Source organism: Aliagarivorans marinus DSM 23064, from assembly GCF_000429485.1.
Classification (GTDB): Bacteria; Pseudomonadota; Gammaproteobacteria; order Enterobacterales; family Celerinatantimonadaceae; genus Aliagarivorans; species Aliagarivorans marinus.
Window position 1 is genome coordinate 367,702 of the sequence record NZ_KE386907.1, and the last position, 230,686, is coordinate 598,387.

Consider the following 230,686-nt stretch of genomic DNA (forward strand, 5'->3'; position numbering starts at 1 on the left):
CAGCGCGTGCTCCTTGGCATACATGGCAATCTTTGCCACCTCAGTGGCCGCAAGTTTGCCACCAGCCTGGGTCAAAGTCTTAATCGTACCAGGCAACCCGCGCGCAAGGCCGACTCGCAATAAGAACTGATAGCTAAACGGTACCCCTGCGAAACTACTTGCTTTAAAGGTATTTGCAGCCCGCCAAAGCGCCTTGCCCATCAGGTTTGGGTCTGCAAGTATCACCGAGGCACCAGCGAGCAGGTGCGAACTCACGATGGAGAACCCATACGAGTAGGCTAGAGGTAGGCTGAGTAACCCCCGCTCTTGCGGGGTGATCTGCAAATACTCTGCAATAGAGCGAGCATTGGATGTAAGGTTGTTGTCGCTCAACATCACCAACTTAGCACGCCCTGTCGTTCCGGAGGTCGACAGAAGCATTCGTAAGTCAGGGTTAAGGCAATGAGTGCGCTGACTATAAGCGGTGAACGTGACGGAGTCAGCGGTTGCCAAACACACGAGATTAACTTGGTATTGCTCAATCAGATCCTGCCACTGAGCTGATTGGTCCAGGAGCACGAAGGGAAAACCATTTTGCCAACAAGCCAAACACGCAACTATGGCGTTCACACTGTTATCTACCCGTAGCGCAATCAGAGGGCGCTCTAGAGGGCATTTCAGCCGGAGCGTCCCAACAAAACCTTGCATCTCATCCACCAACTCAGCAAAAGTGAGCCTGCGCTCCTCACTGTATAAGGCGACGTCTTGACTTGGAGAAAGAATCATAAATGCAAACCACCATCAACCGCGATAACTTGGCCATGGATGTAGCTTGCTGCGGGGCTCACTAAAAAACAGATCAACTCGGCCACCTCTTCGGGCTGCCCCACTCTGCGCAAATCTGTGTGTTCTGCCGTTGTCTGCCGGACCTCTTCGGTAACCGCGTCAAGTAGCGGAGTATCTATGATACCGGGGCTCACAACATTCACTCGGATGCCCACAGGCCCTAGCTCTCTTGCCAACGCTTTACTGAACCCCTCAACCGCGCCTTTGCTTGCCGCGTAACTTGATTGGCCGGGTTGCCCTTGGCTGGCGACCTGAGAGCTGACATTGACGATCGCGGCGCCTTTACTCCGCAGCATCATCCGGCTAGCCAACTGGCAAACCAACATGGTCGCGACAGTGTTAACCTGCAACTGTTGAGTAATGGATTGCCGCTTGGTGAGCATAATGCTAGCGGGCTGCATCACACCGGCGCAGTTAACTACCGCAGCTAACGAGCGCGTAGACTGGTTCAACTCACGGAACGCTCCAGCAATCTGGGTTTCATCTTCGAGATCACAGACAAGCACATGCGATTCTTGGCCGGAAACTTGTTCTATTTGGGCCACCAATGATGAGAGCGCTTCACGGCTTCGACCTATCAGCGCCAGTTTATAGCCCGCGCGGGCTAAGCTAAGCGCTGTCGCATTTCCGATTCCACTAGAAGCCCCCGTAACGAGTGCCCAAGGATGTGATTCAGCCTTCAAAGGTTACCTCGTACTTTGCGAGGATCTCCTTGCACTTAGCCACCGAGCTCATATCGATGATGTCATCCATATCAAGCATGACATCGAAACACCCTTCTAGCTCAGCGACTAGCAGCATATGCGCAGTCGAATCCCACTCAGGGATACTGTTATAAATTAATTCATCTTTTACCGCCTCTGGAGCGATTTCCAAAATACGGCTGTATACGTCGATAAGTTTCTGATTATTTGTCATTTATTTAACCGCTTATTCTAAGTGTTCTGATCCATTCAATGTTTGTGCTAGCGGATAAACCCCGCCAGTTTAGCTCTCGCTACTTGGTAGGCGTCTGCTGACAGCGTCATGTGCCACATACCTTCTGCCTCACGTTGTTTTTGATAGCCCAATGTTTCATTGAAACGTATAGCTGCGATATTCTCAGATTTGACTGTCGCTACCAGCTTTTGGGCGCTTAGTTGCTCAAAGGCGAAGTCTATCTGAGCCAATGCCATAAGAAAGCTGACGACAGTTCCCCTATAGCGAGCATCGCCGGTATAGAGGCCCGCTTCATATACGGCCGGCTCTGAAATCGACTTTAGGTTTACATACCCTATCGGCACACTCTTATAGCGCGCAACAAAATGCGTCGCCCCAGAGCTTGCTAAACTTTCATACCAACTGCGTTGCTGCTCGACCGAAATTTTGGACTGATCACACATCATGGCTCGGATGTCGGGACTGTTTCGCCATTCTCGCAACTGCTCCAAGTCTTCGGGCTGGATTTCTGCCAGCGTAATACTGCCAAGACGATAACTACTCATACTGACTCATTGCTTCTAAGACCCTTTTGCAGCCCAATCCATCAACCATGTTTATTGCTGCATCGTGTACCACTCGTCGCGCAGAACTGTGCTGCAAACGCTGATAAGCATCAGCTATTTCTCCAATGTGTGGCACTCCACGGCAGTCAACCACCTCATACCCGGGGTTTGCCGCAAACTCGCTCGCTGCCTGTAATTGGTTATCGGCAACCACACATATCACTGAAGGTACACCACAACATGCTAATTCAAAGATTGTTCCCCCTGCAGCGCTAATAGCAACAGCGGCTTTACCCTGAAGATCAGCCATCTGCATTGGGTTTAAGTTTTGGTGTACCTGAACACCGGGAAACACAAGTTCAGAATGTCCCATCGCATCGGTAATCACCACATCAACTCCAGTAACTCCAGCGTGCACAAGAGCGCTAACCACTGGAACCGTAAGGCCAGCGACATCACTCCCACCAAATGTGATCAGTACACGAGAACGTTGAGTATACGCAGTTCGAGCACACCGAAAACGTGATGACAATAGTGAGTACGAGTACCCCAAAAGGCGCTTAGCATCAGGATAAAGCCCCACCAAGCGCTTTTCTTCTGCGGCACCGGCGGGCGATATTACCAAGTCGATGTTGGCATCACAGCCAGTGAACAAGTCGTCGATGAATGCTTTCCGGCAAGCTATATCCGCATATACCTTGCCAGCTATTCCACCCAACAGATAGTTATCTAGCAGTAGCCAATCTGGAGCCTTTCGACGTATGGCATCACTTAAGTCAAACTCACTAGACGACTGAATAAATGCTATGCGAGGGTCACATTTGTTTGCGAGAGGATAAAGCGAGAAGACAGAGACTTGCCAGCCAAGCTCGAGGGCATGCTCAGCCAAAGCATTACATCGACTAAGGTGCCCAAACCCCATGTTAGGACTCGCATCTACTCGGATTGCTAGTTGCATTAACCAACCATAGTCCAGTCTAGCGGTGTGCCAGCCGCAAAATCTTTGGTTGCAACTCGTCCCAAAACCTCTTCCCAATAACGGGGGGCTAGCCCTAGGCCTGGTCTAACAACCTTAAGGTTTTGTTCACTCAGTGCCTCTCCTTGTTTAACATCTTGAGCAATATAGATAGAGCGTCGGTAACGTTTAGCATCAGCCTCGGCTTGAGTACCACCGTATACGACATTACCTATGGCTTGGTGAGCTGTTTTGCATTCTCTTACCAATGCGGCCATCTCATCTGGCTCCATTGAAAACGCGGCATCAACCCCGCCAGCGCTGCGATCTATAACAAAGTGCTTTTCAATCACTGTAGCTCCCAGTGCGACTGATGCGACACTTGCACCTATGCCTTGGGTATGGTCAGACAATCCAACTAAACAGCCAAAACTCTGTCGCATATGTGGAATGGTTGCCAAATTAGTGTTCGTCGATGCGGCAGGGTAAGTACTCGTGCACTTGAGGAGAATGATTTGGTTGTTCCCTTCCCCTCGAATACAAGCAACCGCCTCTTCAACCTCACCAAGCGTAGCCATACCTGTCGACAAGATTACTGGTTTCCCTTGCTGAGCGACGTAACGTAGGAGTGGTATATCATTGTTTTCGAAGGATGCGATTTTATAGCATGGAACATCAAGCTTACTGAGCATATCCACCGCAGCCTTATCAAATGGCGAGCTGAACGCAACTAGGCCGAGTGAGCGAGCATAATCAAACAGCGCTTTGTGCCATTCGTAGGGGGTGGCGGCCTCTTGGTACAAGCTGTGAAGAGTGCGCCCATGCCAAAGGCTATCTTGTTCGTTAATGACGAACTCCTCTCGTTCGACATTCAGAGTCAGGCTGTCAGCGGTGTAACTTTGCAGTTTGATAGCATCGACCCCAGCATCTGCTGCAGCTTTGACCATTTGCTTGGCAAGCTCAAAGTTCTGTTGGTGATTACCTGATAACTCAGCGATCACGAACGGCGGGCTGTTATCGTCAATAACATTGCCATCAATGCTAATAGGATCCATATTACTACTCGTATGCATACATTTGCCGTTACTAGAGCAATTTTCGTTCCTAAAATCAATCGATTACTAGCGCAGGTCTGAGCTGAGCATCTAACTGCTCAAAGTTGGAGCGATATTAGAATTAGGCGTGATTTTTGCTTTAGTTTCGGCAACTAAAAACCATGACTCGCTTAGCCATTACGTCAAGTTTATGACACAACGGGGTGTCGTAGGCCGACAGAAATTGACACAACGTCAAAACGCGGTGGCTAAAGTGGTCACTCATAACATAAGGATTACACATTCCCATGTCGGATATAAACATTGCAGATCTCATGCGTCAGTCGGCAAAAGATGCGTCAGACTTCGCGTTACAGGAGTATTCCATTGAGCTCAACGGCTCTCTTGAGAGCGTGGCGTTGGTATCCGCGCTAGTTCAAAAGCTAAACACTGCGTCGCTAGATGACCAACAGCTATTCACCCTTTCCTACATGTTTGGCGCATACCTCGGTGAGGTATATATTCGTGAACTACAGGGGGCGTGGCTTTACGAGGAAGAAACGGAAGATGAGCCACCACAAACATTCTTAGTGAACGGCGAGTACAAGATCGCGTTCCCAAGCAAGGTGTATCACGCGCTCGTTGGTAGCGACTCTCAAGAATTGGATGAGTATTTTTGCGAACTTCTAGCAGCACACAAAGAGATGCAATGAGAACATAGCAAAAAGCCCTCATTGCGAGGGCTTAAATATAACAACGTTAACTCTAGTTGTTAAACCCTAGGAGCAAAGTGTTATCCAGATCTCCATAATGTTCTATGTAAAAATCTCTCATTTCTCTTAGATATTCACGCCAAACCACGACTCCCTCAGAAAATCGTATCATACACTCTTGCTCGTTCTCGCTAGAGAAAGCTAAACGAGTAAGATAACTCATGGAGAATGAAGCAGAGCCTCTATTAAGAACAAAAAACAAAGAGCTAATGTCAGAAGAACTGTTTTGCAAAATTTCGTTGTGCTGAGCGATCAAATCTAGAACCTGGCTCCATGATTCACACTCCACGCTCCAAAGTTCCTCTAGCTTATCATAGTGCGTTAGGTAATGATCTTTAATGTAATTAACATCATATTCGTCAACTATACTTGGGTTAATCCGATCATAGGCTTGATTTTTTATCAACTCTAAAAAACCGGCTTTATCAACAACATCATTTACAAGCAGCACATTTTCTGGGCGGAGTGGTACCGTTCCTTCAATAAAAGCACCATCACTGGTGTTGTAACACTCCACTCCCTTCTCTTCAGCTAGGGTTTGCCCCATGACTTCTGCAGCAAATTTGAACTCATGCTTAGTAAACACGTAATCAGTAAAGTTACCCGGAACCCTAAAACCTGTGCCATGTGCGCTGTAGTTATATAGCTGTTTTCCGTCTGCCTTATAGTAAGCTGAATGCCGGCTATGGTGACTGTCAGGATCTTTAAAACCTAAATCCACACCGAACAAATAGATTTGCTTGAACCCTAGTTTGAGAACAGAAGCCAATGCACAGTTGGATACTGTAGGATAAGAGTAATAAATGCCTTGAAACTTCTTGAAAGACGGTTTGATGGCATTATATGTTGCAGTGGATGCTTCGCCTAGCTTCATTCCAAGATAACAATCATCAAAAAGCTCTACCACATTGGGATGCACGCCACATACAGATAGTAAAGCTATCTGCTTTAACCACTTTCTGTCTGGAACTTGAGAAATCCATTGAGCAGTTGCATTGGTTTGCTCGACTTCCGCATGGAAATCGGGCTTTATACCAAGATTATACAGTGCTTTTAAACTCGTACCACAGGATACAATGATAGCTTTGTTCTGGTTACTCCTAATGACATCAATACAATTATCGATGGAAGGTCCATTCCCAATAACGAAAACAGGTGTTTCTGCAACTAACTTTTCAACTTGTTCAGACTTGTCCTTGAGCATTAGGTAACACTTATCTCTAAAGCAAGCATTAGTATGTGTGATATTGTAGAAACAATGGTCAAAATATTCACTTATGTTTAAAAAAACTTTCAGTTGCTCGCGAGTGTTTTTTAGGCTTTCGGCCATTGATTGACTGTAGTAACCAACAAAGAAAAATGTATAGGACAAGATATGCATGCCAGAAAACTGAAAGCGACGATGAATGTCTTTGTACATATTGGTACCATCATCACCGATATTGAGATACAGATTGCTCTCGGACTCCTCCGCACGTTTCATTATCTCAGCCCAATCTATCAGCATTAGTGATGCGAAAAAAAAGTCCCAACTCGGTTCATAGAGTATAAAATTATCTACCTGATAGTCTAACAAGATCCTCTCTGTATAGTACCCCATTCCCAAACCATACATGATGAATGATGGTACCTTCTTAGGAACCTGAGAAGAAACATCGGGTAAAGATTGAACTAGGTCTCTCAACCTATCTGAGTATTCAAAATGAATAAACGGGCTAGGTTTACGAAAAACCTTTCTGGCATCCAAGGTATCCATCCGAGGAGAGCGACAATAGTAATCAAAGTACTCTGAATATTCTTTAACAGCATCATATATTACATGAACAGCACCAGTACGAATATTGAATAAATTTGGATTCCCATTCGGTTGTGAAAACAAACACCACTCTTCGCTATCGTATGACTCAAAAGCTTCTGCTATTGAAGGAAAAGAGGTTTTAAAAGCAGCCAAGTTTTTCTGAAGACGGCTTTTATAACTAGCTACCTTACGGGGTAAGGAGTAATCAGTCTCATCGTTTAAGTAGTGCGCCAAAGAGTTTTCACATTCAAAATGTCGGTCCTCATCAGCAGCCGTCCAGCTTGCCTTTGAAGACTCAGCTAGGGAGAAATGCCCCGTAGCAAGACCAAACTCTAAAGTATTGAAGGCCGCATAGTTGTAGTGGCGGTATAGGACAAAATGACTAACAGAACTCGTATCACACCAATCAACCAACGCATGGTTGTTTGCGACACCTTCCTCACCAACGATAAAATCTAAAGCACATCCAGTGTTTGACACTCTTCTCAACACATCTTGCCATTTCCCCCCATATAGAGAGCAGTGCAGCAAATCTAAAGAAGGCTCAACAATCAGCACCCGCTTCCACGGTTTTAACGCAAGTAGTTTAGGTATATGTAAACCAAGGCCACACCCCAAGATCACCAAAGTATCAGAGTCGTCGGAGAGTGGTGCATAGCGCTCGGCTAGCGCTGGAATATACTCGTTTACAAGAGCGCCGGGCTTACTCAGATCCATATTGGCTTCTGGATACTTTTCGGAGCAATCAACACGCAAAGCCCTTTGAGAAAAACGTTCAACCTGAGCGGTAACCTGCTTTTCGGGATTGCTGTGGTATAAGCAAGTTCCTTTAAGGTAGTTACTTATATTGACGTGGCGTGTTTTGGTAATTACTGGTGAGTGCTCTTGAAGTTGGTGACTACCAACAGCAGAAGCTAAATCAGTAGAAAGTTGACTAAGCGCGTTAATGTTCTGTTGGAAGCTGCGTTTGATAAAACCAGAAAATTGCTGCTCAAGTTCCTGTTGGCGAGCCTCATCAGAGTGAAGCTGGGCATTTACACTGTTTAGCATGAACTGCTCTTCTTATTTTGAATTTTGATTGTAGAAGGCTGAGATTTTTCGCCCTCGCTGGATCGTACCAAGCTGTTTAGCCAGCGACTCTTTCTGGCTTTCGCAATGATGGCTGAATGACTTTAGCGCATCGGCATGTTCACGAAGTGTTTGCTTTTGATCATCGCGAAGTTCTTCAGAGTTACCGAAAAACTGCTCCAACACTAACTGGTGCTCTTGAAGTAAGCCATCTAGCTCAGCTTGATCAACGGTGTCTTTTTCCAAGTGCGCTTTGATGTTATCTAACAACTGACGACAACTTTTGATTAGGCGCTCAAACTGTTGATCAAGCATGGCTAGCCCTGACGAAGCTGTTCAGCTTCGCGCTTGGCGGATTCTGGGATTTGGTCCCAAGCAGTCTTAATCGGTAGGAAAATCTGAATCACTTCCTCTACTCTCTCTGCGCTGTTAGATAGCGAAGCTTCAGAGATAAGTTCAAGCATGTAGTTATAGAGGTCTTGGAGATTTTGAGCGATTTCACCTCCTTTTTCGTGATCCAGCGTATCTCGAAGGGAAGTGATGATAGAGGTAGCCTTTGCTAGTGGCTTGCCCTTATTGGCTACGTCGTTTCGTTCCAGGCAACCTTTGGCCACCGATAAGTTCTCTAATACCGCTTGCATCAACAATTGGGTGATCTGGTGCGGATCAGCGGTACTAATCTGATCTTTGATTCCCACCTGACGGTACTGGTTAATACCATGCTTATACATGCTCAATTCCTATCGTTTCTTAAAATCTATTTATAGTCGTTTTTATAACTTAACTTACTATCGCCTAACCTAAGTTGGCGTACAACCAGCTCATCTGGCTGTTCATTTGCCCCATGGTTACATCGAACGCGGTGTATTTTGCGCGCAAGGTTTTCTCATAGTCAGCCATTCTTTCGTCAAGGGCAAGCTGAGCCTGCTCTACTCGCTTGATCTCTGCTTTAGTCGAGTCTTCACGAGTTTCCAGAATACCGCCAGTTTGCTCAAAACTTTCTACGAACCCGTAGAAGGTGTCTACAATTCCACCCTCTCCGGCAAAAATCTCGCCCAGAGCATTCTGGTCTTCTTCAATCCACTTACGCAGCTCACTTTCGTTGACGGTGAGCTGTGCATCACCCATATCACCACCCGACTCGGCGCTAGACCAGCGTATACCCAACGCATAGAACGTAATAACCCGCTCTGGATCATCGGGGTGTGCAAACCCCGTTGTTGCCATTCGGCCCAATGAATTCTTCATCGAACGGAACATCGCATCGCCACTTAGCGCTTTACGATCGCTCTCGTCACCTTCCACCACCGCTTCCGGCTTACTGTATTTCTCTAGCTCAGAGATAACTTTGTTGTAGGCATTAACAAAGTCGCGAACGTTCTGAACAGCAGCATCATCATCAGATTGAATCTCAAGGGTGCTGGGCTCGGTAGTCTCCGAGCGAACGGTGATATCGATACCGGAGATAACTTCTTTAAAGGTATTAGTGTTGCTGGTCGCGCGGATACCATTTACTTCAATGATGGCGTCTTGGGCATCTTTGGTCACCGCCAAACCACCGATTAATCCGTCCAGAGTAGCGTCTGCAGCGCCAGTGTTGGTTACCGTCAGATTATTGGCATTCCCCAGCTCGTCAACACCGGTTTTCTCAGAGTCGAGAACCAATTGGGAGCCACTTTCGGTATTGATGATGTTGGCACTTACCCCAAAGTTCTCAGTTTCGCTGTTGATCGCCTCACGCAACTGCCGAAGAGTCATGCCTGCAGTAACGTCTACGGTGAAGGTTTCTTCGTCATCACCGCTACCAGCGGAAAAAGTAAGTTGGGTATCGACATCGCTTACTACCGTAGAATCACTTTCTAAAATTGTACTGCCGGTCAAACGAGAGCCTTGCGCTACTTGTTCGACATGCACGTCATAGGTACCGTTAGCTACCCGACTGTTCATCGACACATCGAACGGACCGTTGTAGCCACTTTCGGTTTCGGTCGATGACTCTGTCGAGTTGTCGCTATCTTCGTCCTCATCATCATCTTCAACTGAGCCTGCAACTCGACTGGCAATCTGACCATCCACCAGCGCCATGCGAGGGAAGAACTGATTGCTGTTTTTAGCTTTATCCAGTTGGGATAAGAACGAGCTCATTGCAGATTTGACTGCACCTACAGCAGACAGCGTTACATCTAGGGTTTCTTTTTGCTCGTCAAGGCGAGCTTGTTGGGGAACTCGCCTCGCCTCGATTGACACTTCAATCAAGGCTTCCAGGTCTAAGCCACTACCGATACCTGCTGCGGTGATGCCAGTCATAATTCATTTACCTTGTTATCGTACTGCTAGTCTTATACCAGTTGGTCAACAAACAACCCCGTAGCTTCGCCGATTGCATCTTGAAAATTACTCAGACGCTGCTGCAGTTCGCGGAACTCTTCGCTAGGGATCTCTCTAATAAGTTCATCGGTCGATCGGTTGAAAACTGAAGTGAAAAGCTCACCATTTCTGTCATCAACAACAAACTTCACGTCCCGATTCTGGGCTTCCAAGATCTGATTTAGCGAATCAACCGATTCCTGAACCGACTCTCGGTCATCTTGCAGTTGCTCACGTTGCTGCTCTCGAAGTTGTTGAACCTCTTTAAGCTGTTCTTGATCGCTGACACGCGGCTGTCTGCTAACCTGCTCATTATTAAGCAAGTTTTGCGCCTGATTTTCTCTAGCGGCAGACTGAGTGGTATTTGTGGAGGGCGAGCTGGACGAGGGCAACAAGCCGTTGGCGTTTCCCGCACCTACGATTGAGTTAACATTGTTCTCCATCCTAAGACTCCTAAAACGTAAAGAGCCACACCTATCAGTATAAGTGTGGCTGCATAGTTATTCTATTTGTCCTGACGATTTGCTTATACGAGCGCCAGAGCAGCCTGTGGACGTTGGTTCGCCTGAGCCAAAATAGAAGTACTGGTTTGCTGCAAAATCTGTGACTGAGTCAGCTTAGCAGTTTCAACAGCGAAGTCAGTATCTTTGATACGTGAACGTGCGCCGCTCATGTTCTCAGAGATATTGGACAGGTTACGAATGGTAGATTCAAAACGGTTTTGAATCGCACCCAAGCTGGCACGCTCTTGATCGATGCTTTTGAGCGCAGAATCAATCATCGCCATTGCAGCACTTGCGCCTGCAGCTGAGGTCACTGACGCGTTGGTAATACCAAGGCCAGACTGAGTTACAGAAGTACCAATTGCCACTGTGATGTTCTCACCAGCATTCGCACCCACCAAGAAGCTAGCACTGTAGCTACCGTCAAGCAGGTTAGTACCACCGAAGTTAGTGGTAGTACCTACACGGCTAATTTCTGCTTTCAGTTGAGAAACTTCGGCTTGCAGAGCCAAACGGTCGTCAGTGTTGTTCACACCGTCTTGAGATTGAACCGCAAGAACACGCATACGCTGAAGCATGTTGGTTACTTCATCCATCGCGCCTTCGGCGGTTTGGGCTACTGAGATGCCATCTTGAGCATTCATAACAGCACGATCAAGACCTTGGATCTGTGAAGTCATACGGTTAGAGATTTGCAGACCTGCAGCATCATCTTTCGCACTGTTAATGCGGAAACCAGATGAAAGACGCTGATAAGCAGTGTCCAGGTTGTTGCCAGAGTTGAACAGCTGGCGTTGTGCGTTCAGTGACGACACATTGGTATTGACAACTAATGCCATAATTTGAGCCTCCTAAGATTCGCTCAACCTGTTTTGAACCTATACAAGCTGAGCTAAAAACCATCCTAAGTTGTTGAACCCTTGGCATTGAACCTGTGCCAAGACAACTTTTAATGGACCAAAGTTGTAGTAACTTCGTTCTCTTTAACGGCCAGTAAAACCAGAGCTTTAGGAAAAATTCGAAAAAAGCGGAAAAAACTTGCCGCTTTTGGGGTGGAGGAGGCAACAACGCCCTGCTGACAAGGGCTCAGCGAGTATGGACAACTAGCAATCGGCAGTCATTGCTGCCATAATTTAGGTGTTTTTTCGCGCAATCAGGCATTTTGAAGTGCCAAAAAACTGTTATTCATTGTTGGCACACGCTTTGCTTTATATTTAGTGCGGCATGAACCACCGCGAAAAAAGGCCAAGTGTGCAACCTACACACTTGGCCGAATCGCTCGAAACGATAGGAGATTGAGAGCGAAACTAAAGGCGCAACTTATTTGATTTTGGAATTGAGCCTCCTAAGAGTAAATTGCGCTGATGCAGTCTGAGGACGGTGGATTGAACCCCACCGTCCTTTCTTTTTATTATTAACCTAATAGAGATAGCGCAGCCTGAGGACGTTGGTTTGCTTGAGCCAGAACCGTAGTCGAAGTTTGCTGCAAAATCTGGAAGCGGGTTAGTTCCGCAGTTTCTTTCGCAAAATCAGTATCTTTAATACGTGAACGCGCTGCACTTACGTTCTCAGAGATGTTTGACAGGTTGCGAATGGTAGATTCAAAACGGTTTTGAATCGCACCCAAGTTTGCACGCTCTTGGTCAATAGCCTTCAGAGCTGAGTCAATCATAGCCATCGCAGCACTGGCTCCTGCTGCTGAGGTAACTGACGCATTGGTAATGCCCAGACCAGTCTGAGTAACCGAGGTACCAATGGCCACAGTGATGTTCTCACCAGCATTCGCCCCTACCAAGAAGTTAGCGCTGTATGAGCCATCTAGCAGTTGAATACCACCAAACTTAGTGGTTGTACCCACTCGGCTGATTTCAGCTTTCAACTGAGATACTTCCGCCTGCAGTGCCAAGCGGTCGTCTGTGTTGTTCACACCATCTTGCGACTGTACCGCCAAAACTCGGATACGTTGCAGCATGTTGGTAACTTCATCCATTGCACCTTCAGCGGTTTGCGCAACTGAGATACCATCCTGAGCGTTGAGTACTGCACGATCCAAACCCTGGATCTGCGTGGTCATTCGGTTAGAGATTTGCAAACCTGCTGCGTCATCCTTCGCACCGTTAATACGGAAGCCAGAAGATAGACGTTGGAATGCGGTGTCCAGGCCGTTGCCTGAGTTGAACAATTGACGCTGAGCGTTAATTGACGATACGTTGGTATTTACATACAAACCCATGATTCTTCTCCTATCGATTTATACCATTAATTGGTTTTATCTAGCTGTCAGTTTTGTTTTCTGTCTGACTTAACTTTATTAACGGCAGCACTTTTGTTTTCTTTAGCACTTTTTTATTTACCGTTTGATCCTTCAAAACAAAAAGGGTGCTTCTCAATAGAAGCACCCTTTATAACGGCTCGATGTGAATAATCTTTAGGCTTAAATGTAGTTAAATAGCGTTAACTGACTGATGCGACTGTAGGAGGCGTAGGAGGTGTTTAACGCCAGCTCGGCCCGTTGCAAGTCTGACACGGCTTCGGCAAAATCGACTTCGCTTAGGGTTGCTCTGGATTGCTGGTTAATCACATCCATCGCACGGGCAGCGTCTTTCACTGAGTCCAAAGCGTTGCCCCTGGCCCCCACACTACCTTGGGTCAGATTGAGCTTTTCTAGCGCATTGTCGAGGCCAACAATAAAGTCGGATTGCGCTTCATCGTAGGCTTGTCCAATGATTGTGGGATCTTCCAGCACTTTAATAAAATCGCCCAAGGTATTGAGGATGTTGCGCTTCTCTGGGTCTTCTAACTGGAACTGCTCCGCTGCCGGGGCGGCAGAGCTGATCTCAATCTCTAAACCCGCAAAGCTGATTGGGATCCCCGCTACTAAATTCCCGCTATCAAGAACCGTTCCCCCACTGTCTTCAATCGTGTAGGTATCCGGTGGCCCCGCAAGCGTATTTACGGTGTAGATGTTATTTGCTGGGGTAAAAGGGTCGTAGTTATTATGATGAAAGCTATCGTAGGCAGCTTGGTCATTTACATAACTATTAATACCACCAGTGAGGTCGTCAGTGCCCAAACGCTTTTGAACATTGTCAAAGACTTCCTGCCCGGTATCGTAGGTTTGAATAAATACTGACGAAGAAACTTTTAAATCGTTCTTACCATTATCCCCTTGATAGTTATATTCATTACCATCATATGTGTAAGGCTGTTTGTGGGTTTGGAATCCCGCGAATATATAAGAGCCATCAGCACTTTTACTGTTCATAAAGTCCAGTAACTGCTCTTGAATTTGACGCAATTCCTGAGCTAGAGAGGCTCGCTCGGTTTCGCCAATAATGCCGTCACCGGATTGAATACCAAGAACCCGCGCACGCTGTCCGGCCGTGATCATCCCCTCCAGCACCGACTCTTCAAAGTTCAGGGCGCTTTCGAGAACGGTAGCATTTTTCAAGTGCTGCTCAGTCAGCGTAATTTCGGTAGATAAGAACATGGTTTTACTCATGTCCGATGGACCGTCTGCGGCAGTAAGTAATCGCTTGTTGGTAATCAAATGCAGGTTGGTCTTTTCAACCCGAGCTTGGCCATCAAGCACACCAGCTAATGAGTTTCGGTAAATATTAGGACTAGATACTCGCATCATAACAATTACCTCACTGCGCCAAGCAGGGTGTTAAAGGTATCTTGGGCAACGCTGATAACCTGTGCCGAAGCAGCATAGGCCTGCTGAAAGCGCACCAAATTTGCGGCTTCTTCATCAAGGTTCACACCTGAAATGGATAAGTGGCGCTGCTCACTTTGCTCGAACAGCGACTGGGCCGCCGCCATCGAAACCCGAGCTTCACTGGTTTTACCGCCAACAAAACTGACCAAGCTGGCATAGGCATCGTTCATGGTCATTTTGTTGTCACCGGTGGTGGCCAGGCTCTTACGCACCACATCTTGCTGCTGCAAGTTAACAAACTGCAAGGCATTGAAGTTGTCGTTAAAGCCTTCGGTGTTATAGCCCACGTTGAACACATCACCTTGCATCGCATCACCGTCGATATTGATATCGAAGCCCGGATCAGGTGTTAAACCTGCGCTGGCAAAAACTTGTTGTCCCGCAGATGCAGCCGGCGCGGTCCCCATTAAGGTACCCGTACCATCATAAATTTCGTAATCACCCGCGGCATTAATTCTCACTTCATGCGGACCGTTGATATCGTAACCACCCGGCGAGGTGAAGTAGCTGGTCGCAGGATCGGTATCGTAGATATCGTCGATAGTGATATCTGCACTGCCCCGGTTATTCAGCTCACGTTCGACGCGAATGGGCGCTGCGAACGCCAGTTTCTCTGGCTGAGTCATCGCGACCGTCATTTGCACCGCCGCATCACGAGTTGGTTGTAGAATAAATCGGTCACCTGCAGCAAAACCTCCGGAGCTAAGGTCCAGCTCCATGCCATCAATCTCAAAATTAGTCGGCGGAGTGGAGCCTGCGACGACTGCGTCGATTGGCTTATCGCCTTCATAACGTTGAATTTCAAACGTTGTTGCAGAGGTAAAGGTAACGCGATAATCGTAAGCGGTGACTTCATCGCCCTGCCCCGGCAAAAAACTACCGTCAATCTGACCGGTGCCGGTGTTTGAGCTAAGCTCCCTGCCTTCAAATGTGGGAAGGGTAAAGATATCCAGCCCTAGGTCACCATTTAGGTCCATACCTAGGCGATTTTGACTGTTAAACGCATCCATAGAGGCAATCGCGAGTTGCCCCAATTGATTGCGGCTCACATCCATCACGCTCTTGCGATACTCCATCAGCCCGCCGATCTTGCCACCGATATCGTCGTAGCCAATCACTCGAGGAACACCAGCCAGGCTTAGTGTCATTTCTCGCTGGGTGTTGTCAGGGTCCCCTAATACCATATTGATTTGCGCAACATCGCCGGCCAGTACCAGCGACTGCCCCGACTGTAGGAACACCAAACGAGTACCGTTGGGATCGTCAACCGTATTAATCGCCATCAACTCAGAGAGCTCTTTAATCGCCTGATCGCGCTTATCAGCCAAGGTCGCTTTGTCGCCGTCAAGCGGGCTGCCACCCAAGGCTTGGATCTCTTGGTTAATCTCATGAATGTTACGAAGTAGCACGTTAACCTCATCGGCTTTTACCTCGAGGTCTTCATTAATTGCATTCTCTTGAATGGTGTACTGATCAGAAAGGGTCTTATAGCGATCAGACAAGGCGCCAAACTGAGACAGTGCCAGCTCACGCGTAGATAACGCAGTAGGGTTATCGGTCACGGCGTGCAGTTGGGTGAACAAATCATCGATTTTCGGGCTGATGTTCAATGCATCATCACTCAAAATCGTATCAATGTTGCTCACTTCCTGTAAAAACGCTTCGCGGTTGCGATAGGTAGACAAGTCGCGGAACATTTGCGACTGAGCAAAGTTGTTAATCACCCGCTCGGTGTAGCCCTCTCGCACCCCGCCCATTACATCGGCGGTATAGAAGGTTCGCTGCAGGGTATAACCCGGCGTATTAACATTGGAAATATTGTTACTTGAAGTCATCAGCAGCCGCTGGCTACTGGTAACACCGGATGTACCTATCGTTAGTAAGTCGTTCATCGCCATAGTGATCGTTACTCCACATTGTCACTGGCCGAGCCGAAGCTCTGGAAATACCGTCCATTCATAATGCTTTTTATCTTGTTCGCGTACTGAGGGTCGGTGGCATAACCTGCCGCCTGTAGCTCCTCGGCGTAACGCTCGCCATCGCCAGCATTGGCTAAGGCTTGTTGATAACGCGGCGACTGAACAAACTTAAGGTAATCCCGAACACTTTCTTCGAACGAGCCATAGGCGCGGAACGAGGCGGTTTCACGTCGAGCTTCACCACCGCGGTACTCCAGAGTACTGACAATCGCTTTGTCGCCATCCCAGCGACGATCCGCTTTGATGCCGAACAGGTTGAAGCTGCTGCTTCCATCACCTTTTGCCATAACCCGTTGCCCCCAACCCGATTCCAGTGCGGCTTGTGCGACCACCACAGCAGGATCGAGTCCATGCCTGGGTGCCCATTTCTCCACTAACGGCATCATCTTGCTGATAAACTCTTCAGGAGAGGCAAATTGTTGCCCTTCTGCTTTGCCTACCTCAGCCGGGTTGCCGTCCGCACTGGCAATATTCGTAGTTTTAGTTTGATTTTCAGCTGCTTGCGTAGCCAACACAGTAGAATATTCAGTATTCGTGCCAACAATCTGATTGGATGGAATAGATTGCTTTTCAGCACGTGCTCGTTGGGTCAGATAGTGGAGTTCATCGCCACGAACGTAGGCAGCTGGCTTAATATCCGAGGAGTCAGGGTCGAGCTGGGCAACAATCAAATCAGCCAGGCCGAGCGCGCCGGAAGACGACAACTCGGTGGCCAACTGGTTATCGTACATATCCCGATAGGTTTGAGTATGTCGGTTGTTCAGCGGCGAGTCGGTTTCAAACATCGCGTTCGCTTGGCGCATCTGCTTTAACAGCATCTGCATGAACATACCTTCGAACTTGCCAGCAACCTGTTGCAGCGCTTTCTTTTCATCTTTTTGCGCAGCGCTACGCAGCTCATCAAGACTTGCGATGTCGTGGTAGTTACTGCCAGCCGTGTTTTCTAGGGGACGCATTACCATTTAGATCACCATCAACTCGCCTTGGATGGCACCCGCTTGCTTAAGCGCTTCGAGAATAGATACCAAATCGCCCGGTGCAACCCCTACCCGATTCACCGCGCGCACTAAGTCGTCGAGCGACGCGCCCGGGTCGAAGTGGAACATACGTGAATCCGCTTGCTCGGTTTGAATATCGGTGACGGTACCTTCCACCGTTTGGCCATTACCCAAGGCATTGGGCTGGGAGACAAACGGTGTTTCAGAAACACGAATAGTTAAGCCGCCGTGAGTAATCGCCGCTGGTAACAAGCGCACATCTTTGCCGATCACAATCGTGCCAGTACGCGAGTTAACAATAATCCGTGCCGACTCCGAGGCAGGCTCAAAGGTCAGGTTCTCCAGCGTAGACAGATAGGCCACCCGCTGACCTGGGTCACGCGGTGCATACACCCGTACTGAAGCAGCATCCAACGGCATCGCCGTATTGGGGCCAACTAGGGCGTTAATCGTGTCAGCCATGCGCTTCGCGGTGGTGAAGTCAGAACGCTTCAAGTTAAAAGTAATAGTATCGCCCTGCATAAACGGCGATGGGACTTCGCGCTCCACAATCGCGCCGTTAGGAATACGGCCAACCGTTGGCGTGTTAGAGATCACCTTCGAGCCATCGGCCCCCTCGGCGCCAAAGCCACCAACAATAAGGTTACCCTGAGCAAGCGCGTACACCTCGCCATCGGCACCTTTCAAGAAGGTCTGCAACAAACTTCCGCCGCGTAAGCTTTTTGCCTCGCCCACTGCCGATACCGTGATATCGATAGTCTGGCCGGGCTTTACAAATGGCGGCAGCTCCGCATGTACCGCCACTGGCGCTACATTACGGATCCGCAAGTTGCTGCCCTCTGGCATGCTAATGCCGAAGTTACGCAGCATGGTGGCAAAGCTTTGCTCAGCGAACTCACTGTTACGCTCACCGGTGCCGGGCAAGCCCACCACCAGGCCGTAACCAATCAGTTGGTTCGAGCGAACCCCTTGCACGTTGGCCACATCTTTGATCCGAGCGGCCTGCGCCAGGTTGATTTGGCTTAGCGTCAGTGCCAGTACCAATGCGGTTAGAAGTTTGTTCAACATAGTGTTACTCCCCTTGCGGGCCTTTGCTTACAGCGGCCACAGCGGGCTGTTAAAGAATTTCGTTAGCCATCCCTTCTGGGTGGTATTGGCAAAATCGCCGGTACCGCCGTACTGGATGCGGGCATTTGCCACACGCAGTGAAGGGATGGTGTTATCAGGACCCACGTCTTCCGGGCGAACAATACCGGTTAGACGAATATATTCGTTACCGTTATTCAACATCAGCCACTTCTCGCCGCTAATCACCAGGTTGCCGTTATTCAGCACTTTCACCACGTTCACCGCGATGGAGCCACTTAGGCTATTACTCTGGGCAGCATCAGCCTCGCCACTAAAGTCGCTGTCACCGGAGTAGCCAAACTGAATAGGCGCTCCATTAATAGTGGCAGGTCCCCATGGCGTGGTGACTTGGCCGACGTTGATATTGTTCGATTTACTGGATTCGTTGGTCGCTGATTTGCTGGCCTGGGTACGCTCTTGCAGGTTGACCACAAGGGTGTCACCCAGGTAGATACCAGTGCGATCAGCATACAAGTCGTTGGCGTAGTTTTCCGTAAATAACGACCCTGTGACCTGCGCATCCATGGCGGGCTCCTCTGGATAAACTGGGGCAAACGCAGGATCGTCAGGCACAATCGCGTTGTTGACACTGGCACAACCGGCTAGACCCAGGCACAACAGAGAAAAGGTTAACTTGTACATACAACACCTCAATGCTTATAGCTGTTGAGTTGCAAAGTTCAGCATCTGATCCACGGTAGAGATAACTTTCGAGTTCATCTCATAGACCCGCTGAGCTTCAATAAGATTGACCAGCTCTTCGGTAACATTCACGTTCGAGGTCTCTAAGGCCCCTTGGTGAATACCACCCAGTCCGTTTTCGGCCGCAATACCCTGTTGAGGGGCACCACTCGAGCCGGTCTCCAAATAAAGGTTTTGTCCCACTGGCTCAAGACCCGCAGGGTTTACAAAATCGGTAATAGTAATCTGACCAATCACCTGGCTTGCCGCCTGACCGGCCACCTGCACACTCACCTCACCGTCTTCACCCACGGTAAAACTTTGCGCATCTTCTGGTACCTGAATCTCAGGCTGCAGCGGGTAGCCAAAGCCCGGAGTCACGATGGTGCCATCTTCGTTAAGCGAGAACTGACCATTGCGGGTGTAGGCAATGTTGCCGTCAGGCATCAAAATCTCGAAAAAGCCACGGCCGTTGATCATTAAATCAAAGGCGTTATCGGTGGTTTGCACGTTACCTTGTTGGTGGTCTTTTTGGGTGGCCACGACTTTGGCACCCACACCAATCATCAAGCCCGAAGGCATGGTGGTGTTTTGCGAAGAACGACCGCCCGGTTGGTTAATGGTTTGGTACAGCAAGTCTTCAAACACGGCGCGGGATTTTTTGTAACCCACGGTGCTGGCATTCGCCAGGTTGTTCGAAATTACCGAAACGTTGGTTTGCTGGGCATCTAACCCTGTTTTACTAATCCAAAGTGCAGGATGCATAATTTACTCCTTGATCCTAGGTTAGACGCAGCAGACTGCTTGCTGCTCGGTCATTCTCATCGGCGGTTTTCATCATTTTGACTTGCATCTCAAACTGCCGCTGTAAACTAATCATGTGGGTCATTTCCTGAACAGGATTGACGTTACTTGCTTCTAACGCGCCTTTAATCACGCCCACGGTGGCATCGGGTACAATGCCTTGGCCATCGGTACGACGGAACAAGCCATCTTCCCCTTTGGTCAACGCCGCATAGTCTGGGCGGCTAAGCTTGATGCGGTTAATCTCTTCCAGCGCGTCAGGCAGTGCGCCTTCAGGGCGGATCTCAACCGTACCGTCTTCGTGGATCTGCAGTTTCTCAACCGGCAGAGGAATGATAATTGGCGCGTCTTGGTTACCCAGTACCGGCTGCCCTGAGCTGGTCTGCAATACCCCGGCTGGCGAGATAGTGAAGTTACCGTTGCGGGTTAGCGCTTCTTGACCGTCTTTATCCTGAATCGAAATCCAACCATCGCCCTTAATAGCAACATCAAGATCTCGACCGGTGGTGCGGATCCCTCCCCCTTCAAAGTTCTGGGTGGGACGCTCGGTCATAGCAAACACCCGAGAAGGCATGCCCGGCCCAAAGGCCTGCATAGTTCTGGCGTTTTCCAAGTCCGCTTTGAAACCGGTGGTATTCGCATTGGCAAGGTTGTTACCCCTTACCGACAGCGAATGCATATTCTGCTTTGCCCCGGTCATCGCGATATACAGCAAGTTGTCCATTTTTTTTCCTTCGTCAAATGACTGACTTTTTTAAGGAAAAATGCAAGCTTGATGCCAAGGAGGGAAAGGAAGAGTAATTACTGGAATTATTTAGGATTTTTAATAACTTACGGCGCCAGAAAAGCAAACGGGAGGCCAAGGCCTCCCGCTATTCATCGCTACCGTCAGATTAACGGATCTGAATGATGGTTTGTTGCAAGGTGGAGTTTACTTCCAGCGCTCGCGAGTTCGCCTGGAAGTTACGCTGGGCGCTAATCAGGTTTACCAGCTGCTCGGTCAGGTTAACGTTGGCCTGCTCTAACGAGGCCGAGTTAATCTTACCAAAGGTACCGGTATTCGCTTCACCGGCAATCGCCTCACCACTTCGTTGAGTTTGCTGCCAAGCGGTGTCGCCAATCTGGCCCAGACCTTGGTTGTTGTTAAACTGAGCCACCGCCACTTTGGCGATATTGGTGGTAGTACCGTTTGAGTAAGAGGCTACCACCAGACCTTCTGGGCTAATGTCGATGCCCGTCAGTTTACCTACGGTAGAACCGTTTTGAGACAAATCACTTACCTCAAAGGCAGAGTTGAACTGGGTTACGTTGCCGTAGTTAAACAACAGCTGTTGGTTTGGATCAACGGAAGCATCCCAAGGAGCACCTGGGACGTTAGCGCCGGGAGTAGTGTCCCCCAGTGGAATTGTTTGAATGATCGCCGGGACGGTATTAATTAACTGGCCCGCACTGTCAAACTCAAGTCTCGCCGATCGGGGAATATCTTGGTTAGGGTTACCAGCTGAAGGAGGATTTGGACCACCAACGCTGTTGTCATCACCATTTTCGATATCGACTGGCTGACCATTAATGTACACCACCTTGTGCCATGTATTTGTCAGGGTATCATCTTTGATAAAATAGGTTTCAGTAACATGCGCGCCACCAAGGCTATCGTATACGGTAACTGAAGTTGCAGAAGTATAAGTGTCGCTATCAGCAGGGTTGAAATCAGAAATGTCGTGTGTTGTACCACCTGCAGGTAGGTTGAAGCTCATACCAATATCAGTGGTCATGGTAGGCGTACCTACCTCAGCACTGATCTGAATCGGCTTAGTCGCAGCCATACTCACCGCAGAAGGCGTACCACTGGCATTTACGGTATAGCCTTGCAGGAAATCGCCCTGAGAGTTAACAATAAAGTTCTCTGAGTTCAGCTTAAAGGCACCAGCACGGGTAAACTCGCGAGTCTGAGTGGTTAGGTCAGACGCGGTAACAAAGAAGCCTTCGCCGCTAATCGCCAAATCCAGCGAGTTCTGGGTGAACTGCAAGCTACCCTGTTGGAACTGCTGGGCCACATCAATGGTTTTTACACCGTTACCTACCGCGGTTTGGGCGTTGGTAAAAATCGAGGTGGCGTACACGTCAGCAAACTCAGCACGCGACTCTTTAAAGCCGACGGTGTTAACGTTCGCGATGTTATTCGCGGTAACGTCCAGATCTTTTTGCGAGGCGTTTACCCCACTTAGAGCGATATTAAATGACATCTCTCAATCTCCTATCTTTCTTTTATTGGGGTTATCCCTTCGCGACTTCCAGCACATCATTCATAGAGATGCCGCCCAAGCCATTTAGATTCACTACTACACCCGAGGTCGAACTGCCCAGGCTCACGCTACCCACATCTGCATAGGTAGCCGTTGGCAAAGAGGTTTGCTTGCCACCTTGGGTTGCCGATACCGTTACGTTGTAAATACCTGCTGGAGCGGCGCTGCCGTCGGCCAGTGTGCCGTCCCACTCAAATTTAAGGTTACCGGCGCCGCCTTCCATCGGAATGGTTGCCACCGTCTCACCCACGCTGTTCTCGACGGTAACGCTCACGTTACTGGCATCTGAGCTGGCCACTGCCACACCCGAGAAGCCTGTGCCATCGCTATAGCCGTAATCCAGCGGTACCAATACTTGTTGGCCTACCAAGGTGGATGCTTGCAACGCGGCTTGAGAGTTCATAATGGAGTTCAAATCATCCATTTTCTTGCCAAGCTCAACGATCCCTTCCGAGGTTTGGAAAGACGACATCTGGGCAATCATCTCGGCGTTATCCACCGGTTTACTCGGGTCTTGGTATTGCAACTGGGTGGTCAGCAGTGAGAAGAAGTCTTCTTGATCGAGCTGCTGGCTCTGCTGCTCCGGAACAATCGATTCCGGCTCCCAATACAATCCACTATTTTGAAGAGGTGATACTGTTGACACGCCCTACTCCTTAACTGTTACCGCGACCAAGGGTCAAGGTGCTGTTTAGCATCTGCTTAGCTGCTTCGGTGACCTGAACGTTTGCCTGATAGTTGCGCGAGGCACTCATCATGTCGGCCATCTCTTCAATCACATTCACATTCGGTTTGAAGATGTAGCCTTCTTCATTGGCCAGCGGGTGCTCGGGGTAATACTCCATACGCAGCGGCGCATCGCTCTCAACGATACCGGCCACTTGTACACCCACAGAATCAGCACTGTGCTGGGCGTTTTGCAGCTCAGCGGCAAACACCGGCTTACGAGCACGGTAGGTACCCTCGGCGCTGTTGCTAATCGAATCAGCGTTTGCCAAGTTACTGGCGGTGGTATTCAATCGAACAGATTGCGCCTTCATCGCTGAAGCACTTACATCAAATACTCTGAAAAAACTCATGATTACTGTCCTTTAATTGACTTTTGCAAACCACTGAACTTGGAATTCAGGAAGGTAATACCCGCTTGGTACTCCAAACCGTTCTGCATAAACATGGCCTTCTCCTGCTGCATATCGACAGTGTTGCCGTCACCGGTGTCAGGCTGATCGGGAACCCGGTAGCCTTGGTCCAGAGGACGCATCTTGCCAGCAGTCAGGTGGCCTTCATGGGTAGTCGCTAACCGAAAGGCTTGCTGCCCACTCTTGGCCTGTGCCATCGCTTTTTTGAAGTCAATGTCTTGCGCTTTGTAATGTGGGGTATCGGCGTTGGCGATGTTACTCGCTAGCACTTCTGAGCGGCGGGCTCGCACGCCAATTGTGTGTTGATGCACGCCTAGTGCTTTATCAAATGAAATTGCCATAGTTACCTCACATTATGTCTCGAGGTATATCTAGCAACCGTTATGCCAAGTTTTATTGACGCCGTATTTCTGGGGGTTTAGAAGGATGTGCCGCCTACCCTAGTCTGGTGAAGGACGGGTGAAGCGGCAAGGGGCGGCAAACATTGCCCCTGATGGGTAATCGCTTATTTAAGCTTGTAAACAATGCCCGGGTGGCAACGGATCATCTCAAAGGCATCGGTCAGGCCGGTAATCGACTCCGACGCCCCAAGCATCAAGTAGCCGCCGGGGTTTAGGGCCTTTGCAAACTGATTGAGGATTTTCGATTTCACTTCGGCGTTAAAGTAGATCAGTACATTGCGGCAAAAGATAATGTCGAACTTGCCCATTAGCGCATAGCTATCCAGCAAGTTTAGGGCCCGAAAGTTTACGTGCTGCTTAACTTTCGCATTCACCTGATAACGACCATTATCGGCAGGTTCAAAAAACTGACGCTTGCGCTCCGGCGATAATCCACGGTTAAGCGCCAAAGAATCGTAGATCCCCTGTTTACAGTGATCGAGCATCGATGGAGAAATATCAGTTCCCACCACCTGCACACCCTTAATCATGCCAGGCCGCTTACTTTGGAACTCCATCGCAGACATCACGATAGAGTAAGGCTCCTGCCCCGACGAGCACGCCGCAGACCAGATCTTAACCGGCCGCGCCAAGCCTTTAAACTCGGGCAGTAGCTTTTCGCCTAATAACTGGAAGGGGTATGTATCACGGAACCACAGCGTTTCATTGGTGGTCATTGCATCGACTACCGCAGCACGCAAATCGCGTTCTCGCAAGCTCATCGAGCGCTGAACCAGCTCATTCAAGCTGGCAATGTCGAACTTAGCCATTAACGGCGAAAGACGACTTTTTACCAGGTACTGCTTATTTGCCCCCAAAACAATTCCGCACTGCTGTTCCAGGAACGCACAGAACTGTTTGTAGACATCTTCGGTTATATTTCTCAAGATGCGGAATTCCGAAACTTAGGCATTAACATCTATATAGACTTACGCACGGCGGCGGCAAGTTCATCTGGGTTAAACTTCGCGATAAAGTCGTTGGCCCCTACTTTTGTCACCATCGCCTGGTTGAACACACCACTAAGCGAGGTATGCAAAATAATGTGCAGGTCTTTTAAATCAGGGTTGGCGCGTACCTCTGCAGTGAGGGTATAACCATCCATCTCTGGCATTTCGATATCCGATATCACCAAGGCAATCTGATCTGTAATCGGCGCGTCTTGCGCCATCTTTAGCAACATATCGAGCGCATCTCGCCCATCTTTGCAAAGCAGCACATCGACACCTAGTGACACAACGGCCTTTTTAACCTGATTCCTCGCCACCGATGAGTCATCAACCACCAAGATTTTCTTGTCCAGCTGAACGTTCTCTGCCGCTTCTTTGACGATCTCTTCGCTTACTGTGGTATCAACCGGCGAGATCTCATCAAGAATTTTTTCTACATCTAAGATAGAAACAAGCTCGTTGTCGACCTCAGTAACAGCCGTTAGGTAGTTAAACTTACCCGCGCCTTGTGGCGGTGGCAGAATATCTTCCCAGTTCATATTTACGATGCGCTCAACCGAATCGACCAAGAAGCCTTGTACGCTGCGGTTGTACTCAGAGATAACAATGAAGCACTTGCTCAAGTCTTTGATGGCTGGGCCGCCGGTTGCAAGGCTGAGGTCGATAACCGAGATGGTTTGCCCACGGATATGAGCAACCCCACGAATAACAGAATTCAACTTAGGTAAGGCTGTTAAAGGGGGGCATTGCAGCACCTCTTTTACTTTGAACACGTTAATGCCATAACGCTGACGCCCAACCAATTTAAACAGCAACAGCTCTAAGCGGTTTTGCCCGACGAGTTGCGTACGCTGATTAACTGAATCCAGAATCCCGGCCATATTAAAGGTCTCTCCTGACTAAACAAGGCACCAAATTTGCAAGCCCCTTGTTGATTTCATCGTCCATGCTCAGAACGTCGAGTCTTTGACGAAGATGTTCGTTCAATGTGTTGCAGACTACCTAAGCATAGACAAAAACCAAAGGGCTTTTAGTGATTTATCGGAATCAGTGCGGATATGATTAATTTTTTAGTGGTTGTCGCTGGTCTTTTAACCAGTTTCGTTAGCTTCGCCTCTGACAAGCATGTAGAGCTGCAATCTCGTGCCGAAGCCTTTGTGGCGGAGTTCGTCGATCAAGACCCCGCTACCAAAACAGAGCTCACCGCCAACACCCTCGACCCGCGCACCCAAATCATTGACTGCCCTTCAGATTTTCAATTTGAGCTGGCCAGCGGCGAAGTGCGCCGTAACACCAGTGTGCTAGTTACCTGTGCTGAAGACATTAATTGGCGACTCTATATTCCGGTGCGCATCACCCAGTTAGTTGCGGCGGTCACGGTGGTCAAAAATCTCGACCCTGGCACCACCCTCGACGCATCAACACTTGAACTCAGCTACGTGCCAAGCAACCTGGCTCGTGGCAACTACTATATAGACCCATCCGATCTGTTCGGCGCTAAGGTGAAACGACAGCTGCGCAAAGACCGCGTAATTACCGGCCGCGACATCTGCATTGTTTGCAAAGACGACATCGTCAATATCTCTGCAGGCGTAGGCGGGCTTAGCGTTTCGACCGAAGGGACAGCTTTGTCTGACGGCAGCTTGGGTGATAACATACGCATCAGAAACAACCAGTCACAGCGCATCGTTACAGGGCGTGTTGTCGGGTTGGGCCGGGTCAGCGTTAATTTTTAGGTTTTTCTCAAAAAAGTAGTAAAGTTAATTGAGGCAAGGCCGATAGCTTTACTGAATACGAAGTACATATAAACTGTGGGGCGCCATAATGGCTATCAATATTAACAACTTAAGCGGAAACCGCCCAAACCAGCTCGATACCAATCGAAGCGCTGAAAAAGGACAGCCAGGCCTAGATAAAGCCGAGGCAAAAGGGTCTACCGCCGCCCAGGATTCAGTAATGCTGACCGACGAAGCTCAACAACTGACTCGTATTCAGCAGAATTTACTTAGCGATCCAGCTAACCGTAGTGAGAAGGTTGAAGCGCTCAAGCAAGCCGTGGCTGACGGCAGCTACAAAGTCGATGCCGACCAAGTAGCCAAGAAAATGGGCGCTTTCGAAGGCGAACTCAATAAAGTTTTCTAATCGGCCTTGGTGATGTTAAGTAAGCTACTGGATACTCAAGAGCAGCAACTCACGTTGCTGCTTTCCTTGTTGGAAAAAGAAAATCAATCACTGGTTCAAGACGACATGAGCCAGCTACAAGCCGTCACCAAGCAAAAACACGAACTGCTCGACGCCATCCAACAAACCGACCAAACCCTCGCCCAACACGCCGAACAGCTAAAAACCGACAGCGATCTCGCCAAACGCGTTGAAGTGCTCCAATCCCTGCTGAGCGAATGCCAACAGCATAACGAAGTCAACGGCGCGCTAGTTAACGAAAGCCAAGAGAATGTAGAGCAATTACGCCGCGTCGTAGACCAACTACGTTTCGAAGGCACGTCTACCTATGACAAAGATGGTAAGAAGCATTCCAGTCAGCGCTCGGGGCGTGGGTTTAAGGCTTAGTCATTAAACCATTTTCGATCTAAGAAGGGATGGCAATGCCATCCCTTTTGTCATTCTAAGCCACTACTTTGGTTTTCTTTTGAGACTCAGCGTATTGTCGCCACTCTTCTTCGGTTTAACCTTTGGAACTGCGCTTTTTGCATTGGGGTTTACATACACCTTTTTACTTGGCTTGTTGCCACCTTTGTTGGTGGATGCCCCACCCGCTTTACCGTCTGAGTGTTTGCGTTCAGGTCGCTCCGATTCCTTGTTCCAGCTCTTGGCTTTGTTGTCATCGTTACGGCTAAATGACTTGCCTCGGTTGTCATTTTTACCGCTGCGGCGTTTGTCTGCATCTGAGCGGGTGCTTTCGTTATGAGAACGGTTGCCCTTTTGCGCTAGTGCGCCACGTCCCTCACCTTGGCCACTTGGACGGCGGGGGTTGCCACTGCGCTCGCCTTGCTTGGGCTTGTTGCGCTTCACTTCGCGCGATTTAGCGGGATCGGCAGTACCGGTTGAGTGGGCGACGGCTGCGTTTAGCTCGGCCATCTCTTGCTCGGTGAGGTCGCGCCACTGACCGGACTTCAAGCCCTTAAGGTCGATATGCATGATGCGCGAACGTTTAAGCTGGGTGACTTCGTAGCCCAGGTGCTCGCACATTCGACGGATCTGGCGGTTAAGGCCTTGGGTAAGAACGATTTTGAACTGGAACTTACCCGCCGGGGTCACCACGCAAGGTTTGGTGATGGTGCCAAGGATCGGCACGCCACGGCTCATCCGTTCGACAAAACGCTCTGAGATCGGTTTGTCTACGGTGACCAGATACTCTTTGTCGTGGGCATTCTCGGCGCGCAGGATCTTGTTGACGATATCGCCATCGGAGGTCAGTAGAATGAGGCCCTCAGACGGCTTATCCAAACGGCCAATCGGGAAGATCCGCTGCTTATGGCCAATCGCATCAATGATGTTGCCACGTACATCGCGCTCGGTGGTACAGGTGATGCCTACCGGTTTGTTATAAGCGATGTAAACGCGGTCACGCTTATCGGCAGCAGTCGCTTTAATCGGCTTGCCATCTACCTCAACACTATCGCCGGGCTGAACCTTGGTCCCCAGCTCCGGGCGCTGACCATTAATGGTGACACGGCGTTGCTCAATCAGCTTGTCGGCTTCTCGGCGTGAACAGTAACCGGACTCACTGATAAATTTGTTGAGGCGTTTTTCTGACATGGTAATCGGCTGTAGCTACTTAGTTGGTGCGGGAGTGTAGAGTATATAAGGTGGGAAAGAAACTGGTTTGACATAGATAGCCGGTTAACGCTTATTGAAAGGAAAACGGGCATAAAAACGCCCTACTCTTTTGCTGGATAGCCAGTGAAAGAATCAGCGCCGACTTAGTTCAATCTTTGAGACCGAGCCAGCTCTTACGGTTATATAGGTTTTCTTGTTTGCCACCTTATAGAACAGCGTCTCGACTTTTATCTCTGCGCCACCGCCTGTTAGCTCTTCGCGGGCTAGAGGTGTTCCACAGCTATCAAGCACATCAAACAAGCTACTGCCTTGCCTTATCCACGTTCCACTGCAATTCACATTAGATACTTCGTGGCGCTGAGTAGCGTAAGCATTGAGCCCCAGAATGAGGCCACTGACCAAAAGCAAAGCCCGCCCTGTCATAGCTGATAGCCTTAGTTGCTGATAGTTGTGCACCCACTATAGCCTAGCAGCAACCAATGGAGATTTGCTTTTAGTTAAGCGAGGCGAGATATGCCCGCCAACCACCAAACTCACTAATATCAGTCGCGCCGAGAGCACCAATCGCCTCACAGATAAAACCGGTTACCCATCGCCCGTCGGCCAGCTCTACCTTGCCGAGCCCCAGTGGCGCAGGAATGCCCGCAAGGAAATCGCCGACTCGCGCTTGGGGCAGCTGCCATAACTCCATCGCAATCGACTGGCCGCCCTCTTCTACCCGTACCATGCCGGGCCGCGCGGGGCCATCTCCGGCAAGCGCATAGAACTTGTAGGCAGCGGCACTTTGGCACTTCTCCAGCAAACTGGCACCGCGCTCCAATAGCTGATGATTAAGCGCCAGCCCTTCTAGGTGGGCGCCACAGACCGCTACGGTCATCATGCCTTGCTCTTCAGCAGATAACGGCTGCTGACTCTCAAAACAACGGGCGATTTGCAGTAACTTGTCGTCGCTGCCCGCCGCTGCAAACAGCGTAATACCGAAGGGCATACCGCCATCGCTTGATGAATCGGGGATCGCTACTGCCGCATAGTCCAGCAGGTTCATAAAGTTGGTGTAGTAACCGAGGTTGCTATTGAGCTCGATGGGGTTAGCCTCAAGCTCTGCAATGGTGTAGATGTTCCCGGCAGTTGGGGTGAGCATCAGGTCCAGCTCACTGAGTTGCTTGTCGCAGCGCTTTTTAAGCGCTTGTAGCTGGTAGCTGGCTTTAAAGGCATCTACGGCAGAGTGTTCGGTCGCGCCACCAACAATGGTTTGGATGACCGGCAGGCAGCGACTGGCGTCGGCTTCGAAGAACTCCTGAATGGCTGCGTAGCGCTCGGCCACCCACGGGCCTTGATAGAGTAGCCTTGCAGCATCGAGGAAGTCTTGGAAGTCCACCTCAACCAGCTCGGCGCCCAGTGCGGCAAAGTCTTGCTTGGCTTTTTCAAAGCGTTCGGCGAAAACACTGTTGCCGAAAAAAGCCAGTTGAGCTTTCTTCGGAACGCCAACGCGCAGCTTGCCGCTGCCACCAGCCGCGCTTATCGGTGCCGGCAATTTCTCACGGGCATAGCTGTCAGCCTCATCGTACTGTCCGGCAATAGGCAACAGGGTTTGAATATCTTCAACCCCATGGGCGAACAAGGTCACGCAGTCGAGGCTGCGACACGCGGGCACCACGCCCGAACAGCTAAGCAGGCCCTTGGAGGCCTTCATGCCCACCAAGCGGTTAAAGGCGGCGGGCACGCGGCCTGAGCCTGCGGTGTCGGTGCCCAATGAGAACAGCACCTGTTTTAGCGCCACCGATACTGCCGAGCCAGAGCTGGAACCGCCTGACACATAATTTGGGTCGATACTGTTCTTACAGGCGCCATAGGGGCTGCGCACGCCCACTAACCCAGTAGCAAATTGATCGAGGTTGGTTTTACCGAGCGGCACTGCACCGGCTTCTATTAGCTTGGCGACGACAAAGGCCGAGTCGCTTGGCTCATAGGCATAGTCCGGGCAACCCGCTGTGGTTGGAAGGCCGGCTAGATCGATATTATCTTTGATAGCAAAGGGCACACCATAGAGCGGTTTGTCGGCTGGGCTGTAGTGGCTGAGATCGAAGATAAACGCTTCCAAGCGAGACTCGCCAATCAGGCTGATCCAGCAGTTGTTCTGATCGTTATGGGCGGCGCGCCACTGCTGACGCAGGTAGTCGGCAACTTGCAGTTCACCGCTTTGATAAGCCGCCAACAGGGCTTTGATTGAAGTAAATTCCATTTAAATGCATTCCTTTTGTATGGCGTTCTTGTTTGAGTGTTCTGCCGCTAAACTGCCAGCGCTCTGCTCTTTAACAGACTGCTCCATCACAAACAGTCGCTGTCCGGCTTTGATCTGCGCCCCACTCTCTCGCTCTATGCTCACCACAACGCCAGCTTGTGGCGCCAGCACCTCGATTTCCATTTTCATCGCCTCTAAGATCATCAGCGGCTGTCCGGCTTCGACCTGCTCGCCGCTTTCTACCAGCACCTTCCACACATTACCGGCGAGCTGGCTATCTACGGCGAACTGATCGTCGTTAAGCTGGGCTTGGTCGTCCTCTGGGGCTTGGGTGTCTTGCTCGACCACGAAGTTGGCTTGGCCAGTTTCCTCCCAGCGCTGCCGCTCCGCTTCAAAGGCCTGCTGCTGCTTGGTCTTAAAGTCACTAATACTTTGCTGCTCTGAATCCAGCAGCGCTTGGTACTCGCTTAATCCAAAGCTGGTTTGCTCAACCTTGAGGGCGAAATCACCACGGGGGAAATCGCGACGGATCTGCTTGAGCTCCTCGCCAGACACCGGATAAAAGCGGATCTGGTCGAAAAAGCGCAGCAGCCAAGGCTTGCTAAAGGCCTCACCGCGCTGGTACTTGTTCCACATTTGCAGGGTACGCCCAACAAACTGGTAGCCGCCGGGGCCTTCCATGCCATACACACACAGATAGGCGCCGCCAATACCCACCGCATTCTCCGGTGTCCAGGTACGCGCCGGATTGTACTTGGTGGTCACCAAGCGATGGCGCGGGTCGATTGGCGTGGCAACCGGCGCACCGAGGTAAACATCCCCCAGTCCCATCACCAGGTAGCTGGCATCAAACACGATCTGTTTGACCTGTTCCATGCTTTCCAGACCATTGATCCGGCGGATGAACTCGATGTTGTCCGGGCACCAAGGCGCATCTTTACGCACCACTTCATCGTATTTTTGGATGGCCAAGCGGGTCGCCTCGTCATCCCAAGAAAGCGGCAAATGCACGATGCGCGAGGGTAGCCGCAAGGATGACACATCACCAAGCTCCGCTTCCGCCTTCTCGAGCACTTCTAGTAGCTGGCTGCGCGGCAAGCTTAGGTTGTCATAGTGTATCTGCAGCGAGCGAATACCCGGGGTTAGCTCCTGCACGCCCGGTAGCGCCCACTCCTGCAGTTTCAGCAACAGGGCGTGGGCGCGGAAACGCAGTTTAATATCGAGGATCTGCTCGCCGTATTCCACCAACAGGTAGTCCTCGCCGCTTGGGCGGTAGACCACCTTCTCGCCATACTGGGCCTTATCCAAGGATTTGATGATCGGGGAGCGTAACTCGCTGGCCGGTAAAGCCAGCTCGTCGCCACTTAGCTGTGCGAGCTGTTTAAGCTGGGCACGTTCAGCGCGCTCGGCATCACTCAAGCTGACCGGGCTAAAGCGCACCTTATCGCCCGCTTTAAGCTGGCCCATCTTCCAAAGATCCGCCTTGATAATGGTCGCTGGGCAAACAAAGCCGCCCAAGCTGGGGCCGTCGGGGCCCAAGATCACCGGCATATCCCCGGTAAAATCGATGGTGCCGACCGCGTAGGCATTGTCGTGGATGTTTGAAGGATGCAAACCCGCCTCGCCGCCATCGCTGCGCGCCCACTCGGGCTTAGGACCAATTAGGCGAACGCCGGTGCGCGAGGAGTTAAAGTGCACCTCCCACTCGGCCGCAAAGAACTCGCTGATATCCTGTTCGGTGAAAAAGTCTGGCGCGCCGTGGGGGCCATAGATAACCCGAATATCCCACTCTCGTTCAATCACAGGGGCGCTAAGGGTTTGGCCGTAGTCCGGCTCAGCGTCATAGGCATTTAGGTGCATTACGTCACCGGCCAACAAGGCACGGCCAGCGTGACCGCCAAACTGCCCCAAGGTGAAGGTGGAGCGACTGCCCAGATACTCGGGGCAATCGATGCCGCCGGCAAACAGCAGATAGCTACGCGCGCCCTGCTCGCCTACTTGGCCAAGGCTCAAGGTTTGCCCGGCTTCGACCCGAATCACTTGCCACATGGCCAGCGCTTCGCCGTCTAATTTGGCGCTGATCGGCGCGCCGCTAACCACGATATGGCAATCGCTGTTAAAGCGCAGGGTTGGGCCGCTCACCGCAATCTCCAAACCCGCGCTAGACTCGGTGTTGCCCAACAGCTGATTACCGAGGCGGAAGCTTAGATTGTCCATCGGGCCACTTGGTGGTACGCCCACGTCCCAGTAGCCGACACGACCGGGCATATCTTGGATGGTGGTTTGGGTACCGCCGCTTAACACATCCACGCTTAGCGGCCGGTAGTTAAAATGATTCAAGCTGCTGGTGAGTACCTCGCCTTGCTCTACCGCAGGTTCGGTTAATAGCTGGCGCAGGTAGCGCAGGTTGTGCTCCAAGCCATACAGCTCGCTGTTATCGAGCAGCTCGCACAAGCCGCTTAAGGCTTTGGCGCGCGACTCGCTATGTACCATCAACTTGGCTAACATGGGGTCGAACAGCGGGCTGACTTCCAGCCCGGGCTCAATCCAGCTATCGATACGCAGATGGCCATCGGCCACCGAATCCGGCCAGCTTAGGTGGCTAATCAGCCCCGCGCAGGGCTGGAACTGCTTGTTGGGATCTTCGGCATACAAGCGTAGCTGGATGGCATGACCGCAGGCTTTGGCCTGCTCGGCCTGCTGCCAACTTACTTGATGCTCGCCGCAGCCCAGTTCCAGCATCAAGCGCACGATATCAACGCCGAACACCAGCTCGGTCACGCCATGCTCCACCTGTAGGCGGGTGTTCATCTCAAGGAAGTAAAACTGCTGGGCGTCTTGGTCGAATACAAACTCCACCGTACCCGCGCTGCGATAGTTCACCAGCTTGGCCAGGCGCACCGCAGTGCTATGCAGCTGGCTGCGCAGGGCATCGCTTAGGTTGGGTGCTGGCGTCTCTTCAATGACTTTCTGGTTGCGCCGCTGGGCGGAGCAGTCGCGCTCACCCAAGGCTAGTACGCCGCCTTGCCCATCGCCGACGATTTGCACCTCGATGTGGCGGGCCGCCACAATGAACTTCTCTAAGAACACGCCGCCATGACTGAAGTTGTTCTCACTTAAGCGCACCACCGAGTCAAAGGCCTGACTCAAGGTTTGTGCATCGTCGCAGCGCTGCATGCCAATACCGCCGCCACCGGCAGTGCTTTTTAGCATCACCGGATAGCCGATCCGCTCGGCCTCTTGCAGCGCATCTTCCAGCTTATCCAACAGGGGCGTGCCGGGTACCAAGGGCACCTTGGCTTGCTCGGCCAGCGCACGGGCCTGGTGTTTCAGGCCAAAGCTGCGCATCTGCTCGCCGGTTGGGCCTAAAAAGACAATGGAGGCGGCCTCACAGGCTTCAACGAATTCAGGGTTTTCACTCAAAAAACCATAGCCGGGATGAATCGCCTCGGCGCCGGTGTCTTTGGCAATCTGGATAATCCGCTGCTGGTTGAGGTAGGTATCGGAGACAGAACCTTCACCCAAACAAACTGCCTCGCTGGCTTGGCGCACATGCAGGCTGTCAGCATCGGCTTGGTGATAAATGGCCACACTGGCAATGCCTAAGCTTTCCAGGGTACGGATAATTCGGCAGGCAATCGCACCGCGATTGGCAATCAGAACTTTTTTAAACATGAGAGTTGGCTCATTAGCCGGGTCGTCCCGGCGGAAACCTTGGCCTTGCTAGGGTCGTCCCCGGCCTTTTGATTTATTGAGTACCGTTAGTCTGTTTACCATCGGCCAGACTAGGCCGCATCCCACACCAGCACTTCGATGGGTGTAGGGTTGTAGGCATTACATGGGTTATTCAGCTGTGGACAGTTGGAGATCAGCACGATTACGTCCATCTTGGCTTCCATCTCCACGTACTTGCCCGGCGCGCTGATGCCATCTTCAAAGGTCAGGCCGCCCTCTTCGGTGATCGGCACATTCATAAAGAAGTTCACATTATGGGTCAGGTCGCGCTTGCTCAGGCCATACTCGGGGTTTTCGGTCACTGCCAACAGCCATGAGTCGCGGCAGGCGTGCATGCAGCGCTTCTCCAGTGCATAGCGCACGGTGTTACTCTCGGTAGAACAGGCGCCGCCCAAGGTGTCGTGACGACCGCAGGTGTCGGCGACGATCTCCAGCAGCGGATTGCCTAAGTTAGTGAGCAGAGTCGAACCGGTACTGAGATAGGCTTGGCCTTGCTCGCGCAAAGTGTCCATGGCACTGTAACGCTCGGCGGTATCCTCGGCGGAGTAGAACAGGCAGTCGGCGGCTTGGTTGCCCTCTAAATCGAGAATGCGAAAACGCTGGCCTTTTTTTACCACCTTGAAGTAGTAATCACCGGCATCGACCACATCGCGAACCACTGCATCGACCGGTTTTAGTGTGCTTTCCTTAATCATGATTGGCTCCTTGTTCGGTGACTACAGCGCTTGGCCGCTGAGTTTTGGCTGGTATTGAAGGGTGTTTTCGAAGCCGCGGCGGTTCTCGTCGCAGTGGTTAAGACAGGCATCGTCTTCAGCCACCGGGGCCGATTTGACCATTTCCACTAATACCGCATTGCGTGGATAGTCTTCGCTGCTGTCCATGGGGTGGGCACAGGTTGAAAAGGCCACCACGGTGTCCATTTCAAAGCGCAGCTCAATCACCGAACCCGCTTTGCTGTGCTCGGGCGTAAACACTAACTGGCCGGTACTTTCACATACCACTTTCGAGAACAGGTTGAGCGAGCCGGCCAGATCGCGCAAGCCCAAGCCAAACTTGGCCAGCTCGGTCAGCAGGCTATCCTGACCGTTCTGGCACCAGGCATTGCGGTGGTTTTGGTAGTCGCGCTTACCCCAGCGCTTTTCCACCAACGCCTTGTTACTAAAGCCACCCACGCTGTCAATCCAGCCGGTGTCATCGGCCACGATGGAGCAGAAGATCCGTCCCATATCGCTATACACACAGTTGCCAGTGGTCATTTTGAAGGTGTGCTGACACTTTAAGGTATCAGGCAAGTTGATGCGCTCCAGTAGATTGCGCGGGTTGTACATCAGCAGGCTGCAGTTGGCGCCGCCGGTGACATCGGTAAAGCGCAGGCTGTAACCCGCCGGGACTTCCAGCGAGCCGTGCTGGCCGCCTTGGTATTCATGTTTAAATAGAGAATCTTGCTTAAACAGCGTTGCTAAGGTCATGCTGTTGTTCCTTAGAAATAGTCGTAGGATTACTCACCTGCTGCAGCTGCTCGGCGGCGGCTTGCTTGGCGCCTTCAGAGGCCAAGGGCAGATCGAAGGTGACCTGAGCACCAAAGCGTTCCGGCTGCTGCGGATCGTGACGCACCTTGTCGAACACCCATAAACGAGAGCCAAGCTTGAAGCCCTCTTGCAGGTCGTGAGTAATCATAAAAATAGTCAGTTGCTGCTCTTGCCAGAGCTGCTGAATCAGGCCGTGCATGTCTTTGCGGATGCCCGGATCGAGCGCCCCAAAGGGCTCATCGAGCAGTAAGATCCGCGGCTGTTTCATCAGCGCCTGAGCAATCGCCAAGCGCTGCTGCATGCCACCACTTAGCTCACTGGGGTAGCGCGAAGCGGCATGGCCTAAGCCGACCCGCTCCAGCATTGCCATGGCTTTCTCGCCAAGGGCCTTGCGGGCACTGCCCCACACCCGGCCGAACAACGCAGATTGAGCAAACTCATCGGCCAACATCACGTTTTCCAGCGCGGTCATATGCGGGAACACCGAGTATTTTTGGAACACGATGCCGCGCTCAGGGCTGGGCTCGGGGTCAAGCGCTTGACCGTCGAGCAGCAGCTCACCGCGGGTAGCTTGTTGGGTGCCGAGCAGCAGGTTCAAAAAGGTGGTTTTACCGCAGCCTGAGGCGCCCACGATGCTGACAAACTCCCCCGGCATGACCTTCAGGTTGATACGCTCCAGCACCACCTGTTCGCCATACTCCTTCCACAACTGGCGAGCTTCGATAATCGGTTGAATGGATTGGATCTGGCTCATTACTTCTCTCCCAGTTGGGCGTGGTACCACGGGTAGGCTTTCTTCGACAGTAGCTGCAGCAGGTAGTCGGTGATAAAGGCCAGCAGGGTAATCCACAGTACGTAAGGCAGAATCACATCCATCGACAGATAGCGGCGAACCAGGAAGATGCGATAACCCAGCCCCTCGGTAGAGGCAATCGCTTCAGCGGCAATCAAGAACAGCCATGCGCTGCCCAAGGTCAGGCGCACCGCTTCAATCAGCCGAGGCAGAAGCTGCGGCAAGACTACCCGCAAGATGAGCTGCCAAGAGTTGGCCCCCAAGGTTTGCGCTTTAATTAGCTGCTCTTCGGGCAGCGCATCGGTGCGTAGCTGCAGGTCGCGGATCATAATCGGGGTAATCCCGATAATAATCAGCATCACCTTGGAGAGCTCACCCAAGCCGAACACAATAAACAGGATCGGCAGGATCGCCATTGGCGGCACCAAGGAGAGCGCCCTCACCAGCGGCGACAGAGGCGCACGAGCATAGGGGATCATCCCATTGGCCACGCCAATCAACAGCGCAATCGCGGCACTGATGCCCACACCGGTAAACAGGCGCTTAATACTGGCCCAGGTGTCGACCCACAGCAGATATTCGCCGGTGCGGCGGCTTGGCTCGAAGGCCATGCGGTTGATGGCTTCGACAAAGCTTTGCATCGACGGCAGCAGCTTGTCGCTGGGGTTTTCAGCCAGCCGCGCATCCGATGCCAGCAGATAAACCAGTGCCAGCAGGATAAACGGCAATGTGGCCAGTACCAGCCGCCCCAAGGGGGCGGGTTGGCGGTTGATTATCCGCGTCATAGCAGTCCTTACAGCTCGCCTTTAGCGGCCATATCCATGTAGCTAGGGTTAAAGCGAAGTTTGACGTTGGCACTGTCGCCATAGACACCGGCTGGGGTTTCGATACCGATAAAGCCCGCATCAGGCGCGCCCTCACCCAACAGGCCGTGGTAGAAAGAGAACTCCGCGACTTTAGCCATGGTCTGCATCAGCTCGCTGCTGTTGGTAAAGCCCACCGCGTCATCGGCTTGGTAGAACATCTTGGTTGAGGCTAGCTGGGCATCGTAACCGGCCAGATCGGTGCCAGAGGCTTCGGCCATAAAGCTGCGCGCTTCCACGCCCTTGTCATCGTCGGCCGACATGGTGGCCATGATTTCGTACCACGCGCCAGTGAGCGCTTTACCCAGTTTCGGGTCCGCGGCTAAGGTGTCGGTGTTGACCACCAGCAGGTCGATGATCTCGCCGGGGATCTGGGAGGAGTTAAACACCAGATTCGCATCAGGCATTTCGGTGATTTCGTTCAGCAGCGGGTTCCAGGTAGTTACCGCAGTCACATCGCTGGTCGCGTAGGCCGCGACCAAGTCAGCATCGGAGGTGTTCACCACGGTTAGGTCACGCTCGCTCAGGCCAACGCTTTCCAAGCCGCGCGCCAGCAGGTAGTGAGAAACGCTTAGCTCAACCAGATTGACGCGCTGGCCTTTAATGTCTTCCAGCGAATCGGTGCCTTTTAGTACCACGCCGTCGTTACCGTTAGAGAAGTCGCCAACGATCAGTGCGGTGGAATCCACGCCACTGGCCGCTGGAATGGTCAGCGCATCCATATTGGTCATTACCGTGGCGTCGAATGCGCCGGCGGTAAACTGGTTAATCGACTCGATGTAATCGTTGACCTGCACCACTTCGATATCGATATCGTATTTATCGGCCCATTTATCGACGATGCCGCTGGCCGCGCCATAGTCCCAAGGCATCCAGCCCACGTAGATGGTCCAAGCAAGTTTGTAGGAGGGTTTGTCGGCGGAGACAGCCGGGGTGCTCAGGGTGGTAGCCAGGCCAACGGTTAGGGCCAGGCTAAAAGAGCGAGCAAAACGAGCAAATGATTTCATGTATCACCTCAATGTTTGGTTATCCAGAGCAACAAGCCAAGAGATGCAATCAGTATCATCTCCCGGGCTTTTGTCCCTCCGTGTGACCTCCATCGAGGTTGACAACTCTCGGACCAGGCGCCTTTCGGCCGGAACCCTAGATGTCTATTGGTATATTGCGCTCGGCGGTGCTGATTAAAGACTCCGACGCAAATTGTGTGTCCGCCCAACGAATACTGCTTACAGGCAGAGCAAATCTTGGCTTGTAGCAGTTAAGCGATAGCAGTTGACGTGCCAATACTCGCCAAGCCTGTTGCGACCTGCGCTCAGCTGGAATTGATGTGATTAGCAGCAAATGTCATTGCACCAATTTGAAACAGAAGATAAAGCCGCAACGCCTTGCTTTGGTGCAGCCAAGTTGCTCGGAAATTCAACAGTCGCGCTGGAAGTGCTGCAGAACCATCGACTTAGCTGAAGCTTTGGGCGATCATGCCGATACTGAATATAGCGTTGATGCCTGCGCGATATACGATAGAACCTATTTTCAGTTCACTTTCATCGGAATACATAATCGAGGTTTTCTATGTCTGGACAAGGATCCGCAGGAAACGTTATCGCTGCCCTATGCAGCTTGTTTATCCCTGGCTTAGGCCAACTGGTACAGGCCAGGATATTGGCGGCTATCGGTTTTTTTCTCATCACTGCAGTTGGCTACGCACTTTGGTGGCTGATTATCCCCGCAATCATTGCGGCGATAGCGCATTTATGGGCAATCATCGACGCCGCTAAATATAAATCAGGAGAATAATAAAATAATGCGGTATCTAGGCTTAGTCTTCTCTCTATTGCTGACGGGTTGCCAAAGCAACACCACAGCCGAGGTGACTCCCCGACAATCTTTGATGGCAGAAGTGGCCAGCTTCCAGCAAGAGCTTCAGGATGTGCGCCAGCACTACCTGCAACTTCTCGATAGCAAGAAACAGCTGGTCGCGCACGGACAGTGGGAGCCTCAACATCTTCATCTACACATCCAGCAGCAACGGACCTATCTGGAACAAACGATTCAGCGTTATCAGGTAAGCCTAAGTAAGCTCGAGCACCGTGGTCCAGAGCTGTTTGACAACTGGCGCACTCAACTCCCCGATGCGCTAAGTACCGAAGTCTCGGGTATCGACCCGAACCTAGCATACATTCACTCACATGCCCGCTTCGACAGCACCGTAAGCTCGGCGCACTATGCCGATGCGACCTTGCAAGAGTTGCTAAGTCGTCTGAAAAACAGCGAGCAGTATCTGGAGCGCAACCCCAACCCTCGCGCCGCCAGCGAAGTGGTCAAGCAAACTGAGCGACTGGAGCGCGCAACCTATCGCGCCGTGACCGCCCTTGAGCAGGTGGAAAAGGCGACCCAAGCGTATTTGGAGCTTGAGCAAGCCTCCTAAGGATTCGCCAGCCACTCCCCTAATTAGGCACAAAAAATACGCATAAAAAAACCGGTCGATTGACCGGTTTTTTGCTTTGCCGATTGTTCTATTTACGCAGCAATTGCCTTAGCAATCGCACTTACACTCTCTTTGGCATCGCCAAACAGCATTTGCGTATTCTCTTTAAAGAACAGCGGGTTTTGTACCCCAGCGTAACCAGTAGCCATAGAGCGCTTGAACACCACTACGTTGTCGGCGTTCCACACTTCAAGTACTGGCATGCCAGCAATCGGTGAGCCCGGCTCGGTGGCGGCTGGGTTAACGGTATCGTTGGCACCGATTACCAGTACGGTACAGGTCTCAGCGAAGTCTTCGTTGATCTCGTCCATTTCCAGTACGATGTCGTACGGTACTTTGGCTTCCGCCAGCAGTACGTTCATGTGGCCCGGCAGACGACCCGCAACAGGGTGAATACCAAAGCGCACGTTGACGCCCAGCTTACGCAGCTGATCGGTAATCTCTTGCACGGGGTACTGAGCTTGCGCTACCGCCATGCCGTATCCCGGGGTGATGATCACGTTCTTCGAGTTCTTCAGCATCTCAGCTACCGCTTCGGCGTCGACCTCGCGATGCTCGCCTTCAACCGCTTCCGCGCTTACGCTGCCTTCATCGCTACCAAAGCCGCCTGCAATCACCGAGATGAACGAGCGGTTCATCGCCTTACACATTACGTAGCTCAAGATAGCGCCCGATGACCCTACCAAGGCACCGATAACGATCAGCAGGTCGTTGCCCAGCAGCAGACCAGTCGCCGCGCCCGCCCAACCCGAGTAAGAGTTCAGCATGGACACCACCACTGGCATATCTGCGCCACCGATAGACATCACCAGGTGCACACCAAAGGCAATCGCGATAGCCGACATAAACAGCAGCGGCCAGATAGAGGCGCTGTTACCGGCAGCCACAAAGTTCACCAGCAGTACGATAGTGGCAACCAATGCAACCAGGTTTAGCTTGTGACGGTGAGGCAGCATCAGTGCTGAGGATTTGACCTTGCCATTGAGTTTGGCCCAGGCAACTAATGAACCGACAAAGGTGACCAAGCCAATAAACACTCCGAGGAAGACCAAGGTGTTGTTGATGCCCAGCAAGATGGGGTCATAGATGCTGTGCTCGATAAAGCTGTTGTAGCCAATGAACACCGCGGCCAGACCGCCAAAGCTGTTAAGGATCGCCACCATCTCTGGCATGGCGGTCATCTCAACCTTGTTAGCCCAACGCACGCCGAGCAGGCCACCTGCCAGCATGGCCGCCAGAATGTAGCCAAGATTGGCCACATCACCCAGCAAGGTCGCGCTCAGCGCCACCAACATACCCGCGATACCGGCGTAGATACCCTGTTGTGCGGTTTCCTGCTTTGACAGGCCCGCCAGGCTCAAGATAAACAATACCGCAGCAACGATATAGCTCGACTCAACCCACGCGCTGGCAGCTTCGACTGCGCCGCCTTGGGTTGCCAGATTTGCAGCAGCCACCTCGGCAGCATCTGCAGCTTGTTTGATTTGCTCTACCGCTTGTTGGACGGCATTGATTGATTGTTCAGACATTTGCTCGCCTCCTACTTACGGAACATCTTCAGCATGCGCTGGGTTACAGCAAAACCACCGGCAATATTGATGGTGGCAACGAAGGTGGCCAAGAAGGCCAAGATCACCACTATCACGCTCGGTGAGCCCATCTGCAGAAGCGCACCCAAGATTACAATGCCTGAGATCGCATTAGTCACCGACATTAGCGGGGTGTGCAGCGACGCCGTCACATCCCAGATCAGGTAGTAACCAATCACACAGGCCAGTGCCAGAACCATCAAGTGGCTCATAAAGCTGGCAGGTAGGATGTTGGTCATCGCGGCATAGGCCGCCACGCCGCCAAGAGCGACAGCCGCTTTACGCCATGGCGAGGCTTTCTTCGGCTCTTCTGCTACCGGCGCTGGCTTGGCTTCAATTTTCGGCTGTGGCGCTGCGGCCACCTGAATCGGAGGCGCAGGCCAGGTGATCTCACCTTCTTTCACCACGGTCACGCCGCGCTGTACCACATCTTCGAAGTCGATGGTGATTTCGCCATCTTTTGCTGGGCAGAGTAGCTTAAGTAGGTTAACTAGGTTGGTACCGTAGAGCTGGGAAGACTGCGCCGCCAGACGGCCGGCTAAGTCGGTGTAACCGATAATCTTCACGTCGTTGTCGCTGGTCACCAGCTGATCGGCTTCGGTCAGCTCACAGTTACCGCCGGTGGCTGCGGCCAAATCGACAACCACACTACCCGGCTTCATCGACTCAACCATCTCTTTGGTGATCAGACGCGGCGCTGGTTTGCCAGGGATCAAGGCGGTGGTAATGATGATATCCACGTCTTTCGCCTGCTCGGCAAACAGCTTCATCTCGGCTTCGATGAAAGCTTTGCTCATCACTTTGGCATAGCCATCACCGCTGCCGCTGTCTTCTTCTTCGAAATCCAACTCGAGGAACTCAGCGCCCATGGAGTTGATCTGCTCTTTCACCTCAGGGCGGGTATCAAAGGCGCGCACAACCGCACCAAGGCTGCCCGCCGCGCCAATGGCTGCCAAACCTGCCACACCGGCGCCAATCACCAGCACCTTGGCAGGTGGCACCTTACCGGCAGCAGTGATCTGGCCGGTAAAGAAACGGCCGAACACGTTGGCAGCTTCCACAACCGCTCGGTAGCCGGCGATGTTGGCCATCGAGCTCAGCGCGTCCAGCGATTGCGCGCGCGAGATACGCGGCACTGAATCCATCGCCAAGGCATTCACCTTGCGTTCAGCCAGCTTGTTGAGGAGTTCTTCATTCTGGGCAGGCCAGATAAATGAAATCAGGGTAGACCCTGCTTTGAGTAACGCGATCTCGTCGTCGTTAGGCGCATTCACGCGCATTACCACGTCGCTGCCCCACACCGCGGCGCTGTCGGCCGAGATACTGGCACCGGCGTTTTCATAAGCACGGTCGTCGAAACTGGCCTTACTGCCAGCGCTGGCCTCAATGAGAACATCAAAGCCCAGTTTGATTAGCTGCTGAACACTCGCTGGCGTTGCCGCCACCCGCGTCTCACCGCTCACACTCTCCCTAGGGATACCAATCTGCATTGCGTTTTCCAATATTGTTTTTTGTTGAACCGTTCTGTGGTCAACCGGGGCCGTCTCTTTCCCCAGTACCCTGACCTATTGCCAGACATACAGCGTCCTTGGCGACTCTCTACATAAAGGAGCCGTTGATTATTAAGCGCTGAATGACTGCGAGTTGTTACGAATTTGAGCGAGGAATGTTCTAATCATGTAGAAGCATGCCCTACCGCATTGAACATTTATCGTACAATCAAAAATGTTTAATAGGCATTGGCAGATAATGTGCTGAATTTGCGGCTGGATGTACATAGCCATTTAGCTATTTTCTATAACAAAAAGTATTGAAAGGTTACTGGTCCAATCAGGTTTTGCCGCAAATTTAACCACTTCGCCAAGATAGTAAAAGTAATTGCTCAATAATCTGTCGTATCGGCGGCCAACCGCTGTGGCTGCCACCAGATCTACAAGGCGGCCCCTTAACATCGCGTTTACAGTCATCGTGAATACTGTCATCGTGAATACAGCCATCGAGATAAAAGTGCCGCGCTGGCTTCTCGCAGGGAATAGGCTATCTCCTTAGCAACCAGTCCGCGATCAACAATCGCCGCAAAGTCTTGCCCAAAACACCCCGTTGAAGCCTGAGTTTCCAGCTCCCAAAGAGTCGATTTCCCTTGCTGAGCGGCAAAATCGATGATGCCTGCTAGGCTTTGCTAAGGCCTTACCTCCTTAGGGTGAAATATGGAAAGCACTAATCCTCAAGAACAGTCAAAACGCTCGGAATGGTTATCGTTTTTAATCATCTGTGTGTTTTTGTTCCCGATTCTCAGCGTCGTTTTTGTCGGCGGCTATGGCTTTATCGTATGGATGCTACAGCTGATATACGGTCCCCCCGGCCATAGCATCTAGCCAACCAAGCCATATCAAGGAGAGTCACTATGCTCAGCAAATTGAAAGCGCTGTGGCGCACTATGACGCGTCCGGCCAAACACATTAGCTTGGGGGTGCTGACCTTAGGCGGGTTCCTCGCTGGGGTCATCTTCTGGGGCGGCTTTAACACCGCCTTGGAGGCAAGCAATACCGAAGAGTTCTGCATCGGCTGCCATGAGATGCGTGATAACGTCTACGTGGAGCTTCAGCAAACGGTTCACTGGTCAAATCATTCAGGGGTTCGCGCAACCTGCCCCGATTGCCATGTGCCCCATAATTGGACCGATAAAATCGCCCGTAAGATGCAGGCCAGCAAGGAGCTATGGGGCACCATCTTCGGCACCATCGATACCCGCGAGAAGTTCTTGGCCAAACGCCTAGAGCTCGCCACCCATGAGTGGGATCGGCTGTCGGCCAACGGCTCGCTCGAGTGTAAGAACTGCCATGAGTACGCCAGTATGGACTGGGATGCTATGTCGGAGGTGGCCCGCACTCAGATGGAGCAAGCCGCTGAGCGCGACCAAAGCTGTATCGACTGCCACAAAGGCATCGCCCACGAGTTGCCAGAGAGTATGGCAGCCGCATCCGGCGCATTGGCGGGGCTGCAGCGCCAGGCAACCAGCCGCTTTAACCCGGGGCAACAATACTTCAGCATCCGCCAACTGCCACTGTTCACTGACAGCGCACTTAGCCAAGAGGCGGGCATCCTTAACTCGGGCAGTGTCATTACTGTAGTGGCCCAACAAGGCGATGCGCTACAGGTCGAAATCGACGGTTGGCGCAAAACCAAAGGCTTCGGCCGGGTGATCAACGAAGAGTTTGGTCAGAACATTCGCGAGGTCACTTTGGAGAAAGAGGTTGCCACCGACGACAGCATGATCCAAGGCTTCGAGGTACAAGAAGATCCGCTAACCGGTCTGCCATGGCAACGGGTCAGCTTCCAGCTATGGATGGGTAAAGACGATTTGGTTGATGACCGCGAAATCCTCTGGCAGGAAGCCAGCGAGCTGTATGTGAAAAACTGCAGCACCTGTCACTCGCAGCCAGAAGAAGCCCACTTCGACACCAACACTTGGCCGGGTATGTGGGCGGGTATGTTGTCGTTCGTCAATCTCGATGGCGATACCCAAGAGCTGGTACTCAAGTACCTACAAAAACACTCTTCCGATTACTCAGACGGTCACCACTAGGGAGCACACTATGGCACTTTCACGACGTAGTTTTCTCAAAGGGATTCTGGGTAGCGGCGGGGCCGCCATGGTGGGCCCCAGCCTGTTAGCACCACTTAGCGCCAAAGCGGCTGAAGAGACCTGGAAGATTAGCGGCTCGCACTGGGGCGCTTTTCGCGCGCGCATCGCTGGCGGCACAGTGGTAGAGCTCAAGCCCTACGAATTTGACCAGACCCCCACCGAGATGCTCGAAGGCATCAAGGGGATTATCTATAGCTCATCGCGGATCCGCTATCCCATGGTGCGCTATGAATGGTACAAGAACCGCGGCAAGGCCAACCCAAGCACACGTGGCGACAACCGCTTTATTCGGGTCACTTGGGACCAAGCTCTGGACCTGTTCTATCAAGAGCTAGAGCGCGTGCAAACCACTTATGGACCGTGGGCCCTGCACGCCGGCCAAACAGGCTGGCGCCAAACCGGACAAATGCACAGCTGCAATAACCATATGCAGCGCGCGGTAGGCATGCACGGCAACTACATCCGCAAGGTGGGCGATTATTCCACCGGCGCCGGGCAGACCATTATGCCCTACGTGACCGGCTCTACTGAGGTCTATGCCCAAGGCACCTCGTGGCCACTCATTCTAGAAAACAGCAAAGTCATCGTCCTTTGGGCCACCGATCTTGCGAAAAACCTGCAAGTGGGCTGGAACTGCGAGACCCACGAAAGCTTCGATTACCTCAAGCAACTGCAGGCCAAAGTGGCCGATGGCAATATCCGGGTTATCTCCATCGATCCGGTAAAATCCAAGACCCAGCACCTACTTAACTGCGAGCAGCAATACGTTCATCCACAGACCGATGTAGCCATGATGCTGGCGATGGCGCATACCCTCTATAGCGAAGAACTGCACGACCAAGATTTCCTCGACACCTACACCCTCGGTTTTGAGGATTTCATTCCCTATGTGATGGGCGAAGGAGAAGATAAGATCGCCAAAACCCCCGAATGGGCGGCCCAGATCTGTGGGGTTGATGCAGAGCGCATCAAAGAGCTGGCGCGACTAATGGCAGCGGAGCGCACCCAGTTGATTTTTGGTTGGGGGCTACAACGCCAGCAACACGGCGAACAGCCCTACTGGATGGGAGCAATCCTTGCTGCGATGCTCGGTCAGATTGGACTGCCCGGTGGCGGTGTAAGCTACGCCCACCACTACAGCTCAATTGGTGTGCCGGCTTCTGGCGCCAGTGCACCGGGGGCGTTTCCGCTTAATCCCGATCGGCCCGAAGACCGAGTCCATCAAAACAGCGATTACCAGGGCTACAGCTCGACCATTCCAGTCGCTCGCTGGGTGGATGCGATCCTCGAGCCGGGTAAAAAGATTCAATACAACGGCACAACCTCTACCCTGCCCGACATCAAGATGATGGTGTTCTCAGGGAATAACCCCTGGCACCATCATCAAGATCGTAACCGCATGAAGCGAGCCTTCGAGAAGCTCGAAACGGTGGTTGCCATCGACTTTGCCTGGACGGCCACCTGCCGCCATGCTGATATTGTGCTTCCCGCATGTACTCAGTTCGAGCGCAACGATATCGACGTGTACGGCTCTTACTGCGTACGAGGCGTGATAGCCATGCAAAAGCTGGTTGATCCGCTTTATCAAAGCCGCACCGACTTCGAGATAATGACCGAGCTATGTCGCCGCTTTGACAAACACAAGCAGTACACCCGGGGCATGGATGAGATGGAATGGGTAGCGTCGCTCTACCAAGAGTGCAGGGAAGCCAACAAAGACCGCTATGTGATGCCGGAGTTTAAGCAGTTCTGGCAAGATGGCATCGTATTGTTCGATGGTATGAACAACTACGTACACCATGCCGCGTTTCGCGAAGACCCTGAGATTAACCCGCTGGGCACCCCGTCTGGTTTTATCGAGATCTTCAGCCGCAAGATTGCCAGCTTCGGCTACGACGACTGCAAGGGTCACCCCACTTGGATGGAGAAAGCCGAGCGCTCCCACGGCGGCCCGGGCTCAGACAAGCATCCCCTGTGGCTGCAGTCCTGCCACCCCGACTACCGCCTCCACTCACAGATGTGCGAGTCCAAGCCGATGCGTGAGCGCTATGCCGTGCAAGGGCGCGAGCCGATTTATATGAGCCCTCAAGATGCCAAGCAATACGGCATCAGTGATGGCGACTTGGTGCGGGTGTTCAATGACCGGGGGCAACTACTAGCCGGAGCAGTGGTTAGCGACAACTACCCACAAGGCGTCGTGCGCATCCATGAAGGGGCTTGGTATGGGCCGGAGGATGAGAAGATGGGCGCGCTAGACACCTATGGCGACCCCAATACCGTGACGCTCGACCTTGGTAGCTCCAAGCTGGCGCAGGCAACCTCGGCCAACACCTGCCTAGTCAGCATAGAGAAGTTCCAGGGCACTGCGCCTGAGGTGACCGCCTTCGGTGGGCCGAGTGAAGTAGCCCCGACTTAAGCAAACAATGGTCCTAAATAACGATGGCCCTATAAATGGAAAATAAGTTAGAGCAACAAGCGATAAAGCAAGCCATGGAAGGACGCGCCAGTTTGTATTGGTGGTTCTCATCACTGCTGATCCGGGAGCTAACTAGCGAGCAGCTACAGGCTCTTTGTTCTGAGCAGGGGAGCTCGCTACTCAGTCAACTGGCCACCGAACCGACTCTTCGCCCGGCTTGCGAGAAGGTAAGCAATGAGCTGGCAAAACTAAGGGTAATGCAAGACCCGCAGTTAGAGTTGGCAGCTGACTACGCAACAACCCTGCTCGGCGACCATCGCAGCTCCGCCCCACCCTATGCGAGCTTATATGCCAATGACAGCGCATTGATGTACCAAGAGCCTCACCAACAGATGCTCGAAGCGCTTAGCCAATGGCAGCTCGGTATCACCCTTGAGTCAAACGAGCCCGCCGATCACTTCGCCATAGTGTTGGATCTTATGGGCAACCTCGCCATCAAGAGCCTGGAAAGTCGCCAAGCGCTTACTGCCCAAGTGGATTTGGTGAACTCGCTGTTGCTCCCTGCGCTCAAGCCTTGGTCTGACGCCTGTCAAAGACACACTGGCCTTTACGCCGCACTCTCGTTGTTACTGTATGAGTTCGTCAAACTCGATCTCAGTTTGCTTCAAGAAGAGTAACCCACAAAAAAGCCCAGCATATCGCTGGGCTTGCTTTTGCTTGGCTGACACGCTTACGCCATCAGATCAACGTTCTGACCTAGTGAAAGGTTAGAAGAAGGCTTGGGTGCCTGAGGCTCAGTCGCTGCAATCAGCTCCTGTGCTGCGGCGCCTTCTTGTTGCTGACGGCCTTGTGCCATTTGCAGTGACTTAACTTCTAGCGCTTGCGCTACGGATGAACCGCCTACTTGCATGATGTCTCCAATCAATCAAATGCATGTTACCCAAAGTGCCAACTAAAGTGTGAACACTTGGGTAGCCTGTTATCGGCTGGCAACGGTCAAGCTTTAGTCTAGTTTGCAAATAGTTCTCGTGACTGAGCTGTTTTTCTCTAAAGAAATAAAAATGACATGAACTAATTAGATACTAAACACTCAAACAGTTGTTACACGATGTACATCTTTGCAACACCGGAAGACCTAAATGCCGCAACAACTTAGAAGAAACCCACAAATGCTCACCCTCTCAGGGAAGAACAATCTGCAAGAACACCGCAACCCGATACTGATGAGCTTTTTTCTCGGTGTGTTGCTGGTTGCCGCAAGTGTGGGGGTTGATGATCTACGCTGGCATCCACTAATGGAGGTAGCATTAGGCGCTATGCTGCTAGTGCTGGGTGGGATTCTGTTGCGAGGCGCCTACTCCCTGTTGCGCCTGTTACTGATTCTGTTCCGCTAGTTAAGGTAGAGCACTTTAATCAAGTGGAAACCAAACTGGGTTTTCACCGGCCCTACCACGGTAAGCTCTTTTGCTGAAAATACCGCCTTATCAAACGCAGGCACCATCTGCCCACGGCGAAACTCACCGAGATCCCCGCCCTTCTTTTTAGACGGACAGGTAGAGTGACGCTTGGCCATCTCCTGAAAAGATGCCCCCTTGTCGATTTTCTTCTTAATCGCCAGACACTCTTCACGAGTTTTTACCAGAATGTGCAATGCTGCAGCGCGGTTTGCCATGTTGCCACCTATAGAGAATCAAAAGCGCGATGCTAGCGTTGTGTAAGCAGCTGCGCAAGTTATAAACCAATGAGCCACTACTACCGTGTAGTAACTAGCCCTTTAGCTTACTACCGCCCAAGCGTTGCAGCAAATAGCTATCGGAAAGCAAGGGAGCCCACCAATCTTCATTATCTAAGTACCAACTCACCGTTTGCGCCAAACCTGTTGCGAAGTCATGTTTCGGTGCCCAAGCAAGCTCGCTGGAGATCTTGCTTGCATCAATCGCATAACGTCGGTCATGGCCTGGCCTGTCTTCAACTAAGCTAATCTGCTGGCGATAGTCTTGCTTGTCCTCTCCGTTCAGTACGAGCTGCTGCAGCACATCACAGATAGATTCGACAACAGTTAGGTTTGACACTTCATTTAGCCCACCCACATTGTAGCTCTCGCCCACCCGCCCGCGAGTTAAGATTTGGTATAACGCATCAGCGTGGTCTTCAACATGTAGCCAATCGCGGATCTGCTGACCATCACCATACACCGGCAACGCTTGACCCGACAAGGCTTTGAGGATGATGAGGGGGATTAGCTTTTCAGGAAACTGATACGGCCCATAGTTGTTTGAACAGTTGCTGAGTACCACCGGGAGACCATAGGTACGATGCCAAGCTCTCACCAAGTGATCACTTGAGGCCTTAGAGGCAGAGTATGGGCTACTCGGCGCGTAGGGGGTTGCCTCACTAAAGCCCGGCGCATCACTGGCCAAATCACCAAACACTTCATCGGTGGATACATGATGGAAGCGAAACGCTGTTCTTGCATCTGATGAGAGAGAAAGCCAGTACGTCCGGCAGGCCTCGAGCAAACTATAAGTCCCCATAATGTTGGTCTGCATAAATGCAGCAGGGCCATCAATCGAGCGGTCCACATGGGTCTCTGCCGCTAGATTAATCACCTTGTCGATGTTATGCGTTGTGAGCAAACTAGAGACCAACTGTTCATCCGCTATATCGCCTTGAGCGAACTGATAACGAGAAGAGCCGCTAACGCATTGCAGCGAGCTAAGGTTACCCGCATAGGTCAGCTTATCAAGGTTAATAACGCTGTGGGGAGTACTGCTTATGACGTGGCGGATAAATGCGGAGCCAATAAACCCGGCTCCTCCGGTGACCAAAATGTTCATGCTTTCCATAACCCCTGCCGCTTTTGCTTGAAACGCTGGGGACTAAACGACAATACTGTCATTCTAAGCAATCTATGTGTCCAGGGATACATGCCAAAACAGTGACGATACAGCAAAGCGAAATCTATGGACTTTGGTGAGAGATAGCACTCCTCATCATCAAGGAGTGCACCCATGGATGCGCTTAATCGCTACCAAACAGGTCGCGAGTATACACCTTATCGCTTACATCACGGATCTCATCTACCAAGCGATTAGCCACAATCACATCACACTCCGCTTTAAACTCGTCCAAGTCAGTTACAACCCGGGAGTGAAAAAACTCTGACTGATTAAGCACAGGCTCATATACCACTACTTCGATGCCCTTGGCTTTGATGCGCTTCATAATGCCTTGTACCGAAGAGTCTCGGAAATTATCAGACCCAGCTTTCATTATCAGGCGATAAACACCAACACGTTTAGGTTTGCGCTTGATAATTGATTCCGCGATAAAGTCTTTCCGAGTGGTATTGGCATCGACAATAGCGCGAACCAAGTTATTGGGTACGTCTTGGTAGTTAGCCAATAGCTGCTTGGTATCTTTTGGCAAACAGTAACCACCGTAGCCAAATGATGGATTGTTGTAGTGAGTACCAATGCGCGGGTCGAGCCCCACCCCTTGGATGATTTGGCGAGTATCCAAGCCATGGGTCTCTGCGTAGCTATCGAGCTCATTAAAATAAGCTACCCGCATTGCTAGGTAGGTATTGGCGAACAGCTTGATAGCCTCTGCTTCAGTGGAGCCGGTGAGCAAGATCTCGATGTCTTGCTTTTCTGCACAGCTGGCTAGTAGGCGGGCGAAGGTATCTGCTCGTTCGCTTTTCTCTCCCACAACTATCCGCGATGGGTGCAGATTGTCGTACAGTGCGCGGCCTTCACGTAGAAACTCTGGAGAAAAGATGACGTTATCATGCTCAAAGCGCTCCCGCGCATCGCGCGTAAAGCCCACAGGCACCGTCGATTTGACCACAATCAGTGCATCTGGAGCTAACTGTTTAGCATCTTGAATCACTGCGTCCACTGAGGAGGTGTCAAAGAAGTTGGTTTGAGGATCGTAATTGGTTGGCGTTGCGACAATAACCAACTCAGCATGTCTATACGCGAGTTGTTTGTCAGTTGTGGCGGTTAAAGAGAGCGGTTTGGACTGTAAATACTGCTCAAGCTCGGCATCGACAATCGGCGATTTTTTTTGGTTTAGAAGCGCAATCTTATCAGGGTCTATATCTAATGCGACAACAGGGTTCTTCTGCGCCAAAAGAACAGCATTAGACAAGCCTACATAGCCTGTCCCGACAACGGTTATGTTCATACTTTTTCCAGTGTATCAAACGTGCGAAAGCCGATTCGACATCGGCTCTCTTCTATCAGTATTATTTGTATTTTGCTTCAACTGTCTGGATAAACCTAGGAATTTCTTCTTCTGGTAAGGAGTTAATCCCTGCGGCCCCTTTGCGCCCTCCCCCCGTTGCAAACGAGGAGCAAATCTCATCAGCACCGGTCTTGTTCACCAGAGGAGCTCGCAAACTAACCAACATACTTCCATCCCCCAGCTCGGTGAACACGGCATGAGCCTTCTCTGGCTGCTGATTAGCGAGCTCATTTCCCAAGACGCCACTCACGCGGCGGCTCCAGGGCTGATTAGGTAACGTACACACTTCGAGCCACTCAGACTTATAGCTCAACCCAATCGCTTGCGCGTTAGCCATATCCTCGCTGTAGGCATCCTTGAGCCGATGGTAAGGTGAATCAGCTTGGGCTATCGCATCGAACGGGTCGGAGAAAGGGAGTAAGGCTTTAAACAACTCAGCAGGCTCATAATGGAGATCACTAACACTGGCGCCATAGCCATTGTAATTAATCAAGGTGCCAAACTCTTTTAGCTGCTGAGCTTGCTGTTTACTTAGTCCAGCCTCTTCAGATAGACGATCCGCCACCGCAATCAGGTTATCGCCATAAGCCGCGGTAATCGCCCAAAGATGATGCAGCCCCCCTAAGTGCTTGTCTACCAGCAACGCGGTACACACTTCAGGGTTCATATCGATAGTAGCTGTAAGCCTTGGGTCAACCGGTACTTCACCGGGGCGATGATGATCGAAATAGCTAACCTCTGCGCCCGCTGCAAGTGCGCGCTTCAAGCCCTGCTGGTTTTTCTCCATAGAGATATCCAGCACAGTGATCACTTCTTCACCATCAAAATCGAGCTTGTCCAGCAGTTGAATATCGCGTTTTACGCCGGTCACCAAGCGGCTATCACGTGGCTCGGCAAGACGCAGTTGCAGCAACGCTAAAATACCATCGGCGTCGCCATTAAAAACATCGATATAGGTCACTCGGCCCCCTTAAGCGCTGATTACGCCAGCTTTACGGAGAGCGTCCAGAACCAACTGCGCACAACCTTCAATGTCGTGCTCGGTAGTTTTGATATGAATATCGGGAGACTCAGGCAGTTCATAGGCTGAATCGACCCCGGTAAAGTTGCGGATCTCACCGGCTCGCGCCTTCTTATAAAGCCCTTTAGGGTCACGCTGCTCGCATATCTCGATGGGGGTATCCACAAACACTTCGAAGAACTCGCCCTCGCCCAGCAACTTTCGAACCAGCTCACGGTCTGCCTTAAACGGTGAGATAAATGCTGTAGAAACTATCAATCCGGCATCTACGAACAATTTCGAAACCTCACCGATTCGGCGAATGTTTTCCACTCGGTCCTTATCGGTAAAACCCAGGTCACCATTGAGGCCGTGGCGAATATTATCGCCATCCAGTACGTAGGTATGAGCGCCTTGCTTATGTAACAGGTGATCCACAGCATTCGCCACCGTCGACTTACCAGAGCCACTTAGGCCGGTAAACCACAGTACACAGGGCCGATGGCCTTTGGCTTCAATACGATTATCGCGAGATACACTGTGGGCATGCCAGACCACATTTTCACTGATGTTATCCATAGTCATTCCTTTTTGAATCCTAAAGCCGCGAATTAGAACGGGAAAATTACCGGAAGAGTCAATAATACCGAAGCGCTATAAAACAAACAGATCGGCAGACCCACTTTCACAAAATCTTTTAGTTTGTAACGTCCTGCGTTAAATACCATCAGGTTTGTCTGATAAGAAAAGGGGTTAATAAAGCTCGAGCTAGCCGCAAAGGCCACCGCCATTACAAAGGTCAATGGGTTGAGCCCCATCCCTTGGGCAACGCCATAGGCGATGGGAAACATCAATGCAGCTGCTGCATTATTGGTAACCAATTCAGTAAGCCCATAGGTCAGAAAATAAATTACTACCAAAGCGAGCATGGCTTGCTCAGGTCCTACGCTTCCATCTAGCTGACTGGAAAGCTGTTGGATCAAGCCGGTATCGATAAGGGCAAATGACAGCATCAGCGAGGTCGAGACAATCAGCCAAATGGTTAAAGGAAAGCGCCGTAACGCTTCATTCGGTGTTAAACAGCGAGTAGCAAATAACACTCCCAACAGTAGCGTTGTCGCCTTCAGCAGGCTCATAAGCCCAACTGCAGATGCGGCAATTGCAGCTAAAAACCCACCAACGGCGACTGTTTCTCGCCAGCCGGTCAGCCGACTTTCCGCTTCAACGTCGGTCAGCATGATAAAGTTCTTATCGAGGTTCTGGCGGCCATCGAAATCATCGCCCACGGCCAGTACCAAGAAATCACCCGCGCGTAGCTTGAAGTCACCCAACTTGCCCGAGACCCGCTCTCCGCTTCTACGAATGGCCACAACCGCAGCATCGAAGCGCGCGCGAAAGCCCATATCTTTTAGGGTTTTACGCACCAGCACACTTTCTTCTCGCACCACCACTTCACGCAGGTTGGAGCCGAGTAAACCGTTCTGGTCAGCAAACAGCTTGAGGCCCTCAAATTGAGTGAGCTGCATAAGCTTTTTCACATCACCAGCAAACACCAACCTGTCACCCTCAGCAATCAATTGTTGCGGAGATACCGGGCTGATCAGGCGTCCATCCCGAACGATTTCCACCAAGAAGAATGACTCAAGATGACGCAGCCCTGCTTGCTCCACCGTTTGCCCAATCAGTTTAGACTCAGGCTGGACCTTGGCATCAACAAAATAGCGATGGAAGTCCCCTTCTTGAACCCCTTGATTAGGTAAACTTTTTGAAAACACAAACAATGCGCCACCACAGACTAAGGTAATCACTAAGCCGGTTAGAGTGAAGTCAAAAAAGTTCAGGCTCTCCCCTGTCGTCTCGAGATACATTGAGTTCACAATCAAGTTGGTCGAGGTTCCCACCAAGGTAAGCGTGCCACCAAAAATCGCAGCAAACGATAAGGGTATTAACAGGCGTTTTGAGGGGTGATAAGGGTTGTTACGTATAGGGCTGAGTAGCGTAGCGACCACCGCGGTGTTGTTGAGTATCGCCGACAGAAAAGTCACCGAGCCATAAAGCTTAAGCCAGGTTAAGCGAAAATCAGGTCGGATAATCTTAGCGGTAACCACACGCAGCAAGCGCGTTTTCTCTAGCGCCAACGAGCAAATCATCAGCAGCACCAAGGTAACTAGACCGTGGTTTGCCATACTGCGCAGCATAGCTTCCTCACCAACTAGGCCGCTGGCAAGTAAAAACAGCAGCAATGCACCAAAGACATGGGCAGGGTACTGCTGAAAACGGACTAATCCGATGATGGTGGCAACAAAGGTCGCCAGCACCAAGACTACATCGAAGTCCATTATTTGAGGAAGTCGCGAAGGTCCTTCGCATCCCAATGCGGGAAGTGTTTACGGATGAGCGCGTTTAACTCCAGCTCGAAGGCAGAGAAGTGAGCCGATGAGCTCTTTTCTGACTCGCGACCTTTGCCGACAATCATACCCGCGCCAACCGTTACGTTAGTGATGCGGTCGATAATGATGAACGAACCGGTACCGTGCGCTTTGTCGTAAGGGTCAAAGCACACGTCTTGGTTGAACTGCACCTGACAGCGACCAATTTCGTTCAAGTTAAGGCGAACCGCCTCTTTTTGCTCCAAGGTATTCACATCGATTTGATAGTCGATGCTCTCGACCGAGCCTGCAGTTGCTTTGCTGGCCAACTTAAAGTCATACTGCTTGTTGGCAATCATCGGCTCTTCAGCCATCCACACAATGGTCGCCTCTACCGCAGAGCTGACCTCTGGCTGGTTGTTGGTATGCACCAACATGTTACCGCGGCTCGCATCGATTTCGTCTTCCAGAGTTAAGGTCACCGCCATGGGGGCATATGCTTCTTCGAGTTCACCGTCGAATGTGACAATGCTCTTCACCTTGGAAACCTTACCTGAAGGCAACGACATAACCTCATCACCTTTACGCACAATACCCGAGCTAATCGTGCCACAGAAGCCACGAAAATCGAGATTTGGCCGGTTCACATATTGAACAGGGAAACGGAAGTCGTCGAAGTTAAGGCCAGAGGTAATCGGCGCGCTCTCAAGCATACCCATTAGCGTATCGCCGTGATACCAGGCACTTTGCTCACTACGCTCCACCACGTTGTCGCCGTTTAACGCAGAGATAGGAACATACTTAATGTCTTCGATATTTAGATTAGCCGCGAACGCTTCGTACTCTGCTTTGATTTCGTTAAAGCGCTCTTCAGAGAAGTCCACCAAGTCCATCTTATTGACAGCCACAATTACTTGCTTGATACCCAGTGAAGAAACAATAAAGCTGTGGCGACGGGTTTGCACCTGCACCCCATAGCGAGCGTCAATCATCAAAATTGCCAGTTCGCAGTTTGAGGCGCCTGTCGCCATGTTGCGAGTATACTGCTCGTGCCCCGGCGTATCGGCGATAATAAACTTACGCTTGTCGGTAGAGAAATAACGATATGCGACGTCAATGGTAATGCCCTGCTCTCGCTCTGACTGAAGACCATCTACCAGCAGAGCCAAATCAAACTCTCCATCGGTGGTATTAAAGCGCTTGCTATCATTCTTGATGGTTGCCAACTGATCTTCAAAAATCATCTTCGAGTCATGCAGCAAGCGACCAATTAGGGTGCTTTTACCGTCATCCACGCTGCCACAAGTTAATAAGCGCAGTAGTTGTTTTCTTTCGTGCTGCGCCAAATACTCCTGTATATCAGACGCAATCAAACTTGATTGATGAGACATCAAATCCTCCGGACTTTGTTCATCCCGCTAGCGCCATGTGGCACCAGCATATAATCTATGGTGTGGTGGGGATAGCTTTAGGGCCTAGAAGTAGCCTTCCATTTTCTTCTTCTCCATCGAACCCGCGCTGTCGTGATCGATAACCCTACCCTGTCGTTCAGAGGTTTTGGTTAGAAGCATTTCCTGAATCACTTCGGGTAACGTGGTCGCTTCAGACTCAACGGCACCGGTCAGTGGGTAACAACCGAGCGTTCTAAAGCGCACCATTTTCTGTTGGATTTCGCTTGGGTCCACCGGCATACGGTCATCATCAACCATAATCAGGGTGCCATCGCGTTCAACAACGGGTCGCTCCTTAGCAAGATACAGCGGAACAATCTCAATGTTCTCTAGGTAGATGTACTGCCAAATATCCAGCTCGGTCCAGTTAGAAAGCGGGAATACTCGAATGCTCTCGCCTTTGTGCACCTTGGAGTTATAGGTGTTCCAAAGCTCAGGGCGTTGTGATTTAGGATCCCAGCGGTGGTTCTTATCTCGAAACGAATAAACACGCTCTTTTGCACGCGACTTTTCTTCATCGCGGCGCGCCCCACCGAAAGCTGCATCAAACTGATATTTATCCAGCGCTTGTTTTAACGCTTGGGTCTTCATCACGTCGGTATGGACCGCACTGCCGTGAGTAAAGGGACCAATACCTTGGGCTAAACCTTCTGGGTTTTTGTGGACCAACAGCTCAAAGCCGTAGTCCTTGGCCATGCGATCGCGAAACTGGATCATCTCTTTGAATTTCCAGTCGGTATCGACATGCAGTAGCGGGAAAGGAATCTTCCCGGGGTAGAAGGCCTTTCGGGCCAGGTGAAGCATTACCGCAGAGTCCTTTCCGACGGAATACAGCATGACTGGGTTGTCAAACTCAGCGGCAACCTCACGAATAATATGGATACTCTCGGCTTCGAGAGCTTTTAGGTGGGTAAGGTCATAACTGTTCATAAAGCTTCTGGTTCTCCTTGTCCGTTGAAGCCAGAATATGTGAAGTAGATCCTTTACGCCATAGTATTTTGAAATGAAATCAGTATGTTTTAGAGCCAAAACGAATAACGACAAACGAATGAGCGGTTTTATCGCTGCTCCAAGCAAAGTAGCTGAGAGGACGCGCAAAAATGCAAATCCTCTTTACGCGCAAATCTACAACCCACCGACGGGCGCTCAATAGCGCTAAAGCACGAACCTGCCGCTTTGCCCACGGCAGCCTGCAAGCCTACCTATACTGAATACGGTTCTGACGGCGTAGTCGTTTTACAGCGTCTATCTTCCGCACAACTTTTAAAACTTGCCATATGTGCTTATGTCCGTAACTGTACATAGCGAAGACAGCAATAAAAGCGACAAAAGATACCGACTCAGGCGCTCCAGTTATCTGAAGAGCAATGCCTACTAAACCCAAAGCAACACTAGCCAAAGTGATCACGGTTAGAGTCTGCTTTGAGTTAAACCCTGCCCGCAGAAAAATATGATGCAAATGATCTCTGTCAGCCAAGAATGGTGATTGACCTTTTCGCACCCGCCTAAGCATTACACCAACCATATCTATAAGGGGAAGAGAGATAATCCAAAGCGCGGTGACGGGAGAAAATGCAGCAGTATCCCCTTGGCTACCGATACAAAGCAGCCACACAACTGTCAAACCAATGAACATTGAGCCAGCATCCCCCATAAAAATTTTTCGCTTTTTGGGGTGATCGGCTCTACAAAGATTGAACAGTAAGTAAGGCAGTATCGCAAACGCCAATATCAAGCAAAACATCGCTTGAGAAGACTGGTTTGCCAGTAGAAAAAGAATAGACATTGACATCACTGAACTTATTGTCAATCCGCCGATTAATCCATCTATCCCATCTACCATATTAAAAGCGTTAATAGCCCCTAAGACTGCCAAATAGGTAAAAGGAACAGACAACACTCCCAAGCTTATTGAGCCCTGACCAAATAGGTTACCTACCTCTGAGATACTTTGCCCACACGCAAACACCATGATGCTAGCAGCTAATAGCTGCCCCCAGATTCTGGTGCTTACACGCAAGTCCCTTTTATCATCGATAACTCCAATCGTTACCATACCCGCTGAAGCGATCACGTAAAGGAGAGTACTGTGCTGGAAAGGTTGTTCTACAACTAGCAAACCCGCGCATAGTCCCAAAAACACAGATATTCCACCAACTAATGGAACAGCTCCATTGTGGAGCTTTCTAGAGTTTGGGCGGTCGACAAGATCAATCCGAAGAGCGACGGGCTTCAAAAGCTTAATCGAAGAATAGGTACAAAGATAGGCAATGACCAAGGAAAACATGGAGGATACCATTAAAACCTCATGAAACTTGCTTCTAACTTCCATTGTACGAAGCGGCATATAATTAGCGCAACAATAGCAAAAGAGCAGGCAAAAGTAATCCCCTACAGCGAATAGTCGCACAAAATATCATCGCCCATTGATATACTTTAGGCTTTTTCATCAGCTCAGATCACCTACATTGTCTGTATGTTCTCTGTAAGTACCTGCCACAAAAGGCCGCAGCCTTTCCAGCCCAGACTTGTCAAGAACTAACGCACATTCTAAGTAACTCAAACACAGATCACCGTTCTGTTATAAATACGAAAGAAAGAGCTAGCCATAGCTTGATGCGAGTTGTCCTGGCTTCTCAAGAAGGAAGTAACTTAATTTTCAACTTGTCGTTAATCAGGTTGTGCTTAGATATGACCAACGAAGAAGACGGTACCTTGTAAATATGGGTATCCCAAGTCCCCCTTGAGCTCGAGCCTAGTGGTAGGTCTGGATGAAAATCCTGGAACGGGGCCTCTAACCCAAGTACCCCACCATTCGCGAAAGTGACGTTGTGACTATCGTACAACGCGTAAAAACAGCAAAGCGGCGCTTTTAGATCAGCGCCATAGACGATTCGGTTCAAACCTTCGAGCGCTTCTGAAGGATACTCTGCTCGTTTATCTGTGCCCCTTGCATGGCGATCCCATAGATCTTGAAAATAGCCATTGGCAATCACAGCAGCAATCACAGCATCCTGAGCAAGCGTACTTAAGTCCAACACTGCAACCGCGACCCGATCGTTCCCAACTTGGCCAAGCAAGGGAAGCAAAGAGTATCCGGTAACTTGATAGTGATAAAAATAGTCCGCCAGCATCGCTGATTCAGCGGGCAGTATGTCATTAAACACCCGAGTCGCCTGAGAATCGTGCTCGCGAAGCGCGTTTTTGTGTTCAGATAACTCAGCTAACTCCAATTGCAGCTCAGTCTCTTCTTTGTCTGATATCGCGGTTAGTATGGTGTTCGCCAGCTCATTGAAATCGGCGATCGGTTTAACCAGAAAGTCGGTCGCTCCCAAGGTCATCACCTTGCGCAGGTCGTCCAAGTTACTCTTTCCCGATATTACAATCACTGGTACTGGAGGCGGAGAAACCTGTTGCAAAAAACCCACGCCATCGAGCTTAGGCATCACCACATCGAGCAGGATCGCATCAAAAGTGTGTTTTCCAAGTAGCTCTAAGCCACTGAGCCCATCATCAGCGGTGGTCACATTTGCACCAAGCTTTGAAAGAAACGCTGAGAGTTGACGGCGAAAAACTAACTCGTCTTCAACGATAAGCACTGATATGCCGTCTAACGGGGATATGTCACCTAATTCCATGGAGCGTTGTTGCCTAACCTCATAACTTTCATAAAAACTATATGTTAACCAGACACTTATCACTAGCTTTACACGCTCATATTGAGTCTAATCACTCAAAACGCAGTCAAAACTTGTTTTTATGTTGAACTTCTTAACTAAAGCTTAGTCAATAGAAGGCTAAACCGAGGCGTTTTACCAAAAACTAGGTAGATATTCGTTAGGCAGGTCACTGAACCACCAAGAGTATCCGGTGGTTCAGGCTTAAACTAGCGGCAACGACTAGAAGTTATCAATTTCGTCAAGGTAATCGTCGAGGGCGGAATCTATATCGCCTTGGTCAGCCGTGGGAGGCTTACCACGATAGAAACGGTACAAGCGGTACTGCAGATAGGCGTCTTTGATGAAGGTATAGCTGTCGAGTGAGTTATCTAGTAAGGGCTCTTGGTCTATAACTGCCGCACGTTTGTACAGGCCATCAACGCCCCAACGGATGATGCGCTCAGCCCAAGTCAACGACAATGGCGAAGCGAATCCGTCGATAAAGTCGCCCACCTCGTTACGCACAGTTGAAGGACCAAGCACCGGAATCATCAAGAATGGGCCGTCGGGTACGCCGTAGTAACCCATCGTGTCACTGAACTCGGCAATATCGCGCGTCACGCCGCTCCAGCCCATGATGTCGAAGATACCAGCGATCCCGAAAGTAGAGTTAAACAAGAACCGCACTACGCTGTTAGCCGCCCCCTGTGGGTTTAGCTGCAGCAAATGGTTGATAGCGCTAGCGGGCTCTTCGAGATTTCGAATCACGTTGTTTAACGACTCACGCACGCCAAAGGGAACATGTCGAGCATAGGCATGGGTTGCCGGACGAAACAGCGGTTTATCTAACACTTCATAGTTAAACCGCCAGCTGTAGCGGTTAAAGCCCTCGAAGGGGTCGTAAAACCCGTCTTGGGGAGGCGTTTGCTCGTCGGCAATGGCCGGAGCAAACCAACAAAACACTGTCAGAATAAGAATACGACGTAACACTAGTCATCCTTTGACCGTTGAAAGCGGAGCTTCTTTGCTCCGCTTGAACACATTAGGGCAGCAGCTGATCGATGGTTAGACGTATGGGTGTTGCCTCGCCTTGTGCCACAGGATCACTGGTTCCTTCCCAGTCGCCGCTGGTAGTTTGCACATTATCATCATAGGACAAGCGGGCGGTGATGAAGAAATCGCCCTGCTGGGATAACTTCAGGCCTTCCATCATACTGTCGCTATCAGAGAGCGTTACTGTAACAGGAAATACTGGCGCTGCAACCTTGCGCGCAGCGATTGGCATCGGTGGGCCATTGACGGCTTTTGCGTAAACGAACAAGAAGCTACTCGATGGCACACTCAAGCCCTGATCAACATCCACAGTGATGGTATAGCTAGGCCCCGCGCTGGCCACAGGTGCCGCCGCCACTTGCGCTTGCTCGCTGGCACCTTGCCCACTCGCACCAAGTTGAGCTTGGGCAAACTCGATGCTTTGTTGCAGCACCTCCGCGCGTGGAGAACCGGGCTCGAGCAGGCCGAGCATTTGCTCCCAGCGGCCGATAGCACTGGCGTAGTCTTGTTGCTCAAGAGCCAAGAACGCGTACATCGACCACAACTCCAAGCTCTGTGTATTCTCGCGTAGCGCTAGCACTAACATGCGTTCGGCCCTAGCACGGTCGTTTGGGTCACCGCTAAACAGCAGCGATTGCGCGTAAACAGCAATGATACTGGGGTCATTTGGCTGCAGGCGATGCGCCTTCTCACTGGCGTCAGTCATAATGTCCAGGCGATTAAGCGCTTGGCCGACTTTTGCCAGAATAAACCAGCCGCGGGGATCATCGCCCTCTGCTTGCAGCTTGCTGCGTAAGGCCAGTGCAAAGTCTTGCAGTTCTTGATCGCTGACCTCACTTTGGCCGCCGAGTATGCGCTCACTCAACTCTGGCAGGCGCTGCTGCACTGCTTGCCAATGTGTGACCTGCTCTTTTGCGCCCAGATAAAAATACAAGCCAACACTTGCCACAACCAAAAACGCTAAACCAGGCACAAGCTGCCACACATTCACGTTGCGGTGTGCAGATTCAGGCTCGTCAACAACATCATCGAGCAGGTTATATTGCAGCTCGCTGACCAACTGCTGGCTGTCATCGGCTAGCCCCTGGTCATCTTCCTTACTCAGCTCATCTAAACGATTTTTGTAAAGGGACTGGTTTAGCTTGGTTTGGGAAATACCTTTTTCTTGTCGCTTGAACAGCGGTAGTAGCAATACCAGACCTGACAGCACCAGCAATGCTATAGAGACTATCCAAAAAACCATCATTGTTTGTCTCGCTCCGTTTGTTCAATCAACTTGGCAAGTCTTTCGCGCTCACCCTCTTCGACTAGTGGCTCTTTCTCGCTTGAGTTTCGATTTCGTCCCAGCAAGTACACCCCACCAAACACTATTACTAGCAAGGGAGATAGCCACAATATCAGCACCGCAGGCGTTAGCGGCGGATCGTAGCGCACGAAGTTGCCATAGCGGTCGACCATGTAGTCGAGCACCTGTTGCTTATCGTTGCCTTGCTTGACCAGTTGGTAGGTCTTTTCGCGCAAGTCTTGGGCGAGCCCGGCATTGGAGTCAGCAATATTATTGTTCTGACACTTCGGGCAACGCAGCTCTTGAGTAAGTTCGCGAAACAGCGCTTCCTGCTGCTCGCTGTCAAACTCGTACACGTCGATGGCAGCGAACGCTGCAGAGCTGATTAGCCCAAGTAATAAGACGAGAACCCGCATAGCTACTCCATTGCACTAAAAATTGGCGCTAACTCCTGCTGCCAGTTTCGGGCATTAACATCCCCGACATGGCGGTAGCGGATGATTCCCTGGCTATCGATAAGGTAGGTTTCCGGTGCACCATATACGCCAAGATCGAGTGCCAGCAGCCCTTTTTCATCATAGAGATTAATGGCATAAGGGTTACCCAGCTGCGCCAGCCAGTTAATCGCTTTTCCTCGATCATCCTTGTAGTTCAGGCCGATGATCTTCACACCCTGCTCAGCCAAGGTGTTTAGGAACTCATGCTCAGCCCGGCAGGTCGGGCACCAGGTCGCCCATACGTTCAGCAATAGCGGCTCACCCTCAAAGATATTGCTGTGATGCTGCTTGTCCAGCTCATAAATATCCTGAAGCTCAAACTGCGGCACCGGTTTACCCACCAATACCGACTCCAACTCAGTAGGATCGGAGTAGAGCCCACGGAACAAGAACACCGATACCGCTAAAAACACCACCAAGGGTAGGAAAAAGTAAAGCAGACGCTTATTCATACCTGAGACTCCTCTAAACGAGTGTTCTCTTTTTTACCACTGGTTTGTTCATCAACCTTGCTTTGCACGCTGGTTCGCTTAAACCGGTAACGTTTATCGGCTAAAGCAAAGCCACCACCTATCGCCATAAAGATAGACCCCAACCAAATCCAACGGACAAACGGTTTGTAGTAGATGCGCACAGCCCAGGCTCCGCCGGGTAACTGCTCGCCTAAGGCTGCATACAAGTCTCGCCAAAGCCCGGCGTCAATCGCCGCTTCGGTCATCATGCTGCGCTGAACCGTGTAAAAACGCTTCTCCGCCTCTAGCGTGGCAACCGGCTGCCCCTTGCGCTGAACATCGATAATGCCCACATGGCCTTGATAGTTGGCGCCCTGAAGCTGGCTAACCTCACGGAAGGTGAACTGATAGCTGGCGAAGTCCACTTTATCGCCCGGTAGCATTCGTAGATCGCGCTCAATGCTGTAATGGCTGGTCATCGCCACACCGATGATAGTGACGGCTAAACCAATGTGCCCCCAGACCATCGCCCAATGCGAGCGGCCCAGTTTGGTCACCCCCTGCCAGAAGGTATGACGGTGAGTAGCACGCAGCCACACCTCGAGTGCGCTGCACACAATCACCCAAAACGCTAACACCAAGCCCATATAAGCCAACCAGTAGAACTCTGGCGCGAATACCACCATCAGTAACAGCGGCACCAATACACTGACAGCAAAGGCGACGGCTAGTTGCTTGCGCAAGGGGCCAAACTGTTGCTTCTTCCAACGTACCAGTGGGCCAATGCCCAATGCCAAGGCAAACGGTACAATCATCCAGGAAAACATACGGTTGAAGAACGCCGCGCCGATGGAGATACTGCCCATACCCAACTCTTTGTGAACCAACGGCAGCAAGGTGCCTAGCAGCACGACAACCAAAGCCGCTACCAGTAGGATATTGTTCACCAACAGCAGTGTCTCGCGAGAGAACAGCTCATAACTGCCCCGGCTTTTTACCTGTGAGGCTCGCACAGCAAACAGCGTTAACGAACCACCAATAACCGCCAGTAAGAAGCCCAGAATAAACAACCCTCGCTCTGGGTCGGAAGCAAAGGCATGCACCGACACCAACACGCCCGAGCGCACCAAGAAGGTACCCAGCAAACTTAACGAGAATGCAGAGATGGCCAGCAGTACAGTCCATGCCTTAAACACGCCGCGTTTCTCGGTGACTGCCAGTGAATGCAGTAAGGCAGTACCGACCAGCCACGGCATAAACGAGGCATTCTCAACCGGATCCCAAAACCACCAACCGCCCCAACCGAGTTCGTAATAGGCCCACCATGAGCCCAGCGCGATACCTAAAGTCAGGAACACCCACGCGGCCATCGTCCAGGGACGGGACCAGCGCGCCCAAGTCGAGTCCAGCCGCCCCGCCAGCAGCGCAGCGATGGCAAACGCAAAGGCAACCGAGAAGCCCACATAACCCATGTACAAAAGCGGCGGGTGAATGATCAGACCAATATCTTGCAGCAGCGGGTTCAAGTCCTGCCCATCGATGGGGAAGAACGGCAAGGTCCGCTCGAAGGGATTGGAAGTGAAAAGAATAAAGGCGTAGAAACCGACACATATCATGCCCATTACCGCCAGCACCCGCGCAACCGCCTCTATCGGCAACCCGCGACTTAATAGCGCCACAGCAGCGCCCCAGCCCGCCAAGATCGCTGCCCACAGCAGCAATGAGCCTTCATGGGCGCCCCACACCGCCGACAGGCGGAAATACCATGGGAGTTGGCTATTCGAGTTATTGGCCACATAGGCCACCGAGAAATCGTTGGCTAAGAAGGCATTGCAAAGCACGATTAGTGAAAACAGCACTAACAGGAACTGCAGCAGCGCCAGTGGCCGAGCCAGATTCATCATACCGAGCCGATTCGCCGAGGCCCCCCATAGCGGGTAGACGCTCTGAAGAATCGCCACCGCCAGCGCTACAATTAGCGCAAAGTGTCCTAACTCTGGAATCATAAGAAGCCTCTACTGCGCGGAGCCGTGCAACTGTTGCTCGGTATATTCGGGTTTGAAATGTTCCATGCCCTTGAGCGACTGCGCGACCTCTGGTGGCATGTACTCCTCGTCGTGCTTCGCCAACACTTCATGGGCTTGGATACGGTTGGCTGCAACTAGCTCCCCAGTTGCGACAATCCCCTGCCCTTCACGGAACAGATCGGGAAGGATCCCCTCATAGGCGACGGTGACCATACCGCCCCCGGCGTCGATTAAGTCGAAACTCACCTCTAGGCTGGTCTGCGAGCGGGCCACCGAACCAGGCAACACCAAACCGCCAATGCGCAGACGCTGGCCAACTTCCGGTTTTACCTTCTCAGGCCCTTTACCCTGAACCAGTTCGGTGGGGGTGTAGAACAAATCGATATTTTGTTGCAATGCATATAGCAGCAAACCTGTGGCAAAGCCCAAACCGACAACAATAGATACTACAACCAACAAACGCTGTTTTCTTCTAGGGTTCATAGCCGTTCTTTAACCTCTCTCGCCGCTAACATCCTGTCTTGTTTTGCTTTTAGCTGGGTAATACTGCGGGTAAGCGCCTGGCGTTTGAAAATGCTGTCGACTACAACCGCTCCCAACGTCAGTAAGGTGCAACCAAATGACAACCAAACGTAAAAGCCATAACCGCCCATCGCCACAAAATCTGAAAAACTGTCAAACTGCATCTCAGGCCTCTCCCGTGCCTAACAATAACTGCCTAACCCAAGGCCGCCGCTGCTCGCGTTTGAGCAGCTCGGTACGAAAACGAACCAGGCTTAGAGCGCCCAAGAACGCGCCGAAGCCAACGATGTTGAGTAGCAGAGGCCATAACATGGCGCTGTCGATCGACGGCTTAGCAAACTTGGTGATTGAGGCCCCTTGGTGCAGAGTGTTCCACCACTCCACCGAATAATGAATAATCGGCAGGTTGATCACCCCGACCAAGCTAAGAATGCTGGCAGAGCGGCCCGCTAGGGCTTTGTCGTCAAAGGCGTTGTACAGCGCAATCACGCCTAGATATAAAAACAGCAAGATAAGCTCGGAGGTCAAACGGGCGTCCCACACCCACCAAGTGCCCCACATGGGTTTGCCCCACGCCGCGCCGGTAAGCAATGCAATAAAGGTAAAGCCGGCACCAATGGGGGCCACTGCAGCAACAAAGATTTCAGACTGTTTGATCTGCCACACCAGCGCGATAAAGCCGGCAATGGCCATGGTCAGATAGGCCCCCATGGAGAGAATGGCCGCTGGCACGTGCACATAGATAATCCGGAAACTGTCGCCCTGCTGATAGTCAGAAGGCGCGAACAACAATCCCCAAACCGTGCCAACACTCAAACACAGCACCGCCAGTGCGGTAAACCATGGCACAAAGGCGCCAGCTAAACGAAAGCTCGCTTCGGGTTTTGCATAGGGGTGCAACCATTTCCACATAATATCGCCTACTTCAGAAATCCGTTATCAAAGGCCCAGCGCCCTAACTCATGCTCACCCGCAACGCACTGGCTGTTGCAAAAGGAGCGAAACAAAGCGTTAACATTGCAATGGCTCCCATAATCGCTAAATGCCCTGCATAGGGCAAGCCAAACGAGGCCGCCTCGATGGCAGATGTTGCAAAAATGAGAACCGGTATGAACAACGGTAAGACTAATAAACTCAATAGAACCCCTCCACGTCGCAGCCCTACTGTAAGTGCTACGCCAACGCCTCCAATAAGGCTCAACACCGGCGTGCCAATCAACAAGGTGAGGAAGGTAGCTTTGAAGATGGGCATACTCAGGCCGAGTAACACAGCAAACAGCGGTGATAGCAGTAGCAGTGGTAAGGCAGTAAGCAGCCAATGAGCCACGATCTTGGCCAAACTGAGCGCGGCAAGCGGGTGCCCTGATAGAAGCAACTGCTCTAGCGAGCCATCCAGGTAATCATCTCGGAACAAACGTTCTAGCGATAGCAGTGAGGAGAGTAACGCGGCGACCCACAGCACACCGGGTGCAACGCGGGCCAGTAGCTCCGGCTCTGGGCCGAGCGCCAGCGGAAACAAGGTGATAACAATCAGCAAAAACCACAGCGGGTTGAGAATGTCCGACTTGCGGCGCATCGCAATCAGCAGCTCGCGCTTAATAACGTTTAATACTGCTCTCACATCAGCCCCCGACTCGCGGACAGCTCAATCACCCGGTAGTGCTGCGCAGGCATTTGTAGGCTTTGGTGTGTGGTAAGGATGACCATCCCGCCCCGCTCACAATGCTGAAGGAGTATCTTCTCTAAGTAAGCAACGCCCTGCTTGTCGATGGCGGTAAACGGCTCGTCGAGGATCCATAGCAGGCGCTGATTCACCCACAAGCGTGCGAGTGCCACTCGCCGCTGCTGCCCCGCTGATAAATGCGCACAGGGCTCGTCCTCAAGACCTGCAAGTCCCACTCGCGCCAAGATCTCGAAATAATCTGGCTCGGGCGTCTCTATGCTATCCAAGCCTTTAAAAAACTGCAGGTTCTCCAGCGCGCTAAGTTCCGACTTGATACCCGCAAGATGGCCAAGATAGAGAAGTTGCTGATGGTAACGTTGGGGGAAGCGTTGAATAGACTCGCCTTGCCAGAGCACCTCTCCGGAGGCTGGCAACGACAAACCAGCCAACAAGCGTAGCAAGCTGGTTTTACCTGCTCCGTTGACACCGGCAATCTGAATAATCTGTCCTTGCTGGATGCTAAAATTTAGCCCTGAAAACAACTCATGTTGATCCCGGGTGCAAGCCAGCTCCTTCGCATGTAACATTGGCTAAGCAATTGAATTCCTTTAAACCAAGATGTTAACACAGTGCAACAAAAATTAGCATCACCGACCTCACAGTGGCGCTCGAACGTTGCTTTTTTGTACTAACCTACGTTTTCTAAAAGAATCAGGCAAAAAACAAAGGGAAGCCATGCTTCCCTTGTCTATTGGTTCAGCGCCTTAAGCGTTGCCTAAGCGGAACCTTTGAGTTTTTGTTGTAGGTTAAGCAGCAGCTCGGCTTCTGCTTTGGGGATCTCGCACTCTCGCATAACCTCAGTGACATCAGCGCCTAACTCCACCATCTTCATGGCACGATTATAGAGTTTTGAGTCTGTGTCTTGAGCCATGCTTTGAAGCTGCCCTTGTTTACGTTCGGTTTCTTCAAGTGCCTCACGCTGTCTAGCCAGTTCACCGGTAAACGCACTGTTTGCCGCATGTAACTCGGATAGCTGCTTCTCGGTCGCGACTTGCTTAGATAACAGCTCCTTTGCTAAACGCTCTAGAGACTTAACCTTACGCTGAGCTTCTTCAAGTTTCGCGTGTAGACGTTTTGCTAGCCAAGCAAACACCAAAATACAACAAGGTAACAACACCAGCAGGCTAATCAAAATGCCATTCATAATTACAACGCGCTTATTTCATCCCACTCTTCATCTGAGAGCAGCTTGTTTAAATCAACCAAAATCAGTAACTGGCCATCACGATTACTCACGCCTTGGATAAACTTCGCGCTTTCTTCTGTGCCAACGTTTGGCGCAACATCAATCTCTGAGGAGCGGAGGTAAACCACCTCAGCAACGCTGTCTACGAGGATACCAATCACCTGGGACTCAGCTTCGATGATAACAATCCGAGAGTTCTCGGTGATCTCCGACGAGTGCAAGCCAAAACGTGAACGGGTATCAATCACCGTCACGACATTGCCACGCAAGTTGATAATACCTAACACGTAGCTAGGGGCGCCGGGAACCGGGGCAATTTCGGTATAGCGAAGGACTTCTTGCACCTGCATCACATTGATGCCGTAGGTCTCGTTTTCTAACTGAAACGTTACCCACTGGAGCACTTCATCCTCTGCGACGTTTTCGGCAATGTTGCGTTGCTCGCTCATTTGCTCTTCCTTTTTTCGTTAAAGAGGCAGATCGCAGCCTCTTATCTCGTACTATTCACTAACTGTAAGATATACAGCGTTTTTTAACCAGCAAAAGCACGTCATTCACGTAACTAATTGCCTTCGATGTTCACACCTTGCTCAAGCATCGCTTCGAGCTCGCTGACATGCAGCAGGGCACACATCCGCTTCTTCACCATGCCAGCAAGCCAAGGACGTTTTCCCGGCTCACTACGCCACTTTATATCGTCACGATTAAGCTTTTGCGTGCCGTGTAGTTTTTCACAGCTTAGCCCCCAAGCCGACTCACCTAACATGATCAGGTATTTGTAGTCGGTGTTGACCTCTTTACCAGGTAACACCCATTTAGCAGTGTCGACCGCCGACAATTTGCGCTCGCGCTCAATCATGATTCCTGCGAACCAAGCAGGCTTACCAAACAGCGGGCTGATCTCGGTCACTCGATGAATACCGCCTAGCTCCGTTAGAGGCACGCCAAATGTTACTCCGGCAGCTTCAAAAAACAGTACTTGAAACTCTTCATCAACTTCGATGTTTTGCCAAGGATCTGGGGCTGGCGGCTGAGGCTCGGGTTCGACCTCTAAGGCCACGTCGACCGCTGGTTCAGCAACCTCTACTTCAATGCGTTGCTCTGGTATATCGACAGGCAGCACACTCGGCGTGGGATCTGCCAAAGGCTTGGGCTCTGCACGAGAGACCTCAGCAAGCAGGGGCGGTGTAGCTGCTGGCTCAACAGGCGCAGCTATGCGTTTCTCAGCCTCTGCTAACAACTGCTTTAAGGGCTTGCGCTGTTTGGGCGGGGGTTCAGGCTCACTGCCGGCTGGCGCAACAAACGGTGTATGCTTGGGCGGCTCTTCAGCCACGACCTGCTGCACGGCTTGCGCCGCAGCAGGAAGCTCAGTTTCAAGCGACTGTGCGGTCGCAGTTGCTTTATCAGGTTCAGGTGTAGGAGACTCGCTTAACAAGGAGTCGAAATAATCACCCAGCGCTTGCTCCATCAACTTATCGCTGTTCATAAGCCACCCTGACGGTCCTGGATTCGCTGCAGATAGCTCAGCAAGGTCTCATAGGCAAATACCCCGCGACACTTTTTAATGTAGAGCGAGGGAGGCATGTGCTTGAGACTGGCATCGCGAAACTTGGTATCGATGGGGATCACCGAGTTCCAAACGTTATCGGGATAGCTTTCCTGTAACTGCTTTAGCGCGGCGAGTGAAGCTTTGGTGCGTTTGTCATACATAGTGGGCACTACGGTGTAGCGCAGCGGCGCAGGACAAGAGCGCTGCATAATCTGCAGGGTTTTCACCATGCGCTCCAAGCCTTTGATAGCCAAGAACTCCGTTTGAACCGGCACCAACACGCGTGAGCTAGCAGCCAGGGCATTCACCATCATGACGCCCAACACCGGCGGGCAATCAATGAGTGCGTAGTCATAGCGGTCTTCCAAGCGCTCAAGAATACGTTTGAGAATCAGACCCATGCCTTCGCGCTGCCCTAACACTTTGTCGAGGGTTGCCAGAGCCATACTCGCCGGGATCAGGTCCAAGCCGTCAAACTCGGTGTTCTGAATGCTGTGATTGATGGTGGCATCATCGAGTTCAGGCTGTTGATAGAGCTCGTATAGGGTGCCTTGCATGCTATCGACGTCAAAGCCGAGATAGCTGGTGAGAGAGGCGTGGGGATCAGTGTCAATCAATAACACCCGTTTACCTTGCTGGACTAACAGCCCCGCGAGAGAGATGACGGTTGTCGTCTTCCCTACCCCGCCTTTTTGGTTGGCAACAGTCCAAACCTTCACAATCGTTCCTGCCTAAACATAAATGCGATTTCGCTAAACACTTCTAACTTGTTGTAATAAATAAGGGTAATACGACTTAAAGGAAGTTACTGAGAGTCCGCTCTAAACTCAACAAACTTCAATACCTCCCATCATCGATGTCGGCCGGAGCCGACAATTCTTTACTGGCGCGTTTAGCCATTCACCTCGCTGAGTATGGCATCTGCAAACTGTTCCAAGGGCAGCTGCTCACTGCACAAGCCCGAACTGGCAATCGCCTGAGGCATACCATAGACCACACAACTGGCTTCATCTTGAGCCCAAATAGTCGCGCCCTGTTGCTTCAACAGCTTAGCGCCGTCACGCCCGTCGGCACCCATTCCGGTTAGTACCATCGCTAACACATCGCCGCTGTGGCTCTTGGCAAGCGATGCAAAAGTAATATCTACGCAGGGTTTGTAGTTCACCTTGTCATTCCCTTCGACGATACGTATGCGCCCACCGCCACGGGGCTCCACCATCATCTGCTTGCCACCCGGGGCTAAGTAAGCCCAACCAGGGCGAAGCTCATCACCATCTTCGGCTTGCTTGACATTGATCTTACACAAGCTGTTTAGGCGCGACGCAAAGGCTGCGGTAAAGGTTGCGGGCATGTGCTGAACCAACAGGATCGGCTTGTTAAAGTTTGCCGGAAGCTGGGTCAAAATGGTTTGCAGCGCCACCGGCCCACCGGTCGAGGTGCCAATTGCAACGATCTTGTAACGCTTGCCTGAGGCGCGGAACTTGCGGGCCGCTGGGCGCTCGGCAGGGGCTGAACGAGTCGGCGCGCTTGGGCGCTCTAGTGGTGTACGGGCCGCGGGTGTTGACTGTCGAGTCGGGGCTGCGCTACTTGGCCGGGCTGGAGCCGCGGGTCTGCGAAGACCAATGCGGCGGCGCGACAAGGCCTTAACTCGCTGCTGCAGCAAGCTCACCGCCTCTTCGCGATCACGGGCAATGTCTTCAAATTTTTTCGGGATAAAGTCGAGCGCACCGGCTTCCAGTGCGTCTAGAGTGGCTTGGGCACCCTCGTGGGTGAGCGAAGAGAACATCAAGATCGGCGTCGGGTTGCTGCCCATGATCTCTTTTACCGCGGAGATGCCGTCCATGACAGGCATCTCAATATCCATGGTGACCACATCAGGCTTAAGACGCGCCACCATTTCGACGGCTTCTTTGCCATTTTTTGCCGCGTCGATCACCTCTAGTGATGGCTCGGCATTGAGGATCTCGGTCACCCGGCGACGAAAAAAACTCGAGTCGTCAACGACGAGTACTTTTATCGGCATAGTGTTCGCTCCGCTTAAAGACGCTTAGCGTAACGCTTGAGCAAACTAGGAATATCCAGAATTAGCGCAATACGTCCATCGCTGGTGATAGTTGCCCCCGCCATCCCTGGGGTACCGTGTAATAACTGATCGAGCGCTTTAATCACTACTTCTTCCTGGCCAATCAGGTTGTCCACCACAAAGCCGACTTGCTGAGGGCCAATTTGCACAATTACCACGTGGCCAAGTTGTCCGCGCTCGGCACGATTGCCACCACGGATCAACCAGTCTTGCAGGTAGAACAGCGGAATAGCGCGCTCACGTACAATGATGGTTTCCTGACCATCTACCACGTTGATCTTGGCAAGGTCGAGGTGGAAGATCTCATTCACGCTGGTCAGTGGCAGGGCAAAGGTTTGCTTGCCAACATCAACCATGAGAGTTGGCAGAATCGCCAGGGTCAATGGCACTTTAATCTGAAGGGTTGTGCCCTCGCCCATTGCCGAGTCGATATCGATGGAGCCGTTAAGCTGGGTAATGCTGGTTTTCACCACATCCATACCCACGCCGCGCCCTGAGATATCCGAGATTTCGGTCTTGGTTGAGAAACCCGGCGCAAAAATCAGGTTGTAGGCATCTTTGTCTGACATGCGATTGGCTGCATCGGCATCGAGTACGCCGCGATCAATCGCGATGTTCTTCAGTTTCTCTGCATCCATCCCCGCACCATCATCTTCGATAGTGAGTAGAATGTGGTCGCCCTCTTGGGAAGCAGACAAACGGATGGTTCCGGTGCGCTGTTTACCCGCTGCAATACGCACATCTGGCATCTCGATACCGTGGTCAACACTGTTGCGGACTAAGTGGACCAGCGGATCAGCTAACGCTTCAACCAAGTTTTTATCAAGATCGGTTTCTTCACCCACCAGCTCCAAACTGATGTCCTTTTTCAAGCTGCGCGCCAAATCACGAACCACGCGAGGGAAACGGCCAAACACCTTCTTGATTGGCTGCATGCGGGTTTTCATCACCGCGCCTTGTAGATCGGCGGTGACCACGTCCAGGTTAGCGGTCGCTTTGGACATCTCTTCGTCGTTGCTGTTAATGCCCAGACTCACCAAGCGGTTACGCACCAATACCAACTCACCCACCATGTTCATGATGTCATCGAGGGTCTTAGTATCAACGCGGATATTGGTCTCGCCTTGGGGCGCTTTAGCTGGCGCGGCTTTCTCCTGCTTAGCAGCAGGCTTCTGCGCAGCTGGGGCTGGCTTGGCTGATGCAGCGGGTTTAGCAGCGGCAGGTTTTGCCTCAGCGGGCTTGGCAGGTGCTGCCGGTTTGGCTGGCGCAGCGGGTTTAGCGGCCGCTTCGGCAACCTTGGGCGCTTTACCTACGCCGTGTAACTGGTCGAGTAGCTGCTCGAACTCATCATCATTGATGAGGTCGCCATCGGCGGAGGCGGGAGCTGCAGGCTCAGGCGCTTTAGGCGCCGCTGGAGCACTCGCCTCGGTAGGAGCACCGCCATGCTGGCCTTTACCATGAAGCTCATCGAGTAACTTCTCGAACTCATCATCGGTGATATCACCATCAGCAGCAGGAGCACTCGCTGGTGCAGGCGCTGCGGGCGCGGCCGTAGGGGCTGCTGTAGTGGGCGCTTGCCCACTGCCGTGCAACTCATCAAGAAGTTTTTCAAACTCGTCGTCGGTGATCTCATCGATTGAGCCACCTTCTGCAGCGACTTGTGGAGCCGCTTCGGGCTCAGACTCTGGGGCCACTTCAACCACTGGCTCGGGTTCTGGTTCAGGCTCTGGCTCGCTGGCTATCTCACCGGCACTGTTGGGATCGCTTAAGTGATGGAGTTGGTCGAGCAAGGCTTGAGGCGCTGCGGTAAGTTCTTCTCGCGCCTGCACGCAAGCGAACATCTCGTTGACGGTATCGAGCGCTTCTAGGATCACATCCATCAGCTCGGGGGTAACCGGCCGGCCACCGTTGCGCAATACGTCAAACACGTTTTCGGCGCCGTGACAAACATCGACCAGCTCATTGAGAGAAAGGAAGCCCGCGCCACCTTTTACGGTATGGAACCCACGGAAGATCGCGTTCAGCAAATCGGAATCTTCGGGGCGTTTCTCCAGCTCGACCAGTTGCTCTGAGAGCTCTTCGAGAATTTCTGCGGCTTCAATTAAGAAGTCCTGAAGGATATCTTCATCTACGTCAAACGACATTTGCTGTTCCCCTAGAATCCTAAGCTGGACAACAGATCGTCAACGTCGTCCTGCGATTGAACAACGTCTTCACGCTGTTCCTTGTTCATGATTGGTCCTTCCGCTTCGATTCCTTTGTCCGCTTTGCTTTGGGTAGTTGGCTGTTCGTTCAATTGCTCGTTGCCGAACAGGGTAAGCATTTCGACGAGGCGATCTTCCACCTCTTGAACCAAGGTGATGACCTTGCGAATCATTTGGCCGGTCAGGTCTTGGAAGTCCTGGGCCATCAAAATTTCGGTCAGCATGTTACGCAGCTTGTCTGCGCTGAGGGTAGAAGAGGCAAGAAAAGCATCGATTTGGTGACACAGGGTTTTAAACTGCCCCACTTCGATACGGCGTTCCATTAAACCGCGCCAGACCGGCATGATGTTGTCGATTTCGCTGGTAAGCTGATCCGCGATGGGCAAGCCCGACTCGACAGCATCCATGGTTTTATTGGCCGCCTGATCGGTCATCTCGATAACATAGTTCAGGCGGTCTTTAGCATCGGGAATATCTTGGCTGGCAAGCTCGCCTATCCGAACATCTAGCTTGAAATCATTGAGGGAGTCGTGCAGTTCACGGGTCAACTGACCCACTTTATCGAACAACTGACTGGCATTGGGAGCACACAGTTCACTGACCAGAGAATTGGCATCCTCAACATTTCCCTGTTGCAAAAGGCTGACCAGTCGTTGGGCATCTTCAAGATTGATGATGGGGCTTATTTCCTTGCTCACACAAGTTCCTTTATAGTTTTTAGTTTACTGAATGCGCTCGAAAATCTTGTCCAGCTTTTCCTTAAGGGTAGCAGCGGTAAAGGGCTTAACAATGTATCCGTTCACACCAGCCTGAGCCGCTTCAATAATCTGTTCACGTTTGGCTTCTGCAGTCACCATCAGTACAGGCAAGTGAGCCAAGCTCTCATCGGCGCGAATATGCTTGAGCAAATCGATGCCTTCCATGCCGGGCATGTTCCAGTCAGTAACAACAAACTCGAAATCACCATTTTTCAGCATCGGCAAGGCGGTGTTGCCATCGTCTGCTTCATGGGTGTTGTTAAAGCCAAGATCGCGCAAAAGGTTCTTGATAATTCGTCGCATTGTTGAAAAGTCATCAACAACCAGAATTTTCATATTTTTATCCAAGGTACATCCCCCGATTGGATTGCTAAAGTTGCAAGAGTAAAGCAACTATTTATTGCAGATATGTGATTAATCAAAGTAACCACAATTTTAGTCTAAAAATGGTAGTAGTTGTAAAGCCTTAGCGCAGCCTACTGTGTCCAATCTCGCATTCGTGTGCGAACCCTTGCCAAAGCTTGGCTATGGATCTGACTTACCCGAGATTCACTAACGCTCAATACTTCACCAATTTCCTTTAGATTCAACTCTTCATCGTAGTATAGAGAAAGTACCAATGCTTCTCGCTCAGGTAAACCTCGAATGCAATCGGCCAACGCGCCTTGGAAGCGTTGTTCGGCGAAGCCTTCGAAGGGGCGGTTCTGAGCACGGCTTTCTTCACTTGATAGCACGTCCTCACTCACCCCAAGATCTTCAATACCAAGAATTTTTCCGCAGTTAACATCGGCCAGCATGGAATGATAGTCATCCAGGGTCACGCCGAGCTGCGCAGCGACATCTTTATCCTTGGCGTCGCGACCAGTGGCTTTCTCTACGGCTGCAATGGCTTCACTGATGGCACGGCTGTTTTTATGAACTGAACGGGGAACCCAGTCACCACGGCGGATCTCATCGAGCATGGAGCCTCTAATCCGAATACCAGCATAGGTTTCAAAACTTGCCCCTTTGCTTCCATCAAAGTTGCGTGCAGCTTCAATCAGGCCGATCATCCCGGCCTGAATCAGATCGTCTACGATAACGCTGGCTGGGAGCCGCGCCAACAAGTGGTGGGCAATGCGCTTGACCAGGTCAGCGTGTTGCACCACTAAATCGTTAGTACTTACCGTTTGGGAATAGGCGGCCACTTTATTCACTCAGCTCTTCTCTTTTTTTTCTTTGCCCATATTCAAGCAGGTTCTCGATAAAGAACTCGAGATGACCTCCAGCTTGCTCAGGGATCGGCCAGGTGGCAGCTTTTGCAGCTAGCGAACGAAACGCGAGTGCCGCAGGAGATTTAGGATAGGCATCTACAACAACTTTTTGCTTACGCACTGCCAACTTCACGTTGTTGTCGTAGGGGATACAAGACACCAGCTCCAGGGTTGCATCCAAGAAGCGGTCGGTCACTCGGGTCAACTTAGCAAACAGCTCTTGCCCTTCGCGTAGACTGCGGACCATGTTAGCCACAACTTTGAACTTATAGACGCCATGCTCATTTGAAAGGAGCTTGATCAACGCATAAGCATCAGTGATTGAAGTGGGCTCGTCACAAACCACCACCATGATATCTTGAGCGGCCCGCGCAAAGCTCAGCACCATGTCGGAGATACCAGCGGCGGTGTCTACCAACAACACATCAATCGGGGTTTTAAGTGAGCTGAACGCTCGGATCAGCCCGGCATGCTCAGTGGGGCTAAGCTCCACCATGCTTTTTGTACCTGAGGTGGCAGGCGCGATTAGCACGCCATGCGGTCCTTCAACCAATATGTCGTCCAGCGTGCATTCACCCGACAGTACGTGAGACAGGTTCTTGGTGACGCGCAACCCGAGCATCACGTCGACATTGGCAAGCCCTAAGTCGGCATCGAGCACCATCACTCGTTTACCTTGAGCTGCCATTGCGATACCCATGTTCAAGGTGATGTTGGATTTACCCACACCGCCCTTCCCGCCGGTAACTGCAATTACTTTCACATTATTTCTGTTTTGCATCATTCTCAAACCGCTAGCTTGGTCAAACGCCGTTTCACTAATAAACATCCGTAACCTTATCTTGTTGCTGAGTCTCTTGCTGCATCAACTCTTGGCTGGCTTCTTGCTCGGCCGCGAGGGCCTGCTCCACCAAGTATGATGCATCAGCAACGGCAATATCTTCTGGTACGCGCTGGCCATTAGTCACATAACTGATGGGCAATGCATGTCGCAAGCTCACATCTAAGGCCTCACCCAGCGCAATACACTCATCCAACTTAGTCAAGATAGTTCCAGAAAGAGGAATTTTCTGGAATTGGGCGACGGTTTCTTCAATTACCCGGCGCTGAGCGTTAGCGGAAAGCACCAAGTAATTGCGAATATTCACCCGGGAATTTTTCACCAAGCGGTCCAGCTGCTCATGCAAGCGCAGGTCGCGCTGACTCATACCTGCAGTATCGATCAACACCAGTCGCTTGTCTTTGAATTGGTAGAGTAATTGTGACAACTCTTCCTCATCGTTCGCTACGCGTACAGCGCAGCCCATAATTTTTCCGTAGGTAGCCAACTGCTCGTGGGCACCGATACGGTAGGTATCGCTGGTAATCATGGCCACGCTATCAGCGCCGTAGCGCATGGCAAACTGGGCAGCCAACTTTGCGATAGTGGTGGTTTTACCCACACCGGTTGGGCCGAGCAGCGCAACCGCCCCGCCCTGACTTAAGATGTCGTCATGGCCCAGCGACAACTGGTTAGACAGCAAAGATTTAAGATGTTCCCAACCTTCCGCCAGACTGCAATCTTCTGGAATGTAGCCGGCGACTTGATCGGCCATCTCATCGGAGAAGCCCACGCGCTGCAGACGCTTCATCAACATGGCGCGGATTGGTTCTTGGCGCTCCATTTCCTGCGCCATCAGGCCTGAGACCTGATGCTCAAGCAGCTTGCGCATCTCAGCCAACTCACCTTTCATCGCCTGAAACTCTTCACGTTTGACATCGCTGGCAGCGCCACGATTGATGGGCGCTTGCGATGCAGCGGCCTTACCCCAGGTGGCTTGCTGAGACAGCGGCTGAGGCGCCGTCATCGGTCGCGCCGCAGGGCTTTTCTTTGGCTCTTCGAAGCGTTGCTGTTGGCGCTGTTGGTGACGCTGCATAAAGTCAGCCAGGTTATCGCGCAGGTTATTCATCTCGTCAGCTTTCTGACTCGGTGCGGCACTGGCTGCGCCACTAGCTTGACGAGCGGACGAAATATTGACGTTGTCATCGGCTACTTCGCGCTCACTGGAAACGCTTGGCTTGGCTGCGCCCGCTTCCACTGCCGCGACAATCTCGATGCCACCGGTCACCTTTTTGTTAGACATAATTACCGCATCACTGCCTAATGTCTCTTTTACCTCAGCGAGAGCAGTTCTCATATCTTTGGCGAAAAAGCGTTTCATTTTCACAGCTTAAATCCTCTTTATTCTTTTTGTCGCTACTGGCCTACCGAGCTAACTATGCGTATCTGCTTGTCTTCAGGGACTTCTTGATAAGAGAGTACCCGCAATGCCGGGATGGCATTCTTAACATAGCGAGACAAGCTCGAACGCAGAATTCCGGAGGTTAGCAAGATAGCTGGCTGACCAACCATTTCTTGGTTGTGCGCCGCTTCTTGCAATGAACCTTGCAGTTTCTCTGCAAGCCCCGGCTCCATGCCCGCACCTTCGTTGCCAGCAGCCTGCATAGACTGATGCAATATTTGCTCCAACTCTGGAGATAAAGTGATTACTGGCAGTTCTGCTTCGCTTCCGACTAATTCTTGAACAATCAAGCGCTTGAGTGAGATACGACAGGCAGCTGTCAGCACATCGGTATCCTGGCTCTTTGGCGCGTACTCCACCAAGGTCTGAACGATGCTGCGAATATCGCGCACCGGCACCCCTTCGTGTAGTAGATTCTGCAGCACCTTGACCACTGACGAGAGCGACAAGGCATCCGGTACCAACCCTTCCACCAGTTTTGGATGGCTGTTGCCCAGCATATCGAGAAGGTTTTGAACTTCTTCGTGGCCAAGCAAGGTCGAGGCGTTGTTAGTAAGCAACTGACTGAGATGGGTGGCAATCACAGTGGCAGAGTCCACCACGGTGTAACCGAGGGTTTGTGCTTGCTCACGCTGGGCTTTGCCGATCCACGCCGCCTCTAAGCCAAAGGCCGGATCGGTAGTGGCTTGGCCCTCGATGGCGCCAAATACTTGACCGGGGTTAATCGCCATCTCGCGATCGTGGAATACTTCTGACTCGCCCACGGTCACGCCCATCATGGTGATGCGGTATTGGTTGGGCCCGAGGTCAAGATTGTCACGAATATGCACCGCGGGGACCAAAAAGCCAAAATCTTGGCTGAGCTTCTTACGCACACCTTTAATTCGCGCCAGCAGTTCACCGCCTTGGGACTTATCGACCAAGGGGATCAAACGATAACCCACTTCCAAGCCAATCACATCGACCGGCTGTACATCGTCCCAACCCAGCTCTTTGGGCTCGGCTGACTCGCTTGGCTTACTAACAGCTGGCGCGGCAGCTTGCACCTGTTTGGCCTTCTCGACTTGGCGATGACGCCAGTACGCGCCGCCAAAACATACCAGCGCAAAGCTTAGGAAAGCGAAATGCGGCATGCCGGGCACGATACCCATCACAAACAAAATAGCGCCACAGATGATCAACACCTTCGGGTGTTCGAACATCTGCAGGAACACCTGCTCGCCCATATCTTCGTCGGCATTTTGGCGAGTCACAATCAGCGCCGCCGCAATCGATAGCAACAGCGCCGGGATTTGCGCAACCAGACCATCACCGATGGTCAGCAGGGTATATACCTCGACCGCTTCGCCAAAGCTCAAGCCATGTTGAGCCACACCGATAACAAAGCCGCCGATGATGTTGATAAACAGAATTAGGATACCGGCGATGGCATCGCCTTTTACAAACTTACTAGCACCGTCCATCGAACCGTAGAAATCCGCTTCGTTGGTGACATCTTGGCGACGTTCGCGAGCCTGTTCTTGGTTGATGATCCCTGCATTCAAGTCGGCATCGATGGCCATCTGCTTGCCGGGCATCGCATCCAAGGTAAAACGTGCACTCACCTCTGAGATACGACCCGCACCCTTCGTGACCACCACAAAGTTGATGATCATCAGAATCAAGAAGACCACCAGACCAACCGCGTAGTTACCGCCGATAACCACTGAGCCAAAGGCTTCAATCACGTTACCCGCTGCATTTCCGCCGTTGTGCCCCTCAAGCAGTACCACCCGCGTTGACGCCACGTTCAAGGCCAATCTAAGTAGCGTAGTGATCAGCAAAATAGAGGGGAAAACCGCGAAATCGAGCGGACGCCGAGTATAAACTGCGACCAGTAGTACCACCATGGCCAGAGAAATATTGAAGGCGAAGAACAAGTCCAACAGCCATGCGGCCATTGGCAGCACCACCATGCCAAGGGTGGCGAGCACGAGTAAAGGAGCACCTAGCCCCTTAATCTGCCTTATCTGGGATTTCGCATCGGAAAGCTTAAAGCTGGTAAGTCTATTTATAATTTCCATGGAGACGTTTATCTGGCGCCTTTGACAACTTGAACAGTTTAAAGCAAAAACTACGCCAGACAGCTGTGCCCCCTAAGGAGCACAGGCTAAGTGTTTGGAAAATAGACTAGTAACGCAAGTCGTCGGGGATCGGCAGGTCGTCGGCAACCGGTTTAGGTCGCTGTCCCTTCCCTTTGCGGTATTGGCTTAGCTGGAAGACAAAAGCGAGGATCTGAGCGACCGCAACGTAGAGACCCTCGGGGATTTCAGCGCCGATACGGGTGGTATGGTAAAGCGAACGACACAGCGGTGCAGACTCCATCACCGGGATCTCGTAGTGGCGGGCAATCTCACGGATCTTAAGTGCTACCTCGTCGGCGCCCTTCGCCACCAAGATCGGCGCACCGCTGCCTTTGTCATCGTACTTTAGCGCAACCGAATAGTGAGTCGGGTTGGTCACCACCACATCAGCCTGCGGGACATCGGCCATCATTCGGCGAGAGGCCATCTCCATCTGCAAGCGGCGGATCCGGCCCTTAATCTCAGGGTTACCGTCGGTGTTCTTATGCTCGTCTTTAACCTCTTGTTTGGTCATCTTGAGCTGTTTAGCGTGATTCCAGATTTGGTAGGGAATATCGATGGCGGCAATCACCAGCAAGCCACAGACCAGTGCCAGTAGCATCCACATCAACATGTCGAGCGCATTAGTCGCCGAACCCGGCAATGGTTGAGTACTTAGGCTCAGAATATTCTTAAACTGCCAACTCAGCACCCACCACACGATCAAGCCGATAACCGCAACCTTGGCGATACTCTTAATCAGCTCAACCAACGCTTGCACACCCAGCATTCGCTTAAAGCCCTGCAGCGGACTCATCTTATTAAACTTAGGCGCAGCAGCCTGCCAGCTGAATGCCATACCGCCGAGCAGTATGTTACCAATGAAGGCGGCGACGGCAATGATTCCGAGGATCACCGCCATCGGGCCAATCAAGATCTGCAGGATGTCCCCCAAGCTGGCCATCATCAGCTCAGGATCGAAGATCTGCTCGCGTTCCAATCGGAACTGCAACTTGAACACATTGAGCATGCCACGTGCCAGATTCTCACCAAACATCATCAAGCTTAGCGTCGCGAAGATAAGCACCGCCGCGGTACCTAGTTCTTTGGAACGGGCTATCTGGCCTTTCTCTCGGGCCTCTTGTTCTCGTTTGGGTGTTGCTTCTTCTGTGCGTTCTTGATCAGTATCAGCCATTCAGGCTCCTCCTCTGCATCACGCCTAGCAACCGATCTGGAGTATGGTACACCCCAGACCGCGTGCATTGATCCATTGGCGCTCAAAGTGAGTCAAGAAGCCGCCAATGGTAAGCCAAAGGATTAACAGGCCGAACAGCATACTCACTGCAAAGCCGATACTAAAGATATTTAACTGCGGCGCCGCCCGAGTCATGATCCCGAAGGAAAAGTTAACCAGCAGCATGGCAACAATCGAAGACATTGCCATCGCCAGCGCTGCCAAAAACAGCTGTGAATACCATCCGGCCAAGAGTTGGAAGTCCATGGCTCCCAAGCCTTCCATACCAATAGGAATGGACTCAAAGCTCATGGCCAACAAGGTAATCAACTGCAGGTGGCCATCGATGACCAAGAACAATAAGGTGGCCAGCAGCAAGTAGAACTGACCGACTACCGGGGTGCTTTGGCCACTACTCGGGTCCACCATCGAGGCAAAACCCAAGCTGGTCTGCATCGCTAGCACCTGACCAGCCACCACAAAGGTCTGCATCAGCAGCTGGCTGACAAAACCAAGCGCGCCACCGATAACCACTTGTTGCAGCACCACGATCACCGACTGGAAAGAGAAGAGCGGAATGCCCTCTACAGGCGGTAGCACCGGCACTATCGCAAAGGTTAGCGCCGCCGCCATGGCCATGCGAACGCGCACAGGAACGCTGTTACCACCAAACGATGCCATGGTCATCAGCATCGCAGATACGCGGGTGAGCGCCCACAGGTACTCGCCCAGCCACTGAATCGCGATATCTGCCGCGATGTTCACTAGCCGACCACCTGCGGGATCATCGCTACCATATCGAAAAAGAAGGTCATCAAGCGGTCAGTAAACCAATGGCCTGCCATCATTAGCATGCCCAAGGTGACCAGCAGACGCGGTAGAAAGGACAGGGTTTGCTCGTTAATTGAGGTAGCAGCTTGGAAAATAGCTACGATTAGGCCCACCAACAAGCTGGGAACAATCGCTGCTGAAACCAGCACAACCACTTGGCCGAGAGAGTGGCGGAAAACGTCAACAAATACTTCTGGTTCCATCGCTCCTCCCTACATTCCGAAACTGACGGCAAGCGTGGTCATCACCAAGCTCCATCCGTCAACTAACACAAACAGCATCAGCTTGAACGGCAAGGAAACGATCATTGGCGAAAGCATCATCATACCCATCGCCATCAGGATACTGGCGACCACCAAGTCGATAACCAGGAACGGCAGGAACAGCATAAAGCCAATTTGAAAGGCGGTTTTAAGCTCTGAAGTAATGAACGAGGGGACCAATACACTAAATGGCACATCCTCCGGGTTTTCTACCTCAATCTTGGCAATGCGCACAAAGGTCTCTAAATCAGTTAGCCGAGTCTGCTCCAACATAAAGTTATGCATCGGCTTTTTGGCGCGCTCGAAGGCCTCAAGGGAGGTCACTTCCTCACTCAGGTAGGGCTGAATGGCGTTTTGATTTACCTCATCGAGCACCGGCGACATGATAAAGAAGGTCAAGAACAGTGCGATACCGATGATCACTCGGCTCGAAGGGCTCTGCTGCAGGCCCATGGCTTGGCGAAGGATCGCCATCACGATTACGATGCGGGTAAACGAGGTCATCATGATGACCACTGCCGGAATAAACGACAGCGCGGTCATCAACGCCAGGATTTGCAGTGTTACCGAGTATTCCTGACTGCCATCGGCATTAGTGGTAATTGTCAGCGCCGGCAGAATACCGTCTTGGGCGATACTGGGAAAGGCTACAAAAGCCAAACAAAACAATACGATGCGAAACACTTAAGACTTACCTTTTGCTAAGAAGTGTTGAATATGCTTACCAAAGTTCGGCACGGCAGAGGAGGCGGTCTCTACGCTCAGCGGTTGCTCCAACTTGTCCAACAGCTGAACTTGCTGGGCAGTCACGCCAATCAAGTACTGCTGCTCGCCAACTTCCACCACCACTATCTTTTCGCGGGCATTCAGTGCCAGTTGGCTGATCACCTTCATGCGGCCATTGCCCAACTGGGCAACACGGGTCTTTTTTAGCACCCAAGCACAAACGAAAATGGTGATAAGCACTACCACTAGAGAGAGAAACAGCGAGAGCAGATCGAGAGGAGAAGAGTTTGCGGAGAGCTCACTCCCCGCCTCTGAGCTTGCCAGCATCCCGCTGGCAACCAAGGTAGTCAGACTCATTTGAGTTTCTTAATGCGTTCAGTCTGGCTGATAACGTCGGTCAGGCGAATACCGAACTTGTCGTTCACCACAACCACCTCACCATGGGCAATCAAGGTGCCATTAACCAGCACATCCAGTGGCTCACCGGCCACTCGGTCAAGCTCCACTACCGAGCCTTGGTTCAACTGCAGCAAGTTACGAATGCTGATGTTACTGCGGCCCACTTCCATGGAGATGGTAACCGGAATATCGAGAATGGCGTCTAAACGGCGCTGCTGCTCCTCGGTGATTGGCTGGCCTTCATCGGCCAGCTCATCAAGTGGTGCAGGCTCGGCCTCGGCCATTGCTGCCGCCCACTCGTTTGCCAAATCGTCTTGTTCACTCATTCTATCTACCTCTGATTATTCTTCGTGTTCGTCGACAGCCCCACGGCGGCTGACAACCATCTCTAAGTCGCTTTTCACCGACTCAGGACGTTTCAATTGCTCGGTGACCTGCAGCGCCAGTTTTTCGTTGCGTTGGCCCATCTTAACCCGATAGCTCGGCAGGTCTTCCACAAACAACAAGGCGTTCTCTGGCATCTCTACCGGGATAATATCACCGGCTTTCAATTCCATCAGTTGGCGCAGGCTAAGTTCCGCTTCCAGCAGTTTGGTATGTAGGCCCACTGGCACATCCATAATCTCGTCGCGCAGCGCAGTGCTCCAGCGCATATCGGTGTCTTGTTTATCACTTTGAACACCAGCGTCGAGCAGCTCACGGATTGGCTCCAGCATCGAGTATGGCATGGCGATATGGAAGTCACCGCCACCACCATCCAGCTCAATATGGAACGAGCTAACCACAATCACCTCGGTGGGGCTAACGATGTTGGCCATCGCCGGGTTAACTTCTGAGTCCAGATAGTCAAAGCCCACATCCATCACTGGCGCCCACGCTTCCACGTAGTCTTCGAAGATGATCTTGAGCAGCATCTGAATGATGCGCCGTTCGGTAGGGGTGAACTCGCGCCCTTCAATCTTGGCGTGGTAGCGGCCATCGCCACCAAAGAAGTTTTCCACCAAGATAAACACCAGACGCGCTTCCATGGTAATCAGCGCAGTGCCTTTTAACGGCCTAAAGCGCACCATGTTCAAGCTGGTCGGCACAAACAGAGTGTGCACGTACTCGCCGAATTTAATCATCTGCACGCCATTAATCGACACCTCGGCGGTGCGGCGCATCATGTTAAACAGCGAGATCCGTAGATGGCGAGCAAAACGCTCGTTAACCAGCTCGAGGGTCGGCATACGACCACGGACGATCCGGTCTTGAGAGGAGAAGTCGAACTCGACAACGTTACCCGAGATATCCGGCTCGACAATATCCTCTTCGATATCGTCGACGCCGTGGAGTAGCGCATCAATTTCGTCTTGGCTTAATAAATCGCTCACAGTATTCCTTATTGCATTACAAAGCCGGTGAATAGTACTTTTTCTACCACTACTCCACCGGTTAATTCTTGCAGCGCTTTTTGCGTTTCCGCCAATGAAGTCTCACGTAGCTTTTCTTTGCCTTCCTGGGTCGATAGCTCATCGACCGTCGCGGCGCTAAAGGTTTTTAGCAGCGCACCTTCAATGGTGGGGATATGCAGCTTGGCTGCTGCTTCGTTATCACTGCCACGAACCAACAGCTGAACCTTGATCTGTACTAAGCGGTCGCGCACATCGCCGGTCACGTTGAACACGAAGGGACGCGGCATACCAACATACAGGGCTGTGCTGTTGACTGGCGCAGGCTGTGCTTCGGCGGCGGCCGCAGCTGGCGGCGCTTCCTCTTCACCGCCCATAAACATAAATGCCGCTACGCCACCGACAACCAGCAGGACAACCACCGCCCCGATGATGATAAATAACTTTTTCTTGCCGCCACTGCCTTCTTCAACTTTTAGTTCAGCTTCATCCGCCATGGATCGTGGTTCCTCACGCAGTTGTTATTATTTGCATTATTACATGTTAGATCGGGTCCCTAAAGTGCTGAACACCCCACCTATGCGTAATAGTCGATTCCTTCAGCAGCATTAAAGGCAACATCCACCGAAGTAGCCTCGCCATCATCGAACTCACCTGCTGCGCCCTCGCCGCCTTGGGCCCACTCGGGGCGTCCGTCAGAGTGAGCATGTTGCTGCTGATCTTTTTGATGATTAACTTGAGTCTGTCCCAGCTCAATGCCCTGCTGCTGCAGCATCTCGCGCAAGCGCGGCATGCTTTGTTCAAGGGCCTCACGCGCTTGCGGGTTCTGTACCTGGATCTGCACCGATGCCTGATCGTTGTTGGTGACCTGCACGCGGATCTGCATGCTGCCTAGCTCGGCAGGGTCAAGGCGGATCTCCGCGCGCTGCAAGCCCTGGCCTAACATCATCTGCACGCGTTGGTTAAGCTCTTCACCGGCATTGATCAATGCGGGATTGAAGCGCTCTGGCATCGCTTGATTGGCTGAGGCTTGATTCGTCTGATGAAGACCACGTGCTTCACCGGCCTGACTTAGATGATCAACAAAGCCGCGCGTTGCCGCGGTCTCCGGCGCGCTTACTGGCTGCTGAGCGCTCGCCAAGGCGTTTGCGTGCGCGGCGTGCTGCGATTGCTGACCAAACTCGCCAGATTTCTCACCGCCATCTTGAGCGCTAGTGGCAGCCATACCCAGTGCGCTAGCCGCGGCAAGCTCTTTGCCCACATTAAGCTTGCCTTCACTGGCGGCCTTGCTGTCGGATAGCCCCTCGGAGGAGGCCTTCGCCGCTACCACCGACTCGCCAAGTTGCACTTTACCGAGATCACGACCGGTTTGTGCCTCATTCAATTGTCCCTGCAGCTTGGCTTGAGCCAGGCCGTCTTGTTTGAGCTCGGCTTCTGAGCCCTTCTCTAACCCTTTAGTTGCGGCAATTGTCGCGTCTGCATCTGGCTTGTCAGCGCTAACGGGATTGTTGGCTGCAGTTTGAGCAGCCGCCGATGACGAGTTAGCAGGTGTAGCTGGCTCGCCAACAGCATTGGTCGTCTTGGTAGAAGATGTGCTGCTATCACCCTCGCCTTCGGCTGGAGCATGCGTGGACGAGCTGCCTGCCACGGCTGGGTTTTGCGACTGGTTCTGAGCATCAACAGCGCCTGACTGTTCACCTTTAGCAAGGGCTTGGGTGGCTTCATCAGCATTCTCGGTATCGGCTTGTTCGCCCTCCGGTAGCTGCTCTGCAGGTACATCGCCGGCGACAATTGGCTGCTCGCCCGGTTTTACCTGCTCCCCTTCTTCCAGTTCGCTATCGCCGGCTTCTGGCTTGCCTTTTCCGGCATCCAATACGACTTCGGTGTTTTCAGTATCGACAGCAACATCAGGCTCTTCATCGCTTGTAGAATCCGCGTCTGCTTCAATCACTTGGCCTAAGGTACCCTTCGTCCCTTCGTCGACAACTTCTTCAGCAGATTCACCTTCACTATCTCCACCTTGAGCGACCTTAGCGAGCAGCGTTTCTAACTGCTTATCATCTTCACCTTCAATAGCGTCAGCGTTGCCCTGCTTGGCGTCTGCCAACTCGTTGGCCATCGCTTCTGAGGCGCGTAGCTGGGATAGCAGCCCTTCCACCTCACTCGAGGCTTGCGCGCCGCTATCACTGCCGGCATTTGAAATATCACTAGTGGGTTGCGAAGCTTGATTAGCTGCTTGCTCGTTGGATTCGGCTGCGCGAGCGGGAGACTGGCTATCAGACGCGCTTTGGCTTGTGGCCTTACTGTCATCGGACGCTTTAGCATCGGAAGCTTTAGCATCGGCCTTAGCTGAACTTTCCGTTTCTACTTGTTCAGACTGCCCCTTGGCGCTTTTTGCGGTATCAGTGGCGCTTGGCTTGTCAGAGGATGTGCCGCCCTGTTGGCTAAGCAGTTCTTTAAAACCAGAGTCACCGCCAGAGCCGGGCAACTCATTGCCGGGTACCGACTCCACGCCATTGCTGGGGCTAACTTGTGTTAGAAGAAGATCCATCGCTGTCTCGTATTTACCTTATGTATTGCGCGCCTACGGCAGCCGGGGCGGCAAGTTTTATCCGTTTTATCGTTGTTCTGGGCGGTAATCGGGTGGATCAGCCGCTTAGTTGCTACCTGCTTAGAACATCAGCAAAATACATACCAACCGCTAGTTGATTGGGTCAGCATTCCTGAAATGTGCGAACAAGGCATACTCATCCAGTAGTTTTTGCTCGGCTTTTAACTGCGCTTTCTCTTTTTCAGCCACTTGCTTCTCGATCAGCAGCTCCATGGCCCGACGTTTAGCCCGCTGCTCCTGCCACTGTTTGCGACACAGCGAGAGGTTTTGCCGGATCTGTTGGATACTCTGATTCTGCTGCACACTGGCTTGCTCGAGCTTTTGAATAAACATCTGGTATTGGTGGAAGCTTTGCGCCTTGAGGCCATCGGCACCATGTGCCAAGGCCTGCTCTAGATAGCTTCTGCGATATTCTTCCAGATGTTGCAGCTGGCCCTCGAACTGGCGCAGTTGCTGTTGCACCTCCGCCAGCGCCTTCGCTGCGTCTTGCTCTTTTTGCTGGAGCTGCTCAACCATCAAATACAGGGCTTGGCGTGCCATGTTGTCCTCACTACAAGCTGGGAGACCCGGCTGACGGGTTTAGTTTAACCGGGGCGTTGCTGATTGATGTTGGCCATCTGCATGGTTCGCTCCAGTCGCGCCAAACATTCGTCATAGGGTACGACTTCTTTCATGCCTTGTTGCAAGAACTGGTCCAGATGGTTTTTCATGGAGATGGCTAAATCAACCCGAGGATCGGCGCCACGCTGGTAGGCGCCAATGGAGATAAGGTCTTGGTTTTGCTGATACACCGATTTGAGCATCTTAAGCTGGCGGGCCAGGTTCTGATGCCCTTCACTGGTAATGGCGGGCATTACCCGGCTAATCGACTTTTCAACGTCCACCGCAGGATAATGGCCTTCGTCTGCCAGTTGCCGAGACAATACGATGTGACCATCGAGGATCGCCCGCGCTGCATCGGCAATCGGATCTTGCAGATCGTCGCCTTCGGTTAACACGGTGAAAAACGCCGTAATCGAGCCCTGCCCCGGGCCACCATTACCAGCCCGCTCCACCAAGCGCGGCAGCTTGGCAAATACCGAAGGCGGATAGCCCTTGGTAGCCGGCGGCTCGCCAATGGCCAAGGCAATCTCACGCTGCGCTTGGGCATAGCGAGTCAGCGAGTCCATCAGCAGCAATACGCTCTTACCTTGGTCGCGAAAGTGCTCGGCGATGGCTAGGGTGGTATCACAGCCTTTCAATCGCATCAGCGGAGAAGCATCGGCTGGCGCAGCAACAACCACCGCTCGCTCACGGCCTTCGATGCCGAGGATCTCATCAATAAACTCTTTCACCTCACGGCCACGTTCACCGATTAACCCAACCACTACCACATCGGCGGTGGTGCCACGAGTCATCATTCCCAACAGGACCGATTTACCGACACCGGAGCCGGCAAACAGACCCATCCGTTGGCCTTGGCCGACAGTTAACATTGAGTTGATCGAACGCACGCCCACATCGAGCGGCTGCTCAATGGGTTGCCTTGCCATCGGGTTAAGGCGCTCAGCGCTAAGTTTCGCTTGGTGCTTGCTGACCACCGGCCCCAGCCCATCAAGGGGCTGACCCAGACCGTCAATCACCCGACCAAGCAAGGCATCGCCCACTGGAATACCGTGCTGTTCGTGCATTGGGGTCACTCGAGCACCGGGCAATACACCACTAAGTTGCTCACTGGGCATCAAAAATAGCTTGTCGCCAGCAAAGCCAACCACTTCGGCTTCCAGCTCTCCATCGAGGGTTTCAACGGCGCATAGGGAGCCGACAGGAGCTCGGCAGCCGACCGCTTCCAGGGTCAAGCCGACCACCCGGGTAAGCTTACCAGCCACCGTGGGCTTGTTGCGCAGGCTCCCCACCTGATAGCGATTAATCCTCTGAGCTAGATTCATGGTCATGATTCTGTTTAATAAAGGCTTCCAGACTTTGGCGAATGGTGGCTTGCATATCCACTTTCACTGAAGACAGATCGGTTTCTACCAGGCAATCGCCCAGAGCAATCGTTGGGTCGGCCAGTAGCTGCCAATTTTTCTTGTCCAAGGTGTCTTGGGGGAAGGCCTGCTGCACGATCGCTAAATCGTCGGGGTGCAGGCTTATCTGTGCGGTAGCCTGCTGCATAGGCAGCGCGGTGACCGCTTGCTTGACGCTGTGCAGCACCGCCTCGGGGTTGGTGCGTAGCTCTACTTTGACTATCTCAGCGGCCAAGGCCATCGCTAAATCGACCACCTGTTGCTCTACTTCTTGATTAAGCTGTTGCTGGGGCTGATGCAGGGCATCACACAGGCCCTGCCAACGTTCGGCGAGCTGGTCGATTTGCTGTTGTCCCTGCTCCAAGCCTTGGGCAAGCCCTTCAGCATGCCCTTGCTCACGCCCTTCCGCCAGGCCTTGTTCACGGCCTTCCGGCAAGCCTTCTTGATGACCGAGATGCTTGCCCTCGTCATAGCCTTCTTGATAGGCGTTATTGCGGATCTGCTCGAGCTCTTCAAGGCTGACCGGGTGGATCTCAATGACCTCTTCTTCCGGCTCGCTTTCTTTGCCATACCAGCTTGGGTACATGTTAAAGGCGTTTTTAACCGGCTCAGGCTCGGTGTCGCCATCGGTTTTAAACTCGGGAAGCAGCCAGTCTTCGGGCTGGGCTTCAGGTTGCGCTTCAGTAGGCTCGGCGCTGGGCGTGGTTTCGCCTTCGGCTTGCTGAGCCACGTCGTCAAGCAAACTCTCGGCGTAATCGAGGGCCTGTTCCAGCTCGCTGGTTTCAGCTACCTGGTTGGAATCGCCTTGCTCTTGTGTAGCCGCTGGCTCTGGCTGTTCAGCCTGTTGGAACTGCTCTTCAAGGGTGGGAGGCTGGTCACCCTCTGGTGTGTTTGTGTGTTGGTTTGGTGCGTCGGCTTGGGCGGCGGCGTCTTCAGCCTCCAGCTCGGAGAACTGCTCGGCCAAGGTAGCTGGCATCGGCGTGTCTGCCGATGCCTTGGTGTCTTTATCGCTCATCATCTACAGGAACTCGTCCCCGCCACCACCACCGATCATAATCTCACCGGCTTCAGACAGACGACGGGCAATCGATAGGATCTCTTTCTGAGCACTTTCCACTTCGCTGACTTTAATTGGGCCCATCGCTTCGAGGTCGTCACGCAGCATTTCTGAAGCACGTTTCGACATGTTGCCGAAGATCTTCTCTTTGAGGCCATCGTCGGCACCCTTGAGCGCTTTTTGTAGCAGCTCGCCGGGTACATCGCGCAGCAGAGTCTGAATACCACGGTCGTCGATGTCGATAAGGTTCTCGAACACGAACATAAGGTCTTGGATTTGCTGTGCCATCTCTTCGTCGCTCTCGCGGATCGAGTCCATCAGCATGCCCTCGACGTTGGTATCCAAGAAGTTCATGATGTTGGCCGCCGCCTTCAGGCCGCCCATCTTGGCAGCTTGAGCACCCGCTTGACCGGCGAACTGTTTCTCCATGATTTCGTTCAGCTCGGTCAATGCCGCTGGCTGAACTTCTTCGAGGTTGGCAATACGCATCATCAGGTCGAGGCGGATCTTGTCTGGGAACTGCGACAGGATCTCTGCGCTCTGCTCGGCTTCCAAGTACGACAGTACAATAGTCTGGATCTGTGGGTGCTCGTTCTGAATGATGTTGGCCACTTGGCGGGCGTCCATCCATTTCAGTGAATCGAGACCCTTCGCACCGCTACCCATAATAATCTGATCAACCAGACTCGAGGCGCGGTCTTCACCCAGTGCAGCGGTCAGAGCGTTACGTACAAAGTCTTCACTGCCGATACCGATGTTGGTGTATTTCTGGATATCGTCGATAAACTGACGGTGCACCGCAACTACTCGCTCATGGGAGAAGTCTTCCATGGAAGCCATCGCCATACCTAAGCGCTGTACTTGCTTTGGCTCGAGGTGGCGGAAGATCGTCGCTGCGTCATCTTCGTTCAGGCTCAACATCAGGATGGCGGCCCGTTCGACGCCGGACATATCATCCAATATTCTCAGGTCGGTGGTTTCTTCATTTGCCATCGTTAATTACCCAGTCTTTAATCACCATTGCCGCCAGGTCAGGTTCGTTCGCTACCAGCGCACGTACCGCCTTCAACATATCTTCATCTTTGTGTAGGTCAGGCAGTTTCAGCTGACCTTCACGGATACCAAAGTCCATCTCGCCATCGGACATGGTAATCAGGTCCACATCCTCGTCGCCATCGTAGGCAGCCAGTGCGGCATCGAGATCGGTCTCGCCAACATCGTCCTGCTCTTCGCTGTCGATCATGCGTTTCAGCATCGGTCTTACCACCGCAACAATCAGCACAATCAATACCAGCACGCTACCGACGATGCGCATCGCACGCCAGAACCAGGCCTGCTCCCATACCGGTACATCAATATCTGTCAACGCTTCTGGGCGGGAGAACGGTACGGTTACCACCTCTAGGGTGTCGCCGCGAGCCAGGTTGAAACCGACTCCACCTTGCAGCAAACGACGAATAGTAGTCAGTTGCTCGGCGGTACGAGGAATACGGTTGGCTTCGCCGCCCTCACCGACAGGACCATCTATATAGTCTAGTGCAACCGATACGCTGATCCGTTGTACCGCGCCAACTTGTTGACGGGTATGACTGATGGTGGTGTCCAGCTCGTAGTTACGGGTTGATTCGCGGTGCGAGCTGCCCGATTGCATGCTAGTAGTACCGTCTGCGTTAACCTGTTCAGGAATGTCTGCAGGCAGCGGCGGCTGGTTAGTCAAGGCTCCTGGAATACCGATTGGGCCGGGGCCAACGTTGTTATCTTCAACGGTGTATTCCGAGCGCACTGCTGGAAGGTCAGGATTGAAGCGCTTCTGGGTCTGCTCCACCGCAGTGAAGTCGAGGGTCACGTCCACTTCGGCGGTGTAGTTACCCAAACCAACGACGGGCGCTAAGATTGCGTCAATCTTATCGCGGTACTCTTCTTCGCGTTGGCGCTCCATCTCAAACTCGCGACGGGTGCGTGAAGACAGTGGGTCCTGGCTACCTGAGTTAAGAAGGCGGCCGTTTTGATCGGTCACGGTAACACGGCTCGGTACCAGGTTGTGTACCGCTGAGGCCACCATGTCTACGATGGAGTCAATTTCTTCCTGCTTCAGGCCACTGGCGTTGCGCAGATTCACAATCACGGTCGCTGAAGGCTGTTGCTCGCGCCGGGCAAACACGTTTTGCTTAGGGATGGCCAACAATACCCGCGCCTTGCTTACCGAGCGCATCTGCTCAATGGCTGATGCCAGTTGACGCTCACGGCTTAGCTTCAGGCGTTCACCTTCGAGGCGCTGGCTTACACCAAAGCCCATGTCATTTAGCAGGATCTCTTCACCAGCAGGCGTGGTTTCGCTCAGACCAGCGCGACGCAGTCGCAAACGGATATCCTGATACTGCTCGGCGTTAACCAGAACGGTGCTGCCTTCCACGGTGTAAGGGATCTTGCTCTGGTCGAGGAAATCGAGGGTTTGCACCAGCTCATCGGTGGTCATGCTACCGAGTGGGCGCATCTCAGGCTCTTTGGCCCACATCAGCAGGAAAACCGCCATCGCCAAACATACGGCCAGCGCCAAAATTATAATCACCTGGCGCAGCATGTCGGTATTACCCAAAAACGATAACGTTGAGCTTTGCTGCTCGGTGGCAGCTAGCTCGGTGCTTTCGTTATCACCTTCGAGTAGGGCTTGTTCTTGACTCATCGTTCTAATCCTTGGCGTTCAGCTTTCGCTTAAACTGGCATGCTCATTATTTCTTTGAAGGCTTCCATAGCCTTGTTGCGCACTTGAACCGTTGCTTCAAATGCCACACTGGATTTCTGGGCTGCAACCATGACATCACCAATCGATACGCTACGGTCGCCCATATCGAAACGGGTACGCAGGTCGTTAGCTTGTCCTTGTAAGTTGTTCACGTTGTTGATGGCATCGCGTAGCAGGTTGCCAAAGGTTTCGTGGCTGCGATTAACTTGCAGGTCCTGACCTTGGCCAAGGCCGGGAAGGTCTTGGCTTGGCGCTACATTTCGCAGCTCTTGTCCCATTGCCTGAAGTTCGCTAAACAACTGATTTTGCTTAATTTGCATGATAGTTCCTTGATCGCCAATTTACCGACGTGTTTTATTTTTATTGGGTATAAAGCAAGAGGTAAGCCAGATTGCGAGGAACTACTGATATTTTGTGTCTATTGGACACTTGTTAGGCGTTTTGCGTTACTTTCCAGTGCCGCATCGTTGAGGTAGCGCGAGGCGAAGTCACGCTCGGAGATCGGTTTGGAGAACAAAAAGCCCTGCGCCCACTCACAGCCGATAACGGCGGCCAAGTTTGCTTGAGCCTGAGTCTCCACCCCTTCGATAAGCACTTTGTAATTCATGCTTTTAGCAATCATCACCATCGCCTTCACGATGTGCTGGTCGCTGATGTTCTCATCGATTTCCGAGATAAACGCGCGGTCGATCTTCAGCAAGGTCACCGGTAGGTGCTTAAGATACGCCATGGAGGAATAACCGGTGCCGAAGTCGTCGATAGCAATACCGAAACCCGCATTTCGCATCCGTTGGATACTGCTTTTCGCTTCGCTAGGCTGTTCCATCATCGCCGACTCGGTGATCTCGATACACACCCGCTGCGGGTTAATCTGCCATTTCTTGGCATAGCTGATGGCAATGCGCTCCGCATGCCCCAGCGATACGGTTGATGCAGAGAAATTCACCGACAGCTTAAAATCAGCCGGCAGGCGCTGGCTTAGCCGCGCCAATAGCTGCATGGAGCGTTCGAACACCCAACGGTCCAGTTGCAACACCAAGCCAGTCTCTTCGGCCACCGGCACAAACTCCGCCGGAGAGATTGACCCGCTGGCAGTGAACCAACGCACTAGCACCTCGGCACCTATCAAGCGCCTGGAGTCTAAACAAAACTGAGGCTGCAGGTAGAGGGTAAGCTCGTCATTCTCGATGGCTTTACGCAGGCGCGACTCCAGGGTCAGACGCATCATACCGGTCTGACTCAAGCTGGAATGGTAGGCACACACGCTGCTTTCATGCTTCACCGCATGGCTAAGCGCGATATAGGCGTGGCCCAGTAACACGTCGGCACTGAGTGCTTCGGTTTGCGGGTTGTAACTGGCATAGCCGACGTGGCAGCGGGTTAGTAGCTGTAACTGCTCTAAGCGCAGCCATCCACGACAGGTTTGGATAATCAGTTTGGAAAGCGATTGTAGCTTGTCTTCTTCAAGTACCGCCGGGAGCAACACCACGAAATAATGGTGGTGCCAGAAGGCCAGCGTGGCATCGGGATAGCGTTGTTTAATCCGCATATTTACCCGCTTGGCATAGGCTTCTTTGGCGGCTTCACCCAGGCGTTGGCCAAAGTTCTCGTAGATCTCTTCCTGTCTGGGGAAATCGAACATCAACACCGAGATTGGTTTGGCGGCGACCAAATGGTCTTCCAGCATCTGGGTCAGCATATGCCGGTTGGGCAAGCCCGTAGAGTCGTCGTGGGTTTTCCAGTGCTCCAGCTGCGCTTCCAGGCTTTGGCTATGGGCGCGTTGGCGGCGCAGGCTGCGGCGATTAAACAGCCAAATCACTAACAGGACCATTACGCTGCCAATGACCATAATGATTCTGGTCACCGGCAGGTTCATACCGGCTTCTTGAGTCGGGTTTTGCGAGAGCCAGTAATCGTAGCGTTGCTCAAAATGCTTGTCGGATAAGGTAGCGATGCCGCGGTTAAGTAAGTTGAGTAAGATCTCATGCTCATCGGCCACAGCAAAGCGGTGGTACTCCGGCTCGGCAAGCTCCAGGCTCTGCTGAAAACGCCACTGTAGGTTGCTGCGCAGGCGCTGGTTGACTTCATCGCTGCCGCCTAGCACGGCTTGCGCCTCACCCGCTACAACCGCGCCTAGCGCTTGCTGCACATTGCTGAAGCTACGAACTTTAATATCAGGGAACTGCACAAACAGGCGCTCTTGCGCGGCGCTTCCCTCTACCACTGCCACGACGTGCCCAGACAGGCTTTCAAGCTGGGTAATTCGCGGCGCATCGAGTAAGTTAAACAGCGCTATCGGCTGACCAACGGTGGGGCGAGCATAGTGCACAAAGGGAGACAGGCGGCGATGCTGCGGACCACTGGCGAGCATGTCAACGCGCCCCTGTTGCAAGGCTAGAATGGCGTCGGCCAAACTGTCGTAAGGGCGATAGCGAAGGGTTATCTGACTGAGGTTGGCAACGTGGGAAAGCAGTTCGGGCGCATAGCCCTGAGGATTGAGCTGACCATCGATATATTCCAGTGGACCGCGCTGTGAAACGATTGCAACGTCCACTACCGGGTTGCTGTTAAGCCAACGGTATTCCTGTTTGTTTACGACAAAAGTTGATGCCGAGGCAATGTGTATCAGCGAAGCTGCAACCAACGCAACCCACCTAACGACGCTTAACACAAGCTACTTCTTTCCCCAATAAATTACCGACTAAAAATTCATCAATAGTGATTTTTGTTGTAACTACCGACCTGAATTAGCTCACTTTAACCGATAAAAAACCAGAAATCAGCGCTTAGTGCGATTAACTGCGCAATTTAAGATCTAGCGCGGATATTTTTCATCTTGCCCTGCTGAAAAAGGGCCTGATATTCCTCACTCCAGATTAGCGCCTGGCGATTAAACTCTTCCACTTGTTCGTAACTTAACATCAATTGACGCGATGCCCGCTCAGTCAGATACCACTGCCCTTCCTCATAGCGACGGATGGTTTCGAGCATATTGCGCAACGGGCTCGCCTCGTCTTTCAGCAAGGCATCACAAATCTCTTGATCCAGCGGTAAGCTGCTTAACAGATGCTCTAATGGTTTGTCTAAGATCGCGTCCAGCAGTGAGAACAGGCCACAGATAAAGGCTTGCTCCTTGAGGGCCGGGAATTGCTTCTCCGCGACCAGCTCACAGAAACGGGCCCGATGCACCGACAGACGCACCAGCTCCATGGGTTTGGTAGAGACGGTCATAGCACTGGCCAACAGATAAACTAACTTGCGCAGCTTGGCGTTGCCAATGTAAACCACTGCCTGCTTGATTGAGCGGATCTCATTGGTCGCAGGCAGCGAACCTGAGTTCACGAAACGCAGCAGCTTAAACGCCATCCCGGTATCGCGTTCAAAATACGACACGATGCGATTGATGTTGATGTCCTCTTTGGTGGCTTCCACCAACAGGTTGGACACCACCACATCGATCACTTCAACATCGCGATCGGAGTGGATCTCAGGCTTGCAAAAGAAATAGCCTTGGAAGAAATCAAAGCCCATGGCCATGGCTTGCTCTAGCTGCTCACGGGTTTCGACCCGCTCGGCCAACATCTTGATATTGCCGCGCGCCTTCACCTTGTCAAACCAACTGCCCATTTGGTCCATCGGGGTCTTCTGAATATCCACTTTGATCAGTGAGATAAACTTGAAAAAGCGTTGCCACTCGGGGGCGAAGCTAAAGTCATCAAGCGCGAGCTTATAGCCGCGGTGGAACAGTGACTGGCAGGTCTCGTAAACTTCATCGGTGGGTTGAGTGTCTTCGAGGATTTCGATCACCACCTGATCCGGTGGCAACAGCTGCGGCAGGCCTGAAAGCAGTGATTTTTCGGTAAAGTTAATCAGCGCACGCTTACCTTGAGTAACGGCGTTGATACCTTCATTTAATTGAGTCTGAAGGACCATGCGGGAGGTTGCGTGGTGAGGGTCGACACCTTTAGGAAAGACATTCTCCGGGCCATTGCGGAACAACAGCTCATACGCAACCACGCTCTGTTTGCGGTTAAACACCGCCTGGCGTGCTGTATATACTTTCATTAACCAACTTACCGTCACCTGCCAGTTTCAGGGGGAACCTGGCGCTATAAAGGGGGCATCTTTGTGCCCCTTTTGTATCATATTAACAATTAAGCCCCTAAATAGGGAAGTTTAATGCCTAAGTTTTTGTAAGCGCGAGAAATAATCGGGGAAGGTTTTAGAAGTACAAGCTGGGTCATTGATCGTGACAGGCGTGTCGCTTAGCGCAACCAGCGAGAAGCACATGGCAATTCGGTGATCGTTGTAAGTATCAATTTCAGCGTGCTTCAGAGATTTGGACGGTGTAACCTCGATAAAGTCCTCACCTTCTACCACCGATACACCAAGTTTGCGCAGTTCAGTGGCCATCGCTGCCAAGCGATCGGTCTCTTTGACTCGCCAGTTGTAGATATTGCGGATAGCGGTGGTGCCTTCGGCAAACAGCGCGGTGGTGGCAATGGTCATCGCTGCATCGGGGATATGGTTCATATCCATGTCTACGGCTTTGAGCTCGCCTTGGCGGGCAATAATATAGTCATCGCCCCACTCAATATCGGCGCCCATCTTCTCTAGTACATCGGCAAACTGCACATCACCTTGCATGGATTTACGGCCAACGCCGGTCACCTTCACCTCGCCTTTGATGGCGGCAGCTGCTAGGAAATAAGAGGCCGATGAGGCGTCGCCTTCCACCAAGAACTGCTCAACCGCTTGGTAGGTTTGCCCACCTTTGATCACGAAGCGCTGGTAGTCGTGGTTTTCAACGTCCACGCCGAAGCTTGCCATGATCTTCAGGGTGATTTCGATATAGGGCTTAGACACCAGCTCGCCGCTGATCTCCACCTCAAGATCGCCCTCTGCATAGGGCGCAGCCATCAAAAACGCGGTCAAGAACTGGCTGGATACCGATCCATCGATGGTGACTTTGCCGCCTTTAAGCCCAGTACCGGTGATCTTAACCGGTGGGTAGTCTTCGTTTTTTAGGTACTCGACCTGCGCACCTGCTTGGCGCAGGGAGTCTACCAGCGCGCCGATGGGACGCTCTTCCATGCGCGGCTCGCCGGTTAAGGTGAACTCGCCCTGCCCTAAACAAAGCGCAGCGCACAGTGGACGCATGGCAGTACCGGCGTTGCCAAGAAACAACTCCTGGGCTTCAACGCTGGAAAACGGTCGGCCCAAACCTTCCACTTTACAGGTGCGCTTATCATCGCTCAGCTGATAGCTGACACCCAAAGATTTCAAGGCGTTGAGCATATGGCGAATGTCATCGCTATCGAGCAAATTAGACAGCGTGGTGGTACCTTTGGCCAGCGCGGCCAATAGCAGAGCGCGGTTTGACACACTCTTCGATCCCGGAAGGTTCACTTCCCCATTTACTGCCGCAATCGGCTGTAAAGTTAATTGTTCCATGTAGGCATTTATCCTTGTTCGATCAGCAAGTCTAAGGCTTGCATAAAGCGTAGATTTTCATGTTGGGTGCCAATACTGACACGCAAGTACCCCGGCATGTTATAGGCGCCAACCGGGCGCACAATCACCCCTTGCTCAAGCAAGAATTGATAGCAAGCTTGGGCATCGCCCTGCGGGGCGAGGAAGCTAATAAAGTTACCCTTGGATGGGATGTAGGTGATTTCGTGTTGCTCGAAATACTGCTCCAACGTCTCCATCTCTACCTGATTGAGCTTAACGCTCTCGGCAACGAAGGCTTGATCGGCCAGCGCGGCTTGTGCCGCTGCCAAGCTCAGGCTGTTAACGTTGAACGGCTGGCGCAGACGGTTCATCAGATCGGCAATCTGTTCGCTAGAGATTGCATAGCCCACGCGCAGCCCCGCCAAGCCGTAGGCCTTGGAGAAGGTGCGGGTAATCACCAAGTTCGGATACTCTGCCAACCACTTCACCGAGTCGATGCGCTCGGCATCAGACAGGTATTCGTTGTAGGCCTCATCGAGCACCACCAGAACGTTGTCCGGTACTTTCGCTAAAAATGCAGCGATGCTGTCAGCACTTAAAAAGGTACCGGTAGGGTTATTCGGGTTGGCGATAAACACCATGCGAGTGTTGTCGGTAATCGCTGCTGCCATCGCATCCAAGTCATGACCCCAGTCTTTAGCAGGCACCGCTACCGCTTTAGCGGCAATTGCTTGGGTGACCAAGGGGTAGACCACGAAAGCGTGATCGGAGAACACCACCTCGTGCTCCGGGCTCACGAACACCCGGGCGATCAGCTCAAGCACATCGTTGGAGCCATTACCGAGGGTAACTTGACTCGGTTGAACACCCAAGAAGTCTGCCAAGGCTTGTTTTAGGTAAAAGCCATTGGAGTCTGGGTAGCGAGCAATCTCACTGGTAGCATCAATAATCGCTTGTCTCGCCGCCTTGCTCATGCCCAAGGGGTTTTCATTGGAGGCCAGCTTAACGATATCGGTAATCCCTAGCTCGCGCTCCAACTCCTCGGTGGGCTTACCGGCTTGATAAGGATGCAGCCCTTGAATCCCGATATTTGCCAATGCTTTGAAATCGATAGTCACGGTTATCTCCTAGCCATTGCGCTTCTCAAAGTCGGCCATAAAGTCGACCAACGCTTGCACGCCCTCAAGTGGCATGGCGTTGTAGATTGAGGCCCGCATACCGCCGACAATGCGGTGGCCTTTCAGCGTGAGCAGGCCAGCGGCGGCAGACTCTTTCAAGAAGTCACCGTTCAAGGCCTCATCGGCCAACTGGAACGGTACGTTCATCTTTGAGCGGTAGGCTGGTGCTACGCCATTGCGGTAAAAGCTGCTGCTGTCGATAGCGCCGTAGAGTAACTCGGCTTTGGCTTGATTCAGTTTCGCTACAGCATCCAGCCCGCCCAGTTGCTTAAGCCACTTGAATACCAAGCCCGCCAGATACCAAGCATAGGTTGGCGGAGTGTTATACATCGAGCCTGATTTGGCCAAGGTGGCGTAGTCCATAATCGACGGGGTGTGGATGTTAGCCTTACCCAGCAAGTCTTCACGGACAATCACAATCGCCAAGCCAGATGGACCGATGTTCTTTTGCGCGCCGGCATACACCACACCAAAGCGGCTAATATCGAGCGGCTGAGACAAAATGGTGGATGAGAAGTCGCCCACCAGTGGCAGGTCGCCAACAGCTGGGATCTCATCGATTGCAATACCTTCGATGGTCTCATTGGGGCAGTAGTGCAGGTAGGCAGAATCTTCATCAAACTGCCAGTCACTGCTCGGCAACACCGCAATACGGCCTTGCTCATCGCTGGTGAGGGCATCAAACTCGCTGATCTCGGCATATTTCTGCCCTTCGTCAACGGCGCTCTTCGACCACTGGCCGGTGGTGATAAAGCTGATGGATTGCTTGTCGCCCAGCAGGTTAAGTGGCGCCGCCGCAAACTGACCGCGGCCACCGCCTTGGCAGAACAGTACTTTGTAGTTGCTCGGCACATTGAGCAGATCGCGCAGGTCTTGCTCGGCTTGCTCGGCCATTGCGATGTAATCGGCGCTGCGATGGCTGATCTCCATCACCGACACGCCCATCTCTTGCCAGTTAGTAAATTCTTGTTGTGCTTGTTGCATCACCGCGGCAGGCAGCATCGCTGGACCGGCGCAGAAATTGAAAACCTTGCTCATTATGTTGTGACCCCCTGTCTACTTCTTATCAATACGAATAGGCCATTCGTTGCAATCTTACGGTCAGGCGACAGTATGCCTGACTTGTAGTTAAAAACTGTATTTGTACCAAAAGCGGTATTTGTATTAGAAATAAAACGAGCGGCCAAGGCCGCCCGTTTATGGTTATGCTTCTGGTTCGCTCGGCGGCGCATCGCCACCTTCAGCGGTATCGCCGTCAGCCTCAGGTGCCACTGGCGCTTCGCCTTCGCCCTCACCGTCAACTAATGCGTCGTCGAGTTCTTCCTCTTCGACTTCATCGATACGCTGCAGACCCACTACGTGCTCATCGTCGCTGGTGCGAATCAAGGTCACGCCTTGGGTGTTACGGCCAACCCGAGAGACTTCGCCTACACGAGTACGTACTAAGGTGCCCGCATCGGTGATCATCATAATCTCGTCACCTTCGGCCACTTGTACCGCGCCAACGACCGAGCCATTACGCTCGCTCACCTTAATTGAAACCACACCCTGAGTAGCACGGCTCTTAGCTGGGTACTCAGTGATCTCGGTACGCTTACCGTAGCCGTTTTCGGTCACCGTCAGGATATCGCCATCGCCATTTGGCACGATGAGCGAGACCACTTTCTGGCCATCGGCCAGTTTGATACCGCGAACACCGGCTGCAGTACGGCCCATTGGACGCAGGGCAAACAGCTCTTCGCCAGTCTCAGGGTCGCGTTTCACCTCACCGGTTTCGCTGTCGCGCAGCTTCTCGTTGAAGCGCACCACTTTACCGGCGTCTGAGAACAGCATGATGTCGCTCTCGCCATCGGTTAGCGCCACACCGATTAACTGATCGTCTTCGTTCAAGTTAATCGCGCGGATACCGCTAGATAGCGGACGGCTGTATGCACTGAGCGGAGTCTTCTTCACGGTACCGTTGGCGGTGGCGAACAGGATGAACTTGTCATCAGCGTATTCGCGTACCGGCAGAATCGCGGTGATACGCTCATCGGCTTCCAGCGGCAACAGGTTCACAATTGGCTTACCACGGGCCTGACGGCTCGCTAGTGGCAACTGGTAGACTTTCTGCCAGTACACCTTACCGGCGCTAGAGAAGCACAGAATGGTGTCGTGGGTGTTGGCCACCAGCAGACGCTCAATAAAGTCTTCATCCTTCATCTTGGTGGCTGATTTACCCTTACCGCCACGGCGCTGGGCTTCGTAATCAGCCAAAGCTTGGTACTTGACGTAGCCTTCGTGTGACAGGGTCACTACCACGTCTTCTTCGTTGATCAGGTCTTCCAGCGAGATATCGGCGCTGTTGGCAGAGATCTCGGTGCGGCGATCGTCACCAAACTGATCTTTCACTTCTACCAGCTCATCGCGGATCACTTCCATCAAGCGCTCTGAGCTGTTCAGGATGTGCAGCAACTCAGCGATTAGCTCAAGCAAGCCCTTGTACTCGTCAAGGATCTTCTCGTGCTCAAGACCGGTTAGCTTGTGCAGACGCAGGTCCAAGATAGCCTGCGCTTGGGTTTCGGTCAGATAGTACAGGCCATCACGGATACCGTATTGCGGCTCCAGCCAATCTGGGCGAGCCGCATCGTCGCCGGCGCTCTCCAGCATGGCCTTAACACCACCGAGCTCCCAGCCACGAGCCACCAACGCAGCTTTCGCTTCGCTTGGGGTTGGCGAGGTTTTAATAAGCTCGATGATCTCGTCGATATTTGCCAGTGCAATCGACAAACCTTCCAAGATGTGGGCACGGTCACGGGCTTTACGCAACTCGTACACGGTGCGGCGGGTCACCACTTCGCGGCGGTGACGGACAAAGCACTCTAGCATCTCGCGCAGATTGAACACTTTAGGCTGGCCATTATCCAGCGCCACCATGTTCATACCGAACGATACTTGCATCTGGGTTTGTGAGTACAGGTTGTTCAGTACCACTTCGCCCACGGCATCGCGCTTGAGTTCGATAACGATGCGCATGCCGTCTTTGTCTGACTCATCGCGTAGCGCGCTGATGCCTTCAATCTTCTTGTCTTTAACCAGCTCGGCAATCTTCTCGATCAAACGCGCCTTGTTCACCTGATACGGGATCTCGTGAACCAAGATGGTCTCTTTGCCTTCTTTACTGGTAACCACCTCAGCCTTGGCGCGGATAGATACCTTGCCACGGCCGGTGCGGTAAGCCTGAATCACGCCAGCACGGCCGTTGATGATACCTGCGGTCGGGAAGTCCGGCGCCGGGATGTAATCCATCAACTCATCAATGGTGATCTCAGGGTTTTCGATCATCGCCAAACAACCGTTAACCACTTCGTTAAGGTTGTGTGGCGGAATGTTGGTCGCCATACCTACGGCGATACCAGACGAACCGTTAACCAGCAGGTTAGGAATGCGGGTAGGCAATACCTCAGGAATGCGCTCAGTGCCGTCGTAGTTGGGCACGAAGTCAACGGTTTCTTTGTCTAAGTCAGCCAGCAGCGAGTGTGCCAGCTTGGCCATACGAATTTCGGTATAACGCATTGCCGCTGCAGAGTCGCCGTCGACCGAACCGAAGTTACCTTGGCCGTCGACCAGCATGTAGCGCAGGGAGAAAGGCTGGGCCATGCGCACAATGGTGTCGTATACCGCGCTGTCACCGTGGGGGTGATATTTACCGATTACGTCACCGACCACACGGGCAGATTTCTTGTAGGGCTTGTTCCAATCGTTGCCCAGTACGTTCATCGCGTACAGCACCCGACGATGCACCGGCTTCAAACCATCGCGGACATCTGGCAGGGCGCGTCCTACAATCACGCTCATCGCATAATCAAGATACGAACTCTTTAGCTCGTCCTCGATATTGATGGGTGTGATCTCTTTTGCAAGATCGCTCATAGAAGACTAAATCCTTCCTTTTTATTGCTTTCGTACTATTACTCAGCGTAATCGCAAACTTTACCATAATAAGCGATGCGTAACAGGCACATATTTCGTGATTGAACTGAAAATATTGAAAAACTAAACACAGACCCGCAAACTGAGAGTTCGGTCCGCACTCTTCTTCGTATTCATGCACGCGGTACCTAAGGAACACGGTTGTAAAAGATGGACACTACAGAACATTCGAGTAATGTCGACCACGACGAAATTGCCCACTTTGCCTCGCTCGCGGCCCGTTGGTGGGATGAAAACGGTGAATTTCGCACTTTACATCAGATAAACCCGCTCCGATTGGACTATATCGAAGCGGCCAGCGACGGCTTGTTTGGCAAGCGCGTTGCCGACATCGGCTGCGGCGGCGGCGTGTTGGCCGAGAGCATGGCCAAGCGCGGCGCAAAGGTGCTCGGTATTGACATGGGTCAAGAGCAGATCGAGGTGGCGAAACTGCACGCGCTGGAGACTGGTACGAAGCTTGAGTACCAACAAAGCACAGCCGAGGCGATTGCCGAGCTGCACGCAGGCGAGTTTGATGTGGTCACCTGTATGGAGATGCTCGAGCATGTCCCCGATCCATTCTCGGTGGTGGCGGCCTGTGCCAAGCTGGTTAAACCCGGCGGCGCAGTGTTTTTCTCCACCATCAACCGCAACCTCAAAGCCTACGCGATGATGATTGTCGGCGCCGAGAACATCGCCAAGATCGTCCCCAAAGGCACTCACAGCTACGATAAGTTTATTCGCCCCTCCGAGCTCTTGGCGTGGTGCGATCAGCAGCAGCTCAACTGCCAAGACCTGAGTGGAGTGCGTTATCTACCAGTATTAGAGCAAGCAAGCCTAAGCCGGGATGTTAGCGTTAACTACATGACGCATCTTAGCAAGGCCGAACAGGCTTGAGCGGCGCAGTTCGAAAGCAGCTCGAAAATAACGCTTGGTAACTCGCAGCAGCGACACAAGGAAGTAAGCAATGGCAACGCAAGCGGTTTTGTTTGACCTCGATGGCACCCTGCTCGACACCGCGCCGGATATGCGCGATGCCGCCAATGCGGTGCTCTGCTCGCTCGGTTATCCAGAGATTTCCATGGAGACCGCCCGCCAGTACAGCTCAGATGGCTCACTTGGCCTGCTGCAGCAAGGGCTAGGTGACGACTACTCACGGTTTGCAGCAAGCGAGCTGCGCCAGCACTTCCTCGACGCCTATCAACTGCAGCTAAATCGCGCCACTCGTCTGTTCCCCGGTATCGAGCACTGCCTGAACTGGCTGATAGGAATGGGGATCCCCTGGGGCGTTGTGACCAACAAACCGGCCCGCCCGACCCATGCACTGCTGACCGATTTTGCCATCTTTAAGCAGGCTGCGGTGGTGATTGCTGGCGATACCTTAGATAAACGCAAGCCCCACCCCAAACCGCTGCTACATGCCGCCGAGCAGATCGGCGTGGCTCCCTCGGCCTGCAGTTACTTTGGCGACGCCGAGCGTGATATCCAGGCCGCGAATGCGGCTGGCATGACATCGGTGGTGGCACTGTGGGGATATTTGCGCGAAGACAGCGGGGTAAACGACTGGCAAGCTCACCATCAGTGCGCGACAAGTGAGCAGTTAAGTCATTGGATTGAACAAACTTTAACACTTTGACGACAGCAGTGAATTTTTGACAAAAAATTTAGCTTTCGTGATCGCTCCCTAAATTTGACCCACGTCAATTTGCAGCTCCCGCGTCGCCCAAGGAGCCATTGGTTAGCGAACACTAACCAATTAAATTTATCCTCCAGTTATACACAGATTTCACACCGCGGCATCCCCTTGCTAAAAACGCCAAACCTCATTATCTTGTATTCAGAAATGAAAAAAACACTATATGTTGTGGGTCGCTTATCAGTGACCCACAATTCGTAAGGATATTCAGGACACTCCATGAACGACAATCTGCTAGTCACCAAGCGTAACGGTCAAAAGGAAGCCATCGACCTCGATAAAATCCACCGAGTCATCTCTTGGGCTGCTGAAGGGCTCGACAAGGTTTCGGTATCTCAGGTCGAACTCAAGTCTCACATCCAGTTCTATGAAGGCATTGCCACCAAAGACATCCACGAGACCATTATCAAGGCCGCCGCTGACCTTATCTCCCAGGAAACCCCAGACTACCAATATCTGGCCGCGCGACTAGCTGTATTCCACCTACGTAAAAAAGCCTATGGCCAGTTTGAGCCACCGACGCTCTACGATCATGTGGTGAAGCAGTGTGAAGCAGGCCGCTACGACATGCACCTGCTAAAAGACTACACCCCGGAAGAGTTCGCTCAGATGGACGAGTTTATCGACCACTGGCGCGATATGAACTTCTCTTACGCAGCAGTGAAACAGCTGGAAGGTAAATACTTGGTACAAAACCGGGTGACCGGCGAAGTGTTTGAGAGCGCCCAGTTCCTATACATCCTGGTCGCCGCGTGTTTGTTCGCCCACTACGACAAGTCAGTGCGTCTTGACTACATCCGCCGCTTCTACGATGCCACCTCGCTGTTTAAGATCTCGTTGCCAACACCGATTATGTCGGGCGTCCGCACCCCAACCCGCCAGTTCAGCTCTTGTGTACTGATCGAGTGTGGTGACAGCCTGGATTCTATCAACGCCACCGCGTCAAGCATCGTCACCTATGTTAGCCAACGCGCCGGCATCGGTATCAACGCCGGTCGCATCCGTGCACTAGGTAGCGAGATCCGTGGCGGTGAAGCCTTCCACACCGGCTGTATTCCTTTTTATAAGTACTTCCAGACCGCGGTGAAATGCTGCTCGCAAGGCGGCGTACGTGGCGGCGCAGCCACCCTGTTCTACCCGTTCTGGCATCTGGAAGTGGAATCGCTGATGGTGCTTAAGAACAACCGCGGCGTTGAAGACAACCGAGTTCGCCATATGGACTACGGCGTGCAGCTAAACCGCCTGATGTACCAACGCTTGGTTGAAGGCGGCGACATTACCCTGTTCTCGCCAAGTGACGTACCGGGCCTGTACGATGCCTTCTTTGAAGACCAAAACGAATTCGAGCGCCTGTACAAGCTCTATGAGCAAGACAGCAGCATTCGCCAGCAGAAGGTGAAAGCGGTTGAGCTGTTCTCGCTGCTGATGCAAGAGCGCGCCTCCACCGGCCGTATCTACATCCAGAATGTGGACCACTGTAATACCCGCAGCGCCTTTGACGCCAAGCAAGCGGCAGTGCGCCAGTCAAACTTGTGTATGGAAATCACCCTGCCAACCAAGCCGCTGGAGCACGTGCATGATGAAAACGGCGAGATTGCCCTGTGTACCCTAAGCGCCTTTAACTTGGGCGCGCTGGAATCTCTGGACGAGCTGGAAGAGCTTAGCGAGCTGGCAGTACGCGCTCTTGACAGCCTGCTGGATTACCAAGACTACCCGGTACTGGCAGCGAAAAAAGGCTCTGATGCCCGCCGCACCTTGGGCATAGGCGTGATTAACTACGCCTACTACCTGGCCAAGAACGGCGTACGCTACAGCGACGGCAGCGCCAATGGCCTGACTCACCGCACCTTTGAAGCGATTCAGTACTACCTATTGAAGGCTTCAATGAACCTGGCCAAAGAGCAAGGCGCTTGCCCGCTGTTCAACGAGACCAACTACGCCAAGGGCCTGATGCCTATCGATACCTACAAACGCTCGCTAGATAAGATCTGTGATGAGCCTTTGCATCTGGACTGGGACGGCCTGCGTAAAGAGATTATGCAGCACGGTCTGCGTAACTCAACCCTGTCGGCGCTGATGCCGTCAGAGACCTCGAGTCAGATCTCAAACGCCACCAACGGCATCGAGCCGCCACGTGGATATGTGAGCGTAAAAGCCAGTAAAGACGGCATTATGAAACAGGTGGTACCAGAGTTCGACCGCCTGCATAACAACTATGAGCTGCTGTGGGATATCCCCAACAACGATGGCTACCTGCAGCTGGTTGGTGTGATGCAGAAGTTTGTCGACCAAAGTATTTCAGCCAACACCAACTACGATCCGGCGCGCTTTGCCGATGGCAAGGTACCGATGAAGCAACTGATTGGCGACCTGCTAACCGCCTATCGCTACGGTGTGAAGACGCTGTATTACCATAACACCCGTGATGGCGCGAAAGACCAGCACGAATTGGCCAACAAGCCAGAACCAGAAGATGACGACTGCGCCGGTGGCGCCTGCAAAATCTAGGCAACTGAGAACCGAGAATAACTAGGACGCAAGCATGAGCTATTCAATTTTTACCCAACAAGCGAATGACGCCACCAAAGAGCCGATGTTCTTCGGCCAGCCGGTTAACGTTGCCCGTTACGATGTTCAGCGCCACGAGATCTTCGAGAAGCTGATTGAGAAACAACTGTCGTTCTTCTGGCGCCCAGAAGAGGTGGATGTAAGCCGCGATCGCATCGACTTCAACGCCCTGCCCGCCCACGAGCAGCATATCTTCTTGAGTAACCTCAAGTACCAGACCCTGCTCGACAGCATTCAGGGCCGCTCGCCCAACGTGGCGCTGCTACCACTGGTCTCCTTGCCGGAGCTGGAAACCTGGATTGAAACCTGGGCCTTTAGCGAAACCATTCACTCGCGCTCATACACCCACATTATCCGCAATGTGATGAACAACCCTTCCGAGGTGTTCGACGACATTCTGGAGAATGAAGAAATCATCAAGCGCGCCAATGATATTGCCGGCTACTACGATGACCTCATCCAACACACCTCGCTGTACCACCTGTATGGCGAAGGCGAACATGTGGTCGATGGCGAAACCATTAGCGTGACCAAGCGCGAGCTGAAGAAGAAGCTCTACCTGTGCCTGATGTCGGTGAACGTACTGGAAGCCATCCGTTTCTATGTGAGCTTCGCCTGCTCGTTTGCCTTTGCCGAGCGTGAGCTGATGGAAGGTAACGCCAAGATCATCAAGCTGATCGCCCGCGACGAAGCACTGCACCTCAGCGGCACCCAACACATGCTCAACTTAATGCGCGAAGGCAAAGACGACCCAGAGATGGCCGAGATTGCCAAAGAGTGTGAGGTTGATGCGTGGCGCCTGTTCACCGACGCCGCCGAGCAAGAAAAGCAGTGGGCCAAGTACCTGTTCAAAGACGGCTCAATGATTGGCCTGAACGAAGAGATCCTATGCCAGTACGTCGAGTACATCACCAACCAACGTATGCAAGCGGTTGGCCTGCACCCATGCTTTGAAGAGCGCTCTAATCCGATCCCATGGATTAATGCTTGGCTGGTCTCTGACAACGTACAGGTTGCACCGCAAGAAGCCGAGATCAGCTCTTACCTGGTCGGTCAGATCGACGCCGCCATCGCCGCCGATGATTTCGAAAACTTCGAGCTGTAATGAGCAAACGTAACGAAGGCCGCGTGATTGCCGGAGGTATTGAGGTCGTGGTGGATGCCCACCACGACAGCATCCTCAGCGCCCTCGAAGAAGCTGGCTTTGCCCCTGAATACCATTGCCGGGAAGGTGTCTGTGGTGCTTGCCGCTGCACCCTCGAATCCGGCGAAGTGGAATACCAGCAAACACCGCTGGCCAATGTGCCGCCCGGTCAGGTACTCAGCTGCTGTAGCCGCCCTAAAGGCACCGTAGCCCTCAAAGAGCGCCCTCCGCTAAAACCGCGTATCGCCTCCTGACCTGCGATTTACTTGAGCCAGACTTAAGTTTTTAATGATTCGACAGATATACTAGGCATACCTTGGGCAACCACTCTCGTTTCATGACTCGTTCGATTACTGCTGTTACCACCGGCGTGCTATTACTGTGCTGCTCTGTTGCGGCCTATGCCTGGTTTAGTAAATCCAACAACTTCACCGAGCCACAGATCTGCCGCGCCACCATCGCCACCGCCAACTATGTGCGCCAGCTGGGAGAGGTCACCGCAGTGAATGCCGATCAGGGCCTCTACCAAATCGACAACCAAGGGGCGAGCCGTCAAGTCGCTTGTAGCATCTCTGAGCTAAGCGTTTATATCGACCAGCAATCCAATTGGCAGTATCGGGTGGAGCGCGGGCAGCTACAGATCATCGAGGTCAAGCCTAACCTGCCGTTGCGGGTGCGTCAGTTTAACGAAGCCCAGTTGACCCACCCCAAGGTTAGGCTCTCCCAGCACAATCTGCCTAATGCCTTTTTGGAGATGTTTGGCGAGGGCTACGATACCGATCAGTTAGTGCAACATAGTGTGGCCCTACTCAAGGCGAATCACATCTGCGGCGAGCTGGACGAGCTGCAGCTACTTGAAAAGAGCGAGCAAAGCGATGCCGATTTCCGCGCCCAGGCGCGTCTACTACAGCCATACGTGCTGCATATCGTGCAAACCAGCGATATTCCGACCGAAATGAGCATGGAAGTGCGCCAGCAAATCAGCCGTTTCGCTCAGGATTATCACGAAAATACACCGCGGATATTGGAATGGCTAAATCAGAGCGAGTCGGCATTGCCCATGGATCAGCGCTTACTTGCGTTCCACTTGGGCGATCTCGCAAAAGAGAATCGTCAACTTCGCTTGCCAAACTCATGTCAAGAAGTGGTGTTACAATCAAAAGAACTTGGGCAAACATTGTAGATTTATCTGCTAAATATCAGCTAAAGTATTGATTGATAGCATTATAATGATAAGGGAGTGCCTTAAATGGTCACTGACAGCGATGGCTACGTAGACTTAATTAACTTTTTAGCAGACAACCTGGCCATATTTGAAAAGACTCAGCCGCATCAAAATCCGTTGACGGTGTGTGACTACGTTTCTGAGAAACTCTCAGAGAGCGTGATGCTGGTATGCCGTCAACACGAACACCTCGAGAGCGATCACCGCTTTATCGTTATCCGCGAGATCGACGCCATCGTGAATGATTTGGAACAAGTGCTATCCAGCGTTTGGATGAAGAGCCCTACCCAGCAACAGCAGCAGTTTATCGATGAGTTTGTCGGCCTTATCAAGAACATGTTCGACAACGAGCTTATCGCCCTCGACCCTATCTGAGCTTCCCCGCGTAGTCAAAATGGCCCCCGCTCACTCGCTGAGCGGCCGGATCCCTTGTAGCAGGTTAAAACAACTGTCTTTGGCGATTTGCAAGAACGCCCCAATGTAGGGACTCTCGGCATCATCGCTACGCACCGCTGCATATAGCCCCTGCCACAACTCCTGCTCGCCCAGCGGTTTAACCGCCACGTAGCCCTTGGCCTGATAGTCCACCAACGCCCAGTTGGGCAGCACTGCCACCCCGCGTCCACTGGCTACCAACTGCATCATGACCAATGTCATATCCACATGGCGGATCGCCTTAGGCTTAATCCCGGCTGGGCCTAAGAACAGCTGAAAGACATCCAGCCGCTCACTGTCTACAGGGTAAGAAATCAGCGTTTCGTTGGCTAAATCGGCCGGCTCAATCACCGGTTTATCGGCTAGAGAATGGTCCGGCGCTAACGCCAACATCGGCATATAGCTAAACAACGGCTGGTACTGGATGCCCTCGAGCTGATCGCAGGTTGAGGTAATCACCAGATCTAACTCGCCGGCCTGCAGCTCGGGTAGAGGCTCGAAGCTAAAGCCAGAGCTAAAGTCCAGCTCCACGTCGGGCCACAGCGCGCGGTATTGGTCGATGGCGGGCATCAACCAGTTGAAGCAACTGTGACACTCCAGCGCCAGATAAAGCCGCCCGGCCTCACCGCCCACCAGGCGGCGCAACTCAGCCTCAGTTTGCTGCACCTGTGCCAGTACTGAATCAGCCAACTCCAACACGCGTAACCCCGCCATGGTAAAGCGCAGCGGCTTGGTCTTACGGACAAACAGCTTTGCCCCGACACGACTTTCCAACTCTTTGATTTGATGAGATAAAGCAGATTGAGTCATGCACAGGCGCTGAGCCGCTTCGCTAAGCGAGCCCCCCTCGCGCAAGGCGCGCACACTATGTAGATGTTTAAGTTCGAGCATCCTGACTCAACCCCTTGTGACACTAGGCGCTCTAGCATATCGACCAAGCACCAAGAAAAAACGCTGCAAGCGCTTGTGCGGCTTGCATGAAATCCTAAAACAGCGCTTAATAGTGCAATAACTAAGGATCAAATAACAACATGCAACATATTGAAAAATCTCACAAGCTAGACAATGTCTGCTACGACATTCGGGGGCCGGTGCTCAAGCAAGCCCGCCGCCTCGAAGAAGAAGGCCACCGGGTACTCAAACTCAATATCGGCAACCCCGCCCCATTCGGCTTTGAAGCGCCGGATGAGATCTTGGTAGACGTAATCCATAACTTGCCAACCGCCCAAGGCTACTGCGACTCCAAGGGCCTGTTCTCCGCCCGCAAAGCGGTCATGCACCACTACCAGTTGCATGGCCTGCGCAGCGTAACGCTGGATGATATCTATTTGGGTAATGGCGTGAGCGAGCTGATCGTGATGGCGATGCAGGCACTGCTTAATAACGGCGACGAGATGCTGATCCCCTCACCAGATTATCCACTGTGGACCGCCGCAGCCACCCTGGCCGGCGGCAAGCCGGTTCACTACGTGTGTGATGAGCAAAGCGACTGGTTCCCGGATATTGAAGATATTCGCAGTAAGATCACCCCTAGAACCAAGGGCTTGGTGATCATCAACCCGAACAACCCCACCGGTTCAGTATATAGCCGAGAGATTTTGCTGGAGCTGGTTGAGCTGGCCCGTCAGCACAACCTGATTCTGTTTGCCGATGAGATCTACTCCAAGGTAATCTACGACGAGGCGCAGCACATCCCGCTATCGACGCTGTCGGATGACGTACTCACAGTTACCTTTAACGGCCTGTCCAAAGCCTACCGGGTATGTGGCTTCCGCTCCGGCTGGATGGTGGTATCAGGACCCAAGCATCGCGCCAGCGACTACATAGACGGCCTCGATATGCTGGCCTCAATGCGCCTGTGTGCCAACGTGCCAGTGCAGCATGCCATTCAAACCGCGCTAGGTGGCTATCAAAGCATCAACGAGCTGATCGTTCCCGGCGGTCGCCTCCACGAGCAGCGCCTTAAGGCTTGGCAGCTACTCAATGACATCCCCGGGGTGAGCTGCGTGAAGCCGCGTGGCGCGATGTACCTGTTCCCCAAGCTGGATGTGAAGAAATTCAATATCCAAGACGACCAGCAGTTTGCCCTCGATCTGCTGCAGCAAGAGAAGATCTTGGTGGTGCAAGGCACCGGCTTTAACTGGCACAAGCCCGATCACTTCCGTATTGTGTTCCTGCCACGCGAGCAGGAGTTGACCGACGCCATCACCCGAATTGGCACCTTCCTCGAAGGATATCGCCAAGGCAGTAACTAGCGGAGACATGCATGGAAGCACTGAGTGGACAACCCGGCGCAGCGCGCTACAGCGAAGAACAGCACAAACGCCATAGGGACCTACGTAGCCCCTGGCAACGCGACCGAGCGCGGGTCCTCCACTCAGCGGCCTTCCGCCGCTTGCAAAACAAGACTCAGGTATTGGGGGTCGGTGATAACGACTTTTACCGCACCCGCCTGACCCATTCTTTGGAAGTGGCACAGATTGGCACCGGCATCGTCTCCCAGCTGCGCGCCAGCCAACCCGACCAGCAGCCACTTCTGCCCAGCCAGAACCTAATCGAAGCACTGTGCCTGGCCCACGACATTGGCCACCCGCCGTTCGGCCACGGCGGCGAAGTCGCACTCAACTACATGATGCGCGAGCATGGCGGCTTTGAGGGCAATGCGCAAACCTTGCGTATTCTCACCAAGCTGGAGCCCTACACCCGCAACTTTGGCATGAACCTGTGTCGCCGCAGTTTACTGGGGGTCATGAAGTATCCCTGCCTTATCAGTGAGCTGGAGCGTGAGCCCAAGCCGAAGCCGGCCGTGAACTTCCGCCAGCTTAAAGTCGGTGAATGGAGCCCCGCCAAGGGCATCTACGATGATGACCTCGCCGTCTATCAATGGATACTCGCCCCTTTGTCAGAGTCTGATCGCGCGCTGTTTACCTCTCACGAGCTACGCCAAACCGGCCAGCACCGCCGTAGCCGATTCAAATCCTTAGATTGCTCAATCATGGAGCTGGCCGATGATATCGCCTACGGCGTACACGATTTAGAAGACGCGGTAGTGCTAGGGATCGTCCACCAAAGCGACTGGCAGTTAATGGTTGCCGAGCCGATGAGTAAGATTGAAGACTGTTGGCTGGCCGAAGAGATTGCCTCACTGGGGGAGCTACTGTTTAGTGACCATCACTATGAGCAAAAGGAAGCCATCGGCTGTCTGGTGAACGCCTTTATCACCGCCATCGGCCTGGAGCGACAAGGCTGCTTTGATGAGCCGCTACTCGACTGGCAAGCCCGCCTGGCCCCACCTATGGCACAAGCGCTGGATATCCTCAAGCGCTTTGTCCTGAACTACGTCATCCAAACCCCACAGATAGAGATTGTGCGCTTTAAAGGCCAACAGATTGTGATGGAGCTCTATCAGGCATTCGCCAGCGACCCCGAGCGGCTGCTGCCACTGAACACTCGCAGCCGTTGGAAAATCGCCGCCGAGAGCAACTGCCAATCACGCGTAATCAGTGACTACATCGCCGGTATGACCGACGACTACGCCCAGCGACTCTATCAGAAGATGTTCTAGGGCTTTTACTGCGCGTCGAATCAGCATGTGAAGTCCTGCACACTTCCCCGCTTAGTCTGCGATTTATTGTTAGGCTTTGATAAGTATCAAGTTGTAATCCGTAACGCCTTCTACAGTTAAAGTGTAACCGTTGCTTGTGAGGGACCTTCTATGATTACCGTTGCGGATATTATGACCAGTAATCCCCATACCGCCCGCCCCGACAGCTCACTCGCCGAGGCGAGGCAGTTGCTGCGTAGCCACGGTTTTCGTCACCTGCCGGTTACCGACGAGCAGGGTCAACTGCTCGGCATCGTCTCTGAGCGCAATCTACTCGCGGCTCAGGAATCGAGCCAGACTAAGATCTCCCATGAACAACGCACCGAGCAAGAGCTCAGTATCGACCTTCGTCAGCTGATGGTGGAGAAGGTCTACACTGTCTCTCCGCAAGCCTCAGTGGAAGACGCTGCTCGCTATCTGGAAGAGCATAAGATTGGCTGCCTGCCGGTACTTGAGGACCAACAGCTGGTGGGGATCATCACCGATACTGACTTTGTTGGCGTGGCTATCACCTTGCTGGAGTTGATGCGCGAACAAGAACCCCTCTAGCTAAATTGCGTAAACGCACACAATAGATCCTGTAATTATTGGATCAGCTGTTAGCTAAAAAAGCAGCGTAAAGCCGCTTTTTTCTCCACTCTCGTGTAAATTTATAACAATTAACGCTTGATATGTGACTGACATCACATTAGACTTACAGCCGTAGAATCAATGGTGACATTGCACTGTAACCGATTTTTCAGGGTTCGCTAATCGCCCTTGCTGTACTTGCCCTTTGTGACAGCATGTATTAGTCATTCCTTATGTCTTTTTAATCCAGCCGTTTTGGTTGGATTTTTTTTGCCTGAAATTTAACCCTGTCGATCGAGATTACAGCCTGTCATTGATGTCGGCGCTGTGCTAACGTCGCCCCATTCGCAGTAAGCCTAGTTTTCCACAGTACTATGTATCAGTTAATCCAGCAGATTATCCCACGCGGCGCTCAATTTATGCTGCTCTCTTCCTTAGGTTTCGCGCTGATGGCGGCCTGCGTCAAGCTACTTAGCAGCCAAGGCATCCCGGTGTTTGAGATCGTCGCCGCGCGTGCACTGGTATCACTGGTTCTCAGTTATGCCGATGTGCGGCGCAAACGTATCTCGGTGTTTGGTCACAACCACCTGCTACTGTTTGCCCGTGGTGCGGTCGGCACTTTAGCGTTGATCTGCGTGTATTACGCGGTAACCGTGCTGCCGCTGGCGGAAGCCACCATCTTGCAATACCTCCACCCGGTGTTTACCGCTTTGCTCGCGCTGCTGTTTCTTAAAGAACGGGTGCATCTCTCCACCCTGCTTTGCGTAGCGTTCTCGCTGGCAGGTTTGTATGTGATGGTGGGCCCATCGCTATCCAGTGATTACGTCAGCGAGCTCCCCCTACTTGGGGTTGGACTTGCGGTACTAGGCGCCTTTGGTAGCGCGGTGGCCTATGTGATTGTGCGCCAGTTAAGTAATCGAGAGGATGCCTCGGTGATTATCTTCTACTTTCCGCTGGTGGCCTTGCCGGTATCGCTACTACTGATGGGTAAAGACGCCACGCTGCCAACGCTGTCGCAGGTGGTACTGCTGATCATGGTAGGTATCTTCACCCAAATCGGGCAGATCGGTCTGACCAAGGCGATGCAAACCTTAACGGCCGCCAAGGCAACTGCCTTTGGCTACATCCAGATCGTGTTCTCGATTGTATTGGGCATTGTGTTGTTTGCCGAAGCGCCAGCCGCCAGCACCTATGCGGGCGGAGCGTTGATTGTTTTGGGGGCTATGGCTAACCTTTTTGGCAGCACACTTAGTACCAAGATGCGCGCGAGCAAACGCTAGCAGCGCTAAACCGAGTGCCAACCGGCAGAGCTATCCATTATGAACTACCTCGCCCACCTGCATATCGCCGCCCATACCCACACCTCCTTGGTGGGGGCGTTTATGGGAGATTTTGTGAAAGGCCGGGCCTGGCAGCAACTACCCACGGAACTCGCGCAGGGAGTCCGCTTACACCGCCATGTAGATAGCTGGATTGACCAGCGCTACCTCGACGCCCAACTGCCGCAGCTTTTTCCTGCATCGCTTAGGCGCTTTAGCACCATCGCACTCGATATCTACCTCGATTATCTGCTGTGCACCCACTGGCCACGTTTTCATCCTCAAGCGCTCAACGCCTTTATCGACGAAAGCTACGCGCAGCTAGCCAGCGCGACACTTGAAGGGCGAGCCCTATATGTGCGAGATGCCCTAGTGGAAGGTGATTGGCTCGGCTACTACCGGATCCAAGCCAATATGGAGTCGGTACTGCGCGGCGTCAGCAGTCGGATGCGCAGAGGCTTTGATGCCGCGGGTATGTACCAAGCTCTCGTCGACCAGCATACGCAGATTGAGAGTTTTTTCACCCATCACTACCCCCTGTTGCTGGAAGATTGTCGACAATATCTCGATGACGAGTAACACGACAAAGGCAGCCACTAGGGCTGCCTTTTCTTTACTCCGCTACGAGCCGATTAAGCTTATCAGAACTGCTCTTCTTCGGTGGAGCCGGTCAGCGCCGTCACTGAAGACTCGCCGCCTTGAATCACATTGGTGACTTGGTCGAAGTAGCCGGTGCCCACTTCTTGTTGGTGAGCCACAAAGGTGTAACCACGCTCTGCCGCGGCAAACTCCTTCTCTTGGACCATCTCAACATAGTGGCGCATGCCTTCGCCTTGGGCGTAGTTGTGCGCCAAGTCGAACATGTTGTACCACATGTTGTGAATACCGGCCAAGGTGATGAACTGGTACTTGTAGCCCATATCGCTCAATGCCTGCTGGAAGCGGGCGATGGTTTCATCATCAAGGTTTTTACGCCAGTTGAACGATGGCGAGCAGTTGTAGGCCAGCAGCTGATTCGGGAACTTAGCGTGAATGGCATCAGCGAATTTACGTGCCTCTTCCAAACACGGGGTGGCGGTTTCACACCAGATCAGGTCAGCATACTCTGCATAAGCCAGACCGCGGCTTATCGCTTGGTCAATGCCAGGTGTCACGCGGTAGAAGCCTTCCGAGGTGCGCTCGCCAGTGATGAACTCTGCGTCATAAGGGTCAACGTCAGAGGTCAACAAGTCAGCTGCGTTGGCGTCGGTACGGGCGATTACCAAGGTAGGCACATCGGCAACGTCAGCAGCGAAGCGGGCTGCAATCAGCTTTTGTACGGCTTCCTGAGTCGGTACTAGTACCTTACCGCCCATATGACCGCATTTTTTCACTGACGCGAGCTGATCTTCAAAGTGCACACCGGCGGCGCCCGCTTTAATCATCGACTTCATCAGCTCGAACGCGTTCAGCACCCCGCCAAACCCTGCTTCAGCATCAGCCACGATGGGTAGGTAGTAGTCAATGCCGCCATTGGCAGGTGACAGACCATTTGCCCACTGGATCTGATCAGCACGTTGGAAGGAGTTGTTGATACGCTCAACCACCTTCGGTACCGAGTCCACCGGGTAGAGGCTTTGATCAGGGTACATGCTTGACGCACTGTTGTTATCGGCGGCGACCTGCCAGCCTGAGAGGTAGATGGCTTCGATACCCGCTTTAGCTTGTTGCACTGCTTGACCGCCGGTCAGCGCGCCCAAACAGTTAACATAGCCCTTCTTCGCTTGGCCATTGACCAGCGACCAGAGTTTCTCCGCGCCACGACGAGCAACGGTGTTTTCGGGAACGACGGAGCCGCGCAGCTTAACGACTTCTTCAGCAGAATATGGACGTTTTACGCCTTTCCAACGTGGGTTCTCTGCCCAATCTTTTTCCAACTCAGCAATTTGTTGCTCTCTTGATACTGTCATGTTCCATCCCTCGTATTCTGGTGTGGCTTCGGTCAGCAAAACTCTGCTGTCCTAAGCCGCTTTAATTACCCACGGCGTTAACCGCAGCCTTGTAGAGTAAGTAGCGCGCCTTATGGCTGCGCTTGAAAGGCCAGCCGGGGTGGTCAGGGTACAGAGGAGAGACCATCCCCTTGGGCCATGTAGCCAGTGAACCGGCTCTTGCTTTGGTCAGCACCTGCTTTGAAATTATTTTGTAAGTGTAAGCAGGGGTACAAAAACCTTATTGCTATCTTAGCTGTTGTTTTTTTGTTCTTCCTTCTCAGGAAACCTTTAGAAAAATTCAAACGCTCGTTTTATGTTTTTCTTCAAGATGCTGTTTTTTATAACAGTCACAGCGAAATATGCAAAATATAAAATAGTATATTTACTCTACTAATTCGAAGTGATGGATAGGATCTCAGCTTCTTCCAAACTCATTCCGTAATTAATTTTCTGTAATTTATTTTCATTTTTTCTACAAAATTCCGCTGACTGGAAATCGACTTAACCTTAACGTTAATGTAACCAGCTCAGACTGAACGCCTGTAAATGCTCTGCGGGCGTATTTAACCCTCTGAATTGACGAGTAATATTTTCTTGCTGAGGAACTCCATTAAGTAAGAGCATGTGGCAGGAATGGCGAGATTAAATCTACAGTCGAATTAATCTGAGGATGACTTGTTAAATAACGGCAAAACTGGTCCGAGTTGGTTGGCCCTGCGCAACTTCACACTTTTTAAAATTGTCGCTCAGTAGTTGGCGCATTCACCGAACCGAGACGCACAACTAGCGTGACTTAACTCACAGCTTGCTTCCGGTTTGGGGCATCCCTTATCAGCAAAATGAATACGCTAGCTGGAAGAACTCACCGAATTAAGCAGCAAACAATAAGCAGTGTGGCGAGCAGTGAGGCCAAGAAGGTAGAAGGTAGAAGGTAGAAGGTAGAAGGTAGAAGGTAGAAGGTAGAAAGCCATAGCGAAAATCGAAGCGCGTAGTCAGCTCTTATCATAAGCAACAAAAAAGGAGGCCGAAGCCTCCCTATCATTTGCAGCAGCTTAGGGCTGTGCCCAGCCCTTACAGCAGCTCTTTGATCTCGTCGCGGCCGAGGTGGCGAACGTCTTTACCGCGAACAAAGTAAATCACATACTCTGCGATATTCTGACAGCGGTCACCCACTCGCTCCAAGTCGCGCGCTACCGAAATCGCGTCGAGGATCTGCGGGATGGAGCGCGGGTCTTCCATCATGTAGGTCATCTGCTCGCGAATAAAGCGCTCATACTCTTTGTCCACTTTCTTGTCGGCGCGGTGCACCTTAAATGCAAGATCTACGTCCATACGGGCAAAGGCATCCAGTACCTCTCGCAACATAGCGGTTGCACGCAGCCCCAAGTGCTCAAGGCTTGCCAGAGAGCTGTTATGCTTATCGTTCTGGCGCTGCACCATACGGGCAATCTTCTCAGCTGCATCACCGATACGCTCTAAGTCGGCGATGGTTTTGATAATCGCCATCACTACACGCAGATCGCTCGCCGCAGGTTGGCGCTTAGCGATGATGCGGGTGCACTCTTCGTCAATTTGCACCTCAAAGCCGTTCACCTTACCGTCAGTCTCGATAACCTTTTCGATAAGGTCGTGATCGGCCTTGCTGAGCAAGTGAATGGCATCTTTGAGCTGCTCTTCAACCAGGCCGCCCATCGCCATAATTTGATTACGCACGTGGTCCAGCTCAGCATTGAATTGACCAGAGATGTGCTTGGAAATATTTAACTTGTCCATGAATCTTCCTTAAGGCTTAACCGTAGCGGCCAGTAATATAGTCTTCAGTTTGCTTTTCCGACGGCGTCGTAAACAGGGTATTGGTGTCGGCGTACTCAATCAGGTTACCCATGTACATAAAGGCTGTTTGATCCGACACCCGCGCTGCCTGCTGCATGTTGTGGGTAACAATCACTACAGTATAACGGCTCTTGAGGTCGTTAATCAGCTCTTCAATAGTAAGGGTTGAGATCGGGTCCAGCGCCGACGTAGGCTCATCGAGCAATAGCACTTCTGGTTCGATGGCGATGGCGCGGGCAATTACCAAACGCTGCTGCTGACCGCCTGAGAGGCCAAAGGCATTCTCGTGCAAACGATCTTTTACCTCATCCCACAGCGCGGCACCGCGCAGTGAGCGCTCTACCGCTTCGTCAAGCACGCGGCGGTCTTTAATGCCTTGCAGACGCAGGCCGTACACCACGTTCTCGTAGATGGATTTCGGGAAGGGATTAGGGCGTTGGAACACCATGCCCACGTTGCGACGCAACGCCGCTACATCCACGCTCTTGTCATAGATATTTTGACCGTGTAGCTGGATCTCGCCGTCGATACGGCAGATATCCACCAGGTCGTTCATCCGGTTGATACAACGCAGCAAGGTCGACTTACCACAGCCCGAGGGACCAATAAATGCGGTTACCTGACCTTTTGGCACCTTCATCGAAACATCGAACAGCGCTTGTTTGCTGCCGTAGTACAGGTCGAGGTTTTTTACTTCCAGCGCGGTTTGCTCGGCACTTAAGTTGGCCAAATCCAGCACAGTCTCACGATTGTTATCAGTGTTCAGAGTAATCATGTTTTTTCCTTAAATTTGGCTAACTTATTGATCCAGAGTTTTGAACTTTTCACGCAGACGGTTTCGAATCGAAATCGCCGCCAGGTTCAAACCGATAATCACTGTGACCAATAAAAATGCAGTGGCGTACACCAGTGGTCGCGCTGCTTCAACGTTGGGGCTTTGGAAACCAACGTCGTAAATATGGAAGCCCAAGTGCATAAACTTACGCTCCAGGTGGAAATACGGGAAGTTTCCATCCAGTGGCAGAGTCGGTGCCAGTTTCACGACACCTACCAGCATCAGCGGCGCTACCTCACCAGCGGCGCGTGCCACAGCCAGGATCAGGCCGGTCATAATCGCCGGGCTGGCCATCGGGATAACGATTCGCCACAGGGTTTCAAACTTGGTGGCACCCAGTGCCAACGAGCCCTGACGCACCGCGCTTGGGATACGTGACAAGCCCTCTTCGGTAGAAACAATCACCACCGGTAGGGTCAGAATCGCCAGTGTCAATGCCGACCACAACACGCCGGGCGAGCCAAAGGTTGGCGATGGCAGGCTCTCGGGGTAGAACAGCGCATCGATGCTGCCACCGAGCATGTACACGAAGAAGCCCAAGCCGAACACACCGTAAACAATCGAGGGGACACCCGCGAGGTTGATCACCGCAATACGGATCATCCGGGTCGCTGCATTGTTGCCGGCATATTCGTGCAGGTAGATAGCGGCAACCACACCCAGCGGGGTCACGATAACTGCCATCAGCATCACCATAAACACAGTACCGAAGATCGCCGGGAATACCCCACCTTCGGTGTTGGCTTCGCGTGGGTCATCCACGATGAACTTACTGAGTTGGTGGAACCAATGTGCGATCTTCTGCCCTAAATGCATCTCGTTGGGGAAGAACACATCAACAACCTTGTCGAAGCCAATGGTCACTGACTCGCCGCGCATATCGCGGATAATCAGTTGGTCGCGACCGGCCTGACGACGCAGATCGAACAGCTCTTCTTCTAACACCAAGTAGTCGGCATGCAGCTGTTCGCGGCGCTCTTCTAACTCAGCAACGCGCACGTCAGTCAGGTTATCGTTCATCTCCCATTTGCGCTCGCGCAAACGCAGGCGCTCTAGCTGGTAGTTCACGCCACCAATATCGCGCTTAAGCAGTCGCTCTGATTGGTCGTACAGCCCGCGCGAGCGCGCTAGCAGCTCATACAGTTTGTCGTGTTCGGGATCAGCGGCCAGTGGGATGGTTTCGCCATCGCGCACCAAGGCCTCTACATAGCCGTAGAAGTTACCGTTGGTCAGGCGTTCTACCACCACAATGTTTTTCGGTTGAACGCTTTCAACGATGTCGGTTTCCAAGATCCAACGGAAATCCAGTGGCACAAACTCACGGTTCCCGGTCTTGAACAGGAAGCGCTCAACAAAATCGCCCTGCTCTTCGGGAATATCGATACCTTGTGCGGTTAAACGTTCGGTGGGAACCAGCTCGCGATCATAGCGCTCACCAATAATTGTTCCTCGCTCGCCAAACTGCTCAACGGTCAGCTCGTAGACTGGGCTGGGCCAGAAATAGACTAAGCCGCGAGAGGCGATCAACAATAGCAGGCCGATTACCGCCACCAAACTCATGCTCACTGCGCCTGCGGTCATCCAGATCCACGGCGCGCCTGATTTAAACCATTTGTTCATTGTTTATTCCGACCTCTTTACAGTGAGCTGTATTTTTCGCGTAGTCGCTGACGAACGAACTCAGCCACCGTATTGAATACAAAGGTGAAGACAAACAGCACAAACGCCGCCAAGAACAACACCCGGTAGTGCGAACTACCCACTTCAGATTCAGGCATCTCAACCGCAATGTTGGCCGAGAGTGTGCGCATACCCTGGAAGATACTCCAATCCATTACTGGGGTATTACCGGTGGCCATCAATACGATCATGGTTTCACCCACCGCACGACCAAGCCCCATCATGACCGCCGAGAAGATACCCGGGCTGGCTGTCAGCAGTACCACTTTAGTCAGGGTTTGCCATGGGGTTGCACCCAATGCCAGAGAGCCGTTACTCAGGTGCTTAGGCACTGAGAACACCGCATCTTCGGCAATCGAGTAGATGGTCGGAATCACCGCAAAGCCCATCGCCAAGCCCACCACCAAGGAGTTACGTTGGTCAAAGCTAATGCCTAGCTCGTTGGTGATGAACAGACGGGCATCGCCGCCAAACATCCACAGCTCCAGCGTTGGGCTGATAGCAAACGAGAACCAACCAAGGAACAGTACCACTGGGATCAGCAGCATCACGTCCCAGCCTTCTGGCACGCTTTGACGGATCGCCTTCGGCATCTTGCTCCAGCCATAGGCCGCGGCAATAAAGCCGGTAGGCAGCAATATCATAGTGGCGATAACGCCAGGCAGGTTGTCCTCAATCAGCGGCGCCAGCCACAGACCAGCCAAGAAGCCCAAAATAACCGTTGGCAGGGCTTCCATAATCTCTACCGTCGGCTTCACAATCTTACGCAGTGGCGCAGACATAAAGTACGCGGTGTAGACAGCACCTGCCAGGGCAATCGGTACGGCAAACAGCATCGCGTAGAAGGCGGCTTTTACGGTACCGAAGGATATGGGTACCAAGCTAAGTTTTGGCTCGAACTCATCGCTGGCGGAGGTGGATTGCCAAACAAACTGGGGCTCTGGGTAGCCTTCATACCAAACCTTTTGCCATAACGCGCTCCAAGTTACTTCAGGGTGCTCGTTACTTACCTTGTAGAACTCCAGTGAGTTACCGGTTTGAGCAATCAGACCATTGGCACGCGGCGAAAACGCCAAGGTGTAGGTATTGCCCTCATCAACCTTCTCTTTGAGCAAACGGCTGCCACCGGTGGTATGGAATAGCTCCATGTAGCCATCGTCGGTGGCAACGGCAAAGCCCTTACGGAAGTACTCAACCGCAATCTCGTTGACGCTGGATTCGGCATCGAACTCGCGGATCTGGGTGAACTGACGCTTGCCGTCTTTGGCCACTTCAAACCACTGGGTGATCTTGCCGTTATCGTTAGCCACAATCAGCGAGCTGGCACCGGTGAGCAGCGCCACATCGGTGACGTTGGCGTCTTGGTAGTTGATAGAATCCACCGACATCAGGCGGATACGGCCAATCGATGAGATATCGTAGGTCGACAAACGGTTGCCACTGCGCACAAACAAACGGCGCAGATCAGGTGTAATCAGCATCTGGTCGACAAAGGCAGGCAAGCCTGGGATCACCGCGTTGTCTGAGCTCCACTCAACCTCATCGGTGAACATGTTCACCTCACCTTCAAGGCGAGTCAGCAGCGCGCGGCCGTCGGTAGTAATCACCGCTACCGCCATCTCGCCCTCTCCGGCTTCAAAAGCCAGTTGGCGAATGCCTTTGCCCTCAGGGTCGACCATCACCCCTTCTTCACCAAACGGATACTCCACCGTGGGAGTGATTAGACGCTGGTCGTTGGGGTAGGTCACCTTAAACTTAGGCGCCATTACATAGACCCGACCGAAGCTATCCGCGTAGGCGGCCATGCCGCGGCTAGGCACCGTGCGGTCAGCAGCTGTCACCCGGATCGGCAGTTGGTGTGCGGGGAAGAAACGTTGCTCTTCGGTGAGATCGAAGAAACGCAGTTCACCACCCATATTAAAGCGGTAAGCGATTTCGTTTTGTTCTTCGACCCCGATCATCACGGTCGCATGATTGTCGACTAACGGTATAGATTGCTTATGCTTGACGCTGGCACCGTAAAACACCGGTGCAACCACCCAAAGCAAGTAGAAAAAGATAAGCAGAAGCGCGATAAGCACAAGTACGCCACCGGCACTAACGCCGTAGCGGGCTAACTTGTCCATAAGTAATCGCTGGCCGCTACTTTTAAATGACACTGATTGCGTCATAGGTCCCTCGAAATCTAAATTGTATCGCCGGAAGTATATGGCAGTTTTATGACAGTAATGTTTCAGATGGCTGCTTTCGCCGCAACTTTGGACTATTAAGTCACCCATCAATCTAAGCGAGCAAAAAAACCACTCAAATCAAGGATAATCTCTGGCGGTTTTCACAAATAAGTCATATTTGTTACTGTAAAATTAACCCTTTAGTGGAACGTCAAAAATCATCAAGTAACAACAGTTTAGACTGTTGTTACGTGGCATAATATGTCGTTGGTTAATAATGGCAAGGTTAGAAGCTCTGCATATCACTAAAGCATGACGCAGCATCAGACAAAGGAGTCACCATGAAACATCTCGTGTTAACTGTAATCGGCAAGGATCGCTGTGGCATCGTGGAACAGGTTGCCAGCTTGGTCAGTCAGCATCAAGGGAACTGGTCGGCGAGCAGCCTGCAGCGCCTGTCCGGCCAGTTCGCAGGCATGGTTGAAGTTGCCGTTCCAGCCGCCAAGGTCGACGCCCTACGCGAGCAACTTAGTCAACTCGCCGATCTGTATGTGCAAGTGGTCGAAGCCAGCGAAGAGGTCATCGCTGATGAAGGTAAGCCGTGCATCCTCAATATTACCGCCAACGACCGCGCTGGCATCATTCAAGAAGTGACTCAAGCATTGCTGTCGATGGGTATTAGCATCAACAAGATCCAATCGGGCGTTGCACCGGCCCCCAACTGGGGCGGCCAACTGTTCCACGCCACTCTCACCCTGCCCGAATTAGATGAGAACAGTATCGACCAACTCACTGAGCGCCTCGAAGCGCTGGCTGATGATTTGATGGTCGATTTTAGCTCGTCTCAGCAAGAAACTACCAGTTAAAGGAGAAATCATGAGTGACCCTTTGTACATTGAAAAAGAGCTCAGCTGGCTCGCTTTCAATGAACGTGTACTGCAAGAAGCGCAAGACACCAACGTGCCAATTATCGAGCGGGTGCGATTCCTGGGTATCTTCTCCAACAACCAAGATGAGTTTTACAAAGTCCGCGTCGCCGCGGTAAAACGCCGTATCCTGCTCAACGAGATGCACGAGCGCGACGATGGCTCGAACCTGCTCCTTGAGCAGATCCAAAGCAAACTAGCCGAGTTAGGTAAGGCCTTCGACGCCACCTATCAAGACATCATGCTGGCATTAGCACGCCGCAATATCTTCTTGATTAACGAAGACCAGCTTAGCGACAACCAGCAGAAATGGCTGAAGAAGTACTTTAAAGACAAGGTATTGCGCCATATCACCCCGATTGTTTTAAACAAGAAAACCGAGCTGGTTAAGTTTTTAAAAGACGAGTACACCTACCTAGCCGTTCAGGTACTCAAGGGCAGTAAAGAGCAGCATCTACTTATTGAGATCCCAACCGATGCCCTGCCCCGCTTTGTTCAGCTGCCCAGCGATGGCAGCAAAACCAAGAAGACGATGATCATCCTCGACAACATCATTCGCTTCTGCCTAGAGGACTTGCTGACCGGCTTTTATGAGTTTGATTCGGTGTCGGCCTACTCCATCAAGATGACCCGCGATGCCGAGTATGACCTCACCGACGAGGTTGACCAAGGCCTGCTGGAGAAGATGTCAGAAGGTTTGAAGCAACGCCTTACTGCCGAGCCGGTGCGCTTTGTTCATGACCGCGAAATGCCCGAGAGCATGGTCCGCAAACTCAGTAAGATGCTCAAAATGAGCAAGCTCGATCACGTGGTCGGTGGTGGTCGCTACCACAACTTCAAAGACTTTATTGGCTTCCCGAATGTAGGTCGTAAATATCTGGAAAACACAAAGATCCCAGCCTTAAACAGCCGCGATTTTGAGAGCTTCCAGACGGTGTTTGAGGCCATCAGCAACAAGGATATCCTGCTCTACTATCCGTACCACAAGTTCCGTTACCTGACAGAGTTTATCCGCCAAGCTTCGTTTGACCCGAAGGTCTCATCCATCAAAATCAACATCTACCGGGTTGCCAAGAACTCCCATTTGATGAACTCACTGATTGATGCCGCCAACAATGGTAAGCGTGTCACGGTAGTGGTTGAGCTACGCGCGCGCTTCGACGAAGATGCCAACATTACCTGGGCGCAGATCCTCCAAGAGGCCGGCGTAAAGGTTATCTTTGGCGTACCCTCCTTGAAGGTCCACTCCAAGCTGCTGCTGATCACCCGCAAAGAAGACGGAGAGACGGTCTACTACAGCCATGTGGGCACCGGCAACTTCCACGAGAAGACCTCGAAGATCTACACCGACTTCGCGCTGTTCACCAAAAATCAGGAGATCGGCCAAGAGGTGGAGAACGTGTTCCGCTTTATCGACCAGCCTTACCGCCGCTTTAAGTTCCAACACTTGATTGTTTCACCTAACGAAACCCGCCGCCGCATGTTCAGCCTAATTGACTACGAGATCAATCAAGCCAATGCCGGCAACAAGGCGGCCATCACCATCAAGGTCAACAACTTGGTGGATCGCGGCATCGTGAATCGCCTGTATGCGGCCAGCAAGGCCGGAGTGAAGATCAAGATGATAATCCGCGGTATGTGCTCACTGGTACCTGGGCTTGCTGGTATCAGTGACAATATTGAGGTGATCTCTGTGGTCGATCGCTTCTTGGAGCACCCGCGGGTTTTCCACTTCCATCATGGCGGTGAGAATCAGGTGTTTATCGCCTCCTTCGATCTGATGACCCGTAACATCGAGGAGCGGGTTGAAGTGGGCACACCGATCTACGATGAGGACCTAAAACAGGTGATTATCGACCTGTTGAATCTGCAGTTCTCCGATACCACCAAGGCCCGTATCATCGATGCCGAGCAGTCCAACAGATACGTTAAACGCGGCAATCGTCGTAAGATCCGCTCTCAGGTTTGGACCCACGACTACCTCAAGTCGCTGGAAGCGAAACCTTTGACTAAAGCTCAAGACTAAGCGAAAGTACTGCAACGCGAACCGTTGCAGTACTTTTTTCAGCTATGTCTATCTATTATCTTCAACAACTTAGCGCGCCTTCACGGGAGCGCAATTCCGAAATTCAGATCCACGAAATCACCCAGCAGCAAACCCTCCATAGCCGCCGCCTCTATCAACAAGTCGGCGAGGCGTGGCAGTGGTTGGACAAACTCAGCTGGAGCGAGCAGCAATGGCAAGAGTACGCCGAAGCGCCTAACCTGCGCACCTTTGTAGGCATGCTCAATGATGAGGAAGTCGGCTACTTCGAGCTCCTGAGACACGACGATGACAGCGTAGAAGTGCACTACTTCGGCCTGCAGCCCAAGTTCATCGGTCAAGGGTTAGGTGGTAAGTTTCTGGAGCTATGCGCGCAATGTGCATGGGAATGGCAGGCCCAGCGAGTGTGGCTACACACCTGCGATCTGGACCATCCCCACGCCTTGAAAAACTATCAGGCGCGGGGCTTTGTGATCTACAAAGTCGAGTCTTAGCTAACCGCGCTCAGGTCGAGCTTGTCATCTTTAACTGGTGGGCACCAGTAGTAGGCGGTTTGCTGTGGGTGGCTGAACTTAAACAGCGCATCTTCCACCCCATCATCGCAGCCGAGCATGCGCTTAAGCTGCGCCTCGAAGGGGTACAGGCTTGAAGCAAAGCACACAAAGTACAAGCCACAGCGTCCGGCATCGGCCCATGGCAGGCTGCGACGCAGCATATAGGCTTTTGGCTGATACTGGCTCGGTGAGGTGCGTTTAACGTGGGCCGAGATGGGCGCATCATCTAGCTCTTCGTTGTCGCTTTCGCGGCGGCCGATGATGTTGTCCTTGTCGCCCTGCGAGTGGGAGTGGAACTTATCCAGCTGGTGAGTCCACAGTTGTACCGCGAGCATGGTGCTTCCAGCAATGCCCTGCTCACCTTCCATCGATACCACTTCGACTGCGCGGTCCTCTGGATTTTCGGTGCCATCGACATAACCGGTCAGATCGCGTCCTTCACGATGCTTAAAGCCCGAGGTGCGCTCAAGTAAATCAAGGTAAGGGCTTAGTCCCTCCAGCCAGCTACGCTCTAATAGCGCCACCTGACCAGGATCCTCACCACTGAGGCGTAGCCAAAAGTCGCACTGTTGCGCTGGGCTGATGCGCTCAGGGCCATCTACGTCCGATGCGCCGTAGTAACCCGAGATCTGCCGCTCAAGCGCATCCAGTAAGCCCTGGCCAAAGCCAACTAAGCTATTGCCTACCTGATACAGGGCATTGACCTGCGCGCATAACGCACGTGCATCAGTGGTTTGTTTTAGTTTGAAAGAATAGAAACCCGCATGCAGTGGAACATCTGCAAGCACCTCAGGTTGGATAGTAGACATAGCCTTCCCTTCGAACGATTGGTTGGAGGTGGTGACCTCATTCTGAATCCGCTAATTATACTAGCGTTCGCTCAAAGTATTGCAGTTCTATCTGCCCGCTATTGGCAGATGATTGATCTCTATCAGAAAGATTGGGGGTTAAATGGGTGTGCGGTGTAAGGATTGAACAAAGGTAGATGTATCGGAGGCTAGAAAGAAAAAAGCGCCTGTTGTAAGCAGGCGCCAGCATCACGATTTCTCATTGCCTTGCTCCTTCGGCTTGGGGAGTCGATATACACTACCACCACAAGCGAAAGTCGTCGGCCGTGTACTAGTTATAGTTTGTTGCATAATCCTTCTCCGGGCTTAGCGGTGAAGGTCTTTTGATTTCTTAGCGTCATATTCGTAAACGTCTGCTTTGCTCAAGAAGTAAGCTGCGTACATTGAACCGAAGTAATCAAACATAGTGTTGTCCTCAAAGTGTTGTTGAATACGATGGCGAGCCATCAATAAATGTGATCCAAGTCACAATGAGAATTTTATGTGATTCAAGTCACATTTCAAGTTTAGTTTGCGGTAAATGTCGAAAAAAGCAGAAAATGTTCCTTGAAAATATTTTCAGCGGGGCATAGCCAGAGCATGTAGCACAATTAGCTGCAAAACAGGGCTATGCATCGAGTAAATACACCGCATAATCTCGCCATTTTCGGCATTGACCAAAAAAACGGCGCGCGAGCAAGAGCAAAACGAGGGGGATTCCTGCCTTGCACTTCCCCAGAAACGAAAAAACCCGCCATAAGGCGGGTTTTACAAGCTGTTTAGCTAGATTAAAGCTCGATGCCCAGTTTTTCCAGGTCAGCTTTAACCACTGAAGATGGTAGTGGTACGTAACCATCTTTTGCCACGATTTCCTGACCAGTCTTAGACAGAATCATTTTCAGGAACTCACGCTCCATTGGAGACAGTGGCTTGTTCGGGTGCTTGTTCACGTATACGTACAAGAAGCGAGACAGCGGGTATTTACCGGCAGCAGCGTTGTCCAGGCTTGCTTCGATGTAATCATCGCCTTTCTTCGCCAGTGCAACCGCTTTAACGCCAGAGGTCTTGTAACCAATACCTGAGTAGCCGATAGCGTTCAGAGAAGAAGAAACAGACTGTACTACAGACGCAGAACCAGGCTGCTCGTTCACAGTGTTCTTGAAGTCACCTTTACACAGGGCTTTCTTCTTGAAGTAGCCGTAGGTGCCTGATACTGAGTTACGACCGAACAGCTGAATGTCGCGGTCAGCCCACTCACCAGACAGGCCTACATCAGACCAACGCTCAGCAGAACCGTTTTCGCCACACTTCAGAGTAGAAGAGAAGATAGCGTCAACTTGTGCCAGGCTCAGGCCTTCGATTGGGTTGTCTTTGTGAACGAATACCGCCAGTGCATCGATAGCAACGCGAACCGGGGTAGGCTTGTAGCCGTAACGTTTTTCGAAGGCTTCGATCTCTTTGCTCTTCATTTGACGGCTCATTGGGCCGAACTGGGAAGTGCCTTCAGTCAGAGCTGGTGGAGCAGTAGAAGAACCTGCAGCTTGAATTTGAACGTTTACGTTTGGATATTCGCGTTTAAACTCTTCGGCCCACAGGGTCATCATGTTAGCCAGAGTGTCTGAACCTACAGAAGATAGGTTACCTGATACGCCAGTAGTCTTAGTGTATTCTGGCAGGTTGGCATCCAATCCTGCGGCCAGAACAGAAGTAGTTACAAGCGATGCAGAGATAGCAACCGCGCTTACAAGTTTCTTCAGTGTCATTTTGTTCTCCATGAATGACGCGTTTTAGTAAAAACGCGAACAAGTATCAGCCAACGTCATGACAATCATATTTCGTTTATATTTCAGAATTGTGACACGATGAAAAAACCCTGATCTGAGGTCAACTAACTGTCGCCTATTGTTTCCAACGCCAGGCTGTAGGCAACGTAGTACTTGTACACATTGGACACGTAACGCACTGTTTCTGAACCAATAATCCTACCGGCGGCAATCTCCACATTGCCAAACCAGCGATTCGCATCCAGCCCCATCTCGGCGGCTAACTTGCGCATCTGTTTTAATTTACTTGGCCCAGCATTGTAGCCCGCCCACAGCATCGCCATTTGGTCGCTGGGGTCTACCCCCTCCATGGGCAGGTAGTGCTCGCGCAGCCAGTCGAGGTAGCGCACCCCGGCTAAGATGTTCTGCTCCGGGTCATTGAGATCGTTTATCCCCACCTGCTTAGCGGTGGCTGGCAGCAGCTGCATAATCCCTTTCGCGCCGCGATGGCTCACCTTGCTGTTGTCCAGTTTGCTTTCTTGGAAGGCCTGCGCAATCAACGCCAAGGAGTTGAAGCTGTACTCCTCGGCGTATTTCTCAAAATAAGGTAAATAGCGATGGATCCGGTCACGCGCTTGGGCCTCATCCAGATCGGCGATCCATGCAGTTTGATCAAAGTAGCGATTGAGCAGCATATTACCGAGTAGACTGCCCTGCTTGGCCTTGCTGGCCACATAGCTTTGCACGCTATCCAATAACTGCGGATTGTCTTTGCGCACCGCCCAACCGAGTTTCTGCTCGCGACTCACCTGCAGGTGACTATCTAATCGCAGCTGTGGATAGACCTTTTGCCACAACTGTGCCTTGTAATCATCAATCAAGGTGCGTGGGATAACGCCAGCATTGACCAACTCCAGCAAGTCCTCCGAGAGCAGGTGCTCGTCGGCCTCCACAATCTTGATAGGCTTTTTGCCTTCTATCTGTAGCGTTAGGTTCAGCGCCTTAAGGTGCTCCACGTAAGAGCTGCCCTTAAGCACATGGATCTCCTTACCCGATAACTCCCCCCAACTCGTCACCTCGGGCTGGCTGGTATTGCTGACCAGTATCTCGCTCACCCCTTGGGCGTTGCCCAGAGCGAAACTAACCTGTTTGCTGCGCTCGGGGGTAGCGGTCAGAAAAGCCGCCGCAATATCGCCCTTGCCTTGCTGCAGATAGGGCAACAGCTGATCGAAGTTAACCGGCAGCAGCTTCACCTTGACCTTGTCCACATCACGGCGAATACCCTGATTTAAAAACGCCTCGTAGTGACGCAACAGCTCAACCTGAATACCCATCATCTCGCCGTTAGCAATATAAAAGTCGGACTTACCGTAGGTGACCAAGGCGCGGATCACCTTGCGCTCGCGCAGCGCATCAAGATCGCCGGTGAAATCATCGTCTACGTAGAAGGGATAGAGCTCGGGGTCGGCCGAGGGCAGTTCAGCCAGTTCCTGCTCGGCGCGCAGCCACAGCGGCCAACAGCAGAGCAGCGCCAACAAGGCGATGAAGGGTGTAGTTAGAGATGGCAGGTAATGCTGAGCAGGTCGCACGAAGCTCTCCTAAAAGCTTGAATTACCTCAAGTATAGGAGAGCGTTCGAAGAAAGAAGGGTTAGACCTTTTGTTAAGCCTTGTTGTTGACCAGCAGCTTATTGGGGATCACGAAGTAGAAGCTACTGCCCTTACCCAGCTTGGATTTGATCTTCAACTCGCTGTTGTGGTGCTCCAGCGCGTGCTTAACAATCGACAGCCCTAAGCCAGCGCCACCGGTCTCGCGAGAGCGTGCCTTATCGACCCGATAGAAGCGCTCTGTGAGGCGCGCCAAGTGCTTCGGACCAATGCCCGGGCCACTGTCTGTTACACAGAACATTGCGCCTTTTTCGTCGCGCTGCCAAGAGATCTCGATAACTCCGGGCTCGGTGCAGTACTTGATTGCATTGACCATCAGGTTGGCGCAGGCGCTGCGCAGTTGGTCCTGATCGCCCAGCACATGGATGCTCTCATCCACATCGAAGCGGATCTGCAGCTGTTTGTCTTTGGCCAGACTCTGCGCTTCTGACTCCATACCTTGGAGGATCACCGGAACGTTGATGCTCTCCTTGCTACGGGTAATCGGCGAGGCCTCAATCTTGGCCAGCGTCAACAGCTGATTAACCAGATTCTCCATCCGTGCGCTTTGGTCGAGCATGGTGGCGCGAGCACGCGGCCATAGCATCGGCTCAACTTCATTCTCGTCAAGCATCTCCAGATAACCGCGCAGCACAGTCAGCGGCGTGCGTAGCTCGTGGCTTACGTTGGAGACAAACTGCTTACGCATCTTCTCAAGACGGCGCAACTGGGTCACATCGCGCACCACCAGCAGCAGTTGCTTGTCGCTGTAGGGCATCACCCGGAACTCCAACAACTTGCCCGGCTCCTTGGTGCTCTCAATCTCCAACGGCGTCTCAAACTCGCCCTTGTTGATGTAGTTAACGAACACCGGCACCCGAATAAGGTTGGTCAGATGTTGCCCCTGATCGCCGGGCCACTGCAGCCCCAGCATCTTTCTCGCCAGCTGGTTACACCACAAGATAGTGCGGTCTTGGCTAATCACCACAATCGAATCGGGCAAGGCCTCTGCACCAAGGCGGAAGTACTTCATCAGCTGGGCCAACTCGCGTTCGCGGTTTAAGCGTCGTTTGAGCAGGTTATAGATGCCATGGAACACCGCTTCCCAACTACCGGTGCCATGTGGGGGTGAGAGCTTGCGTTGGTTGTATAGCCAATGCAGAAGTCGGTACTGTTGGCGATACAGCCAAAAGATGTGCAGCAGCGCAGCTGCCAAGACGCTTTCAAGAAGATAGCCGGTAAGCGCGCCCGCAATAAACAATGGCGAGTACAGAAGACATACTCGCCATAGAATGCGTCGCCACGAAAAGGGCACGAACATTGATATTTATTTCACTCTGGTAGAGAAGCGGTAGCCGCTGCCTCGAACTGTTTGAATAAGCTTATCATAGCCCTGATATCCGATCGCCTTACGTAAGCGACGAATATGCACATCAACGGTACGGTCTTCCACGTACACGTTGGTCCCCCAAACGTTGTTCAACAGCTGCTCGCGACTATATACCCGCTCTGGGTGAGTCATAAAGAAGTGCAGCAGTTTAAACTCGGTGGGGCCCATATCCAAGGGTTCGTTCTCAATGGTTACGCGATGAGATACCGGATCAAGGCGCAGCGCCTGAACTTCGATGGTCTCTTCCAGCGAGGTGGGAGACACACGGCGAATGACCGCCTTAACGCGAGCCATTAATTCTTTTGGAGAGAACGGCTTGGTCATATAGTCGTCGGCACCGGCTTCGAGGCCCTGTACCTTGTCTTCTTCTTCACCTTTCGCGGTCAGCATGATAACCGGGATTTGGCGGGTCAGATCGTGACGACGCATGTGTTTGATGATGTTGATTCCACTGCCGCCGGGCAGCATCCAATCAACTAATACCAGTTCGGGATAAGGCTCCTTTAACTGAGCGATTGCATCTTCGAAATCGGAGGCTTCCACAGGCTCGTATCCGTTCTGCTCCAACACGAAACACAGCATCTCGCGGATTGGTGCTTCATCTTCTACGACAAGAATTTTCCTTGGCATTTTTGCATCTCTATCAAAAAGAATTGTGGCAATTATGCGGCGATTGAATGACAGATTTATGACAGACTTTACGAAGATTCAAGGACTTATTGAATTTATTTTTTCACCAAATTAGTGCGCGCATTGTTGGCGCAGTCAAGTTTGCACCAATTTGGTTCGTAAACATTCCCGTAACAGAATTGGGGTTTATCTTCCGTTTATATAAAAACGTCATTAAAACAGCTACTTAACAAACCAGTTCACATATCAATCAACGAGTTGGCACTGCCACTGCAACCCTCTTGGCAACATTTAGCTTAACGGTAGTGATGTACATGAAAGCGAACAGTGACGATCAATTCTCCTATGTTTCCCCCGAGCAACTGCTCGTGTTTACCGATCTTGACGGCACTTTGTTAGACCATGATAACTATTCTGCAGAGGCCGCGCTGCCCACCATCGCACGCCTACAAAAACTCGCTGTGCCGATCATCTTTGTCACCAGCAAGACCTTGGTTGAGGTGATCGAGCTTCAAAACAGCCTTAATCTGCACCACCCCTTTGCAGTAGAGAACGGCGCGGCAATCTGTATCCCGGCAGATAGCGCGCTGCAATGCGACGAACTCTCCGAAACCAAATTCGGCAAAGGCCGCTGGAAGATCGCCTTGTTCGGCCCCAGCTACCCGGATATCTGCCAGCACCTCTGCCAAATCAGAAACCAGCAGCACTTCCGCTTCCAAGGCTTTAGCGATATGAGCGATGAAGAGCTGCAACTACACACCGGGCTGGACCGCTATCGGGCCAAACTGGCTAAACAGCGCCTGGCCTCTGAGCCGCTGCTATGGAACGACAGCGACGAAAATCTCAGCAAATTTAAACAAGCCCTCCAGGCACTTGGCTTAGAGCTCACCCGCGGTGGCCGCTTCTATCACGTCAAAGCAGCATTCGATAAGGCCGACGCAATGGCCTGGCTGGTCGATAAGTACAGCACCAGCTTTACCCGCAGCTACCGCTCTTTGGCCTTGGGCGACAGCGAAAACGACCGCCGCATGCTGGAACATGCCGACGTGGCGATTGTTATCCCGCGCAAACACGACGCCCCGCTGGAGATTAACCGCATGCACAGCATATTGGCCCCCCACCCCGGGCCATTCGGCTGGTCCCAATCCATAGAACAAATCTTGAATACGAGCATAAAAGGAGTGAATCATGGCTGATTTTTACCAGAATGGCATAGTCACCACCTTACACAACCTGACCGACCGCTCTACCGAAGAGCTGGAGCAGGAGCTAATCAGCTTCTCGAAAATCCGGCCGATGAGTCTGGTTCTGCCTTCCCTCTACTCCGAGCTAGAGCGCCCTGCGCTAGCAAAGATTATCGAGGAGCTGGCCAAGGTCCCCTATCTCAGTGAGATTATCATTGGCCTGGATCAAGCCACTGCCGAGCAGTTTGAGCACGCCCAGCAATACTTTGGCGATCTGCCCCAGCACGTGCGTATCCTTTGGAACGACGGGCCGCGCCTGCGCGCCCTTGATGGCCAGCTAAACGAGCACAACCTGTCGCCACGCGAGCCCGGCAAGGGCCGCAACGTCTGGTACTGTTTTGGCTATGCACTGGCCTCTGGCAAGGGCAAGGCGATTGCCCTGCACGATTGCGACATCACCACCTACAGCCGCGATATGCTGGCGCGACTGCTCTACCCAGTGGCCAACCCACTGTTTAACTACGAGTTCTGTAAAGGCTTCTACGCCCGCTACGCCGATGGCAAGCTAAATGGCCGGGTTGCCCGCCTGCTGGTCACGCCGCTGCTAAAAGCATTGAAGAAGATTGAAGGCTACGACGACTACCTCGATTACCTGGATAGCTTCCGCTATAGCCTCGCGGGCGAGTTCTCCATGCAATCGGATGTACTGAACGACCTGCGCATTCCCTCAGACTGGGGCTTAGAGATTGGGGTGTTATCTGAGATCTACCGCAACCACTCAACTCGCCGCATCTGTCAGGTGGATATCGCCGACGTTTACGACCATAAGCACCAAGATCTCGGCAATGAAGGCCTTGATGGCGGCTTAGCCAAGATGGCCACTGACATCACCAAAGCGGTGATCCGCAAACTGGCCACCCAGGGCCATGAGTTCAGCCCCGGCAAGCTGCGCACCCTAAAAGCCACCTACTACCGCATGGCCTTGGACTTTATCGAGAACTACCAAGCCGATGCCCTAATCAACGGCCTGCGCCTGGACCGTCACGCCGAAGAGAAAGCCGTAGAGCTGTTCGCCAAAGCGATTATGAGTGCTGGCGAGACTTTCTTAGAGCGCCCCGCAGAGACGCCGTTTATCCCAAGCTGGAACCGCGTACAGAGCGCCATTCCAGAATTCATGGAAAAACTCTACGAAGCGGTGGAAGCGGACAACTGCCGTTAAGCATTCAAACTCCCTTTGAGCGCGCCATCAGGCCTCCCCTGATGGCGCTTTCTAGCCTTTTCAGTACGACAATCGCACCCGCTCGATTGTCGTAGCATCAATTAGCCCCTCTTGCAGATGAAATCTCCAAACTGGCATTAGCAAAACGGCCAAGTGTTAGTGCACGCTCACTTCACAATTGACAATTAAGTTATTGTTTAACATTATATTTCAGCAATTACCCTACTTATACATTAAAGGATTGAATATGAACAACGGAGTGTTAAAGAGCATTTTTGCCTCTTTGCTGTGTGTACTCTTGTTTGCATGTGGGGGCAGTTCATCAGGCGGTGATGACGACAATAGCCCTTCATTAAAAGGGACTGTGCAAGCGTTCTATAGCGACCAACCGGTAGCGAACGCACAAGTCAGTTTGTATGCCAACGGTTCATTGGTCGCTCAAGGCCAGACCAATAACGCTGGCGATTTTTCTATCGAGTATGATTCAGCAGCCTTGGACGGCAGAGTGACCCTGTCCGCCACGGCGCAAGGCTACGGCGAGACCGCTCAGACCCTTTCTCTTCAGCAGTTAGAACAATCTATTCAGCTAAGAGTTCAGCGAGCCCATGAAACCGTCAGCTTTGACCCTAACAGTGCCAGCGACTTGCAAGTTCAAGGACAAACGCTAGTTGCACTGCCCGCCAGCGTACTGGTCGATGCCCAAGGCAACCCTGTTGAAGGCAACGCGAAGGTCGACCTTACCGTTATCGACCCTCGCCTAAACATCGAGCTGATGCCCGGTGAAATGGTGACTGAATCATCCAATGGCGAAACGGTACCGATTGAATCATTCGGTGCGATCACCGTTGAGTTCTATGACGAGCAAGGAAACCCGCTTAATATTGCCGAGGGCGAAACCGCGCAGATCCGCATACCCGCCGCTGGCAATAATCCGCCAGCAACCATCCCTCTTTACTATTTTGACCCACAAACTGGCCTTTGGGTTAAAGAGGGCGAAGCGACTCTAGACAACGGCTTTTACGTTGGTGATGTCGCGCATTTCACTACTTGGAATGCCGATATCGAGATGGATACGGTCGTGATCAATGGTTGTGTGGTTAACAGCGCTCAAGAGCCGGTGGCTATTGCTTACATCACTGCAGAAGGAATCACCTACAGCGGGTGGTCATCATCGTACAGCGACGAAAATGGGCAGTTCTCGATTCCCGTGCGTCGCGATAGCGAAGTGCTACTGCGAGCCACTGCAGCAAACCTAAGCGGCACCCAAGCCCTGCTCACCGAGGACACTGACCTAATAGCAGAGCAGTGTATTGTGGTCGACGGCGCTGTTAGTACCGTCACGTTAACTTGGGGGGAAAACCCCGAGGACCTTGATGCACACTTCTATATCCCCACAGCGCAAGGCTTTTACGAGAAGTTGTACTACCTCAACCCGATAGTGCGAGTAGAGGGTGTAGAGTTCTATTTGAACTACGACTACACCGAAGGTTTTGGTCCCGAAATCATTACCCTCCCCGACTTCCCCATTGATGGCACGTATGGCTACTACGTTCACCTGTTTGAGGGCAGTGGCAGCATCGATACCCAAGCTCGGGTTAACTTAGAGCTTGAGAACGTATCACGCGTGTTTGTGCCAAATGCCAACTCTGGCACCAGCACTGAACTGTGGCATGTGTTCGACATTGTGGTCACCGATGGCATCGCGCAGGTCAACGAAATCAATCAGTTTGTTTCCGCACCAGACTTACCGGAGTTGCCGGTCGATCCAGGCGGTCAAGGGCCGATTACTGGATCAATGTGCGAGGAAGGCGACATTACTCCCGCTATGTTCACCAGCTTCCAAGACTATTGGGACAATGGCGTAGCAGCTTGTGGCGTATACATGATGACTTACGCCGAGGAGCTGGGCGCTGATCGCGACCAGCTACTAGAAGACTTACTCGAGGACTTCCGCGAAGACGGATATGAAATCGAGGTTGAAGATCCATGGACGTGGGAGCAAGTATTTGCCGCAATTGGCGAGCAAGCACTAGCGGAATGGGAAGCTGAATGGGGTAACACATGGCCCTATCCAACCAGCAACGCGCAGCGCGCAATGGCTTCCGGGAAATATGTTCCACAGAGCTCTATTCCTCAGCAATTGCTGGAGAGTAAGTACTACTCGAAGTAACAGTGGTTTATTAGCTAAACCATCAAAAACAGCGGCATTTAGCCGCTGTTTTTTATTCCTTCCAGGCAAACCCAAACTCACCTAACGCATCGAATCATCCCCTGCGCTCTGCGGTTTGTCGCCGTCTTGCAGTTCAACCTCTTCCGGGTCGACCTCTTCGATTACCAGCGTCTCTGCGGTGCTGAAGTGAATCAATGCAGGGGGGGAGTACATCGGCACCTGATCGTAGCTGAACACCGCGTAGTACTTGGGGATGTTCGGATTGCCGAAGTTGTCATAGGTTTACTCGTCCGCCCCGCCGTAGAGCTTCACCCCATCAAACGGACTCTTGGGTGGGTGGAAGCGATTGCGTACCACAAACGAGCCCACTAAACGTTGCTCGCTGGCGTTACGCCAGGTGATCTTAACCCGATTGCGTTCCAGCACTGCTTGCAAATCAGGGGGTGCCGATGCTCGATGGCTTCGGTTCCTATGGCGATAGCGATGGCGATAGCGATGGCGACCACACCTTAGATGAGCGCGCCTGCAAGGGCAGCCTGGCGCGGCGTATCGATGAGGTGAGTCAGATACTCAATCACTTTAATTGCTATCAGAGATCAACACAGACCTAAGCTCCCCGCGCTAACTTGAGGTTACCAAGGATGAATCAAGTAACCTCAAGGACGCAAGCATGGCCAGACCGACCAACAAAACAGCGCTGCTCGAGGCAGCCCAGACCAGCTTCGACAAGCTATGGCAAACCATTGATGGCATGGAGCCGCAGGTACTCAGTACCCCCTTCGATTTCTCCGACCAGCCAAATAAAAAAGAAGCCCACTGGCAGCGCGATCGCAACCTGCGCGACGTGCTCACTCATCTGTATGAATGGCACCAATTGCTGATTAACTGGATAGAGCGCAACCAAGCCGGAGAGTGCGCCCCTTTTCTCCCGCCGCCATACAACTGGAAGACCTATGGTGAGATGAATCTTGTGTTTTGGCAGCAGCACCAAGCCACGCCGCTTGATGCCGCCATCGAGCTGTTAACAGTAAGCCATGCCAAGGCACTAGCCCATATCGAGACCTTCAGCGATCAAGCCTTGTTCACCAAGCAATACTTTGATTGGACCGGCAGCACTACCCTGGGCAGTTACTGTGTGTCGGCACTATCGAGTCACTACGAGTGGGCAATCAAGAAGCTACGCGCCCACAATAAGGCCTGCGCCAAGCGTCTTAGCACGTGTTGACAGCCCTGAGCCCATGTAACACTATGCCCTTATGAACAGACACCTTAAGCCACAGCAAGCACGAATTATCATCATTCCTTAGGAATGGTGGGAGCTTATCTGCGCTTAATACAAACCCACCCTAGAGGTGGGTTTGTTGTTTCTGCCTCGGGGTAACGTGTAAATCTCAGGGAGGTAGTATGAAAAAAGTCGCGGTATTTGGTAAACCCGGCAGCGGTAAGTCGACATTGAGTAAAGAATTGGCAAGTGCCAGTGGCATCCCCTTGCACCCGCTCGACGCCATCGTGTTTAAGCCCAATGGCGAGAGAGTCGCACGGCCCGACTACGACGCCGCGCACATGCAGATACTGAACAGCGAACGCTGGATCATCGACGGCTTCGGCCCCATCGACTCGTTTTATCAACGTCTTGAGCATGCCGATACGCTTATCTACATCGATCTGCCCTACCCACTCAGCTACTGGCTGGTCACCAAGCGCTTCGCCAAAGGACTATTCGTTACACCCGAAGGCTGGCCCGAGGGAAGCTCGATAGTCAAAGGCTCCATCGAGAGCTACAAAACACTCAGGCTTTGTCCAAAATTTTGGAATGCCGATTTCCGCGTGCGACTGGAGCAGCTATCAGCCGGAAAGTCGTTACATATCATCAACTCACTAGCGAAACTAAATCACTTTGTGAGTGACAATGTTGGTTGATATCACTACCCGCAGCCCTCAACCCTGAGCCCCTCAGGGTTGATTATCGCTCACGAAACAGGCAAAGTGCGTGGCCGTTGCGCACTCGACCTGCGCAAACTCAGCTCTTCATGTAATTCAAGGACGAATGAATGCAAGACCTACTGACCTTCTCATCGGTCAAGACCAAGTTTTATCTGGCGATGACCTTTTTGGTTGTTGTCACCCAGCTGATCAACGGCTTGACGCTGGTTAACGCGCGCCAAAAAGAGATCGCCGAAGACATTCTTTTCAATGCCCTGCTATTCGCCGAGTACAACGCGGAAGAAATCGTCGAGTACTATGGCGAGGACGACGATCCCCAGCAGCAAAAATTGTTCGCGCTGATGGATGGCATCGTGCAAAAGAACCGCGATATCGAAGCCATCTATGTTATCAACGAGCTCAACCAACTGGTGGTAACTCCGCAGTCCTTTGCCCAGCGCCAAGCGTTGGTGGGCGATTTGGAAACCGCAGGCGAGGAACTCATCGCTCGCATGCAATCCGGCGAGCCCTCAACCCAAAGCAGCCTGTACCGCGGCCATGAAGTGATCGACATCCTCTATCCCATGGAAGGCGAGTACGACGGCAAAGATTACTTCGTGCACTTTCTGTTTAATTACAAGAATCAAGAGCAATCCATCGCACAGATGCAGCGACAGATGCTGGTCAACGGCTTGGGCTCGTTCTTGGTCGGTTTGCTGCTGATTGTGGCGATCTCCAGCCACTTTACTAAGCCCATCAGGCGGTTGGTGAATCACGTTAAGCAGGTATCAAAAGGGGACTTCTCGTCCAAGATCAATATCACCTCACGCGATGAGCTGGGCGCACTGTCTCACGCCTTCAACGGTATGCAATCGGCACTGGCCCAATCGTTTGGCCAGCTAACCGAAGCCCGCGATCAACTGGCTCAGCTCAATGCAAACCTGGAGCAGCGCGTTGCCGAGCGCACCGAGGAGCTGCACGAAAAAAATGTCCAGCTGGAGCGGATGTCGATTACCGACAAACTCACCGATGTCTACAACCGCGCCAAGCTGGATATCGAGCTAGAAAAAGAGTTCGAACGCTACCAACGCTATCAACAGCCCTTCGCCTTGGTGATGATCGATCTCGACTTCTTCAAGCAGGTGAACGACAACTTCGGCCACCACGTGGGCGACAGTGTGCTGCAAGAATCAGCAGCACTGTTTCTGCACACCGTGCGCGAAACCGACATATTAGGGCGCTGGGGTGGCGAAGAGTTTATGGTGATCTGCCCGAACACCAGTAAAGATCGCGCCATCAGCCTGGCCGAGCGTATTCGCAATGCCATCGAGCAGCATGATTTTGCCCATGTAGGCAAGCGTACCGCCAGTCTTGGGGTGAGTATGATTGAGCCCGGTGATACCTTCGAAACGCTCAGCTCACGCGCTGATACTGCGCTCTACCAAGCCAAGGAGCAAGGTCGAAACAAGGTGAAGTTTGCTTAACGAGAACAATAGTTAAGAGCAGCAATCGTGCTCCATACAACAAAACAGCGGCACAAGGCCGCTGTTTTCATTTCAGACTCAGAGTGGGTACCCACCCGAAAATCCGCTTACTCGATGATGAACTCTTTCATTACATCGAAAATGTTGGTGTTGTCGAAGTAATCACCGGTAGCACCTTCGTTTTGGTACATCTCGGCGTACTTTTCGTCTTTGCCGTCGAAGTGCTGGGCGAACATATCTTCGCCAACGCCCTTCACGTAAACACGTACCAACTCGTTGGTATGGCTACCGCTGTAGTACTTCACTTCAGGCATTTTCTCAATACCCGCGCTTTCTACGGCTGCATAGGCAACTTGGTCAGAGGCTTCACCCAGCACGTAGGAGTTACCGTGGTCAGTGGTCACAATCAGCATAGTCTCATCCCAGCTGCTGTTCTCTTCAACCCACTTGATAACGGCAGCGACCGAATCGTCGAAGTCGATCTGCTCTTCGATGATACGTGCAGTGTGGTTAGCGTGAGCTGCCCAATCTACCGCGCCACCTTCAATCATCACGAAGAAGCCGTTCGGATTCTGCGACAGGTAGTTCAGCGCGCCTTCAGTCATGGTCGTCAAGCTAGGTACGTTGTCGATCATGTCACAGTCAAAGGCAGTGTAGTAATCCTGGCCTTCCTGACATGAGCGCCCTTGTTGCAAGGTGTTGTCATTTTGCGCCAAAGCAAACAATGGCGCCTGCATGAAGCGGTAGTCGGCAGCGCCATCAGCTAAGGCTTCAAAGTCAGCTTTGCTGTCCATAAAGGCCCACGCTTCTTCTTGGCCTTTCGCGACCAATTCACCTTCGTGCAGTGCTTGCCAGTTCTGCTCACTAACGTGACGGAACTCGTAGTTGTCTGGGTTACGCTCAATCCCGTCGCCATTGTATGCCGGGTGGCCGGTGCCCATAATCAGGTCAACCAAGCCCTCTTTTAGCATGTACTCACTGATTTCCAGGGTCGCATTACGGCTGGTATTGTGAGCAGCGAAAGACGCAGGCGTTGCGTGGGTAAACTGAACTGAACTTACTACACCGGTGCTCAAACCTTGAGCTTTGGCGATTTCAGTAATTAACTGACGTGGGCGACCACAGTAATCCACACCCAGAGCGTTATTGTAGGTCTTTATGCCAGCAGAAAGCGCAGTACCTGCAGCAGCAGAGTCGGTAGCGCCCTTGTTGATGTACTCATAGCCCTCGAATGGGCGACGACTGTCAGGGTCGGCAACCGGTGTGTCATCCCACACTTTGCTCTTGTCGTAGCTCACTTCACGTACGCCGTCTTCGCCGGCATCACAAAGCTCTTCAGGATTAGAACGGGTGTTTAGTGGGAAGGTGGTCATCGCATAGCGGGTATCAATCAGCGAGTAAGGCTCAACGCTGTTTGCCAGCTGGCCATGTTGCCAGTAGGCGGCGATATCCCAAGCACCATCACTGGCACCATCGGTCACCATCAGAATAACGTTTTTAGCGCGAACGTCGCGGTCACCGTCATTGTCGCTACTGCTGCTTCCACAACCAGTAAGCACGATACCCGCAGACATACCCAGAGCCAGGGTAAGTTTGTTCAGCTTAGCCAATTTCATCTCTTTCTCCTTAAGCATTGGCGTTTTGAAAACGCAGATGAAATTACTGGCAACGTGCTTAATAAAATTGATCCAGCGCAGTTTTAATAATAGTTACATCAACACTTAATCCCGCTGAAACCTTTGTTTTAATTAGGTGAACCCCTATGTGCAAATATCAAAACCAACAATAACAGCAATGACTTTGTTTATTTTACAAGCGCAACCAATCTACACATTAAAAAAACATAAGTTATTGATACTGATTGCCATTTTCCTTATCAACACGATTATTACCCTGTTGTATTTCAGCATCAAGTCATTACTGATGATAAATGTCGTGGGCACAAAAAAAGCCACCCTAAGGTGGCTTTGAATACCGGAGAAATCGAAACTAGTTAATTGGCACTACCTTTAAGCGACTGCTTGAAATAATCTGCTCGGCGGCATCGATGTATTCTCGCTGCAAGGTTTGCTCGGGCGCTTGCTGGTAGGCCGACAAACGTGCACCAAAGCGCTCCACATCGCCCTGCGCTTGCTGCAGGGTGTCGCTGGCATAGGCATGCGCCTCTACCTCGATGCTATTCACCTTACTGCGCGCTTCTACGAGAGCGGTAGTACGGCGACTCTGTGCCTCCTCAATGATCTTGCGCCGCTCGGCGGGGGCATTTTGCACATTCTCAAAGGCGCGCTTGATGGAGCGTGGCGCCTCCATCCGCCGGATCAACACCGAGGTCAGGTTGATGCCCAATGCTAACTCCTCACTCTGCTGCTGCAGCCGTTGCCGCAGGTATTGCTGGAACTGATTCCGCCCGGTGGTCAGCAGGCTCTCAAAGTCGTGGCCGCTTACATAGTAAAGCGCCTCGCTCACCGCTAATTGACGTAACAGCGCCTCAGCATCCACCGCAGAGCTCTGAAACGCACCCGGCCGCGGGATGTTGTACTGCAGCTCAAAGGCCAGATCCACCAGATCTCCCTCCTTGGTGGTGAGCTCCGGCGGCATGTAAAGCTGGCGCGCCTCTTTGGCATAATTCACGGTGATCGAGCGTAGCTCGGTAGCACGCAGCTTCTGCACCGACTCAAAGGGCCAAGGCAAGCGGTAATGCATCCCCGGCAGCACGTTATCGGCGGTGATCTTGCCAAAGCGGGTGACCACCGCGCGCTGTTCCACTCCCACCGAGTAAAACCCGCTGAGCAGGTAAATAAGCGGCAACAATACAAAGCACACGCCCAGCAAAATGCGGCGACTCGCCCGGGCGGTATCGAGCAAGTCCTGCTTTAAACTCACTTGGGCCATTATTGGGCCTCCACCAACGGGGGATTAAGCAAGGCATCGAACAGCGGCGTATCGGTTGCGAGGATCAGCTGGGTCTGCTCATCGAAGATCTTGCCATAGGCTTCCATCGAACGGGTGAACTGGTAGTACTGCTGATGGCTGGCAAAGGCCTCGTTATATAAACGCGCCGCTTCCGCTTCGCTCTCGCCGCGCATCAGCTGGGCATCGCGGTAGGCCTTGGCGGTGAGCTCGCGCACTTCACGCTCGGTTTCCGCCAAGATTTTCGAGGCGGCCTCTTCACCTTCGGCCCGATATTGCTTGGCCAAACGCTCCCACTCAGATTCCATCCGCTTATAGATAGCCTGTAGGTTCTGTACCGGAAAGCCAAAGCGGTTTGGTCGTACGGATAAGATCTCAATGCCTAACTCATCGGCCGCTTGTTGAGTGCTGCTCTCGGATACCTTGGCGAACAGCTCAGCTACCGCATGCTCCTGCGCGTCTTCGCTGAAGATCCGGTTCACCTGCACACTGGCCACCGCCGCGCCCACCTCGGCATTGGTCATCGCCTCCAGCCTTAGCTCGGCAATGTCTTGACTGCGTACGCTGGTGAGATAGCGCATCGGGTCGCTCACTCGCCAAACCACATAGCTCTCCACCACCACATTGCGGCGGTCGCGGGTGCCGTATTCCATCGCCGGAAGTGACAACAGCTGTACCCGCTTGTCGACCCGCGTTGCCACCTGCACCGGTGCCGGCAGCTTAAAGGCCAGACCGGCCTGCTCGATAACCCGGGTCGGTCGGCCAAATTGGCTGATGATCACATAGTCAGTCTCAGCCACCGATACCAAACAGGTACTCAGTAAATAACCCACCAGTGCCAGTGAGCCCAAAATCCAACGGTTAAATGTCATGTTCTACTACCTGGTAACAGAGGGAATAAAAGGAGAATCGGCGGAGTAAGCCGCCCAAGGCGCCCACACCCTAAAATCGTGCTGGTCGATGCGGGGGTCAACCAGCGTTAACTGGCGCTGGCTCAAAGCCAGCTCGGCGCTGCGCAGCTGTAGCTCAAATTGGAAGGCCTGCGGGTTCTGCTGGTACACCTCGGCCAGTTGGCTAAAGCGCAGCGCATCGCCTTCGGCGCGCAAGGTTCGCTCGACGGCCCGTGACTCCACCTGCGCCTGCTCAGCAATAATCCCGGCGCGCGCCATCGGTAAGGTGTTCAGCCGGGAGGCAATCGCTTGGTTGACGCTATCCTGGCTCTCTTGGTGGGCATTGAGGACGTCGCGATACACCTCCACTAACGAGGCGGGAGGCTGAATCTTTTGCAGCTGCACGCCTACGATTTGGTTCTCAATACCCAAGTCATCCAGCTCACTGTGGATTGCCGCGGCGATGGCCTCGGAGAAGGCGCTATGGCTCTGTTCGAGGAGCTGCTCGTAGCTAACCTGCGCCGTCTGCTGCCATAAGGCACCTTCCGCGATGCGCTGCACCAGCTCATCGACGTTGTCATAGCGGTGATAGATGTCGCTGGCGTTAAGCAAGCGATACTGCAGCGCCAGCTCGAGAAAGATCAGATTCTCGTCACCAGTTTGCAGATAGTTGGTGTTGTCGCGATGCGCCCGACTACCAAATATCTCGAACCACAACCCGTCGCCATTGCTGCGGGTGTAGCTGGAGCGCTCGCTACCCACGGTTAAGGAACGCACCTCTTGGTGGGAGACACGGATCATCTGTCCCCATGGCCAAGGCAGATGATAGTGCAGTCCCGGCTCAATGCCGCTTCGTACCGTACGGCCCAGCTGCTGCTCGATACCTTGGTCGCCATAGGGAATCACTGTCAGGCCACTGGCGAAATAGGCCAGCAATGCGAGCGCAGAAAGCTTGCCAACATGAGCCTTGAACCACCCAAACGTGTTGCAAAAAAGCCGGTGGCACATCCGTCCTAAGGCGACCTTGCGCAGCGCATCCAGCGCCCATTCCCCCAACGACAGCTTGTCAAACTCTTCACCTTTAACCAAACTGCGGATCCCGGAGATAAGTAGTTCAAAGCCGGAGAAGCCAATCAGCAAGGCAATCAGCACCGCCACAAACTCATCCAAGTCGATGCCAATCATCATCCCCAGTAGCGACAGCAGCACCGCAATCGAGGTAAACAAGTCCACCATGCTGTGGTAGCCATCGGCCTCCAGCGCCAGCGAGTCGGTTTGCTTGCCCACATGGGTTTTCAGGCGCGCCATAAAGTAGATGGCCAGAATGATCGCGCTCACCCCCAGCACACCCAGCCACAGGTTATCAATCGCGTTGGCACTTAAGCGGTCCGCTTCCATAATCACCTGATAAGGCAGTAGCAAGATGGCGCAGGCCACCGCAATCACCGCCAGTGACTCAATCCGTTTAGCCCGCCGCAAGGCTTTGTCGCAGCCCTTGCGCTCTTGCCAAACTCGCAGCAAGACACAACCAAAGAACACCACCGATACCAGCAAGTCACTGCCCGAGTGGTAGGCATCCGCCATTAAGGCAGCACTGCCGGTGAGCACGGCCAAACCGATGCGCAGCAGGGTTAAGCCTAAATCGGCAAAGATGGCGATGATAGAAGTTCGAATACGACGATCAATGTGCATGATTCATTCGATACAGGAAAAGGTGAGAGGATTTTCCCGAGGAAAAATGACAGTTATGGTGACTTTTTATTTCAAATAAATGACAGCAACGCCCTTTGTTAATAGGCAGTTAGCAAGGTTGATAGCGGGTAAATAGCGTTTGCTGGTCGCGCTGCAATTTGCCAACAGCGCACAGACAACTTGGCAAATTATGCGTCCAACTCAAGCGACTCGATAAAGGCCTTGGAGTCTTGTTCAAAGGCCGTGACACAATTGGGGCAGATACAGGCCACTCCGCGCTGCTCTTCGGGCAACAAGCTGAGGAGATCCAAGGGAATGGTACGCTGCATACACCAGCAGGCGCCGGACTCGACCTGACAGTGATTGTCCTGTTTACACAAGGGGCAGCGTTTACTCATGGTTCACCTCATTGTTGTTAATTACTCATCAGCGACTGGGCTGGCGGCCAACCACAGCACTTGATAGGGAGCCAGTTCAAACTCGGCCAGCTCAAGGGTACTCGCTGAGATAAGATCGGTACAACTATTCAAGAAGCGCTCTGGGAGCTGGCTGGCATGTTCCAGCTTTTGCGGGAACTTACTGAGGTTAAACACGCACAGCACCCCGTGTTCACCCGGCTCATCGCCTGCTTGGTACTGCGGGGCACCACGCTGCAGCACAAACAGCGCATCGCCGCAGTCATAGACTCGCTGCGGGCTATGTGGATGAAAGGCTGGCGTCGCCCGGCGCAGTTCAATCAACTTACGGTAGCGCGAGAACACTTGGTTTTGCCCGCTCAGCGGTTGCTCCAGGGCTTGCTCAAACTCTTCGAGCTGCCAGCGGTGGCGGTTGATTGAGCGGGTGCGGCCAGTCTCTTCCATCAACTTATGGTCGTTGGCGGTAGCGGTGAGGCTATGAATGTAAATCCCCGGCACACCCTGCATACTCAGCAAAATACATTGCGACACCAAAAAGCGCTCCACCTGCCACTGATCGGAGCCAGTCCGGGTGCCTTGCAGTGCATCGAACAGCGAAATATTCAGCTCATAGGGGTTTTGGGTGCCATCGCCGTTGGACTTCATGCTGACAAAACCACCGAACTCGTGCACCGAGTCCACCAAATCGTCAATCTCGTGGCGGGGGATAATCTGCTCCACCGCCCTCACCCCGATACCATCGTGGGAGGCGACAAAGTTAAAGTAGTTACAGTTGGCGGGCAGCGCGCCTAAGTCCCGCGCCCAGGCGGTCAGGTAATGCCCGTTACCACGGTTAAGCGCATGCAACAGCAGCGGCGGCAGTGCGAAGTTATACACCAGATGGGCTTCGTCGCCGTCACCGAAGTAGGAGATATTCTCAAGGTGCGGCACGTTAGTTTCGGTAATCAACACCAGATTAGGGTCTATCTGGTCCATCACCCAACGCAGCAACTTCACAATAGCATGGGTCTTATGATGATGGATACAGTTGGTACCCAGCTCCTTCCAGACAAAGGCCACCGCATCCAAACGGATATAGCGCGCCCCCTTCATGATGTAGAACAGGATGATATCAACGAACTTAAGCAGCACCTCGGGGTTGGCAAAGTTGAGGTCGATTTGATCCGAGCTAAAGGTTGCCCACACATGCTTGAGCCCTTGGCGGGTGTAGGCATCAACAATCAGCGGCGAGGTACGCGGGCGGGTTACCGCCGAGTAATCCAAGCTGGGGTTAGCCTGAATAAAGTACTCGGCCCCTTCCCCACTGCCGTTCACAAAGTCGTTAAACCATAGGCTTTGCCGCGAGCAGTGGTTCATCACCAAATCGAACATCAACTCAAAATCGTGGCCAATTGCCTGCACATCTTCCCAATCGCCCAAGTGGTAGTTGACCTGTTGGTAGTCGATCACCGAGAAGCCATCGTCGGAGCTAAAAGGAAAGAACGGCAAAATATGCACCGCGCTAAAGGTGTCGCTTAGGTAGCGCTCCAGAAACAGCTTTAGGCTTTGTAGCGGCATTAAGGCGTCACTGAGGATGCTGTCGCCATAGGTAATCAGTACCACGTCTTTTTCGCTGTAGCTCTCGCAGGGGCGGTGATGGGTACGGATGTTCTCGATACGTTCAAGGATGTCGGCGGCAAGTGCGCTATCGCCATAGACCTGCGCTAACAGCGCCTCAAGTTGCTGCATAGTTGGCTCCCCTGCAATAAATCTGTTTAAGCGCGGGTGAATGTAAATAAGCCTCACCCGAGTTGATACCCGAACTACCTCAAGATGCAGGATTCAGAGGCGCTCATACTGCGTTACTGCTCCTTGATTTAGACCACTAGATCTGCGGAACAGTGCCTTGCCTGAGGGACAGGAAACTCTCGCTGAACAAGCACCTTGAGGTTGCTCGGGTATATAACCTTGTTATTACTAGCTTTCCAATATCTATGCCAGCCATAGCCAGGCCTTAGTGTTTTAGCAATTCCCTTATTTTACAATCAGTTATTAGCATCAGTGCGAACAAGGAGAGCGTGATGCCGCACCTCAGCAGCTCGAAAGCACCACATCGGTGCATTGCCTCTGGCTGATTTAGTTCTTGCCGCAAAATAGTGCAACAGGCGGTGTGGTTCACATTTTCATTGAAACCGGCAATTAGCGGAAAAACTACGCCAACTCAGGGGGTTAGACGATTAACTGACAAATCGGCACTGCTTTTGCTCTGCCTTTCCCAACAGAAAGATTTGCTAATGAAAGTTTAAAGACTGGTTAAAAAGAACGCAGGTACACACAACAGGTGTTCGCAGGATTCGCTTTAACTCACAAGGATGTCATATGACCATGATTCACAAATGTCTGTTCCCCGTTGCCGGTTACGGCACCCGCTTTCTCCCGGCGACCAAGTCAATGCCCAAAGAGATGCTGCCCATCGTGAACAAGCCTCTGGTGCAATATGGGGTGGAAGAAGCGGTAGCCGCTGGCATGAAGGATATGGCCTTTATTACCGGCCGTGGTAAGCGCGCCATCGCCGACCACTTCGACATCAGCTATGAGCTAGAGAAAGAGATTGCCGGCAGCAGCAAGGAAGCCTACCTGACCGAGATCCGCAAACTGATCGACAGCATCAACTGCACCTTCACCCGCCAAAAGAAGATGATGGGCCTCGGCCACGCCATCTTGTGCGGCGAAACCCTGATTGGCCAAGAGGCCTTTGGCGTAGTACTGGCCGATGACTTGTGTTTTGGCGAGGGCGATGAAGTATTGGCGCAGATGACCAAGCTGTATGAGCAGTTCCGCTGCTCGATTGTGGCAGTGATGGAAGTGCCCAAGGAAGAAGCCCACAAATACGGGGTTATCGAAGGCGAAGCGCTACGCGATGACCTATTCCGGGTCACCTCGATGGTGGAGAAACCTGCGCCGGGTGAAGAACCATCCAACCTGGCGGTGATTGGCCGCTACATCCTCACCCCAGATATCTTCAGCATTTTGCGCGAGACCCCTCCGGGTAAAAACGGCGAGATCCAGCTAACCGACGCGCTATTGCAGCAAGCTCAACACGGCTGCGTAATGGCCTACAAGTTCAAAGGGAAGCGTTTCGACTGCGGTAGCGTAGAAGGCTTTGTCGAGGCGACCAACTACTGTTTCGAGAACATTTACGCCAAGAAGTAAGGCGTAACTGTCATCGGAAATGCAAGACGCAATTGTAAGTGTAATACCTTAATAGTCATTCCTTTTCTTTTCGGGCCAGCGTTTGCTGGCCCCTTTTTTAGCTATTCTTTTAGCTGTTCTCAACCGCGTTTTGGCTAGCTCAGCTCCACCTCCAACTCACTGCGCCCAGCGCCTTGCGGCCGCAAGCGGATCTTAGCGGCAATCCGCTCTACCAAGGCTTGCACGTGGGAGATCAGCGTCACCTGGCGGCCACTGGCCTGCAGGCTATCCAAGCACGCCAAGGCCACATCCAGACTCTCTGGGTCGAGCGAGCCAAAGCCCTCATCGATAAACAGCGACTGGATCTTCAAGTTGCTGGCACTCAAGCCCGATAAGGCCAGGGCCAAAGCCAGCGATACTAGGAAGGTCTCACCGCCACTGAGGCTGGAGATGGAGCGCACTTCATCGCCCATATCCCGGTCAATCACCTGCAAGGCCAGCTGCGATTCGGGCACCCGCTGCAAAAGATAACGCGGCGCGATCTGCTTGAGCTGGCTGTTGGCCTCGGCCAGCAGGTTCTCTAAGGTGAGCTGCTGGGCGAAGGTGCGGAACTTGGCGCCGGAGGCCGAGCCAATCAGCTCATTGAGTTGCCCCCATACCTCGTGCTCGTCTCGGGCCGCCTGCAGCTTAGCGCTCAGCTCGCTGGCCTGTTGCTGGGCCAGTTGGTCGCGTTCCAGCTGACTACGCAGTTGGTAAATCTGCTCCTCCAAGGCTTGCTTGTGCTCGCCAAACTGGCCGCTGTGTGTCAAGCCAAAGGCCTTGGCCTGCGCTTCCAACTCGGCCAGTTGCTGCTCGACCTGCGCCAATCCTTGGCGATGTTGCTCACTCAAAGTAGCCTGCTGCGATGCCAGCTCGGTAACCCGCTGCTGGAACTGTTGCACTTGCTGTTGCCAGGCTTGCAGCTGCTGCGGGCTATGACTGAGCAGCGCCTGCGCCTCATCGACTTCCACCGCCATCTCGGCGCAGTGTTTGGCAAAGTCATCTTGCAGCTGAGCGAGCTGTTGCTGGGCTTGCTCGCTCTCGGCCTGCACATGCTGCAGCTCGCTCTCCACCGAGGTTTGCTGCTTGGCCAAGTGCAGGGCTTGGTTATCGAGCTGCTGCTTTTGCTCTGCCAATTGCTGGCCACGCTGCTGCTGGGCTTGCTTCCACTGGGCAACCGGCAGGCCGTCAAGCAACTTCCCTCGCTCGGCCGTGTCTTGCTGGTAGCTTTGCTCCAACTGTTCGAGCTGCTCGCAGCGCTGCTGGGCATGTTGTTGCTCGCTTTCCAGCTCCACCTGCACCTTCTGCTGGGCTAAACGCTGCTGCTCCAGCTGTTCTGCTGCCGCATCCAGATGCTGCTGGGCCGAGCGATATTCGCTTTCCAGATAGCGCGCCTGCTCGATGCAGTGCCCCACTCCACCCTGGGCCAGCCACTGCTGCCAGCTATGCGGCGCCAGCGCACTGTCGAGTTGCTCACTTTGCTGGGCCAGTTGCTTATCGCTTTGCTGCAGGCGGCTATCTAACTCATCCAGTTGCTGGCTGAGCTGCTCCATCGCCTGCTTGGCCAGCTGCTTGCCTTGTTCAATATCGGCCTGCATCGCCTCGAGCTGGCTCAGCTGATGCTGCAAGTGATGTTGCTGTTGCTGGCGCTGCTGGAATTGCACGATTTGTTGATAGCGTTGCTGCTGCTCGTTGCTGAGCTGCTGCAGCTGCTCGGCCTGCTGCTGGTAGTCACTCAGCGCCTGTTCGGCATCTTCTGCCAAGGCTAAGGGCTGCGCCTGAGCCCACTGCTGCAGTTGGGCGATCACCGCGCCAAGCTGCTGCTGTTGCTGGGCAAGCTGCTGGGCCTGCTGCGCTAGATATTGCTGGCTTTGCTGCAACTCGCCAAATTCGGCCAGTTTGCGATGCTGTTCGCGGCGCAGTTGCTCGCCGCGCTGGGTAAGCTGCTGCAAAATATCCTGCACCGCTGGCTGCTGCGTCGCATAGGGATGGTGCTCACTGCCACACAGTGGGCAGGCTTCACCATCGGCCAGCTCGCGACGATAATGGCTGAGATCGAGCACCGAACGGGCATTGCTGTAGGCTAGCTCGGCCTCTTTCAATTGGGTGTTTAGCTGCTCCAACGCGTCATGACAGACGCTAAGTTGCTGCTGGGCCTGTTGCTCGGCCTGCGCTAGGCCTTGCTGCTGCTCGCTACACTGCTGGCGCTGCTCCAGACACTGGGCCCATTGCTGCTTGACTGACAAGCTATCGTTAAGTTGCTGACGCTGCTGCTCGACGCTTTGGTAATGCAGCTGTAACTGCTCCAGCTCTTGTTCATCCACTGCTTGTAGCTGCGGCTTAAGTTCGGCCAACTTTTGCGCCACGTCCACCTCAGCGCGCTGGACATGATTAAGCTCGCCCTGGCGTTGCCGCTGGGCCTGCTCACTGAGCTGACGCTTGCTATGTAGCTGGTCGCGTTGTTCAAGCTGCTCAACCGCGCTGATGATCAGCTGCTCCAACTGACCGGGCTGTTGGGCCAATACCGCCAAGCCCTGATGCTGAGCCTGCCAGCTTTGAATCTGCTGCTGGCGCTGCTCTAACTGGCTGATAGCCTGCTGATGCTGCTCGCTGCGAACCTGTAACTGCTGCAAGCCATGCAGCCCCTTCTGATGTTGCTGTTGCAGTTCGCTCAACTGCTTGTGCCGTTCACGAATGCTGGCTTCCAGGCTCAGCGCCTGTTCGATAAGCGGCTCTTGCTGCTGTTGCTGTTGTTGCCAGCTCTCTAAGGCCTTGGCCTGCTCGCTTTGCTGCGCCTGCAACTGCTGGGCTTGCGCGCTGAGCTGCTGCTGTTGCTCGGCCAGTTCGACTTGGCGCTGCTGATAGCGCTCCAGTGCCTGCTGGCGTTCATTGCGCTGCTCGGCATTACCACGCAGTGGCGCAAGCTGCTGCAGGCGATCAAGCTTTTGCTCCAAGGCGAGGTTATCGGCTTGCTGCTGTTGGAGTTGTTGCTGCTCGACGCTGTTCTGATTCAGTGCGTTTTGCAGGCCATCGAGCTGCTGTAAGCCGCGGTTGTAAGTTTGCTGCTGAGAGAGCGCCAGCTCGAGCTTTTGCATCTGCGCTTGTAACGCGCTTTGCTGCTCCTCCAGCTCTGCCCGCTGCTGCTCATCGAGCAGTTCGGTGCCGCCGAGCTGGCGTTCCAGATCCTGACAGGCCTGCAACTTGCCCTTGGCGTTCTCATAGACCTGCTGGGAGATTTGGCTGTACAGCTCGGTGCCGGTCATACGCTCTAATAGTGCCGAGCGCTGCTCTTCCGGGGCTTTCAAAAACGCGGAGAACTCGCCCTGCGGCAGTACAACTGCCCGGCGAAACTGCTCGTAATCGAGACCGACTAAGGCGTCGACCTGTTCTTGAAACTCACGCTTGGTGGCAGAGCTGACTTGGTTGGAGCTCAGATCCACCAGCTCGCGGGTTGATTGTTGCCAGCGCCCGGTGACCTGATTGCGCGCCCGCCGCGCCGACCAGCGCACCCGGTAGCTTTTGCCATCGACACCGACAAAATCCACTTCCGCCAAGCCACCGCTTTTGCCACGGCTGATCAGGTGGCGTACATCGTTGGCTTTGAGCTTTTGCGCTTCACTCTCGCTGCCCACCTCAACGCTGCGCTCGCGTCCACTAAAACGCGGCACTTGTTCAAACAGCGCCAAGCACATGGTGTCGAGCAGGCTACTCTTACCCGCCCCGGTCTTACCGGTAATGGCGATCAGGCCCTGATTTTTAAGCGGGCTTTGCTCGAACTCCACCGCAAAAGGCTGGGCCAAACTGGCGATGTTCTCGCCACGGATTGCCAGGATCTTCATCGCTCGCCCTCCGCATACACCTGCTCCATCACCTCGCTAAAAGCGCGGCTAAGCGCCTCGGAGGGCTTACCCTCAAAACGCTGCTGATGGCACAGCTCAAACACCTGCTCAGGCTTTAGGTTACTCAACTGCTCTCCTGCTTTGGCAAAGTGTTGCTCTGCCTCTTTCTCAGGATAAGAAATGCTGATCTTGGCAAGCCTCAGCCCCTTGTCATAGATGGCGGCCAACACTTTTTCGCGCAGCTGGGTTTGTGGTTGGTCAAGCTTAACCCGCACCTCCAAAAACGGACGCTGCTCAAAGGGCGCGTCAAGCGTCGGTAGCGCATTAAGCTCAGCCAATACCTGCTCAAGCCCAGCGGGCTTTTCAGGCACCACCAGCATCTGACAAAGCTTGGGCGTCTCCAAGCTCTCGACCTCGAACTCGCCCTCCCTCCAGCTCAACAGCTTGAGCTGATGACGATAGCGACGCTCGCTCATCGATAAGGCTAAGGGCGAACCGCTGTAGTGCACCTCGCCCAGCTCGCCTTCACGTACTTTGATTTGTTGGGCCAAATGCAGATGCCCCAGCGCCACATAGTCACTGCGCTCAGGGAAGATGGTCAGTGGCAACGCATGCTGGCCGCCGATCTGCACATGCCGCTCACTCAGCTCGGAGATCTGCCCGCCGGTGACATGGCCGTGGCCCATGCTGACCAGACAATGCTCGGGTTGTAGCAGCGATTGCGCCAGCTCGCCTAGCCCTTTATAGACCTCGCTAATCGCGCTTTGCCAGCGCTGTTGAGAATCGGCAATCTCGCCATCCAACCGCAGATCGCTGCTACGCAAGAATGGCACTGCCAGCACCCAGCCCTTCAGCTCGCCATCGCGCTTTTTCAGCGGTAGCAACAAACGGTTTAGCTCCGGATGCCCGTCATCGTTATACGGCACCGAGCCAATAAAATGCAGGTCGAAATGGGTAAGCAGATGCTGTGGCGCATTCAGTTTGCTTGGAGAGTCGTGGTTACCGGCAGCCACCACCACCTGACAACCGGGGCTTTGCTTAGCCAACTGGCCTAAAAAGCCATACAGCTGCTGCCAGCTAGTCGCTGAGGGGTTGGCGGTGTCGAAAATATCGCCACTAATAAGCAGTGCATCCACTTGATGCTGCTCAATCTGCTCTAACAGCCAATCGAGAAAATACTGATGCTCTGCATAGCGGCTGTAACCATGCAGTTGGTGGCCTAAATGCCAATCTGCTGTGTGAAGAATTTTCATGAACTTACTACAGATACTCGCGAAGATGGCCCTAGTTTACGCGCTAAACAGGGCTTCTCAAAGAGCGGGGATAAGGCGGTGAGAGCTGCGGCTTAATCTTGCTCATTTGGTCTATTTTGCGAGCAGAAATACTGAGAAGTGATTGGTAGAGGTAAGTAGCAAAGTGTAGATAGAGAGCGAGCCTACACCTTATGGAATCATAGGCAGCCTCAACATCACAACCTGATCATAGAGAAACGCAGCTCAAGCTTGGAGGGCCAATAATCCACGCACCGACATAGTGCCTAGTCAGCTTCTTCATTCTTAAGCGGCTTACTAGCAATGATACCTATGCGCTTGTTTCATATCTGAAAGCAATAAATGAGATAACGACAAATGACTATTGAGTTTTTTGTATATAGCATTTATTTCGTTTTCTGCTGTTCTCGTGTGTTCGCTGGTTGCGTGAGAGAAAACCTGAAGGTAACTACTTACTCGATAAGGAAGAGCAAAATGAAGGAGAGCACGTTTAAGACCCGAAGTTACTTGTTTGCCGTGATCGTGTTGCTAAGCAGCCTGGCCACTGGCTCCGGTCATAGCGCCGAAGGCTACGCCACCCGCTATTGGGATGGGTGTAAACCACATTGTAGCTGGGCAGATAATACCTCCATCACGCCGGTAAAAACCTGCAATATCAACAATCAAGACAATGGCGATAATGCCGACATTGCGAGCGCTTGTAATGGCGGCGATGCATTTACCTGCTGGGATATGGCACCGAAACGGATAAGCGATACCCTTTCCTACGGTTATGCGGCAGTCCCTGCTAGCGGTGATATCTGTGGTAAATGCTACCAGCTAACATTCACTGGAAAAGGCAAGTACAACGATCTAGAGCCAGGCTCTCAAGCGCTAAAAGCCGCGAATAAAACCATGATTGTTATGGCTACCAACATTGGCTATGACGTGCACGGCGGGCAGTTTGACTTGCTTATCCCGGGTGGTGGCGTTGGCGCATTCAACGCGTGCAGTAACCAATGGGGCGTGAGCGACCATGAGTTAGGCGCACAGTATGGCGGCTTCTTAACATCTTGCCAAAGTCAGCTTGGATACAGCGACACCGAAGCACTGAAGTCTTGTGTGCGTAATAGCTGCGACAGTGTATTTAGTGACCCATCTATGGATAGCCTAAAACAAGGCTGTTATTGGTACCTTGATTGGTTCGAGATGGCAGATAACCCAATGTTGGAGTACGAGGAAGTGGCTTGTCCGACAGCCTTGTTAGAAGGCGCACTACCACACCATATATTTGCTCCAGCCGATGATGGCAACGGCGGCGACACGGGCGGCGACAATGGCAACGGTGGTGGCGATAATGGTAGCGGCGGCGGTGACAATGGCAGCGGTGGTGGAGACAACGGCGGCGTAGAAACAGGCCAACTAAGCTGTACGATTGACAGCTCAGATGCATGGAACAGCGGCTTCGTTGTTAACGCCACCATTACCAATAACAGCCAAGCACCGGTTTCGGGCTGGAAGGTGGAGCTTACCTACCCCTATGCCGTTCAACTATCCAACGCGTGGAGCAGCCAAGTTACAGTGTTAGCCGATGGCTTAGCTATGTCTGCAGAGAATGTGAGTCACAACGGAAACCTAGCCGTTGGAGGCAGTACGTCGTTTGGCATGCAAGGCACCCACGCAGGCGACTTTGCGCCACCTAGTTGCAGTGTTGTGAGCCAGTAAAAGTAGCGGCTTAGCAAGGTAGTATTCGATACAAGCAAGGAGTGATGCAGCTTGAATAGGCAGGCTTGGCGATAAATAAGTATTGCTAAGCCTGTATTTTGCTGGGTCTTGCAACCAGCACCATCGACGATAAGCCGCCTTGCACGGCTTAACTCCGTTACGTACTGGCTCTCAGACCTCGACGCAGTGAGCCGAGCTTGCCAACTGATTACCCTCCAGCCTAATTATTCAAGCGAGTAATAGTCTACAGCAACATAAACCAAGGCTCACTCAACGTTGATGGTAATCACTTCCGACACCACTGCCTTATCGTGCGGGCGGTGCAAGAAATCGCCCAACACCAACTGCAAGGAGTGTTCGCCGGGTGCCAGCTCGATAGTAGTCTCTGTCTGCCCACCACCAAAGTGCAGGTGGTTGGCATCAGCCGGGATCGGCGCTCCAGCCGCAGGCGTGGGCGCATCCACAATCAGGTGGTGATGCCCAGTGTTACTGGCTTCGATACCAGCCGGTGCAACCCCCATCCCCTTTAGACCGAAGATCACTTTAATAGGGCTAGTTACCGTGTCCCCATCACTAGGTGTGACGAAGTAAACCTGAGCACCATCGGGAGACGGCGTGGGCTCGATTTCAGCGTTAGCCATAAAAGGGAAAAGCACTAGAGCAAAAACAGTGAACAGGTTCGTCAGATTGCTTGTCAGGTATTTCATCGCCACGTCCTTATCGGTTGTTGGTGGTTTGGCAGTATGAAATCAAACGGTAGTGGTGAGAGGACCTGGCTGCGAGTTTGCTTGCGATAACATAGACTGAGAGGTGTAAAACTTTGACTCCACCTAAGCAGAGAAGTAAGTCAATAGGTGCTAAATACCGATGCAAACTGAAGATTTAGACAATGATCTACTGTCTGGCGTAATATCACAGGAAAGCTACAAGAAACTTCTTGAGGCTGAAGTCTATGGCACGGCTACGCCAATGCAGTGGTTGGAGAAGCGATTGCTCCTAATTCTTTCTGCCGTTAACTCTGGAGTAGTTGTTTCATTTGATACTGGCATCGAAAGTGGTCAGATTGAAACATCAGAAGAGTTTAGTGTTTGGTGCGAGAAATACTTCCCTGATGCTTATCACTCATTTATCGCTGGCAAGCATAAGCATCACCACCACTAAAACGCATGGTAGAAACTTGTTAGTAAGACTACCCGCTAGATTCACTAGCTTTAGTGATACCCTTCTCTCACTGCTACTTTACCAACTTCAATATCAATAAGGATGCGATGCAGTTGTTCGAAACCAAGAGACTATTAGTAAGGCCCCTGTCTCATAAAGACCTATCAGCCCTCACTGCCATCCTAAGCGACCCCGAGGTAATGAAGTATTCAGTTCGCGGAGTATGCGATGAGGCTGCTACCAAAGCGTTTATCGATTGGTGTTTAACATGCTACTCATCGCAGGGTGTCGGCCCTTGGGCATTGGTCGAGAAAGAGACTGGAGAGCTTGTCGGTTTCTGTGGCGTGGAGCCTGAACTGATTGCGGGTGTAGAGGAGATCAACCTTGGGTATAGGCTAGCGCAGAAATTCTGGAATCAGGGTTTGGCGACAGAGGCTGTACATGGTGTTCTTGAGTATGCGTTTCGCCACAAGGGCTGTGAATCGATTGTGGCAATCATCGAGCCAGAGCACATCGCTTCTGTCAGGGTGTCGGAAAAAGCAGGATTTACGCGTTACACAATGCTGGAGTTTCACAATCGGCCAGTGCGTATATACCGGATGAATAGCCAAGAGTGGGAAATGGCTAGCTCCAGATGATTTAACTAGGCTTTTACACTTTAGATATCCAGAATAAATCATTACAAAACAACGAACTACAAAGCTGCTATGCTAGCGGCGTAAGATAGTGTCAAAAGGAAAAAATCGTGGGAATAGTCATTGGCTTCACCCTACTTATAGTCGCCACAGTTTCGCTGATAGTGAGTATCTAAAGTTTGGTAGCGAGTGCTAAAAAGGCAAAGCAACAAGGCGTATTCGATAAGTTCGAACTCCACACCGCTGTTTGCACCTTCCCCGTATGGTTGGTTGTTTTCTACTTTCCTACGGGTGATTACTCAGCGCCGAGCCACTTAGATAGTCTTCTTATCGTGTGGTCAGTTAAGACCGCATCTATGATTTTGGCGCCGGCCATAGTTGCAAGATTGGTGCTATCTGTTAGGTCGCGTATTGGTAAGCCAAGTCACATAGAACAGTGATGATTAATGTGTTGGCTTACTTAAGTATTACCAACACGAGTTTTCCTATCTCAAGGAGAGTTGTATGAGTCAGTTAGTCGTTGTTGCAAGGTTCTCATTTCCCCATGAGGCGCATATCGCTAGAAGTATGCTGGAAAGCGAAGGCGTTCCGGCCTTTGTGGCGGATGAGCATACCGTGAACATGCAGTGGCTGTACTCCAACGCTATTGGAGGTGTGCGCCTGCTTGCGCCAAATGGTCATGCCAAGCGCGCTATCGAACTTTTGCAGCAGGACAACTCTGACACGCTTTGCGAGGTATTGGCCGAAGAGTATCCCGACACCGCAGATGCTTGCCCCGACTGCGGCTCCACCGAAATCGAGCCCTATACCCAAGGGAAGAAAGCCGCATTTGTGGTGTTCCTGTTACTGGGCTTTCCTTTGTTCTTCTACAAACATGGCTTACGTTGTCGACACTGTGGGTGTTTTTGGCGAACATAGCCATTCGCGGGTGAATTAGCGGCTAGCGCTTTAGTACCTAGAGACATACAGGGAGTGAATCATGCAGCATAAAGGAAGCTGTCACTGCGGGGCGGTGACATTCGAGTTTGAAGGGCCAGAGATCACCGCAGGCTTAAAGTGCAACTGCTCGATCTGTCGCCGAAAAGGCGCGACCATGACGGAGTATGTGATCTCTCAAAACGACTTGACCATTACTGCGATTGCAGGTGCGCTTTCGACCTACGAATTTGGCAGTTGCGTCGCCAAGCATCACTTTTGCAATCGCTGCGGGATCTACCCCTTCCACCAAACCTTGCGTAAGCCCGGTGATTACAGGGTGAATATTGGCTGCCTTGAGGGTATCGATTCAACCACTCTGCCCTATCAAGTGTTTGATGGTGCTTCGCTTTAGCCTGAGTTCCATAGCGAATATCAGCAAGCGAGATTAACCGCAACGATGAGTTATCTAACACGATGAGCCTTGAGCAAAAACTACCTACCGTCGAATCACCCTGTGTGCGAAATTGCTGCCTAGATGAGCAAGATATTTGCTTAGGGTGTTTTCGTAGTATTGATGAGATCGTCGGATGGTCGGCTTCATCCGCAGATGAAAAGCGAGCGGTTTTAATAAACTGCGCCCAGCGCAGAGCACAGCGCAACAGTAAGTTCTAAGCTGCGCGGCCAATGGCAATCGAGCTTAGCGTTTTGCTATAGCCCGCAGAGTTCAACCCAATGCCACACGAGGCCCGTTACCACTAACAAGGAGAGTACTTTGACCATAGTTGAGAAGATCGTCGCGCGAGAGCTCGACGCATTGATTGTGTATGAATCCAATGATGTGATTGCGTTCGCCGATCATGACCCCATCAACTCCGGCCACATCCTTATTGCCCCTACCCAATGCTATGAGTCCTTTATTGACCTGCCCATTGCCATTCATGATGAAATCCAGCAGGTAGCCCGAGACTTGTACCAACGGATTACCGCCAAGTTCAACCCTCAGGGGATTACGTTTATTCAGAACAATGGCAAATTTAACGACCTTGGCCACTACCACCTGCATATCTTTCCGCGCTTTGATGGAGACCGATTCGGTTGGACCAGCAACGAACACGGACTCCAGTCCCCGGATATGTTGCGCGAAAAGTTGGCCGGATTGTAATGCTATGGTCGCTGCTCATTCGCGCAATTAAGCGTTTGTTTGTAGCGGCTGTTAGCTCCATCTTAGCGCTTTGTGCTGGCTGAAAGCGCCGCTATCCCCCCAATAACTATAGGGTTTCAGGTCTTTGTGAGGATTTACTTATAACCTACACAGGCATCTGAAGTGATAAATTATAACCATATGCTATAATGCGCGCTCATTTTACACGTGCCACCGGCACTTTGAGGACCCATGAGTCAAGGCATTGACAAATATAGTATTGAAAACACCGACTACACCGTAGGACAAGATAACATCACAAAATGGGGGTTCGACGTTCACAACCCCGTCTTTGGCATTAGCGCTGGGCTTATCGCCCTGTTCGTCGCAGCGCTGCTAATCGCCGACTCTTCCACCGCAAAAGCCGCCCTTGATGGTGCCAAATGGAGCATCATTGCCAACTTTGATGGCCTGTTTATGTGGGCTGGCAACGTCTTTATCATCTTCTGTATTGGCTTGGTGCTCTCGCCCTACGGCAAGATCCGCATTGGCGGCGCCGACGCACAAAAAGAGTATTCCAATATCTCATGGCTGGCGATGCTGTTCGCTGCAGGCATGGGTATTGGACTGATCTTCTACGGCGTGGCAGAGCCTGCCGCCTACTTTACTGGCTGGTACGAAACCCCGCTCAATGTAGAGCCGTTTAGCGAAGAGGCGAAACGCGCGGCACTGGGCGCGACCATGTTCCACTGGGGCTTCCATGCCTGGGCGATCTACGCGGTTGTGGCACTCTCCATCGCCTTCTTTGCCTACAACAAGGGGTTACCGCTGTCGATTCGCTCGGTGTTCTACCCGCTACTAGGCGACAGAACTTGGGGCTGGGCGGGCCATATCATCGATATTCTGGCGGTACTGGCGACCTTGTTTGGTCTGGCGACCTCGCTGGGGATAGGTGCGCAGCAGGCGGCAAGCGGCTTGGGCCATGTGTTTGGCTTTGAGTCGAACATCGGCGTTCAGCTGGGCATCGTACTGTTTGTGACCTCACTGGCGGTGGTATCGGTGGTTCGCGGTATTCACGGCGGCGTGAAGGTGCTGAGCAATATTAACTTGGGCGCAGCCTTCGCACTGTTGGTGTTTGTAATTATCGCCAGCATTACCATCTTCTTTGACTCTATTGCGACCACTTGGAGCTCGTACATGGAGTACGCCATTCCGCTGAGCAACCCTTACGGGCGCGAAGACGAGGCCTGGATGCACGGCTGGACCGTGTTCTACTGGGCATGGTGGATTTCGTGGTCACCTTGCGTGGGCATGTTTATTGCGCGCGTGTCGAAGGGCCGAACCATTCGCGAGTTCCTGATTGCAGTGATTGTGATCCCGACCCTTATCACCCTGTTCTGGATGTCTGCTTTTGGCGGCGCGGCGATTGACCAAATCGCTAACAAGGTGGGCGAGCTGGGCCAACACGGCCTGACCGATATCACCCTAGCGCTGTTCTACACCTACGAAGCATTGCCACTCAGCTCGCTGCTGTCGATGCTGTCGGTGTGTCTGATTATGGTGTTCTTTATCACCTCATCGGATTCAGCGTCGCTGGTGATCGATAGCATCACCGCTGGCGGTAAGGTAGATGTACCGGTACCGCAACGTGTCTTTTGGGCGACCACCGAAGGCGTGATTGCCGCAACCCTACTATGGGTAGGCGGCACTGAGACCATCGAGGCGCTGCAAGCCGGCACCATCTCAACCGGCCTGCCGTTCACCTTTGTGCTAATGCTGATGTGCGTCACCCTGCTAATGGGGCTGAAGACGGAGCTAGCCAGTACCAAGTTGGACTACGCGAAAGCATAGGCTAACGCATTACCTAAAAGCCGTGGCACCTTGTCACGGCTTACTTCCATACAGATTTTCCCCTCTATTAGCCTACCCTCTACAAACAGTACCGCGATGTTTCAGCTATTTTCTTCAACCCGTTTGTAGAATGCTATTAAACACCATCCGCGCTGATGTTTGCTTTGGTCCCCTTTCCCCCGCAAGCCGTTCTCTTTGATACGACTCAACTAATTGATATGCTTAGTCAAATGCTTAAGGAGTAAGCAAACTATGTCATCTTTTTTCTGGAACATGTTTCAATCTGGCCAAATTGATCAAAACGCAATCAAGTCTTCACACAACTCGGTGCGTACCAACAGTAACAGCCAAGACCTCACCTATCTGCAAGATCGTCTTGACACGCTTTCACTAGCGAATCAGGCGATGTGGGAACTGCTCTCCGAGCAACTCGGTCTTAGCGAAGCGGATCTGTTGAAACGAATGGAGCACATAGACTTAAGAGATGGCGTAAAGGATGGCAAAATCACCAAGCCGGTTATTCAAAAGTGCCCGGAATGTGGTCATCAATCTAAAACCCATCGCGCTTGCTGCTATTGGTGTGGAGCAAGCTTAAGCTCGACTAGCCCGTTTGCAGGGTAAGAGTAATGATCAATTGCGACCAGGTACTGGGATGGATACTGACGTTAGACCTTTTCAGACTATTTGGCGCTGGTGACTGATGTCTTTGAAGAGCAAAGGTATGCTGCTCAAATTGAAATTTCTGCTTGTTTTCATTGGGGTTATTTTCTCCTTGATACTGGGCGGTGAAGGTATCTATGTGGGCTTATTCGCAAGCTCAGAGAAACTCGCGAATTACCCATGGGGCACCGAATCTGGGTGGCGTTACACTAGTAAAACCCACTACATGCTTAGTGGTATAGCTCAAGCACTACTGAGTTGGGTACCTTTACTGGCTTTGCTGACGTTCCAACGTAGAACAATGCACCAACGAAAAGTGGTCGAATAAGGTCAATGACCTTGTTGTTACTCACTCCTATTTTCTCAACAAGAGAGACTACGATGCACAAACTGATAAGCACCATTACTCTGGCTTTGCTATTAACCGCCTGTGATACCGTATCCAGTGTTCAGGGGCTGCTCGAGCAACAGAATCAAGGCCAAGAGTATGTGCAGCAACACTACGGGCTCGATTCGCAATTGGGCTTTCAGATAACCAATGGCGTGCTAGAACACGTAACCTTGGGGCTCAATGCCAAAGACGTGCAGAGCTATCACATCAGCCAGCTAGAAAGCATTGCTCGCGATGTCGCAGCGCATACCTTCGAAAGTGAACCCCAAGCTTTGACCATCCAGCTGTTTGTCAGCCAGCAATAAAGCACTAGCGCTACACCAGCGTGTCGAATTTCTTCAATACCTGCCAGTCTTAGCGCGCTAGCTTATCTCCGTTCACAGCCTAAACCACAAGGAGATAAGCGATGACAATGCGCAGCAACTACATGGCCTTAGCGCCCAAAGCAATGCACATACTGGTGGCGCAGGAGGCCTACTTACGCGAGCAGTTTAGCGCGTCCGAGATGGTCAATCTCACTACCTGGGAGCTGGTTAAACTGCGGGTATCGCAGCTTAATCAATGCGCCTTTTGTATCGATATGCACAGCAACGATGCCCTTGAGCAAGGTGAGACAACAGAGCGTATTGTTGGCCTCAGTGCCTGGCGAGATATGCCGCTATACTCAGCCACAGAGCGGGTTGCCTTAGACTGGGCCGAGCACATTAGTGGCGGCTTAGCGGTTGATGATCAACGCTACCAGCGAATGGTGCAGTCCGTGGGCGAGCAAGCAGTGGTAGATCTAACCATCGCAATCAATGCCATCAACAGCTGGAATCGCATTGCCAAAACATTTAAACCGGAGGTTGGCAGCTATCAAAAGCAATAACGCAGCAGAGCCGGGTTTCCACTTTCAGCTGGCCCAACCTTCGGGTCAGCTAGGCGCGGTGGTGCAAGGGATTTGGTCGGCGATGGTGACGCAAACCGAGCCGGTGGCTAAATCGCTGTATTCCGACGCAGGCTCAGGCATTGTGTTTAATCTATCTGGCGAGGTGAGCGTCAATGGCGCTCCCCTGCCCCAAGGCGTGGTTGTACTACCGGTGAACAAACGCGCTGAGCATATCGAGCTGGCCTCGGGCTCGTGTATTGCCGGCATTCGTTTCCATCCAGCCATCTCCTTTGGGGTGTTGGGTCAACACGTCGCTACGCCAAGCCTGATCTCGCCCGAACAAGCACAGCGTTTTGCACTGCTGGAGGTACTCACCGAGCTGCAGCAAACACGCGACACAGCTAAGCACCTACGCATCCTCGAGTCTTGGGCACAAGCGCAATTTAGTATTGGCGAGGTACTGCCAGATTACTTGGCGGTTGCGCTGCGCGGCCTTGAGAGCGATATGTCCCCCGGCCAGTTGAGCGCTAACCAGCCACTCAGCCAGCGGCAACTCGAGCGAGTGTTTAAAGCCTGGCTGGAGATGACCCCCAAGCACTACCAGCGGATTATGCGCATTAAAAAAGCGGCGCTTTACTTGCGTGAGCACAAGCACGCCAACTTGGCCGATGTGGCCGCCCAGTTCGGCTTTAGCGATCAAGCACATATGACCCGCGAGTTTCGCGCCATCGCCGATACTACTCCCGGCAAGCTCTAGGGCCTGTTTTGGGCTGACCGAAGCGAAATCAATATCACCGAAGCTGCTCTTTGGTAATTTGTCAGTATCGGCAGATGCCAGCAATCCAAGGACGAATCATGCAAACTCAACAGCTCTCTACCTGCTTTTGCACTAAGCAAGTCACCGCTTGTCGCGACTTTTATATTCAGTTCTTTTCGGCCAAGGCGGTATTTGACTGTGGCTGGTATGTCACGGTCAGTATCAATCAAACCGGCCCGGAGCTGAGCTTTATCGAGCCGCAAGGAGAGATGCCAGAATTTGCCGGCGCCGGTGTTATGCTCAATTTTAAGGTGGCAGATGTGGATGCAGAACATGCGCGCTTGACTAGCGCGGGCCTCGCCATCGCCATGCCGCTGGAAGACCACCCTTGGGGCGATCGCGGTTTTTCGGTCGTCGACCCCATCGGCAACACGGTATATATCTACTCCGACCGCGAACCTAGTGCGGAGTTTGCACAGTTTATCAGCAGTTAAGCATCACATTTGGGTATGCCCGAAGAGTGACCTTCTCCGCTAGTTAAGTTACTGTTTAGACAACGTTCCTGCAGTAAGGCTTGGATAGCGGTATGGCCTATAGATGTGAAATTATCGAGCATAGCGTAAGCGGCGGAAAGCCAAGCCGCTTTGAGCCAGTAAGCACCTCGCAACGGCCCGAAATCCTGGCTGAAACCAGTAGCCACCAACTTATAATCTCAGATGATGCATTCTACTTGCAGCAACTGGATGGCCAAGTCGTGTGGCAACGCCCCTTGTACTTCACTCAAGACTTGATGTCGGAGTTTAGCTACCGCCGCGCTTGGCGTAAGCCTCACGAACAGCCCAAAGAGAACGAGGCGCGCCCTTTTAAGGTATGGATCTCCGACGACCGTCTGCTAGTAGCAACATGCAGCAGATACTACGATTCCGCCTGGGGCACCACCGGCCCCATGTTTATATTGGATATGAAAGATGGCTCAATCATCGCTGAAATGATGGGCCAGAGCGCAGCAGCACTCGGTGGCGGATGCTTTATCACTGGCCGCTCAGGCTACAACTGGTATGACTCCCGCTTGTTCAATCGTGACGGCGAGGTGGTCTGTGAATGGCCTAGCTATGGCGACTACATCGTGACCGGCAACGATGATATCCGGCTGCTGGAAGAGCGTCACAACAGTGACGACACTCCTCATTTAGTCAGGCTACTGCCAAACGGTGAGATAGAGCGAGGCGTAGCGCTTAATCAACAAAGGCAGTCAGCGCCTGTAGTGCTGCCTGATGGCGCATGTGTGTTCTTCGATAGTGGTGTGCTGCGTATTGTCGACAAAGAGCTAAATGAGCAGCTCAGCAAGCCACTACTCCCCCCTAGTGAGGAGTTAGGCAGCACCCATTGGCATCACCTAGAACGCAAAGGCCAGTACATTGAAGCGAGCATTGATAACAGCCAAGGCGATAGCGCTAGCCGTGTTGTGCAAACTTGGCTGCTCTCTATCAGCAAAGAAACTTCAGCAGTACATAGTCTTTAACCGAGCGTCGCAATCAGCACCGGCGTCGCTAGCGCAATAACCCGAGGAGCGCACAATGAAAGGATTTCTAAGAACTAAGCTGCTAGTGCTAGCAAGCCTCTTTAGCCTAACGGCCTGCCTTGGTATGCCCGACTCGGTCAAGCCAGTTAAAGACTTCGAGCTAGATAACTACCTCGGTACTTGGTACGAGATTGCCCGCCTCGACCACTCCTTTGAGCGCGGCCTTAGCCAGGTGAGCGCCGAGTACAGTCTGCGCGATGACGGCGGCGTGCGGGTGATTAACCGGGGCTACTCGGCAGAGAAAGGCGAGTGGAAGGAGGCCGAGGGCAAAGCCTATTTTGTGCAAGACAGTCAAACCGGCTATTTGAAGGTGTCGTTCTTTGGGCCGTTTTATGGCTCGTATGTGGTGTTTGAGCTTGATAAAGAGGACTACCAATACGCCTTTGTCTCCGGGCCAGATACCGACTACCTGTGGCTACTAGCGCGCACGCCCAATGTTGACCCGGCGCTAATTGAGCGTTTCACCACGATGGCGCGAGATAAGGGCTTTGATACCTCGCAGCTAATCCTGGTCGAGCATGGAGAGAGCCAATGAGCCGAGCAACGCTATCTGGCATGCTGCTGGTAACGACACTGCTTGCCACGGCTCTACTGTTTACCAGTGGCTACAGCGCGGCAGCACTTGCGCCCAACTATCAAAATCTGCGCGACTTAGACGCCATGCTCGACTATATGCATGAGCACCCTGAGGTGGCCGCTCGCCTCGATAGCATCGATATGCGCGAGTATGTAATTCACTACGATGACACCTGCCGGATTGAGTTTATGCGCGAAGCCCGCATCACCCCACCCGGCTGGGCAGGCCCAGCGGCGCCATTGGTGTTTAAAGCCGATAGCTGTTCAAGTCAAAGAGCTACGCAGAGCCAGCTACACTAAGTAGTCCAGCCCAACAATAGCGGCGAGCCCATGGACGAGCTCAAAGACTTCACCCAACACTTACGCAGTATTCACTTTGCCATGGTGCTGACCGCTGGCGCGATCCTACTTGGACTCAGTAGCAGCAGCTCACTGTATGAAACCGCGCTGATGCAACTGCGCGATATCAACCGCTTAAGCGAACAGCTCACCGCCGAGAGCCTGACTGAAGCCCTGCCCACCAGTGACGCTCCGCCTTCCGATACCGCAACGACCGTGAGCCTTGCTGAGCTTGTTGAAGAAACGCTTTACGAATACCTCGAAGCCCTCGACCTGCCCAACCAGTTCGAGCATTTCCACTTCTACGCCTACGAGTATTTGGATGACCCCAACTACGAGACTGAACTGCCAGAATACTTTCACTGGTTTGAGCGCCACTCGCTACTGCTATATGATGGCAAGAAAGCCTACCCCAATGCAGGGCACTGGATGTATCACCAAGGCCAAATCTTGGCTGAGCAGCGCGAATATGTGGACCGTTTTCTGCTGGTTGATAAGATACTGCGCAATCCAATCTTCGATCCCGGTTATCTGGTGGAAGGCAGCAAGATCGCCGAGATCAACCGCCCTGCCGAGCTCACGCTGAGTCAGCTTGATCTAAACCAAGTCACCCGGCTAACCGCCAGCCTGCAAGCGCTGATCATCACAGATAAGGCCTCGCGTGCCGATTACCGTAACAGCCAGCAGATCCTTGAAGAGGACCCCATCGGCTACGAGCGTTTCAGTGGCAGTTTCGATCTACTCAAACTCAAGCTCAGCCTCTACCCGGTTGAGCACCCGGATGCGCTCAACGGCAATCTGTCGCTAACCTTGCACCTGCCCTTTATGTTCGAAGTGCATGAATTTGCTTGGATTAACGCCTTGCTGGCAGAGCTGGAGTCAAGCACGCAAGTTAGTCCTCGCTATCAAAATGGGCTGCGCAGCAGCGCAGAGTTATTCCCCGAGCTGTTTCAGGTGACCGAGCTACTCGCCTCGGCCAGCTACGCAGACTTAGAGCGCTACCTGCTCGCCCAACAGCAGCAAAACAATGCACCGCTTAACCTATTTGGCCTGAGCATCGATAGCCAACTCATCGGCCTGTGGGGCGTGGTGGTGCTGGTGTTTATCCAGCTCTACTTTGCCATGCACTACCACAACCTAGTGAAGCTGATGGCCCAGCATGCGCGCTTTCATTACCCGTGGATCGGGCTGTATCGTGATCACCTGTCACGCCTGCTGTTCCAGCTATCGCTGCTGCTGCCCACTGGCGTCACGCTGAGCATGGCGATCATCCACGGTGTGGGAAGCTATGGCTTTCGAGTGGCCTTGGTGGTGATCGCCCTGCTGACCTTGGCGCTTATCGAGCGCGATTATCTGCGTAGCCAGCGGATGCGGGCTTCGGTGAGCTAGCTAGCAGCCCGTTTCAGTGCTGCTCTAAGCAGAGCTTTCAATCAGGTTAAATGAATCAACATCAATACTTTGCCAATCTTTGGTCAGATAAGAGCGCACATTATTGAAGTTTTTGACCACATGGTTATAATCCGCGACCAAGTTTTGAGCTGTATATCACCGGTAATCTGGACCGGAAGTTTCTACCGCGGGACCGAATCCTGCGACTACAGTCCTCACCTGCCTAATGCCTGAATCTCACCGTTCTGATGCTAATGGGGTAGATGTACATCCGTTGATGTCCAGCTCAAGTGATCCCTTTAACTATCGATAATCAGGCTGACCGTGACTACTGCAACCACACTGTCCAAACCGACTGGCTTCCGTGCTGTACTGGATGCCACCTTCAAAATCAGTGAACGTCGAAGCACCATTAGCACCGAGCTATATGCGGGCTTTCTTACCTTCCTGGCCATGAGCTACATCCTGGCAGTTAACCCAGCCATTCTGGGTGATATTCCGGGTATGGATGGCGGCGCTATCTTCACCGCAACGGCGCTGGCAGCCGCCTTCGCCACCTTTGTGATGGGCGTGTTTGGTAACTATCCGGTGATGCTGGCACCGGGGATGAGCATGAACGGCTTCTTTAAAGGCCTGCTGTTCTCGGGCTCGGTTGCCCTGCTATGGCACGAAGCGCTGTTTGGCATCTTCCTCTCTGGTGTGGTTTACCTGATTTTCTCGATGACCAAGATCCGCAAGACCATGATCGAGTCGATCCCGGAAGACCTTAAGCTGGCGATCACTGCCTCGCTAGGTATGTTCATCGCCTTCCTTGGCCTGAAAAACGCCGGCATCATTGTCGCCAATCCGTTCATTCTGGTGAGCATGGGCGATGTGTTGCAGCCACAAGTGGCGATTGCTTACATCAGCTTATTTGTGGCGCTGGGCTGCATGGTGCGTGATATCAAGCTGGCCACCTTTATTGCCTTTATCTGCTCAATGGTACTGACCGTTCTGGCCGACCTGTTTATGGGCACCAATAACGCCGCCTTCCCAGAGCAGTTGGTATCTGCGCCACCGAGCATGGCAGCAGGCTTCGGTCAGATCTTCAACTTCAGCCATATGACCGCTGAGAAGCTGTTTGATCTGCTGTTCGTGGTGATCATCTTCTTTATCGTCGACTTCTTCGACGGCCTGTCTACCATCGTCGGTGTAGGCCGCGACGCGGGCATTATCGACAAAGACGGCAAGGTGCCGAATGCTCGCTCAGCGCTGATTGCTGATGCAGGCGGCACCGTAGTGGGCACCGTACTGGGCACCACCTCGGTCACAGCCTTCTCGGAGTCGGGCATTGCCTCGGCCCAAGGCGCCAAGACTGGCCTGGCTGCGGTTACCGTAGCGGCGTTGTTCCTGGTATCGCTGTTCCTCTACCCGATCTTCTCAATGTTTAGCACTGCCATTGTGGCACCCGCGATGATCACCGTGGGCGTTTACATGATTGGCCGCTTGGGCCAGATCAAGTGGGACCAGAAAGAGTCGCGCATCGCCGCCTTCTTTACCGTGATGTTTACCGTGCTTAGCTTCTCTCCAGCCAACGGTATGGCGATGGGCTTTATTAGCTACGCCTTCGCCATGTTGGCCGCCGGTAAGGGCAAGCAGGTTCACCCTCTCATCTACGGCCTGTCGCTGATCTTCATCGGCTACCTGGTTATGCTGTAAGGCTGTAATAGAAAGAACGCTATGCAATACCAACAACAAGATACAGCGACGCGGGCGCTAAACCCGCTGGAGCAAGCCATTCTCGACAAGGGTGTGGTGAAAAGCGCGGCGGCTTTGGATGTGAGCGCCTTTATCAGCCGCCAGATCGACGTACAGCTGCTGAACTGGTGTGCCAAGGCCATCGCCGAGCACTATCGAGACAAGCAGATCGATAAGATCGTCACCATCGAAGCCGGTGGTATCGCCATTGCCACCTTGGTGGCCTTGGCGATGGAGCTGCCCTTAGTGGTGGGCAAAAAAGCCGCCACCATCTTGGACAACGCCGAGCTGCTGAGCACCGAGGTAAAAAGCTTTACCAAGAACACCCAGTACACCCTTACCATGGATAGCTGCCACTTTAGCCCCGGTGAGCGGGTGCTGTTTGTCGACGACTTCCTGGCCCACGGCCAAGCCGTGCTGGGCATGCAGGAGATCTGTCAGCAAGCCGGCGTCACCTTGGCCGGCCTGGGCATTGTGATTGAAAAAAGCTTCCAGCAAGGAGCGCAGATTGCCGAAGATAACGGCATCGCGGTACTATCGCTCGCCCAGCTTGCCTCTCTAGAGCCTGCGGTGAGCTTTAAGGGCCTGTAGTCGCGCTATCTTCCCGCTAACGGTGGTTGCCGTTGGCGGGAGTTTTCTCTCATTTGGTTGCTTAGTCCTAGTAGCCTGCCGTTCTCTACCTTTAGATACTTTTACATATCTTTAGACAAATACTTGGCTACTAGAACACTTCCCCCTCCGTCACAACAGATAGCACCAGCCTGCCTAAGATCACAGGTTTTTTCCGCTACAGGAAACAGCCAGTGAAAGTTTCATTTTTTCCTTCCATGAATTAATTGTTTTATCAATAGCAGCTATCTGTTTGGTTCTTCTTACATAGACAGTGAGCTTTATATCAGTAATTACTTGAAGCAACGCTAACTTGGTTTTCGATAGAGGGCTGTTGCCGACTCTATCTGGTCGTCAAGCAACGCGCTGTCAGCCAAGGCCCTTCTGTTACTGCTATCAACACCCGCAGAGCGAACAGGTGCCGAAGGCTGTATTGAGCATGTGTTGAAGGCCACCAAGACAACTTGCCCATCAGCGGCAAACTAAGGCCCTTCCCTCAGCTCTGGCAACGCCCAAAAGCACCAATACACAGCACGCGCGCCTCCCCCATCGCACAGGCATTCGCCACTGCGATTAAAACCGGTAGCGCGCGCTGTGTGCTGAATTAAAGGAATATTACGAGGGCAAATTATGGAAAGTAATACGCGTAACCTAAGCACGCTACGGCGTACTTGCTGCGCTTGTGTGGGAGGAGGCCTGTGGTTGATGTCACTCGGCTCGGCCCAGGCAGCGACCTGCGAGTACCTTATCTCCAACCAATGGAACTCCGGCTTCGCCGCCGAAATTGTGATTACCAACGATGGCGACACTGCCATTAATGGCTGGGACATCAGCTGGGCCTATCAGGGCGTTGATCGTATCAACAGCAGCTGGAACGTCTCACTATCGGGAAGCAACCCCTACAGCGCCAGTGGCGTGGGCTGGAACGACAATATTCCGGTCGGCGGCAGCGTCAGCTTTGGCTTCACCGGTACCAAAGGCGCAGCTAGCGCCGAGATACCGGAAGTAAGCGGCGATGTGTGTGCGCCAGCCAACCAAGCACCAGTTGCTGCGGTGAGCGCCGATGTCATCTCCGGCGATGCGCCGCTTACCGTGATGTTTGATGCCACAGCCTCTGAAGACCCTGATGGTAGCTACGCCGGGCTCAGCTTTAGTTGGGACTTTGGCGACGGTAACCTTGGCCAAGGCGACATGGTCAGCCACACCTACCAAGGTGCTGGAACGTTTGTAGCAACCGTCACCGTGACTGATGAAGGCGGCGCAGCGGGCTCGGCCAGCGTGTCCATCACCGCCATTGGCAACGAAGCCCCCATTGCAGCGGCGAGCGCCACCCCAACGCAGGGCCCAGCCCCGCTCGAGGTGAACTTCGATGGCTCCGGCTCTTACGACCCCGACAATGGCCCAGAAAATCTGAGCTATAGCTGGGACTTTGGCGACGGCAATAGCGCCGTTGGGCTCTATCCAAGCCACACCTACACCGCAGAAGGCAGCTACCAAGCCACACTCACGGTGAGCGATGGCGAAGCCAGCGCCAGCTCGGTGGTAAATATCCTGGTGGGTGATATCGCAGAGCGAGTCGATAATCCTTTCGTCGGCGTAAAATACTACGTCGATCCGCTATGGTCGGCCAAGGCCGCTGCAGAGCCTAATGGCGAGCTGATTGCCGGCTACAACACTGCGGTATGGATGGACCGCATCGGCGCAATCACCGACGGCATCGGCCTACGTGGCCACCTCGATGAGGCGCTGGCCCAGCAAGCCGGGATGTTTATGTTTGTGGTGTACGATCTGCCCAACCGCGACTGCGCGGCGCTAGCCTCCAACGGCGAGCTGCGGATCAGCGAAGATGGCTTTGCGCGCTACCAAGATGAGTATATCGCGCCGATCATGGAGATTATCTCCGATCCGAAATACGCCAATCTGCGCATCGTGGCCATCGTCGAGGTCGATTCACTGCCTAACCTGGTGACCAACCTCAACGAGCCTGACTGCGCCGAGGCCAATGGCCCGGGTGGCTACCGCGACGGTATTCGCCACACCCTCAACGAGCTGGGTAAGCTGGACAACGTCTATGCCTATCTGGATATCGCCCACTCGGGTTGGCTGGGTTGGTCGGATAACTTTGCCGAGGCAATCACGCTGATTGGCGATGTGATTGAGAGCAGCGATACCGGCTGGAACAGTGTCGCCGGTTTCGTGACCAATACTTCCAACTACACCCCAACGGTTGAGCCCTTCCTGCCAGACCCAGAGCTGCGCTTTGGCGGCAACCCAATCCGTTCCTCGGATTTCTATGAGTGGAACAACTATCTGGATGAGAAGACCTTCGCACAGGATTGGCGTCTGGCCATGATCGAGCGCGGCGCACCTGAAGGCATTGGTATGCTGATCGACACCGCCCGCAACGGCTGGGGCGGCGCCAATCGCCCGACCCAAGTGAGCAGCTCCACCAGCCTGGAAACCTACGTGAATGAATCGCGGGTGGACAAGCGAGAGCATCGCGGCAACTGGTGTAACCAACCGGGCGGCGTGGGCTTTAAACCTTGGGCAGCGCCTTATGAGGGTATCGATGCCTTTGTTTGGGTCAAACCACCGGGCGAGTCTGACGGCGTGGCCGATCCGGACTTTACCCCCGACCCGAACGATCCGGCCAAACGCCACGACCCAATGTGTGACCCGAATGCGGCTAACCGCTACAAGCCGTCGGTTGGCACCGGTTCAATGGCAGGCGCACCCCATGCCGGTCGCTGGTTCCCCGAGCAGTTCGCGGTTCTTATCGAGAACGCTTACCCACCAGCGAGCGATTCTGCAGGCCCACCACCGCCACCACCACCACCGCGTGATGACTGCGCAGGTCTCGACCCCTCTGCGCCTTTGGTGATTAACCAAACCGGCGTGAAGTATGAGATTGATCTGGGCTGTGAAGCACCTATTCACGTGCAGTTTGATCCCGCCATTGCGCGCAACCTCTATGTGGAGAACACCGGCGATGCGTTTAACGTAAGCATTAGCACCAGCAGCGGCAGCTTCGCTGCATCTGGCCACTTTATTAGCAAGTCGCTAAGCGGTGAGACTGCTGTAACGGTAGAACGGGTGGATGCCGCGACCTCGATTTATCTGCGAGTAGACTAAGTTGAGTGTTGCTAAAGGCTAAGCCCGAGTTTCGCTAAAGGCGTAGCCTCACTAAAGAAAAAGCCTGACACCTTGCGTGTCAGGCTTTTGTTTTTGTACTTGCGTCTTAACGCCAAGCCAATGTAGATGAGGGAGCCACCTTTGGGAACAGAGTACGCGATACCCCATCTTCCCCTTCAGCGGCGATAACCCGTAGCTCCAAGGCATGGGCTTCACCCAGCTTTGGGCTATACAGGTAGGCAATCTCATTACCATCGGGCGAATAGCGTGGCTCGCGGTGCATACCTTGGCTATCGCTTAGGCGCTTTGCCTCCCCCGCCACGCTAAACGCAAAGATCCCCATATCCCCCTGATAGACTTTGTCGCGAAGCTGCTCATCGTAGCTAAAGGAAAACTCCTGAAGTGCAGCTACCAGCATCTGCTGACTATCTGGGTGCCAATCCACCGAGCCTTGCACATACAGCGATTCGGGGCTGAGCACCTGCGCTTGCTGTTCTTGTGGGTCATAAAGCCATAACTGTCGGGTATGCGGCGGGCTTATCGATTGGCAGATAAAGGCCAGATAGCGCCCGTCGGGGGACCAGTTTGGCGCATCAAACACGCAGGCCTGCTTATCTGCAGGCTCCAGTGTGTAACTGAGTAAGGTATGAGAGGCCTCAGTAGCAACATCGTAGCGAAGCAAGCGGCTGTGTCCGTCACTCACCGCGGCGATGGTCAACAGCTTTCCCTGCGGGCTCCAGCTATAACCGTTAATCACCTCGCTGCGCCAAAGGCTACTCGTCTGCCCGCTGGCCATATCAACCATCTTTAAGGTCTCGCCTGCGTCACTAAGTTGCTTGTAAGCAAGCAGCTCACCTTGCGGCGAGAACGCAGGCATGAAGGCACTACCCTCATCAGCGCTTAGCTGAACCGGCGCTTCGCTCTCCGGACGTATGATAAACAGTTGGTAGTGCTCGGTATATTTTTCGAGCTCGATACGGGTGTCATCTCGCCGGTTGGAGACAAAGGCCAACACCCCTTGGCTGGAGAGTGCCGGTTGCAGGTCGCGCCAGTAGCGCCCGTTGGTGAGCACCACTATCCGCCCTTGGGCATCGGCGGTGTAGATGTTACTGGCCGGGCCTTGGACCTTGGCACTAAAGTGAATAACTGCGCTATCGGCTGCTTGTCCAAACAACGGAACAACCAGACATAAGCTGCATATTGCCGAAAATCTATCCATGATTACTCCGCAACGCGTTGCTTGGTCTATCGCAAAAAACACCACTTAAGCCATCCGCCTAAGCTGTTTACTACGTTATCACTTAGTTAATTTCACACAAGAACGCTGTTGACAGTTTTATCTAAGAAGAGTGAAACCCTTTCATCGGCAAAAGGGTCACTGATTGATTAGCGGTGATAGCACAAGGGCAGTCACGCGCAGGAATCGAAGCTCATCTCAAGCAGAGGGTAGCCGCTGTAGCGCTCGTCACGCTGGGCGTAGGTGGTGAAATGGTGGCGCCGATAAAAGCGTAGTGCGTCGTTGCTGTCGGCAAACAGCACCAGTTGCAAGCGTGGCCGCAGCAGTTTGGCTTGGAATAGCAGCTGCGAGCCGACTCCCCGCCCCTGCCAGTCCGGGTCAACAAAGATGCCCAGTAGCTGTTCGCCCGCCAATGCCATAAAGCCACACACCTTACCGTGCACTTCGGCAACCCAGACTTCGGCGCGGGTCTTGAGCATACGGCTTAAGCCCTCTAAACGATGCCACCAAAACTCGACTGGCAGAAACTCTAAGGCACGGATGCTGGCCGACAGCCAGATGTCGGCTATCGCTTCGTCATCGTCATTTAATACTGCCGGGCGAAGCACTAACTTCACCCCATTACACACCAGTTCAACCACGTGATGTTGCCGCCTATTTTTTACTTAGAGCAAAGATATAGTTGCCGCTACAAAAATCCGACGTGAGTGAGATCGAGTTTTCTCCGCCCGCTTTGGAGGTGGCTCACAAACTAAAAAATACCCCAACAGTAATAATGGGAAAATCACAGCTGACAAGCTGACTGCGTTTGCTAGAATGGCCTGCCAAATTCAACGAGAAGTGTCTCCATGTGGTTTAAAAATCTACGACTTTTCCGCTTAAGCAAGCCGCTTGAGGTATCCGAAACCGAACTTGAGAAAGCCCTTGATGATCTGGTCTTTAGCCCCTGTGGCAGCCAAGATCTGAGCAAGTTTGGCTGGGTAAAACCCATGGGTAAACTGGGCCAGAGCCTGATCCACGTGGCAGGCAAAGACATCCTGATCTGCGCGAAAAAAGAAGAGAAGATGCTGCCCGCTACGGTTATCCGCGAGAGCCTGGCGGAGAAAGTGGAGCAGATTGAGCAAGAGCAAGCCCGCCCACTGAAAAAAGCCGAAAAAGACGCCCTCAAAGACGAGATCGTACAAACGCTGCTACCGCGTGCCTTCACTCGCTCAAACCTAACCTATGCCTGGATCAACACCGAGCACGACTTTGTGGCGGTTGACGCCAGCAGCGCCAAGAAAGCTGAAGATGTGCTGTCACTGCTACGTAAAGCCTTGGGCAGCCTGCCAGCCACTCCGGTTAAGTTGGCCAACCAAGCCGATGTCACCATGACCGATTGGCTGAACGAGAAGAGCATTCCGGCCGGCTTCGAGCTGGGCGAGCAAGCCGAGCTGCGCAGCGCTTTGGAAGGCGGCGGTATTATTCGTTGTAAAGAGCAGGACCTGTTTAGCGACGAAATCAAAGCCCACCTGGATGCCGACAAGTTCGTGACCAAGCTGGAGCTATGCTGGGCCGAGTCAGTGAACTTTGTGGTCGATGAAGACCTGGCAATTAAGAGCATCAAGTTCACCGATACCCTGACCGAGCAAAACGAAGACATCAGCAAAGAAGACTTCGCTGCGCGCTTCGACGCTGACTTCGCGCTGGCCAGCGGTGAGCTCACCAAGCTGATCCCAGACCTGATTGCCGCCATGGGCGGTGAAGTGCGCGATTAATCGCTAACTGTTCGCTACTTGCTAAGCATTAGCACTAAAAACGACCAGTCAGGCTGGTCATTTTTTATTCAATTGCTACAGACGGCACATTCCAGTAGAATTGCCCGCCAAATTTCTCTGGCTTGCCAGGCGCTAGGCGCTGCGCGAGCTTTTCCACTTCATTAGATTCGACTAGACCCGGAGCTAAGATGTTTACACCTGAATTGCTGTCACCTGCCGGCACCCTTAAGAACATGCGTTACGCCTTTGCCTATGGCGCCGACGCGGTATACGCTGGCCAACCCCGTTACTCGCTGCGCGTACGCAACAACGAGTTCAACCACGAAAACCTTGAACTGGCGATTAACGAAGCCCACGAGCAGAATAAGAAGCTGTACGTAGTGAGCAATATCTCACCGCATAACGCCAAGCTGAAAACCTATCTGCGCGATATCGAGCCGGTGATTGCAATGAAGCCCGACGCCCTGATTATGTCCGACCCGGGCATGATTATGATGGTGCGCGAAGCCTTCCCGGATCAAACCATCCACCTGTCGGTACAGGCCAACGCCATTAACTGGGCCACTGTTAAGTTCTGGCATCAACAGGGCGTTGAGCGGGTGATCCTGTCGCGCGAGCTGTCGCTGGATGAGATCGAAGAGATCCGCATGCAAGTGCCAGAGATGGAGATCGAAGTCTTCGTACACGGTGCACTGTGTATGGCCTACTCGGGCCGCTGCCTGCTCTCGGGCTACATCAACAAGCGTGACCCGAACCAAGGCACCTGCACCAACGCTTGTCGCTGGCAGTACAACGCCCATGATGCGATTCAAGACGAGCACGGCCAGATCATCGCCAAAGAGCCGCAGATCATCACCCCAACCTTGGGTGAAGGCAAGCCAACCGACGAAGTGTTTCTGCTGCAAGAGCAAGGCCGCCCCGGCGAGTACATGCCGGCCTTTGAAGACGAGCATGGCACCTACATCATGAACTCGAAAGACCTGCGCGCCATCCAGCACGTAGAGCGCCTAACCAAGATGGGCGTACACTCGCTGAAGATTGAAGGCCGTACCAAGTCGTTCTACTACTGTGCCCGTACCGCTCAGGTGTATCGCCAAGCGATTAACGACGCAGTCGCTGGTAAGCCCTTCGACCCTAACCTGATGCGCACGCTTGAGAGCCTGGCCCACCGCGGTTATACCGAAGGCTTCCTGCGGCGTCACACCCACGATGAGTACCAAAACTACGACTATGGCTACTCGGTGAGTGAGAATCAGCAGTTTGTCGGCGAAGTGACTGGCCGCAACGCCCAAGGCCTGGCGGAAATCACCGTGAAGAACAAGTTCGTGCAAGGCGACAGCATTGAGGTGATGACCCCGCAAGGTAACCTCACCATGAACATCGAGCACATGGAAAACAAAAAAGGCGAGCTGATCGACGACGCCAAAGGCAGCGGCCATACTGTGTACATTCCTCTGCCAGAGAATGTCGACCTGGACTACGCCCTGATTATGCGCAACCTCAAGCAAGGCCAAGACACCCGCAACCCACACAAAGCTGCGGTGTAACATGGCACTCAAGATCAGTAAAAAATGCATCAACTGCGATATGTGCGAGCCAGAGTGCCCTAATCAGGCAATCAGCTACGACGGCATTATCACCGTGATCGACCCGGCGCGTTGCACCGAGTGTAAGGGCCACTACGATACCCCTACCTGTATCGCAGTATGCCCTATCGATGTGATTGCGGTTGACCCTGAGCATGTCGAGACAGAGGAGCAACTGTACGATAAGTTCGTTGCGCTACACGGCGATTTGCTGATTTCGAAAAGCGCACCTTAGGGCTGCGGGCTTCGCGTTAAGTGTAAATACCCTTTTGAAGAAGCGAGCGACCTGCTCGCTTTTTTGATTCGCTAGCAATGAGGTTTACTAGCATGTTTAAGTCCTTAAAGGCCTTTATCGCCAATGCAGTGGAGTTCCAATCTCGTATCTGGGTGGTGGATGAGTTTTCCGGTCCACATAAGGGCAGCGCCTATGTGGTGAACGAAGATGACTTCGACGCACCACTGCAGTGGATGCGCAGAAAGGGCTATGGGCAAGCGGAGCTGGACAAGGTCGATGCCATGCGCCGCTCACAGGTTGTGGTGGTGGAGTTTGCGGATATCAGCCACCGACTGGTTCGAGTTAAGTAGCCAGACTAAGCTCCGTCAGCAAATTAGCGGCACCTACAAGCAAAAAAGCGTATCCCATGGGATACGCTTTTTTTCAGCTAGGCCTTAGTTCACACTCAACTCGCGAAGCTCCGGCAGTTGATACTGCTTCATCGCTTCCACATCTGGGCGGTAGGCGCGGATCTGGGCGCGCCATCCATCGACTGGGGTACGCGCAAAGTTCACACCCTGCTTCTCAGCCTCTGCCTGACATAGCTCATCACCGAAGATGATGGTGAAGCTACCGTCATCATGCTGTTTAAAATCGGGACGAATGGTACTGACGATGTTGTGCTCATCGGTCATCAGATAGTTCTGCGCGTTGTACATGGTCAACGAGCCAAAGGCCTCTGCAGGAATATCATCAAACGTCGCGATGTAACACTGATCGGCCTTGGTGTCAGCCGGTGCCCAAGAGGCGTACATGGCGGTGGATTCTGGGCTCAGCCCCCACGAACCGGCAACGGTGTAGGTCCACTTTTCCCAATCCGATACCTCATTGATATCAAACTGCACCGAGTCATACATATCTGGCAACTCGCCCCACTGCTCCAGCAAGGCATTGCGCAGTTCCAGCACGTCCGCCTCTTGAGTGCCTTGCGGGTATGGCACGGCCGAGTTTGAGCTGATCTTCATCTGCGGCTGCAGCACATCGCGGATATAGGCGATATCTTCCGCCGTGGCGTCGGTGCCGGTACGAATGCCGACAAACACATAATCGGTCTCGATGTCACCGGCTTGGTACTCGTACACGCCCGGCTCCCAAGTGTACTCCACAAAGGTGTGGTTATAGTCCTGGATGTGCAAGGAGACAAAGCGCTCTCCCATCTCAGGCACTTCGATGCTAAAACCTTCGCGGGTATCGATGATCGCCAATGAATATACGGTGTCCAGATTCGGCGTCACCACCCAGTTATCGGCGGCTTTGGACAAGCCGGGAAAGTGAATAAACTCGTTTACATCGGCGCGATTGAGCATGTTTAGCGCAAACAAGTCGGCCTCTTTTTGCTGGTACTCCATGGCGCTCATGCCGTAGTCCATGGGGTCAACCGCCCAAGACGAGGAATCGATGTCCGTAATCACTTGCTGTGTAGATGGCATTGTGTCGGCTAAGCTGGTTGCAGACAGTGAAGCGATGGTCAACGCGAGTAGTGTTTTTTTCATGTTCGTTACCTCTTTATATTTAAAGTTGGTAGTTAAATTCGATGATGTGGGTTCCGTCTTTAAAGCTGACTCGCTGATTCCATTGAGCGAAGTAGCGCACATTGAGGCGCGGATTGATCTGGTAAGACGCGGCAAACTCATGGGCCAGCATGCTGTCATGCCCCAGATAGGCGTGATTTTTGTAGTTGTCAGAGCCCGATAAGGTCTGCATATACATTGGGTTGTAGTTCAGCCACACCTTGTCGCTAATGGTGAACTTGCTATAGCTTCCCACCACTGCAAAGGTGCCCGGTACCGAGTAGCCGCTCACAGGCGTGCCATCGTCGCCCATGGCGTTGTTGGCAAAGGCCGCCCCAACACCGGCCAGTGGGTAGAGTTGTAAGCGGCCCATAGCAGGTAGCGCTTGAATAAAGCTGTAGGAGAGTGAGCCAGTTTCGGCGGCAAAGCTGTAATTGAAATCGATTTGCGAGCCTCGACCATTGGTGAGGTCAACACCGAAGCGACGCAGGCGAACACTGTCGATGCTATCGGTAGCGTAATTTCTGAACCCTAAGCTGTCGCCAAGCGCACCTTTGAGCTCCAGCACATGCATGCCCATGGTGGTGTCTTTGCCGGTATCGAAGGTTTGCCCCATCTTGAGGTTCAATCCTTTGTCGGTGTAGCCAGCACCCACCTGGGTGTACACCGATAGCGGGTCAGACATATCCTCAACATCGCTGTTTGTCTGCGCCGCAGCCATTGCCGGCAGGCTCGCCAAAACCAGTGATAGAGGGACAGAGAAGAGTGCTTTCATCGTTGAGCAACCATGTTGTGTAAGTTGATGAAGGCATCTTAGAGCAGTTAAGTTATCTCAAGAAATGGTATAGATGGCTTTAAGATATTATCTGTATTAATATCTATGCTTTCAGCGTTGCAGCGCTAAAGACTAGCGAGCAAACAGCCAGTGAGACCGCAATGAAGAACTTCGATTACAACCTTCTGAAAGTGCTGCGGGTATTGGTTGATACACAAAACACCAAACAAGCTGCCGAGCGCTTGCACCTTAGCCAATCGGCGGTGAGTCATGCGCTGGCGCGGCTGCGCGAGGCCTTTGACGACCCGCTATTTGTCCGAGAACGTTATGGGCTAAGCCCAACCGAGCGCTGTTTGGAGATTACCCAAGCGCTGCCAGATGTGGTGGAGCAGATCGATGCGCTGTTTAATCCGGGCAGTGAGTTTGCCGCGGCCAGCTATCAGGGAAAGATCGCCATTAGCCTGAGTAACGCACTATCGGGCGCGCTGGGGGCGCGGCTCTATGCGCGCTTACGCCATAAGGCGCCCAATGCCCGTTTCGAGATCATGGACTGGACCTGGCAAGTCGAGACAGCCCTACTCTCCCGGCAGATCCACCTCGCCTTGGACTATGGGCCAGAGAGCTATTCCAAGCAGATCAAACAGCAGCGGATGCCGCAGAACCACTACATCCTGTGTGTGCGTAAGGGCCACCCTATTACTAAGCTGAAACACTACGATGTCACAACGCTGGCCCGTTACCCTCTGGTGCTGATCCGCACCCCAGATTGGCGCACCCGCCACGAAACCGCCGAAGAGACCTTTATTAAAGCAGGCTTGGTGCCCGAGGTACTGCTCAAATCCGACTCGCCAGAGGTTAACTTTGCCGCACTGCGCAGCAGCGATGCCATCTTCCCCACCGCCATCAGCCTACAATCGCTTCCCGATGACATCGTAGCGCTGCCCCCCGGTGAGCACTTGCCAGAGCAAAACATGGATATCTACGCCTACTACCCCTATCAAACCCAAGACAATGCCTTGGTTAAGTGGCTGATATCAGAGGTGAGAGCGCTGTTTGAAGAGGAAAGCTAACAGCTCGGCTCTCAGAAGAGAATCAGAGGAATCACAGAGTAATCAGGTCACTCGCGAAACAAGCCAGCGACACGGGCGGCTAGCAATCGATGTTGCTGGGCGTCCAGATGTACGCCATCTCCCTTATCAACCGCGACCACATCGGCGGCATTAACAAAGGCACAACCGAGCTGCAGAGCCAGCGATTGATAGAGCCCAGCTAACTGCTTGGATGGCTCAGAGGCACCAGTAAAGTAAGCAGCGAAACTACCCGATGTGCCAATTGCAGGTGGAGCAATCAGCGCTATCGAAGGCTGATAATCTAACTGCTTGGCGCAAACCTCGCGCACCTCAGCTACCAGCCCGCCCATCATGTCAGCGATTTGCTGCGGCGTAAGGCCAAATGCGGGAAACAGCTCATTGGTGCCGAGCATCAACAGCAGCCAATCAGGGCGCTGCTGCACCACCACGCGAAGCAGATCCTGCGCACCACTTTGCAAGCCAAAGCTTGGCTCAACCGAGTAGAGGGTGCGCCCGGGCTGACCGTTTTCAATCACCTGATAACGCCCGCTAAGCAGCGAGCCCAACACGCCGGGCCAACGGGAGTCGGCGGCCATGCGCTGGCCGGTCTGTGGTGAGTAGCCCCAAGTATTGGAGTCGCCAAAGCATAGGATGGACTGCATAAGGTATCTAGTTGCTAGGTTTTAGCACTTTATATCAACCAGTTAGGCTTTATACAAGCCTACCAGCAAACAGGCATTAACCCGGCTCCACACTGCGGATCACTCGACAAGGGTTGCCCACCGCCACGCTGTTGGCTGGGATCGAACGGTTCACCACACTGCCCGCGCCGATTACCGAATTCTTGCCGATAGTCACCCCCGGTAGCACGGTGACGCTGGCGCCAATCCAGACGTTATCTTCGATGGTCACTGGCGCGGAGTAGGTATTGAAGAAGGGATGGCTATCCTCCGGCGCCCAATCAGCCAGCAAGCGCTGGGTGGGCTCTACCGGGTGGGTGGCAGTACAGATCTGCACGTTGGAGGCAATTAGCACCTTGTTGCCAATGGTTATCTTGTTACAGTCCACAAAGATGCAGTTGATATTGATAATCACGTTGCTGCCAATGGAAATGTGACGCCCATAATCACAGTAAAACGGGGTATCGATATTCACGTTGTCGCCTATCTCAGCGAGTAGGTCGCGCAAGATAGCGGCGCGGGTAGCGCTCTCCTCATTATCGGTTTGGTTGTAGGCGCGGGTAAGCTTTCTGGCACGGCTGATAATCGCCTGCAGCTCGGCATCTGAGGTGTTAAACCACTCTCCATCTAAACACTTTTGAATCTCACTCTTCATTCTCCCTCTCCCTGCTTGGGTTATGAACTGTCTTTGTTTATAGGGCTGTGCGCGCAATGATTAAGTCCGCTATCTCACTCATACTGGTTGCCATAATATCTGGCTGTCGGTAAAGCGGATGGTAATGCTGGCCGCTGCGATCGAGATAGGCCGCTTGCATGCCGGCGTTGAGCGCGCCATGGGAGTCCCAGTCGTGACAGGCGACCAGCCGCAGCTCGGCAATCGGTGCTCCCAGCTCTTCAGCCACCCGCTGGTAGACCTGCGGATCGGGCTTAAAGCTATTGAAGCCCTCCACCGAGATAATCCTATCAAAGTGCTCGCTCAGCCCTGCCTGATTGATCTGGGTAGTAATTAAGGCCAGAGATGAGTTGGAGAACGCCACTGTGCGCAGCCCACTCGCGCGCAAGCTCTTTAGTGCTGGTTCAACATCGGGGTGAGGCTTTAGTGCAGCAAACCCAGCCAAGATCTGCTGGCGCCGCTCGGGGCTTAGGCTCACCTGCCAACGCTGCGCTTCAGCATCCAGCGCAATAGCGGCCAGCTCGGCGAACTGGCTCGGCAGCTTGGTCACCACGCATACCGTTGAGGTGTGCAGTAGCCGCGAGAACCACAATGGCAGCGCACTCTGGTTGCCAAAAACCTGCATAAACAGCGGCTTTAACGAAGATAAATCGAGTACCGTCTCATTGATATCAAACAACACCGTGGCATTGGCCATCAGCCCACCTCACTTGCAGCGCAACCAGTAGTCACCCTGAGACTAACTCTTTTTAACGACAACTCAATAGCTTACTCAGCACTTTTCAATACAGCAGCCCGAACTGGCCCAATAAGCGATACCTGCAGAGCAGCTATACTAGGTGGAAGGATTAGCCTGGAGATAGACCATGGTTTTCCGTCATCTTGCACTACCCCTCAGCCTGACACTGTTTGCCTGCAGCGAGCAGAGCCATCCGCCGATTGCCTATGTTTATCGCTGCGCCGAAGTCGAGGAGGTCAGCCTTAGCCTAAGTCGCGATAAGTACGACAAGCAGCAATTAGAGCTGCAATACGGCAACCTACAGATCCAGTTAAAGCAGGTGCCCGCCGCCTCGGGCGCCAAGTTTAGCGATGGCCACTATCAGTGGTGGGAGAAGGGCGATAAAGCCGTGCTGCTGGCCGACAACCAGTTGCTGCTCAGCCAATGCGAGAAAGTGGAATAGCCCTACTCTCAGCAACGTCAAAGCGCATTCTGCTATTCACTCGTTGAGCTCGCTACATGTCTCTATCAAGCAACATCCCTTTCTCCCCCTCTCACTTTCTCCCGAGCTCTCGCCCTCGCCCTCGCCCTCGCCCTCGCCCTCGCCCAGTTTTATCGTCTAGTGAACAATAATTAAACTTTTTTACCCGGGTTTTATTGATCTTTATTACCCGGGTGATATTATTTTGCCCGGGTAATAATTAAACAAGGAAAAGGATGTAGCAATGAATGTCATCGCATTTGTCGGCGACAAAAGAGTTGCCGAAGGAGATATCGCCACGGTTGCCACACAGCTTTGGCAGGGGGAATCACAACGCAAACAGCCGTTGCTGGTGTTTGACCTATCCAGCGCCCGAGTGGTCGATCTTAACCTGCAAGGCGGGGAGCAGGAGGTTGCGTTGCGTTATCAGCAAGCTAACTCAAGCGCGCCACCATCGCCCAAAGGACCGGGTCGTCCCAAGCTTGGGGTGAAAGCCAAAGAGGTAACGCTGCTGCCCCGTCATTGGCAGTGGCTAAGCGCTCAACCCGGTGGGGCCTCGGCCAGCCTGCGTAAGCTGGTGGAGCAAGCCATGCGCCAACCCAATCCGAAGGGCGAGCGAGTGGCCGCACAGGAGCGTTGTGACCGCTTTATGCAGGTCATGGCCGGAAACCAGCCCGGTTATGAGGAGGCCGCCCGGGCGCTATATGCCGGGAACCAGGCGCTGTTCGAAGAGCATATCGCGCTGTGGCCTGCGGATATCAGCCAGCAGCTACGACTGTGGGCAGGGCCGGCCTTTGCAGCCGCACCAACTTAGGCCAAAGAAAAACATTGCCTCAAGGCGAATGCGTTGAGGCAATGTTTTGCGCAAAAAACTACGTGTTATTCGCCAGCCATTCGGCAAAGTCGTCTTCCAGCAAGGGCTTGGAGTAGTAGTAGCCCTGCAGATACTTGCAGCCCAACTCGGTGAGCTGTTTGACATGTACCGCCGTCTCCACGCCCTCAGCCACGCTGTCCATCTCCATGTGTTTGGCCAGTGATAACGAGGCTTCCACCGCGACCCGGTGTTTATCTTGAGACAACATATTGCGGATAAACAGCTGGTCAATCTTCAGCTCGGCAAAGGGCGCTGAGATCAGCTGCAACATTGAGGAATAACCGGTGCCGAAGTCGTCAATCGACAGGTTCACGTTGTGGATACGCAGCCGGTTCAGGGTCTCCAGCACCCGGCCAAAGTTGGGGTAGATTTCGTTTTCGGTCACTTCCAGAGTCAGGTACTGGCTATCCACGCCGCTGTTTTCCAGGGCTTTAAACACCGCTTCACAAAAGTTCGGCTCGACAAGATCACTGGGGGTCACGTTGACCGAAATACTCAGTTTCATCCCTTTATCATGCCAGCGGCGGCAGGCGGCTAAGGCCTGTTGCAGTACCAAGGACGTGAGCTGATAGCCCAGGCCCTCATTGAGTAGCGGCTCGAGGAAGAACTGAGGTCCTAGCAGGCCCAGGCTGGGATGTTGCCAGCGGATCAGCGCTTCGGCCCCTTTCACCTTGCCAGTGGCAGCTTCGACATGGGGTTGATAGGCGAGCACCAGCTGATGTTGTTGGATTGCCTCCAGCAAGGTGTCGCGAGTCGGCAATGGCGGACTGTTCAGCGGTCTGGCGCTACGAGCCCAGTACTGACGGGCGCGCTGCAAGAAGCGTTCGACGCCGCTTTGCGACAGCGGCTTTTTCAAGGTCTCGACCCGCGAGAAGCCGTAGGATTGGGCCATCTCCTTGACTGAGCTAAGCACTGCCGCTTCTGCAGAACTTAAGATCGCCACCATGATCTGCGGATGGCTGAGCGATAGCCGACGGAGGAACTCCAGACCATCCATCGCCGGCATGGCCAGATCGCACACCACCAGCTCGGGTAGCTCGCCCTGCTCCAGCGACTCCAGCGCAACCTTGCCGTTCTCGGCCAGTACAATGGTGGCGTCGCTATGTTGAGAAAACAGCACCTCAGCCATCTTGGCTTGAAACGGATCATCCTCAACTATCAATATCTTATTCATCGTTCGTCCCTGAATCCTGCTCCATTAGAGAGAGTAACTCACTACAATCGAGCTGGGTGGCTAATTCGCTGCACAACTTGTCAAAGCTTCGATCTCGCTCAAACTCTTTATCGCTTAACAGCTCACAGCAAAACACCGCTAAGCGGTTCGCTTTAAGTTTGCCCCAGCCGGCTGGCCAAGCTTTATTGAGGCACACTAAACACTGTTTCACCACCAGCGGGTTGCCGCGGTCCACATCGAGCGCCTCTAGAGCCTGCTCCAGTGCCACATCAAAGCGCTCCTCGGCATAGTCTGCCAGCGATTGCTTGTAGAGCGCATCGGCATGCAGCCGAGCCTGACTCAAGCGCTCTTGCCAGTAGGTCAAATAGCTGAGCATCGCCACACTGTCTATGTTGCGGATGCCACGGTTAATACGTTGCTCACACGTCGCCAGTTGCTGTGTGCTCTGTTGATGGTGTCCCAGCATAAACAGCAGTTTAGCCAGCTCCAGTTGCTCCCAAACACTGGCCCTGCTGCCCTGCTCTGCGTGTTCTTGCTGCCAATCCAGATACTCCTGATAGTTGGCTTCCGCTTTATCTTGCAGCCAACGAATGGCATTGGCCCGCGCCAACAATAATAGCTCGAAGGCCTTGTATTGCTTGCGGGGGAAATGGCGGCGCCAGAAGCGGTAGCGATCGGTGGCGCGCTGCAGTAAACGGCGGCGCTGGTTATCATCGGCATCCAGTGCAACATCGAGACATAACTGCACAAAACGCTGATGCAGTATCGCCTGATCTTGGTAAGAATGAGGCAAGCGTAAGATCATCGAGCGCATACTGTCGGCGGCTACCTTAATCTGTTGGTTCGCCAAGGCGATATCGACCTTGGTTAAGCGCCGTTGAATGTTCTTTGGTGCCAGCTCTACCGCCTCACTGACGTAGACCAGCGCCTGCGCACGGTTGTCCCGCTCAAACTCGATCTCAGCCATCTTATCGCGTACCACGGCGCAATAGATTGGCTGTTTGGCCACCGCCTTGAGCACCTCAATCGCCTGCTCATAATCGCCTTCGCGGCGCCAGATCTCGGCCTCAGCCAGCTGCACTTTCACCTGATCTTGCGGCTTGGGAAGCGAGCGTAACAAGGCCTTCGCCTGCTCCAGCTGTCCCTGCTCGGTCAGAGCCTCGGCCTTAATTAGCTGCGCGCTGTTGGCCACCTCGGCAGCTATGCCATTGAAATCCTCGACCAGCTCCAGTACCCGCGGGTACTGTCCCAACCTGAAGGCATCTTGTAAGGGCGCCAGCAGGCGCTTGCGATTGCTCAGCTGAAACAGACGACTTTTCAGCTGATCAAAGCTCATGGGTTTGACCAAGTAACCATCGGGCTCCAACTCGGCAAAACCGCGCACCACCGCCGATGAGTTGTCGGCGGTGACGATCACCAACACGCAGTCGTTGCGGATTTTTCCTTGATGTTGCAGCTCTTCAAGCAACTGGTGGCCATTGGTGCTTGGACCCAGGTTGTAGTCGAACAAGATCAACTGAAAGTCAAACTCTTCACTGAAGCTGCGCGCCTGCTCGGCATTCTGGGCGAGTTTGATCTGCTCGGAGAGAAATCCCAGCTTATTCAACATGCCACGGGTTGCTGTGCGATACATGGGGCAGTCGTCAACAATCATCACCGAACGCTGACGGTCGAAGTTATTCAATATCTTTTGCATGACAGAAACATAGCTGAATTGGCGATAACATTCACCAGCTTATTCAGGGAACCAGGCAGGCGAATACGCTGATAATATATGTGTAAATTGTCAAGTATAGCTTTTACTAAATTTAGATTGTTTGGGTACAAATATTAAACAAGCATCACGGTTTTCAGCGTACCAATTCCTCAACAAACTGGTAAATTGGTCGATGTATATATGCGATTGGTTAGCCTTGTTGCTTGCCACCCTCGCTACTTGCCGCTGTCATCGGCCATCACTATAAGGACATTGCCCACTGTGAAGCTTCTGTACCGAATCTCCATCGCCAAGCGAATCATCCTGCTGGCACTTCTTCCAAGCCTGATTGTCGGCGGATACGCAGCGCTCCAACTCAACACTGCCCTCAATACCCAGCGGCAGCTCAATTTGCTTGCCTTCGCCATGCAGCTCGCCAAAGAGACCAGCGATGTGCACCTCGATATGCAAACCGAGCGAGACCTTACCCAAGGCTTTATCAGCGGCGAGTCTCCCGGAGAACAAGGTAAGAAGTACCGCAGCCGACTGATGCAGCAACGCAGCGACGTAGACAAGCACCTTTCATCGTTTCGCGGTTTTCTAAGCGAACATCAGCCAACCATTGAACAGCTCGGCCTAAGCGGCAACGTGGACGGGTTGGAGTCGATGCTCACCCATCTATCGCCAAACCGCCGCAACGTGGACAGCTTGACCCTGTTCGATAGCGAAGGCATGCACGTGCTATGGCGCTATACCTATATCAACACCGAGCTACTAAAGCTTATCCACGCGGTACTCGGCCCAGCGGCCAACGATGCCGATCTGGCGATGCTCAGCGGTGCCTATACCTCGATGGTGCTGCTGGAGAACCGCCTCTCCCGCGAGCGCAGTGAGGGGCTATCGGCCTTTAACCGGCCAACGGTCGGCTACGATACCATCGGTAACAATATGGCCTTCTTCCGCCAAGTCGAAGACAGCAATATGCGCATCTTCGCCTACGCCCCCGGCCCCATCGCAAAACTCTATTGGGAGCAGTATGTCTTGTCTGATGTGCAGCAGCGCATGGATGGTCTGCGCCGCGAGATTATGGGCTTGGGCGGCAAACCCGGCCCGATGAGTGGCGATGAATGGTTCGAGCTGGCCACCCAGAACAAGCAGCAACTACGCGAGATTATCCACGCGGTGGAGCAAAGCATCGATCAGGTGACCGAGCAAAAACTCAGCGATGCCGCGGATCAGGTATGGGCCAACCTCGCGACCTTGATTGTGGCGCTGGCGTTGGTTGGCGTCACTTCGTTCTTTATCGTTCGTTCGATAACCAGCCCGCTTAATACCATGGTGGCTACCCTATCGGATGTGGCGCGCGATAAAGCACTGGGCACCCGTTTACCCACGCAAGGTAAAGACGAGCTGTCGGCACTGACCCAAGCCTTCAACAGCCTGATGAATAGCTTCAACTCGTCCATCGTGCGGGTACGCGATGAGGCGCAGAGCATCCGCACCCACAGCGACCAAGTGGTCGATGCCATGGAGCGTAACCTGAGCCTGGCCGACAGCCAGAACCACGCCACCGATAGCGTGTCGGTGGCGGTCAATCAGATGACCAGTACCATCCAAGAGGTCGCGACACTATCGCAAACCACCGCCGAGGTAGTAGGCGATGCCCACCAGCGCAGTATCGACAGCGCTGAGAAAACCGAGCGTTCTCAATCAGCCATGACCCAGTTACTGGAGGACCTGTCCACCACCCAACAACAGGTCCAACGACTCAATCTGGAAAGTGAAGAGATCAGTAGCATCATCACCGTGATCCAAGGGATTGCCGAGCAAACCAACCTGCTGGCACTGAACGCCGCCATTGAAGCGGCCCGTGCCGGAGAGCAAGGTCGCGGCTTTGCCGTGGTGGCCGATGAAGTGCGCTCGCTGGCCAACAAAACCCAGAGCGCAACACTGAAGATCCAAACCCAGATCGAGTCACTGCAGAACGGTTCAACCGAAGCTTCCCAGCGGATGGAGCAACTGCGCCAACAAGGCAGCTCCGCCGTGGAACACGTTGCCGACAGCGCTGAAGACGTGGCGCAGCTTAAAGCCGAGCTGGACCGAATCACCGAGATGGCTACCCAGATCGCCACCGCCGCCGAGGAGCAAACCGCAGTGGCCGACGAGATTAACCAGCAGATCCATCAAATCAAAGACGACACCGAGCAGCTCTATCAGCAATCCAATGGCTCGGTGGCGGTGAGTAAAACCCTCAAGCAAAGTGGCGCCGGATTAATGGTGGATGTGGAGCAGTTTCAGCTTAGCTAACGGCGGGTTTTAAGAAGCAAAAAAGCGGAGGCTCAGCTCCGCTTTTTTTATCGCAAATTACTTATCGTAACTAGCGGGGATGGCTTAGCCGTACACACACAAATAAGCAGTCTCAACCGGCACCTTCACATCAAAAGCGCTGTCAGCGGCAACATTAAACTGCTCGCCGGCTTTAAAACTCTGCCAGCCAGACTCACCGGGTAGCTGAACCTGCAGCTCGCCACTGACCACCACCATCAGCTCAGGCGCGGCGGTTGAGAAGCGGTACTCACCCACTGCCATCACGCCCACAGAAGCCGGCTTGTCCTGCCCTTGAAAGCCGATTGACTTCACTTGGCCATCAAAATATTCATTCACGTTTAACATGGTTCTTCCTTGAATTTGGGATATTCGATGCAGGAGCCTATCACAGCCGAGCCTCGCCGAGCCAGCATCAACTGACCTTGTGGCAGTCACCAACCAAGGCACATAAGCGGTACAAAACACCCAATGGCGGCAGATAGTAGCCACTTGGTATCAAAAGGCACTCAAATCCCTGAATAAAAACATATTTCCCTACTCAGAGTTTGATATACACTTTGCTTAATCCCACAAAAACTCAGGACTTACGTGTCAAACCCAATCCGTTGGTGTTGCTTGATAATGGTTTGCCTGTTGGCATATTCCCCTGCTCAAGCCGAAGAAGACAGCTCATCCGCCCGTACTAGCTATCGCATCGCGTTGCCGGCGCTGGACCGGCAGTACCAAACTGATGACTCGCCCTATCAGAGCACCCTGAACTTCCTGCGTAGCTTTTGGCAGGGCTGGGCGCGCTCGCAGCAGCGCCAGGCCGAGTTTGTGATGCTCAGCCGCGAGCAGGCCGAGAAGCAGTTGCTGTTAGGCGAGATTGACCTCTACGCCGGGGCGTTTGTCTCAGAAACCCCCAGTGACCACGTGCTCTACTCCATCCCCTATATTCGACTCAACACCGCCGCCTACCGCCGAGTCGGCGAACAAAGCAGCAATGTGCGAGTTGCTGTGCATAGCTTGGACACCGTGCATTTTGGCCCTTCTCGCAGCTCATCGCTGTTAATCAGCAACTTCTCCAACCTCAACCAGTTGCTGTTCGACGATACCCGCTTTAACTACATCTACAGCTGGTCGCCTTGGCTGTTGGAGCAATCGCTGTTTGCCAAACAGCTCTCCGGCCAATACATCCTCGAACCCGATGAGGCGCGTCCTTTGTACGTGCGTGTGATGGTGGGTCAGCAGCAGCGCCCTCTGCTCAAAGATATCAATCAGTACCTGCGTAGCTATCCCGCCGATCAAGCAAGCTCGCTATGGGAGCTTACCGGGGCAGGCGAAGGCGATTACCTCGAGCTGCTACTGGGCAACTATCTCCCCTCATTGCCGCGCGCTATGGAAGACTACCTGATCGACATTCCCTATGTGGTCGCAGCATACAGCGATGGTGGTTACCCGCCCTACATCTTTGATGGCCCAACCGGGCCGAGAGGCTATGCCATTGACTTAATGGAACAGCTGGCTGAATCAATCGGCTTTGAGGCGCGCTATCGCCGCTATCCCAGCTTTCAATCGAGCCTCGATGCACTCAGCCAACAGCAGGTTGAGTTGCGCCTGTTAATTAACCAAACCGAGCAGCGTCAGCAAACAATGCTGTTCACTCAGCCGCTACAGCAGCCCGCTGGTTACAGCATCGTATCCCGTCGAGATGCTGCCTACAGTGCGCTGTCAGATCTCAGGGGTAAGTCGCTGGCGGCGCTGCGTGGTTACTACGAGAACGAGCTGTTTACCCAGCAGATCAGCGGGGTCAATCTGGTGATGGTGGATAGAGTTGAGCAGGCCCTGAACCTGGTTGCCGAAGGCAGTGTGGACGCCTTTGTCGGCAATACCCTGCCTATCAGCTATCAGGTTAACCGCCTGGGGCTATACAACCTCAGTGTACTCAGAGCCAAAGACTTCCCCACCGCACTGCCGTTTTTCATTGCCATCAGCCAAGGCGAGCCGATGCTAAAAAGCTTGCTCGATCAGGCCCTGAACGATATTCCCGAGCAGCGCATTGAAGACCTCCATAGCAAATGGCAACCCAACTTCAGCGAGACCTTAGAGCAATACAAACTGGAAGCCCTCTACCGGCGAATTGCCCAGCTGGGTGTCGCCCTGATCGTGCTGATGGTGGTGTTGATTTATTGGCAGCGTAAGGTCAATCGGCGCCGCAAGCTTGAGCAGGCCAAACTCAACAAGGCCTTGCAAGATGCCCATCAAAGCCGCGCCGAGGCCGAACGCCTAGGCAACGCCAAGGCCGACTTCCTAGCCCGGATGAGCCATGAGATCCGCACGCCCATGAATGGGGTGCTCGGGATGGCCGAGGCCCTGTCTTTCACCGACCTGTCCAAGCAGCAGGGCGAGCTGTTGCAGGTGCTCAATCAATCCGCCAATAACTTGATGGCGCTACTCAACGATGTGCTGGATTTCTCCAAAATGGATGCCCAGCAGCTGACCTTAGAACAAGTCACCTTCGAGCTGGACTGGCTGGTGCAAAGCACCATCGACAACAGCCAGTATTTACTGGGCGACAAAGATGTCGCCATCCACAAGCACTTAGACTCCGGGCTCTCCAGCCACTACCTTGGCGATCCAACCCGGCTGCTACAGGTGTTCAACAACCTGATGTCGAACGCGGTGAAGTTCACCAACCAAGGCAGCATCTCGATCTGCGTGCACCTGCTGGAAGAGCCTGCAGACGATGCCACTCAGCATCATCTGCAGGTGGACGTGCAAGATAGCGGCATCGGTATTGCGCCAGAGCGCCTCGAAGCGCTGTTTAGCCCCTTTGTGCAAGCCGAAGCCGCGACGACCCGCGAGTTTGGCGGCACCGGGTTGGGCCTGAGCATCTGCCGTGAGCTAATCGAAGCAATGGGCGGCAAGATTGAGGTACATTCCGAGCCGGGGCAAGGCTCGCTGTTCTCGGTACACCTGCAGCTTGCGCCAAGCACCAGTAACATCGTGCAGCACCCGCTGCCAAGCAACGCTATCGTCGAGGCCACGCACAATGACCTGCGGGTATTGCTGGTAGAAGACCACGCAATTAACCGCTTGGTGCTGAGCTCGCAGCTACAGCGCTTGGGCATCGAGGCGGATATGGCCGAAACTGGCAAGCAGGCACTGCTGCGCTGCGAGGATCAGGACTACGACCTGATTTTATCTGACTGCCATATGCCAGAGATGAACGGCTATGAGCTGGCGCGGATTATCAGCGCCAAGCGCAGCGGCGAGCATCCTTTGCTGGTGGCAATCACTGCCGAAGCCCAGACTGATGCCAAGGAGAAGTGTCTGGAAGCGGGCTTTGATGACTATCTGGCTAAGCCCTGCCCGATTACCGTGCTACAAGACAAGCTGCAAGAGCTAGGGCTTATCGAGGTAGCGTCCGAAGTGGGGCCGTCTGAGCTTGAGGGAAGCGCCTCACAAACGACTCAGCCTGCACTACTCAACCGACAAACGGTCAGGGATCTCAGTGGTGGCAGCAGCGAGATCATCATCGAGGTGCTCAGTGTTTATCTCAACCAGTACCAGCAGGATGTCGATGCGCTCAGTGCCCTGCTGCAAGACGCGCAGCTGCCTGAGCTGGCCATGCACTGCCACCGCCTCAAAGGCGTGACCGCCTACCTAGGGGCAGAGTCGCTATCGGAGCAAGCCTTTTGCTTAGAGAAGCTGGCCAAGGCCAGCGAGCAAGCAGAACTTGAACAAGCCATGCCGGGCTTTATCGAAAACCTCGCGGCGCTGGCCAGCGAGGTTCATACCTGGCACCAACAGCTAGAAGCACAGCAGGGCTGAACATGAAGTTATTCGGTTCAGGAACGCGCAAAGTGATCGTAATGCTGGTACTGGCCTATCTGGCGCTACTGCCTTTTATGCTGTTGCGCCAAGATACCCTGCAGAGCCAACAGCAAGACTGGGAGCAGCGTTATGCGCTTAGCCAGGCGCAAGCGGCGGTCAAACTGCTGCAAGGTCGAGTCCAGCAGCTAGACGAGCAAGCCGAAGTGTTAACCACCCTGTTAAAAACGCTTCAGCAGAGTCAGGCCTTTAAACCGGCTGATTTTGTGCACTACTTAGATGAGACGGTGGCGCAGTTCCCGTTTACCGGCCTACACATTGCGGCAGTCAATCAACCCACCTGGTTTCATAGCAGCCGTAATCCCTTCGCCGACGAGTTAGCCACACTGTTTGCCGATGACCTGCAGGCGGTCAACGCCCTAGGCAAGAATCATGGCTATATTGCAGGCCACGGCCAGCTGCTGATCTACAGCCAGATACTCCTTCCCGCCGATGATGCTGGCGAGCATGCCAGTGCAGTGCTGACGCTCTATCAGCAGGTGAACAAGCAGACCTTGGATGGCATCGATAACATTGGAGCGTTTAACCTGCAGCTGCATGTCTCAGCAATGCCCCAGCAGTTTAGCCAATACCCCATCGGCAGCGCCGAACTACAGCTTCTACTGGGTGAGCTGAACGCGAATCGAACCACCTTAGAGGTCAAGTTTAGCCTGCTTGATGAGCAAGCTCGCCCACTGCCATGGCGTTTTACTCTGCTCACCCATAACCACGTCCCCGCCTTAAAACTAAGTTGGGATAGCTGGAGCTTTTTGCTGTTTAGCTTGCTGCTGGTCTCGGTATTTTTCTACTCGATGATTAGCCTGCACTTCAGCCGACCGATCCGCCAACTTATCCAGCGGCTGCGCCAGGGCGATACCGCCCAAGAGCTGGACCTTAACCTTAAATCCACCCAGCAACGTGACGATGAGCTCGGCCAGTTAACCCGCGAACTGTTGCGGCTTCAGGCCAATGGCTTAGCCCAGCGGCAGTTTGCCGACCTATTGGTGGAGAGCATCGGTGAGGCCATCTTCACCATCGATAAACAGGGTCTTATCTGCTTTGCCAATCCAGTGGCCGAGCACTGGGTGGGACGCAGCAATCAACAGCTGCAAAACAGCAAACTGAGCTTTGTTCTCGGCCAAAAGCTGCAGCCAGGCCACCAACTGCCGAAACTGTTACACCGGCTTGTTGAGCAGCAGCAAGGCATTCGCAGCAAGGTGAAGCTTATCCACCATGGCACCGAGAGCCGAATTGAGTTGCAAGGATTCCCCATCGCCTTTCCGCAAGAGCGACACGCGGCCATCTTGCTATTGCGCCTGCCTCCGGGTGCGGCGAAAGCCCCGCTGACCGAGCCGGAACAGCAACAAGGCGAATAATATTAGACTGCAGCCTGCCAGCTTGGATAACGACAACTGCTCCTGATACAGCAGTACACTGAGGATCACCGTCCAAACTGGCTCCAGCAACATCAAGATAGCCGCCGACTCAGCGGGTAACAGGCTCTGTGAGCGAGTTTGAAAAAAATAGCGCAGGCTGGTGGCCACCAAGGCGCTTATCCCAACCCAGTACCAGGTGATGGTAGGAATCTGCTCGGGCACCTGCTCAGTGAGCAGGGACAAGCATGAGGCGATCAGCCCCACCATCAGCAGCTGCACACAGCTTAAGGCCAAGATCGGCACGCTGCGCGCCAAGCGGCTGTTGAACAAGAAATGAAAGGCAAGCCCTAAGGATGCCGCCAAAAACAGCAGCAGATGCAACGACTGCTGCCAGCCGCCCTGAAGGTTTAGCAAGGCCAAGCCGGTAACGGCCAACACCAGCGACAACCAAAACACCCTGGCGGGCCGCCGGCCAAATAACAACCAGCTAAGCAAGGGCACAAACAGCATCGACAGGCTCATAATAAATGCGCCTTCACCTAGGCTGTTGCTAACCGCTACTCCGCTAATCCACAGCGATAACGTGATACCCAGTACGCACCCTACCACCGCGGCCCGCCCCAATTGCTTAAGCGACAGCCTGCGCAAATCTGCCAAACAAAACGGCACCATTAGCAAAGAGGCCGCAACAAAGCGCAGCCCAATAAAGCTGAATGGCGGAATACCCGCAATGGCCTCTTTGGAGAAAACCCAGCCAGAGGCGGCCAGCACGGTAGTGAACACCATTAGAAGCTCACCACGTAAGTTTTTCGGCATAGTGACTCGACGTTAGTAATACAACAGGGGGATTCGAGCGGCATTCTATGCCCTTTCAGCAGCCAGCACCATGGGTATTTCGCAGTATTCACTGCCTTCAATAACTGTTGAGAAAATCACCCACAGCACTTCAACCCGCTCAAAAGTCAGCGCATAATCGGCCCCTCTTGCCACAGACGCAGTCTTTGGTAGTGAGTATTTGGTTTCACGTTTAGGGATAAACACACTATGGTCGACTACCAGCAGCGCCTGAGGCCGGTACTTCGTTATCTGGAAGCAAACTTCGCTAGCCCAGCCAAGCTTGAAGACATCGCCGCCATGGCCTACCTCTCACCGTATCACTTCCACCGGGTGTTTAAAGCCAGCGTGGGTGAGCCGCTCAACAGCTATGTGCGCCGGCTGCGCTTAGAGGCCGCAGCCCATGCGCTGTTCTACAACAAAAAACCGGTGACCGAGGTGGCCCTCGATGTGGGTTTTGCCAGCTCTCAGGCTATGGCGAAGGCGCTGCAGCAACACTTTGGCTTGACCGCCAGTCAGTTCAAAAACTGCGAGTCCACCGAGGCATTTACCGCACTGATGCGTGACAGCAAGATCGGACACCTGCTGCGCAAGAATGGAAACGTGCTGTTTCCCCCGCCTGCATACACTGACTCCACTAACCCGTTAGTTAAAAGGAGTAACACCATGCAGATTGAACAATTTCAAGCAGTTAGACTCGCCTACATTCGCGTTACCGGTCCCTATGGCGTGGGCTACGACCAGCCAAGCGACAAGCTCTACCGCTGGGCCGACAGCCAAGGCCTGGCAGAAGGCCAGTGCATGTTCTTGTATCTGGACAACCCAGAGGTCACCCCGGAAGACAAGTGTCGCACCGATATCTGTATTACCGTACCGGCAGACACCCAAGCCAGCGGTGATATTGAGCTGCAAGACTTCCCCGGCGGCAGCTACGCGGTGATCCGCGGGAGTATTACCGATAAATCGCAGTATCAAACCTACTGGGATGCGTTGATGTCACAAGTGGTGGAGCAAGGCCTGGCAGTGGACGAACGCCCCTGCTTTGAGCTCTACCACAGCTTCAACCCCGAGAACCATCACGCCGACGTCAGCTTTTGCGAGGCCATCAAGTAGTAATTTTTCATCCGTTTAGCGCCGGCTAGCCCGGCGCTCTTTTTGCCACTTTGCCGCCGTTTGCAAAGCTTCAAGCGCTTTAGACTCTGCTCCCCCGCTAAAACCTACTTTTACCGCGTTAAATCAGCACCTTGCCCTAGTTAAATGATAAAGTACCCAGTCAGTATCCCGCTGCCATCGTAGCGGTTAACGCAAAGGAGTGGGCGTAGATGCAGTTAAAACCGGCCTTGGTGTTTGTCACCGTGATCTTGTTGCTATCGGCTTGCGGCAGTTCGCTGCCCGAAGAGCGTTTGGATTACGCCGGCCGATGGCTCGGAAAAGAGATGGCGCTATACATTCAGCTTGATGGCCAACTGTCTTACAAACGGATAAAAGGCAGTCATACAACGTCCATCAACGCCCCTATCAAAGAGTTTGATGGCGATGACTTTATCGTGGGTGTTTGGTTTATGACCACCCGCTTTGAGGTGCAGCAACCTCCGCAAGAGATAGATGGAGAGTGGAAGATGACCGTAGATGGAGTTGAGCTGACCAAGATGGGGCAAACCGCCACACCTCAGGAGATCTAAATCCCGCCTAGTTGCCTATCCCCTTTTTTCTAGCTTGGTGTTCTGGAGCAGGCTCCGCTAGATTCGGGTACTCTCGAACTAGCAGCTCTCGCTTAGCTCTCCAGCATCGATAGCAAGCTGGACAAGGGCTGTCTACGAAGCTGAGCCAACAGTTCACCAGTTTGCTGCAGGCTCTCAACAAAGCCGCGGATACACAGATTCTCGATGGTAACCGGGCCGTTTAGCCGGGGCGAGGTTAGAAAGTCGTAGCAAAACCCGGGGTTGAGCTGCATACCACGCTCTTGAGCCTGCTCCACCAAACTGGGCATCAGGTAGTGATCCTGGCCTTCTTCGCTCTCAAGCACCAGTTTGAGCTCTTGTTGATTAGCGCACACCGGGTGTAGCTCGCCACCAACGCGGTCCAGAAACACCACATGGCCGTGGCCTTCAAAGAATACGTCGGCAAACGCGGTCACCGCCAGCGGGGTGTAGCCATCGAGGTCTAGCCAATCCCAAGCCTGCAGGGCCTGTTGAATATCCGTGGCTTGGGGGTTTATCCAATACATTGCTGGTAGCGATAATCATTAAGCAGTCGTAGCCCGATAATCTGGCAGAAGCGCAGGCGCGATGCAACCACCACGCGCTGGATACGTGAGTGGGGTGTATTGAGCAAGGCCCTTGAAGGGCTACTGACAGGTTCTGACATCGCCCCGCAGTATGCTTAGGTCGTCCCTTACAAAACATGGAGAGAAGTTATGAACGAGCAAGACAACCCCAGCATCATGAGCCATATGTCGGTCGGCTCTAACCAGTTAGATAAAGCCTTGGTTTTTTACGATAAAGTGATGGCGACCATCGGCGCCCGCCGAGTGCTCGACTTCCCGGAAGGTGTCGCCTACGGCAAGGTCTTCCCAGAGTTTTGGGTGCAGCAGCCCTACAACCACGAGCCCGCGCAAACCGCCAACGGCGTGCACTTTGCCTTTATGGCCCACTCCACCGAGCAGGTAGATGCATTCTATCAAGCGGCGATGGAAGCGGGCGCGACCTGTGATGGCAAGCCCGGGCCGCGCCCAGAGTACACCGACGCCTACTACGGCTGCTATGTACGAGATTTAGATGGGCATAAGATTGAAGCGGTATATTGGGACGAGTCGAAGGCCCCAGAAGGCGTCGAAGCCTAGATTGAGTGAGTGGCTAGCACTTAGCCACCGCGAGAGAGAAAATCCCCCAGCCCAGCATCCAACTGCTGGGCTGTTTTCCAAAAGCGCCCCTCACTGAATAACCGATTGCCGCCATGGCTTTTCGCCAGATACAGCTGCTCATCGGCTTTAACCACCAGATCGGCGCAGGTGGTTTCAGCGTCAGGCATCAGCGTCGCGACACCAATCGACACAGTGACTACCGAGTTGGGTTTGCCATCGCCATGGGGCATCGCCAGCTGTTCCACCCGATAAAGTAGGTCTTGGGCAACCTGTCCCGCTTCCGCGCTGTCGGTTTTTGGCAGGATCACCGCAAACTCTTCACCGCTATAGCGCGCAGCTAAATCTGAGCTGCGTTTAGCCACCATTTGAGTCACCAAGGCGATCTGCTTCAAGCAACTGTCACCGATTAGGTGGCCGTAGTAGCTGTTGTAGTCGCGGAAACGGTCGACATCGATGAGCAGCAGTGAGAGTGGCGCGTCTTCGCGCAGACAGCGGCGCCACTCGTTCTCCAGGCTCTGATCAAACATCCGGCGATTGGGGATGCCGGTTAAGCCATCTAAGGAGCTGATCCGTTTGAGCTGCTGATTCATCTGCTCAAGCTGCTGATTCATTAGCCTGAGCTGCTGCTCCTGCTTTTTCTGCTCCGAGATATCGAACATAAAGCCCATTAGCGCGGTGATCTGCTCGCCGTCGCGCACCACATGCACCACATCGCGGATCCATACATAGCCGCCATCGGCCGTGAGCGCCCGATAGTCCAGTTCGTGGTCCTGCCCTTGTAGCGACTGCTCTGAACAATATTCCACCGCGCGCTGACGGTCCTCTGGATGGATGCGCTCAGCCCAGTCCTCGGTGCTTTGCCAACTCGCTTGCGGCCAGCCCAACAAGGTTTCGATCTGCGGGCCGATGTAGCTAAAGCGCTGCGGCCCCCACTCAAACTGCCAAGGGATCGCCTTGGTAGACTCGAGTAAAGTCTGATAGAACGAGAGGTCAACAGGGGATTGGGACATCAGTGTATTCCTTTCACTACCAAGGCAGGGCGAGCACCAAATAAAGAATGCGACAATCCCATAAAGCCGAAGGCACTTTTTCAATAAATTCAACGCCATCAAGTGTAGACACTGGCACCCATGACACTGGCGGAAGTAGCAAGCCAACACAAAAACTGTGTACTGGGCTGAAGTATGGAATTAATTTAGTGAATACGCTTAAAAATGTGCTAATTGAGCACTCACGCGATACGTATATACCCGAGCAACCTCAAGATACATGATTCAGAGGAGCTCAATGTCCATAGGGCGAGGCGAAAGTGCTCAGGAATGATGACTCATTTCAAGCGCTTTCAACGAAGAACTATGGACATTGAGCGCCTCCCGAAGGGCGAGTTTTCCAAGCCCTCATGCCGTGTTACTGTTCCTTGATTTAGCCCACTAGATCGGCGGCACAGTGCCTTGCCTGAGGACCAGGAAAATCTCGCTGAACAAGCATCTTGAGGTTGTTCGGGTATAAAGGATGAACATGAGTAAATCTTCTCGACTGATTCAGATCATCACCCTGCTGCAAGCCCGTCGCACCGCGATTAGTGCAGAACAATTGGCCACCCAGTTGGAGGTGTCGGAGCGCACCATCTATCGGGATATCCAGCACCTACGTGACGCGGGAATGGAAATCGATGGCGAGGCCGGGGTGGGCTACCTGCTTTGCAAAAACTCCACCCTCGCCCCGCTGCGCTTCAATCATCAGGAGCTACAAGCACTGATGTTAGGGATCCGCTTGGTCAACGCCTGGGGCGATGATGCGCTGGTAGAGGCGGCTGAGCAGGCCCTAAATAAGATCAAAGCGGTACTGCCGGAGCATGCCGTACTGGAGCACAATCGCTTAACCACGCCATTTTTAGTGCCGCCAACCCAGCGGCTGGAGCGGCTCAAATACAGCCAGTCACTGCGCCAAGCCATTGAGCAGCATCGCCAACTCAAGATTGACTATCGCGATGAGCAGCAGCGGCCGAGCCAGCGTCAGATCTGGCCGCTCGGGCTGGTATTTTGGGGCGCGGCGTGGACGCTGGTGGCCTGGTGCCAGCTACGCGACGATTACCGGGTTTTCCGTATCGACCGCATACAAGAGCTAAAGGTGTTAGAGGCGCGTTTCGAAACCCGCCCCAACTGCAGCTTTAAGGATTACATCCAACGCTACGATCCGCAGGTGAATACTGGTTTTTGGTAGAGCGGTTTAGGTACAGCAGCTTGTACTAGCACGCCGTTAAAGACGTGCATTTAAGAACAGCTGCAGAGCGCGCCCCAGCGATTCAAAACCCAGATGACTTACATCGATATCCGCAAGTTTCAGCCACTTGGTCGACGACACTTCTTGCTCCTCCAGCACTAGCTCGGGCTTGGCGGCCAATTCCACAACAAACACGCTATCGCTGGTGAAGTACTCGGTTCCTTTGTAGGGGTAGGTATTGGGGTAGGAGCACAGATACTCCCAGCGATTAATCTCTAGCCCCAGCTCTTCTTTTAGCTCCCTGACCAAGGCCTGCTCCAGCCCCTCGCCCGGATCGACAAAGCCACCGGGCAGGTCGAGCATGCCTTGTTTGGGGGCTTTGGCGCGCACGTTAAACAATACCTCGCCTTCGCAGATGATGATTGCCGCCACCGCCGCCGCGACGTTTTGAAAGTAGGTAAAATCGCAGTTGGCACAGCGAAACTGATTGGCGCTAACTTGGGCAAACGCACCACTGCGACATTTAGGACAATAATCCATCACACTCTCCGGAGCTAATTCTTTGATTTATAAACGTATGGTTACAAATCGAGATGACAAGTCAACCTTAGTTTGCCATGCTGGGCGCGTCACTATACTCGAACAATCGGTGATACATGCCACCTATCACGATAACCACACCACGACTGGTGCTTCGCCAATGGCAAGACCAGGATCTTCCCCACTGGCAAGCGCTCAATGCCGACCCTCAGGTGATGCGCTACTTCCCCGCGCCGCTCTCGGCAGAAGAGAGCCAGCAGGCCATGCATAGGATGCAGCAACTGATTGCCCAAAACGGTTGGGGCTTTTGGGCGCTTGAGCATCGTCAAGACAAGCGTTGCATCGGCACCATTGGCCTGCACCACAACACCGAGACGGTACCCGGTCGCGAGCTGGTAGAGATTGGCTGGCGACTCGATCGCCACTATTGGCGGCAGGGCTTTACCGAGGAAGGCGCACGCGCCAGCCTGTCCTTCGCCTTTGAGCAGCTAGGCCTGGCCGAGGTGTACGCCTTTACTGCCCTACCCAACCAGCCTTCACAGGGGGTGATGAAAAAGCTGGGTATGCGCAACACTGGTGAAGACTTCGACCATCCTAAGCTGGATGACTGCCCAAGGCTGCAGCGCCACTGCTTGTATCGCATTGACGCTGCAACATTTGCCACACGTTAGCAAGGGCTCACGTTAGAATGCCAGCAGCTGAGAGGCGATAGCAAAATAGATCAGCACGCCGCTAATGTCTGACAGCGAGGTAATCATCGGCGCGCTGGCCGAGGCTGGGTCCATGCCCAGTTTGTGCAGCACAAACGGCAGGAAAGTGCCCACCAGGCTGCCCACCATCACAATCGCCACCATACTTAGACCGACGACCATGGCTACGTCGCTGCCGCCGCGCATCATCCCCAAACCAAATACTGCAGCGGCCATACACAAACCCAGACCTAGCGCGACAAACACTTCGCGTAGCATGATCTTGCTACAGTCTTTGAGCTGCACCTCGCCGGTGGCCAAGGCGCGCACCATCAGGGTAGCCGACTGTGAGCCCGCGTTACCGCCGCTGTCGATAAGCAGTGGCAGGAAGAATACCAAGGCCACATAAGCGCCGATCAGATCTTCATAGTGAGCGATCCCCGCCCCGGAAAAGACATTGCCGAACACCAGCAGCACCAGCCACAGCACCCGCTTTTTAAACAGCTGGAAGATGGAGGCATCTTTAAGATTGGTGGTCAGTTTGCCGATGTTGGCACTTTTGTGCATATCTTCGGTGGCTTCCTCGGTGACCACATCCAAGATGTCATCGTAGGTGATGATGCCTAAAAGTTGGTTTTGCGCATCGGTCACCGGCAGGGCCATCAGGTCATAGCGGCGAACGATCTTGGCGACCTCTTCTTTGTGGGTATCGACATTAACTGCGATAACCTCTTTGACCATCAGCTCTGCGATGGTCTGATTGGCACCGGCCAGAAGCAGCTCGCGCAGCGATACCGTGCCCAGCAGCTGGCGGTTTTCATCCACCACATAGGCGTTGTAGACGGTCTCGGCATCGGGCGAGATCTGGCGCAAGCGGGCAATCGCCTGCTCAGGGTTAAGCTCCGGTGCCAAGGTGGCATACTTCGAGGTCATTATCGCCCCGGCGCAGTGCTCCTGATAAGACGCCAACATGCGGATGTCTTCTCGCTCAGCGTGGGCAAGCGCTAGCAGCAGCTGTTGCTGTGCGCCTTCGGGCATCCGGTTGTAGAAATCCACTCTATCATCCGGGTCCATCTTACTGACCAAGTCGCTGAGCTGTGGGCGCGGCAGACGGGTGGCTAGCGCCACTTGGTTACGCTCACTAAGGTGGCTTACCACCTTGGCTTGAATGGCCAAACCTAGTTGGCGAAATAGCTCCAACATCTCGCCGCGTGACAAGCTATTGAAGCGCTCAGCCACGTCGGCCGGTTGGCTGGCCAAGTACACCTTATCGTCGGCGGTGACGATAAGCTTGGGATTGCTTTGTACAAATTCCATGCTGTTCTCCTGACATTAGGGCATCTCAGGTAGACCCAGCTCGGTTCAAGAGCACTAAATAGTTGATCGCACATTCATGAGTAACTAATTCACGAACAGCTATGTAGTGAAATTGACCAAGGCAATGCTTACATTAGGGGCTTGCTGAACGCAGAAAAGCTGCAACAATACCGTCAAATGCACAGGCAATGACTACGAGTTTTAGACAAGTTAGATAATTGGCCGTATGGCCGGGCAGGAATCGATCGCCATAGCGATCTAAAAACGCTGCCTCACTCCGGTGAGGCAACAAGGACACACCAGAGACGTTACTGACTGTTCAAACTACAACTGTCGGGGTCCACGGAGTGCTCCTCTGGTTAAAAATCGCGGGGAATGTACAGGCAATCACACTGTCATTCAAGTAAATATTGAATTTTCCTACCATCTAGCCATCGGAAATCATCCATTTAACACACAATGTGTCGGCCTTGCCGTTGAGCCAAGACAGGTATTGCAGCTCATCCCCCTCGGGAACCTCCAGCCAGAGCTGGCACATCGCTTGGTCCTCGGGACAGACTTCGGGATGGGTGAGCAAGTGGTTGCCACGTACCCATCGCCAATCCTCTTCGGCTAAGCGGGTGGACACGCGCAATTGATTGGCTTCTAACCACGCTTCCAGCCACGGCGCGAAATGCTTGCCGTAGTTCAGCTCCAACAAGCCGGGCACAAAGCCCCAATCGCCATGGGAGGAGTAGCAATCGCTGCGGCGCAGATCAAACACCATGTTCCCCACTAAGGTGTCCTGATATGCCGCTACCCAGTCGGTGCGAATGTGTACCTCGGCGGCCCACTGATAGACGGGCCCAAGATGCCGGCGCGCTAACGTCACCCGCACCGTCGCTCCTTCCGGTAAGTCGAAGCGGTACAAACCCACTGAGTTAGCCTCGGCGATCTGCTTTTCACCAAAGTTCAGACTGCTGATCATCTTGCCCTCGCCAATGCATTCGAGCTGAAAGAACTGCTCTTCCCCCTCCAGCATGATGTAGCGACTAAAGAAACTGGCATCGCAAGTCGGCGCTCCCCGCGCGAAGGCCTGATTGGCGATAAGCAATAGGGCTATCCCGAGAATTTTATGCATCCTTGCTCCTGCTTGCTGCAGTAATGGCTGTTGTTTAAACAAGGTATAACAGCTAATTGCACTTTAAAACAACCAGTTAAGTATCTGGAATCTCGCTTGCCATCAATGACCTAGCCAATTGATTTTACGTTTTTTCGTATTGCCATTGCGCTAACGATTCTGATGATGAATCTGACGTCATCGGAAGAGTTTTTCAGTGATGCTATTAACTTTATTATCATTTTTAGTTGTCGTGGAATTGTCATTGCGCACATTCCCCTTTAACAATTTGTCATTGCGAGAACGTTCTTTGGGTTGGTGGCCGGCACCGACCAAGGGATGGAAGGCACTATTGCGTGGTTGGTTGCTCTCCGTCATATGAATGGACAACTTGTGCAAGGAGCACGCAAGTGAAACGACTTAAGATTTGTGGCCTGGCCTTAGTGCTCGCCACTGCCAGCCAATGGAGCGCAGCAGAATTACTGCAACGCGGCGAGCTAGAACACGGTGAGCTACTCCCCGGCTATACCAGCCTTATCGACAGCCCATTTAACGGCGTCGCCAGCTATGCCAATGGCGATGGCGTCAACTACTCCTACCCCTATGTACTTGAGAGCAGTCAATATCGATTGGATGTGCGTGGTGCATCCAGCGATAGCAGCGCGGCTGGGATCAGCGTCTATCTGGGGCAACAGAAAGTGGCAGCGCTGAGTTTTAGCGACACGGCAGCCAGCGTTGCCTCGGCAGAGTTTGATCTGGGCGCGGCATTATCGCCAAACGCGATCAGCTTTGTGCTAGAGAGCGATGATGGCAGTAACGATACCTATCTGGACTGGTTTGAGTTACACCGCTTAGGTGAGGTGCCGCCACTGCCGGCCGCCCCGGTTCTGCCTAGCCAAGGCGTTTACCACTCCGGTGAGTATCGCAATATGTTCGTCGAAGCGGGCTATTCTGCCGCCGAGGTGCAAGCCAAGGTAGAGGCCGCCTACGACCAACTATTCCACAGCAACGACCAACAGAACCAAGCGATATTTATCCCGGTCGGCGATGACATGGCCTACATCTGGGACGTGGGTAACAACGATGTCCGCTCTGAGGGTATGTCCTATGGGATGATGATGGCCCTGCAGATGGACCGCAAAGCGGACTTCGACAAGCTGTGGAAATGGGCACATACCTACTCGCTCAACAAAACCGGCGATATGAAGGGATTCTTTGCCTGGCAGGTCAGCACCAGCGGCCAGGTGATGGACAACGGCCCCGCCCCGGATGGCGAGGAGTACTTTGTGACCGCGCTATTCTTCGCTTCCCACCGCTGGGGCGATGGCGAGGGGATCTTCAACTACAGCGCGCAAGCCAATCAGATCCTCAAAGATATGTATGGCAATGGCCAAACCCGCTACAACAACCAAGGCCAGCTGGAAGAGTTCACGCTGATCAACAAGCAGTCTCAGCAGATAGTGTTCTCCCCTAAAACCCCCACCGACAGTGCCTGGACCGACCCGTCTTACCACCTGCCTGCCTTCTATGAACTGTGGGCGCGCTGGGCGGATAACAACAACAGCTTCTGGGCGGATATGGCGGGTGTGAGTCGAGAGTTCTTTAAGACCACCGCTCACCCAAGCACGGGGCTATCCCCCGACTACGCCAACTTTGACGGCTCACCCCACGGCGAGTTTCAAGCCTGGAAGACCACCTTCCAGTACGATGCCTGGCGCACCATCGGCAATGCGGCGATGGACTACTACTGGTGGCAGGCCGACCCGTGGCAGGTTGATTGGGTAAACAGGTTACAGAGCTTCTTTGTCTCCCAAGGGATCGACAGCTATGCCAACTTGTACGAGCTCGATGGCCGGGTCTACCAGAACAACAGCGATCACTCGCCCGGTCTGGTGGCAATGAACGCCATGGCCAGCCTGGCCGCCGATCAGCAGCAGGCCTGGCAATTTGTCGATGCTCTGTGGAACACCGCGGTGCCCAGCGGCAAATGGCGTTACTACGATGGCTGTTTGTACATGTTTGGTATGCTCGCGCTCAGTGGCAACTATCAGATCTACTGCCCAGCGGGTGAATGTGACAGCACGACGCCCCCCGACCCTTGCGCCGACGGCAGCTGTGGTAGCAACAACCAAAGCCCGGTGGCCCGCGATGATCAGACCGAGGTTAAGCAAGGCGAAAGCGTCAGTATTGCAGTACTGGCCAACGACAGCGATCCCGACAATGACGTGCTGAGCATCGTCAGCTTCAGCCAAGGAGCGTATGGCTCGGTGACTCAGGCTGGCGATAGCCTGGTCTATCAGGCAGCGGCGGATTATAGCGGTCAAGACAGCTTCAGCTACACCATCACTGACGGCGAGCTAAGCGCCAGCGCGACGGTATCCATCACGGTGTTAGGCGAGCTGCCACCGGTGGGCGATAGCAACTGCAGCTATAACTTGGTCAATAGCTGGCAAGACGGCTTTCAGGCCAGTATCAGTATTACCAACAATGGCAGCAGCGTACTCAGCGCGTGGGAAGTCAACTGGTCCTATAGCGATGGCAGCGTGATAGACGGGCTGTGGAATGCCAATCTCAGTGGCAGTAACCCTTATACCGCCAGTAACCTGTCCTGGAATGGCAACATCGCCCCCGGCAACAGCGTGGAGTTTGGCTTTAACGGCACTGGCCCCGGACAGGCCGCGCAGCTCACTGGCTCGGTGTGTCAGTAAGGCCTAAACCCTAGATTAACAGGGCTGCCAAGTGCAGCCTTTTTTATTGCTGGGACGCGTTGAAATGTGCGACCAGCAACTCTTTTAGGGTAGTAAAGCGCGAGGCCAGTGGATGGTGGCGACGGGTGACCCACAGTACCGGCTCAGCCAACGCCTGCTTGAGCGTTATCACCCGCAGCGCCTGTTGATTGGCGAAGGCATCGACCGCAAACTTTGGCACCACGGTAAAACCGAGCCCGCGCGATACCGGCTCCAAAATCGATGAGATGTTGTTCACAAACCCACTCACCGTGAGCTGCTCGAACTCGCTAAACTCTTGATAGTTCGCCGCCAACAGCCGTGAGGCATAGAGCTGGCCATCGGGGTGGTCTATAAAACCTAACGCCAACAGCTCCTGCCACGCGCTACCGCTAAAGCTCGCGGGCACCACCAACGACAATGCCTCAGTGGCGATCCGCTCAACCTGCAGGGAGGCATCTCGCGGCTCCCGGCTCATTAAGCCAACATCCAGCTCGCGCTTGCCCAGCATGGTCTCGATGCTATGGTTCGGCGCAAAATGGTAGTGGACATTCAACCCCGGATGGCGCTGTTGCAGCTCAAGCAACTCGGGGTACAGGGTCAGACCCAAGCTTCCGGGGCTGGCTAAGCGCAGCTTGCCGCTGTGGGGGTCGTCATGGCTTAGCTGAAACTCCAAGGCGCCCAGCTCGTCGAGGGTCTTGCGTGCCTGCTGATAGACCCTCTCACCCGCTTCACTTAGGCTAAAACGCTTACCTTCGCGGATTAGCAAAACCGTGGCGTAGTGCTGCTCTAATTTGCGGATATGCTGGCTGACACCGGGCTGGGTCATCGCCAGCCGTTCAGCGGTGCGGGTAAAGTGGCCGGTTTCTACCAGCATGCAGTAGGTACGCAGTTGCTCGAGACTAACCATAGAGATTTATTATTATCGAAATTGATAATGATAAATTCTATTTACTGCGTTTGCGAGAATCACCGCTGATGGACGGGATTAGCGAAGTACTTTACTGGTCGATGTGACAACTGGAGCAACGCGACTGACCGGTCACCAAGCGCGACAAGGCGTAGCGATTGTTGGCGAAACGTAGATAGGCCCAATCGGCAATGGGCGCCAGCAATGGCCAACGTAATACCCTGAGCCAACGCTTACGGTTAACCGCCTGCCATAGCGCAACGTTGGCATCAACGCCCAGCAGCCAAATGCCTTGACTGTCTTGCACATGCAGAATGTCCAGTGCCTTTTGTTGGTCCAGCTCAGGATAACGCTCGGTGATATCGGTTTGGTTTAAGTCTTCAAAACGCAGCCGCTGCAAGTGCTTGTCATAGCGATATAGCTGGCGCATCTCTTTAACGCACAAGGGGCACTGCCCATCATAAAACACCGTAAGTTGTGTCATCTCACTCCCCCTTTTTGTTACGTCAGCAGCATCAGCAGATGCAGCACGACCACCGCTGCCGTCAAGCGCCCACGCAGCTGCCGATAACCGGGCTGCTGCTGATGATTAACCGCCATGTATTCCATCCACCATAACACCAGATAGCCCGTGGCGAGCAACAGCAAAGCCCAAATCGCAGTGAGCAGCCCACACCAAAAGCCAAGCAGTACCAGCCACGCCAGCACCGCAACCATGTTCGATTGCTGCAGCGGCCCCGCTTGCTCGGCCTCGCCTTGCAGAGCCTGCCCCCACAGCGCACCGCAAAGAAAGGACAAAATGATGGCGGAATAGCTGACGAAGGCCAGCTCACCGAGTAGCGCAATATTGCCCTTGGCAAACAGACTTAGCAGCCATGCGATTGTAAAAGGGATAAGTCCTGCGTATCCCAGTTTGTTGGCCAAAGCTTGCTCCACTCTCTCGAAAACGTATCTAGATAGGGGACGCATGGGCGGGTAATTAGCTCACTGATGGAGAAGGTTGAGCCTTTTAACGGGTAAATAAAGTGATCTCGTTAAGAGTTAAAACCAAACTACAGGCCGCAAAAAGTGCAGGCTAGCTCACCGCATTACGATCAAAGAAGCTGGCGTCCTCGAGCCAGCTAAACAGCGCCTGCTCTGGCATCGGCTTGGCCATTAAGTAGCCCTGACCGTACTCTACCTGGCGAGCATGCGCCAGGCTCAGGTGGGCGGGTGTTTCAATCCCTTCCATAATCAGCTCAATCCCCAAGCCTTTAGCCAGCGCAACGGTGGCATCGATAATTGCCACGCAGGCGGGATCATCCAGCGCGCCTCGCACAAAGGTTTGGTCTATCTTCAGCGCCGAAAATGGCACTTTCCTTATCAAGTCAAGCGAGGCATTACCGGTACCAAAATCGTCCAAATGCAGCTCAAAGCCGCGCTGATGGAGCCTGTTCAGATTGCCGATAATGACATCCTCGTTCTTGAAAACAGCGGTTTCGGTAAGCTCCAGCGGCAGATCGCTCGGAGCCAACTTATAGAGCGTTACCAACTCCCAAAGCTCATCGACAAAGGCCTCGCGCTCAAGCTGAACCGCCGACACATTCAAGGAAATCGGCACCTCTAGGCCCAGTTGCCGCAACTTTAGTTGAAGGGCGAGCACGTTTTCAACTAACTGAAGACCCACTGGCACAATCTCACCACTGGACTCCAGATAGGGAACAAAGCGACTCGGCGGCAGGTAGTCACCTTGCTTGCTCTGGCAACGGATCAGCGCTTCAAAGCCGGTGACTTCCCTAGTCTCCACCTTGAACTGGGGCTGCAGCCACACCTCAAACCCATCGTTACGGATCGCCCGGTTGACCTCATCAACCAGCTGGAATTGTTCGCGAGTCGTAGCCCCCATCATCGATGCGTAAACGGCCACCCCGCGGGTACTACCCGGATTGTTTTTAGCAAAGTACATGGCGGTGTCGGCGCGCGAAACCAGCCCCTCCAAGCCCTCGCTATCTTGCGGATAGTGGGCAATCCCTAACGAGGAAGAGATAGAGATGGATTGATGTTGGTACTCAATAGGTGTGCCAATGATTTGCTTGATATGCTGGGCAAACGCCACCGCTTTGGCCTCCTCGTCGCAGCTGAGGATCACCGCGAACTCATCGCCACCAATTCGGGCGATCTGCGCGGCAGCATCGCCATCGGCCCGCAGTCGCTTGGCAATGGTAGATAACAGCATGTCGCCGGCGCTGTGTCCCAAGCTGTCGTTGACCTGCTTAAAGTTGTCAAAATCGATAAACAGCAAGAAGAAGCGTTTTTCATAGCGCTGGGCCTGAGCCAACTCGTTCGACAGCATCTCGTAGAAAAAACGCCGGTTGGGCAGCCCGGTCAGCGAATCGGTATTCGCCAAACGCTGATTGGCCAGTTCGGCAAAACGGCGCTGCTCGACCTCTTTTTCCAACTCCTTGCGATTAACCACCAACTGGCGTAGCTCTTCGCGCATGCGGTCGAACTGGCTAAACAGACTTTGCCACTCACTGATTTCGGAGCTGGCATTGGCAGGAGAAAGATCGCCCTTGCCGATACGTTGAAGCTCACCCTCCAGCTTGCTCATCGGAGAAAGGAAATAGAGCAGAAGGAACACCGCGAGCACAATGAACAGCGCGACACTGCCGATTAACGCAACAAACTGGGCGCGCGAAATGGCGCTTTCTTGTAGCTGCGACCAATGCTCCAGCTTGGTTGCCATGGCCTGCATAGCTTCTACCAAATCCTGATTCAACGCGATGAGATTAACCAGCGACCAGTGCTTGGCTTGATCGGTTTGAGCGGACTTGAGCAGTGAGATCTGGTTGTTAAGCTGTCGAACCAAGTTACTGAGTTCCCGGATCTCCGGTTGCAGGTCCATGGGGTGCGCTTCAAACTGGACCAGCCTGCTGTTTAAATCACTGACCACACGTTGCCACTGCAACAACGCTCGCTCACTGCCTGACAGGTAGTAGTCGGCCACCAGCATACTCAACTGACCCGCTCGACGGCTTAAGTCAAACAGCTCCAACTGGTGCTCGATCACCTCCTGCTTGATATCGTTCTTTTCCTCATACCAAAGGAAAAACGCCACGCAGCAGGCGAAGAACACCGCGAAGTAGCCAATGACTAAGCGCTTGATACTAATCATAAGTGATGATGGAAACCCTATCCTTTGCGACTGCCGTGAGCGGCGCCGCCTCGATAAGTTGCATAACGGTCATATCGCCCGGCTCGCGCGGCGCGCTCGCCAACCAGCGCTGTTGACTCTCCAGCAGCGGCACCAAGGATTGCTTCAAGCTGACCCGGTAGCTACTGCTTTGCCAAAACTCGTCCACAAACTGAGGACTAGCGCCAAGTTTTTCAGCCAGCAGCGTCTTGGACTGGTCGGCATTGCGAGCAACAAAATCCTCCGCTTTGAGCAAACCTTCCAGCACCCGCGTCACCACCGATTGGCTCAGCCCGCGGCGCATCAGCAGCAGCTCGTTTTGCACATACACACCGGGGAAGCGCAGCTCACTGGTTTGCCCATCAAGCCGTGTCATGGCTTGGCTAATAAACGGCTCGCGGGCTGATATGGCATCAACATCGCCCGAAGCCAGAGCACTGGCAAGCTGTTTAGCCGGGTAGTAGCGCCAGGTCACGTCGGAGATACCATTGCGCTCGACCACCGCATTGGCAAAGTAGTGAATCGCCGAGTTCCGTTGGGTACCGATGGTCTTTCCTTTGAGATCGGCCCCGCTTACCACCTGACTATCACTGCGCACCACAATGGCGTTGAGATCGCTAGTGGTGAATACCGAGGCAACGATCAGGTAGTCCTGCAGCAAGGTCTCTCGTTGCGCCAGCAGCGCCACGCCAGAGCAAAACAACAGGTCGACCTTCTCTGGCTGCTTGGCCGCATATTGCAAGGCCAGCTTACCGCTAGCAAACGACTGGCTATTGACCTCGAGACCCACCTCGGAGAAGAAGCCCTTCAACATGGCTATATGCCCAAGGCCGCTACTAGGCTGAAGAGGAAGTGCCAACAACACCGGCTGCCTATCCCGCTCACCCACAGGCACCGAAGCGTCGCAATACACTAATAGAAAACAACAACAAACAATGGCTAGCTGCTTTAGCATGATATAACCCTATTGTGTCTTGGGTTAATTATAGAGGGCGTTCAGCGGCTTACTGGTAAAACGCTCAAATTTGCCGGGGATTAATTGGCCGCTAGCCAAAAGCAAGCTGGCAATTATGAGGATGGTTTAGCGATATTGGTTTGTTGGCCAGCGTTACTACTGGCCTTACTTCACTGCCTCTATACGCTTAAGGTAGTCTCCGCTATTGCTTGCGCTTCGGCTGCCGCCCTATCAAAGTATTTTTGGCAGGCCTTGGAAAGCTCTGCATAAACCGCGCGGATCTGCGGCTCAATGCCGAGAGCTGTCTGCAAATGCGACTGAAAACTTTGCGCTTCTGCTTGATAGAAAGCGCGGTCGGTGCCAAGCCGCTCAGCAAAGCACAAGTAGTCATCCCAGTCCTTGAAGCGATACTGCTCTGGCACCACCGAGCTAATATGCCCGTAATCCAGTGTCACAACGGGCAGGCCATTGACCAACGCGGTTTGTGAGCTAGTCCCGCCCCCTTGGCGTTTAGGGTTAAGGTAGACGTCACTCATTTGGCAGATGGCAGCTAGGTCATTTTGAAAACCAATATTGATACAGCGCGACTGTTCACCGAACCACTGAGACAGTTCCAAATCCGGAGAGCCAGCAAAACAGATCACATTGTCTGGGGACAATTCCAATAGTGAGTGGCAAACCGCAACAAACTCCTCATCCAACTCCACAGCTAAACGCTGGCCCACAACTAAGTAAACAAAGTGCTGCTTATTCAAGCCAAAGCTTGCTCTAGGGTGAGAGCGATCCGACACCCCCTCCGGCGTGAAAAACATCGAACCGCTGACAAACTTTCCAGCGTGTCCCCAACGCTTGGCATTCGCCTGAACATGCTCATTGAATTCTGTCCCAGGCACAAAATAGGCATCGCTGCGTGCAAATGGCAGGGCACTTCCGGTAGTGCAAAATACGCTGGGATAGAGACCAAACACCAGCTCCTGAAAGAAGGTGTTCTCTCCATGTGCGATCACAGAATCAACCTGTAGCTGCTCGAGAATACTCAGAAAATCAATCAGCTTAGCGGTCGTGAGTGGAGTGGCGGGCAGATTCACGATATTGACTGTCTCATCATAGAATTGCAGATAGCTGACTCGCTCGCGGTGAATCGTATTAACAGGCCAGTCTTTACGGGAGTTTGACACGATAGAGCCAGCGCCAAACTCCTTGGAGTAACTCATTCCATTGGTATTGATGATCATGACTTGGCAATCAAATAACTGCCGCAGGTGCAGAGCGATATTGTAGGCCTCTCTGGTGGGAGAATGGCGCATGGTCAGCAGCTGTGGAGTAATCAGGGCAATATGCTTAGGCGCAACCTGATAGTTAGGCTTCTTAAAGCGGCTAACTAATGAGCGTTGTTGGCTGCGAGAGAACTTACCGAAAAGTGTTCTCAAGTGTTCTGTTGCACTGCTGAAGGAGGGCGAACCACTGGTATAAAAACATCGCTTAGAGATACTCCAAAGCGCTTCGCTGAAAGTCGACAAACGTGTCGAGGCATGTAGGCAGTTCACCGCTAATGAAAGATAGTCACCTTCTTCGAGGATGTCATAAAGGCACAAGTACAGGGCTAGCAAATGGTCCCGCGGCCAGTCAACCTGTCGTAGATGACTGCGAATATAGGTTTGCTCGATATCGGTAAGCGCGCGAAAACGTTCCTGTAGCAACTGATGAATGGCGAAGTGTTGATTGTCGAAGTCTAATTGGGAAAAGGATTGGATTATCTTGATCTCAAAATCCAATGCTAGCTCATGTAGTTCAGAATCATTCATATCGATACACAACTAGATCTGCATCATTCGATATGACGAACGAAGCAGCAGTCAGCTCCCTTTGTGATAAACAGAAATTAGTCAGTATCTTATATCGACCACTTAAGGAAAGTAATTACTGCCTTTTAACCAAGGCTAAATACGCGAACAAAGGCCACGGATGATCAAGGGACTGCTGAACTCCCTAGGCTCGCTGCGCATAACCACAGTGTTGAAGCCCTGCAGAAGAGGGAAGAGGGAGGAGAATGAGGAAGCATAAGACCGCTCAGTCTCTGCCTGAACGGCCAAGGCATTATGCATCAGTACTCGGGAACGCAAACTGCGTCTTATCGATAATCCCACTACTCGGCCAGCGCTGGGTGATGGTTTTGCGGCGGGTATAAAAGCGCACCGAGTCCGGGCCGTAGGCCGACAGGTCGCCAAACAGCGAGCTCTTCCAGCCGCCGAAGCTGTGGTAAGACACCGGGACTGGCAATGGCACATTAATGCCGACCATGCCGATCTGCACCTGATCGGCAAAGCAGCGCGCCGCTTCACCGTCGCGGGTGAACAGGCAGCAGCCGTTGCCGTAGTGGTGCTGGTTAATCAGGTCCACGGCTTGGTGAAGGCTCTCGACTCGCACTACCACCAGTACCGGACCAAATATCTCATCTTGGTAAATGCTCATTGATGGGCTAACTCGATCAACCAAGCTGCCACCGATAAAGTAGCCTTGCTCGAAGCCAGGCACGCTACGCTCACGGCCATCGACCACCAGCTCAGCGCCGTCGTCGGCACCGGCTTGCAAGTATGCTGCTACCCGCTGTTTCGCTTGTTGGGTAATCAGCGGCCCCATCTCGCAGCCCGCGACGCGCCCTTCGCCGATTTTCAGCGCTTTCACCTGCGGAGTTAATGCGGCTATCAGTGCATCGGCGGTATCATCGCCCACCGCCACAGCTACTGAGATCGCCATACAGCGCTGGCCACAGCTTCCGAACGCGGCGCCCATTAGCGCGTTCGCGGCACCGGCTATATCGGCATCGGGCATCACCACCGCATGGTTCTTCGCGCCCCCCAAGGCCTGACAGCGTTTGCCTTGCTCGCTGGCGCGCTGGTAGATGGCCTTGGCAATCGCGGTGGAGCCCACAAAGCTCACCGCCTGCACATCGGGGGCATCAATCAGCTGCTCGACCACCGCCTGTCCGCCATGCACCACATTCAGCACCCCATTGGGCAGGCCGGCTTGGTGGGCCAACTCGACAATCCGTAGCACCGAGCTTGGGTCTCGTTCAGAGGGTTTAAGGATAAAGCAGTTGCCACACATCACTGCGCTAGGCCACATCCACAGCGGCACCATCGCAGGGAAGTTAAACGGGGTGATCCCCACCACCACACCCAAGGGCTGGAACTCGCTCCAGGAGTCGATGGCTGGCCCAACATTCTTGCTGTGTTCGCCTTTGAGTAGCTGAGGAATACCGCAGGCAAACTCGACGTTTTCAATACCCCGCACCAGCTCACCTTGCGCGTCGCTGAGCACCTTGCCGTGTTCTTGAGTGATTAACTGACACAACTCATCACTATGTGCTTCCAGTAGCTGCTTAAAGCGATACATCACCTGCGCGCGTTTTGCTGGCGGGGTGTCTCGCCATTGCGGATAGGCCGACTTGGCGCTGGCGATTGCTCGCTCTACGGTGTCTGAATCTGCAAAGCAGAGCTCCGCCGATTGCTCACCGGTGGCCGGGTTATAGACCTCGACCAAGCTATCTGCGCTGTAGTCACTCTCGCCATTGATTAGATGGCCAATGGTTGTTGGCATTGACGGGCTCGCCATAGTTATTCCTCACTTAACTGTTAATTTTGCTACCGCTAATCTTGATGCTGCTAATCCTGTTGCTGTAGTGATTCGCCAAGGATATTCACCAAGCGCTCTAGTTCAATGTCGCTGGTGATAAAGGGCAGGCCCAGCTGAATGGTATCGCCGCCGTAGCGCACATATAGCCCCTTATCCCAACAGCGCCGTGCCACTTCCACCGGACGAATGATCGGGTCGCCATCGCGCGCCGCCAAGGTCAAGCCTGCCGCCAGACCGTAGTTACGAATATCCAGTAGTAGATCCGGGCCTCGCAGGCTGTGTATTGCCTGCTCAAACTTTGGCGCCAGCTGGGCGGCTTGCTCAATCATCTGCTCTTGCTCGAGTACATCCAGAGTAGCCATCGCTGCTGCGCAGGCTACTGGGTGCCCCGAGTAGGTAAAGCCGTGGGGCAGCTCCACATTGTGCTCTGCGCCTGCTGCATCCATGATGCTCTGATAAATCTCGTCACGAGCGATCACCGCGCCCATGGGGATCGCACCATTAGTAAGCTGTTTGGCCACATTGATCATATCCGGTACCACCCCAAAGGCCTCGGCCCCAAAGTAGCTGCCACAGCGACCGAAGGCGGTAATCACCTCATCGAAGATCAGCAAGATACGATGTTGATTGCAGATCTCGCGCAGCCGCTGCAGATACCCCTTGGGCGGAATAATCACCCCCGCCGAACCTGCAAAGGGCTCGACGATAACCGCTGCAATGTTTGACGCATCATGCAAAGCCACCAGCTCTAGCAGCTGATCAGCCAGCTCGACGCCTTGATCGGCCATGCCTTTGGTAAACAGCTTGTCTGCCTGCCAAGTATGCGGCAGGTGGTCAGCCTCTATCCCCTGCCCCCACAGCTTGCGGTTCGCGCCAATGCCACCAAAGCTGATGCCGCCCCAGGTCGCGCCATGATAGCCCTTGGCCCGGCCAATAATGCGGGTCTTGGTCGGCTCGCCGCGCTGTCGCCAATAGGCGCGGGCAATCTTGGTGGCGGTATCGGCCGCCTCGGAGCCGGAGTTAACGAAGAACACCCGGTTAAGATCGTCCGGTGCCAGCTGCGCCAGCCGTTCGGCCAATTGAAACGCCAGAGGATGGCCATATTGAAAGGCCGGCGCATAGTCTAACTGGCTAAGTTGGCGCGCCACCGCTTGGGCAATTTCCGGCCGATTATGGCCAGCGCCGGTGGTCCATAAGCCAGAGAGGCCATCAAACACTCGCCGACCGTGCTGGTCGAGGTAGTACGCACCTTCCGCGCCACAGATAAGGCGCGGGTCAGCCTTATACTGACGGTTCGCCGTGTAGGGCATCCAGTAGGCATTAAGCTGACTGGCGCTCAGCGGCTGGCCGTGGCTGTTGTCTGATTCACTATCTGATTGATGCTCTGATGGAGCGTGCTGAATGGGCTGCAGTGTCATGGTCATCCCCTAAGCGCTAACCGACTATCGTGTCACTTTAGCCCTCCGTGAATGTTCGATAAATTTAAACTTATCAATCTTTAGTTGCTTATTTTTGCAACTTTAATAACACTGTAACTGCGGGTTGTTTGTCGGCTCGCAGCTAGGACTGAGAAGCCACTGTGGCGATAATCAATTCATGGAAGGTAAGGTTATACCAATCCGAAAATAGATGTTCTGATTGGTATTAGAAATGGGAGCGCCAAATGCGAGCAAGGCTGGGCCAGCTGAGTGATGCCGATGTGCGGCTGCTGCGAGTGTTTATGGTCGTCGTCGAGTGCGGTGGCCTGAGCGCGGCGGAGATGGAGCTCAATATCGGCCGCTCTACCATTAGTCGTCACCTCAAAGATCTGGAAACTCGCTTAGGGCTGGTACTGTGTCGTCGCGGCCGGGCAGGTTTTAGCCTCACCTCCGAGGGGCAGGCCATCTATCAAAGTGCCCAACGGATGCTCAAATCCATTGAGGACTTTCGCCACGAGATTAACGATCTGCATCGCAGCCTACAGGGCCAATTGGTCGTTGCGATGTTCGACAAAGTAGTCAGCAACCCACAGAGCCGGGTCCACCAAGCCATTGCTGACTACGCTGAGCTCGCCCCGCAGGTGATGCTGGATATCCAGGTCGCTCCACTCAATGCGATCGAAAAAGGCGTGCTTGAAGGCCAATATCACTTAGGCATCGTGCCACCATTGCGGCGCTCCCCCAGCTTGCATTACACCCCACTGTTTGAGGAGGTGATGCACCTATACTGCGCGCCGGGCAACCCCTTGTTCTCGATAGAGAACCCCTCACCTAAGCAAGTTCAAGCCCAGCCCTATGCGGGTTTGAGCTTTGCTAGTCCGAACATGGACACCGGTCAGCGCCTTGGCCTGCAAGCCAGCGCCTTATCCAGCGATCAGGAAGGCATCGCGACCTTGATTCGCTCAGGCCACTATGTGGGCTTCTTGCCCGACCACTATGCCCACAGCATGGTACAGCAGGGCTGGCTCAAAGCGATTTCAGCTAAAGCTTACAGTTACAATTGCCAATTCTGTGTAATTCACCGAAAATCCCCAAAACCCTCTCGCTTAGTGCAACACTTTTTGGATGCATTAAGGGAACACCATCAGGCAGCACAATGAATTCAACACCTAAAAACGAAACGGACTCGCAAGATAAACGCCGCCAAGCCCGCATTGAGACGGAAGAGCGAATTCTGCGCGCCGCGGAGTCCTCGTTTGCCCAAAGCGGCTTTCGTGGTACCACGATGGAGCAGATCGCCTCCGCCGCCGGCATGTCAAAGCAGAACATGATCTATTACTACCCCTCGAAAGAGGCCATCTATCACGCAGTTCTCAAGCATATTCTCGATCTATGGCTGGAGCATATGCAGTTCGAAGCCCGTGGCAACGAAACCCCAAAAGAGATTATCGAGTCTTACATCATGGGTAAGCTTGAGATGGCGCGCGACTACCCTGATGCCTCCAAGGTGTTCGCACTGGAGGTCATCGCCGGCGCACCAGTGCTAAAAGATGCCCTTCAAAACGAGCTCAAGCCACTGTTTGACCGCGATATCGCGCTGGTTGAGAGCTGGATCGATGCCGGGCAACTGCGCAAGTTCGACCCGCGCCACTTCTTCTTTACCGTATGGGCTGCTTCGCAAACCTACGCCGATTTTGCCACTCAGGTGAGCCTGATGATGGGCAAACAGCAGCTCGAAGAGCAAGACTACCAAGACGCCGCCAGCTTCCTCGCGGGAATGGTACTGCGCGGCCTGGCCCCTGAGTAAGCAATGTCCAAGGCAAGACCTGTCGATTTACCAGCGCCTGATTTACCAGCGCTTGAGCACGCCCTCAAGCGCTGGCTAGCCGCCCAACCAACTAGCGACCAAGCCCACGATGTTGGCCATATCGAGCGCGTGGTAGTGAGCTGTAAACAGCTGGCTAAACAGGAAAATGCCTCGCTCGAGGTGGTGGTGCCCGCCGCCTGGCTACACGATTGTGTTAGCCTGCCGAAAAACCACCCGCAGCGGGCTCAGGCATCGAGCCTGGCGGCAGAGCGCGCGGCGCAAGTCCTACTAGAGCTCGGCTACCCCAAGGCATTACTGCCAGAGGTTCAGCATGCCATTCGCGCCCATAGCTTCAGTGCTGGCATTCCCTGCGAGACCATTGAGGCCAAAATTCTGCAAGACGCCGATCGCTTAGATGCCCTCGGCGCTATCGGCATCGCGCGCTGCCTGCAAGTCAGCTGCGCGCTGAAACGGCCGCTCTATCACCCCATCGACCCGCTGTGTGAGACGCGCCAACCCGACGATAGCCTGGCAGCCATAGATCATTTCCATACAAAGCTATTTTCATTAAGCGAGAAGATGAACACGGAGTCAGGCAAGGCAGAGGGGGAACGGCGCACACAGTACATGCGGGAGTTCTTGCATCAATTAGGCTCGGAGATAAATGCTGGGGAAGCGTGATAGCTCGCGCACTTACTCGATCACCGCAATGGGCACATCAGGATAGCGGGCGGTAATCGCCAAGTACTCACCGTTACTTTTGATGATCGCTAAACCGTGATTAAAGGCTTGCAGCAGTGTTTGCGCTGATTCAATCTGCTTACCGATCAACAAGTGCACCGAGGCAGTCATCACAAAGTGCCGCGGCACTTGCAGCATCGCCCGCTCCTCGGCAGAAAGCTGGGAGTAGATAAGGGTTTGAGCGACCGAGTAGTCAATCAGTAAGGCATCTATACGCCCTACCAGCAATTTCTTGAAGTTCTGCAGATCGGTGTTCACTTGCTCGATTTTATACTCGCCCTGCTCGCCTCGGCGCCAAAAGGCCTCGTTGTAGGTGTAGCCACGCACCACGCCCACCACCTTGCCTGCTAGCTCATCTAAATCGGTGTACTGCGGTTCACCCTTTAGGCTGATCAGTACGCTGCCACCGTAGACCAGCGGCTCAGAATGCAAAAAATAGAGCTTGCGTTGCTCCTTGTAGGCCCAATAGGAGCTGGCATGATAGACCCCCGCCTGAGTAGTCGCCAAAGCCCGCTGCCAAGGAAGGTAGTCAAACTTGGCCTGATAGCCCGCGTGCAAAAATGCCGCTGCCACGATGGCATTTATCAAGCCGCCATCATCACGTAGCTGTGAGGTAAAGGGCTCGTGTTCTCCGGTAGCGATGCGCACAACTGGCAATCCGGCAGGCTCGGCGGTAGCCTCCGATGCAAACACACAGAGACTCAGCACAAGAGGAGCAAGGGATAACCGCCAAGCAAAACGCTGCGTAAAAGCGTTAGTAAACAGCATAACTGCGTTGGAGGTGAGATGGGAGAGGATGACAATAACCTTATGTCTTTGCTCAAATTAACCTAAGCATAGTCCTCTCTGGAGTGTGTTGAAACCCCGAGCGCCGGTGTTAAATCTTCAGCGCTGTTCCGGGCTTGCCAGCACCATATAGTTAACAGCCAGAGAGCGGCTTTCGCGCCAGCGCTGGCTCAACAGGGAGTAGCGCAGCCCGAGCCAGCGAGTGGCACTTAGTTGGTTCGCGTGCATCATCTGTTCGAGCTCGCCGGGGGTTACAAAAGAGCGCCATTGGTGGGTCCCTTTGGGCAGCCAACCAAGCACATACTCAGCACCGACAATTGCAATCAGGTAGGACAACCAACTACGATTGAGCGTCGCCATCACCAACAAGCCCTGCCGCTTTAGTAAGCTCGCGCAGCAATCCACCAGCGCTCGCTGGGCAACCACATGCTCAATCACCTCGGCGTTAATCACCACATCGAAGCGCAGCTCACTGCCAAGCAGTGATTCCGCTAGCGCCTGACGATAGTCAATGGCCAGCCCCTGCTGCTGCGCCCGCGCCTTGGCAATCGAGATACTGTTGGCGCTGGCATCCACCGCCACCACGTCAGCGCCGAGTCGTGCCAACGGCTCGCTGAGCAGGCCACCGCCGCAGCCAATGTCTAGGATTTGTAAACCCTCCAAGGGAGTGTCACCCGCATCAAGGGCAGCCTGCACCTTCTCGGGTGTATCTAGTATAAAGGGCAACGAGAAGTGCTGGCATACGCCACTGAGGATGGGCACCAGACGGGCACGGTTAAACCGATGGACATGCTTAAACGCGCCTTGTTCGTCCCACCAGAGTGAGGCGAGTTGCTCAAACTTCTCCAACTCCTGCTCAGAGCTGAACCCGCGGAAGGTTCCCACTAACTGATCGCGTCGCTGCACCTGTTTTCTCCAAAAATTGCTTTTGGAATGTTACGAGACAAACTCCGCGTTGGTTCTCTGAGCGAGTGACCTCGCCGCATAAACAAGCGCCTAACTGCCCGCCAAATCTCAGATTTTGATATTTGTCAGCGTCAGCTTTACTTTGGCGGCGTATACTGCGGCGGCACAATAAAAACAGTCACACTGTGAGCTTTCCATGCTATTCAAATTGTTCTCCACCTTCTTTTATCTGGGCGCAGTCACCTTTGGTGGCGGCTATGCCATGATGGCTCTGCTCGAGCATCAACTGGTCGAAAAGCACCGCTGGCTAAGCAGCGAAGAGCTGCTCGAGATTACCGCGATTGCCCAGATAACCCCCGGCACCATCGCCATCAACGCAGCCACCTTTGTCGGTCGCCGGGTGGCTGGCATCCCCGGTGCGATTGTTTCTTCCATCGCCATCGTACTGCCGCCGCTTTTAATTGTTGGCACCCTGGCCAGCTACCTACCGCAGTTCTTCGGCCAGGAGTGGCTACACAACGCCTTTATGGGCATGCGCTATGCCGTAGCGGCACTGATTGCCCATGCGGCGGTATCGATGCTGATGAAAGGGGTCACCTCCAAGCTAGGGCGCGCGCTGTTCCTGCTTGCGCTGGCGATTTTGATCTTCACCCCTATCCACCCACTGCTGATGATTGTGCTGGGCGGCAGCACCGGCATCGCCCTGCATGCGCTGGGTATCATCGGTAACAAGGCAGAGGCATAGAGATGGTATTTGTTGAACTGTTTATCGCCTTCTTCCGCATTGGCCTGTTTAGCTTCGGCGGCGGGCTGGCAATGATCCCGATGTACCTCACCGAGGTGGAAAAACACGGCTGGATGACCCAGCAAGAGTTTATGAACATCGTGGCCCTATCGCAGATGACTCCGGGCCCGATTGCGGTGAACATGGCCAGCTATGTGGGCAGTGGGGCGGCTGGTTTTGCCGGCGCAACCGTGGCCACCTTTGCGCTGGCACTGCCCTCTGTGCTAGCTATTTTGGCGCTCACCAGTGTGCTGCACCGTATTCAGCACAATCCTTGGAAAGAAGCGTTTTTCTTTGGGATAAAATCGGCAGCGATGGCGCTTATCTTCTATGCCGGATGGCTGATTGCCAGTGATACTTTGGCCCTGAGTTTACAAGAGAGTGAGTGGTCAGCCGTGGCGGGAGCACTGGTTGTAGCTGCGGTCTACGCCGCCCGAACCTACCTGCCCAAGGTATCACCGGTACTACTTATCGTCATCGCTGCTTTTGTAGGTTTTTGGGTATTCTAGAAAGGCATTTAGCAGGCTCGATTAACGGCAGCGTAAGCTGCCGTTTTGCGTAATGGCTGAACCTCAGCTACGATGCTCCTCAAATGACGACTTGGTTAAGCAGTGGGTCTCTAGCTCAGTAAAACGCTCGCTGAGCTGGGCTAATAAGCCATCCGCATCTCGATACTCGCTCAGTGCTTTACCAATAATCACATCGCAGTTGTAGGGAATAAACAACGCTTCACCACGCGGTAGCGCCATACCTAAACCACGCATGATAACGGGCGTAATTGGCACACTATCAAGGCGCTTAGCCAGGTGGTAGATGCCCTTTTTAAGAGGGGCTAGCTGCTCTGGTTGGCCCCGCGTTCCTTCCGGAAACAACACCAGTATGTCGCCATGTTCAAGCGCACTCACGCTTTGGTTGAACAGCTTATCCAGTTCGCGTACGTGCTTACGCTCCAAGGGAATAATCCCGATTACCTTTAAAGAGAACCAAGCAAGAAAGCGCGAAGATAAAAAGTAATCGGCCGCAGCCACGGGGCGAACTCGATGGATCTGATGCAAAGGATAAAGGCTCATTAACACCAGTGTATCGAGATGGCTATTATGATTAGCGGCGATAATCGCCGGCCCACTTTGGGGTAGCAAGTTTCGCTGGCGCGTATTTAGACCTAAACCTAACAACACTAAGGGCTTAACTAGCAGCGCAAAAAACAGGACTTTTAGCAGACGATTCATCTTTAATAATACAAGTAATATAAGTAGTGAAAAAACAGTGGGGCGGTATAAATCAGGCTATCTAAACGATCAAGGATCCCACCATGACCAGGAATAAGATGACCACTATCTTTGATTTGAAGGTCACGCTTCACAGAGGAAAGCACCACGTCACCAAAAAAGCCACTGATACCAATAAGCCCTCCGGCAACTAAGCCTTGCAGCATGCTTAATGGCGTTAATAACGGAGCAACTAGCGCGCTACACAAGGTAACAGTGCTAACGCCACCAATTAATCCTTCCCAGGTTTTATTAGGGCTGACCTTCGGAATAAGCTTGTGCTTACCGATACTCTTACCCCAAACAAACTGACAGACATCATTAAACTGAGTCATAAAGAGTAGATAGATCACCAAACCGATCCCACCCGCATTACTGTTTATGGTAGGAAGCGTTAAAAGGTAGGGAATGTGGCTTAGAGAGAACACGGTCAACATAACCGCCCAATGCATACTTCCAGCGGCACGAATAAAGCCTTGTGTATCACCAATCAGCACCATTCGCATCGGTATAAACAGAAACACATACACTGGGATAAAAATGATAAACACCCCATACCAGCCAACTGCTACCCAGTAATACTGAATGGGTATCGACAGATACAGCCAGAACATCACATTACGATCGGTTTGTCGGCTAGGTACGATAGACAAGAACTCTTTCAACGCGAGAAAGCTCAAAAAGCCGAAGAAGACGATGGCCGTCAGGTCGCTCAAGCTCAGCATCAAAAACAGGACTGCAACCATCCACCACCAAGACTGAATGCGTAACTTCAGCTCTTGATAATCCCGCTCAGGGCTTCTAACTCGCTTCACCCAAGTCACCAAAGAAGCAATAACCAGCAAACACAACACTGCCGACATGGCGATTAACGAGTGTGGCGGAACCTTAATCATGCGCTTGCTCCATATAGCGATAGGCCGCTCGAGCCCTGGCGACACAGGTCACTACGCACCCAACCACTATAACCACCAGCGCGGCGAGCAACAGCCGCCCCTGAGCCCAAAAGAGAGGCTCTACAACGCTCAGCAAACAAGCGCCGGTAACTAGCGCCATACGGTGCTGCTTTGCCATTGGCCCGCGAAAGTCACTGGGAGCACCGATACTGGTAGCCAAGGTACGAATGTAAGCGGTTAGCACCGCTAATAATGCTGCAGACCACCCCAAAACCGGCGCGATGGAACAAGAAGAAACCGCGTAGCCTGCGGCAATCAGAATAATAGGGTCGGCAATACGGTCGGGAATATCATTAAAAAGTTCGCCCGAAGGCGTGTGTTTGCCCCCTTCAACCGCAACCATCCCATCAAATAAGTTGCACAGTAATCGGCCTTGGATGCAAATCGCGGCCACCACCGGCAACAAACGCTCCGACCAACCATCCGCATGGGGCCAAGCCAATAACGCCAATGCCGCGAGCATAGCAAACACGACACTAAACATGGATATTTCGTTGGGGGTAATATTACGCTGACTCAACCAACGCGCGGTTGATTTTGCGGCGCCTGCGCTGCGCACTTTTAGCGGTCGCCGAGACTCTAACCCATCCACTCACTTTACTCCTTAACTCTTTGTGACTGCTAATTTTTTATACTGAGATGTAACTTAGAAGCAGTCACCAAACAGAACAAAAATGCCCCCCCTGAAGGGAGGCTAATAGTCGCCATAATTCGCGGCGTAGAAATCAAAAAATGTAACAAGGCCAAACCGCTTCCGGTGATGCAAACTGCGCCCAAGGACGACAGAACGATACGTAGTGGGTGGCTAATCAAGTGGCAAAATAGGTAGCTAACCAGTTTGATCAGAACGAGGGTGATGAGCATGCTTGCAGCGCCTTGCGCCAGCCCCAGTAAACAACGCTGCAAAGGAC

General features: G+C 53.1%; 217 protein-coding genes and 2 riboswitches (1 of these 219 cut by a window edge). Of the genes, 75 read left to right on the plus strand and 142 right to left on the minus strand.

The window, feature by feature from the left end; genetic code table 11:
- The 6 genes in view from G461_RS24490 to pseI are tightly spaced (at most 47 nt apart) and all read right to left on the minus strand, a layout consistent with a single transcriptional unit that may run on beyond the window.
- Positions 1 to 765: the 5' portion of an AMP-binding protein gene (locus tag G461_RS24490; protein WP_051333615.1), read on the minus strand. Its footprint begins 594 nt before the window's first position; 765 of the gene's 1,359 nt are visible here — the first part of the coding sequence; the start codon lies at positions 763 to 765; its stop codon lies beyond the left edge, outside the window.
- Positions 762 to 1,508, minus strand: a complete 747-nt coding sequence (locus G461_RS0116070) for an SDR family NAD(P)-dependent oxidoreductase (protein WP_026972601.1) — start codon at positions 1,506 to 1,508, stop codon at positions 762 to 764. Before G461_RS0116070 ends, G461_RS24490 begins: the two co-directional genes overlap by 4 nt.
- Entirely contained in the window at positions 1,498 to 1,743 is a 246-nt protein-coding gene (locus G461_RS0116075) for an acyl carrier protein (RefSeq protein WP_026972602.1), read from the minus strand. The genes G461_RS0116070 and G461_RS0116075 overlap by 11 nt, the downstream gene beginning before the upstream one ends.
- 47 nt (positions 1,744 to 1,790) lie before the next feature.
- On the minus strand, positions 1,791 to 2,309 hold the full coding sequence (locus tag G461_RS0116080) for a GNAT family N-acetyltransferase (RefSeq protein ID WP_026972603.1): 519 nt from the start codon (positions 2,307 to 2,309) through the stop codon (positions 1,791 to 1,793).
- Complete coding sequence (locus G461_RS0116085; RefSeq protein WP_026972604.1) at positions 2,302 to 3,267, minus strand: PseG/SpsG family protein; 966 nt, start codon at positions 3,265 to 3,267, stop codon at positions 2,302 to 2,304. Before G461_RS0116085 ends, G461_RS0116080 begins: the two co-directional genes overlap by 8 nt.
- Positions 3,267 to 4,319: a pseudaminic acid synthase gene (pseI, locus tag G461_RS0116090; RefSeq protein ID WP_026972605.1), complete on the minus strand. Its 1,053-nt coding sequence runs from the start codon at positions 4,317 to 4,319 to the stop codon at positions 3,267 to 3,269. Before pseI ends, G461_RS0116085 begins: the two co-directional genes overlap by 1 nt.
- Before the next feature lie 287 nt (positions 4,320 to 4,606).
- On the opposite strand from pseI, the gene G461_RS0116095 reads away from it, so the two are divergent.
- Entirely contained in the window at positions 4,607 to 5,011 is a 405-nt protein-coding gene (locus G461_RS0116095) for a hypothetical protein (RefSeq protein ID WP_026972606.1), read from the plus strand.
- A 52-nt stretch (positions 5,012 to 5,063) separates the two neighbouring features.
- Here the strand turns inward: G461_RS0116095 and G461_RS0116100 are convergent, their stop codons facing one another.
- From G461_RS0116100 to G461_RS0116195, 20 genes are all read right to left on the minus strand, one after another.
- Positions 5,064 to 7,919: a motility associated factor glycosyltransferase family protein gene (locus G461_RS0116100; protein WP_026972607.1), complete on the minus strand. Its 2,856-nt coding sequence runs from the start codon at positions 7,917 to 7,919 to the stop codon at positions 5,064 to 5,066.
- Positions 7,920 to 7,931: 12 nt separating this feature from the next.
- Positions 7,932 to 8,207, minus strand: coding sequence for a hypothetical protein (locus G461_RS0116105; RefSeq protein ID WP_169727269.1), 276 nt, complete (start codon positions 8,205 to 8,207; stop codon positions 7,932 to 7,934).
- A 47-nt stretch (positions 8,208 to 8,254) separates the two neighbouring features.
- Entirely contained in the window at positions 8,255 to 8,668 is a 414-nt protein-coding gene (fliS, locus tag G461_RS0116110) for a flagellar export chaperone FliS (protein ID WP_026972609.1), read from the minus strand.
- A 64-nt stretch (positions 8,669 to 8,732) separates the two neighbouring features.
- Positions 8,733 to 10,244: a flagellar filament capping protein FliD gene (fliD, locus tag G461_RS0116115; protein ID WP_026972610.1), complete on the minus strand. Its 1,512-nt coding sequence runs from the start codon at positions 10,242 to 10,244 to the stop codon at positions 8,733 to 8,735.
- 32 nt (positions 10,245 to 10,276) lie between these two features.
- Entirely contained in the window at positions 10,277 to 10,747 is a 471-nt protein-coding gene (locus G461_RS0116120; protein ID WP_026972611.1) for a flagellar protein FlaG, read from the minus strand.
- 83 nt (positions 10,748 to 10,830) lie between these two features.
- Positions 10,831 to 11,646 carry a flagellin N-terminal helical domain-containing protein gene (locus tag G461_RS0116125; RefSeq protein ID WP_026972612.1) on the minus strand — a complete coding sequence of 272 codons (816 nt, stop codon included), beginning with the start codon at positions 11,644 to 11,646 and terminating at the stop codon, positions 10,831 to 10,833.
- 575 nt (positions 11,647 to 12,221) lie between these two features.
- Complete coding sequence (locus G461_RS0116130; protein ID WP_026972613.1) at positions 12,222 to 13,040, minus strand: flagellin N-terminal helical domain-containing protein; 819 nt, start codon at positions 13,038 to 13,040, stop codon at positions 12,222 to 12,224.
- Between the two features lie 201 nt (positions 13,041 to 13,241).
- Positions 13,242 to 14,447, minus strand: a complete 1,206-nt coding sequence (gene flgL, locus G461_RS0116135) for a flagellar hook-associated protein FlgL (RefSeq protein WP_084429309.1) — start codon at positions 14,445 to 14,447, stop codon at positions 13,242 to 13,244.
- Between the two features lie 5 nt (positions 14,448 to 14,452).
- The gene (gene flgK, locus G461_RS0116140) at positions 14,453 to 16,420 is read right to left on the minus strand and encodes a flagellar hook-associated protein FlgK (protein WP_026972615.1); all 1,968 of its coding nucleotides are present in this window, start codon (positions 16,418 to 16,420) and stop codon (positions 14,453 to 14,455) included.
- 14 nt (positions 16,421 to 16,434) lie between these two features.
- Positions 16,435 to 17,469, minus strand: coding sequence for a flagellar assembly peptidoglycan hydrolase FlgJ (flgJ, locus tag G461_RS0116145; RefSeq protein ID WP_051333618.1), 1,035 nt, complete (start codon positions 17,467 to 17,469; stop codon positions 16,435 to 16,437).
- On the minus strand, positions 17,470 to 18,573 hold the full coding sequence (locus tag G461_RS0116150; RefSeq protein WP_051326541.1) for a flagellar basal body P-ring protein FlgI: 1,104 nt from the start codon (positions 18,571 to 18,573) through the stop codon (positions 17,470 to 17,472).
- A gap of 27 nt (positions 18,574 to 18,600) precedes the next feature.
- Positions 18,601 to 19,275, minus strand: a complete 675-nt coding sequence (locus G461_RS0116155; protein WP_026972617.1) for a flagellar basal body L-ring protein FlgH — start codon at positions 19,273 to 19,275, stop codon at positions 18,601 to 18,603.
- Positions 19,276 to 19,290: 15 nt separating this feature from the next.
- Positions 19,291 to 20,079, minus strand: coding sequence for a flagellar basal-body rod protein FlgG (flgG, locus tag G461_RS0116160; protein ID WP_026958027.1), 789 nt, complete (start codon positions 20,077 to 20,079; stop codon positions 19,291 to 19,293).
- Positions 20,080 to 20,095: 16 nt separating this feature from the next.
- The gene (flgF, locus tag G461_RS0116165) at positions 20,096 to 20,842 is read right to left on the minus strand and encodes a flagellar basal-body rod protein FlgF (protein ID WP_026958028.1); all 747 of its coding nucleotides are present in this window, start codon (positions 20,840 to 20,842) and stop codon (positions 20,096 to 20,098) included.
- Positions 20,843 to 21,011: 169 nt separating this feature from the next.
- The gene (flgE, locus tag G461_RS0116170; protein WP_026972618.1) at positions 21,012 to 22,364 is read right to left on the minus strand and encodes a flagellar hook protein FlgE; all 1,353 of its coding nucleotides are present in this window, start codon (positions 22,362 to 22,364) and stop codon (positions 21,012 to 21,014) included.
- Between the two features lie 31 nt (positions 22,365 to 22,395).
- The gene (locus G461_RS0116175) at positions 22,396 to 23,070 is read right to left on the minus strand and encodes a flagellar hook assembly protein FlgD (protein WP_026972619.1); all 675 of its coding nucleotides are present in this window, start codon (positions 23,068 to 23,070) and stop codon (positions 22,396 to 22,398) included.
- A 10-nt stretch (positions 23,071 to 23,080) separates the two neighbouring features.
- Positions 23,081 to 23,503 (minus strand): flagellar basal body rod protein FlgC, encoded by a 423-nt coding sequence (gene flgC, locus G461_RS0116180; RefSeq protein WP_026972620.1) that lies wholly within the window; start codon positions 23,501 to 23,503, stop codon positions 23,081 to 23,083.
- 2 nt (positions 23,504 to 23,505) lie between these two features.
- Positions 23,506 to 23,904 (minus strand): flagellar basal body rod protein FlgB, encoded by a 399-nt coding sequence (flgB, locus tag G461_RS0116185; protein WP_026958032.1) that lies wholly within the window; start codon positions 23,902 to 23,904, stop codon positions 23,506 to 23,508.
- A 164-nt stretch (positions 23,905 to 24,068) separates the two neighbouring features.
- Positions 24,069 to 24,890: a CheR family methyltransferase gene (locus tag G461_RS0116190; protein ID WP_026972621.1), complete on the minus strand. Its 822-nt coding sequence runs from the start codon at positions 24,888 to 24,890 to the stop codon at positions 24,069 to 24,071.
- 32 nt (positions 24,891 to 24,922) lie between these two features.
- The gene (locus G461_RS0116195; protein WP_026972622.1) at positions 24,923 to 25,834 is read right to left on the minus strand and encodes a chemotaxis protein CheV; all 912 of its coding nucleotides are present in this window, start codon (positions 25,832 to 25,834) and stop codon (positions 24,923 to 24,925) included.
- 177 nt (positions 25,835 to 26,011) lie between these two features.
- Here G461_RS0116195 and flgA point away from each other — a divergent pair, with 177 nt between their 5' ends.
- The 3 genes from flgA to G461_RS0116210 all read left to right on the plus strand — a co-directional run bounded on the left by flgA (position 26,012) and on the right by G461_RS0116210 (position 27,521).
- On the plus strand, positions 26,012 to 26,689 hold the full coding sequence (flgA, locus tag G461_RS0116200) for a flagellar basal body P-ring formation chaperone FlgA (protein ID WP_026972623.1): 678 nt from the start codon (positions 26,012 to 26,014) through the stop codon (positions 26,687 to 26,689).
- 88 nt (positions 26,690 to 26,777) lie between these two features.
- Positions 26,778 to 27,095, plus strand: coding sequence for a flagellar biosynthesis anti-sigma factor FlgM (gene flgM / locus G461_RS0116205; protein WP_026958036.1), 318 nt, complete (start codon positions 26,778 to 26,780; stop codon positions 27,093 to 27,095).
- Positions 27,096 to 27,107: 12 nt separating this feature from the next.
- The gene (locus tag G461_RS0116210) at positions 27,108 to 27,521 is read left to right on the plus strand and encodes a flagella synthesis protein FlgN (protein ID WP_026972624.1); all 414 of its coding nucleotides are present in this window, start codon (positions 27,108 to 27,110) and stop codon (positions 27,519 to 27,521) included.
- A 63-nt stretch (positions 27,522 to 27,584) separates the two neighbouring features.
- On the opposite strand, the gene rluF is transcribed toward G461_RS0116210, so the two are convergent.
- The 9 genes from rluF to G461_RS0116255 form a co-directional block, all read right to left on the minus strand.
- The gene (gene rluF, locus G461_RS24495) at positions 27,585 to 28,730 is read right to left on the minus strand and encodes a 23S rRNA pseudouridine(2604) synthase RluF (protein WP_084429311.1); all 1,146 of its coding nucleotides are present in this window, start codon (positions 28,728 to 28,730) and stop codon (positions 27,585 to 27,587) included.
- 153 nt (positions 28,731 to 28,883) lie between these two features.
- Positions 28,884 to 29,174, minus strand: coding sequence for a DUF2845 domain-containing protein (locus tag G461_RS26650; protein ID WP_026972625.1), 291 nt, complete (start codon positions 29,172 to 29,174; stop codon positions 28,884 to 28,886).
- A gap of 70 nt (positions 29,175 to 29,244) precedes the next feature.
- Positions 29,245 to 30,993 (minus strand): allophanate hydrolase, encoded by a 1,749-nt coding sequence (gene atzF, locus G461_RS0116225; protein ID WP_026972626.1) that lies wholly within the window; start codon positions 30,991 to 30,993, stop codon positions 29,245 to 29,247.
- A complete protein-coding gene (gene uca, locus G461_RS24500) occupies positions 30,994 to 34,668 on the minus strand; it encodes an urea carboxylase (protein WP_084429313.1) in 3,675 nt (1,224 codons plus the stop codon).
- Positions 34,669 to 34,778: 110 nt separating this feature from the next.
- Positions 34,779 to 35,423, minus strand: coding sequence for an urea amidolyase associated protein UAAP2 (locus G461_RS0116235; RefSeq protein WP_026972627.1), 645 nt, complete (start codon positions 35,421 to 35,423; stop codon positions 34,779 to 34,781).
- 21 nt (positions 35,424 to 35,444) lie between these two features.
- Positions 35,445 to 36,197 carry an urea amidolyase associated protein UAAP1 gene (locus G461_RS0116240; RefSeq protein ID WP_026972628.1) on the minus strand — a complete coding sequence of 251 codons (753 nt, stop codon included), beginning with the start codon at positions 36,195 to 36,197 and terminating at the stop codon, positions 35,445 to 35,447.
- Entirely contained in the window at positions 36,175 to 37,011 is an 837-nt protein-coding gene (locus tag G461_RS0116245) for an ABC transporter ATP-binding protein (protein WP_026972629.1), read from the minus strand. Before G461_RS0116245 ends, G461_RS0116240 begins: the two co-directional genes overlap by 23 nt.
- Positions 37,011 to 37,835 carry an ABC transporter permease gene (locus G461_RS0116250; RefSeq protein WP_026958042.1) on the minus strand — a complete coding sequence of 275 codons (825 nt, stop codon included), beginning with the start codon at positions 37,833 to 37,835 and terminating at the stop codon, positions 37,011 to 37,013. Before G461_RS0116250 ends, G461_RS0116245 begins: the two co-directional genes overlap by 1 nt.
- 8 nt (positions 37,836 to 37,843) lie before the next feature.
- On the minus strand, positions 37,844 to 38,920 hold the full coding sequence (locus tag G461_RS0116255; RefSeq protein WP_026972630.1) for a putative urea ABC transporter substrate-binding protein: 1,077 nt from the start codon (positions 38,918 to 38,920) through the stop codon (positions 37,844 to 37,846).
- Between the two features lie 57 nt (positions 38,921 to 38,977).
- Positions 38,978 to 39,071: riboswitch (guanidine-I (ykkC/yxkD leader) on the minus strand.
- A gap of 411 nt (positions 39,072 to 39,482) precedes the next feature.
- On the opposite strand from G461_RS0116255, the gene G461_RS0116260 reads away from it, so the two are divergent.
- Positions 39,483 to 39,707 carry a hypothetical protein gene (locus G461_RS0116260; protein WP_026958044.1) on the plus strand — a complete coding sequence of 75 codons (225 nt, stop codon included), beginning with the start codon at positions 39,483 to 39,485 and terminating at the stop codon, positions 39,705 to 39,707.
- Positions 39,708 to 39,780: 73 nt separating this feature from the next.
- On the plus strand, positions 39,781 to 40,338 hold the full coding sequence (locus G461_RS0116265) for a DUF2959 family protein (protein ID WP_157360344.1): 558 nt from the start codon (positions 39,781 to 39,783) through the stop codon (positions 40,336 to 40,338).
- Between the two features lie 92 nt (positions 40,339 to 40,430).
- Here the strand turns inward: G461_RS0116265 and pntB are convergent, their stop codons facing one another.
- Positions 40,431 to 41,927, minus strand: a complete 1,497-nt coding sequence (pntB, locus tag G461_RS0116270; protein ID WP_035480459.1) for a Re/Si-specific NAD(P)(+) transhydrogenase subunit beta — start codon at positions 41,925 to 41,927, stop codon at positions 40,431 to 40,433.
- A gap of 11 nt (positions 41,928 to 41,938) precedes the next feature.
- Complete coding sequence (locus tag G461_RS0116275; RefSeq protein ID WP_026972633.1) at positions 41,939 to 43,477, minus strand: Re/Si-specific NAD(P)(+) transhydrogenase subunit alpha; 1,539 nt, start codon at positions 43,475 to 43,477, stop codon at positions 41,939 to 41,941.
- Positions 43,478 to 44,194: 717 nt separating this feature from the next.
- Here G461_RS0116275 and G461_RS25965 point away from each other — a divergent pair.
- Genes G461_RS25965 through torD form a run of 4 tightly spaced genes read left to right on the plus strand, consistent with a single transcriptional unit; the run spans position 44,195 to position 48,726 of the window.
- Positions 44,195 to 44,362 (plus strand): periplasmic nitrate reductase, NapE protein, encoded by a 168-nt coding sequence (locus G461_RS25965; RefSeq protein WP_084404941.1) that lies wholly within the window; start codon positions 44,195 to 44,197, stop codon positions 44,360 to 44,362.
- 29 nt (positions 44,363 to 44,391) lie between these two features.
- Positions 44,392 to 45,573: a pentaheme c-type cytochrome TorC gene (gene torC, locus G461_RS0116280; protein WP_026972634.1), complete on the plus strand. Its 1,182-nt coding sequence runs from the start codon at positions 44,392 to 44,394 to the stop codon at positions 45,571 to 45,573.
- A gap of 10 nt (positions 45,574 to 45,583) precedes the next feature.
- On the plus strand, positions 45,584 to 48,049 hold the full coding sequence (torA, locus tag G461_RS0116285) for a trimethylamine-N-oxide reductase TorA (RefSeq protein ID WP_026972635.1): 2,466 nt from the start codon (positions 45,584 to 45,586) through the stop codon (positions 48,047 to 48,049).
- 35 nt (positions 48,050 to 48,084) lie between these two features.
- Positions 48,085 to 48,726 (plus strand): molecular chaperone TorD, encoded by a 642-nt coding sequence (gene torD, locus G461_RS0116290; protein ID WP_051333619.1) that lies wholly within the window; start codon positions 48,085 to 48,087, stop codon positions 48,724 to 48,726.
- Positions 48,727 to 48,779: 53 nt separating this feature from the next.
- Here torD and G461_RS0116295 read toward each other — a convergent pair whose 3' ends face one another.
- Positions 48,780 to 48,959 carry a hypothetical protein gene (locus tag G461_RS0116295; RefSeq protein ID WP_035480461.1) on the minus strand — a complete coding sequence of 60 codons (180 nt, stop codon included), beginning with the start codon at positions 48,957 to 48,959 and terminating at the stop codon, positions 48,780 to 48,782.
- Between the two features lie 229 nt (positions 48,960 to 49,188).
- On the opposite strand from G461_RS0116295, the gene G461_RS0116300 reads away from it, so the two are divergent.
- On the plus strand, positions 49,189 to 49,443 hold the full coding sequence (locus G461_RS0116300; protein WP_157360345.1) for a hypothetical protein: 255 nt from the start codon (positions 49,189 to 49,191) through the stop codon (positions 49,441 to 49,443).
- Here the strand turns inward: G461_RS0116300 and ppiC are convergent.
- The 53 genes from ppiC to gyrA all read right to left on the minus strand — a co-directional run bounded on the left by ppiC (position 49,440) and on the right by gyrA (position 105,557).
- Positions 49,440 to 49,721 carry a peptidylprolyl isomerase PpiC gene (gene ppiC / locus G461_RS0116305; protein WP_026958053.1) on the minus strand — a complete coding sequence of 94 codons (282 nt, stop codon included), beginning with the start codon at positions 49,719 to 49,721 and terminating at the stop codon, positions 49,440 to 49,442. The genes G461_RS0116300 and ppiC overlap by 4 nt on opposite strands.
- A gap of 94 nt (positions 49,722 to 49,815) precedes the next feature.
- Positions 49,816 to 50,886, minus strand: coding sequence for a dTDP-glucose 4,6-dehydratase (rfbB, locus tag G461_RS0116310; RefSeq protein WP_026972639.1), 1,071 nt, complete (start codon positions 50,884 to 50,886; stop codon positions 49,816 to 49,818).
- Between the two features lie 184 nt (positions 50,887 to 51,070).
- Entirely contained in the window at positions 51,071 to 52,237 is a 1,167-nt protein-coding gene (locus G461_RS0116315) for a nucleotide sugar dehydrogenase (RefSeq protein ID WP_026972640.1), read from the minus strand.
- A gap of 61 nt (positions 52,238 to 52,298) precedes the next feature.
- On the minus strand, positions 52,299 to 53,258 hold the full coding sequence (locus G461_RS0116320; protein ID WP_026972641.1) for a DHHA1 domain-containing protein: 960 nt from the start codon (positions 53,256 to 53,258) through the stop codon (positions 52,299 to 52,301).
- A 9-nt stretch (positions 53,259 to 53,267) separates the two neighbouring features.
- Entirely contained in the window at positions 53,268 to 53,876 is a 609-nt protein-coding gene (cysC, locus tag G461_RS0116325; protein WP_051333620.1) for an adenylyl-sulfate kinase, read from the minus strand.
- 32 nt (positions 53,877 to 53,908) lie between these two features.
- Complete coding sequence (locus G461_RS0116330) at positions 53,909 to 55,636, minus strand: SLC13 family permease (protein ID WP_026972643.1); 1,728 nt, start codon at positions 55,634 to 55,636, stop codon at positions 53,909 to 53,911.
- Positions 55,636 to 57,057, minus strand: coding sequence for a sulfate adenylyltransferase subunit CysN (gene cysN, locus G461_RS0116335; protein WP_026972644.1), 1,422 nt, complete (start codon positions 57,055 to 57,057; stop codon positions 55,636 to 55,638). Before cysN ends, G461_RS0116330 begins: the two co-directional genes overlap by 1 nt.
- Before the next feature lie 84 nt (positions 57,058 to 57,141).
- On the minus strand, positions 57,142 to 58,047 hold the full coding sequence (gene cysD / locus G461_RS0116340) for a sulfate adenylyltransferase subunit CysD (RefSeq protein ID WP_026972645.1): 906 nt from the start codon (positions 58,045 to 58,047) through the stop codon (positions 57,142 to 57,144).
- A gap of 268 nt (positions 58,048 to 58,315) precedes the next feature.
- The gene (gene wecA, locus G461_RS0116345; RefSeq protein ID WP_245587186.1) at positions 58,316 to 59,404 is read right to left on the minus strand and encodes a UDP-N-acetylglucosamine--undecaprenyl-phosphate N-acetylglucosaminephosphotransferase; all 1,089 of its coding nucleotides are present in this window, start codon (positions 59,402 to 59,404) and stop codon (positions 58,316 to 58,318) included.
- A 349-nt stretch (positions 59,405 to 59,753) separates the two neighbouring features.
- Positions 59,754 to 60,755 carry a response regulator gene (locus tag G461_RS0116350; RefSeq protein WP_026972647.1) on the minus strand — a complete coding sequence of 334 codons (1,002 nt, stop codon included), beginning with the start codon at positions 60,753 to 60,755 and terminating at the stop codon, positions 59,754 to 59,756.
- Positions 60,756 to 61,016: 261 nt separating this feature from the next.
- Entirely contained in the window at positions 61,017 to 61,766 is a 750-nt protein-coding gene (locus G461_RS24505; protein ID WP_084429315.1) for an MlaA family lipoprotein, read from the minus strand.
- Positions 61,767 to 61,818: 52 nt separating this feature from the next.
- Complete coding sequence (ccmI, locus tag G461_RS0116360) at positions 61,819 to 63,075, minus strand: c-type cytochrome biogenesis protein CcmI (protein WP_026972648.1); 1,257 nt, start codon at positions 63,073 to 63,075, stop codon at positions 61,819 to 61,821.
- A complete protein-coding gene (locus G461_RS0116365; RefSeq protein ID WP_026972649.1) occupies positions 63,072 to 63,530 on the minus strand; it encodes a cytochrome c-type biogenesis protein in 459 nt (152 codons plus the stop codon). Before G461_RS0116365 ends, ccmI begins: the two co-directional genes overlap by 4 nt.
- Before the next feature lie 2 nt (positions 63,531 to 63,532).
- Complete coding sequence (locus tag G461_RS0116370; protein WP_026972650.1) at positions 63,533 to 64,063, minus strand: DsbE family thiol:disulfide interchange protein; 531 nt, start codon at positions 64,061 to 64,063, stop codon at positions 63,533 to 63,535.
- Positions 64,060 to 66,069: a heme lyase CcmF/NrfE family subunit gene (locus tag G461_RS24510; RefSeq protein WP_051333622.1), complete on the minus strand. Its 2,010-nt coding sequence runs from the start codon at positions 66,067 to 66,069 to the stop codon at positions 64,060 to 64,062. Before G461_RS24510 ends, G461_RS0116370 begins: the two co-directional genes overlap by 4 nt.
- Before the next feature lie 9 nt (positions 66,070 to 66,078).
- Positions 66,079 to 66,573 carry a cytochrome c maturation protein CcmE gene (gene ccmE, locus G461_RS0116380; protein WP_026958067.1) on the minus strand — a complete coding sequence of 165 codons (495 nt, stop codon included), beginning with the start codon at positions 66,571 to 66,573 and terminating at the stop codon, positions 66,079 to 66,081.
- The gene (gene ccmD, locus G461_RS0116385; RefSeq protein WP_026972651.1) at positions 66,570 to 66,776 is read right to left on the minus strand and encodes a heme exporter protein CcmD; all 207 of its coding nucleotides are present in this window, start codon (positions 66,774 to 66,776) and stop codon (positions 66,570 to 66,572) included. Before ccmD ends, ccmE begins: the two co-directional genes overlap by 4 nt.
- Position 66,777: 1 nt before the next feature.
- Complete coding sequence (locus G461_RS0116390) at positions 66,778 to 67,524, minus strand: heme ABC transporter permease (protein WP_026972652.1); 747 nt, start codon at positions 67,522 to 67,524, stop codon at positions 66,778 to 66,780.
- Between the two features lie 43 nt (positions 67,525 to 67,567).
- Positions 67,568 to 68,233, minus strand: a complete 666-nt coding sequence (ccmB, locus tag G461_RS0116395; RefSeq protein WP_026972653.1) for a heme exporter protein CcmB — start codon at positions 68,231 to 68,233, stop codon at positions 67,568 to 67,570.
- Positions 68,230 to 68,862, minus strand: a complete 633-nt coding sequence (gene ccmA, locus G461_RS0116400; protein ID WP_026972654.1) for a cytochrome c biogenesis heme-transporting ATPase CcmA — start codon at positions 68,860 to 68,862, stop codon at positions 68,230 to 68,232. Before ccmA ends, ccmB begins: the two co-directional genes overlap by 4 nt.
- A gap of 188 nt (positions 68,863 to 69,050) precedes the next feature.
- The gene (locus G461_RS0116405; RefSeq protein ID WP_051333623.1) at positions 69,051 to 69,479 is read right to left on the minus strand and encodes a DUF2802 domain-containing protein; all 429 of its coding nucleotides are present in this window, start codon (positions 69,477 to 69,479) and stop codon (positions 69,051 to 69,053) included.
- 2 nt (positions 69,480 to 69,481) lie between these two features.
- Positions 69,482 to 69,970, minus strand: a complete 489-nt coding sequence (locus tag G461_RS0116410) for a chemotaxis protein CheW (RefSeq protein ID WP_026958073.1) — start codon at positions 69,968 to 69,970, stop codon at positions 69,482 to 69,484.
- 113 nt (positions 69,971 to 70,083) lie between these two features.
- Complete coding sequence (locus G461_RS0116415) at positions 70,084 to 71,007, minus strand: chemotaxis protein CheW (protein WP_026972656.1); 924 nt, start codon at positions 71,005 to 71,007, stop codon at positions 70,084 to 70,086.
- Entirely contained in the window at positions 71,004 to 71,789 is a 786-nt protein-coding gene (locus tag G461_RS0116420) for a ParA family protein (RefSeq protein ID WP_026958075.1), read from the minus strand. Before G461_RS0116420 ends, G461_RS0116415 begins: the two co-directional genes overlap by 4 nt.
- 173 nt (positions 71,790 to 71,962) lie before the next feature.
- Entirely contained in the window at positions 71,963 to 73,093 is a 1,131-nt protein-coding gene (locus tag G461_RS0116425; protein ID WP_026972657.1) for a protein-glutamate methylesterase/protein-glutamine glutaminase, read from the minus strand.
- A 14-nt stretch (positions 73,094 to 73,107) separates the two neighbouring features.
- The gene (locus tag G461_RS0116430) at positions 73,108 to 75,297 is read right to left on the minus strand and encodes a chemotaxis protein CheA (protein ID WP_026972658.1); all 2,190 of its coding nucleotides are present in this window, start codon (positions 75,295 to 75,297) and stop codon (positions 73,108 to 73,110) included.
- Between the two features lie 11 nt (positions 75,298 to 75,308).
- Entirely contained in the window at positions 75,309 to 76,055 is a 747-nt protein-coding gene (locus G461_RS0116435; protein WP_026972659.1) for a protein phosphatase CheZ, read from the minus strand.
- A 24-nt stretch (positions 76,056 to 76,079) separates the two neighbouring features.
- A complete protein-coding gene (gene cheY, locus G461_RS0116440) occupies positions 76,080 to 76,463 on the minus strand; it encodes a chemotaxis response regulator CheY (protein WP_084404942.1) in 384 nt (127 codons plus the stop codon).
- Positions 76,464 to 76,591: 128 nt separating this feature from the next.
- Positions 76,592 to 77,311 (minus strand): RNA polymerase sigma factor FliA, encoded by a 720-nt coding sequence (locus G461_RS0116445; RefSeq protein ID WP_026972660.1) that lies wholly within the window; start codon positions 77,309 to 77,311, stop codon positions 76,592 to 76,594.
- Positions 77,304 to 78,197, minus strand: a complete 894-nt coding sequence (locus G461_RS0116450; protein ID WP_026958081.1) for a MinD/ParA family ATP-binding protein — start codon at positions 78,195 to 78,197, stop codon at positions 77,304 to 77,306. Before G461_RS0116450 ends, G461_RS0116445 begins: the two co-directional genes overlap by 8 nt.
- The gene (gene flhF, locus G461_RS0116455; protein ID WP_245587191.1) at positions 78,187 to 79,569 is read right to left on the minus strand and encodes a flagellar biosynthesis GTPase FlhF; all 1,383 of its coding nucleotides are present in this window, start codon (positions 79,567 to 79,569) and stop codon (positions 78,187 to 78,189) included. The genes G461_RS0116450 and flhF overlap by 11 nt, the downstream gene beginning before the upstream one ends.
- A 35-nt stretch (positions 79,570 to 79,604) precedes the next feature.
- Positions 79,605 to 81,713 (minus strand): flagellar biosynthesis protein FlhA, encoded by a 2,109-nt coding sequence (gene flhA, locus G461_RS0116460; protein ID WP_051326548.1) that lies wholly within the window; start codon positions 81,711 to 81,713, stop codon positions 79,605 to 79,607.
- A gap of 106 nt (positions 81,714 to 81,819) precedes the next feature.
- On the minus strand, positions 81,820 to 82,947 hold the full coding sequence (flhB, locus tag G461_RS0116465; protein WP_026972662.1) for a flagellar biosynthesis protein FlhB: 1,128 nt from the start codon (positions 82,945 to 82,947) through the stop codon (positions 81,820 to 81,822).
- A gap of 24 nt (positions 82,948 to 82,971) precedes the next feature.
- Positions 82,972 to 83,751 (minus strand): flagellar biosynthetic protein FliR, encoded by a 780-nt coding sequence (gene fliR / locus G461_RS0116470; RefSeq protein ID WP_035480467.1) that lies wholly within the window; start codon positions 83,749 to 83,751, stop codon positions 82,972 to 82,974.
- Positions 83,751 to 84,020, minus strand: a complete 270-nt coding sequence (gene fliQ, locus G461_RS0116475; RefSeq protein WP_026958086.1) for a flagellar biosynthesis protein FliQ — start codon at positions 84,018 to 84,020, stop codon at positions 83,751 to 83,753. Before fliQ ends, fliR begins: the two co-directional genes overlap by 1 nt.
- A gap of 9 nt (positions 84,021 to 84,029) precedes the next feature.
- The gene (fliP, locus tag G461_RS0116480) at positions 84,030 to 84,716 is read right to left on the minus strand and encodes a flagellar type III secretion system pore protein FliP (RefSeq protein WP_425393726.1); all 687 of its coding nucleotides are present in this window, start codon (positions 84,714 to 84,716) and stop codon (positions 84,030 to 84,032) included.
- Between the two features lie 48 nt (positions 84,717 to 84,764).
- Entirely contained in the window at positions 84,765 to 85,163 is a 399-nt protein-coding gene (fliO, locus tag G461_RS24515; RefSeq protein WP_051333624.1) for a flagellar biosynthetic protein FliO, read from the minus strand.
- Positions 85,160 to 85,531, minus strand: coding sequence for a flagellar motor switch protein FliN (fliN, locus tag G461_RS0116490; RefSeq protein ID WP_026958088.1), 372 nt, complete (start codon positions 85,529 to 85,531; stop codon positions 85,160 to 85,162). Before fliN ends, fliO begins: the two co-directional genes overlap by 4 nt.
- A 15-nt stretch (positions 85,532 to 85,546) precedes the next feature.
- On the minus strand, positions 85,547 to 86,578 hold the full coding sequence (gene fliM, locus G461_RS0116495; protein WP_026958089.1) for a flagellar motor switch protein FliM: 1,032 nt from the start codon (positions 86,576 to 86,578) through the stop codon (positions 85,547 to 85,549).
- A gap of 8 nt (positions 86,579 to 86,586) precedes the next feature.
- Positions 86,587 to 87,093, minus strand: a complete 507-nt coding sequence (gene fliL / locus G461_RS0116500; protein ID WP_026972664.1) for a flagellar basal body-associated protein FliL — start codon at positions 87,091 to 87,093, stop codon at positions 86,587 to 86,589.
- An 80-nt stretch (positions 87,094 to 87,173) separates the two neighbouring features.
- Complete coding sequence (locus tag G461_RS0116505; protein ID WP_026972665.1) at positions 87,174 to 89,147, minus strand: flagellar hook-length control protein FliK; 1,974 nt, start codon at positions 89,145 to 89,147, stop codon at positions 87,174 to 87,176.
- 150 nt (positions 89,148 to 89,297) lie between these two features.
- Positions 89,298 to 89,747 carry a flagellar export protein FliJ gene (gene fliJ, locus G461_RS0116510; RefSeq protein WP_035480469.1) on the minus strand — a complete coding sequence of 150 codons (450 nt, stop codon included), beginning with the start codon at positions 89,745 to 89,747 and terminating at the stop codon, positions 89,298 to 89,300.
- 44 nt (positions 89,748 to 89,791) lie between these two features.
- Positions 89,792 to 91,135 carry a flagellar protein export ATPase FliI gene (fliI, locus tag G461_RS0116515; RefSeq protein ID WP_211236289.1) on the minus strand — a complete coding sequence of 448 codons (1,344 nt, stop codon included), beginning with the start codon at positions 91,133 to 91,135 and terminating at the stop codon, positions 89,792 to 89,794.
- On the minus strand, positions 91,113 to 92,231 hold the full coding sequence (gene fliH, locus G461_RS24520) for a flagellar assembly protein FliH (RefSeq protein WP_051333625.1): 1,119 nt from the start codon (positions 92,229 to 92,231) through the stop codon (positions 91,113 to 91,115). Before fliH ends, fliI begins: the two co-directional genes overlap by 23 nt.
- Positions 92,232 to 93,263, minus strand: a complete 1,032-nt coding sequence (gene fliG, locus G461_RS0116525; protein WP_026972668.1) for a flagellar motor switch protein FliG — start codon at positions 93,261 to 93,263, stop codon at positions 92,232 to 92,234. It abuts the gene before it with no gap.
- Positions 93,253 to 94,953, minus strand: a complete 1,701-nt coding sequence (gene fliF / locus G461_RS0116530; RefSeq protein ID WP_026972669.1) for a flagellar basal-body MS-ring/collar protein FliF — start codon at positions 94,951 to 94,953, stop codon at positions 93,253 to 93,255. Before fliF ends, fliG begins: the two co-directional genes overlap by 11 nt.
- Positions 94,954 to 94,982: 29 nt before the next feature.
- Complete coding sequence (gene fliE, locus G461_RS0116535; RefSeq protein ID WP_026958096.1) at positions 94,983 to 95,333, minus strand: flagellar hook-basal body complex protein FliE; 351 nt, start codon at positions 95,331 to 95,333, stop codon at positions 94,983 to 94,985.
- Between the two features lie 98 nt (positions 95,334 to 95,431).
- Positions 95,432 to 97,567: a putative bifunctional diguanylate cyclase/phosphodiesterase gene (locus tag G461_RS0116540; RefSeq protein ID WP_169727271.1), complete on the minus strand. Its 2,136-nt coding sequence runs from the start codon at positions 97,565 to 97,567 to the stop codon at positions 95,432 to 95,434.
- A 254-nt stretch (positions 97,568 to 97,821) separates the two neighbouring features.
- Positions 97,822 to 99,078: an EAL and HDOD domain-containing protein gene (locus G461_RS24525; protein WP_051333626.1), complete on the minus strand. Its 1,257-nt coding sequence runs from the start codon at positions 99,076 to 99,078 to the stop codon at positions 97,822 to 97,824.
- A gap of 111 nt (positions 99,079 to 99,189) precedes the next feature.
- Positions 99,190 to 100,467 (minus strand): 3-phosphoshikimate 1-carboxyvinyltransferase, encoded by a 1,278-nt coding sequence (gene aroA / locus G461_RS0116550; protein WP_026972671.1) that lies wholly within the window; start codon positions 100,465 to 100,467, stop codon positions 99,190 to 99,192.
- A gap of 8 nt (positions 100,468 to 100,475) precedes the next feature.
- Positions 100,476 to 101,585 carry a histidinol-phosphate transaminase gene (gene hisC, locus G461_RS0116555; RefSeq protein WP_026972672.1) on the minus strand — a complete coding sequence of 370 codons (1,110 nt, stop codon included), beginning with the start codon at positions 101,583 to 101,585 and terminating at the stop codon, positions 100,476 to 100,478.
- Between the two features lie 9 nt (positions 101,586 to 101,594).
- A complete protein-coding gene (serC, locus tag G461_RS0116560; protein WP_026972673.1) occupies positions 101,595 to 102,683 on the minus strand; it encodes a 3-phosphoserine/phosphohydroxythreonine transaminase in 1,089 nt (362 codons plus the stop codon).
- Between the two features lie 165 nt (positions 102,684 to 102,848).
- Positions 102,849 to 105,557, minus strand: a complete 2,709-nt coding sequence (gene gyrA / locus G461_RS0116565) for a DNA gyrase subunit A (protein WP_026972674.1) — start codon at positions 105,555 to 105,557, stop codon at positions 102,849 to 102,851.
- A gap of 210 nt (positions 105,558 to 105,767) precedes the next feature.
- Between gyrA and ubiG (G461_RS0116570) the strand changes: the two genes are divergently transcribed.
- The 7 genes from ubiG (G461_RS0116570) to G461_RS0116600 all read left to right on the plus strand — a co-directional run bounded on the left by ubiG (G461_RS0116570) (position 105,768) and on the right by G461_RS0116600 (position 112,604).
- Positions 105,768 to 106,493: a bifunctional 2-polyprenyl-6-hydroxyphenol methylase/3-demethylubiquinol 3-O-methyltransferase UbiG gene (gene ubiG, locus G461_RS0116570; RefSeq protein ID WP_026972675.1), complete on the plus strand. Its 726-nt coding sequence runs from the start codon at positions 105,768 to 105,770 to the stop codon at positions 106,491 to 106,493.
- 70 nt (positions 106,494 to 106,563) lie between these two features.
- Positions 106,564 to 107,232, plus strand: coding sequence for a phosphoglycolate phosphatase (gene gph, locus G461_RS0116575; protein WP_026972676.1), 669 nt, complete (start codon positions 106,564 to 106,566; stop codon positions 107,230 to 107,232).
- 279 nt (positions 107,233 to 107,511) lie between these two features.
- Complete coding sequence (nrdA, locus tag G461_RS0116580; protein ID WP_026972677.1) at positions 107,512 to 109,800, plus strand: class 1a ribonucleoside-diphosphate reductase subunit alpha; 2,289 nt, start codon at positions 107,512 to 107,514, stop codon at positions 109,798 to 109,800.
- A 34-nt stretch (positions 109,801 to 109,834) separates the two neighbouring features.
- Positions 109,835 to 110,965: a class Ia ribonucleoside-diphosphate reductase subunit beta gene (nrdB, locus tag G461_RS0116585; RefSeq protein WP_026972678.1), complete on the plus strand. Its 1,131-nt coding sequence runs from the start codon at positions 109,835 to 109,837 to the stop codon at positions 110,963 to 110,965.
- Positions 110,965 to 111,258, plus strand: a complete 294-nt coding sequence (gene yfaE / locus G461_RS0116590) for a class I ribonucleotide reductase maintenance protein YfaE (RefSeq protein ID WP_051333627.1) — start codon at positions 110,965 to 110,967, stop codon at positions 111,256 to 111,258. The genes nrdB and yfaE overlap by 1 nt, the downstream gene beginning before the upstream one ends.
- Positions 111,259 to 111,341: 83 nt before the next feature.
- Entirely contained in the window at positions 111,342 to 112,187 is an 846-nt protein-coding gene (locus G461_RS0116595) for a hypothetical protein (protein WP_026972680.1), read from the plus strand.
- 66 nt (positions 112,188 to 112,253) lie between these two features.
- Positions 112,254 to 112,604 carry a DUF3802 family protein gene (locus G461_RS0116600; RefSeq protein WP_026958108.1) on the plus strand — a complete coding sequence of 117 codons (351 nt, stop codon included), beginning with the start codon at positions 112,254 to 112,256 and terminating at the stop codon, positions 112,602 to 112,604.
- A gap of 30 nt (positions 112,605 to 112,634) precedes the next feature.
- Here the strand turns inward: G461_RS0116600 and G461_RS0116605 are convergent, their stop codons facing one another.
- Positions 112,635 to 113,555: a LysR family transcriptional regulator gene (locus G461_RS0116605; protein ID WP_026972681.1), complete on the minus strand. Its 921-nt coding sequence runs from the start codon at positions 113,553 to 113,555 to the stop codon at positions 112,635 to 112,637.
- A 140-nt stretch (positions 113,556 to 113,695) separates the two neighbouring features.
- Here G461_RS0116605 and G461_RS0116610 point away from each other — a divergent pair, with 140 nt between their 5' ends.
- From G461_RS0116610 to G461_RS24530, 5 genes are all read left to right on the plus strand, one after another.
- A complete protein-coding gene (locus tag G461_RS0116610; RefSeq protein ID WP_026972682.1) occupies positions 113,696 to 114,919 on the plus strand; it encodes a pyridoxal phosphate-dependent aminotransferase in 1,224 nt (407 codons plus the stop codon).
- Positions 114,920 to 114,930: 11 nt separating this feature from the next.
- A complete protein-coding gene (locus tag G461_RS0116615) occupies positions 114,931 to 116,229 on the plus strand; it encodes an anti-phage deoxyguanosine triphosphatase (protein WP_026972683.1) in 1,299 nt (432 codons plus the stop codon).
- Between the two features lie 150 nt (positions 116,230 to 116,379).
- On the plus strand, positions 116,380 to 116,817 hold the full coding sequence (locus tag G461_RS0116620) for a CBS domain-containing protein (protein WP_026972684.1): 438 nt from the start codon (positions 116,380 to 116,382) through the stop codon (positions 116,815 to 116,817).
- A 395-nt stretch (positions 116,818 to 117,212) separates the two neighbouring features.
- A complete protein-coding gene (locus G461_RS0116625) occupies positions 117,213 to 118,118 on the plus strand; it encodes a DMT family transporter (RefSeq protein ID WP_026958113.1) in 906 nt (301 codons plus the stop codon).
- A 39-nt stretch (positions 118,119 to 118,157) separates the two neighbouring features.
- Complete coding sequence (locus tag G461_RS24530) at positions 118,158 to 118,736, plus strand: acyl carrier protein phosphodiesterase (RefSeq protein WP_051333628.1); 579 nt, start codon at positions 118,158 to 118,160, stop codon at positions 118,734 to 118,736.
- 62 nt (positions 118,737 to 118,798) lie between these two features.
- Here G461_RS24530 and aceA read toward each other — a convergent pair whose 3' ends face one another.
- The 5 genes from aceA to G461_RS0116660 form a co-directional block, all read right to left on the minus strand.
- Complete coding sequence (gene aceA / locus G461_RS0116635; protein ID WP_026972685.1) at positions 118,799 to 120,106, minus strand: isocitrate lyase; 1,308 nt, start codon at positions 120,104 to 120,106, stop codon at positions 118,799 to 118,801.
- A 1,092-nt stretch (positions 120,107 to 121,198) separates the two neighbouring features.
- Positions 121,199 to 121,900, minus strand: coding sequence for a phosphate signaling complex protein PhoU (gene phoU, locus G461_RS0116645; RefSeq protein ID WP_026972686.1), 702 nt, complete (start codon positions 121,898 to 121,900; stop codon positions 121,199 to 121,201).
- Positions 121,901 to 121,916: 16 nt separating this feature from the next.
- Positions 121,917 to 122,735 (minus strand): phosphate ABC transporter ATP-binding protein PstB, encoded by an 819-nt coding sequence (gene pstB / locus G461_RS0116650; RefSeq protein WP_026972687.1) that lies wholly within the window; start codon positions 122,733 to 122,735, stop codon positions 121,917 to 121,919.
- Positions 122,736 to 122,759: 24 nt separating this feature from the next.
- A complete protein-coding gene (gene pstA, locus G461_RS0116655; RefSeq protein WP_026972688.1) occupies positions 122,760 to 124,415 on the minus strand; it encodes a phosphate ABC transporter permease PstA in 1,656 nt (551 codons plus the stop codon).
- 17 nt (positions 124,416 to 124,432) lie between these two features.
- Positions 124,433 to 126,601 carry an ABC transporter permease subunit gene (locus G461_RS0116660; protein ID WP_425393851.1) on the minus strand — a complete coding sequence of 723 codons (2,169 nt, stop codon included), beginning with the start codon at positions 126,599 to 126,601 and terminating at the stop codon, positions 124,433 to 124,435.
- A gap of 386 nt (positions 126,602 to 126,987) precedes the next feature.
- Here G461_RS0116660 and G461_RS0116665 point away from each other — a divergent pair, with 386 nt between their 5' ends.
- The 3 genes from G461_RS0116665 to G461_RS0116675 are packed head-to-tail and all read left to right on the plus strand — an operon-like array spanning position 126,988 to position 130,110.
- The gene (locus G461_RS0116665; RefSeq protein WP_026972690.1) at positions 126,988 to 127,512 is read left to right on the plus strand and encodes a glycine cleavage system transcriptional repressor; all 525 of its coding nucleotides are present in this window, start codon (positions 126,988 to 126,990) and stop codon (positions 127,510 to 127,512) included.
- Positions 127,513 to 127,522: 10 nt separating this feature from the next.
- Positions 127,523 to 129,598 carry a polyphosphate kinase 1 gene (gene ppk1, locus G461_RS0116670; protein WP_211236290.1) on the plus strand — a complete coding sequence of 692 codons (2,076 nt, stop codon included), beginning with the start codon at positions 127,523 to 127,525 and terminating at the stop codon, positions 129,596 to 129,598.
- Positions 129,599 to 129,642: 44 nt separating this feature from the next.
- The gene (locus G461_RS0116675; protein WP_026972692.1) at positions 129,643 to 130,110 is read left to right on the plus strand and encodes a GNAT family N-acetyltransferase; all 468 of its coding nucleotides are present in this window, start codon (positions 129,643 to 129,645) and stop codon (positions 130,108 to 130,110) included.
- Here the strand turns inward: G461_RS0116675 and G461_RS0116680 are convergent.
- From G461_RS0116680 to phoB, 5 genes are all read right to left on the minus strand, one after another.
- A complete protein-coding gene (locus G461_RS0116680) occupies positions 130,107 to 130,979 on the minus strand; it encodes a Dyp-type peroxidase (protein ID WP_026972693.1) in 873 nt (290 codons plus the stop codon). The genes G461_RS0116675 and G461_RS0116680 overlap by 4 nt on opposite strands.
- An 806-nt stretch (positions 130,980 to 131,785) precedes the next feature.
- Complete coding sequence (locus G461_RS0116685; RefSeq protein ID WP_026958793.1) at positions 131,786 to 132,760, minus strand: PstS family phosphate ABC transporter substrate-binding protein; 975 nt, start codon at positions 132,758 to 132,760, stop codon at positions 131,786 to 131,788.
- Positions 132,761 to 132,885: 125 nt separating this feature from the next.
- Positions 132,886 to 134,349, minus strand: coding sequence for an MltF family protein (locus G461_RS24535; protein ID WP_051333629.1), 1,464 nt, complete (start codon positions 134,347 to 134,349; stop codon positions 132,886 to 132,888).
- A 72-nt stretch (positions 134,350 to 134,421) separates the two neighbouring features.
- A complete protein-coding gene (phoR, locus tag G461_RS0116695; RefSeq protein ID WP_026972694.1) occupies positions 134,422 to 135,726 on the minus strand; it encodes a phosphate regulon sensor histidine kinase PhoR in 1,305 nt (434 codons plus the stop codon).
- A gap of 6 nt (positions 135,727 to 135,732) precedes the next feature.
- A complete protein-coding gene (phoB, locus tag G461_RS0116700) occupies positions 135,733 to 136,425 on the minus strand; it encodes a phosphate regulon transcriptional regulator PhoB (RefSeq protein ID WP_026972695.1) in 693 nt (230 codons plus the stop codon).
- A gap of 314 nt (positions 136,426 to 136,739) precedes the next feature.
- On the opposite strand from phoB, the gene G461_RS0116705 reads away from it, so the two are divergent.
- The 3 genes from G461_RS0116705 to G461_RS0116715 all read left to right on the plus strand — a co-directional run bounded on the left by G461_RS0116705 (position 136,740) and on the right by G461_RS0116715 (position 140,998).
- Positions 136,740 to 137,621 (plus strand): HAD-IIB family hydrolase, encoded by an 882-nt coding sequence (locus tag G461_RS0116705; protein WP_169727272.1) that lies wholly within the window; start codon positions 136,740 to 136,742, stop codon positions 137,619 to 137,621.
- Entirely contained in the window at positions 137,614 to 138,828 is a 1,215-nt protein-coding gene (locus G461_RS0116710; protein ID WP_026972697.1) for a glycosyltransferase family protein, read from the plus strand. Before G461_RS0116705 ends, G461_RS0116710 begins: the two co-directional genes overlap by 8 nt.
- Before the next feature lie 247 nt (positions 138,829 to 139,075).
- A complete protein-coding gene (locus G461_RS0116715; protein WP_026972698.1) occupies positions 139,076 to 140,998 on the plus strand; it encodes a carboxypeptidase regulatory-like domain-containing protein in 1,923 nt (640 codons plus the stop codon).
- An 81-nt stretch (positions 140,999 to 141,079) separates the two neighbouring features.
- Here G461_RS0116715 and G461_RS26155 read toward each other — a convergent pair whose 3' ends face one another.
- Together G461_RS26155 and G461_RS26160 are read right to left on the minus strand one after the other, a co-directional pair.
- A complete protein-coding gene (locus G461_RS26155; protein WP_157360347.1) occupies positions 141,080 to 141,235 on the minus strand; it encodes a hypothetical protein in 156 nt (51 codons plus the stop codon).
- Between the two features lie 45 nt (positions 141,236 to 141,280).
- Positions 141,281 to 141,433 carry a hypothetical protein gene (locus G461_RS26160; protein WP_157360348.1) on the minus strand — a complete coding sequence of 51 codons (153 nt, stop codon included), beginning with the start codon at positions 141,431 to 141,433 and terminating at the stop codon, positions 141,281 to 141,283.
- A gap of 14 nt (positions 141,434 to 141,447) precedes the next feature.
- Between G461_RS26160 and G461_RS26165 the strand changes: the two genes are divergently transcribed.
- From G461_RS26165 to G461_RS25610, 4 genes are all read left to right on the plus strand, one after another.
- Positions 141,448 to 141,609, plus strand: coding sequence for a hypothetical protein (locus tag G461_RS26165; RefSeq protein WP_157360349.1), 162 nt, complete (start codon positions 141,448 to 141,450; stop codon positions 141,607 to 141,609).
- 59 nt (positions 141,610 to 141,668) lie between these two features.
- Positions 141,669 to 142,223, plus strand: a complete 555-nt coding sequence (locus tag G461_RS0116735) for a ClbS/DfsB family four-helix bundle protein (protein ID WP_026972699.1) — start codon at positions 141,669 to 141,671, stop codon at positions 142,221 to 142,223.
- Positions 142,224 to 142,402: 179 nt separating this feature from the next.
- A complete protein-coding gene (locus G461_RS0116740; protein WP_026972700.1) occupies positions 142,403 to 142,918 on the plus strand; it encodes a P-loop NTPase family protein in 516 nt (171 codons plus the stop codon).
- Positions 142,919 to 143,049: 131 nt separating this feature from the next.
- A complete protein-coding gene (locus tag G461_RS25610) occupies positions 143,050 to 144,405 on the plus strand; it encodes a diguanylate cyclase (RefSeq protein ID WP_051333631.1) in 1,356 nt (451 codons plus the stop codon).
- Positions 144,406 to 144,512: 107 nt separating this feature from the next.
- Here the strand turns inward: G461_RS25610 and G461_RS0116750 are convergent, their stop codons facing one another.
- The 6 genes from G461_RS0116750 to G461_RS24545 all read right to left on the minus strand — a co-directional run bounded on the left by G461_RS0116750 (position 144,513) and on the right by G461_RS24545 (position 152,041).
- The gene (locus G461_RS0116750; RefSeq protein WP_035480473.1) at positions 144,513 to 146,021 is read right to left on the minus strand and encodes an alkaline phosphatase; all 1,509 of its coding nucleotides are present in this window, start codon (positions 146,019 to 146,021) and stop codon (positions 144,513 to 144,515) included.
- Between the two features lie 373 nt (positions 146,022 to 146,394).
- Positions 146,395 to 147,297: a protease modulator HflK gene (gene hflK, locus G461_RS0116760; protein WP_026972702.1), complete on the minus strand. Its 903-nt coding sequence runs from the start codon at positions 147,295 to 147,297 to the stop codon at positions 146,395 to 146,397.
- Positions 147,297 to 148,187 carry a protease modulator HflC gene (hflC, locus tag G461_RS0116765; RefSeq protein ID WP_026972703.1) on the minus strand — a complete coding sequence of 297 codons (891 nt, stop codon included), beginning with the start codon at positions 148,185 to 148,187 and terminating at the stop codon, positions 147,297 to 147,299. The genes hflK and hflC overlap by 1 nt, the downstream gene beginning before the upstream one ends.
- 6 nt (positions 148,188 to 148,193) lie before the next feature.
- Positions 148,194 to 149,897, minus strand: coding sequence for a protease modulator HflK family protein (locus G461_RS0116770; protein WP_026972704.1), 1,704 nt, complete (start codon positions 149,895 to 149,897; stop codon positions 148,194 to 148,196).
- 188 nt (positions 149,898 to 150,085) lie between these two features.
- Positions 150,086 to 150,295: a cysteine-rich CWC family protein gene (locus tag G461_RS0116775; protein WP_026972705.1), complete on the minus strand. Its 210-nt coding sequence runs from the start codon at positions 150,293 to 150,295 to the stop codon at positions 150,086 to 150,088.
- Positions 150,296 to 150,316: 21 nt separating this feature from the next.
- Positions 150,317 to 152,041: a sugar phosphorylase gene (locus G461_RS24545; protein WP_035480476.1), complete on the minus strand. Its 1,725-nt coding sequence runs from the start codon at positions 152,039 to 152,041 to the stop codon at positions 150,317 to 150,319.
- Positions 152,042 to 152,677: 636 nt separating this feature from the next.
- On the opposite strand from G461_RS24545, the gene galU reads away from it, so the two are divergent.
- On the plus strand, positions 152,678 to 153,505 hold the full coding sequence (gene galU, locus G461_RS0116785) for a UTP--glucose-1-phosphate uridylyltransferase GalU (protein ID WP_026972706.1): 828 nt from the start codon (positions 152,678 to 152,680) through the stop codon (positions 153,503 to 153,505).
- A 134-nt stretch (positions 153,506 to 153,639) separates the two neighbouring features.
- Here galU and G461_RS0116790 read toward each other — a convergent pair whose 3' ends face one another.
- Positions 153,640 to 157,362 carry an AAA family ATPase gene (locus G461_RS0116790; protein WP_026972707.1) on the minus strand — a complete coding sequence of 1,241 codons (3,723 nt, stop codon included), beginning with the start codon at positions 157,360 to 157,362 and terminating at the stop codon, positions 153,640 to 153,642.
- A complete protein-coding gene (locus G461_RS0116795) occupies positions 157,359 to 158,615 on the minus strand; it encodes an exonuclease SbcCD subunit D C-terminal domain-containing protein (protein WP_026972708.1) in 1,257 nt (418 codons plus the stop codon). The genes G461_RS0116790 and G461_RS0116795 overlap by 4 nt, the downstream gene beginning before the upstream one ends.
- A gap of 492 nt (positions 158,616 to 159,107) precedes the next feature.
- Between G461_RS0116795 and G461_RS26170 the strand changes: the two genes are divergently transcribed.
- Positions 159,108 to 160,337, plus strand: coding sequence for a cellulose binding domain-containing protein (locus tag G461_RS26170; RefSeq protein WP_157360350.1), 1,230 nt, complete (start codon positions 159,108 to 159,110; stop codon positions 160,335 to 160,337).
- 266 nt (positions 160,338 to 160,603) lie between these two features.
- Here the strand turns inward: G461_RS26170 and G461_RS0116805 are convergent, their stop codons facing one another.
- Positions 160,604 to 161,044 (minus strand): DUF4399 domain-containing protein, encoded by a 441-nt coding sequence (locus tag G461_RS0116805; RefSeq protein WP_026972709.1) that lies wholly within the window; start codon positions 161,042 to 161,044, stop codon positions 160,604 to 160,606.
- A 160-nt stretch (positions 161,045 to 161,204) separates the two neighbouring features.
- Here G461_RS0116805 and G461_RS0116810 point away from each other — a divergent pair, with 160 nt between their 5' ends.
- From G461_RS0116810 to G461_RS25975, 19 genes are all read left to right on the plus strand, one after another.
- A complete protein-coding gene (locus G461_RS0116810) occupies positions 161,205 to 161,498 on the plus strand; it encodes a hypothetical protein (protein WP_026972710.1) in 294 nt (97 codons plus the stop codon).
- 107 nt (positions 161,499 to 161,605) lie between these two features.
- Entirely contained in the window at positions 161,606 to 162,136 is a 531-nt protein-coding gene (locus G461_RS0116815) for a GNAT family N-acetyltransferase (RefSeq protein ID WP_026972711.1), read from the plus strand.
- Between the two features lie 501 nt (positions 162,137 to 162,637).
- Positions 162,638 to 163,051 carry a putative signal transducing protein gene (locus G461_RS0116820; protein WP_026972712.1) on the plus strand — a complete coding sequence of 138 codons (414 nt, stop codon included), beginning with the start codon at positions 162,638 to 162,640 and terminating at the stop codon, positions 163,049 to 163,051.
- 61 nt (positions 163,052 to 163,112) lie between these two features.
- Positions 163,113 to 163,463: a GFA family protein gene (locus G461_RS0116825; protein ID WP_035480479.1), complete on the plus strand. Its 351-nt coding sequence runs from the start codon at positions 163,113 to 163,115 to the stop codon at positions 163,461 to 163,463.
- A 62-nt stretch (positions 163,464 to 163,525) separates the two neighbouring features.
- Positions 163,526 to 163,723: a DUF1289 domain-containing protein gene (locus tag G461_RS25970; RefSeq protein ID WP_084429321.1), complete on the plus strand. Its 198-nt coding sequence runs from the start codon at positions 163,526 to 163,528 to the stop codon at positions 163,721 to 163,723.
- Between the two features lie 100 nt (positions 163,724 to 163,823).
- The gene (locus G461_RS0116830) at positions 163,824 to 164,213 is read left to right on the plus strand and encodes an HIT family protein (RefSeq protein WP_026972714.1); all 390 of its coding nucleotides are present in this window, start codon (positions 163,824 to 163,826) and stop codon (positions 164,211 to 164,213) included.
- A 231-nt stretch (positions 164,214 to 164,444) separates the two neighbouring features.
- Positions 164,445 to 166,043 (plus strand): BCCT family transporter, encoded by a 1,599-nt coding sequence (locus G461_RS0116835; protein WP_026972715.1) that lies wholly within the window; start codon positions 164,445 to 164,447, stop codon positions 166,041 to 166,043.
- Positions 166,044 to 166,295: 252 nt separating this feature from the next.
- On the plus strand, positions 166,296 to 166,664 hold the full coding sequence (locus G461_RS0116840) for a bL32 family ribosomal protein (protein WP_026972716.1): 369 nt from the start codon (positions 166,296 to 166,298) through the stop codon (positions 166,662 to 166,664).
- Positions 166,665 to 167,084: 420 nt separating this feature from the next.
- Positions 167,085 to 167,399, plus strand: a complete 315-nt coding sequence (locus tag G461_RS0116850; protein ID WP_026972718.1) for a hypothetical protein — start codon at positions 167,085 to 167,087, stop codon at positions 167,397 to 167,399.
- 101 nt (positions 167,400 to 167,500) lie between these two features.
- On the plus strand, positions 167,501 to 167,962 hold the full coding sequence (locus G461_RS0116855) for a carboxymuconolactone decarboxylase family protein (protein WP_026972719.1): 462 nt from the start codon (positions 167,501 to 167,503) through the stop codon (positions 167,960 to 167,962).
- On the plus strand, positions 167,940 to 168,719 hold the full coding sequence (locus G461_RS0116860; protein ID WP_245587187.1) for a helix-turn-helix domain-containing protein: 780 nt from the start codon (positions 167,940 to 167,942) through the stop codon (positions 168,717 to 168,719). Before G461_RS0116855 ends, G461_RS0116860 begins: the two co-directional genes overlap by 23 nt.
- 98 nt (positions 168,720 to 168,817) lie before the next feature.
- Entirely contained in the window at positions 168,818 to 169,213 is a 396-nt protein-coding gene (locus G461_RS0116865; RefSeq protein WP_026972721.1) for a VOC family protein, read from the plus strand.
- 92 nt (positions 169,214 to 169,305) lie between these two features.
- The gene (locus G461_RS25615; protein WP_051333634.1) at positions 169,306 to 170,241 is read left to right on the plus strand and encodes a hypothetical protein; all 936 of its coding nucleotides are present in this window, start codon (positions 169,306 to 169,308) and stop codon (positions 170,239 to 170,241) included.
- Positions 170,242 to 170,296: 55 nt separating this feature from the next.
- Positions 170,297 to 170,836, plus strand: a complete 540-nt coding sequence (locus tag G461_RS0116875) for a lipocalin family protein (protein ID WP_035480482.1) — start codon at positions 170,297 to 170,299, stop codon at positions 170,834 to 170,836.
- Positions 170,833 to 171,177: a ssr3402 family protein gene (locus G461_RS24560; RefSeq protein ID WP_051333635.1), complete on the plus strand. Its 345-nt coding sequence runs from the start codon at positions 170,833 to 170,835 to the stop codon at positions 171,175 to 171,177. Before G461_RS0116875 ends, G461_RS24560 begins: the two co-directional genes overlap by 4 nt.
- 30 nt (positions 171,178 to 171,207) lie before the next feature.
- Positions 171,208 to 172,605, plus strand: a complete 1,398-nt coding sequence (locus tag G461_RS0116885) for a hypothetical protein (RefSeq protein ID WP_026972723.1) — start codon at positions 171,208 to 171,210, stop codon at positions 172,603 to 172,605.
- Between the two features lie 129 nt (positions 172,606 to 172,734).
- Positions 172,735 to 172,834, plus strand: a riboswitch (purine riboswitch).
- A gap of 95 nt (positions 172,835 to 172,929) precedes the next feature.
- A complete protein-coding gene (locus tag G461_RS0116895) occupies positions 172,930 to 174,303 on the plus strand; it encodes an NCS2 family permease (protein ID WP_026972724.1) in 1,374 nt (457 codons plus the stop codon).
- Positions 174,304 to 174,324: 21 nt separating this feature from the next.
- Positions 174,325 to 174,933, plus strand: a complete 609-nt coding sequence (locus tag G461_RS0116900) for a xanthine phosphoribosyltransferase (protein WP_051333636.1) — start codon at positions 174,325 to 174,327, stop codon at positions 174,931 to 174,933.
- A gap of 648 nt (positions 174,934 to 175,581) precedes the next feature.
- Positions 175,582 to 178,083 (plus strand): glycoside hydrolase family 6 protein, encoded by a 2,502-nt coding sequence (locus tag G461_RS25975; RefSeq protein ID WP_084429323.1) that lies wholly within the window; start codon positions 175,582 to 175,584, stop codon positions 178,081 to 178,083.
- Between the two features lie 106 nt (positions 178,084 to 178,189).
- Here the strand turns inward: G461_RS25975 and G461_RS0116910 are convergent, their stop codons facing one another.
- On the minus strand, positions 178,190 to 179,302 hold the full coding sequence (locus tag G461_RS0116910; protein WP_157360351.1) for a TolB-like translocation protein: 1,113 nt from the start codon (positions 179,300 to 179,302) through the stop codon (positions 178,190 to 178,192).
- Between the two features lie 191 nt (positions 179,303 to 179,493).
- Positions 179,494 to 179,961, minus strand: a complete 468-nt coding sequence (locus G461_RS0116915; RefSeq protein ID WP_051333637.1) for a GNAT family N-acetyltransferase — start codon at positions 179,959 to 179,961, stop codon at positions 179,494 to 179,496.
- 207 nt (positions 179,962 to 180,168) lie between these two features.
- Between G461_RS0116915 and rdgC the strand changes: the two genes are divergently transcribed.
- The 4 genes from rdgC to G461_RS0116935 all read left to right on the plus strand — a co-directional run bounded on the left by rdgC (position 180,169) and on the right by G461_RS0116935 (position 183,248).
- The gene (gene rdgC / locus G461_RS0116920; protein WP_026972728.1) at positions 180,169 to 181,077 is read left to right on the plus strand and encodes a recombination-associated protein RdgC; all 909 of its coding nucleotides are present in this window, start codon (positions 180,169 to 180,171) and stop codon (positions 181,075 to 181,077) included.
- A gap of 188 nt (positions 181,078 to 181,265) precedes the next feature.
- Positions 181,266 to 182,624, plus strand: a complete 1,359-nt coding sequence (gene trhP, locus G461_RS0116925; protein WP_026972729.1) for a prephenate-dependent tRNA uridine(34) hydroxylase TrhP — start codon at positions 181,266 to 181,268, stop codon at positions 182,622 to 182,624.
- 1 nt (position 182,625) lies between these two features.
- The gene (locus tag G461_RS0116930; RefSeq protein ID WP_026972730.1) at positions 182,626 to 182,898 is read left to right on the plus strand and encodes a YfhL family 4Fe-4S dicluster ferredoxin; all 273 of its coding nucleotides are present in this window, start codon (positions 182,626 to 182,628) and stop codon (positions 182,896 to 182,898) included.
- A 92-nt stretch (positions 182,899 to 182,990) separates the two neighbouring features.
- On the plus strand, positions 182,991 to 183,248 hold the full coding sequence (locus G461_RS0116935) for a hypothetical protein (RefSeq protein ID WP_051333638.1): 258 nt from the start codon (positions 182,991 to 182,993) through the stop codon (positions 183,246 to 183,248).
- An 84-nt stretch (positions 183,249 to 183,332) separates the two neighbouring features.
- Here the strand turns inward: G461_RS0116935 and G461_RS0116940 are convergent, their stop codons facing one another.
- Together G461_RS0116940 and G461_RS0116945 are read right to left on the minus strand one after the other, a co-directional pair.
- Entirely contained in the window at positions 183,333 to 184,430 is a 1,098-nt protein-coding gene (locus tag G461_RS0116940) for a DUF1254 domain-containing protein (RefSeq protein WP_026972732.1), read from the minus strand.
- 19 nt (positions 184,431 to 184,449) lie between these two features.
- Positions 184,450 to 185,223: a hypothetical protein gene (locus G461_RS0116945; RefSeq protein ID WP_026972733.1), complete on the minus strand. Its 774-nt coding sequence runs from the start codon at positions 185,221 to 185,223 to the stop codon at positions 184,450 to 184,452.
- A gap of 161 nt (positions 185,224 to 185,384) precedes the next feature.
- Here G461_RS0116945 and G461_RS0116950 point away from each other — a divergent pair, with 161 nt between their 5' ends.
- A complete protein-coding gene (locus tag G461_RS0116950; protein WP_026972734.1) occupies positions 185,385 to 186,293 on the plus strand; it encodes a LysR family transcriptional regulator in 909 nt (302 codons plus the stop codon).
- 47 nt (positions 186,294 to 186,340) lie between these two features.
- On the opposite strand, the gene G461_RS24570 is transcribed toward G461_RS0116950, so the two are convergent.
- From G461_RS24570 to G461_RS0116965, 3 genes are all read right to left on the minus strand, one after another.
- Positions 186,341 to 186,955: a GDSL-type esterase/lipase family protein gene (locus G461_RS24570; RefSeq protein ID WP_035480485.1), complete on the minus strand. Its 615-nt coding sequence runs from the start codon at positions 186,953 to 186,955 to the stop codon at positions 186,341 to 186,343.
- A gap of 76 nt (positions 186,956 to 187,031) precedes the next feature.
- Positions 187,032 to 187,628, minus strand: a complete 597-nt coding sequence (locus tag G461_RS26545) for a sugar O-acetyltransferase (RefSeq protein WP_026972735.1) — start codon at positions 187,626 to 187,628, stop codon at positions 187,032 to 187,034.
- Between the two features lie 37 nt (positions 187,629 to 187,665).
- Entirely contained in the window at positions 187,666 to 188,343 is a 678-nt protein-coding gene (locus G461_RS0116965; RefSeq protein ID WP_026972736.1) for a haloacid dehalogenase type II, read from the minus strand.
- A gap of 169 nt (positions 188,344 to 188,512) precedes the next feature.
- Here G461_RS0116965 and G461_RS0116970 point away from each other — a divergent pair, with 169 nt between their 5' ends.
- Positions 188,513 to 188,827 carry an MliC family protein gene (locus tag G461_RS0116970; protein ID WP_026972737.1) on the plus strand — a complete coding sequence of 105 codons (315 nt, stop codon included), beginning with the start codon at positions 188,513 to 188,515 and terminating at the stop codon, positions 188,825 to 188,827.
- 262 nt (positions 188,828 to 189,089) lie between these two features.
- Entirely contained in the window at positions 189,090 to 189,659 is a 570-nt protein-coding gene (locus G461_RS0116975) for a DUF2239 family protein (protein WP_026972738.1), read from the plus strand.
- Positions 189,660 to 189,717: 58 nt separating this feature from the next.
- Here the strand turns inward: G461_RS0116975 and G461_RS0116980 are convergent, their stop codons facing one another.
- Entirely contained in the window at positions 189,718 to 190,893 is a 1,176-nt protein-coding gene (locus G461_RS0116980; RefSeq protein ID WP_026972739.1) for an EAL domain-containing response regulator, read from the minus strand.
- A complete protein-coding gene (locus G461_RS0116985; protein WP_084429325.1) occupies positions 190,886 to 192,589 on the minus strand; it encodes a response regulator in 1,704 nt (567 codons plus the stop codon). Before G461_RS0116985 ends, G461_RS0116980 begins: the two co-directional genes overlap by 8 nt.
- Before the next feature lie 282 nt (positions 192,590 to 192,871).
- Here G461_RS0116985 and G461_RS0116990 point away from each other — a divergent pair, with 282 nt between their 5' ends.
- Entirely contained in the window at positions 192,872 to 194,896 is a 2,025-nt protein-coding gene (locus G461_RS0116990) for a methyl-accepting chemotaxis protein (protein ID WP_026972741.1), read from the plus strand.
- Positions 194,897 to 194,980: 84 nt separating this feature from the next.
- Here the strand turns inward: G461_RS0116990 and ppnP are convergent, their stop codons facing one another.
- The gene (ppnP, locus tag G461_RS0116995; RefSeq protein ID WP_026972742.1) at positions 194,981 to 195,262 is read right to left on the minus strand and encodes a pyrimidine/purine nucleoside phosphorylase; all 282 of its coding nucleotides are present in this window, start codon (positions 195,260 to 195,262) and stop codon (positions 194,981 to 194,983) included.
- A 288-nt stretch (positions 195,263 to 195,550) separates the two neighbouring features.
- Here ppnP and G461_RS0117000 point away from each other — a divergent pair, with 288 nt between their 5' ends.
- Both G461_RS0117000 and G461_RS0117005 read left to right on the plus strand, forming a co-directional pair.
- The gene (locus G461_RS0117000; protein WP_169727273.1) at positions 195,551 to 198,730 is read left to right on the plus strand and encodes an ATP-binding protein; all 3,180 of its coding nucleotides are present in this window, start codon (positions 195,551 to 195,553) and stop codon (positions 198,728 to 198,730) included.
- A 2-nt stretch (positions 198,731 to 198,732) separates the two neighbouring features.
- The gene (locus G461_RS0117005) at positions 198,733 to 200,145 is read left to right on the plus strand and encodes a PAS domain-containing protein (RefSeq protein WP_026972744.1); all 1,413 of its coding nucleotides are present in this window, start codon (positions 198,733 to 198,735) and stop codon (positions 200,143 to 200,145) included.
- Here G461_RS0117005 and G461_RS0117010 read toward each other — a convergent pair.
- Positions 200,077 to 200,961: a DMT family transporter gene (locus tag G461_RS0117010; RefSeq protein ID WP_026972745.1), complete on the minus strand. Its 885-nt coding sequence runs from the start codon at positions 200,959 to 200,961 to the stop codon at positions 200,077 to 200,079. The genes G461_RS0117005 and G461_RS0117010 overlap by 69 nt on opposite strands.
- 228 nt (positions 200,962 to 201,189) lie before the next feature.
- On the opposite strand from G461_RS0117010, the gene G461_RS0117015 reads away from it, so the two are divergent.
- Positions 201,190 to 202,092, plus strand: coding sequence for an AraC family transcriptional regulator (locus tag G461_RS0117015; protein WP_026972746.1), 903 nt, complete (start codon positions 201,190 to 201,192; stop codon positions 202,090 to 202,092).
- 209 nt (positions 202,093 to 202,301) lie between these two features.
- Positions 202,302 to 202,661, plus strand: coding sequence for a hypothetical protein (locus tag G461_RS0117020; RefSeq protein ID WP_026972747.1), 360 nt, complete (start codon positions 202,302 to 202,304; stop codon positions 202,659 to 202,661).
- Positions 202,662 to 202,753: 92 nt separating this feature from the next.
- Here G461_RS0117020 and G461_RS0117025 read toward each other — a convergent pair whose 3' ends face one another.
- Positions 202,754 to 203,206, minus strand: coding sequence for a T6SS immunity protein Tdi1 domain-containing protein (locus G461_RS0117025; protein WP_026972748.1), 453 nt, complete (start codon positions 203,204 to 203,206; stop codon positions 202,754 to 202,756).
- Positions 203,207 to 203,395: 189 nt separating this feature from the next.
- On the opposite strand from G461_RS0117025, the gene G461_RS0117030 reads away from it, so the two are divergent.
- Positions 203,396 to 203,821 carry a VOC family protein gene (locus tag G461_RS0117030; RefSeq protein WP_026972749.1) on the plus strand — a complete coding sequence of 142 codons (426 nt, stop codon included), beginning with the start codon at positions 203,396 to 203,398 and terminating at the stop codon, positions 203,819 to 203,821.
- A 20-nt stretch (positions 203,822 to 203,841) separates the two neighbouring features.
- Here the strand turns inward: G461_RS0117030 and G461_RS24575 are convergent, their stop codons facing one another.
- Positions 203,842 to 204,852, minus strand: a complete 1,011-nt coding sequence (locus G461_RS24575; RefSeq protein ID WP_084429329.1) for a sensor domain-containing diguanylate cyclase — start codon at positions 204,850 to 204,852, stop codon at positions 203,842 to 203,844.
- A 508-nt stretch (positions 204,853 to 205,360) separates the two neighbouring features.
- Here G461_RS24575 and G461_RS0117040 point away from each other — a divergent pair.
- A complete protein-coding gene (locus G461_RS0117040) occupies positions 205,361 to 206,065 on the plus strand; it encodes a helix-turn-helix transcriptional regulator (protein ID WP_026972750.1) in 705 nt (234 codons plus the stop codon).
- 36 nt (positions 206,066 to 206,101) lie between these two features.
- Here the strand turns inward: G461_RS0117040 and G461_RS0117045 are convergent, their stop codons facing one another.
- Positions 206,102 to 206,605 carry an NUDIX hydrolase gene (locus tag G461_RS0117045; RefSeq protein WP_026972751.1) on the minus strand — a complete coding sequence of 168 codons (504 nt, stop codon included), beginning with the start codon at positions 206,603 to 206,605 and terminating at the stop codon, positions 206,102 to 206,104.
- Between the two features lie 116 nt (positions 206,606 to 206,721).
- On the opposite strand from G461_RS0117045, the gene G461_RS0117050 reads away from it, so the two are divergent.
- Positions 206,722 to 207,276, plus strand: coding sequence for a GNAT family N-acetyltransferase (locus G461_RS0117050; RefSeq protein ID WP_035480489.1), 555 nt, complete (start codon positions 206,722 to 206,724; stop codon positions 207,274 to 207,276).
- 12 nt (positions 207,277 to 207,288) lie between these two features.
- Here the strand turns inward: G461_RS0117050 and mgtE are convergent, their stop codons facing one another.
- Both mgtE and G461_RS0117060 read right to left on the minus strand, forming a co-directional pair.
- Complete coding sequence (gene mgtE, locus G461_RS0117055; protein WP_026972753.1) at positions 207,289 to 208,611, minus strand: magnesium transporter; 1,323 nt, start codon at positions 208,609 to 208,611, stop codon at positions 207,289 to 207,291.
- A 427-nt stretch (positions 208,612 to 209,038) separates the two neighbouring features.
- Positions 209,039 to 209,731, minus strand: coding sequence for a hypothetical protein (locus G461_RS0117060; protein ID WP_026972754.1), 693 nt, complete (start codon positions 209,729 to 209,731; stop codon positions 209,039 to 209,041).
- Positions 209,732 to 210,120: 389 nt separating this feature from the next.
- Here G461_RS0117060 and G461_RS25620 point away from each other — a divergent pair, with 389 nt between their 5' ends.
- The gene (locus G461_RS25620) at positions 210,121 to 212,418 is read left to right on the plus strand and encodes a glycosyl hydrolase family 8 (protein ID WP_051333639.1); all 2,298 of its coding nucleotides are present in this window, start codon (positions 210,121 to 210,123) and stop codon (positions 212,416 to 212,418) included.
- A 43-nt stretch (positions 212,419 to 212,461) separates the two neighbouring features.
- Here G461_RS25620 and G461_RS0117070 read toward each other — a convergent pair whose 3' ends face one another.
- The 8 genes from G461_RS0117070 to aptA form a co-directional block, all read right to left on the minus strand.
- Positions 212,462 to 213,346 carry a LysR family transcriptional regulator gene (locus tag G461_RS0117070; RefSeq protein WP_026972755.1) on the minus strand — a complete coding sequence of 295 codons (885 nt, stop codon included), beginning with the start codon at positions 213,344 to 213,346 and terminating at the stop codon, positions 212,462 to 212,464.
- A 91-nt stretch (positions 213,347 to 213,437) separates the two neighbouring features.
- The gene (locus tag G461_RS0117075; protein WP_026972756.1) at positions 213,438 to 213,830 is read right to left on the minus strand and encodes a thiol-disulfide oxidoreductase DCC family protein; all 393 of its coding nucleotides are present in this window, start codon (positions 213,828 to 213,830) and stop codon (positions 213,438 to 213,440) included.
- A gap of 17 nt (positions 213,831 to 213,847) precedes the next feature.
- Positions 213,848 to 214,270 (minus strand): DUF3429 domain-containing protein, encoded by a 423-nt coding sequence (locus G461_RS0117080; protein WP_051333640.1) that lies wholly within the window; start codon positions 214,268 to 214,270, stop codon positions 213,848 to 213,850.
- Positions 214,271 to 214,421: 151 nt separating this feature from the next.
- Complete coding sequence (locus G461_RS25625) at positions 214,422 to 216,500, minus strand: putative bifunctional diguanylate cyclase/phosphodiesterase (protein ID WP_026972758.1); 2,079 nt, start codon at positions 216,498 to 216,500, stop codon at positions 214,422 to 214,424.
- A complete protein-coding gene (locus G461_RS0117090) occupies positions 216,493 to 217,473 on the minus strand; it encodes an ABC transporter substrate-binding protein (protein WP_084429333.1) in 981 nt (326 codons plus the stop codon). Before G461_RS0117090 ends, G461_RS25625 begins: the two co-directional genes overlap by 8 nt.
- A 179-nt stretch (positions 217,474 to 217,652) precedes the next feature.
- Positions 217,653 to 219,278: a glycosyltransferase family protein gene (locus G461_RS0117095; RefSeq protein ID WP_157360353.1), complete on the minus strand. Its 1,626-nt coding sequence runs from the start codon at positions 219,276 to 219,278 to the stop codon at positions 217,653 to 217,655.
- Between the two features lie 292 nt (positions 219,279 to 219,570).
- Entirely contained in the window at positions 219,571 to 221,088 is a 1,518-nt protein-coding gene (locus G461_RS0117100; protein WP_281172021.1) for a CoA-acylating methylmalonate-semialdehyde dehydrogenase, read from the minus strand.
- 50 nt (positions 221,089 to 221,138) lie between these two features.
- Positions 221,139 to 222,527 carry an omega-aminotransferase AptA gene (aptA, locus tag G461_RS0117105; RefSeq protein ID WP_051333641.1) on the minus strand — a complete coding sequence of 463 codons (1,389 nt, stop codon included), beginning with the start codon at positions 222,525 to 222,527 and terminating at the stop codon, positions 221,139 to 221,141.
- Positions 222,528 to 222,772: 245 nt separating this feature from the next.
- Between aptA and G461_RS0117110 the strand changes: the two genes are divergently transcribed.
- Genes G461_RS0117110 through G461_RS0117120 form a run of 3 tightly spaced genes read left to right on the plus strand, consistent with a single transcriptional unit; the run spans position 222,773 to position 225,015 of the window.
- The gene (locus G461_RS0117110) at positions 222,773 to 223,687 is read left to right on the plus strand and encodes a LysR family transcriptional regulator (RefSeq protein WP_026972763.1); all 915 of its coding nucleotides are present in this window, start codon (positions 222,773 to 222,775) and stop codon (positions 223,685 to 223,687) included.
- Positions 223,684 to 224,334, plus strand: a complete 651-nt coding sequence (locus tag G461_RS0117115; RefSeq protein ID WP_026960275.1) for a TetR family transcriptional regulator C-terminal domain-containing protein — start codon at positions 223,684 to 223,686, stop codon at positions 224,332 to 224,334. Before G461_RS0117110 ends, G461_RS0117115 begins: the two co-directional genes overlap by 4 nt.
- Positions 224,335 to 224,337: 3 nt before the next feature.
- Positions 224,338 to 225,015, plus strand: coding sequence for an HD domain-containing protein (locus tag G461_RS0117120; protein WP_026972764.1), 678 nt, complete (start codon positions 224,338 to 224,340; stop codon positions 225,013 to 225,015).
- A gap of 12 nt (positions 225,016 to 225,027) precedes the next feature.
- On the opposite strand, the gene G461_RS0117125 is transcribed toward G461_RS0117120, so the two are convergent.
- On the minus strand, positions 225,028 to 225,768 hold the full coding sequence (locus G461_RS0117125; protein WP_169727274.1) for a substrate-binding periplasmic protein: 741 nt from the start codon (positions 225,766 to 225,768) through the stop codon (positions 225,028 to 225,030).
- A 192-nt stretch (positions 225,769 to 225,960) separates the two neighbouring features.
- The gene (ubiG, locus tag G461_RS0117130) at positions 225,961 to 226,767 is read right to left on the minus strand and encodes a bifunctional 2-polyprenyl-6-hydroxyphenol methylase/3-demethylubiquinol 3-O-methyltransferase UbiG (protein WP_051333642.1); all 807 of its coding nucleotides are present in this window, start codon (positions 226,765 to 226,767) and stop codon (positions 225,961 to 225,963) included.
- A 196-nt stretch (positions 226,768 to 226,963) separates the two neighbouring features.
- On the opposite strand from ubiG (G461_RS0117130), the gene G461_RS24590 reads away from it, so the two are divergent.
- Both G461_RS24590 and G461_RS0117140 read left to right on the plus strand, forming a co-directional pair.
- Positions 226,964 to 227,512 (plus strand): chromate transporter, encoded by a 549-nt coding sequence (locus tag G461_RS24590; RefSeq protein WP_051333643.1) that lies wholly within the window; start codon positions 226,964 to 226,966, stop codon positions 227,510 to 227,512.
- 2 nt (positions 227,513 to 227,514) lie between these two features.
- The gene (locus tag G461_RS0117140; RefSeq protein ID WP_026972767.1) at positions 227,515 to 228,060 is read left to right on the plus strand and encodes a chromate transporter; all 546 of its coding nucleotides are present in this window, start codon (positions 227,515 to 227,517) and stop codon (positions 228,058 to 228,060) included.
- Between the two features lie 63 nt (positions 228,061 to 228,123).
- Here the strand turns inward: G461_RS0117140 and G461_RS0117145 are convergent, their stop codons facing one another.
- Genes G461_RS0117145 through G461_RS0117155 form a run of 3 tightly spaced genes read right to left on the minus strand, consistent with a single transcriptional unit; the run spans position 228,124 to position 230,367 of the window.
- Positions 228,124 to 228,780 carry a lysophospholipid acyltransferase family protein gene (locus G461_RS0117145; RefSeq protein ID WP_026972768.1) on the minus strand — a complete coding sequence of 219 codons (657 nt, stop codon included), beginning with the start codon at positions 228,778 to 228,780 and terminating at the stop codon, positions 228,124 to 228,126.
- Between the two features lie 2 nt (positions 228,781 to 228,782).
- Complete coding sequence (locus G461_RS0117150) at positions 228,783 to 229,715, minus strand: phosphatidate cytidylyltransferase (protein ID WP_026972769.1); 933 nt, start codon at positions 229,713 to 229,715, stop codon at positions 228,783 to 228,785.
- Complete coding sequence (locus G461_RS0117155) at positions 229,708 to 230,367, minus strand: CDP-alcohol phosphatidyltransferase family protein (RefSeq protein ID WP_026972770.1); 660 nt, start codon at positions 230,365 to 230,367, stop codon at positions 229,708 to 229,710. The genes G461_RS0117150 and G461_RS0117155 overlap by 8 nt, the downstream gene beginning before the upstream one ends.
- Positions 230,368 to 230,686 lie beyond the last annotated feature (319 nt).

Excerpts from the sequence above, each read along its gene's own strand:
- aroA (WP_026972671.1), bottom strand. The coding sequence starts at position 100,467 with ATGGAACAATTAACTTTACAGCCGATTGCGGCAGTAAATGGGGAAGTG.
- G461_RS0116900 (WP_051333636.1), top strand. The coding sequence starts at position 174,325 with ATGCAATACCAACAACAAGATACAGCGACGCGGGCGCTAAACCCGCTG.
- G461_RS0116085 (WP_026972604.1), bottom strand. The coding sequence starts at position 3,267 with ATGCAACTAGCAATCCGAGTAGATGCGAGTCCTAACATGGGGTTTGGG.
- G461_RS25975 (WP_084429323.1), top strand. The coding sequence starts at position 175,582 with ATGGAAAGTAATACGCGTAACCTAAGCACGCTACGGCGTACTTGCTGC.
- G461_RS0116095 (WP_026972606.1), top strand. The coding sequence starts at position 4,607 with ATGTCGGATATAAACATTGCAGATCTCATGCGTCAGTCGGCAAAAGAT.
- G461_RS0116855 (WP_026972719.1), top strand. The coding sequence starts at position 167,501 with ATGACAATGCGCAGCAACTACATGGCCTTAGCGCCCAAAGCAATGCAC.
- G461_RS0116405 (WP_051333623.1), bottom strand. The coding sequence starts at position 69,479 with ATGAATGGCATTTTGATTAGCCTGCTGGTGTTGTTACCTTGTTGTATT.
- G461_RS0116770 (WP_026972704.1), bottom strand. The coding sequence starts at position 149,897 with ATGCACATTGATCGTCGTATTCGAACTTCTATCATCGCCATCTTTGCC.
- G461_RS0116075 (WP_026972602.1), bottom strand. The coding sequence starts at position 1,743 with ATGACAAATAATCAGAAACTTATCGACGTATACAGCCGTATTTTGGAA.
- G461_RS0116245 (WP_026972629.1), bottom strand. The coding sequence starts at position 37,011 with ATGAGCCAGATCCAATCCATTCAACCGATTATCGAAGCTCGCCAGTTG.
- G461_RS0117070 (WP_026972755.1), bottom strand. The coding sequence starts at position 213,346 with ATGGTTAGTCTCGAGCAACTGCGTACCTACTGCATGCTGGTAGAAACC.
- G461_RS0116315 (WP_026972640.1), bottom strand. The coding sequence starts at position 52,237 with ATGAACATAACCGTTGTCGGGACAGGCTATGTAGGCTTGTCTAATGCT.
- G461_RS0116875 (WP_035480482.1), top strand. The coding sequence starts at position 170,297 with ATGAAAGGATTTCTAAGAACTAAGCTGCTAGTGCTAGCAAGCCTCTTT.
- rluF (WP_084429311.1), bottom strand. The coding sequence starts at position 28,730 with ATGTCAGAAAAACGCCTCAACAAATTTATCAGTGAGTCCGGTTACTGT.
- G461_RS0116710 (WP_026972697.1), top strand. The coding sequence starts at position 137,614 with ATGGCTGATTTTTACCAGAATGGCATAGTCACCACCTTACACAACCTG.
- fliJ (WP_035480469.1), bottom strand. The coding sequence starts at position 89,747 with ATGGCACGCCAAGCCCTGTATTTGATGGTTGAGCAGCTCCAGCAAAAA.
- flhB (WP_026972662.1), bottom strand. The coding sequence starts at position 82,947 with ATGGCTGATACTGATCAAGAACGCACAGAAGAAGCAACACCCAAACGA.
- hflC (WP_026972703.1), bottom strand. The coding sequence starts at position 148,187 with ATGACATTTAACCGTTGGATTTTGGGCTCACTGGCACTGGTGGGTTAT.
- G461_RS0116810 (WP_026972710.1), top strand. The coding sequence starts at position 161,205 with ATGCAAACTGAAGATTTAGACAATGATCTACTGTCTGGCGTAATATCA.
- G461_RS0116850 (WP_026972718.1), top strand. The coding sequence starts at position 167,085 with ATGCACAAACTGATAAGCACCATTACTCTGGCTTTGCTATTAACCGCC.
- fliL (WP_026972664.1), bottom strand. The coding sequence starts at position 87,093 with ATGGCGGATGAAGCTGAACTAAAAGTTGAAGAAGGCAGTGGCGGCAAG.
- G461_RS0116210 (WP_026972624.1), top strand. The coding sequence starts at position 27,108 with ATGTTAAGTAAGCTACTGGATACTCAAGAGCAGCAACTCACGTTGCTG.
- fliD (WP_026972610.1), bottom strand. The coding sequence starts at position 10,244 with ATGACTGGCATCACCGCAGCAGGTATCGGTAGTGGCTTAGACCTGGAA.
- G461_RS0116255 (WP_026972630.1), bottom strand. The coding sequence starts at position 38,920 with ATGAAATCATTTGCTCGTTTTGCTCGCTCTTTTAGCCTGGCCCTAACC.
- G461_RS0116410 (WP_026958073.1), bottom strand. The coding sequence starts at position 69,970 with ATGAGCGAGCAACGCAACATTGCCGAAAACGTCGCAGAGGATGAAGTG.
- G461_RS0116600 (WP_026958108.1), top strand. The coding sequence starts at position 112,254 with ATGGTCACTGACAGCGATGGCTACGTAGACTTAATTAACTTTTTAGCA.
- ppk1 (WP_211236290.1), top strand. The coding sequence starts at position 127,523 with ATGAGTGACCCTTTGTACATTGAAAAAGAGCTCAGCTGGCTCGCTTTC.
- G461_RS26165 (WP_157360349.1), top strand. The coding sequence starts at position 141,448 with ATGCTCGATGGCTTCGGTTCCTATGGCGATAGCGATGGCGATAGCGAT.
- G461_RS0116930 (WP_026972730.1), top strand. The coding sequence starts at position 182,626 with ATGGCACTCAAGATCAGTAAAAAATGCATCAACTGCGATATGTGCGAG.
- G461_RS0116665 (WP_026972690.1), top strand. The coding sequence starts at position 126,988 with ATGAAACATCTCGTGTTAACTGTAATCGGCAAGGATCGCTGTGGCATC.
- flgC (WP_026972620.1), bottom strand. The coding sequence starts at position 23,503 with ATGAGTTTTTTCAGAGTATTTGATGTAAGTGCTTCAGCGATGAAGGCG.
- aptA (WP_051333641.1), bottom strand. The coding sequence starts at position 222,527 with ATGACACTGCAGCCCATTCAGCACGCTCCATCAGAGCATCAATCAGAT.
- pstB (WP_026972687.1), bottom strand. The coding sequence starts at position 122,735 with ATGATTACTCTGAACACTGATAACAATCGTGAGACTGTGCTGGATTTG.
- G461_RS0116790 (WP_026972707.1), bottom strand. The coding sequence starts at position 157,362 with ATGAAGATCCTGGCAATCCGTGGCGAGAACATCGCCAGTTTGGCCCAG.
- G461_RS0117045 (WP_026972751.1), bottom strand. The coding sequence starts at position 206,605 with ATGGATTATTGTCCTAAATGTCGCAGTGGTGCGTTTGCCCAAGTTAGC.
- G461_RS24545 (WP_035480476.1), bottom strand. The coding sequence starts at position 152,041 with ATGCAGCAACTTGAGGCGCTGTTAGCGCAGGTCTATGGCGATAGCGCA.
- atzF (WP_026972626.1), bottom strand. The coding sequence starts at position 30,993 with ATGGAATTTACTTCAATCAAAGCCCTGTTGGCGGCTTATCAAAGCGGT.
- nrdB (WP_026972678.1), top strand. The coding sequence starts at position 109,835 with ATGAGCTATTCAATTTTTACCCAACAAGCGAATGACGCCACCAAAGAG.
- G461_RS0116965 (WP_026972736.1), bottom strand. The coding sequence starts at position 188,343 with ATGGCCAATGCCACGGTGTTGTTTGATATCAATGAGACGGTACTCGAT.
- G461_RS0116705 (WP_169727272.1), top strand. The coding sequence starts at position 136,740 with ATGAAAGCGAACAGTGACGATCAATTCTCCTATGTTTCCCCCGAGCAA.
- G461_RS24590 (WP_051333643.1), top strand. The coding sequence starts at position 226,964 with ATGCTATTCAAATTGTTCTCCACCTTCTTTTATCTGGGCGCAGTCACC.
- G461_RS0117005 (WP_026972744.1), top strand. The coding sequence starts at position 198,733 with ATGAAGTTATTCGGTTCAGGAACGCGCAAAGTGATCGTAATGCTGGTA.
- G461_RS0116715 (WP_026972698.1), top strand. The coding sequence starts at position 139,076 with ATGAACAACGGAGTGTTAAAGAGCATTTTTGCCTCTTTGCTGTGTGTA.
- aceA (WP_026972685.1), bottom strand. The coding sequence starts at position 120,106 with ATGACAGTATCAAGAGAGCAACAAATTGCTGAGTTGGAAAAAGATTGG.
- G461_RS0116950 (WP_026972734.1), top strand. The coding sequence starts at position 185,385 with ATGAAGAACTTCGATTACAACCTTCTGAAAGTGCTGCGGGTATTGGTT.
- fliG (WP_026972668.1), bottom strand. The coding sequence starts at position 93,263 with ATGGCAAATGAAGAAACCACCGACCTGAGAATATTGGATGATATGTCC.
- G461_RS0116610 (WP_026972682.1), top strand. The coding sequence starts at position 113,696 with ATGCAACATATTGAAAAATCTCACAAGCTAGACAATGTCTGCTACGAC.
- G461_RS0116595 (WP_026972680.1), top strand. The coding sequence starts at position 111,342 with ATGACTCGTTCGATTACTGCTGTTACCACCGGCGTGCTATTACTGTGC.
- G461_RS24560 (WP_051333635.1), top strand. The coding sequence starts at position 170,833 with ATGAGCCGAGCAACGCTATCTGGCATGCTGCTGGTAACGACACTGCTT.
- G461_RS0116415 (WP_026972656.1), bottom strand. The coding sequence starts at position 71,007 with ATGAACAGCGATAAGTTGATGGAGCAAGCGCTGGGTGATTATTTCGAC.
- fliH (WP_051333625.1), bottom strand. The coding sequence starts at position 92,231 with ATGATGAGCGATAAAGACACCAAGGCATCGGCAGACACGCCGATGCCA.
- G461_RS0117140 (WP_026972767.1), top strand. The coding sequence starts at position 227,515 with ATGGTATTTGTTGAACTGTTTATCGCCTTCTTCCGCATTGGCCTGTTT.
- G461_RS0116675 (WP_026972692.1), top strand. The coding sequence starts at position 129,643 with ATGTCTATCTATTATCTTCAACAACTTAGCGCGCCTTCACGGGAGCGC.
- fliF (WP_026972669.1), bottom strand. The coding sequence starts at position 94,953 with ATGAGTCAAGAACAAGCCCTACTCGAAGGTGATAACGAAAGCACCGAG.
- G461_RS0116195 (WP_026972622.1), bottom strand. The coding sequence starts at position 25,834 with ATGGCCGGGATTCTGGATTCAGTTAATCAGCGTACGCAACTCGTCGGG.
- G461_RS0116825 (WP_035480479.1), top strand. The coding sequence starts at position 163,113 with ATGCAGCATAAAGGAAGCTGTCACTGCGGGGCGGTGACATTCGAGTTT.
- G461_RS0116795 (WP_026972708.1), bottom strand. The coding sequence starts at position 158,615 with ATGAAAATTCTTCACACAGCAGATTGGCATTTAGGCCACCAACTGCAT.
- yfaE (WP_051333627.1), top strand. The coding sequence starts at position 110,965 with ATGAGCAAACGTAACGAAGGCCGCGTGATTGCCGGAGGTATTGAGGTC.
- G461_RS0117145 (WP_026972768.1), bottom strand. The coding sequence starts at position 228,780 with ATGAATCGTCTGCTAAAAGTCCTGTTTTTTGCGCTGCTAGTTAAGCCC.
- cysN (WP_026972644.1), bottom strand. The coding sequence starts at position 57,057 with ATGTCTCATCAATCAAGTTTGATTGCGTCTGATATACAGGAGTATTTG.
- G461_RS0116940 (WP_026972732.1), bottom strand. The coding sequence starts at position 184,430 with ATGAAAAAAACACTACTCGCGTTGACCATCGCTTCACTGTCTGCAACC.
- pstA (WP_026972688.1), bottom strand. The coding sequence starts at position 124,415 with ATGAACAAATGGTTTAAATCAGGCGCGCCGTGGATCTGGATGACCGCA.
- G461_RS0116370 (WP_026972650.1), bottom strand. The coding sequence starts at position 64,063 with ATGAATAAGCGTCTGCTTTACTTTTTCCTACCCTTGGTGGTGTTTTTA.
- fliS (WP_026972609.1), bottom strand. The coding sequence starts at position 8,668 with ATGTATAAGCATGGTATTAACCAGTACCGTCAGGTGGGAATCAAAGAT.
- uca (WP_084429313.1), bottom strand. The coding sequence starts at position 34,668 with ATGTTTAAAAAAGTTCTGATTGCCAATCGCGGTGCGATTGCCTGCCGA.
- G461_RS25965 (WP_084404941.1), top strand. The coding sequence starts at position 44,195 with ATGGAAAGCACTAATCCTCAAGAACAGTCAAAACGCTCGGAATGGTTA.
- G461_RS25615 (WP_051333634.1), top strand. The coding sequence starts at position 169,306 with ATGGCCTATAGATGTGAAATTATCGAGCATAGCGTAAGCGGCGGAAAG.
- phoU (WP_026972686.1), bottom strand. The coding sequence starts at position 121,900 with ATGGACAAGTTAAATATTTCCAAGCACATCTCTGGTCAATTCAATGCT.
- mgtE (WP_026972753.1), bottom strand. The coding sequence starts at position 208,611 with ATGGAATTTGTACAAAGCAATCCCAAGCTTATCGTCACCGCCGACGAT.
- ccmD (WP_026972651.1), bottom strand. The coding sequence starts at position 66,776 with ATGCAGTTTGACAGTTTTTCAGATTTTGTGGCGATGGGCGGTTATGGC.
- flgA (WP_026972623.1), top strand. The coding sequence starts at position 26,012 with ATGATTAATTTTTTAGTGGTTGTCGCTGGTCTTTTAACCAGTTTCGTT.
- G461_RS0116080 (WP_026972603.1), bottom strand. The coding sequence starts at position 2,309 with ATGAGTAGTTATCGTCTTGGCAGTATTACGCTGGCAGAAATCCAGCCC.
- G461_RS0116390 (WP_026972652.1), bottom strand. The coding sequence starts at position 67,524 with ATGTGGAAATGGTTGCACCCCTATGCAAAACCCGAAGCGAGCTTTCGT.
- G461_RS0117050 (WP_035480489.1), top strand. The coding sequence starts at position 206,722 with ATGCCACCTATCACGATAACCACACCACGACTGGTGCTTCGCCAATGG.
- G461_RS0116275 (WP_026972633.1), bottom strand. The coding sequence starts at position 43,477 with ATGCAGATTGGTATCCCTAGGGAGAGTGTGAGCGGTGAGACGCGGGTG.
- serC (WP_026972673.1), bottom strand. The coding sequence starts at position 102,683 with ATGAGCAAGGTTTTCAATTTCTGCGCCGGTCCAGCGATGCTGCCTGCC.
- ppiC (WP_026958053.1), bottom strand. The coding sequence starts at position 49,721 with ATGGCAAACCGCGCTGCAGCATTGCACATTCTGGTAAAAACTCGTGAA.
- G461_RS24525 (WP_051333626.1), bottom strand. The coding sequence starts at position 99,078 with ATGAAAGTATATACAGCACGCCAGGCGGTGTTTAACCGCAAACAGAGC.
- G461_RS0116680 (WP_026972693.1), bottom strand. The coding sequence starts at position 130,979 with ATGTCTACTATCCAACCTGAGGTGCTTGCAGATGTTCCACTGCATGCG.
- G461_RS24510 (WP_051333622.1), bottom strand. The coding sequence starts at position 66,069 with ATGATTCCAGAGTTAGGACACTTTGCGCTAATTGTAGCGCTGGCGGTG.
- G461_RS0116910 (WP_157360351.1), bottom strand. The coding sequence starts at position 179,302 with ATGGATAGATTTTCGGCAATATGCAGCTTATGTCTGGTTGTTCCGTTG.
- fliE (WP_026958096.1), bottom strand. The coding sequence starts at position 95,333 with ATGCAAATTAAGCAAAATCAGTTGTTTAGCGAACTTCAGGCAATGGGA.
- flgB (WP_026958032.1), bottom strand. The coding sequence starts at position 23,904 with ATGGCAATTTCATTTGATAAAGCACTAGGCGTGCATCAACACACAATT.
- G461_RS0117025 (WP_026972748.1), bottom strand. The coding sequence starts at position 203,206 with ATGTATTGGATAAACCCCCAAGCCACGGATATTCAACAGGCCCTGCAG.
- G461_RS0116235 (WP_026972627.1), bottom strand. The coding sequence starts at position 35,423 with ATGATTAAGGAAAGCACACTAAAACCGGTCGATGCAGTGGTTCGCGAT.
- G461_RS0117060 (WP_026972754.1), bottom strand. The coding sequence starts at position 209,731 with ATGCATAAAATTCTCGGGATAGCCCTATTGCTTATCGCCAATCAGGCC.
- fliI (WP_211236289.1), bottom strand. The coding sequence starts at position 91,135 with ATGAATCTAGCTCAGAGGATTAATCGCTATCAGGTGGGGAGCCTGCGC.
- G461_RS25970 (WP_084429321.1), top strand. The coding sequence starts at position 163,526 with ATGAGCCTTGAGCAAAAACTACCTACCGTCGAATCACCCTGTGTGCGA.
- flgF (WP_026958028.1), bottom strand. The coding sequence starts at position 20,842 with ATGGACAACTTGCTGTATATCGCGATGACCGGGGCAAAGCAGAATATG.
- G461_RS0117120 (WP_026972764.1), top strand. The coding sequence starts at position 224,338 with ATGTCCAAGGCAAGACCTGTCGATTTACCAGCGCCTGATTTACCAGCG.
- ppnP (WP_026972742.1), bottom strand. The coding sequence starts at position 195,262 with ATGTTAAACGTGAATGAATATTTTGATGGCCAAGTGAAGTCAATCGGC.
- G461_RS24530 (WP_051333628.1), top strand. The coding sequence starts at position 118,158 with ATGAACTACCTCGCCCACCTGCATATCGCCGCCCATACCCACACCTCC.
- G461_RS0117090 (WP_084429333.1), bottom strand. The coding sequence starts at position 217,473 with ATGCTAAAGCAGCTAGCCATTGTTTGTTGTTGTTTTCTATTAGTGTAT.
- torC (WP_026972634.1), top strand. The coding sequence starts at position 44,392 with ATGCTCAGCAAATTGAAAGCGCTGTGGCGCACTATGACGCGTCCGGCC.
- flgL (WP_084429309.1), bottom strand. The coding sequence starts at position 14,447 with ATGATGCGAGTATCTAGTCCTAATATTTACCGAAACTCATTAGCTGGT.
- G461_RS0116945 (WP_026972733.1), bottom strand. The coding sequence starts at position 185,223 with ATGAAAGCACTCTTCTCTGTCCCTCTATCACTGGTTTTGGCGAGCCTG.
- G461_RS0117150 (WP_026972769.1), bottom strand. The coding sequence starts at position 229,715 with ATGATTAAGGTTCCGCCACACTCGTTAATCGCCATGTCGGCAGTGTTG.
- G461_RS0116605 (WP_026972681.1), bottom strand. The coding sequence starts at position 113,555 with ATGCTCGAACTTAAACATCTACATAGTGTGCGCGCCTTGCGCGAGGGG.
- flhA (WP_051326548.1), bottom strand. The coding sequence starts at position 81,713 with ATGGAAATTATAAATAGACTTACCAGCTTTAAGCTTTCCGATGCGAAA.
- nrdA (WP_026972677.1), top strand. The coding sequence starts at position 107,512 with ATGAACGACAATCTGCTAGTCACCAAGCGTAACGGTCAAAAGGAAGCC.
- flgM (WP_026958036.1), top strand. The coding sequence starts at position 26,778 with ATGGCTATCAATATTAACAACTTAAGCGGAAACCGCCCAAACCAGCTC.
- G461_RS0116735 (WP_026972699.1), top strand. The coding sequence starts at position 141,669 with ATGGCCAGACCGACCAACAAAACAGCGCTGCTCGAGGCAGCCCAGACC.
- torA (WP_026972635.1), top strand. The coding sequence starts at position 45,584 with ATGGCACTTTCACGACGTAGTTTTCTCAAAGGGATTCTGGGTAGCGGC.
- phoB (WP_026972695.1), bottom strand. The coding sequence starts at position 136,425 with ATGCCAAGGAAAATTCTTGTCGTAGAAGATGAAGCACCAATCCGCGAG.
- G461_RS0116260 (WP_026958044.1), top strand. The coding sequence starts at position 39,483 with ATGTCTGGACAAGGATCCGCAGGAAACGTTATCGCTGCCCTATGCAGC.
- G461_RS0116330 (WP_026972643.1), bottom strand. The coding sequence starts at position 55,636 with ATGGACTTCGATGTAGTCTTGGTGCTGGCGACCTTTGTTGCCACCATC.
- G461_RS0117015 (WP_026972746.1), top strand. The coding sequence starts at position 201,190 with ATGGTCGACTACCAGCAGCGCCTGAGGCCGGTACTTCGTTATCTGGAA.
- G461_RS0116975 (WP_026972738.1), top strand. The coding sequence starts at position 189,090 with ATGAATGTCATCGCATTTGTCGGCGACAAAAGAGTTGCCGAAGGAGAT.
- flgG (WP_026958027.1), bottom strand. The coding sequence starts at position 20,079 with ATGCATCCTGCACTTTGGATTAGTAAAACAGGGTTAGATGCCCAGCAA.
- hflK (WP_026972702.1), bottom strand. The coding sequence starts at position 147,297 with ATGGCCCAAGTGAGTTTAAAGCAGGACTTGCTCGATACCGCCCGGGCG.
- galU (WP_026972706.1), top strand. The coding sequence starts at position 152,678 with ATGATTCACAAATGTCTGTTCCCCGTTGCCGGTTACGGCACCCGCTTT.
- G461_RS26650 (WP_026972625.1), bottom strand. The coding sequence starts at position 29,174 with ATGACAGGGCGGGCTTTGCTTTTGGTCAGTGGCCTCATTCTGGGGCTC.
- G461_RS0116970 (WP_026972737.1), top strand. The coding sequence starts at position 188,513 with ATGGTTTTCCGTCATCTTGCACTACCCCTCAGCCTGACACTGTTTGCC.
- phoR (WP_026972694.1), bottom strand. The coding sequence starts at position 135,726 with ATGTTCGTGCCCTTTTCGTGGCGACGCATTCTATGGCGAGTATGTCTT.
- G461_RS24575 (WP_084429329.1), bottom strand. The coding sequence starts at position 204,852 with ATGTCCCAATCCCCTGTTGACCTCTCGTTCTATCAGACTTTACTCGAG.
- G461_RS0116840 (WP_026972716.1), top strand. The coding sequence starts at position 166,296 with ATGTCATCTTTTTTCTGGAACATGTTTCAATCTGGCCAAATTGATCAA.
- pseI (WP_026972605.1), bottom strand. The coding sequence starts at position 4,319 with ATGGATCCTATTAGCATTGATGGCAATGTTATTGACGATAACAGCCCG.
- rdgC (WP_026972728.1), top strand. The coding sequence starts at position 180,169 with ATGTGGTTTAAAAATCTACGACTTTTCCGCTTAAGCAAGCCGCTTGAG.
- G461_RS0116100 (WP_026972607.1), bottom strand. The coding sequence starts at position 7,919 with ATGCTAAACAGTGTAAATGCCCAGCTTCACTCTGATGAGGCTCGCCAA.
- G461_RS0116625 (WP_026958113.1), top strand. The coding sequence starts at position 117,213 with ATGTATCAGTTAATCCAGCAGATTATCCCACGCGGCGCTCAATTTATG.
- trhP (WP_026972729.1), top strand. The coding sequence starts at position 181,266 with ATGTTTACACCTGAATTGCTGTCACCTGCCGGCACCCTTAAGAACATG.
- G461_RS0116450 (WP_026958081.1), bottom strand. The coding sequence starts at position 78,197 with ATGTTTATTAGTGAAACGGCGTTTGACCAAGCTAGCGGTTTGAGAATG.
- G461_RS24570 (WP_035480485.1), bottom strand. The coding sequence starts at position 186,955 with ATGCAGTCCATCCTATGCTTTGGCGACTCCAATACTTGGGGCTACTCA.
- G461_RS0117115 (WP_026960275.1), top strand. The coding sequence starts at position 223,684 with ATGAATTCAACACCTAAAAACGAAACGGACTCGCAAGATAAACGCCGC.
- ccmA (WP_026972654.1), bottom strand. The coding sequence starts at position 68,862 with ATGTTACATGCGAAGGAGCTGGCTTGCACCCGGGATCAACATGAGTTG.
- G461_RS0116350 (WP_026972647.1), bottom strand. The coding sequence starts at position 60,755 with ATGGAATTAGGTGACATATCCCCGTTAGACGGCATATCAGTGCTTATC.
- G461_RS0116740 (WP_026972700.1), top strand. The coding sequence starts at position 142,403 with ATGAAAAAAGTCGCGGTATTTGGTAAACCCGGCAGCGGTAAGTCGACA.
- G461_RS0116240 (WP_026972628.1), bottom strand. The coding sequence starts at position 36,197 with ATGACCTTAGCAACGCTGTTTAAGCAAGATTCTCTATTTAAACATGAA.
- G461_RS0116155 (WP_026972617.1), bottom strand. The coding sequence starts at position 19,275 with ATGTACAAGTTAACCTTTTCTCTGTTGTGCCTGGGTCTAGCCGGTTGT.
- G461_RS0116620 (WP_026972684.1), top strand. The coding sequence starts at position 116,380 with ATGATTACCGTTGCGGATATTATGACCAGTAATCCCCATACCGCCCGC.
- G461_RS26545 (WP_026972735.1), bottom strand. The coding sequence starts at position 187,628 with ATGAAGAGTGAGATTCAAAAGTGTTTAGATGGAGAGTGGTTTAACACC.
- fliN (WP_026958088.1), bottom strand. The coding sequence starts at position 85,531 with ATGAGTGAACAAGACGATTTGGCAAACGAGTGGGCGGCAGCAATGGCC.
- G461_RS0116885 (WP_026972723.1), top strand. The coding sequence starts at position 171,208 with ATGGACGAGCTCAAAGACTTCACCCAACACTTACGCAGTATTCACTTT.
- G461_RS0116935 (WP_051333638.1), top strand. The coding sequence starts at position 182,991 with ATGTTTAAGTCCTTAAAGGCCTTTATCGCCAATGCAGTGGAGTTCCAA.
- G461_RS0116130 (WP_026972613.1), bottom strand. The coding sequence starts at position 13,040 with ATGGGTTTGTATGTAAATACCAACGTATCGTCAATTAACGCTCAGCGT.
- pntB (WP_035480459.1), bottom strand. The coding sequence starts at position 41,927 with ATGTCTGAACAATCAATCAATGCCGTCCAACAAGCGGTAGAGCAAATC.
- gyrA (WP_026972674.1), bottom strand. The coding sequence starts at position 105,557 with ATGAGCGATCTTGCAAAAGAGATCACACCCATCAATATCGAGGACGAG.
- G461_RS0117095 (WP_157360353.1), bottom strand. The coding sequence starts at position 219,278 with ATGAATGATTCTGAACTACATGAGCTAGCATTGGATTTTGAGATCAAG.
- G461_RS0116750 (WP_035480473.1), bottom strand. The coding sequence starts at position 146,021 with ATGAAATTGGCTAAGCTGAACAAACTTACCCTGGCTCTGGGTATGTCT.
- flgE (WP_026972618.1), bottom strand. The coding sequence starts at position 22,364 with ATGTCATTTAATATCGCTCTAAGTGGGGTAAACGCCTCGCAAAAAGAT.
- G461_RS26170 (WP_157360350.1), top strand. The coding sequence starts at position 159,108 with ATGAAGGAGAGCACGTTTAAGACCCGAAGTTACTTGTTTGCCGTGATC.
- G461_RS0116430 (WP_026972658.1), bottom strand. The coding sequence starts at position 75,297 with ATGTCGTTTGACGTAGATGAAGATATCCTTCAGGACTTCTTAATTGAA.
- G461_RS0116505 (WP_026972665.1), bottom strand. The coding sequence starts at position 89,147 with ATGGATCTTCTTCTAACACAAGTTAGCCCCAGCAATGGCGTGGAGTCG.
- G461_RS0116425 (WP_026972657.1), bottom strand. The coding sequence starts at position 73,093 with ATGCCGATAAAAGTACTCGTCGTTGACGACTCGAGTTTTTTTCGTCGC.
- G461_RS0116685 (WP_026958793.1), bottom strand. The coding sequence starts at position 132,760 with ATGACACTGAAGAAACTTGTAAGCGCGGTTGCTATCTCTGCATCGCTT.
- torD (WP_051333619.1), top strand. The coding sequence starts at position 48,085 with ATGGAAAATAAGTTAGAGCAACAAGCGATAAAGCAAGCCATGGAAGGA.
- G461_RS0117100 (WP_281172021.1), bottom strand. The coding sequence starts at position 221,088 with ATGGCGAGCCCGTCAATGCCAACAACCATTGGCCATCTAATCAATGGC.
- G461_RS0116985 (WP_084429325.1), bottom strand. The coding sequence starts at position 192,589 with ATGCAAAAGATATTGAATAACTTCGACCGTCAGCGTTCGGTGATGATT.
- wecA (WP_245587186.1), bottom strand. The coding sequence starts at position 59,404 with ATGTTTTCCTTGGTCATTGCCTATCTTTGTACCTATTCTTCGATTAAG.
- G461_RS0116300 (WP_157360345.1), top strand. The coding sequence starts at position 49,189 with ATGCCGCAACAACTTAGAAGAAACCCACAAATGCTCACCCTCTCAGGG.
- G461_RS0116250 (WP_026958042.1), bottom strand. The coding sequence starts at position 37,835 with ATGACGCGGATAATCAACCGCCAACCCGCCCCCTTGGGGCGGCTGGTA.
- G461_RS0116820 (WP_026972712.1), top strand. The coding sequence starts at position 162,638 with ATGAGTCAGTTAGTCGTTGTTGCAAGGTTCTCATTTCCCCATGAGGCG.
- G461_RS0116805 (WP_026972709.1), bottom strand. The coding sequence starts at position 161,044 with ATGAAATACCTGACAAGCAATCTGACGAACCTGTTCACTGTTTTTGCT.
- G461_RS25625 (WP_026972758.1), bottom strand. The coding sequence starts at position 216,500 with ATGATTAGTATCAAGCGCTTAGTCATTGGCTACTTCGCGGTGTTCTTC.
- G461_RS0117075 (WP_026972756.1), bottom strand. The coding sequence starts at position 213,830 with ATGACACAACTTACGGTGTTTTATGATGGGCAGTGCCCCTTGTGCGTT.
- flgK (WP_026972615.1), bottom strand. The coding sequence starts at position 16,420 with ATGAACGACTTACTAACGATAGGTACATCCGGTGTTACCAGTAGCCAG.
- G461_RS0116120 (WP_026972611.1), bottom strand. The coding sequence starts at position 10,747 with ATGGAGAACAATGTTAACTCAATCGTAGGTGCGGGAAACGCCAACGGC.
- cysD (WP_026972645.1), bottom strand. The coding sequence starts at position 58,047 with ATGAACAGTTATGACCTTACCCACCTAAAAGCTCTCGAAGCCGAGAGT.
- G461_RS0116835 (WP_026972715.1), top strand. The coding sequence starts at position 164,445 with ATGAGTCAAGGCATTGACAAATATAGTATTGAAAACACCGACTACACC.
- G461_RS0116365 (WP_026972649.1), bottom strand. The coding sequence starts at position 63,530 with ATGCGGGTTCTCGTCTTATTACTTGGGCTAATCAGCTCTGCAGCGTTC.
- ubiG (WP_026972675.1), top strand. The coding sequence starts at position 105,768 with ATGGACACTACAGAACATTCGAGTAATGTCGACCACGACGAAATTGCC.
- ccmI (WP_026972648.1), bottom strand. The coding sequence starts at position 63,075 with ATGATGGTTTTTTGGATAGTCTCTATAGCATTGCTGGTGCTGTCAGGT.
- G461_RS0117030 (WP_026972749.1), top strand. The coding sequence starts at position 203,396 with ATGAACGAGCAAGACAACCCCAGCATCATGAGCCATATGTCGGTCGGC.
- fliQ (WP_026958086.1), bottom strand. The coding sequence starts at position 84,020 with ATGGAACCAGAAGTATTTGTTGACGTTTTCCGCCACTCTCTCGGCCAA.
- flhF (WP_245587191.1), bottom strand. The coding sequence starts at position 79,569 with ATGAAACGCTTTTTCGCCAAAGATATGAGAACTGCTCTCGCTGAGGTA.
- G461_RS0116295 (WP_035480461.1), bottom strand. The coding sequence starts at position 48,959 with ATGCAAGTAGGCGGTTCATCCGTAGCGCAAGCGCTAGAAGTTAAGTCA.
- G461_RS0117010 (WP_026972745.1), bottom strand. The coding sequence starts at position 200,961 with ATGCCGAAAAACTTACGTGGTGAGCTTCTAATGGTGTTCACTACCGTG.
- G461_RS0116815 (WP_026972711.1), top strand. The coding sequence starts at position 161,606 with ATGCAGTTGTTCGAAACCAAGAGACTATTAGTAAGGCCCCTGTCTCAT.
- cysC (WP_051333620.1), bottom strand. The coding sequence starts at position 53,876 with ATGGATAACATCAGTGAAAATGTGGTCTGGCATGCCCACAGTGTATCT.
- ccmE (WP_026958067.1), bottom strand. The coding sequence starts at position 66,573 with ATGAACCCTAGAAGAAAACAGCGTTTGTTGGTTGTAGTATCTATTGTT.
- G461_RS0116865 (WP_026972721.1), top strand. The coding sequence starts at position 168,818 with ATGCAAACTCAACAGCTCTCTACCTGCTTTTGCACTAAGCAAGTCACC.
- G461_RS0117020 (WP_026972747.1), top strand. The coding sequence starts at position 202,302 with ATGCAGTTAAAACCGGCCTTGGTGTTTGTCACCGTGATCTTGTTGCTA.
- fliO (WP_051333624.1), bottom strand. The coding sequence starts at position 85,163 with ATGAGTCTGACTACCTTGGTTGCCAGCGGGATGCTGGCAAGCTCAGAG.
- G461_RS25610 (WP_051333631.1), top strand. The coding sequence starts at position 143,050 with ATGCAAGACCTACTGACCTTCTCATCGGTCAAGACCAAGTTTTATCTG.
- G461_RS0117040 (WP_026972750.1), top strand. The coding sequence starts at position 205,361 with ATGAGTAAATCTTCTCGACTGATTCAGATCATCACCCTGCTGCAAGCC.
- G461_RS0116660 (WP_425393851.1), bottom strand. The coding sequence starts at position 126,601 with ATGGACAAGTTAGCCCGCTACGGCGTTAGTGCCGGTGGCGTACTTGTG.
- gph (WP_026972676.1), top strand. The coding sequence starts at position 106,564 with ATGGCAACGCAAGCGGTTTTGTTTGACCTCGATGGCACCCTGCTCGAC.
- G461_RS0116150 (WP_051326541.1), bottom strand. The coding sequence starts at position 18,573 with ATGTTGAACAAACTTCTAACCGCATTGGTACTGGCACTGACGCTAAGC.
- flgJ (WP_051333618.1), bottom strand. The coding sequence starts at position 17,469 with ATGGTAATGCGTCCCCTAGAAAACACGGCTGGCAGTAACTACCACGAC.
- G461_RS0116125 (WP_026972612.1), bottom strand. The coding sequence starts at position 11,646 with ATGGCATTAGTTGTCAATACCAATGTGTCGTCACTGAACGCACAACGC.
- G461_RS0116775 (WP_026972705.1), bottom strand. The coding sequence starts at position 150,295 with ATGAGTAAACGCTGCCCCTTGTGTAAACAGGACAATCACTGTCAGGTC.
- rfbB (WP_026972639.1), bottom strand. The coding sequence starts at position 50,886 with ATGAACATTTTGGTCACCGGAGGAGCCGGGTTTATTGGCTCCGCATTT.
- G461_RS0117110 (WP_026972763.1), top strand. The coding sequence starts at position 222,773 with ATGCGAGCAAGGCTGGGCCAGCTGAGTGATGCCGATGTGCGGCTGCTG.
- G461_RS0116615 (WP_026972683.1), top strand. The coding sequence starts at position 114,931 with ATGGAAGCACTGAGTGGACAACCCGGCGCAGCGCGCTACAGCGAAGAA.
- G461_RS0116980 (WP_026972739.1), bottom strand. The coding sequence starts at position 190,893 with ATGAATAAGATATTGATAGTTGAGGATGATCCGTTTCAAGCCAAGATG.